We start from the raw sequence: 165,742 nt of genomic DNA on the forward strand, positions 1-165,742 counted from the left end.
ACTCACATCAATCTTGGCATTTACCGAAGTTTCTACCAAATCTTGATCATCTTCTGTAGCCAAACCGTTATTTGGCGAAGAATCCGGATCGAGTTCATCAACCGCTATTACTTCAGCTACGTTTTGGTAATTTCCGGAAGGATTAACCCTAGCAGAAATTGAAAGTGTTGCCGTTGCTCCATTCGCCAAACTTGGCACCGACCAATACTGTTCATCATAGGTTCCATCTCCAGTCGAAGACACAAATGTGTAGCCATTAGGCAGTAAATCTTCTACCAGAATATTATTTGCATCGCTTGGACCATCATTGGTTAGTGTAAGGGTAAATGTTACCGGATCGCCAACAACATGTGTTGCATTGTCTACTGTTTTGGTGAGCGATAAATCTGCTACATCTACCGGAGTAAGATTATCCTCATCATAATCGTCTTCCGTAGGTTCATCATTATCAGGTAAAGAATCAGGATCCTCATTATCCGAAGCAATAACTTGTGCTATGATTTTATAGGGGTCGGTACTTGCATCGGTCTTTACTTTGGCCAGTATGGTTACATTTTCTGATGTACCCGCAGGTAAATTATTCAAACTCCAAAGGCCATTTGCACCATCAACCAACCCGCTTGTTGCGGTGTAACCGTCAAACTCTAAACCCGATGGCAATTGTGCTTCAATCAATACATTTGTTGCATCACTCGGGCCATTATTTGTCACCTCAATGTTCAGGTTAATCAACTCACCTATAAAAGGATCTTGTTTGGCGTATGCAACATCAACCGACAGGTCGGATACAGGCGTAGGCGTTACCACCACTGTTGCCTGGTCATCTTCATTACTATCATTATTGTCGACCTCAGAATCTATATCAGGCTGGGTTAAACCAGTAAGTTCTGCCGTGTTATCATATTCACCAGTTGGCAATACCCTAGCGTAAAGCGAAAGCGTTTCACTGTCTCCGTTGTTGAGTGCACCTATAAACCAATCGCCAGTAAGGGCATTGTAAGAACCTCCCGAAGCCAATGAAGTAACCAAAGTATAGCCAGTTGGCAACAGATCGGTTACTACCAAATTAGTAGCGGTTGTTAGGTTTGTCCCACTGTTTTCAACCTTCACCTCAAAACTTATGAGCGACCCAACCCTTGGTGTTGCATTCGAAACTGTTTTGGTTATGCTTACATCAACCAAGTCTTGAGGAGTGACCGTTTTAGCGTCCATATCATCTTCACTCAATACACCATTATTCGGACTCGAATCAATATCTTTCTGATCCAAGTTGATCAGCTCAGCGGTGTTGACATAAATACCCGTTGGATTAACTAAAGCTGTAATCAGTAATACCTGCTCTTCTTCCGCAGCAAGATCACCAATTGCCCAATGCCCTGAAAGCACGTCATAAGTCCCTTTGCCCGGTACATCAGACACATAAGTAAAGCCACTGGCTAGTAGATCTTCAACCGTTACGTTAGTAGCATCACTTGGCCCATTATTCACCACAGTAACGCTGAATGTAACATTGCTACCAACAAAAGGCTGTGTTGATGTAACGTGTTTTACTACTTCAATATCCACAACATCAACTGGTACAGTAGTTACGCTGGAAATATTATTTGAAAGATCAGCATCTGTTTCGTTTATGGCTGTTACCTCTGCAGTATTCTCTCGATCTCCGGTTGGCAACACCCTTGCTTTAATCAACAGAAACTCCTGCTCATCTGCTGCAATGGCGTTATCCAGTTCCCATAACCCAGTAAACTGATTATAAGTACCTGTGCTAGAAGAATATGAAAGATAGGTGTAACCACTAGGAAGTAAGTCAGTCACTTCAATACCAGAAGCTTCACTCGGACCGAGATTATTAACCTCCACCGTAAAAGTGACTATGGTTCCTACATCTGGTGTAGGGTTGTCTACCGTTTTTTCAACGCTTAAATCTATCAAGGCTTGCGGTGTAAGTACTACACCATCTTGGTCATCTTCATCAATCACACCGTTTGCTGGTGAAGAGTCTCTATCTACCTCATTATGGAACATTACCTGCGCCAAATTGGTGTATTCGCCAGTAGCGTTTATCGAGGCCGTAATCTCTAGTGTTTTACTTTCTCCTGCACCTAAAGTACCTGCTTGCCAGCTACCAGTAGTAGGGTTATAAATTCCACCAGTATGAGACACATAAGAAAAGCCCGATAACAATACATCCCTCACAATTAAGCCGGAGGCTTCGCTTGGACCATCGTTTGCGAGCACCAATGTAAACACCACGTTTTGCCCAATAAGTGGGCTACTGTTATCCACGGTTTTAGTCAGGCTTACATCAATTAAACCGTCTTGCGTAGTACGCACTACATCTTGGTCATCTTCTTCCAGCTTATTGTTATTTGGTGTGGAATCAATGTCAAATTGATCAGCCTCAATTACTTCAGCTCCGTTGCTCAACGTACCTTCTTGCGTTACTTTTGCCTGAATATTTAATACTCGGGTTTCACCATGGTCCAGAGCGCCAATTTGCCATAGACCCGTGCTTGGGTTATAAGCACCCTCTCCATTGTCTGCCAAATACTGATAGCCCGTTGGCAAAAGATCTTTTACTACCACACCCGTGGCATTAGACGGACCATCATTGCTCACCGTAATCGTAAAGACGATATTCGATTCTAACAGCGGGGTTAGCTGATCTACTTCTTTGCTAAGCGAAAGGTCAATAAACTGTGGCGTTAGAATCAATGCACTTTCATCGTCTTCCAACTGCAAACCAGAATCGTTATTTGGTTCTGAATCAGGATCGTACTGGTCGCTAGCCGTAACCTGGGCTACATTTTTGTAACTCGTAGCCTGCCCTTGTGGTGCAACTACTTTCGCCTTGTAAGTAAGCTCAACCGTAGCACCATTTGCAATGGCCAGCCCACTCCATGCTAAAGTGTCTCCACTAGTAAACCCTCCATTTGAGGCCGAATTTGCCTGATATTCATAGCCGTTTGGCAAAACATCTTGAATGGCAACACCACTTGCATCGTTTGGCCCAGCATTGGATAAAGTGAGTTTAAAGTCCAGTACATCACCAATATTGTATGGGCCAGATTGCGCGACACTCTTTACTAAGCTTAGGTCTGCTTTTAGAGGAACTACAGAGATCGTATCCTCATCATCCTCCAATTGGAGATCGTCAAAGTTATTTGGGGTTGAATTCAGATCAGCCTGATCTGCAGCAGCCACTTGAGCAATGTTCTTGTAAAAGAGAATACCATCATCAGTTGGTGCCAAAACCTTTGCTACAAAAGAAACTGAAGCCGTTGCTCCATCAGCAATGTCTCTAAATGGCCAATTAATTCGCCTGCCCACTTGCACGCCACCATCATTAATAGTCACCACTTCATACCCCAGTGGAAGTAAGTCCTGAATAACCACGTGAGTGGCCTCGTTTGGCCCATCATTCTTCACCTTAATGGTAAAGGTTACCGCTTCATTTACATTTGGAGTGGCATTGCTCACTGTTTTTTCCAGCGAAAGATTGGCGCTTTGTGTATCGACCTGCTCAAAGTCTTCATCGTCCTCACTCTGATCTCCATCGTCATTATTTGGTGAAGAATCAGGGTCGAATTGATCGCTCGCAATTACCTCTGCTATATTGTAGTACACCAATTGTGTGGCGTCCTCTCTAATGCGTACCGAACGCACTGATGCTGTAAATGTAACGGTAGTGCTGCTACCATTCGGCACGGTTAAATTGTTCCAAAGTATGGTGCTACCATTTGAGGAACCACCATTCTGGATGGTTTCGAGTGCATAGCCCAATGGTAATACATCTCGAATAGCCACACCTGTTGCATCGTTTGGCCCATCGTTGCTAACGGTTATGCTGAATGTAACCACTTCATCTAGGTTAGGAGAAGAGTTCGAAACCGTTTTCTCTAATGAAAGGTCGGCCACTCCAATAACCGTAAGTATCATATCATCGGTACTGTTTGCACAGGCTCCTCCTCCCGATACCGTCCAGCGCAATTCATAAGTACCAATTACAGCTCCCGTTACGGCTGTTTTAGGATCATTAGCATCCACAAAGCTTAAACCTGGATCACCAGAAACAACAGACCATGTTCCGGTACCCGAAACTGGCTCAGTAGCTTCTAAGTTTATGGTTGCATTGGTTTGTGTAGTAATATCTGGTCCAGCTTCAGCCTGACTGATCACCGGATTTACTTTAACAATTACCGCATCGCTTAAGGAACAACCTGCCACTGCCGAATTACTTACCCAGTTAAACTGATAGGTACCGGCTGTCAAGTTCGTTACCTCCGTAGTTGGGTTGGTAGCATCGGTAAAGTTGGCAGTAGTTGGCCCCGATACAAATTGCCATTGGCCATTAACCACAGCATTAGCCGCCATGGTCGTGGTTATGCCTGTAGATACCGTAGGGCAAATTTCTTGATCTGGTCCAGCGTCTGGCGTATCAGGAGCCGGAGCAATGAATACTTCTTGGTCTGCAATAGAAGGTGGGCAAACATCATTACCGCTAGTTACTGTCCATCGGAAGGTATAAGTACCTGTTTGTGAAAGGCCAGTAACCGTTGTATTGTACAGGTTAGGGCTGCTAATAACCACTCCTGCCGGAATAGCTCCTCCATCAAAAGCTTCTAAAGTCCAGGTACCGATTCCCGCAGCAGGTGGCAATGCATCTAGTTGAACCTCTTCGCCTATACAGGTAGCCTTATCAGGTCCCACTTGTGCCTGCCCCGGATCGTAAACAAAAACCTTCATTACATCGGTTTTTGGTTGCGAACAGTCCAAAGCACCGGGTATAGTGAAATCAAATGTCCACTCTATTACATATGTTCCGGCTTGAAAGTTAAGTAGCTCTGCATTCGGATCATTCTCGTTGTCAAATGATGCTGTACTGCCTTCTGGCTGCTCAACAATTGTCCATGTACCTTCTACCCCGGGTTGTATAGGTGCTACACCCGCCATGTTAATGGTTAAAGCTGGGTTATCTGTACAAACAGATTGGTCAGGGCCTGCATCGGGTGTTTCGGCAATACTCGCCCCATTATTAATGGTTACTACATCGAACTGCCCCACGCAACCAAACCGCGCACTGGTAGAAAACTGAAATTGATAACTGTTGCCTGGCGTCATAACAACCGTGGCTGTATTATCACTTGTGGTTACTAAACTAGCTACCGCTGGCCCTCCTACTTGGGTCCAAGTACCCACCGCACCTTCGTTTGCCTTTAAGGTGTAATTGGTTACATCACAAAGGTTTTGGTCGTTGCCAGCACTCATAGGCGCCACCACTTGAATGGTTACATCATCAGTATCTGGCGGGCATTCCCCTACTCCTGTAGAAACCGTCCACCTAAATACATATTCACCCGAAATAAGGTTAGAGACATTTGCATTTGGATCTGAATAACTTGAGAAGTTAGGTGAATTCGGACCGCTCACAACAGACCAAGTACCAGAACCAACAGCAGGGCTTGTTGCCTGCATTGTGTAAGCTGATTGTTGGCAAAGCGCTCCACCATCTCCATCAATTCTGTTGGCACCGGCATCGGCAACGGCTGGCGACTCATAAAGTACAATGTTCACCTCATCCACTGCTTGGGTACAACTGCCATTGGACACCACCCAGTCAAATACATAATTTCCTGGTAAAACATTGCTGAATGTTGCGGTAGGGCTGGTAATATCATCAACGGTCCAACCTGCATTTCCTACTATTTGAACCCACTGCCCACTACTACCTGCCGGAAGTACGGCCGCCATGGTAAAGTTATCTGCACACACCGATTGATCAGGCCCCGCATCAGAAACCAATTGTTCTGAAATGGTGACTTCAACAGTATCAGTAGCCTCACCGCAAGACGGAAACAACACCTCCCTAGCAATCCAAGCCAACTCATAAACACCCAGCGTAGCTCCCGTCATCGTTGTTTTCGGGTCATTTACATCTGTAATGGTCAAAGTATTCGGCCCAGAAACCTGCTCCCAACGGCCAATACCCTTTGTAATTTCGTTGGCATCCATGGTGAAAGATGTAATTGCAGAACCGCCTTGAATAAGACATTGATCCTCACCGGCATCTGGTGTAGTTGGCCCTTCAGTACTATTGGTTCTTACTAAAACGGCATCTGAGCTTTCTCCACAAGCATTGGAGATTGTCCATGTAAATGTATAGTTAGTAGATGGCTGCAGTCCGCTAACTGTTGGGTTGGCGATGGCTGTATTAGAAATAGTAACACCCGTAGATGGGCTGACAGTCCAAAGTCCCGTTTCACCATCACCGGGAGTGTTTCCGTTCAACTGAAAATCTGTGCTGTAGCAAATTAACTTATCGCTACCGGCATTGGGTGTAGTCGGGTTGGCTCCAGAAACAGTCACGGTAATATCGTTCTGTTCATCTCCGCAAATAAGTTCTGTAGAAATAAGCCAACGGAACTTATACACCCCTGGCACTAAGTTAGAAACTGTGGTTTTTTGACTCGTTGGAGAAGTAATAGTTGCCGTACTTGGCCCCTCCACTTGCGACCATTGCCCGTCACCTTCTTCGGCTGCATTAGCAACCAATTCAGTACTGGTTACACTACAGTCCAGGGTTTGGTTTGTCCCCGGGTTTGAAGGTGTAGGTTGATTGGCAACAACCACTGTAGCCACATCAAAAGCAACTCCACACTCCACAACTTCGCCATTGGTTGTGGTAAATCGCTTAAACATCAATTCATACACACCCGACTCTTCAAACTCATATGTCAAGGTATTTCCACCAACAGACTTAAAGTTGGTAGTGTAAGGCCCTGAAATAATTCGCCACTCGGTTTTATTACCTCCTGTAAAAGTGAAAGGAACTTCAACTTCTAAATCGTTGCAGGTTCCTTCCAGTGCATTACCGCTGTTTACCGTGATAGAGGGTGCTTGAAGAAAATATTGAACAGTAACATCACCCGAGATGGTATTACAGCCAGTATTATCGTTAATTATACTATACCTGAACTTGTAAGTAGATGAACCATCCAAGCCCGTAACCAAAGTTGTAGGCTGATTATTTGGGTTAAAAACAACGCCTGCTGGGCCACTAACTTGTTCCCACAACACTCGCTCACCTGCATAAACAGGCGCATTTCCTTCCAGCGTAACCTGACTAACAGGCGAGCAGAAGAAATGATTGGCTACTGCTACCTCGGCATTGGTTACATTTTGAGTACCAGCCGGAACGGTTACCGTAACTTCATCAGAACCAGTAACACATGGGCCACTTACTGTCCACCTAAAAGTGTAAGTACCTTCCACCAAACCAGAAACACGAGCGCCTGGATCATTAATATTATCGAATGTTGGGTATGCGGGGCCCGAAACAAAACTCCATTCACCTTGTCCATCTCCAGCAAAAGAACCGTTTAAGTTTGTGGCGGTGGTTACGGTAAAACAGTTACTCAAAATCTGGTCGCTTCCGGCAGAAACAGGGTCCTCTGTACCGTAATTAGTAATAGAAATAACATCTTCGCTTACACAGCCATTTGCATTGGTTATTCTCCAAACCAAATTAGTTGTTCCAAAACTACCTTCAGGTAAAATCACATTAGTAGAAGGATTGCTTACATCCAAAACCGTTAGCTGGGCATCGTTGGCACCATTTTGAAAGACCCACTCGCCAGTTTCGTTAGCCCCCGGGCTATTGGCTTGAATTGAGTAAGTACCAGGGCAGCTATCGTTAAATGGCTGAACCTGTGACTCAGTGATTGGCAGCACTTCCACATTTACCGTTTGCGAAACCGTAGAACCATCTTCGCAAGTAGCAGAAAGTTTAAAAACGTAGGTTTGACCAGCCTGAACACCTAAAACACGTGTATTTAAATCGTTAGGGTTTTCAATAACTACGGATGGGCCTGATTCGAGCGCCCAAGTAGTAGCACCGGTTATCTTACCCGAAGCCCCCCCACTAAGGGTCACATCTTCATTGATACAAAAGCTTGCATCAATACCGGCATTTACTGAGCAGTTTTGAGCGTTAGTTAGAAAGGGGGCTAGCAAAAAAATGGCAATAAATACAGCGCGTACAGTATTGCCAATGCTTGCGCACCATAGTGTAGATGACAGGTCGTTGGTGGACACGTTTTAATGCTTGGTTCAACACTAAAATAGAATTTTTTAGTAAAAAAAAGGACTTTTCTAACCAAACATTTCAAACTGAATGATAAGCGGCCTTGTAGGCGTCACCAAGCAATTTCGTCACCTTGGCTTTCCGATCGACTTTGCTTCAATTCGGCCATATTCATAAACCGTTGACTTCGAATCATTTCTTCATGAGTGGGCTTCTCTACATGTCGTGAAATCTTCAATAATCGCGTGTCTTGCTTACCAAAAGGCGTGTTGTATTTGGCATCAAACACATGCGGAACCAAAATCTTTGAGATACTGTAAAGAATCCTGTCAAATTCATATTCATTGAAATAAGTCTGCAGCCTTTCGTTCACATCACCAAAAAACTCTTGCCCACTCGCCAACCTTACCCGAGACCCAGCGCGAGACTTTCCTTTAGTTTTTAAATACTTGATTTGGCTCTTTCCCTGCTTTTTTCGAACCATATAGGCAGAAAACACTTTGTGCGAAAGGCATTTTTCATTCTGAAAAACTCCTAAAGTAGCCATGCCCGTTTGAACAATAAGCATCAGGTAAGTCACCTCAGCATCCCAATTAATTTCCGCACTTTCTGATACAGTTACTGAAACAGGGAGTCGCAACTTGGCCTCTCCCTCCTCACCCTCCCATAGCAGTTCATGCTTTGCAAAATCATAGCCGGGTTGCCCAAACTTTTCGGTCAACTCGTGAGTTACCTCAATAATTTCATTTTTAGATTTAATAACTGTTTGGCTTTGCTCCTTGTCCATTGCACGAAAATAACAAGGCTTGATAGAAGTTTAGGTGGATAGAAAATTTTCTTACCACAAAACAAGAAGTACTTTTGCTAAACGTTTCACAAAGAAGTATGCCTCAAAAGAAATCCAGAAAAAAACTCATTCTTAAGTGGTTAGTAGGCCTGTGCCTTGCCGGTGTTTTAGGAATCATCAGTTTTATTCTTTCCGTTCAGTGGGGATTTTGGGAGCCCCTGCCCTCACCTCAACAATTAGCCGATATTCGCCAAAGTGAAGCCACCGAAATTTATGCCGATGGTGGCGAACTGATGGGCAAGTACTTTATTTTCGATAGGCAGCCTGTTGCTTACGAAGAACTGCCTCAGCACCTTATTAATGCGCTAATTGCTACTGAAGACGCCCGATTTTACGAGCACAATGGAGTTGACAACCGCAGTTTAATGCGTGTAGTTTTCAAGTCGATCTTAATGGGCGATGAATCTGCCGGTGGTGGTAGCACCATCTCTCAGCAGCTAATTAAGAACCTTTATCCTAGAAAAAACCATGGTGTGTTTTCTATGCCTGTTGCCAAAACACGCGAGGCCATTTTGGCCAAGCGCATGGAGGATATTTATACCAAAGAAGAAATCATTACGCTATACCTGAACACTGTACCGTTTGGTGACAATACTTTTGGTGCCGAAAGTGCTGCCGAAAAGTTCTTTTCAAAACAAGCCCATGAATTAAGCCTTGAGGAGTCGGCTGTAATTGTAGGAATGCTCAAAGCATCTAACAGTTACAACCCACGCCTTTACCCCGACAGGTCCAAAACTAGACGTAATGTGGTTTTGGCTCAAATGGAAAAGTACGGTTACTTATCGCATGAGGAAACGGACATTGCACAGGGCCGGCCGCTAAAGCTTTCATACACGCCCTTCAACCATGATACTGGCATTGCACCTTACTTCAGGTCATCGTTACAGCAAAAATTAGAAGAGTGGTTGGAAGAATACAATCAGGAAAACAACACAGAACTAGACCTTTTTACTAGCGGACTAAAAGTTGAAACCACTATTAATTTAGAAATGCAGCAAATGGCTGAAGAAGCCATGGGCGCACACATGAAAGCCCTGCAAAAAGACTTTGAGGCCAGCTATGGTGCAAGAGCACCTTGGTTGCGTTCCAATGAAATACTACAAGACGCACTAAAGAAAACACCTTATTATAAAAAGCTTCAGAAAAAGGGACTTTCCAGCGCACAGATTCAAGACTCTCTGAATACCAAGCGCCAAATGGAGCTATGGGACTGGGACGGCACCAAAGTTGTAAAGGCCAGTACAGTTGATAGTGTACAGCATTATCTCAAATTTCTCAATGCAGGTATGCTCTCAGTTGAGCCCGGGTCAGGGGCTATTCGTGCTTGGGTGGGCGGCATTAATTTCAAACACTTTCAGTATGACCATGTAATGCAAGCCAAGCGCCAAGTTGGCTCTACCTTTAAGCCAATTGTGTATGCAGCCGCTTTGGAAAATGGCGTTGGGCCTTGCGATTATTTTTCGGCTAGGCCGGTAACTTATGCCAACTATGACGACTGGACCCCGACTAACTCTGGCAATATTGATAGCGAAAAGGATTATGCTGTAAAAGCTGCCTTGGCCAATTCGATTAACACAGTAGCCGTAAAGGTTTTGGAAGAAGCCGAAATCCCAAACATCATCGATTTGGCGCACCGTATGGGTATTGAGTCCGTTATTCCACCCGTACCCTCCATTGCTTTGGGTAGTGCTGAGCTTTCGGTTGAAGAACTATCGAAGGCGTATACTGCCTTTCTGAACAATGGTCGCCCTAGTGAGCCTTATTTTATAAAGCGTATAATTGATAAAAGCGGCAAAGTACTGGCTGAGTTTGAACCTGAAAAAGCAGCCGAACCTGTGTTTTCTGAAAGCACTCGCCAACTAATGGTAGAAATGATGAAAGAGGTAGTAGAGAATGGAACAGCTACTCGATTAAGATGGAAATACGGCCTAAAGAATGATATTGCTGGAAAAACAGGCACCACGCAAAACAACAAGGATGGTTGGTTTGTGGCTTTAACACCACGTTTGGTTACCGTGTCTTGGGTTGGTTCGGACGACCACAGAATAGGCTTTAGAACCACCGCAATGGGCCAAGGTGCTAACTCTGCACTACCGATGTACGCTATTTACCAGCAAAAAATGAATCAACAGTCCGACTTGTACCGCTATACTGCTGCACGCTTTCCTCCTGCCAGCACGAGTGTACAAAACAGACTGGATTGTGATGAAGAAAAGCAGCCCGGATTTTTACAACGCATTTTTGTTAATGAAGACAAACCCCAAATCAGTAAGCTAAAACTTGATTCAGCCATACTTGCAGATTCAAAAAAGATAGAACCAGAAAAGAAAGAAGGCCTTTTCAAAAAGATTGGCAACATCTTTAAGCGAAAGAAAAAGAACAACGAATAGCTTCTACAAAGTTTGATTTACGATGCGCAACCCTAGAATTGCACATCGTAAATCATTAACTAAAACTTAGGAATCTTCTAGTACTACCTCTTCTTCAATAAAATCGAAACCTAGTGTTTCCAATTCATCTAAAATAGGGTTATACAATTCTGGTATAATCGGTACCTGCACGCCTCTAGCGCTAAGCTTTCCTGTCAACAGCAATTTGGTAGCAATACCCAACGGATAGCCAACTGTTTTGGCCATGGCCGTATCCTTCGAGTTTTCGCCATCGGCAACCATGGCCGAACGTATGCGCTTTACCTGCCCATTCTCTACATAATCGAACAAATGCCACATCACAATTTGATCTTTCTGGTCTGGGCGAATGGTCCATTTTTTCTTTAGAATATGCTCTAGAATTTGTGCTGGCGTACCTTTCAATAAGCCCACCTCCACTTCTTCAAAAAGATCTAGCCACTTAAGCTTGTGCATTACCGGGCCATCCAATTCAAGGCCTAAGTAGTGCGCCAACTTAAGCTCTACCGAATCTTGCGGGTTATAACTCAAAAAAGAATTAATAAACTGGCGGTGAGTCATTCCTTCTACACCTTCCATTTGGTACGAATCGTCCGTGGCGCCAAGCTGCACAAACACATCCCAAGCATCGCAATAGCCTGTTCTGCGTAACGTACCTCGGAAAAGCGTCTTTATTCCATGCAGATCGTACACATCCAAATATTGTAGAGAATCGCGGTTGGCATACCCCTCAAAATAGCCGTGGCCCGGAATGTGAATCATCTCCTTTCGCTTAAAAAGCTTGTGGTAAGGAATGAACTTGTAACGCCCCTCTTGAATGAATTTGACCGTGCCTTGTCCGGCCAAAACAACATTCCTTGGGTTCCAAGTAAATCCATATTGCCATGGGTTATCATCCTTCGGATCGGGAGCTAGCAGCCCTCCGGTAAACGATTCAAAAGCACGCAACTCGAGCCCCTTATCTTTTCTAATGTAGTCGATCACCTTCATGGCAGACATATGGTCAATCCCCGGATCCAGACCACATTCATTTAAAAATAAGAGTCCCTTTTCTTTGGCGGCAGCATCCATTGCGCGCATATCTGGCGAAACGTAAGATGCCGTAATCAAGTGCTTTTCTTGCTTCAAGCAAGCCTCAGCTACCTTTGGGTGAAAACTAGCCGGCAACATGGAAAGCACCACATCAGCTTCAGCCACAAGTGCCTCGCACTCCCTTTCTTCGTTTATATTGAAGGCTTTGGCTTCGGCCCGTGCCGACCCTTTGGTCTTTTCCTCGGCCAACTGAAGTGCATAATCTGCCACGGTTACGTGCCAATCGTGCTCCTCGGCATTGTCCAACAAATAAGTAATTAAAGATGAAGCCGAACGGCCGGCTCCTAAAACAAGAATTCTATTCATAGGTGAGATTTATTTGCACCGAATTAGGCAAAAATGCCACCCAAGCGCAAGTTTCCTGATCAAATGTTGCCGAAATTGAATATCTAGGTTGCTTACCAGAGCTTTTTATAGTTACCTTTTCTTGCTCACATAAATTACAAGATGAAACGCATAACAATACTGCTTGTCCTTCTAACAATCACCTCAAATGTCTTCTCACAAATTCAGAGATTCCCACCGATAGATCAAAGCTCGCAGGATCCAGAATTAGTTATGTTTATACAAAAACTAAAAACTGCTGTAAAGAATAGAGACAAAGATTACATCGAAACTATTGTTGCTTCCGAAAGCTTCATTCCTCAAGAAAGAACCACCAAGGAAGAGTTCATGAAATTCTACTTTAAAACCAGTTATAGAGCAGCAAAGTTTTGGGAAAATCTGGAGTACATTTTTACCATTGGGGGCGGAGCATTTAATCCAAAAAATCAGAATGAATATTTTCTACCTTACACTTCCGCAAACATCTATAACTCTCAAGTATTTAGTGAGGTTGGAAGTTACGTTCTTAGCTTGTCTGATTCTACACCCATTTATGCACAACCTAATGATAATTCCAGAATTGTAGCTCATTTTAACTATGAAGCCGCACCCGTCAATCACACCGAAAACAAAGTAGACGGCTGGTATGCAATAGACCTGAATTCTGGAGAATTAGGCTTCATCCAAGAAATCAAAGCATTATATACAATCAGCACGAGGTGCGGACTAATTAAAGAAAATGGCATATGGAAGCTCCAGTATGCAGATTCATTTGATTAGTATTTGGATTTAGTTTTCTCCTAAAGATTCGTAATTTCCAATCCATAGAAATTATATGAGCGAAGAGATCAGAAGCGAATCGGTTATAAAAGTGCATGCTTTCGATGCATTGGATAAAGACACACAGCAATTGGTACGCATGGCCGAAGAGGCCGCAAAAACAGCATACGCTCCTTACTCCAACTTTCTTGTTGGTGCAGCAGTAGTGCTCGACAATGGTGAGATAGTAAAAGGCCATAACCAGGAAAATGCAGCTTACCCATCAGGGCTTTGTGCCGAAAGGGTCGCGTTTTTTGCTGCGCACGCGCAATTCCCTACAGCAAAAATTCTAAAAGTAGCGCTAACGGCTAAAAAGGCTACTGCAGCATCATTCCAGTTAGCTACCCCTTGCGGCAGTTGCCGACAAGTTATGAGCGAGTTTGAAGACCATCAAAAGAACAAAATCACTTTATTTATATCTGACGGAAAGGGCAAAGTATACGAATCAGACAGTATTGAAAACCTATTGCCTTTTAAGTTCTCTGATGAGTATTTGAAGTAATGGAGCACCGAATTTCCTTTGAATTTAATGCCCGCTACGAAGTGTTAGGCGAACCTTCTGACAAAATTGAGCACCTATGGTTTGTTTGTCATGGGCATGGGCAATTGGCCAAATTCTTTATTCGAAAATTCAATCACCTTGATGACGGTAAGCACCTGATTGTGGCACCTGAAGGCCTGTTTAGATATTACCTACAAGGTTTTACTGGCAGGGTTGGCGCCACATGGATGACCAAAGAAGATCGCGTAAGCGACATAAACAATTACCTGAATTACCTTTCGGCTGTAATGGGCGCAGTAAAGCAAAAGCTTAACCCTGATGTAAAAACCACGCTGCTTGGCTTTTCGCAGGGTGCAGCCACCATTTCTCGCTTTGCCACACAAACCGATGTGGCCTTTGATCGCCTTGTGCTATGGGCGGGTATTTTCCCACCAGATTTACCACCATTAGAGAGCCATAGAAAGTTAAATGACAAAGCCTGCTTTTTGGTTTGTGGCATGCAAGACCCGTTTTTAACCCCTGAAAGAATTGCTGAACAGCGGGCTATTGCCGACACCATCAATATTCATCCGCAAGAAATTACATTTGAAGGAGAGCATGTGTTGGATGAAGCGGTGCTTACCCAAATAGACCAAACGCCCTATCGCCAAAAATAGCCGCCACGTGTAAATCGGGTTACTTTATTATCGGGCACAATCACCACGGGGCCTTCGTAAATACCTCCGTTGGCACCTAAGTCCTCTACCCTTACAGCAATGGTGTTTTTACCTTCTTTTAATACTCCGGCCGGTATTTCGTAAATCCGCAACCTCGAATAACTTTTCGACCAACCCAGGTCTCTACCGTCATTGGTTTCGCCCACTTTTATTCCATTAATGTAGATTTCATCAAAGTCATCGATATAGCCGCCAATAATGCTCATTTCGGTTAGTTTGTTACCTCTTGGTACTTCAAAAGTCCTTCTGTACCAAGCAAAATCTCTCAAATCGTTTATACCAATGGACTTCCAATTAGAAGGAACCATAATGTATTCCCAGTCCGCATCGTCATAATCTGGTTTGGCATATTCTTCCCTATCGCGAGTTCTAATTTTCCACATGCCCTCTAGCATGATTACGTCTTTCAGTTCTTCATCAATCACGTGCATACCAACATCACCACTATAAATTCCGCCTTCTCCTCCTTGGTCGAAAATGCGCACTGCAATCAGGTTTTCACCCTCATAGTCAAGCAATTCATTCGGAATTCTATAGAGTCGTTTGGCATTCCATGCAGTATAATAATCGGGCGGAAAGCCACCTGAAAAACCTATTTTTGTTCCATTGATGAACACTTCATCTACATCGTCAATATAGCCTAGGCTTAGGTAGTGCACCTTACCTTTTTCCAATTGGCTGCCCTTAAAAGTTGTTCTATACCAAGCATAGCCGTCATACCCGTGAAAGCCCTCGCGCTCCCATCTTCGAGGCACGTAGATTTCTTCCCACTCAGAGTCATCATAATTGGTGCTTGCCCATTCGCTTCGGTCACCAATAGAGAATTTCCAATATCCCCTTAAGTTGAATAACCTATCGAAATCCTGCGCCTGCGCCTGTATTGCAGTGGCCAGCATACATATGAATAAAATTGCTATGCGATTTTTCATCTTTTCAAAGTTAGGCCGGCTGCTGAGAAAGACAACCGGCCTAGTAGTTTTAGTTTATAATGAGTTTTTAACCGTTAACCTATGCTACAAACATACGGGCTATGTTAAGGCGATTTGTCATACGGCAGTAAAGAGATGTCATGAAATGTCACAACCCGTTTTGCTATGTACCTCAGCTTCACTCATTAAACCCATAACTTTCTTATATTCAATAAAAAACACTTGCATGCTCAACCGAAAAAACTTTTTAAAACGTGCTGGCCTACTTAGCGGAGCGGTCATTACTTCTCCTTTGTGGCCATTTTTCACACAACAGTCAATTGCGAATACTATAATTGATTTACATGCTCACCCTGGTTTGTTTTTCAGAAAAGACATGGACATGTACCCTGGAGACCAGGCATTGAACCAACGCCTTGCAGACATCAAAAACACTGGGGTTAAGGTGGTATTTATGAGTTTAGTTGCCGACTCGCCTTTATTGGTAAGAACACCTACTGGAATAGAAGTCAAAGGTAGTTTTGCCAAAGGAGATGGTTGGACCGAATTCCAAAAGCAATTGAAATTCTTTAACGACTTAATTATAACTCAGGGCTTTTCGGTTATAAATTCCTATAGAGCCATTGATACAACCACCACAAAAATTTTGCTCACATGTGAGGGTGGTGACTTTTTAGATGGAGACGTAAACAACATAGAAAAGGCTTACAATTCAGGTTTGCGTTCTATTCAACTCGTGCATTACGCACAAAACAATTTGGGCGACCTTCAAACCCAACCAGCTGTATACAATGGGCTTTCCAATTTTGGAAAAAGCGTAACCAAACGCATGAATGAATTAGGGATGGTGATTGATGTTGCTCATGCTTCCTTTAAAACCGTAGCCGATGTTGCCGAAATTACTACAGCCCCTATCATACTTTCGCATAGCATTTTAAAAGCTGAAGCAGACCGACCAATTGCGATTAGGGCCATTACCCCTGACCATGCAAAGCTAGTAGCACAGACCGGAGGTGTCATTGGCGCATGGCCATCAGGCTTCTCTTTTAACATAGAAGACTTTGCCAACAATACGATGAGACTGATTGACTTAGTTGGTGTTGAACATGTGGGGCTTGGTACTGACATGGACGCCAATTTTAAACCGGTGATTACCAGTTACTCAGAAATAAAAACCTGGGCAGAATTGCTTGAGTCAAAAGGACTTTCAAAAACAGAAGTAAACAAAATACTTGGTGGCAACGCCCAGCGTGTATTGAAACAGGTGCTTGACTAAGACTTAACCGATCAGCGCTAAGCCACTCATCCCAAGCAACTTCACTTCTAAACAATCATTTTTTATCTTCTAGCAAATTCAACCTTATGCGAAACGTACTCACTTTACTTTTTGCGCTCCTTTTGGTAGCGTGCCAACCGAACAATCCCAACTCACTAAAAATAGAGGGCTTAAAAGAGCCCGTAGAAATCATTCGCGATGAATGGGGGCTAAACCACATTTATGCCGAAAACCAACACGATCTGTTTTTTGCTCAAGGATATGCCGCAGCGAAAGACCGGCTCTTTCAATTTGAAATTTGGCGTAGACAAGCTACTGGTACTGTAGCTGAAATCTTGGGAGAAAGAGAGTTGAAACGCGACATAGGCACCAGATTATTCAAGTTTAGAGGCGACATGACAGAAGAAATGAACCACTATCATGATGATGGTGTGGAAATAATAACCGCCTACACGAATGGCGTGAATGCATACATCGAAGAGGCATTGAAAAACCCAGAGTCGTTACCCATTGAATTCAAAGCGCTGAATATAAAGCCTCAAAAATGGACACCAGAAGTAGTGATTTCTCGCCATCAGGGTTTACTGGGTAATATTGGGCAAGAACTAACCACCGGCCGAGCAGTTGCAGTAGTGGGTGCACAAAAGGTAAAAGAACTTTCATGGTTTCACCCTAAACAACCCAATCTGGATTTAGACGAGAGCATAACCGCTGAAATGCTCTCGAAAGACATTTTGGAGCTATACAATGCCTACCGCAAGTCTGTCCGCTTTCTTCCCGAAGATGTAATACCGGAGTACAGAAAATCTGAGGGTTTAGCGCAATTATTGAAGCAGCCAAAGGTTAAAGAAGACTCATTCGCCCTGGGCAGTAACAACTGGGTGGTTAGTGGTGCAAAAATGGCTGATGGCAACACTTACATGGCCAATGACCCTCACCGTACCATTGCAGTTCCTTCGCTTCGGTACATGGCGCATTTGGTGGCTCCTGGGTGGAATGTAATTGGCGGGGGCGAACCAGAAATACCGGGTATTTCCATCGGGCACAACGGATATGGCGCTTGGGGCTTAACGGTTTTCCGCACCGATGGTGAAGACCTTTATGTATACGACATTAACCCTGAAAACCCGAACCAATACCGTTATAACGGTGAATGGCACGATATGGAAACCATTACAGAAAGTATTCCTGTAAAAGGCCAAGAAACCCAAACCGTGACACTTCACTACACGCACCACGGCCCTGTGGCATTTATAGATGAGGCCTTAAACAAGGCTTACGCAGTCCGTTGTGCATGGCTGGAGCCAGGTGGATCACCCTATTTGGCATCTTTAAGAATGGACCAAGCCAAAACTTGGGAAGAGTTCAGAGAAGCCTGCAACTACAGCCATATTCCGGGTGAGAATATGATTTGGGCAGACAAAAAAGGAAACATTGGCTGGCAGGCAGTAGGCATTGCCCCGCTGCGAAGAAACTTTAGCGGTATGATCCCAGTTCCGGGTGATGGTCGCTACGAATGGGACGGCTACTTACCAATTGTAGAAAAACCCAACGACTTGAACCCAACTTCAGGCTTTATTGGTACGGCCAATCAAAACGTAACGCCTGCCGAATACACGAAATGGGATGCCATCGGTTTTTCGTGGTCCGACCCCTACCGTGGCGACCGTGTAAACGAAATTCTTGATACAGGCAACAGCATGACTATGGAGGATATGAAGGCCTTACAAGTTGATTATCTCTCTATACCTGCTCGTAATTTGGTTCCTCATCTTCAAAAAATTTCATTTGAAGGAAAGGCAGCAGAAGCCTTAGCCTTATTAGATGGTTGGAACTTTAAGCTAACGCCAGACTCAAAAGCAGCGGCCATTTATAATGAATGGGAAAAAGAGCTACGTTCGCTGGCAAGTGAACAAATAATCCCGAAGGAGGCCAAGCCTTATATCTCAAGTTTACAATTAAAGAAGGTGGAAGATTGGCTACTGAACCCAAATATTGAATTTGGCAATAGCGCTATGCTTAATAGAAACTCTATTATGGCATCAGCCTTTAAGTCGGCCGTGGCTAACCTTACAAAAAAGTTGGGTGAAGACATGAACAACTGGCAGTATGGTCAAGCCAATTACAAGCACATTTATATGGAACATGCTCTAAGCAGTGCAGTTGATGTAAGTACAAGTGAAATGCTCGACCTTGGACCACTACCCCGAGGTGGCAATGCTTATACACCAGGCTCAACTGGCGGCAACCTAAATCAAAGTAGTGGAGCCTCATTCCGAATGATCATAAACACCGGAGACTGGGACGCTGCCATTGGTACAAATGGCCCTGGGCAAAGCGGTAATCCGGAAAGCCCATTCTATAGCAATTTGTTCGAGCCATGGGCAAAAGACCAATACTTCCCAGTGTATTACTCCAAGTCAAAAATTGAGGAACACAAGGCTGAAAAAGTAGTCTTAGAGCCGAAGAAGTAAGGCACTACAACTGCCAACGAACCCACTTATCCTGAGGGCTCCCGATAAAATCGAGAGCCCGAATGAATCTGTTTGTTCATGGCAGCACACTTATAAAACGGATTCTGTTTTGTCTCCGCTCTGGGAAATCAGGTATTCTGGACCCACTTGACTTTTAGCTTTCAACAAAATTTGCTTGGCCGATCCCTCCGCTTCGGTCGGGATAAAAAAGAAAACGTAGCCCCCCCTTTTCACCCTGAGCACAGCCGAGTTCTAAGGACGATCGGAATAAAGAAAGTAGACGAAGCATCTCCACTCCCTTTTTACCCTGAGTGTAGCCGAAGGGTCAGCCCACCTCAATCCTTATAAAAATCTTCTCTATGAAAAGCACCCCTTGGTGGCCAGTCCATTAATTCAGCATTCAGAAATAGCCAATTTGGATTTATAGATTCGATGAGTTTTACTTTTTTAATTCTGGTCCATTTCTTCAACTGTGCCTCTCTTTCAATAGCATTTAACACATAAGGAGTCTCTTCATAGTAAAGCAGATTATAGCAATAATATTTACCAGCAAACGTCTCTGAGGTTCCTCTTTTGAGATAATGCTCAGAAATTCGCTGAATTAAATTATCAGTCCTACCCACGTAAAGCACGGTGCGATTTGGATTGGTTGTGATATAAATGTAGAAGGTCTTTTTCATGTGTGCGGTTGAACTTTAAGATAGTAAAATGCTTGGTCGATCCCTCCGCTTCGGTCGGGATAAAAAAGTAGACGAAGCATCCCCCTTTTTCACCCTGAACATAGCCGAAGGGTCTGCCCAACTTAACGATCATTGTTTACGACATTTGTAGTCAACTCATAGCAGAAACTGACCGCAGTTCCCCTCTCTCTTTTCACCCTGAATGTAGCCGAAGGGTCAGCCCTGTTGAATGGCCAATAACACAACCTTACAGCCAAGGAAGTCAAAACATCCCACATTCCTTGTACCTTTGTGCCATGCCCATAAAGTACACAAAAACAAAAAAGGTTGTGGAGCAACCGAACAACCCGCTGCATGGCGTAAAACTGGCGGATATCTTAAATGAACTGGTGGCTGATATAGGTTGGGAGCAAATGGCTGCTGAAGTGAATATTAATTGCTTTAAGAGCAATCCCACCATTAATTCCAGCCTTAAGTTTTTACGAAAAACTCCGTGGGCAAGAGCAAAAGTAGAAGCGCTTTACCTTAAAGTTTTCAATCTGTAATCATGAGAAACAAGAAAGCTAAGGTGAATGAGTGGCAACAGAAGTTTGCCAACAGCAAGCAGAAAAAAAGCACAAAGCCAAAACTGGCTGCCAAAACCAAACTACACCCACGCAACATACATAATGGCCCTTACGACCTAGATGAACTGGTAAAGGCCGTACCGGAACTGAGTGACTACTTAACCACGAATGTACGAGGTGAACAAACCGTGAAATTTGCCGAGCCACAAGCCGTTTTACTCCTAAATAAGGCACTCTTACTCACCCATTACAATCTTGATTTTTGGGACATTCCAGAAGGCTTTCTATGTCCGCCAATTCCTGGCCGTGCCGATTACATTCATTATCTGGCAGACTTGTTGGCCGGAAGTAACTTTGGCAATACGCCAAAAGCCAAGGTGCTCGATATTGGCGTTGGCGCCAACTGTGTTTACCCCATTATCGGCACTCAAACCTATGATTGGTCTTTTGTTGGTAGCGAGGTAAACCCCAAGGCCGCAGCATCTGCCAAAACCATTGTAGCGCGCAACTCAAGACTTGAGGGTAAGGTTGAAATAAAGGTACAACCCAACGCAAAAGATTTGCTCTATGGCATTATCGACCATAACACCAAGTTGGACGCGGTAATGTGCAACCCGCCATTTCACGCTTCGCGAGAAGCCGCTCAGGAAGGCACCAATCGAAAACTAACCAACCTTAATCAAAAACATACAAAAGAAGCCGTACTTAACTTCGGAGGACAATCTGACGAGCTCTGGTGCGAAGGTGGTGAACGTAGGTTCATTAGCGACCTAATTCGTGAGAGCAAGAAGTTCGCTGAAAACTGCTTTTGGTACACCACCCTAGTTTCAAAAGCCTCTAACCTAAAAGCCCTGCAAGACAATTTGGACTACAATAAAGCCGCAGAAGTAAGAACCATAGCCATGAGCCAAGGCAACAAGTCGAGCCGCATTTTAGCATGGACATTTTTAGATGCGGAACAGAAAAAGGCTTGGCAAAAGGAGCGGTGGAACACGGACAAAAAGCAATAGTATTTGCTCAAAATATTTTTGTCGACTGCGTTAAAAATCTCATGCTTTTTACATTAATTCGACCGCAATTTTAAAGCATGAAAACACTATTCACACTTGTGCTGCTTTTGGGGTTATTTCAACTCTCAATGGCGCAAACTAAACCCGAGCTCACATTCGAAAGAGGAAGAATTGAGCAAGAAGGGGTTAACCTTAGAATGAAAGAGGCCATGGCCTTAATGCAGAACTACCCTGAATCTTTGGAATACCTAAAAAAGGCGAGAACAAACAATACTTTTGCTGGTGTTTTTGGTTTTATTGGTGGCTATTTAATTGGCTATCCATTGGGCCAATCAATTGCTGGTGGAGATGCCAACTGGGGAATGGCAGGCGCTGGTGCCGCTGTTATTCTAGTGGCACTTCCTTTTCATTCTGCCTTTAAAAAGAATACCCAATTGGCCATTGAGTTATACAACCAAGCCGACTATAAAGCCTTGAACAATGATGTTCAACTGAACATTGGACTGGTAGGTAATGGTATAGGCCTTAAGGTTACTTTTTAGACCAAACGTCAGGTCAACAACAGGCACCTCAATTAACTTTTATATATCTTCATGGCTTTAAAACTCACCATGGAAAAAGAAATGAAGGTAATTGAAGGATTTGAGCACATTAAGTACAGTCACGTACACTATCCGCCAGAAGAAATGGTTTCGCGTAGCCAGCAGTATTACGACTGGATGGAAACCCGCAGATCTGTACGTGACTTTTCTGACAAACCAGTACCTAAAGAGGTTATTGAAAACATCATAAAATCGGCCTCCACCGCTCCTTCTGGTGCGCATAAGCAACCTTGGACATTCTGCGTGGTTAGCAATGCCGAGCTAAAAAAGCAAATTCGCGAAGCAGCCGAAGAGGAAGAATATGAAAGTTACACCAAGCGCATGAGCGAAACTTGGTTAGACGATCTAAAGCCTATGGCTACCAACCATCAAAAGCCATTTTTGGAAACAGCCCCCTATCTTATTATAGTTTTCAAAAGAGCATTTGAATTTGATGAAGATGGCTCAAAACACCAAAATTACTATGTAAATGAGTCTGTTGGACTAGCTTGCGGCTTTCTAATTTCGGCCATTCATGATGCTGGTTTGGTTACACTCACCCATACGCCTAGCCCAATGGGTTTTCTGCATAAAATTTTGGAACGGCCAGAGAATGAAAGACCATTCCTACTATTACCTGTTGGCTATGAGGCAGATGAAGTTTATGTTCCGAACAATAGAAGAAAATCGCTTGAAGAAGTAGCCGTGTTTTATGAGTAGACTCCTAATTGTCCTTTTGCTAATTGTTGGATTCAGTGCGCAAGCACAACGTTATCCAAAGAGAAAAATCCGTAAAGACCTACAAGAATTACCCGGTTTTGGTGAATCCTACATCGGGTTTAAACTTTACGATCCGCAAAAGGACAAAGTGATAGCTGAAAACTTGTCGGAGAAGTTTATGACACCGGCCTCCAACACCAAGCTTTTCACTTTTTACGGAAGTCAAAAATGGTTGCCAGATACGCTTCCGGCAATGGAATATGTGCAGCGAGGCGACTCCATCATCTTCTGGAGTACTGGATATCCGCTAACCCTTCATCCAGACCATCCGGATTCTTCGGTGATCAATTTCTTGAGTCAGGTTGAACCAAACAAACAACTTTACTATTGGCCTCGCCCTACTGAAGATGGCCGTTTTGGTCCGGGCTGGGGATGGGACGATTACGATGGCTACTATGGTGCCGAAAAAGCTACTTTCCCTATTTACGGCAACAGCATACAATTTATAGTCGACAGTCAGAACCGCAGCTTCAGCATGACTCCAAATCACCCAGGCTTTAAGGTGAAAGTGAGCGATGCAACCGACACGCGTGTACGAATTAGCCGAGATGAGTTTTGGAATGAGTACGAGCTTAAGTTCAAGGAAATAGGCCCGAACACCGAACAAGTAATAGATACGCTTATTCGACCTTTTCGCTATTCCGACATACTTTTCACAGAATTACTCTCGAAAGCAAGCGGAAAGAAAATCACTAAGATCACGGACTTTGCACGACCAGAGCGATTCGAAACCGTTCTAGGCGTTCAAGCTGATACACTATACAAATGGATGTTGCAACCAAGTGACAACCTATATGCAGAGCAGCTTTTAATGATGATTAGTGGAACGCAAACCGATACACTCAGTACTGAGGCAGGAATTTTCCTTGCAGAAACGCCACAAGCCTTTACAAACGTACCAATTTTCCCAAATGGACTTACTTGGCGCGATGGCAGCGGGCTTTCTCGCTACAACATGTTCAAACCGAATGAAATAGTAACCGTACTTATCGAGCTTTACAAAGGCTATGGAGAAAGCCTTTTTGAGCTTTTGCCACAAGGTGGAGTCTCTGGCACAATTAAGAGTTGGTACAAAGGTGAAAATGGCCCTTATGTTTTTGCAAAAACAGGCACACTAAGTAATAATCATACCTTAAGTGGCTTTATTAAGTGCGATAGTGGCAAAGTGCTCATTTTCACATTCATGGCCAATCATTACACCGTGCCAACCAATCAGATTAAAGAGAACTTCGCCTTTATTTTAGAGCGTATTCGTAAAGCGTATTAAAATTGAGTGGACTTATTCGATTATTCACAAAGAACTTCACCCACCCAATAAACAACTCTAAATCAATGGTTTAACATCCTTGTTGGCAATATTCCTTATAGACCAATATTTAGACTCGTGTTTGATTACCTTAGTCGACTTGTTCTCAACATCAAGCTCCAAAACAGCTTCCAAAACAGTAGACCCGGGAACTGTCATTGGCAATCCCCCCATTCTACCACCTCTCAAGCCCCATCTTCCCACAATTTCTATATGTTTTAGCTGCTGGGTCATCAGAACTTTAAAATAGAGTTTCTTTCCTTTAATGTTCTTCAAGTTCTCATTAGAGCAACGAAAAGTAGCCATCACTTCAGGATTCATATCGTATGTAGCCAAATCTGGAACCATATGAAGCCAGTTCGTAAGCGCTCCTTTCACCACAAGCGAATTCAAGTTTTTGATATGATAAGGAGCCGGACGGTTTAGGTCTTCGTACATGTTCTTCATCGTCATCAACCATGCAACAGAATTTTCTTTTGAATCCGATGCTTTAACAATTTCAAAATCGCTTACCCTCACCTTAGCTGATTCGCTAAAAGAATAACCTACTTTGAAGTCCAAACTCCCTTCCACTCCTTTCTTAGAGGCCCCTGCTTTAAAGCCAGAATCCACTTTCCAAGTTTTAGTAGAAGAGTAATCTACAGCCTTGTTATTAGTCTCTGGTACACAACCGTTTTGGTCTACGCTAAAATATGTTGGTGTATCCACGCCATTATAATTAAATGGCTTTATCATAAAAGTCACCTGATCTTGAAAATTAGAAAGTTTCGGATCCCAACCATCCGTTCCTTCATCTTCAAACGGTGGTGTAAATGAGCATTTTGAAGTAAAGGTTAAATCCAACCCCATATCTCCTTGAAGTGCATTGGCCACAATATTGGAAGATATACTAGCCATTTTACCTTCATCCCATTCAATTTCATTTGCAAAGAGTTTTGCCTCAGGGTCGAATGCATCTGATATATCCCATTTAAAAATCCCCTTTGTGGCAAAGTAAGCTGCGGTAACAGGAAGGCTCACGCCAAAAGCGGCAAGGGGAGAAACTGCCGAAAAAATTTGCTCTGCTACTTTAAGCTTATCAAGGTTTATAGGTCGCGGGCATTTTATGGCCGATTCCAATGTTTCCTCAGATCTAAATAATAATCCTTTCTCTTTCATAATTACACTGTGTTTAACTGTACAGGAATTTCATAAACTCCTCAACATCAATGAGAAATATGTGCGCAAACCGTTCAGTTTTGTGCGTAAACTGTCGTGTAGGTCTACCTAACAGCAAAACATGACCACACAGCTTTTCACAACTAACTATCTATTAACGATTTACCATTCTCATAACATCAACCTAGCTCCTAAATTTGAGCCCCTTCCCCACCACTCTTCAAAAACTGCTCACATACCAGCGCCTTCATAGCTATCTTAAGGGCTATACTGAATTATGCTTAACATGAAACTAAGAGTAACTGCATTGCTAGCCATATTGGCTATTACAACCACGCAGGCACAGCAACTCACCTCAGAGATGCTGAACGGACTAAAGCTTCGAAATATCGGCCCTGCCACAATGAGTGGCCGAATTGTAGACCTTGCCGTGGTAGAATCTGACCTTTACACCTTTTACGCTGCCACATCTACAGGTGGTGTATGGAAAACCACCAACAATGGCATCACCTTCGAACCTGTATTTGAAAAAGAAGGTACCCACTCTGTTGGCGACATTGCTGTTCACCAAGCGCAACCCAACATTGTTTGGGTAGGTACCGGTGAGCGTGCCAACCGTCAAAGCTCTTCTTGGGGCGATGGTGTTTACAAATCGCATGATGGCGGAAAAACCTGGACCAACATGGGGCTGAAAGACTCTCACCATATTGGCAGAATTGTGCTCCACCCAACCGACACTAACATAGTTTATGTAGCCGCTATGGGGCACCTATGGGGGCCAAATGAAGAGCGCGGACTGTACAAATCTACCGATGGTGGAAACACCTGGGATAGACTGATTTATGTAGACGAAGACACTGGTGTGGTAGATGTTGCGATGGATCCAGAAGATTCGAATATTCTATATGCGGCCACCTACCAGCGCAGAAGAAGACCTTACGGTTTTGATGGTGGCGGACCAGGCAGCGCCCTACACAAATCTACCGATGGGGGTAAAACTTGGAAAGAACTGACCAACGGATTACCTGAAGGAGAATATGGCCGAATAGGCATTACCATTTACCGAAAGAACCCTGATGTAGTATTCATTTCCCTAGAACAAGGCTTTCAATACAATGCATCAACTGCTTATAATGAACGTAGAGCAGGACTTTACCGCTCTAAAGACAAAGGCGAAAGCTGGGAGCACATGAGCGACTGGAACCCACGCCCTATGTACGCATCTCAACCGCTAGTTGATCCAAGCGATGAGTCGCGCGTTTACATGATGAACCAATACAGCTACTCTAGCGATAGCGGTAGAACTTTTACAGCTCCACGCCAATCACTGCACGGAGACGACAGAATTATTTGGGTAAACCCTAACGACTCTCGCCATGTAATTAAAGGTGATGACGGAGGTATTGGTATCTCTTACGACAGAGGCATTAAGTGGCTATATGTAAGCAACTTACCATTAAGCCAATATTACCGTGTTTCTGTAGACATGGCCAAGCCTTACAATGTATACGGTGGCCTGCAAGACAATGGTAGCTGGGTTGGCCCAAGTGAAACTTACAGAAGAGACGGTATTATTAATGCCGACTGGAAAAGACTTGGCGGTGGCGATGGTTTTCTTAACCTAGCCCATCACGCAAACTCTGATGTAGTATATACAGAATCTCAATACCTAGGCTTAGCCAGGTTAGATATGAATACTGGCCAGCGCCAATCGATCCGCCCAGGTGACCCACAGGGTAAAATTGGAGCAAGAAGAAACTGGGATGCCTGGGGGCCGGGAGTTCCTGAACCGGAATTAGGCAACGCAATGGCTCCGGGCAACTGGGATGGGCCGTTCTTCCTTTCTTATCACGACCCACATACTATTTATGCGGGTACCGACCAACTTTGGAAGAGTACTGACAACGGTGCTACTTGGAAATCGCTTGGTAACCTAACCACTAAAGTAAACCGTAGGGAGTTGAAAATTATGGGCAGACGTGCTGATGAGCATACGCCTTCATTGGACGATGGTATTCCTTACTACCCTACTCTAACTGCCATTGCGGAAGACAAACACAAGCCAGGCATGCTGTATGCTGGAACTGACGATGGTCTTCTGCAAGTTTCTTGGGATGATGGTCAAACATGGAATGATGTTTCGGGCCAACTAAACGGTCTACCAAAAGGAACTTGGATCAACACTTTTGAAACCTCGAGCCACACTGCGGGAACAGCCTATGTTGCGATAAACAACTACCGCAACAACGACTTCAACAACTATGTATACAAAACCAATGACTTTGGAAAAACATGGACATCGATTGAAGGCGACTTACCAGCAGACAGGGTAGCGAGAACTTTGAGAGAAGATCCTAAAAACCCTAACCTACTTTATTTAGGAACTGAATTGGGGCTGTTTATTTCTAACAACGGAGGCAAAAACTGGGTGGAGTTAAAAAGCAACATGCCTACCCTACCATTCAACGATTTAGTGATTCACCCACGAGACAACGACTTAGTACTTGGAACACACGGCCGCGGTGTTTGGATCCTAGATGAGATCAGTGCACTGCAAGAGTTGACACCAGAGGTGCTAAGCCAGCAAGCAGCCTTATTCAGCATTGGTGAAGCAGAGCAAATTAACTACACCAATGACGGTGCGCACACTGGCGACATGTACTATCGCGGTGAAAACCCTCGATATGGCGCCAAAATAGACTATTACTTAAAGTCTGAGGTTAGCAAAGAAAACATAACGTTAGAAGTTTTCGATTTGAGTGGAAAGCTCGTTCAAACCCTAAACCCAACCAATAAGGCTGGCCTACACAGGGTGCACTGGAACCTTCAGCACGAAAGCCTGAAAGCTACAAACAGCAGACCTAATAGCAATGGCCGAAGAAGGGGGTATCAAATGGGTGGGCCTGTAGTAATGCCTGGCGTTTACGTTGCTAAACTCACTGTAAATGGTCAGCAATACGAGCAGTCTTTCAAGGTTTCTGACGACCCAAGACTCAACATCGACATTGATGTACGTAGAGAATGGAATGAATCACTTTTCGAAATTACAAGCCTTTATGAGCAAGTAATTGATGAGATGAAGGCGACACAATTGGCGGGCTGGAAAGTAGATGAGTTGAAAAAGGAAGGTGTTTCGCTAGATGAGAAAACCCTTGCACCATTAGACGAGATTAACAGAAAGTATAATGAATTATTCAGCCGCACCCGATCGCTCTATTTTGAAGTGAGTAGCTACATTGGCCCATGGACCACCGATCAACATGCGCAGTTCAACTACTACACAAGCATGATTTCAAAATTGGCAGCGGAGCGCGAACAAGTAGTTAAAAACACTATTCCACGCTTAAACCGTGGGCTGAAAAAAGACCAAAAAATCACAATTGAATAATTGAGAACTATGAAAAACCACAGATCATTTTTTGCGGCACTACTCATGTGCTGCTTTCTGAGCACTGCCATTGCTCAGGAAAGAAAGTTGGAGGTAGAGTTTACCAAAACCATAGAAAAAGAAGTGACCATTAAAGGCAAAAGAGTGCCTTACAAAGCCACTATCGGAACACAACCCGTTTGGAACGAAGAAGGCAAACCAGTCGCATCGCTTTTTTATACTTTCTACCAAAGAACCGATACGAAAGACATGGACAGCAGACCACTGGTAATATCATTTAATGGTGGCCCAGGCTCTGCTTCTGTTTGGATGCACTTGGCTTATACTGGTCCTAAAATTCTAAAAATTGACGATGAAGGTTATCCAATTCAACCTTATGGCTACAAGGATAATCCACACTCAATTTTAGATGTTGCAGACATCGTATTTGTTAACCCAGTTAACACCGGTTACTCGCGCATTGTTGATCCTGAAGCAGATAGAAGACAGTTTTTTGGTGTTAACCAAGACATTCGCTACTTGGCCGAATGGATCAACACCTTTGTAACGAGAAATGACCGTTGGAATTCGCCTAAATTCTTAATTGGTGAAAGCTATGGAACTACCCGTGTTTCTGGCCTTTCTTACGAATTGCAAAACAACCATTGGATGTACCTAAACGGTGTAATCCTAGTATCGCCAACAGAGCTTGGTATTGACCGCTCTGGACCAATTGAACTGGCCAACCGACTGCCTTACTTTACTGCAGCAGCTTGGTATCACAAACAACTGCCGGCTGACTTACAAAGCAAAGACCTAGATGAGGTATTGGCCGAATCTGAAGCTTATACGCAAAACCATTTGATCCCTGCCATTGCCAAAGGCGCATGGATTACGGACAGCGAAAAGAACGATGCTATTAAGAACTTTGCCCGTTTCTCTGGGTTGGATGAAGAAGTAATCAGACAGCACAACCTTGATGTGCCTGAAAGCTTTTTCTGGAAAGATCTATTGCGCCACGAAGGCCACACAGTAGGCCGTTTGGATTCTCGTTATAAAGGCATTGACAGAATGGATGCTGGCACAAGACCTGACTTCAATTCAGAACTCACTTCTTGGTTGCATTCATTCACTCCGGCCATTAACGACTACTTTAAGAATGAGTTTGGTTACAATACAGACGTTAAATACAACATGTTTGGTCCTGTTCACCCTTGGGATAGAAGTGGCGACCGAACCGGTGAAAACCTACGCCAAGCCATGGCCATGAATCCATACCTTCACGTAATGACCCAATCGGGTTACTACGATGGTGCCACCACTTACTACAATGCTAAGTACAATATGTGGCATATGGACCCAAGTGGTAAACTGAAAGACAGAATGAGTTTTAAAGGCTACAGAAGTGGACACATGATGTACCTAAGGGCTGAAGATCTGAAGAATGCAAATGAGGACATCCGAGTGTTTATTAACAACAGTATTCCTCCTTCTGGTACACCAGCTAAGTACTAAAGGCGAGACCATAGAAATCGGATACTCAAAACTAAAAAAGGGAGCAACTGCTCCCTTTTTTAATCTCAAATGAAAACAAAAAAGCCCCTTGCGGGGCTCTTTATCTAATGTTCAACTAACCACTCCATTGCCTGATCTTTATCTACAAAGAGTTTCAAATGATGAAACCCCTCACGAAGATTAAAATTCTCCCACTGTTTGTAGACATTCACATCACCACTCAACACAATCGCGCGCCTACAAACCTTCTTCGTTCCTAGTTGAACAAGCTCTTTGGAAAGGGACTCTAACTCAACCTTATTAATCTTAACACTACTACTACGGAGATCCGAAACTATACGCTCAACACCACTATCACGTATAGCTCTGTTCACCTGCCTGAGGTATTCTCTCGCCACCACTAATGTCAAATCACCTTCAACCTTACCTGAAATGACTCCAACTTCACTTAAAACCTCAACATGAAAATCCATCCCACTTCCCAAAAGCGGGTGCAAAGGTAGTTAGAAAATTTTCTAAAACAATGCTTACCCTTTAAATATCAAGCAGTTACAAGTAATTTTGCAAACTAAAAAATGTAAGCACTTTTATTCGTTCTGCAAACGCTTATTGCATTACGATTCTGAAAATCCACAGTAAGACAAACAGAATATTATTTCGTTATCCAGATTCTTAAACGAATAAAAATTTACTAAAATTTGTTAATTGACACGGCACATCATACAACGAATACTCCCGCCCCCGTACTTTTCGATGGTCGGAATTGGAATAGCCAATAGCTCAGAATACTTACTAATTATATCTACTTGAGCTTTTGTAAGACTCAGAAAAGCAGCCTTTGACATCACTAGGATAGATTGACCATTCTTATCTTCCAACTCGAGCATGTTCCCCGCAAACTGATGCACCTGAGCTAAAGAAATATCTACAATTTCATGACCTGTTTTGGTGAGAGCACCCAGCACCTCAGATCGTTGGTCCTCAGGAATGGATTCCGAGCAAATCACCACGTAATCACTAGCAATGCACATCATTACATTGGTATGGTAAATTTCCTGCCCGTGTTCATCATAAGAATAAAATGCAATAGGCTCGAAACCAGTTATTTCACAGAGTTTTTCAAAGAGTTGTGCATCGGTTCTTGGAGAGATGCATGCATAAGCCAACTTATGCTCATAATCGAATATTATGCTTCCGGTACTTTCGAGAAACTTATCCTCAGACTCGTAATTACTTAGATCAATCACTTCATCAGCCACAAATCCCTGAGCCTGAAATTGCTCTACGACATCCAACCTTCTTTCGGACCTGCGACTGGCCGTAAGCATTGGGTACAGCACTACTTTATCGTCATGAAACGAAACCCAGTTATTTGGAAAGACAGCATTGAGTTTTTTTGGCGAATCTGTATCCTCAATCACTTCTACTTCTACGCCTTTATGGCGTAGTTTTTCAACTGCAGCATCAAATTCGCCTATGGCCAATCGCTCTATTTCATCGTACTTTTGAGCACCTTCACTCGATTGAAAAGCATTCGATTCAGCGGTCTCTGGGTCGTACCCAAAGTGCTTTGGCCGAACCATCATTATTCTTTTACTAGCCTGCCTCATTAGAGGCGAATTTGCATCTTATTTATGAGGTAGCAAAACGCTAAAGCCGAAGCCGAAGGTAAAATCCTTGGCAGCCTCAGAAAGACCAAACCCAGTCATCAAATCTATCTGCATATTGGGCTTAATAGCATAAGTTAGACCAACGTTTCCATAATGTTCATGTTCACTTTCATCTATTAATACCCCGTTAAGCTCTGCAAACGCAGATAGCTTACCCGTTTTACTTAATACTCTAGAGGCATAAGCACTGTATACCACACCTGTTTGGCTTGATTCATCATAATAATTCACCCCAAAGTTACCCCCTATGGATAGCCTTTCACTTATCAGGTGATCAACCATAAGCCTAAAGTCAACTTGCGTATTAAAGCTATCAAAATCATTAACATCAAAAAGGTTTCCACCAAACATCCCCTGAACACTCAGCTGGGTTTTCTCTTTTAATGGCACCAAATTAACTTTCGCTCCAATTAAAGTCGGAATACCTCGAATACTGGAGGTCATATTATAAGTACCATCCGGCTCAGTTATACTAAATCGATTAAGGCTTTGTGAAAGCCTAAGCTCAACAGACCTACCCAAACCGTAGCGAACAAGCGTGGTATTTAAATTATACTCACGGAACTCATAATCTGAGTCAATTTTATTCTCGGAATAAAAGTAGCCGGTTTCTATTTGAAAGCTCCCCTTAGGCAAAAGGAAGGAGGACACCGATGACTTTGGGCGATCGGTGATGAGGTTTGAAACATCCTGTGCATTAATGGCTGTAGTAAACAAACAGAGCAGAAGAGGTATTATGTACATGTTTTTCATAATACACAACTAGCATATAATCTCAATTAAATCCTATATAACACAACTTCGTTTAACATATTTTACCTTAAAAATCATTAACACAACAGTTTCGATTACTTAAGTCTGAAAAGTGAGCTTATAGCTTACCAATACCTATATCAGTTAAGAAAAGTAGAAATAGATGGTTTCATAAGAGGCCATGAGGATACGACACATTCGATAGTTTTATTCTTGTACGAAAAGAATGAGTGAAATAAAAAAGCCCAATCAATGGGCTAACAATTTTAAAGAAAACGCTCAATGCGTGCCTATTTATGCGGTATTAAAGCACTAAACCCGAAACCAAAAGTAAAGTCGTTTGCGAATTCTGAAAGGCCAAAGCCAACCATGGCATCTACCTGCATGGTAGGGTTAATGGCATAAGTAAAACCTGCGTCAATTTCGTGAGAGTCTGGTAAGAATGCATCATCCCCAAACAGACTACCGAAGAATTCTAAGTACAAACCTGCTGCATTTGAAAGTGAAGCAGCACCATATACGGAATACGCAAAACCAGTATCTTCAAACCCATTTAGTACTCTTGCGGCTACGTTTCCACCTACTGAAAAATTATCAGCAATCACTTGATCTATCATCAATCGTAAATCAGCCTGACCAAATTCACCATCTTCCATAAATAGGTCTCCACCAACCATTCCCTGAAAACTCAACTGTGTATTAGACTCACCAAGCTCTACAATGTTTGCTTTGAAACCGATGAGGGTTGGAACAACCTGAACATCGCTAGTAATACGTCCGTCCCCATAATTCACACGAACCTTATTAAGTCCTTGTGTAAGTTTTAATTCGAACTTATCGGAAACCCCATACCTCAAAGCTGTAGAATTGAGCGTAATGGCTTGAATTTTTATATTATCTGACCCCAGCAATTCCTCGTTGAATTCGGCATATAGAAAACCTGTTTCAATCTGGAAATCGCCTTTTCTTAGCAAGTAAGCCGACTCAGAAGCACTTGGTCGGTCAGTATTAATTTTTGGCCCATCTTGTGCCTTTAGCAATAAGCTGGAAAGGCACAGTGAAATGATAAATAGGTAAGTTCTTCTCATAGCAACAAACTTATATTAAATCGTCATTTATTACTAAATGAACGCAAGGATTTTTTGAGCTCGGCACGACTCATGTATGCGAACGACCGGCCTTCGACCCTCATGTCTTTATTTAAAAAAATGAGTACTGGTGGTGCAAAAACACTGTTTTTCCTCATTGCTAGCAGGTTTACAATTGGGTGGAAACGCTGCCCTTCTAACCCAGAATAGTTCAAACCATCAAACATCACAGCTTCTTTCGATTCGGCATCAAAACGTACCGCATAATAAGCCGCCAACTCCTTGACGATTTCGGGATGATTGAACGATTCTCGCTCCATCTTTTTGCAATAGGCACACCAACTCGTGTAGAATTCCACAAAAACAGGCTTTGGTTCGGCCGCCATAGCTGAATCTAGTTGTTCAAAGCTCAGCCAATTTACTTTCTGCCCTTTAAGTGAAAAGGCTACAACTGAAAACAAAGATATAAGCAGAAGCAGTCTCATTAATCTCTATTGCCAATTTTTAAGCCTACAAAGTAAGTTCGTGGTCTGCCCGGACCATAGATGTAATCAGAATCTCTCGTTGGTCCTGTCTGAAAGTCGCTTTGATAACTATTCCAAAGGTTCTGCACGCCTGCACTTGCCTCCAAGTGCAATTTGCTACCCAAATGAAAATGATGCGCCACCTTTATGGTACTATCCCAAAACCAGTCCGAATTGCGAATAACCATTTGGCCGGTGCTTTGTAAAATTTCCGGCACCTTCATTGGCCCAGTAAGCACATTGGCGAAAGAAAATTGCCAATCCTTTTCGGTACTATAACTCACATTGAAAAAACCATAATGGTTAGGCATACGCATAAACTCATCGCTCACAACTGTGCTACCCTCTGCACTACCTTCAGGTTCAAACAACACTTGTTCCTCCACATACCTTGATTGCTGTAAAGTAAAACCCGACTGATACGTCCAAGACTGGGTGGCATAATTTAGCTCTAAATTCACCCCTGTTACATATGCACCCTCACCATTACGCACCTCTTCTACCAACGAGCCATTTGGCAACTGACTGCCAGTATTAACCAACACAAAAGGGTTATTTAAACGATTATAGAAACCTTCAATCACTAAACTAATTTGATTACTAGCCTCAGTCTGCGTATAACTAAAGGAGCCCGTAAACGCATCGGAAGTTTCTTTATCTAGCCCATCGGAAATAATTACGAACAGAGGCTCGCCACCTGCCGAAGAGATGTGAAGATCTTCATTAAAGGCTTGAGGAGCCCGAAATCCACGGGCGTACCCTCCTCTAAATTGCCAATTTTGAGACAAATCATACAGCATGGTAAAACGCGGGCTTAAAACGGAAAGCTTATTTTCTATGCTTCTTGAAATATCCCCCAGCTCATAAAGACCAGAAACCTTTGATTGATCAAAACGGACACCACTTAATAGCTTTAACCTATCATTGGTTTGCCATTCCCATTGAATAAACGCCCCCAAATTTGTTACCTGTTGATCTACGATTCTATTATATCCCGGGATTCTATCATCGGTAGTATTATGCTGTAATTCTACACCCGAAATAAAAGCATGGGTACCGCCATTGGCATGGCTCCATTGCACCCCACTTACTAAAGCCTGATCAGTTGTTTCACCATAAGCATTAGCTGCCAACAAACTATCTTGAGCGGTGTAACTCCCTCCCAAACCTCCATAATAACTATCGCGATCTGTATGCTGAATAGAACCGTACAGTGAAAGCTTATCAATACCGTCATTCAAAATCTGATCTACATTCAAACCGCCCATCACAATATTATGATCTAGCTGTTCGGTGATATCAGTGTATTCAGGAGGGAGAGAAAGCAGGTTCCCTCCTCTCCTGTATTCATCAATTAAACTGGCATCTAAAGTAAGTTTGGTAGAAGGCCTTGGCTTGTAGAAAAACTTAGTGCCAACAGAGGCCGATTCGAGCTCAACCATCTCGGTAAAACCATCACCATTTGCATCGTAAGATTCGCGGTTTCTCAAGCTTGCAAAACCAGATATTCCGTAGGCTAAATCGTTGGCCACGTAGGCTCCATTTATGGTATGATTGAAGTCATTCGACTGCCCATCGATCGAGGCGTAATTTGACTTAACCTCCCAAGTATTAAGCACAGGTTCTTTAGTAATAATATTGATAGTTCCGGCTATGGCATTCGAACCGTAGAGGGCAGAGCCACCACCTTTAACAACCTCAATCCTGTCGATCATATAAACTGGAATTTGCTCCAATCCATACACACCTACAAGTGCAGAAAACACCGGCCGGCTATTCACCAATACTTGAGTATACGGACCTTCGAGACCGTTCATGCGAACTTGGGTAAATCCACAATTCTGACAATTCGTTTCCACCCTCAAACCGGGTTGAAAATTAAGCCCTTCTGCCAGATTAACTGACTGAGTTAAGTTCAATGTTTTCTGCCCGATCACATCTACTCGAACTGGTGCTTCTCTTCGGTTTTGTTCATATCGAGAAGCACTAACCACCACATCATCTAAGCCAAGTACATCGGGGATAACATGAACTTCAACTGTTGCGGTTTTGTCATTTTCGACAGTTACTTCAACCACCTCATTTTTGTACCCAACAAAGGACACCACGAGCCGAACTACTCCTACTGGAAGGTCTTCAAAAATAAACCGACCATGCTCATTGGTTACAGTAGCCCTATTGGTATTACCGACCACCACCACTGCGCTTTGCAGTGGACCTTCAAAATCTTTGACAATACCTACGATACTTCCTTGAGCAAAAGACGATAGGTAGCAAAAAACAAGACAGCTGGAAAGTAAAAGACACCTCATATTTGGCTTAAAAGTTTTTACAAACCTAAGCCATCAATAAGTTAGTTCAAATAATATTTTTAGATATTATCTATTTTAATTTTTAGATTAATCTAAATTAATTAGATTAAAAACTATCATTCAGTATTTTAACTGACATCTATTTATGTCTTTCTTTAAGTATAGACACAACATCAGAAAGAGAAAACCCTTTAGCTTCAAGCAGCATCATATAGTGAAAAAGCAAGTCTGCAGACTCGTCTAGAAAGAGTTTATCATCATTATCTTTAGCTTCAATCACCACCTCAACAGCTTCTTCTCCTACCTTTTGCGCAACCTTATTTATTCCTTTAGAAAAAAGTCGAGCTACATAAGACTCGTCAGTTGGCAACTGCCTTCTCTCCTTTATAACATCGGTAAGATAACCTAAGAATTGAAGATCGTTCTTATTCTCTTCTTGCCAACAAGTATCTGTTCCCGTGTGGCACGTTGGGCCCTCCGGATTGACTTTTACCAAGAGCGCATCTTGATCACAGTCGGGAGAAATAGACACCAACCTCAGGTAGTTTTCCGAAGTCTCACCTTTGGTCCAAAGTCGATTTTTGGAGCGGCTGAAAAAGGTCACTTTCTGCGTAGCTAAAGTCTTCTCCAATGCCTCTTCATTCATGTACCCGAGCATTAAAACCTTGCCCGTTCGCGCATCCTGAATGATAGCCGGAATTAGACCATCCTCCTTACTAAAATCCAATTCTTTTATTGATGATAATGTTCTCATATTTCTATCCTTACCGGGATGTTTTCAGTATTCAAATAATTCTTTAATGCTGGAATTGAAATTTCTCCAAAGTGAAAAATACTTGCCGCTAATGCCGCATCCGATTTGCCTTTAGTAAAGGAATCTACAAAGTGATTCATAGCCCCAGCTCCCCCTGATGCAATCACCGGAATAGACAACATCTCAGACACCTCTGCAGTCAGCGCATCGGCAAATCCCGCCTTGGTTCCATCATGGTCCATAGAGGTTAAAAGTATCTCTCCGGCACCCCTGTCCTGCACCTCTTTTGCCCATGAAATTGTGCGTAACTCGGTAGCTGTCCTACCCCCTCTCACATGCACAATATGTTCACCATTTACCAAGCGTGTATCAATCGCTACAACTACGCATTGACTTCCAAATTCCAAGGCTAATTCATTGATCAATTCGGGACGCTTTACAGCCGAAGAATTGATCGAAATCTTATCGGCTCCGGCATCCAACAAAGCCGACACATCCTCCTTAGTACTAATACCACCACCTACCGTAAATGGAATATTTATTTCAGCAGCTACACGTTTCACCAGCTCCACCAATGTCTTCCTTTTTTCTACCGTGGCAGTAATATCCAGAAAGACCAATTCATCGGCTCCCTCTCTTGCATATTGAGCAGCCAGCTCCACAGGATCACCAGCATCGCGTAGCTCCACAAAGTTTACGCCTTTTACTGTTCTGCCATCTTTAATATCTAGGCAGGGAATAATTCTTTTTGTTAACACCTTCTTTCTTTTTAATGGATGTTTTATGAATTGAATGCAGCCAACTCCTCAAGGCTAATTCGGCCTTCATAATATGCCTTACCCACAATGGTTCCATACACACCAATCTGGCTCAGCGCTTCTAAATCACTTAGTTCAGCCACTCCACCGCTCGCAATTAGTCTAAGAGCAGGAAAACGCGCTAAAATTCGCTTGTACAAGTCTATTGCCGGCCCTTGCAGCATGCCGTCCTTGCTAACATCGGTGCAAATGCAATACTGCGCGCCAGCATCAATATACTCCTCTAAAAAAGAGAACAATTCAAGCCCTGAGTCCTCTTGCCAGCCGCTGATGGCTATTTGCTCGTTAATCACATCAGCACCAAGAACAATGCGTTCGGCACCAAATTCTTTCAGCCAGCCCTTTACCAGCGGCTTGTCTTTTGCAGCAATACTACCAGCCGTAATTTGCTTTGCACCCGCTTTAAATACGGCCTCAAGCGACTCGTTCGACTTAACACCTCCACCAAAGTCGACATCCAAATTGGTTTCCGAAGTAATAGAGTCCAAAATCGACAAGTTCTGAGGCTTTTGAGCCTTTGCTCCATCCAGGTCGACTAGATGAAGATTAGTTATACCAGCTTGTTCAAACTCTTTGGCCACAGCCAACGGACTATCTGAATACTCTGTTTTCTGATTATAATCGCCTTTGGTCAGGCGAACTGCCTTTCCATCTATAATATCTATGGCGGGAATCACTTTCATGATTTAATTCTTAATTTTTAATGGTGAATGTTTAATTAGAGAGAAAGGAAGTTCTTCAAAATCTGCTCCCCAACCTTGCCACTTTTCTCTGGGTGCGCCTGCAATGCATAGAAATTATCCTTATTTAACGCAGCTGAGAAGCGATTTACATAATTCGTTTCAGCGATAGTGTACTCGCTCAATTCGGCATAGTAGCTGTGCACATAATACACATAAGGCGCTTCGTTCAGCCCATCAAACAGCGGGCTATTCATCGCCTCTAGGTTGTTCCAGCCCATTTGGGGCACCTTCAATTTTGGCTCGAACTTCTTCACATTGATATCGAAGATACCGAGACAGTCAGTATCGTTTTCCTCAGAGTGCTTACAAAGTAATTGCAAGCCCAAGCACACCCCAAAAACCGGCTGTTTGAGTGACTTTATTACCTCATCGAGCTTTCGTTCTTTTAAAAAACTCATGGCTGTGCTGGCCTCTCCCACACCAGGAAAAATCACCTTATCGGCTGCTTGAATAACTTCCTGATCGGCAGAAAGCACAGGTTCAACGCCCAGTCGGTTGAGTGCATATATCACCGACTGGGTATTACCTGCATTGTAATCTATAATGACAACATTCATATACTCGAAAACTAAAAACAAGAAAAACGGTTAAGCAACCGTTTCTCTTTCTTTCAACTTTTGTTCAATCTTTGACTTTATCTCAGGAATTGACTCATACAACTGCTCGTAAGAATCGATGATGAAGTAATTCTCTTGCATTTTGTCCTTGCGGTATGGTGTATCCAATATCTTATCTACATCGTACTCAAAGTGGTTTGGCTCGTCTGAAAGCGAGAATTTTGTCTCACCAGATGATGATAGAATGCCTGCACCGTAAATTCTCAGCCCCTCTTCTTCGCGAATAAGACCAAATTCAATAGTGAACCAGTAAATTCTTGACAGCAAGTGAATGGCCCACTCATCATCAATCCATTCTTGACCAAACTTGCTAATAGCCTGCAAAAAGTCTACAAAGGCCTGATTAGTTAGCAACGGAATATGGGCGAACACATCATGAAACATGTCTGGCTCTTCTAGGTAATCCAATTCGCTCATTTTTCGCACCCAAGTGGTAGCAGGAAACTTCTTGTTCGCCATTAGATCGAAGAATAGGGAATCTTCTACAATGCCAGGCACAGCATAAATTTCCCATCCTGTGAGCTCACGCAAAATCTTATTGGTTTCTTCAAAGTTTGGAATGGCCTCGCCAGTAAAGTCGATCTTTTCTAGGCCAGTTAAAAACTCTTTAGTGGCAGCCTTAGGCAATGCCGGAAACTGCCGATCGAAGAGAATCTTCCAGACTTGCTGGTCTTCTGCTGTGTAGTTTTCGTAGTTCTGTTTCATTATTTTATTGTTTATCGATTCCATTTTGGGCAATAAAAAAACCCGGCTCTTTCGGAACCGGGTTTGATATATAAATTTCTTTTTGTCTAATGAAATTGCATACAGCTACCGCTTCCGACCGATGGGTTGGTAATAATAGTGATAGTGATATGCATGTACTTTACTCATTGCCCCAAAGGTAAAACCACTTTTTTTAAGCGCAAGCAAAAATTTGATTTTTTCCAATTCCATCACTCTCAATCACTCAAACAGCGGTTCACCCAAAATTGCTTAATTTTAAAGCTTAGTCTCAACTAAAATATGCGACACTTACTTTTAATTGCCCTGCTTGCGGTGCTTTGTACTGCTTGCAATCAAACCATTGATATTGACCCTGAAACTGGGTTTGAAATCCATACGATTCGAGCTGGGGCGCACAACTCCATTACGCGATCGGAGCCCTTTAATGAAATAGGGATTTCCATAACCGTCAAGTTCGACAACAGCGCTAATTATGCTTTGGAAAACGAAAACGATCAGGCGGACATTAATAAACTGATTGGCTTTTCAGATTGTGCCGCACACCACCAGCGCGAAAGTGCTAGGTTTGGTTGGCGATGGTTTGAAGACGAGCTTCAAATTTTAGCCTACGTTTACCGAGATGGTGACTTTATTTTTGAAGAAATGGGAGCTATCCCATTGGACACCGAGGTTGAAATGGAAATAAGGACACTAAATGGGCAATATCTATTTTCGGGAGAAGGGCTTGATAACGTAGCCCTAGAACGTTCGGCTAGTTGCAACACGGGCGAAAACTATTGGTTATGGCCCTATTTTGGAGGAAACCAACCCGCCCCGCATGACATCACTATTCAGTTGAAACGACAACCCATACTACAGTAAAACCCGGGCCATGCAGGTCAAGCATAGCACCGGGTTTAGGTCAAATCAACAACTCAAAATTATTCATTTACTTTAGTCAAAAGCTGTGCCATTTCGGCCAACTTTATCATTTCCGCTCGATAACCAAACTCATCGGCACCTTTGGCATTTTTAGCCATCTTGATCACGTCATTGTAGTTCAATTCTGCATAGTCTGTACCGCGAAGAAGCATTCCAAAACCCGCAACAGCAGCAGACCAGCGGAAGTTCTCAGAAGTACGGTTCAAGCTCACAGACTGATTTTTGATCACCGTATCTAGGTAGATAGAAGTGTCCTCATCTGGCTTTTTATAGCGTAACTTCACCGTCATTAAATCGGAGGTATTTCCGCTCAACTTTTGCTTTGCGGTTTGCTGATATTTCAAATCATCTAAGGGAATAAAACTACTCTCCACCCCTACCGGAATCACCTCGTACAAAGCGGTTACACTATGACCAGCGCCAAGTTCGCCAGCATCCTTTTTGTCATTATTGAAATCCTCATCATTCAATTTTCTGTTTTCATAGCCAATCAACCTGTAAGCCTGCACGGTAGCCGGATTAAACTCCACTTGCAGTTTTACATCCTTGGCAATGGTAAAAAGCGTTCCTCCAAATTCATTGACCAACACTTTTTTTGCCTCTAACAAGTTGTCTATGTAAGCATGGTTGCCATTGCCTTTATCGGCCAATACCTCCATTTTAGAATCCATGTAATTACCCGTACCGAAACCCAAAACAGTTAAGAATACGCCAGACTTGCGCTTTTCCTCAATAAATTCCTCCATCGCCTTATCGCTTGAAGCACCAACATTAAAGTCGCCATCGGTAGCCAAAATGATTCGGTTATTCCCATCCTCTAAGAAGTTTCTCTGAGCAATCTTATAGGCCAATTGAATACCTGCTCCACCTGCTGTAGAACCACCTGCGCTCAACTTATCTAATGCGGCCAATATCTTATGTTTGTCCTTGCCTGAAGTAGAAGGCAAGACCTCACCGGCTGCCCCAGCATAAACCACAATTGCCACACGATCCTCTTCTCTCATTTCATCAACCAAAAGCCTCAAAGACTTCTTTAGCAAGGGCAACTTATCAGGAGAATTCATCGAACCAGAAACATCAAGTAGAAAAACCAAATTTGAAGGTGGCAAATCTCGCACTTCCATTTTCTCGCCCTGAATACCAATATGCACTAGTTGATGTTGCTCATTCCAAGGCGCTTGCGAAACCTCATGCGACACAGCAAACGGATGCTTTCCTCTTGGCCCTTCATAGTCATAATCAAAATAGTTGATCATTTCTTCGAGCTTAACAGCATCTTTTGGCGGCAAAGAACCATTATTGATGAACCTGCGCATATTGCTATAAGCCGCAGCATCTACATCAATTGAAAAAGTACTGTATGGGTTTTTCCAGGGCGATTGAAAACCGTTTTCTTCAATCTTCGCATAGCTTTCTCTATTGGTTTCTGGAATATAGTGGTCGAAATAAATCAGCGCATCATTCTCCACAAAGTCTATATCCATCTCTTCTTGAACATCCTCTACCATAATATTCATTTGGGCTATGGCTGGCGCAGACATACTTTTCCTTTCACGCCTACCAGCATAACCCGTCACAACTACTTCTCCCAAGGCCTGCACATCCGGTTTCATTTTTACATTTAACCTGTCTGTTTTCGGAAGTTTTAGCTCTTCCGTCTTATAGCCTAAGAAACTAAAGACCAATCTATCTCCTGTTTCTACCTGAATACTGTAATGGCCATTTGCATCAGTTTGTGTTCCTTTGGTGCTTCCTTTAATTAGCACTTTTACCCCTGGCAATGGCAGGCCATCATCGGCACCGATTACTTTCCCTGAAATGGTTCGGACAGATTTTTGTTCTACCGGATTATGGAATCCAACCAGAAGCGTCATCATAAGAAATATTAATTGTTTCATGGTTTATGGGTTTTAGTTTCAATCTTTAGTCCTAGGATGCAGCGGGTTTGAAGATTCCATAAACGAGGCATAAAAAATTTGAAAATAATTTGTCGAAGGGCAACACACATATTGAACAACTAACTGATTTAGAGCTAGTAAACAGCTTTAAAAAGAATCGAGAAAAATCGGTGCTTGGCGTTTTGTATAAGCGCTATATGAGTTTGGTTTATGGACTTTGCCTAAAGTATTTGAAGGATAGAGCTGCAGCACAAGACATGACAATGCAAGTGTTTGAGAAGCTGATAAATGACTTACACAAACATGATGTGGCTAACTTTAAAAGTTGGCTTTATGTAATGGCCAAGAATGAATGCCTAATGTTTTTGAGAAGTCAAAACAGACAGAAAGTGCATTCAACAGAAAATTTAAACGGTCATGTTATGGAAATTCCGGCTGCCGTGCATCATGAAGATGAAAACGCACTGGAAGCCGACCTGACCAAGCTAGAAACTTGCATTTCTCAACTGAATGATGAGCAGCAACAATGCATTAAACTCTTTTATTTAGAGAGGAAATGTTATCAGGAAGTGAGTGATCAAACAGGCTTTGCTTTGAAAAAAGTGAAGAGCTTTATTCAAAACGGACGTAGAAACTTAAAGATTTGTGTAGAAACACTGCGTGAGCAAGAACAATAACCATATTGAACAATTAACGCCTGAAATTCTCAGGCTTTACCATGCCGGCAAGCTGAATGCCGAGCAAATGCATCAGGTAGAAAAGCTAATGCTTGACGACTCGTTCTATACCGATGCATTGGACGGTTTTGATGAATTCAGCGAAGCAATGCTCGATCAAGATTTGCACGCGTTGGATAATCGCTTGGATGAAATGCTAGAAGAATCGAAGCCAGCGATTTGGCTCCATTGGCGAAAATTAGCTGCGGCCGTAATACTGATAGGCGTATGTACCAGCATATTCCTTTTAACACAAAACGAAGCCCCATTACCTACTAAAGAGCTTACAGAAAACAAAAAGACCAAGTCTGTTGATACTACCGCAGTTGAAACCAAACAACCCGCTGCCAAAATAGATACTACATTAACTGAAACAGCACCTGCTCAACTGCAGGCCTCAGAAAAAGCACCTATAGAATTGAATGAGGTTGAAGAGGAAATCAGCATTGACTTGGATATAGAAGTTTCAGAAAAAGCTTTGGCTGAGATAATCTTTGAAGAAGAAGTTGGAGATATTGTTACCTCGCAGGCGGCAGTTGAGAATGAAAGAGCAGCCTTGCAAAAAAGAAATGACAGCTTACTTCAAAGTAAAGCAGCTGGAGTAGCTTCTGCTCGACTCAACACACAGGCCGAGGCTCCTGCAGCCAGCTTCTTACCTAAAGAAAATGTCTTGGTCGGTCAAGTTATAGATGAAACAGGCTTAGCACTACCCGGAGTAACCATACTTAAAAAAGGAACAGGTCAAGGCGTTTCCAGTAACGCAAACGGTTGGTTCTATCTAAATCAGCCAGATTCTAGCGCTACTTATTTAGCACAGTTTTTAGGGTATGTAACCCAAGAGTTTGAACCAATTTACCCAGACACTATACGTATACAACTTGAACCAGATGCACAGGCACTTGGGGAAGTGGTAGTAACGGGCTTGGGCAGACAAACAGTTACCGAACCCATTAAGGCCAAAGAAGCGGAACCTGTAATTGGTTATAAGGACTTCCAGCAATACATAAAAGACAACATTCGCTATCCTGATGCAGTGAGGGCAAATAAAATAAGAGGCCGCGTGGTAGTCAGTTTTACCGTAGAATCATCAGGGATAATTGATAACCTCATTGTAGAAAAGTCGCTTGGTTATGGTTGCGATGAAGAAGCCTTGCGGCTTATCAAAGAAGGCCCTAATTGGAATGCAAAAGTGTTGAGCGGAGGTGAACCCGTTGCTTCAAAAGTTAAGGTTCGAATAAGGTTCAGGCCTTAACCAGGTAGCCAGTTTTGACACCACAACAAAAACATGTCAAATCCATCGGTGAGGACACCGATGGTGGCAGAGGCACCATAAATTTACTTAGTTTTCTTAATCCCATATTCATTAAGATAAAATTCCATAATAGGCTGGAATGGCCCATACTTATGTTGTTCTGCCGAGAAGTTATCCGCCCACGGCCCATAAGGTGTTGAAACAGGCTTCTTTTTTTTATCAGGAAAATCAACTTCTGGATTACTTTTTTGTGGTCTATCAAAACTATTGATGTAAGCTGCCACATGATAAGCCTCCTCATCCGTTAACACCTGATTATCAATATCGGCTTGCAGATACGGCATATTGGTTTTTATAAACTCTGCAGCAGTGATCACTCGGTGCATTCCCGCACCATGATTAAATGAGTTATTACCCCAAAGTGGCGGGTACAAATACATGCCATTTTCGTTTGGCCTTTGTCCTTGCCCATCCTCTCCATGACAGACTAGGCAATGCTGCGTATAAACCTCTTTGCCTCTTATCAAATCAGCTTTTTCATTAGGAATATCAACCTTTATATAGCCTTTATAGCGCTCCTCCATTTCTTCCGGAACATCTTCGCTCAGCCATTTCATATATGCCACCATGCCTTGCATTTCCAGGCTATTATGTGGCATTTTATGCCCATTCATGCTGCGCTCCATACAACCATCAATACGTTCCAAAAGCGTCCCTTCCTTATTTTCTCTTCCTCTAAACTGTGGGAAACGATTAGCTACCCCCACAAAAGAACCTGACCCAGGCTTTGTTCCGGCCTCCAAATGGCAGTTCTGACAGCTAAGCATATTGCCAGCAAAGCGCTTTTTCGCGTCTTCTGATAATGGGCCAATAATTTCGGGACTCTTGGTAATTACATCGTAGCCGTATTTGATTAGTGATGCTTTTTCTTCACCCTCCAAATCGGTGGTAATAGATTTTGGTTTCCATGGCGTGTTATCTTCCACAAAAAACTGCCAATTGTCTCCCGAGGCAATAAAAACGACACTGCCAACACTCAATAGCACGAGCACAACAGCCAAGGAAAGTAGGACTTGTATTTTGGGGATTACATTTTTCATAGCCAAATCAAAATTTAGCTAGGTCAGGCTTTAAAAACTATAAGAAACTAGAAAATCTATATGGAAAAAATCCGCCCTATTGATCAAATAACGGTAATCTTCATTAATATCTTCAGCCAAAAAACGATAAGCCATATACAACTCAGCCCCCAAACCTTTTACCCAACGCTTACTAGTGAACTTAAAGGCATTGTCTATATGAGCCGAAGATGCCGTTCTGTATTTATTCTTTTCCGCGTCTCCTGGAAAGGGAAACCAACCTCGGCTTGCAGAAGCATACCACCTAAAGCTTGCCTCATCATTCGCCCAAGTTCTTTGCCACTTTACCATAACTTCTGTAGCATCCTGTAAGCCCTCCATACGCGTTCTTCTCTGAAAAGAATAGAAAGGCTCCACTCCCCAATCACGTGGCAGCTGCAACCTACCTTGATCCGTAATTCGGGAAGCATTCAATTGAATAGAATGCACGCCAAAGTCCTTCTCCAACCTAGCCCCAAAGTATGAGGATTGGTCAGACACCACATAAGTCAACTCTTCATCATCATTTCCTCCATTATTCACCTTATGCTGTTGTAAGTACATTAGCTTTAAGCGCAAATCGCTGGCGAATGAAATGGTCGGTTCAATAATGAAATTGTTCATCACATTGTCAGTGTAGAATTCCCACAAGTCGAAAGACAAATGATCGCTGACTTCAAAATTTGCATTTAAAACTAGTTGAAAGTCCGAATCGACATTCCCCAAATAATTGCTCAAGTCACCATCAACTTCGAACCCTAAACCACCGCGGCCAATGGAGTTACCAATGTTTTCGAATCGGGCCGAGAACCTAGGAGCAATACGGGTAAGCGCATATGCTTGCAGGCTAAACTTCTTTTCAAGCGGCTTGAATTGGTAGTAGACACCTTCTGAAGCCGCTCCCGGAAATGGCCAACCTTCTGTGTTGATTAAAGGGGTGTTTACCAAAAAGCGACCTACTTTAATTTGATGCTCGTTAAAATTGAGATTAGCACTTAATATGGGTAATTCGAAGTGAGTTGAACCCTCCATCCAAACAGGAGTCCACAAGTTGGCCTCATAAATTGGCCCTGAGTTGGTTGTAGGATCTACCCTTAAAAGGCCATCTAAACCATAATTGAGTAGACCATTTACTTGTGCCGAAAAACTTAACCATGGCGTTACCCGCTGTTCCACACCAACATTGGCATAGGAAACCGTAATGTGGTAATCCGTTAACTCACCTCGGTTAAAAGTCCCCATTGTTCGGGTAGTGATTCCACCGTAAACTTTTGTGGTTTTCTCTTCATTCTGCGCTAGCAAAGCAATGTTTACCAGCATAAAAACCAATAAAAACCCTCCTTTTCTCATTATCATTTATATGTACTAATGCGGCAATTTATGTCTTACCCGACCATATACGTAGGTACCTAATAAGCCAGATGCAATGGCTATAAGCATAACAAACACACCATTACCTACCAGTATAAACATGGGGCCAGGGCAAGCGCCAGTCATTGCCCAACCAAGGCCAAATATAGTTCCTCCTAATAAATAGCGAGGTATCGAAAATTGTTTTGGAGCAATTACAATCGGGTCCCCCGACATAGCTTTCATTTTGGTTCTTTTAATGATTTGGGTGATGATTATACCTAAAATTACGGCCGAACCAATTACGCCATACATATGGAACGATTGGAATTTGAACATTTCGTAAATGCGGTACCAAGAAACAACTTCTGCTTTGGTAAGGGTGATACCGAATAGCGTACCTAAGATTAAATATTTAACTAGTTTCATTGTGTTAAAGGCTTAAAACGGATGGAAGAATAAAGTAAATCATGAGCAGTCCTCCGATAAAAAATCCGATTACCGCGATAAGCGAAGCAGGCTGCAAATCGCTTAAGCCACTAATGGCATGGCCACTGGTGCAGCCGCCAGCATAGCGTGTTCCAAAACCCACTAAAAAGCCTCCGCCAACAAACATTATTATTCCTTTTAGGCTGAAAAGGCTTTCGAAGCTAAAGAGACTCTTCGGTACAAATCCAGCCCCAGGATCAACCACACCAAGCGCAGTCAAATCCTGCACAGTAGCGTCAGAAATGGCCACACTTACCTCGCTAGGCATTAAAAATTGATGAGCAATGAATCCTCCGAGCACTGTTCCTACAACAAACACCAAATTCCAGGTTTGCTTCTTCCAGTCGAACTCAAAGAACTCGCAAGACTTACCCGCACCAAACATTGAGCAGATGTTTCTAAAGTTAGCAGAAAGCCCAAAGCTGTTGCCAAAATAAAGCAATGCGAACATTACTACGGCAATAAGCGGCCCGGCAACATACCATGGCCATGGCTGCTGAATTAATTCCAATAAGTTATTCATGATGATTTTTTATAATAGGGTTGACCGGTCGGCCAACCCTGAATTTTTGTTTAGTCTAAAGTAGATGGACACACGTAATCGGTCACTGGTATTCCTGCTTCCTTTATAGCCTTAAACCCGCCAGCAACATCTATTACTTTATTGTACCCTCTAGATTTCAATATCGATGCGAAAATCATTGAGCGATAGCCTCCAGCGCAATGAATATAGTATTCAGTACTCTTATCGATTCTCGCCATTTCGTCATTTATAAAGTCTAATGGTGTATTCTTTGCCTTCTCAATGTGTTCCGAAATGTACTCCCCTGGTTTACGCACATCGAGCACATTGGCATTTCCAGCCTCCAATTCGGTTTTAAAGGTATCAGCACTTACAGAAGTTATTGTATCTACTTCCTTACCAGCTGCTTTCCAAGCTTCAATTCCACCTTTCAAATAACCAAGCGTGTTATCATAACCCACTCTCGACAAACGGGTTACCACCTCTTCTTCACGACCTTCGTCTGCTAAAAACACAATTGGCTGTTGCAAGTCGGTGATCAAAGCACCTACCCAAGGCGCAAAACTACCCGTAATACCAATAAAGATGGAATTAGGCACAAAACCCTTTGCAAACTCTTGCTGGTTTCTCGTATCAAGCACCAAAGCTCCCTCATGGTTAGCCATAGCTTCAAAAGTCTCCACATCTAAGCCTACGTTTCCGGTTTCCAGAATTTTGTCAACGCCATCAGTTTCGGCAGACTTATTCATGGCTACATTTTGAGCAAAGTACTGTGGCGGAGGTAATAGGCCATCAGTAACCTCCTTAATAAACTCCTCACGCGTCATGTCGGCTCTCAATGCGTAATTGTTCTTCTTTTGGTTACCCAAAGTGTCGGAAGTTTCCTTACTCATGTTTTTACCACAAGCCGAACCAGCACCGTGAGCTGGATAAACAATCACTTCATCAGGCAATGTCATCACCTTATTCCTAAGGCTATCATAAAGCATTCCAGCCAAATCATCCTGTGTTATATCTCCCTTTTGCGCTAGGTCGGGTCTGCCAACATCGCCAATAAACAATGTATCACCACTGAAGATTGCATGTTCTTTTCCTGTTTCATCGATCAACAAAAAAGTTGAACTTTCCAATGTATGACCTGGTGTATGAAGCACCTTAATCTTTACATCACCCAGTTCAAAAATCTCACCGTCAGTAGCCTGGTGAATATCGAACTCGGTTTTAGCACCCGGGCCGTAAACAATGGTTGCGCCTGTTTTCCGGGCCAAATCCACGTGCCCCGAAACAAAGTCTGCATGAAAATGCGTTTCGAAAATGTACTTAATAGTAGCCTTATTTTTCTCGGCCATAGAAACATAAGGTTGCGTTTCGCGAAGTGGATCTATAATCGCCACTTCTCCCTTACTTTCAATGTAGTAAGCTCCTTGCGCTAAACAACCTGTGTAAATCTGATCTATTTTCATTTGTCTAATTTTTCAATCTTAGCATGTCTAATACAAGACAATGGTAAATTACGTTCCTTTAAGCGTATAGCACAGTAACAAAAGTTACACTAAGCATTTCGCTGCAAAGCAATGGCTTTGTTTTCCGGCTTATTCTGACCCGAAACGGCAAAGTTAACCGCATTATCAGTTGTGAGAAAGAAGAACTCCTCAGAGTTTTCGGGCACTAAATTGTTGCGATAAAACGCATCGCGTACCGGCCCAATCACTTCTGCAAACAAAACTTTAATCTGCTTCTGCTCCAAACTCTCCATTAAATCGCGCAAGCCTGCAACCGCAGTAGCATCGATATACGCCACCGAACCAGCATCAATTACCACGAATTTCAGTCCTTTTTTACTCAGCGCTTCATTTAGAATTCTATCTTTTATGGTCTGAATATTTACGAATGCGAAAGGCGCATCTACCCTAATCACGAATACTTCTTCCCACAATTCTAGGTCTTTAAAGCGCTTAACATTTCTGAATTCACCAACCCCTCGTACCCTACCTAAAATAGCCATATGCGGATTGGCTGCTTTAAACAATAGAATCAGAATGCTCAGGATAATTCCCGACACGATACCCGGCACCATGCTAAATTGAAGGGTAATTAAGAATGTAGCCAAAAGGAGGGCGAATTCAATCTTATTGGTTTTCCAGAGCGTTTTAGCATAAGCCAGATCGACCAATCCCGAAACAGCCACCATAATAATAGCCGCTAAAATGGCATGTGGTAAGTGATAAAACAACGGGGTTAAAAAGAGCAGCGTAAGCGCCACCAAAACAGCACTTATAATAGACGCTAGCGGTGTATTTGCACCTGCCTGATTATTTACTGCTGACCGAGAAAAACCTCCTGTAACCGGATAGCTCTGAAACAATGAGCCCACTATATTGGCTGCTCCCAAAGCAATTAGCTCTTGATTTGGGTTCACCTTATAATCTCTTCTTTTGGCCTCAATAGCTTTAGCCACGGAAAATGCTTCCATAAAAGCCACCACAGCAATGGTTAACGAAAGCGGTAGTAACTTTTCGATTGTTTCCATTGAAAGATCAGGCAATATCATAGCCGGTAACCCTTCGGGCACCTCGCGTACAATGCTAACACCTGTATTATGTAGACCGAAAACCAGCACCACCAAAATTCCAGCTACTACTGCCACAAGTGCACCAGGTATTTTAGGATTAACCTTTTTAATACCCTTAATCAATACAATACCGGCTACTCCCAATAATAGCGTGACAATATGAGTATCTCCTACTTTACCAAATGCATCGATAATAATGCGGTGCACCTGATTACTCTTCTCTAAATTTACACCCAGCAGATATTTCAGCTGATTCAAACCGATAATCAGTGCTGCGGCAGAGGTAAATCCGCTAATTACAGGTTTGGCCAGAAGGTTGGTAATAAAGCCCATTCGAATTGCCCCCAATAAAAACTGAGCGACCCCCATAAAAAAGGCCAGCATAATGGCATAGGTTACGTATGCTTCGCTGCCCTCGGTGGCCATAACCGACACACCTGTGGCGACCAAAAGAGAATCCATAGCCACAGGAGCCACAGAAAGCTGTCTTGAAGTGCCAAAAATGGCGTAAATTATTTGTGGAACTACAGAGGCATACAAGCCATAAACAGGTGGCAAACCAGCAATTAAGGCATAGGCCATTCCTTGCGGAATAAGCATTATTCCAACGGTTATTCCTGCGAAAACATCGCCACTTAAGTCTGCCTTTTTATAGTTAGGCAACCAACTGAGAATAGGTAAAAATTGCTTCAAGCCTTTATTTATTGTTGCGAGCTACAAATGTAAAGGCGCCCGCTGCTTTTAAAAGTAACCAAAGTTACGAAAGCAGCACCACAGCAATTTGGTAGGGAATATGGGAGAATAATAGGAAAACAAAGAACTAAATACTAACTTAATGCGTTAGTAACGCAACACAACACTATTGATTAACTCGTTTGGAAATAAAGAAACCGAGAAGATATGGGAAGGATTTAGGTCAAAAAAACTCCCAGAAAACATACAGCAAATTGCTAGAAGAAAACTGAGAATGATTAACGGTGCACAGGACATTAACGACTTGAGGGTTCCTCCTGGTAATAGGTTAGAAAAATTGAGTGGTGATTTAAAAGACTTTTATAGTATACGAATCAATGCGCAATGGAGGATCATTTTTAAATGGACTGATGCTAATGCTTATCAAGTAGAAATTATTGACTACCACTAATGGAACGGTTAGAAAACATACACCCTGGTGAAGTGCTTAAAGAAGAGTTTCTTGAGCCATTGAATATATCTGCATATAAACTATCGAAAGACACTTTTATTCCGCAGACCAGAGTTAGCGAGATATTAAAAGGAAACAGAAGAATTACAGCAGATACTGCTTTACGCCTATCAAAATACTTTAGCAATTCGGCCAAATTCTGGCTGGCACTACAAACCGACTACGACCTAGAAGAGCAACGTATAAAGAAGGAAGAAGAAATCAGTAAAATTAGACCAACTACTGCGGCTTAACTTTACCGATTTCTCAATTTGGAGACTCAATCCACCCGCAATGTTTTTACTGGGTTCGATTTTGCCACACGTATGGACTGCAGACTAACGGTTAACAATGCGATTAACCATGAGCCCACACCTACGATTATGAAAACACCTAGCCCTAACTTAATACTGAAAGCATAACTCGAAAGCCAATCACTCATAAAATAATAGGTAAGCGGTGCGGCTATGGCAAATGCAACAATGACCAAAAGCGTGAACTTTCTAGATAGAATCATTACGATTTGTTGCACCGATGCACCAAGTACTTTTCTGATCCCCATCTCTTTCAACCTCTGCCTTACTGTGAATGATGCTAGCCCGAAAAGCCCCAGCGAAGCAATAATTATTGCCAAAACCGAAAGAATACTAATCACCTTGGTAAGCTGTTGTTCCGAACGATACATTTCATCGATATGCTCATCTAAAAATTTGTATTCAAAAGGCCTTTGAGGGAATAACTCTGTCCAAACCATTTCCATTTCGGCCAGGGCTTCTTTAACGGATTCGCCTTTAATTTTTACGTTCATTTCGCTCCAACCTCCAAAATCTTGTTTGCTCATAAAAAGAGGTTCTACCTTAAGACTCAACTTATTGTAGTTGAAGTCTTTCACCACACCAACTACTTGTCCTAATGTATCGGCACCACCAAAATGAAACTTTGTACCTAGCACACTTTCATTTCCCTGCCGAATTTCCTGAGCCAGCGTTTCATTAATCACAAAGCTCAAACCTGCCTCATCTGCCGCATAGTCATCACTTAAAGCGCGACCTTCTACCATCTCCATTTTATAGAAATCGAAGAAATTATTATCTACAACAACAAAAGAACTGGATCCTTGAATCAAAGCAGTGTCAGCTCGGTACTGCATACTTGTTTGGTGCAAGTTGTTTCCAAGCCTTTGCGAGGTAGCCGTTACATTCGTAACGTTTGGAAGGTTATTAAATTCAGACGCCAGTAAATCGTACTTTTCGTTTGTATCGTCATACATCTGAATGGCAATCACGTTGTCTTTTTCAAAGCCCAAATTCAGGTTTTGCATATAATTGAGTTGGTCGGTTGCCACAACGGTTCCGATAATAATGGCTATGGCAATAGCATACTGAAAAACTACCAAAGCGTTTCTAAAGAAGGACTTACGCGAAGTAGAAACCGCACCTTTAAGCGCCAATACAGGATTAAAACCACTCATAACCAACGCAGGGTAAATCCCAGAAAGAAATCCGATAAACACAGTGGTTGCGACAATCAGCAGTAAATGTTGTGGTAAAAAGAGCAACTGCATGCTCAGTTCTCTATCAATAATTTGATTGAGCGGTTTGATTGCCAAGGCACACAACCCAAACCCAATGAGCAAGGCTATAAAAGTCAACAAAACCGACTCTACCATAAACTGACGTGTAATTTGCCCCTTAAAAGCACCTATGGACTTGCGTACCCCCACCTCTCTAGATCTAGTCGCAGCTCGAGCCGTTGAAAGGTTCATAAAGTTGATACTGGCAATAAGCAACACAAAAAACGCTAGCACTAGAAAGATATTTACAGAGCTACGCGCAAACTTGTTGTAATTATTATAATCGTGGGTAATATCCATTGACCCTAAGTGAACATCGGTAAGCGGCTGAAGAAAAAGCGTATAATACTCCAGCGTTTCCTCACCCATGTATTTCACCAAAAAATCATCGAATTTAGCCTCTAAAGCTGACGGATCTGCATTTGGCGCTAGCTGAAGATAGGTATTCAAATAGTTAGATCCCCAACCATTTTGGCGCTGTTCAGAGTCCCACATACCCGTACCTACAAGCGCATCGAATTGGAGGTGAGAGTTTTCTGGAACATCCTCAAACACCCCACTCACCTTTACTAGGTTTTCACCGCTTGTTTTCAAGGTCTTGCCAATAGGGTCTTCGCTTCCAAAAATCCTTTTGGCCAGCGTTTCGCTTATCATCACGTCAAGATTATCCTTAAAAGCATCCGCTCGGCTTCCTTCAATTAACTTAAAGTCGAACATCTGTAAGAAAGAGGTATCTACGCGTACAAGCTTATCCATGTAAACCTGTTTGTTATTGTACTCCACCAATGTTCTTCCGGCAGTCCAATAGCGCGTAAAATTCACCACCTCTGGATAATCGGCCAGAATATTTGGCCCCATAGGATACATGGAAAGCGCTACTTTCTGCTCAGAAACAGTGCCAAAACGTTGCACCTCATCTAAGCGATATATTTTGGACTTCTTCTCGTGAAAACCGTCAAAATTCAACTCATTATTGACAAACAGTAGAATGAGTAAACAGGCCGACATCCCCAATGCTAGACCAGTAATATTTATAAAGGAATAGCCTTTGTATTTGAGTAAGTTTCTAAAAGCGATTTTGAGATAGTTTTTATACATGACCAATGGGTTGTGAAATTTGAGTTTTCGTTTTAAATCAATGTTTCGTGCCGAAAGCAGCACATCTTTATAGTAATGGAGTTTGGCAGCCGTTGCACCTTTAGCTTCCGCCCTTTCCCAGAAAAGCTCCGTTAAGTCACCATCAAAATCGTCAAACAACGGTTCTGAAATGAGCAGGCGAAGCAAACGCCTAGCAAGTTTTGGAGGATGAACCTTTTTCATTCTTGGGTTGAAAGTTGAGGGATAATGTTCCAAAAGGACTGTCGCAGACTCTGCGCCTCTTTTAGCGATTTAAAGCCATAGGCAGTTACTTTAAAAAGCCGCTTGCTCTTACCACCCCTCTTGTTGGTTGCACCGCCAACCGAGGACTCTAAAAAGCCTTTTTCTTCCAACCTATAGAGTGAAGAATGCACTGCACTGATGTTCACTTTTCGTGAAGCCCTTTCTTCAATTTCGCCTTTTACAGTTACCGCATAAGCGTTGCCGTGCAATGCTGCCACAGCCAAAAGTACCAGCTCTTCAAACTCACCTAAGTGTGTCCCTTTCATATTACCCTCATATTTGTAAACAAAATATAGCGGTTTTATCATTTGGATGTTCTCTACCACTTAAAAGTTTGCTGAAAGAGCAAGATTCAACATTCATATCTGTAATCTTTTTCTCAATGTGAAAAGTCTATCGCAACGAGCACCGTTACAGCACCCCTATTACTCACTGAAAAACAAATAGTTACAAACAAACCTATTATTTGGCATCCCACTTGAATTCATTTAATCGAACTAAAACCAAATATTATGAGCGCATTATCAGATAAATTGAAAGGAAATTGGAACATTGTAAAAGGTAAGCTAAAGCAAGAATACGCTGAACTTACTGACGATGATCTTAAATTCGAGGAAGGTCAGGAAGATGAGCTTTTAGGCCAAATTCAGAAGAAAACAGGTAAGGCTAAAAGCCAGATCAAAGACTTTATCGATGCCATCTAATTTCTAAAAAAAGTAAATGAATGTGAGCTACTCCCGACCAATGCTCTGAAACAATTTTCTTAAATTTTGGATCAAAGCATTTATAATGGGAACAGCACACATTCGCCCTATCGGGGTTGAAGATGCCGCAGCACTTCAAGATCTGGGTATTCAAACTTTTAGAGAAGCCTTTGGTAGTCAAAACTCCTTTGCCGACATGGAGCATTACCTAAACGACAAATTCAGTGATGCTCAGCTAAAGTCGGAAATTGAAACCGAAGGCTCATTTTTTTACTTCTTAGAAGAAGATTCTTCTCCAATTGGTTACCTCAAACTCAACGTAGGCCCTGCACAGTCCGACAACATCCTTCCAAGTGCATTCGAGATTGAACGTATTTATTTAAAAGAGGCACATCACGGAAAAGGTTATGGGCAAGTATTAATGGACAAATCGCTAGATGAAGCCAAAAAACATGGCTGTAACACGGTTTGGCTAGGCGTTTGGGAGCACAACCTAAAAGCCATTAAATTCTACGAGAAAAATGGTTTTACGGCATTTAGTACTCATCCCTTTAAGCTTGGAGGAGATGACCAAACCGATATTCTGATGAAAAAGCCACTTTAGGCCACCCCGTGAAAGAGCTGCTAGCACAAATACGCGCATGTACAATCTGCCAAAATGAATTGCCACACGGAGTCAATCCCGTGGTAGCGGCTCACCCTGAGAGTAAAATTGCCATCATAGGCCAAGCGCCAGGTCGGCTGGTGCATGCTTCGGGCATTCCCTGGGACGATAAAAGTGGGGAGAACCTGCGCAACTGGATGGGCATTTCGGAAGCGGAGTTTTACAATACCAGCAAAGTGGCCATTCTACCCATGGGTTTTTGCTACCCAGGCACTGGTAAAAGTGGAGACCTTCCGCCTCGCCCAGAATGTGCTCCGCAATGGCACGACAAGCTATGGCAATACATGCCCAACATTCAACTCACCCTACTTATCGGCCAATACGCTCAAAAGTATTACCTCAAAAACAAATTAAAGAAGTCGCTAACAGAAAGTGTGAAATACTATAGGGAATACCTACCTGATCATTTTATGCTACCCCACCCTTCACCCAGAAACAACATTTGGCGCGCCAAAAATCGGTGGTTCGAAACCGAAGTATTGCCAGTACTTCAGGAGAAAGTTCATCAGGTTATGAATCCCTAATCATATTTTCTCCTTCTGTTTTTTTGAATAAAAGACTAAACTTACCTCATGCAAATCATCGACCTGAGCCAAGAAATACACGTTGGCATGCCCATGCACCACACACAACCACCAGTTGAAATTTCGGTGCACGCTACACACGAAGCTTGGGAAGGCATTGAAAACCCTGCAACACAGACGCCAAGCGTAAACACTTTAAAAATGAGTGAGCATACAGGCACTCATGTTGACGCGCTCTCGCATATGAGCAGGGCAAATGCCGGTCAAACCATTGACACCATGCCGCTTGAAAGCTTCTATACCAGAGGCATTTGCTTAGATCTTTCGTCTAAACAGCTTTCAGAAGAGATTACCGTGGAAGATTTGCAGGAAGCACTTGCGAAACAAGGGTTAAGTATTCATAAAGGTGATACCGTACTGTTTCACACAGACCATTACCGCAGGCATTACAAAACACCAGATTGGCCTAACAACCCCGGACTAACAGAAGCTGCAACCCGTTGGTTAGGAGAACAACAGATTGCTGCTTTTGGAGTAGAGTCCATGGCCCCAGGAATAAAAGGAAAAACTAACAAACAGGTACACAAAGTATGCGGTGAAATGGGTTTTACACACTACGAAAACCTCATAAACCTGCACCGGCTAATAGATAAAGGAGCATTTCAATTTATAGGACTCCCGCTAAAGATTAAAGGAGGAACAGGCTCTCCTGTCAGAGCCATTGCCGTTTTGGGTTAGCCAGAAACTTTACACTCAAAACCTTAACGCTCCTTCATAATCTCACTAAATAGTTCGATAGATTTCAACCTGTCCTCATGATGATACAAATGTGAGGCGATCATTAGCTCACTTACTCCTGTTTTACTCAAAAACTCTTCCGTCTTTTCCTTCACAGTGGCCTTGCTTCCTACAAAGGCATATTGCTGCATGCGCAAAAATGCCGGATCCTGAGAAATTGCCTTTAGCTCTGGTGTCATATCAATTGGCGGTTGCATATAATCGAGTTTGTTCGTCAACACTCCAAGTATCATCCTTATTTGTGTGGTAGACAAGCGCTCCGCTTCGGCATCAGTATCTGCGGCTATTATGTTCAACAAACCAATGGTATAAGGTTCACCTAAATAGTCAGAAGGCTGAAATTCATTGTAATAAATATTGAGTGCTTCAAAAAGTTGAGCCGGAGCAAAATGACTAGCAAATGCATATGGAAGCCCCATTTTCGCAGCTAAATGTGCGCTATCCGTGCTAGAACCAAGAATGTAAATAGGCACATTTACACCTTCGGCAACAGTGGCACGAACTCTCGCTCCCGCATTGTCGGCAGAAAAGTAGTGCTGGATTGCTTCAACCTCCTCAGGGAAACGATATACCGATTGCATTCTATCCGAACGAATCGCTTGCGCAGTAACCTGATCGGTTCCTGGTGCTCTTCCCAAGCCAAGGTCTATACGGTCAGGGTATAGAGATCCCAAGGTTCCGAACTGTTCCGAAACCACCAAAGGCGAATGATTCGGCAGCATTATTCCTCCTGATCCCACACGGATTTTCTCGGTACCCGCTGCAATGTGACCTATTAGAACAGCCGTAGCAGAGCTGGCTATGCTAATCATGTTATGGTGCTCGGCCAACCAAAACCTATGATAACCTAGTTCCTCGGCCTTTTGGGCTAAATCTAAGCTTCTTTTAAAGGTATCGGCAGGGTTGCTATTAGCGGCTACACTGGCCAATTCTAGTATAGAGTATGGTATATTTTTCTGTGGCATTTCTTCTTCACTTAGGCAAACCTTAATGGCTCACCATGTTCAACAATGGACTACTAACACCTTTCAAACCATTATCATTCAACCTAAAACCAAGTTTTTATTGCCCATGCACTTTTTCAATTATCTTACAAGTTCAACGCGCAAAAGACAACCGATTTTTATTATGAAAAAGCTACTCCTGGCAACGCTCCTTATGGCCACTTTTTGTTTGGCCTGTAACACAAAAAAAGAAACCCAATCTGTACAAACCTCTGGCAATCCGCTCTGGGAAGGATGGTACGCTGACCCCGAAGGCATTGTGTTTGGCGATGAATATTGGATATTCCCAACCTACAGCAATCGCTATAAAAAGCAGGTGCACTTTGATGCTTTTTCCTCTAAAGACCTGGTTACTTGGGAAAAGCACGAGCACGTACTCGACACATCTATTATTAAATGGGCACGACAGGCCATGTGGGCGCCCGCGGCCATTGAGAAAGAAGGCAAGTACTACCTTTTCTTCTCGGCAAATGATATTCAGCGCCCGGGTAGTTCACTTTACAATGCCGATGATGACATTAATCACACTGGGGGCATTGGCATTGCCGTAGCCGACAGCCCGGGTGGACCTTATAAAGACTACTTGGGCAAACCATTAATCAGTGATTTTTATAATGATGCACAACCAATAGACCAATTTGTTTTTAAAGATGTAGATGACACCTACTACATTTTCTATGGTGGTTGGAGACATTGCAATGTAGGCAAACTGAATGATGACTTTACCGGAATAGAACCTTGGAGTGAAGATGAGCTTTTTAAAGAAATAACCCCTGAAGGCTATGTAGAAGGCCCTTTTATGTTTTTGAGAAACAACAAATACTACTTAATGTGGTCAGAGGGTGGCTGGACCAACGGCAGTTACAAAGTGGCCTACGCCATGGCCGATTCTCCAACTGGACCATTCGATAGAATTGGAACAATTCTAGAATCGGACACCACCGTTGCAACTGGTGCTGGGCACAACTCAGCGCTTAATGTACCCGGCACAGACGAGTGGTATATAGTTTACCACCGAAGACCAATACCCAATGAAGACCGCGACCATCGGGTTACCTGCATAGATAAAATGGAATTCAATGCAGATGGCACCATCAAACAAATCAAAATGACCTTTGAGGGTGTAGAAGCACGACCTATTGAGTAATTAAAAACAGCAGTTAAATACTGATTATCAGTATTTTATATTTTCATGTAAAAAATTTTTAACATCAAGTTAAACTTTTCATACCTTTGGTACGTCATTTTTTACATAAGGTCAAACATTTCAAACAACCAAAACATGTCGTATCACGAAAACAGAAACCTAGTAAATATGGCAGCCGCTATTCTGGTGCCTGCTGTTTACTTCTATAGCAGACTTAACAATGTGGCGCTCTCCAGCATGGAGTCAGCCGAACTACTCAAGTTCTGGGGCAAGCAAATGATGATTTACATTTTGGTAGCCATAGGTGTAAGAATTGCCATCGAAATACTTTATGCCATTGCGTACTCTGCGATAACAAAAGAGTCGGTTCCGAAAACCGATGAGCGCGATAAAATGATAGAACTAAAGTCTAAGAATGTTAGTCAAGTCATTTTCATTTTCGGAATTATAGGTGGCATGGGAGCCCTTGCACTCGAAATGTCAGTTACCATGTTTTTTGTCTCTTTTCTGGTAGGAGGCGTATTGGCTGAGCTGGTAGAAAACACCATACAGCTGGTTTATTATAAAAGAGGATTCTGATGAAGAAAAAGTACAAAATACAAAACAACATTAGAACGCTCCGCTTTATGAACGAAGAAATGACCCAGCAACAACTTGCCGAAAAAGTGGACGTTTCGCGCCAAACCATAGTAGCCATTGAAAAAGGCAAATACTCTCCTACCCTTGAACTATCCTTCAAAATAGCTCAAGTGTTTAATGTACCCTTGCACGAGGTATTTTCTTACGAACTAATAGACACAAAACCACAGCGCTAATGCAGGCCTATATAAGACAAAAGTACGGTGGCCCCGAAGTGCTTTCACTAGGTAAATTCCACAAGCCTAGCCCAAAACCTGATCAGCTGCTGGTAAAGGTAAAAGCAGTCTCTGTCAATCCGCTCGATTGGCATGGATTACGGGGAACGCCATACCTAATCAGGTTAAGCATGGGGCTTTTCAAACCGAAAAACTCGTTTCTTGGAGCCGATGTATCTGGAATTGTGGAAGAAGTTGGCAGTGCCATTACCAACTTTAAACCGGGCGATGAGGTCTATGGAGAAATTAACGAAAGTGGCGCAGGCAGCTTTGCAGAATATGTTTGCGTAAGACAAGATTTCTGGGCAAAAAAGCCTGCCAATATTAGTCATGAAGAAGCCGCTGCAGCCCCCATTGCCGCCCTTACCGCAATACAGGGTTTGCGAGATCATGGCGGTTTAAAAGCCGGACAAAAAGTACTGATCAACGGAGCTTCTGGCGGTGTTGGCACGTATGCCGTACAAATAGCAAAAGCCATGGGGGCACATGTAACCGCGGTTTGCAGCACACATAAAGTGGATCAAGCAAACAAGCTGGGTGCCGATGAAGTTGTGGATTACACCAAGTCAGATTTGAGCACATTAAATGCAAAGTTCGACCTGATATTTGATGGTGTGGGAAATTGTGAGGCTAAAATTGCCAAAAGACTACTAAAACCAGGTGGAACATGCCTTTTGGTGGGTTGGGGTGGTTTTAAACATATGGCCAAATTTGTACTTGCCAATGTACTAGTTGGCAAAAAATGGAACCTCACCTTCTTTACTGCCAAAATGAATTTAGATGACTTAGCCTACCTTTCTGAACTGCTTAGCTCAGGAAAAATCAAGTCTATAATCGACAAACAATATGCGTTCGAACAATTACCACAAGCGGTTGCTTATCAAGAAGATGGACACGCTAGTGGCAAAGTTATAGTTACGGTTAATAAGCCCGAACATTCATCTTGAAAAATCGCTGCTTCACCGACCTAATTCACCACTTCAGTAAGTAAAATATAGAAGAGTCATACAAACCCAAGAAATTAGTACAACCAAAAACTCAGTCGCTATGAAATTACTAATCTTCAAAACCAATATCACTGACGAACTCAGGGTAAGAAGAGTCAATGCCCTGCTGGCTTACAACCCAGAAGTAATGGACTGGTCGGTAGACCTAGAAGACATCGACAAAGTGCTTCGGATAGAAGCCGAAGACCAAGTGCAAGAAGCAGAAGTTATGGAGATTGTTAACTCATGGGGCATTAAGTGCGAGGCTCTCGAGGACTAAACCCTACGCACTTAAAAACAGCTTCAAACCAAATTTAAAGACAAGGCAATAATGCTTATATTAAGACTCAACCTTATTGCTTATGTCCTTTACCAAAACGCTCTCATTTCTGATAATCCTTGGTTTATTCGGATGTCAAAAGTTCGAGAAAGAACCATCAGAATTTAAAAACAAATACAGCGACCTTGTGTCATTATTCAAGGACTGGAGAGCCTTTGAAAAACCACCACTACTGAACGGTGCGCCCGACTACACTGCTGCAACATTTAAAAAGCGCTGGCCGCAATTCAAAACACTCCAAAACGAACTATTGGCAATAGATACTACGGGCTGGAGCATTCCACAGCAGGTAGATTATCACATTGTTTGGGCCGAAATGAACGGCTTCGATTTTAACCACAAAACGTTAAAGCCATGGCAAAGAGATCCTGCCTTTTACAAAGTGTTGTGGATGAGCCGCAGTGACGTACCCGCCCACGAAGGCCCCACAAACCATGGCACTCTCGAGGTTTGGACATATGATTTTCCGTTAAATCAAACATCTAAGGCCAAACTAATCAAGGAGCTCAAGGTAATACCCGAACTAAACAAACAAGCCAAAAAGAACCTAACCGGCAATGCCAAAGACCTTTGGGTCGCTGGTATTAGAGATATAAAAACGCAAGCTGAAAACCTAAAAAGCCTAAAGTCAATCAGCGCAATTAAAGCTGATAATAACATCACACAAGCCATAAATCAAGCAATTAAATCGACTGATGACTTTGCTACTTGGCTGGAGAAGGAAGCCAAAACTAAAGATGGACCTTCCGGTATCGGCAAAGAAAACTACACTTGGTACTTACAAAATGTACACCTAGTGCCACTTACCTGGCAAGACGAAGTTATGCTCCTTAAAAGGGAACTTGCTCGCGCTTGGTCATCACTAAAGCTAGAAGAGCACGCAAACAGGAACCTGCCCGAGCTTACGGCAGCCAACTCCCCAGAAAGCTATGACGCCATGGCCAAAAGGTCTGCCAATAGCTTACTCGGTTTTTTGAAAAACCAAAACATCGTTACTGTAAAAGACTATTTCGAACCTGCACTTAACGCCCATTTAGGCGCCTATATTCCCGAAGCAAAACGAAACTTTTTTACCATTGGTGAACACTACGATGCCAGGCCGCTATACTCACACTTCTATCATTGGTTTGAACTAGCCAGGATGGACAACGAACCTCACCAAAGTGAAATCCGAAAAGGCCCGCTGCTCTACAACATTTTCGATTCGCGAAATGAGGGCACCGCCACGGCTGTGGAAGAAATGTTTATGGATGCAGGCCTGTACAAAGACGACCCTCGAGTAAGAGATATTGTATATATAATGATTGCGCAACGGGCTGCCCGCGGCCTTGGCTCACTTTATGCTCATGCCAACCAAATGACCATGGAAGAGGCAGGAGGAATTCATTCGGAGTACACGCCACGTGGCTGGATGAAGACAGAAAAAGAGCTCCTGCTCTTTGAACAGCACTTATACCTGCGTCAGCCCGGCTATGGCACCAGCTATATTACCGGTAAATACTTGCTGGAAGCCGCAATGGCCGATTACGCTCGATTAAACGAAGGTGATTTTGAGGTGAAAGAATTCTTCGACCAACTTAACGCGATTGGAAACATTCCTATGTCGCTTGGTCATTGGGAAATGACGGGCGTGAACAATCAAGTAAAGCAAATTACCAATGCCTTTGAAACTGACAAGAACCCCAATAATTATTAAATAAAACTTAGGATTAAGTAAAACAACTGGCAATTGAGAGGGTTAAATTCATAAACACTTTTTAACCTAAAGCTTTCCTGTGCCCCAAAAATCTAAACGCCTAAAGAAGATAATCCGATACACCCTAGTCGCGCTGGTAGTACTCCTCATTGCGTTCCGAGTTTACCTGCCAACCTTAGTCAAAAACTATGTAAACAAAGTATTGGCAGACATTCCTGGTTATTATGGCCAAGTAGACGATATTGATATTTCACTTTTTCGCGGTGCCTATGTAATAAAAGGCATGTATTTAAACAAGGTTGATGCAAGTTCCGAAATCCCCTTTCTGAAATTCCCGAACAGTGACATTTCAATTGAATGGAAGTCACTTTTTAAAGGTAAAATAGTGAGTGAAATCATTATGGATAGCCCCGAGATAATCTATGTTTTTGAGGACCAACAGGGCGAATCGGACAATGTACCAGAAGCAGATGATTGGACAGACGCATTAACTGACCTTGTGCCCATCGACATCAACCACTTTGAAATACACCAAGGCAAACTGGCCTTCGTACAACTTTCGGCCGACCCTAATATTGATCTTAATATTTCCCAGTTAGAGTTGACCGCAGACAATTTGCGGAACGTAAAATCGAGAGACCTGACCCTACCCTCTACCATAGTGGCATCTGGAAAATCAATCGGAAATGGAGATTTAAAGCTAGAAGGCAACATTAACCTGATAAAGGAGGTGCCAGACATGGACATAGCAGTGAGTCTTGAAAACATTGACGTAACAGCACTCAACGATGCCACTCAGCATTACGCAAGCATCGATTTTAAAGAAGGCAACTTGGGCTTCTTCAGTGAAATTGCCATTGCCGATGGTCACCTAAAAGGCTATATGAAACCACTGCTTGCCGATGCTGTGCTCATCGACAAAGAAGATGGCTTCTTAAGCGTACTTTGGGAAGGTTTTGTTGGCTTCTTCAAGTTTGTATTGAAGAATCAGAAAACCAATACAGTAGCAACCAAAATCCCTATTGAGGGAGATTTGAATGATGTGGACACAGCCGTTTGGCCCACAATTCTAAGCATATTTGAAAATGCATGGATAGAAGCTTTTAAAGGAATTGTAGATAACGATATCCAATTCAAAGATGCGATAAAGAAGGACAAAGGATGACAGTTGTAATGTGACTGTGACTTAGTTTATCTATTTTAGGTCGACTAAACAACACACAAATGCAAAAGGACTATGTTATCATAACTGGGTTGATACTTGGAAGTGCCATGATCGTGGTAATGCTTCTAGTTTACTTCAAAACACATAAATTTGCCTTTGGAGGGGCTGTATTGACAGTTTTTGGCACAATACTAATCGGGCTGTCCATTTGGGCCAATATAGAAGTCAGCATCGGTGTTGATGGTGGTTTAGAAGCCAGATTTTTACAACTAGAAGGCAGTATAGCCAGAACGGAATCGAAGGTTCAGCTAAATTCCGTAGAAAACCGACTAGTTAACATGTCATTAGCCTATGGACATCCAATCGAATTCAAAAAGTTTGACCCTGTACTCACAGACCTGCAAACCGCATTAGAAATCCCAAAACAAGATAATTCATTCGGCATTTTGTTGAATAATGAACAAAAGGACCAACACTATATGCAGGCGATAAAGTTTACTGATTCTGGCAACTATAGAATTGAATATCGTGCCGGAGCTTCAGATAAACATTACTTTTCCAATGTTAATAAAGAGCTTTTAATACAGGCATTCGAAAGTTACTTATTGGGAACAAATGCTTATTTAAATATTATAAGCTGGGAAAAGCTTGAACTATAAGACCTCTATCCTATTGCGGTGCAATTCGATTTTTTCCTCGCGTTCAAGTTTTTTGAGCAGGCGTGATACGACTACACGAGATGTATTGAGCTCTTGAGCGATTTGTTCGTGGGTTTTATTGATTACGAATGAGCCGGAACTCTGCTTTTTGTCCAACAGATATTTCATTAGCCGCTCATCCATATTCATAAAGGCGATGCTATCCACTGTGTTTAACATTTCGTCAAACCTATCGTGATAAGAATCAAAGATGAACTTTCGGAATGAACGGTATTTGGCCATCCAATTATCAATCTGAACCATTGGCACCATCCACAAAGTTGCTTCGCTTTCGGCAATCACTTTGAACTCGCTCATTTGCGTACCCAAACAGCACGAAATGGACATGGCACAGGCATCGCCACCCTCCAAATAATACAGAAAAATTTCTCGGCCTTCAGCATCCTCTCGCATTACGCGCAAAGTACCGCTAAGTACCAAAGGCATCTCCCGGGCTTGCATCCCGGGAGCTATTAAAAGTTGTTCTGTGGCTACAGTAATTTGACGACCAACCTGTTCAATTTCTTGAATCAACTGGTCTTCTAAACCCAGCTGATGGAGTACATCAGCTATTTTTTTCATGCTTGGTCTGCTGCAGCTGCTTGTTTACCAAGATTAAGAATCTCCTTATCAATGGTCCACAAACCAACACCGTCTTCACCAATTATATCGAATAATTCAACAGCTCTTCTAGCAAGGGTTTCTTCCTCACGCTGCTCTTCTACATACCAGTTCAGAAAGTTCATGGTGGTGAAATCTTTTATCTCGTAACAATGGTTCACAATCTTATTGATTGAATTTGTTACTGCGATTTCATGATCCAAAACCTCCTCAAAAACTTCTCTCAAAGAGTTGTAACGATGTTTAATATCAGTGATCTCAGGCTGAATAGCATGGCCACCAGCATCGTTTATGTAGTGAAAGAGCTTGAGCATATGCATGCGCTCTTCATCGGAATGCATGTACAAAAACTGCGCTGAGTTTTCGTAACCAGTCATTTCGCACCAAGAAGCCATTGAAAGATAAGCTGCAGATGAAAGGCCTTCCATTCTGATTTGCTCATTCAACATTTTTTCGGTTTCATCGGTGAGCGAACGCTTCGCTGTTACTTTTTGTCTTTCCATTTTATTCCAGTTTTATAAATTAAATGTACCGCTTTGCACGGCAAATTTGCTATAAGGAAGACAACTTTTAAAACAAAAGAGTGCCATCCATTTCCAATTTAAAATTGGAACAAATAAAGAGAAGCGCGGTTTACTTTTACCGATACCTCAATATTAACACTACTTAAATAAGTGGTTTGTAACCATTGTTACCAAGCTTAGTAAAGCTGGTTAAGGTTACCAGCAGCATAAAACAATTGGGCTTTGGCTTTTTCTACCAACACATACTGTTTTATCAGTTTTATCTGCGATTCTAAAAGCTTATCCTGCTGAAAATTTATCTTGAATAAATCACTCTCCCCAGTTTCGAGGTTAAAGATTTCAGCCTCTAGTAAACGTTCGTAATTGCCAACGGCAGCCCTTAGTAAGGAGAGCATCTGATTGCCATTTTCCAGCTCGAAGTAAACTCCGCGCACATCGTTCAAAATCTGCTGTTTGGTATAAGCTTGCTCAAAGTTGTTCTGCTCTACTTTAATTTTTGTTTGCTTTAGTTTTGCGCGCTCTTTTCTAAGAAAAAGAGGAAACTCCACATCCACACCAAACTTATAGTTGTTTCGAACATCAAGCGGCACAAAGTCTCCATCATAATCAATTGGTGCGTTTATTAGATTATAATTTAAATCGACTCGAGGCTTTAAATTTTCCTTGGCAAGCTTTTCACTCACCTCCAGCTGCTCACCTTTTGCACTCAGTTTGAGTAACTCTGGGTGATTTTCTGTCGCATAACTAATTAGGCTATCAAGTGACTCTTGCGGCAACTCAAAGGCCACATCGAGCACTGGCACCACATTGTCTCGCACCTCTAACGGTATTCCGTTCTCTGCCCACAAATAGTTAGCAAGCTTAAGCGAAGCCTTTCTAAAATCGATAAGCGCAGCCTGTAAATCCGTCTTTCTGTTTTGCAGGGTAATGGCCGCTTGCACAGTGTCCACCACTGCCACTTCGCCAAACTCATAGTCGAGCTTAACCCTGCGGTAAATCTCACTGGAAATATTCAAACTCTGATCTACCACTTTGTATTCAAAGTAGCCAAAGTACCAGTCCCAATAAGCTTTTAGGGCATCTAACACTACTTTGTTGATCATTTTTACTTTCTCCGCATCGTTTATTTTTACAAAAGACTCGGCTTGCCTAACAGCCGCTCGCCTATCGTCTATAAACAGCCCTCGCCCTACAGGTAGACTTAGCCCCATAGTAATTTGCCTGTAGTTTTCGCTTTCGGCAATGTAGTTCTGAGGGTTTACGTACTCCCCTTTATTTCTGTCGAAGCTAATTTTAGGATCGACCGGAAACCATAAAGGCACTTTTAAAGTGGTATTGAATAAGTCGTAATAATCGGTATCCTTATAATTTTTGGCACTCCAATTTCCAGTAAGCTTTGGATCGAAAGCCCCTCTGGCCAATTGAATTTCTTGCTGAGCAGTTTCTGGCAAAAGATTAGCTTGTTTTACCACAGGATGATTTGCCATTACTACCTGTAAGTACTCCTCCAAGGTGAACAAATTGACAGAATCCTCAGGCTCTACCAATTCATCTAGTTTCTTGATTTGAATCTCTTGCCCCAGAACACTAACAGAACATAAGCAGAGCAGAAAGAACAAGGATATGTGTTTCAGAACACTCATTTCTTAGCCTCCTTACCTTGCAATATTGGTTCTTGCGGTGCCTCATATAAGCTCGGAGGGAAACCGTTCAGCTGACGCCATATCTCGTACCAAACAGCCACGTCATCAAGCATTACCCAGCCTTTGGTACCTGACCCAATACGCAGTTGCTCTGGCCACGGCTCTTCCTCAGGGTCTGGCGTTACCAAAATTCGGAACTGGCCCGTAGGTGAATTTACACGGTCAATCACCCTTACTACACCACCAAATGTTCCTACTGAAACACTTGGCCACCCCGTAAACTGAAGTGCCGGCCAACCATCGAACTCAACACGCACTTTTCTACCTTGCTCAATTAGCGGCACATCCATAGCATTCACATACATTTCAACTGCCAAATCAGGGTTGTCTGGCATTATTTGCACCACTGGCTCATCTTCTTTAATTGTTTCGCCAACTCCCACTTGCAAGGCCTTCACTACATAGCCCGCCTGTGGGGCCGTTAGTACGTAAAAGCCACTTCTGGTTTCGTAATTAGCATACTGGTTATTCAGTTTTGCCAAACTACCTTGGGCTTCAAACACCTGTGCATCCGTATTATTCAGTTCCGACTTGGCCTTGCTTATCTTGTCTAAGTATTCCGCCTTGACCCCCGAAAGGTTTACTTGCGCATTGATTAACTCTGCTTTCGACTGAAAGAATTTGTTCTCAGCACTAATGAGCTTCATACGCGATTCGAAGAATTTCGACTCTAGCTCCTGAAACTTGGTCAACGCTATGTTTCCAGCGTCATAGCGCTTTTTATTTCGCTCGTAGATATTCTCTTGGTTGGCAAAACGTACCTTTTCAGCCTCATAGTCCACACTATCGCTGGTAAGCTTGTACTCTACCTGCTTTAACTTATTTTCGGCTTGAGTGTATTTTACCTCCAGCATACTTTCTAAAGCTTTAATCTGCTGTTTTAAGGCATTGCTTTTCTCTTGCTTGGCCGCAATACTCTGCTCCTTGGCATCAATTTGCTGTTTGGTACGCTCCAAAAGTTGAGGGTCAAAATACGCATCCTTTACCTCTGAAATGGTCAATAAAGTATCGCCCTTTTCTACGTATTGCCCTTCTGAAATATGCCATTGCTCAATTCTACCTGCAATTACCGACTCTACAACTTGCGGGCGGTGCACGGGGTTAAAAGCCGTTACTTTTCCATTTCCCCTAATATTCTGTTGCCATGGAAAGAACAATAGAATAAAGAAAATGAAGGCAATGGATAACAGCACTTTAGCCAGCACCTTACCTGCATTTGGCGTTTTGAGCGTTTTGAAGATGATACTCTTCTGCTCAATCGAATGGTTTTCGGGTTTTCCTGATATGTTCAACATAGCTTACCCTTTTAGATCTTTTAAATATCCTTGTTGAGACAGCGTATCGAAATCGCCATCTGCTTTTATCTTTCCATCTTCCATCAACACCACTCTTTTACAAGCCTCCATTACCATTGGGTCGTTAGAAACTACTATGAGCGTGCATACATTCAGGTCAGTTACCAGTTGAATTAAACGTTCCTTTTCACTCTTTTGGAAGAAACTGAAGAAGTCATTTAGAATGAGAAGCTTTGGCTTTTTCACCAAGCAGCGGGCTAGTATCAGTTTATTCACAAAAGACTGTGAGAAACCCTTCCCTCCACTTAACACATGAGTATTCATGCCATTTGGCAACATATTCACTTTGTCTTGAAGGCCAACTTGCTGAATTGCCTTAATGGCATCGCTTACCGATACCTGCGGCTTACCCACCGTTACGTTGTCCAGAATACTGCCTTCGAAAATATCTTCCTGAGAAACATTCTTGGCAATTTTATCGCGAAGATTGGTGTAATCTAAGTCCCTTAGGCTATAACCATTTATGGTTATTAGGCCTTTATAATTATGATTTAGACCTGAAAGCGTGTTCGTCAGCGTTGTCTTGCCCGCATCATTCGCGCCCGAAATACAAACGGTAGACCCGCAAGCTACGGAGAGGTTAACATCCCTTAGCGCGAAATCATTAACGCCAGGGTAAGCATAACTCATTTGCTTTACTTCAATGGCAAAGCCTCTGTCTACATCTTCCTTCCTCAAATCGATACCACCTACTTTTTCAAGTGGCAAATCGGTAACCTGACTGATCTTATCTACTGCTGTTAGCATGTCGTAGATCACATCCATATTGGCAATAATCTTCTCTACCGAGTTCAAAATAAGAATGATGATTACCTCTGACGCTACAAACTGACCAAGCGTAATTTCTCTACTTACCACCAGTGAGGTACCAATAATGAGCAACCCACCGGTAATTACCGCCTTGAATAAAACGATATATCCATATTGGGTTATCAATACCCTAAAGTGTGTTTTTCTATTTCTCAGGTAGTTATTTACGTTGTATTCCGTCTTTTTCACCGGCAGGTTGGTATTCCCAGATATTTTGAAGGAGTTAAGCACTCTGGCAATTTCTTCCAGCCAATACACTACCTTATACTTGTACTTAGATTCTTGTATGGAAGACTTAAGCCCCTTAGGACCTGTTAACCTGAAAATAAGAATTAACGTGAGCACCAGAATTAACCCAAAGAACACAAAGAATGGGTGGTAAAATGAGAGCAAAAGCAAGCCAAACAGAATTTGGATTGTACCCGACATTAGGTCGCCCAACAGTTTTGGCAGGCCTTTTTGCAGTGTCAGTACATCAAAAAAGCGGTTAACTAATTCTGGCGTGTGCAAATTGCTCAGAGACTCAACCTTCATACGAGGAATGCGATAGGTGAACTCTAAAGCAGCTTTGGTGAAGATTCTCCGCTGAATATATTCCACTAACGTAATCTGCATAATCTGCAAGCCACCGCTGGCCAAAACACCAAGCAACACCAAGCCAATAAGCAGGTAAATAGAAGAGAAAACCACCCCTCCAGAAACTAGCTCAACGGTAGCCTGAATACCCAATGGCAAGGTTAATGACACAATACCAACAAAAGCCGCATAAACCAAAACATAGAAAATATCCTTACGCTCTTCGGCCAGCACCCGCATAAGGCGTTTTACTGGCGATAAGTCTTCAGGTACTTCATCTTCATCGTGCTCCGAAACCAAGCTTTTATAGCTAAAGGCTCCGAGCAAAACCACCTCTCCGCTTTCATCTTTCAGCAACTCATTAGTCAAATCGGCTATCTCAATTGCCTCCAATTCAGACTCGTGTACCAAGTATGCCTGCAGCTTTCCTTTCTTATTCTTGTGCACAAGCACTGGCAAAAAGCCATCGGTAGTGGATTTTAAGCCAACCAACGGAATGTTCACATCGTCCATAAAAGGCACCAGTTCACCATCCTTAAGCGGCTGATCCAGCAGCACAAGCCTTACCTTATTGGCCGATTCCAGCAGATCTCTCTTAAACTCATAAGCCTCATCAATCGAATATAGCCTAGTACCAACCTGTAAGTCTTGGTACATGGCATCTTCAATTCCTTCGCCCAGCAAAAGCTTAAGCTCCTTTATTGTATTTGCTATATGTTGATTGGTCATATGTTACTTCTGAATAGCTTTTAGGATCAATTGTTTAATAAAATTGAAGTTGTAGCCATAGATGTTCTCGTTAGAAACAGAAAAATCGGTGAGTGCCGGCAAGTGTTTTGCAAAAAACACCTGCTGGTGTGCAGCCTGCAAACTTGTGCTTACAAGCGAATGTGCATATTCATAGTTGGGGTTAATTTCTAATACGATATGCGCAATTTTAGCGCAAAGCGACTTATAACCTCTAAAAAGCCCCTCGTTATTATCTAAATCCACCTGTTTGGTCAAATATGTTTTGTCCGATTCGCTGATAACAATACGCTGCAAAGCCGTCTCATCCACATCAGGGAAGAACGTATCCTGTCCCTTCTTCTCTGTTATCAAACAAAGTACTTTTGATAACTTTTCTTTCGGGTCTTCAATATTCCGGGTCTCAATATCAATGGAGTATTCCAGCCAATTCCAGTACCAAGTAATCAGATAAACCAACAATTTATGCTTGTTTTCAAAATACCTATAAATGGACGCTTCGGTTGAATCAATGGCCACTGAGAGCTTTTTAAAAGTAAAACTTTCAAGCCCAAGCTCGTCTACCATTTTAATGGAATGCTGAATAATTTTTTTACCAAGGGCTGTTTCCTGAGGGTCTCTTAAATAGAGATTATCGCTCATTTGCAGCTTTAATGCAGTTGTCATTCAAAAAAAGTTAACAATACTTCACTTTTTAATAGTATTACTATCAATAAAACTAGTATCACAACGAAGGTCATTTAGATTTGTTCGGCCTTTGCATACTTTTTTTGAAGAAATTTTAGGGCATAAAAAAAGAGTCACTCCCCAGTGACTCTTTCCGTATTTTTACAAATACCCCCAAATAACAAAAGCGGGGGACGATTGCTCGCCCCCACTCATCCTGTTGCTACCTTAATAGTAACAGGATGCCAAGGTACTGTTAAGACCATTGCTGATTTGTTAACCGAAGTTAACCTTACCAGCGCAATCTCCTTTCGGCTTCGCTCGATGAACGTGCTTCGCACTAATCCAGGAGTGAGCTTTTGCAGCCTGATAATCACAGAAGTGCTTATCAATTTCTTTGCTTTGTATCCCAACCCGAGAGCCGGTCACAAATGGCAGCTTACATCAGAGACATATGCTACCCGGTTAAAACCACATGGAAATGACACCGAACTTATACCGAGGTATCTGTTGCACTTACAAACCTTAAGCTTGTAAGTAGTAGCGATAACTCTGCTCTTTTCACTTCCGCGAGAAAGTTCTTAGAACGTCTATTGATTACTCCCTTTCAATTGAGTGATCATTGAGCTGTAATTCTGGTCCCTGATACCCGAACTACAATCCTAACCATACTTTCATATGCTTAGACACCACTACTCGTGTCGACTGTTTCAGAATGATAAATCATCCCTTTCACTACACTTTTTCGGGCTTCCCCCGAAGAGAGACTGAAGCTTTCCTTCAGATCTTTATCCCTCACTTGGTATGTCTAAGGTAGCTTTAATAATTTTACACCCAAACTTTATAACTACCTAGTTTTCAACAAGTTTCCCACTAAGGTAATCACATCGTTTTCCACAAGGTTATCCACCGAGTTATCCACAAATCAAGCTAACTAACTCGCTTTTAAGCAGAAGTAGAAAGACACCTCCATCTATTAGCAGTTTCATTTATTCACATTACAAAAGGTGGCTTGAAAAGATGGCTTACTAAAAGCTTTTCACTAAAATTGCAGCGTAAATTGAATGCATCATGAGTGAAAACGAAAAAAGGGAATCTTTGAACTTTATTGAACAAATGATTGAGGACGACTTGGCCTCTGGAAAAAACTCATTTGTCCAGACCCGTTTTCCTCCTGAACCAAACGGTTACTTGCACATTGGCCACGCCAAATCCATTGTTTTAAACTTCGGCCTAGCCGAAAAGTACAATGGCAAATGCAACCTTAGGTTTGACGACACCAACCCTGAAAAGGAAAGCACTGAGTACGTTAATGCCATTATTGAAGACATTAAATGGTTGGGTTACGACTATGGCGAAAAAGCTTTGTTTACCTCTGACTATTTTGATACGCTGTATGAATACGCTATCAAACTGATCAAAAAAGGTAAAGCCTATGTAGACCATCAGTCGGCTGAAGAAATTAGCGCAGGCAAAACCAATCCTACTATTCCAGGTATTGAGAGCCCATACAGAAACAATTCTGTAGAGCAAAACTTGGAGGAGTTTGAGAAAATGCGTGCTGGTGAATATGCCGAAGGAAGCTGCGTACTACGCGCTAAAATCGACATGACATCGCCAAACATGCACATGCGCGACCCGATCATTTACCGAATTAAAAAGGTAGCGCATCACCGCACTGGCGACAAATGGTGTATTTACCCGAACTACGATTTTGCCCATGGTCAGTCAGACTCTATTGAGAACGTGACTTACAGTTTGTGTACGTTAGAATTTCGCGACCACAAACCTCTTTACGATTGGTTGATTGATGAGCTAGAGATTTTCCCATCGAAACAAACTGAGTTTGCACGATTGAACCTTAGTTATACCATTGTGAGTAAGCGCAAGCTACTTCAACTGGTAAACGAAGGCCATGTAGCCGGCTGGGACGATCCGCGAATGCCAACTATTTCTGCCTTGAGGAGAAGAGGTTTTACGCCTGACTCTTTAAAGAAATTTGCACACAAAGTGGGTGTTGCCCGTAGAGATGGCATTACCGATGTTGCTCTTCTGGAACATAGTGTGCGCGAAGACCTGAACAAAAAAGCCAACCGTGTTTTCGGAATTCAGAATCCGCTGAAAGTGGTTATTACCAATTGGCCAGAGGATAAAGAAGAGATAATGCAGGCCGTGAACAATCCGGAAGATGAAACTGCCGGAACCCGCGACATGCCATTCACGCGCGAGCTTTACATAGAGCAAGACGACTTCTTGGAAAATCCACCTTCGCCACGCAAATGGTTCCGTTTGGGACCAGACCGTGAGGTGCGCTTAAAGTATGGCTACATTGTAAAATGCACGGGCTTTAAAAAGGCTGATGACGGCACAATTGAGGAAATCTACTGTGAATATGATCCTGATACTAAAAGTGGACAAGATACTAGCGGAAAGAAGGTAAAAGGTACGCTCGGTTGGGTCTCTGCCAAGCATGCAGTTGAAGCTGAAATCAGATTGTACGACAGGCTTTTCAAAACCGAAAACCTGAATACAATTGATGATGATTTCATCAACCACTTAAATCCTGACTCGCTTACCATTGTGCCAAATGCACTGGTCGAGCCATCACTTAAGGATGCGAAAGCGGGTGGACAATTCCAGTTTGAACGCCAGGGCTACTTTATTGTGGACAAAGAATCGACAGACGACAAATTGGTGTTTAACCGCACCGTAACGCTCCGAGATAATTGGAGTAAGAAATAAATTAGAAAAGGAGCTTCGGCTCCTTTTTTATTGCCTGACTTTCTATTCCTATATTGGCCAAAACAAGCAAACATGGGAATAGCCAGATCTTCAATCAGCCACCTTTCAAAAGACCAAATCGCACTTATTGGAATTCCGTTCGATGCGCACTCTTCTTTTTTGCAAGGACCAGCCAAGGCACCTGAACTGATTATTGAGGCTATTGAGTCTGACTCGGCTAATTACTTTACAGAATCACTAAATGACCTGAGCGAGCACCCAAGAATTGCTTGGTGTGGCAATGCTGATTTGGAAGATTACTTCTCAATTAGCCAACCGATTGAGGCGATTCTGGAAAAAGGAGCCATTCCGTTCTCCCTAGGTGGCGACCACTCCATCACCTACCCTATCCTAAAGGCCATTCACAAACATCATGGCAAAGTGAACATTCTGCATTTTGATGCGCACACCGACCTATATAATGAATTAGACAACAACAAATATTCTCACGCTTGTCCTTTTGCTCGAATTATGGAAGAAGGGTTGGCTGAAAGCCTCACGCAAGTTGGTATTCGTACACTTACACAGCACACCAAAGAGCAAGCTGATCGATTTGGCGTGAACATCATTCAAATGAAAGACTGGACACCTGAGACCAAGTTTGAAATCGAAGGGCCAGTTTATTTATCCTTCGATATTGATGTGCTTGACCCCGCTTTTGCTCCTGGCATTTCTCACCATGAGCCAGGTGGTTTTTCCACCAGAGAAATACTTGGCATCATACAACGGCTCGACCTTGACATTGTGGGACTGGATGTGGTGGAATACAACCCTGAAAGAGACATTAATGGCGTAACTGCAATGGTAGCAGCGAAAATCGTCAAGGAGTTGATCGATAGATTGCTTTAAATTAATCCTATCACTCGAAAGGCTCGTTGTACAATTTTATCGTGCTGATCCCTCCGCTACGGTCGGGATGGAAAATAAAACAATCAAAAGAAATCAGTTGGTGACAACATTAACTGAGGGCTATAAATACTTATTGGTCTGACCACTTGGAGTGGTCTGACCAATAGTTCGACTCTAGGTGCGCACAAGAAGTTGAATCTGGCTACTTTGAACCAGTGCGCCACCAATAGAACTCTTCTAACTTATCGGTATTGATAAAGTCTACACCGAGCTTTTCCATTTGCTCCCAGCTATTCTGATTATCAGGAATCGCCCAAAAGCGGAGCTTCTTGCCTTCTGCATGCGTTTGCTTAACCAATTCCTTAATTTTCTTTCGGTCTTCTTTTGAGAGTTTACCTTCTCCATTCCATTTAGAATAGGACCTAAAACTCACACTAATCACTGGCATAACATGCGTGCGATTGCCTTTCCCTAAATCATTCGGTCTACCATCTAATGCAGCCAATTCTGGGTTATTATTTACCAATCGCATGGGTCTTTGGCCTGAAATAAACAAGGTCACAGGTCCATCTTTCTCTACCCCGTCTTTACCCAATTTGGTAAAAAGGTGTGCATATTTCTTCTGTAGTTTAGTCAAAGCCATATAGGAAGCATCAGCACTATTCTTAAAATCAACCATTAGGTAAAAAGGGAGGTCACTGCCCTTATAAATACTTCCATCATTGGCTTTAACAATGCTGTCTAATGGTTGAAAATAAAGCGCTTCTAAAGTGCGTTCCTCCGTAATATCTTCAAAATCATGAGCTACAAACAGCGCTCCATTCACCTCAAAAACATCAGCTTCTATAGAGGTAAAGCCGAATGAGTGAGCATCTAAAAGTGGCCTTTCATGATCGTAATCGTTATGCGCATGCGACTTTGGCAAAGGCGTTTGTGCATGAGCCATACAACCGATGGCGAGTAAACAGAAAAAAACGGTTATGCGCTGAATATTATTCATGAGTCAGTGAAAATTTATCGATGATTCTATGTTCCGTATCTATCGCTCTAAAGTTAAGCGTATCGCCAATAACATTGATTAAGCCAAAATGATGAATACTCATTACGGTATCCATTTTGGGATATGCAGCGTTCTCAATCGGCTCCAAACCGCCACCAGCACCACCAACAACCACAAAAGCGGTTTGCTGCGCCCCATAAGTCTTAATCAATCTTTCATAATCGTGGGTATGCCCGGCTATTACCATATCAATTTTGGCTTCTTCATAAAGTGGCTCAAGTACTTCGCGTAGGGAAATCTCTCCATGATAACCAGGCCAACCTTGAGAGTAAGGCGGATGATGACTTACCAAAAACCGCCATTTGGCCGAAGTCCAAGCTTCGCTTTGAATCTGTTTCATAAACCAGCGATACTGCTCCGAATCATTCGGTAGACCAACCGGAAAAGTCTCATTTAAGTCGAGGGCTATAAACGCTAAATCACCCTCCTTCCAATCAAAATAGTTTTGTTGATTTGGCAAGCCTAGGTACTTACTGTAGTTATTCGGCCTCAAATCCTCATAGTAACCATCGTAATCGTGGTTACCGGGAACAGGATAATGGATATATCCGCCCCGATGCATAGAACGCAATAGTCGCAAGTACTCTAGCTCATCATCGCCTTGGCCAACCAAATCGCCTGCTCCAATTGAAAAGTGAGGCAAATACTGATTCGACATCCGCATAATTCTATCGAAAACTTTCCAGCCACTTTGACTATCTGCCCAAACCATAAACTGTTGATTCTCTGACCTCTCATTTTGCGGAAAAATATAGACAGGAGAAACCATTTCGTCCTGCACAATACGATAGAACTTAATTGAATCGCTTACAGCCGTAAGAAACACACCATCAGTTCCTTCTACATTTATTTCGTAAGTCAATTCGTTTGCAGAGGCACCATAAACAAGCTTAGTATTAGCATTACTACTGCTCACCCAACGTAAATACAGTTGCCCATTTACACTCTTTTGAAAAACAGGTTCTGCCAACAAAATTGGTTTAACAGTTAACTGCTTAGTAGCTGCCAGCAAATTTGCAATCGCAGGGTCATGCTTAGCCTTTTCGATAAGTCCTTTTTCATATTCGCTTAAATTCAAAAGCAAAGCTTTTTTAGAGAGTAGTCCTCGCAATAGTTTTCTTCGTTCCGAAAGGGCTGTTTTTGCTTGCCATTCTTGATCGTTTAAAGAACGAACTGCGCGCAAACCGCCTGCCATCGCATTGTTCAAAACCCTGATCGTCAAGGTGTACTTCCCATCTTTGGCCACTGTATAGTAACCGCCTACTTCGGAGGCGATTCTTTCTTCGTTCAACCAAAGTTGTGCTCCGTCATCAGCATTAACTCGAAGCACTCCCTGCTCCAGTTCTACTTCTGCTTGATACCAAATGGCATGATCTGGCAGTTGCATTCTATGCGGAAGGTTAACAAACTCAGCCCGCCTAAAACTAGGGATTGAAACATCCAGACCACCTCTTCTATCATTCAATAATACCTTCCAGCGCGTATTTATAGCAGTCCCTTCATGCCCTACCAATGGCAGTATTTCGTTAACTGCGTGGGTCACCTTTTCATCTACGGCTAATGTGAAGGGCTTCAAGTTGACATCACCGCTATTTTCCATGTTGCAGGCACTTAATAGCACGGCTAAAAACAGACAGAAAAATGGCAGGTTATATCTTTTGCAGTCCATCTTCCAAGGTGTTTAGTACAGTGTCAATCTCTTCTTGCGTAATGACCAAAGCGGGTTTGAGATTGAGAATATTCTGCTGAATTAGCTTAAAAGAGACTCCACGTTCGAAGCAAAAAGCCATTAACTGATGTGCCTCACCAATCGCTCTCTCCTTCGTTTTTCTATCCTTAATCAAGTCGACTCCCAGGTTTAGTCCAAGGCCAGTTACATTACCTATGATCTCAAATCGCCCTTGAAGAGTCTCCAGTCCCTTTTTAAAGTAATCACCCAAAGTTGCAGCTCGTTCAACCAAGCGATCTTCTTCCAAAACCTCGATCACCGATTTAGCTGCTGCCGCACAAAAAGGACTCTTCTCGTGCGTGTAATGACCAATAGATTTATGCTGAAGGGTATTCAGTTTTTCTTTACCAATAATGCCCGCATAAGGTACAATTCCACCTCCAAAGCCCTTGCCAACCACCAGAATATCTGGGGTTATAAAATGCTCCGAAGCGAACATTTTCCCAGTTCGACCAAAGGCAGTATAGATCTCATCGAAGATGAGCAGAATACCGTGTTCATCGCAGAGGCTTCTCACCTGTTCCCAATAGTACTTTGTGGGCACTGTGCTGTTGTAGAAAATTGTCTCTGTAACCAAAGCAGCAATCTCCTCTTCCGACTCAATCTTATCCTGTAATTTCTTCAGGTACATATCATCAACGAATTGCTGATCGTCACTACCCCAAGGGTTGCGAAAATAATCTGGCAGCGGCAAATGCAAAGCCCCAGGCATCATAGGACCGAGCCCTTCTTTAAAATGCGGATCTGCGCCAATTGAAACCGCTTGAAATCCGGCTCCATGAAAAGTCCCCTCGAAGGAGAGGGTTTTGTACTTACCTGTATGGTGTTTGGCCAACATCACAGCCATTTCAATGGCTTCTGATCCTCCTGGACAAAAAAGCACCCGCGAAAGATCGTCTGGAGCTAGCTCCGTTAGCTTTTCAGCCAAAGCTACACTTGGTTCGTTGGTAAATCTTCTTGGTGCGAACGAAAGACTTACATCCATTTGGTGCTTTAATGCCTCCACCACCTTAGGGTGGTTGTAACCAATGGTATGCACTCCATTCCCATGTAAATCGAGGTATTTCTTACCGCTACCATCAAAAATATAAGCTCCTTCGGCTTTGCTAATGGTATTGAAAACGGGTGTGGAAAGCGTCTGATGAAAGAACACATCGGCATCGCGCTGCAGTAACGCATCATCTACTCCTTCTCTTTCGGTCATTTGCTTTAAGGCACCTATTTGTTCTCCTTGATTTACTGCCATGGTACTTGGTTGATTAGTGAATTAGGTGATTGGTAAATTGAGTTTTTACCCCTGCCCTAAAGGGTGAATGACAACGCCTTCGTTTAGTCATCCCTTTAGGGATTGAGGGTGTTTTATGGTCATTGGTAAATTGGTCATTAGACAATAGTCATTTGCCATTGAGCGCGTTGATTACTACTAACTATTGACTGATAAAAAGACTGCTACCTGGAATTGGCTGCTTCTGGATTCCCGGGCCTTGGTAGTAAGTTCCGAGCCAGCTTCCGCCCCCTCCATTAAAGTATTCTACCTTTATTTTGTGAAAGCCTTTAGACAAGCTAAGGCTGCCCGATTTTTCTGTTATTCCGTGGTCACCATCGTTGTTTACCACTTCTTGCCCATCAATAAACAGCTTGCTGCCATCATCGCTTTTGGTAAAGAATGAGTAATAACCAGCCCTTTCGATATGGATGTAACCTTCGAAGGTAATTGCCACCTGACTCTCTCTGGTCAATGCAATTCTGTCGAGCGTAGGTTCTAGCGCAACGCCCTTGGCAACAGGCACAAAATCAGAGAAAACAGGTAGGCGTTTCATTTCGTCTACTTCGTAAACAGCGTATTTCAGACCGTGCCCCTTTTCACTTGGAATAAAGCGAAAGAAACCGCTTTCAACCTGACTCACCCGAGCACCATCTTTAAACATTGCCGCCTTCACAATAGTATATTCTGTAATTTCAAACGCTCCTTGATACTCAGCTGAACTACTTGTCGGAATGGTGCCATCCAAAGTATAGCGAACTATCCCAGTACTGTTCGGATTCTTAATCTGGAGCGAAGCAGACTCACCAACAAACAGTCCACCACCATCAGAGTACACATCTACTTTGGGTGTAATCTGCGGTTGTTGAAGCCTTTCAGAAGTAAAGTATTTTAGCGTTACATCCTCTCCTTCTATCGCCTCTAACACAGGCTTGCCAATCCATGGCTGAGGAATTTCTAAACCCAATAAATAGGCCGATGTAGCAGGTGTATCGTAAGTATTAATGGCACTTCTTAGCGCCTTTCCTTGCTTTATATTCTTACCATAAGCAATCCATGGAATCTCAATTTCTGCCAAAGACTCACCGCCATGGCCCATACCAACTCCTCCATGGTCAGATGTTACAATAATCACTGTTTCGTCACTTACATCACTACTTGCTACGGCAGTCATTATCTTACCAATTAGCTGGTCGGCTTTCTCTACCGATTCGTAATAAGCTGGTGTTCCGTGCCCTTCGCTGTGCCCTGCATGGTCAACATGATCTAAGTGGACAAATAAAAAATTTGGCTTTTCTTTGGTGAAGTATTCCACCACTCGCTCGGTGGTATTTTCTTCACCCTCGGCATGCTCTTGATGGGTTGGATTGGAATGATCGAACAAATTACCAAAACCACCCCAATCATAAATAATCGCTGTTTTTAGATCGGGTTGCTGATCTTTCGCCACTTTAAAAATAGTTGGAAAGAAAGCCGTGGTTCCCGACACTTGAGTTGGAATATTGTTCTTATCCTTTCGCCAATCATTGGAAGTTACACCATGCTGAGCTGGGCTTGCGCCCATAATTAACGATGCCCAGTTCGGACTACTTACAGTGGGCAAAACGCCTCTTGCCACCATTGAAGATGACCCCATGACCACCATTTGGTCCATATTTGGCGTTTCAGCATTGCGAATACCATCAGGGCTCATGCCATCAACCCCGATGATAATAACATGTTTGGCCAATTGCTTTTGCTCAGCACCGCAACTAAAAAGCAAGGCGGTGCCAAGCACAGCCCAAAAGTAGGCTGCGAAATTTCTTCTGAAAGTATATTTCATGTTATGAAAGTTTATCCCAAGGGCCGGTAATGGCCAGGGTATCTCCGTTTTCCTGAATATTTACAAAAAGCGTTTTCCCTGAAGGTGAGAAAGTAACACCGGCAAATTCCGACTTTGAACTTCTGTTGCAAGCAATATCATACAACTCCCCTTGCTGGTTTATTCCGCGTACGTGATTAAGCTCTCCATTGTCTTCGGTTAGCACCACATCACCCCAAGGCGCAATGCATAGGTTGTCGCACATATGCAGTATAGTTTTGTCTTCAGACTCAGCAAAAAGCTCCAGCTTATTATCTTCTGGTGAGTATTTAAACACCTGACCGAATCGTTTTGGACCACCGTTGGTGCAGGCAAAGTAAATCTCCTTATTGCCATACCACATGCCTTCGCCTCTGGCAAAGCGCGCTGCTCCTTGGTCAAAACCTCTGAACCTTAGGTCATCTTCTTCTGGGTCTACATTTTCAAGATCTATCCATTCAACATCGAATTTCTGGTTCACCTTTACTGTAATCCCTTCCCAGTTTCTAGTATCGAAGCTTGGCTGACCTTTGATGGCTAGTGCCTGAAGTTTCCCTCCAGCATGCAAATCATTCTTATCGTCAGGCACAAATCGGTAGATCAATCCGTCATGCGTATCTTCGGTTTGATATACGTAGTGCGTTTCTGGATCCACAGCCACAGCCTCGTGGTTAAAGCGCCCCATTGCTTTTATCGGCTTTGGTTCGGCCACTGCAATATCTTCTGAAGCTGGCACCTCGAAAACATAGCCGTGGTACTGCTCTACATCGCCTTCTGGCTTGGTAACATCTTCTTCGCAGGTTAGCCAGCTGCCCCACGGGGTTATGCCCCCGGCACAGTTGCGGTAAGTTCCGGCTAGACTTAGGTATTGCTTTTCAACGGTTCCAGTTGCCTCATTGTAAACCAAAGTAGTTGTTCCACCCAAACCAGGGAACTTCGCATTTCCTGCATCAAAAAGATTCTCTTTACCGAAAGATTCGAGCATTTCGTTTGCTGTACCGAAAGCACCTTCTTCCTTATTTCCTGGGCTGTTTTCGTGATTTCTAATGATAATCACACGACCATCGGCCGCCTCGAAAGTCCCCATACCATCGGCTCTTGCTGGTACTTTTAAACCATCGTCCATGCTATCGCCCCACTTAGAAATGATCTTATAAGAAAAGCCTTCTGGTAGGTCTAAATAGTTGTTTGGATCGGTAATTAATTGACTCTTAATCCCTTCTTCTGTTACCGTTTTCATGCTACATCTAGAAAGTGTAGCAAAGCCAAGGCTAACAATGGCCGATTGTTTAATGAATTTTCGTCTGCTGTTCGAGGTCATGGTCTCTGAAATTGAAAAACGTGAGAGGCTGTTTCTAAAGCTCATTCCGTCACCTTGAACTTGTTTCAAGGTCTCTTATTAAGTGAAAAGATTCTGAAGTAAATTCAGAATGACGGCACAAACACTTGAAACAGCCTCTACACTGTTACTGATAAAAACTAAACCTAATCTACTTTAAATAGATATCTATGCAGGGTTCAACACATGAACCCTTTGTTAACTTTTACTTAATGAATGCTTCGACCGGTTTTCCGGCTCCTTTGAGCGGGTAATTCAGGCCTAATAACTTTGCCACTGTAGCCGCTACCTGATTTTGGTATGCCTTTCCGCTTTTAACTTCGCCTAAGGCTGGAGTATCGGGGCCAATGGCGGCCATCCATATTTGGCCTGCTCCTTTAATATCTGTACCATGGCTTCTCCAAGTATCTTTTGGCTGCGTGCCTCGGCCATGGTCTGTAGTAATAATCAATGTGGTTTTGTCTTTGTACTGAGGAGTTGACTGAATATACTCCCAAACTTCCTTGATAAACTGATCGGTTTGTTTGGCCGATTTCAAGTAGTGATCGTACTCACCATCATGGGCAAAATCGTCAGTTTCGCCATATGATATGTATACAAGCTTAGGCGCGTGCTTCTTCACATACTCCATGGCAAAATGGTGCGTAAAAGCATCGAGTCTTACGCCTCCCCAAGGGCTGGGGATTTCGTCTTGAAGCTTATTTAAAAATGCTTCTTTGTCAGAAAGTGGTTTGTCTGTTGACTTTTCGAAGCCTGCATTCACAGGTACACCGCTTCGCTCTTCGTTAATGATGTAAGGAAAAACATCCCAAGACCCGAAAGCAGCTACTTTACCTTCAAAACCAGCCTGCTTATTCGCAAACTCAAGAATGGTTTCATTCGGATTTTGGATTTTAGCGTTTGAATTGATCCTTTCATCATCTGCCTTTCCTGTAAGAATTTCGTTGTAACCAGGGTAAGAGAACCACATGTTGTTGGTACAATCCACCGTACTACCAAGTGCTCTATTTCCTAAAAGTTGCCCTTCTTTGGCAAGTGTGTTCCAAAAGAAAGGCATTAAAGTTTCTCTTCTTTCTTTTGGGGTATCTTTCCAGAATAGGGCCTTAAGTTCTTCTGTATTACCTACATACTTTTTATCACCGATCAAACTTTCATCAGCTCCGGTGTAAAGCTCTTGCCAACGTAGGCCGTCAAAGGTAATTACGAACACATTTTCTGTTTTGTGCTGGGCACATGCGCTAAGGGTTACTGCGCAAAAAATTAGGGCTACAACGTATTTCTTCATGAGTTGAGTATTTAAAAGAGACCGTCAAAAACAGTTCTAAATCGTACCCCTGAATTCATTTCAGGGTCTGCCAAAACACGTAGAACCTCTTACAGATTCTGAAACAAGTTCAGAATGACGGTTCCGTTATTTTTGATCGGTCTCTTTTAGTTAGGGTTGATTGAATCTAAACTAATTAATTTACATCCCACCAAACTTTGGTGGTATTGTCATCAGCTCCTTGGCTTTGAACCGCTTCATCGTAATTCGCTTTATTCAAAGCCTGAACACTGCTTGGGTAGATGAACCTTACCGGAACTGCTGGTTGTACAGCACCAGGGCCAGGTAGAATTTCAGGGTAGTTTGTTCTTCTCCAGTCGAACCAAGATTCGGTACCAGTAAAGAATAATGAAATCCACTTTTGTGTACCGATTTTGCTCAACTTATCGTCTTGAGTACCCGTATAGGCCACTTCTGGCTGAGCAAAGTAAGCTGCATCAACTTCTACTGCATCCATGATTTCGGTGTAACCACCTTCAGCAAGTCTAGCATCGTAATAATCGAAAGAAGCTTGAATACCTGATGTGTAATAATCTTCGGCAGTACCAGAAGTAATGAATCCACGCTCGCGCGCCTCTGCCAAAACAAACTGCTGCTCAGAATAGCTTATGATCATAGCCTGACGCGCTGTAGGCGAAGCGTTATCGTCACAAGCAGAGCAAGAAAACATTAAACCAACTCTTGAAATGAAGTTAGAACCACCTTTGGTTGGGTCGCCACTTGGCGCATACTGAAGTGCTTCCTCATCGGCCAAACCATTTGGCACACCTTGGTAATCGTCCCAATTACCGACCATACCAGCACCAGAGTCGGTAGTTGGTTGAGCGTACACAAAGAGTCTGGTATCACCTAATGACTTCAACGTGTTTTCCATTTTCTCGCTTAAGCGATACTCATCAAAAGAACCTGAACGTGTAGTGTAAAGCGGCTGCTGGTTAGGCAAATCGGCCAAATACTGTAACGCTACGTTGTCCTCGTTTCCTTCCATAATCGGATAAGTAACAGGGTCATTCAAAATTGCCTGCATTGCACTGCTAGGATCAACTCTGTCCGACAACCTCATGTGTACTCTAAGCAACAAAGAGTTGGCAAATTTCTTCCATCTCATAATGTCGCCATCAAAAAGAATATCACCATCAATACCCGCACCACTAGGGTCTAGCAAGCTATTACCTTCGGTTAGGCTAGCGATAATTCCCTGGTAAACAGTCTGCTGATCGTCAAACTTAGGCAGGTTAGTACCTTCCTTAGCCATAGTTGCTTCAGTGTAAGGAATGTTTCCGTAGCTATCAGTAAGCACAGAGTATAACCAAGATTCGAAAACCAAAGCCACACCTTTGTAATTGTTGTTTCCTGTTTCTTCAGCAATGCGCTTAATGTTCTCCAAATCGCGCATAATGTTGTAGTACGAATTGTAAGGGTTCGATTCAGGACCCCAGTTGTATCTATCTTCGTTGGTAAACTGGATTTTTGCAGAATACTGCATTACCACGTTACCTGTACCCCATGCCTTTCCGGCATTTTCGTTAATCCCGTTTCTTAAAACAGTAGGCAAAAGCAAAGATGCCGGTACCGACTCAGGACTGTTCGGGTTCTCGTTTAATTCTTCGAATCCATCATCACACGAGGCTACTGTTACAAGTAAAGCCAATACAACGATGGTCGCTTTTATATTGAAAAGTTTCATTATTGTCTAATTAGATGAGGTTAAAATTTGATGTTCAAGTTGAAACCAATGCTTCTTGCAGAAGGATAAGCCATGTTTTCGATACCTGGCTGAAGCGTACCACCGCTCATTGCCATTACATCTGGATCGAAGTGTGGGTTTTCTGTCCACAATGCTAGGTTTCTACCTACTACTGAGAATTTAACAGATTGTAAGAAGCTGTTTTCGAACCAAGTTCTTGGGAAAGTGTAGCTCAATCTTACTTCTCTCAATTTCACATAAGAAGCATCGTATTTGGCAGCCTCTACGTTGTTACGCTCGTAGTAACGGTTGTGCCAGTTTCTAGAACTAACCTTTGTTGTGTTTGGAGAGTAAGAACCATCAGGATTCTCAACCACACCAGGAGAAACGATACCGTTTTCTTCTAGCGAAAGATCATAACCATTTTCACGTCCGTAAAGCGTTTCTTTCAACTGACCAGAAGTACTACCAATGGTTTTTGTTCTTGAAACTACAATACCTCCTTGACGGATGTCGAATAAGAAGTTCAAATCGAAGTTCTTGTAAGAGAACGAGTTCTGAATACCCATCATCCAATCTGGGTTGTAGTTACCTTGCTTTTTCAACTCTGGGTCTCTTAATGGTGTACCTTCTGCAGAGTGAATAATCTGGCCGTAGTACTCGCTATTAGGATCTTCTACTCTAGCAAAACCAACACCGTAGATGTCGCCCATTCTTTCGCCTTCTCTAGCCTGAACGTAAGCGCCATTTCTTTCTGTAAGTGTGTAAGCATCAATGTTTTCATCAAGCTCAATTACAGTAGATCTGTTTCTGGTGAAGTTCACACCAACATCCCAGCTCAAACCATTTCCTTTCTGAATAGGAGAACCCATTACCATTAGCTCCATACCGCTGTTTTTGATCTCACCGGCATTGATGATACGGCTGCTGTAACCAGTGGCAATATCCAATGTGATCGGAATAATCTGATCTCTGGTACGGTTGTCATAGTAAGTGAAATCAACTCCCAAACGACCGTCTAAGAATCTCAAATCAGCACCAATTTCGTAAGAAGAAGTTCTTTCAGGCTTCAACTCGCTATTAGCCAAAGTAGAAGATTCTGATTTTGCCTGAACACCACCCCAAGCTGTGCTTGAGCCATAAACATTACTTAAGCTGTATGGATTGGTATCGTTACCTACTTCAGCATATGCCAATCTTAGTTTGGCAAAAGAGATTGCGTTTGGCAACAAGAAGATATCGCTAAGTGCTGCACTCAAAGTAGCAGATGGATAGAAGTAGCTGTTGTTTTCAGCTGGCAATGTAGAAGACCAGTCGTTACGCCCTGTTACATCAAGGAAAATCATGTTTTTATAGGCCAACTGACCAAAACCGTAGAAAGAGTTGATCTTCTTTTCAGCATCGTACTGCTCTACCTGAAGGTTCACTGCAGAGTTAGAGAAGTTGTAGATTTCTGGAATTAACAACTGAGGAGCAACTGTTTTATTAAAGTTGTTCGTTTGTCTCATTTGGTTTCCACCCACCGACACTGTGAATCTGAAATCGTTGTTCAACGTTTTGTCGTAAGTCAAAAGGAAGTCAGAGTTTTGCTCGTAGAAGTAAAGTCTATCTTCTCTGTACATACCTTGAGGGAAACGCTGCGTACTGAAAGCTCTCTTTCTATCGCGAAGCTCGTTGTAGAAATCGATACCTGTTCTTACCATCAAGCTCAACTCATCAGTAAACTGATAAGTAGCTGAAACAGTACCGAACATTCTATCCTTGTTCTGCCCGTTTGTATTCTCATAAGTAGTGAAATACGGGTTATCGTGGTAGTTGTAGTTGTAGTTAAACTGCTGCTGACCTTCCAAACCTGGCATCCAGTAGTTTCTTAGGTTGTTGGTGTTGATCTGGCGACCGTACCAAATCCACAAATACATCAAACTTTCAGTACCGTAGCTAATTGCTGGTCTGTTACCACTTTTAGAATTCACATAGTTTACAGAAGCATTTACCGTTAGCTTTTCAGTAAGGTTAAGTCCTGTTTTTAGTGATAGTGTATTTCTCTTCAAATCTGTATTTGGCACCATTCCTTGTTGGTCAAGGTTGGTCCAAGATAAACGCACATTGCCATTGTCTCCGGCAGAAGTTAAGCTCACGTTGTTCGAGAAGGTAATACCTGTTTCGAAGAAATCGTTGATGTTATCTGGACTGGCTGTCCAAGGTGTTGGTGTAATTGTGCTACCAGCAGGCGCGTTCAAATCACCACCTCTAAAACCATCTACATTTCTTGGAGAATCGAACTGAGGAATCAACTGACCATCCATTTTAGGTCCCCAGCTTTCATCCACACCATCGGCAATACCCGAACCAGAACCATCAACAAATGTAAACTGGCCGTTGTTACCCTGACCGTAAACATCTTGCCACTCTGGCAATCTCAAAGGATTCTCGAAAGTAACGTTAGAGTTCACTGAAACGCCCAAGCCTTTCTTTCCTTTACCCGACTTAGTGGTAATTAAGATAGCACCGTTTGCTGCTCTAGATCCGTAAAGTGCTGCAGCCGCAGGCCCTTTCAATACAGAAATAGTTGCAATGTCATCAGGGTTAACCTCACCGGCAGAGTTACCATAATCAACCTCTAAGTTTCCGTTGCCAGAAGCTCCTGGGTTGCTATTACTAATAGGAATACCATCAACCACAAACAGCGGTTGGTTAGCATTTATGTTCAAAGAAGATTCTCCACGAATGATAACACGAGAAGACCCACCAACACCAGAACCAGAGCCTGTAATTTGAACACCTGCTACTTTACCGCTAAGCGAGTTCACCACGTTGGTTTCGCGTGCTTCTACAAGGTCATCGCCTTGTACCTCTTGTACCGAATAACCAAGTGCTTTAGTTTCACGCTCAACACCCAATGCAGTTACTACTACTTCTTCAAGCGAAGTAACCAGCTCTGTCATTCGTACATCAATCGTAGTTCTAGTACCTATTTGCTCCTCTAGTGTTTGATAACCCACAAAAGAGAATGTTAAAACAGTTGCATCGTCAGGCGCACTAATTGTGTACTTACCGTCAATGTCTGTAACCATACCAATGGTAGTACCCTTAACCGCAACGGTTACAAGGGGAAGTGGCTCGTTAGTAGCTGCATCATATACAGTACCCGTAATTGTTTTGTTTGCTGCCTTTGAAAGCTCGTTTGCAAGTGTGGTGTTTGCACCGAATACTCCCATAATTAGTGCTAAGGCAGTAAGCCAAATCGAAAGACGAAAAGGCCTATTCGCACATTTTTTCATAAATTAGAATGTTTGTTAAAGTTGACTTTAAGGTTGCTTTAGTAAATGTTTTTTGTTTTTGGTCTGATTTTCCGCCAAGATCACTCAGGCCATTAAAAACGATTAATCGAAGTGCCTTAGGGCACTTCTTTTTTGAGTTTTGATCTTTACATAGGCACTCTTTTTTACGGTTTTGATTGAATCTCTATAACTGTTCAAGTACATCTTCGGCCAAACCGAACGACAGTGTCATTCCGGCTCCGCCCAATCCATTTATTATCGTCACTCCTTCTTCTGGCGTTAAAACCAGTGATGTAGCTCCGTTGGTCATTTTAGGGTAAATGCCATGCCAACGCGAGGCAACCGACCAATCCTTGAAATCGGCAAATTTGGCCAAGTAGTCCAATATCATTTGGTCTATAAACTCCTGATTGAAAGGGCTTAAATCTTTTCCGTATTCATGCGAATCGCCAATGGTCAATTCACCGCTTCCGTTTTGAGAAACCATTACATTCAAGCCCCACTCTAAAGATTCCGGATGGTTTTGCTCGTAGTAGGCCTTAAGCACAGCATGCGAAGGGGTTTGTTTGAAAGCTTCGTAATGAACGAGCGTTAAACCACCACAAAGTGCTGGGCCAATCTTCCACTCGTTGGGTTGACTTACCAAGCGCATCATTTGCAGTTTGCATTTGGTAATTTCTTGCGCTTCGAACAGTGCTGGATAAAGCGTTTCGAAGTCGGCACCGCTACATACAAAAATGGCATCAGCACTTAGCTCCTCTCCTTTTGCAGTTTTTACCTTCGGGTGATTTACTTCTACCACCGTGGTATTCCAGTGAAACTTTACACCTAACTGCTCTTGCAAATAGTTAGGGATCTTAGCTATAGCCTCGCGTGGATCTACAATCAGCTCCTCATCACTCCAAAGTGCCGCTTTGAGGTCCTTCTTCACAACGGCTTCGGAAGTAACTTGTGCTGGGCTCAGTATTGAATACTGAGGGTTTTCAGCTGCAAACTCTTCAATTACAGCCAGTTCTTCTGGCAAGTAGGCCATGTGCAAACTCCCAACTTCACCATACCAAATACCGGCCTTTTCGGCTGTCTCCTTCCAGATGACTCGTGATTTCATGGCGCGCTCGTACATTTCGCCTTTTGGCTGCCCAATAGGCCACACCATACCAAAATTGCGCACAGAAGCTCCTTGTGCTTGCTCACTTCTTTCAATCACCTCCACGGCATAGCCTTTTAGCGCCAGCTTTCTTGCTGTTGCCAAGCCCACAATACCGGCTCCCACTACAATGGCTCTCTTCTTTGTCATAAACTTTAGTTCAGCACCAATTGGCCTTCAACAACCGACTGGCGATGGTATTTTCTTTTGAAATAAACTGCGGCAGAAACGGTGATGAGTAGCCCAAAAACAGAAATCACCAATAGCGAATTCTGAAAAAACCGGGTCCATGACATTTCACCAAAACCTGCCAATTCTTTATAAAAGAGGAAGCCCATGCTCCCTAAGTATCCAAAACTATCGGCCACATACATTAGAAAGCCCGCATTGCCCTTGTGCCTGAATGCCGACATAAAACGATCGAAGATCACACAGTTAAAAGGCACATAAGCCAAATACAAACCGAAGCCCACCATGACCATCCATGGTAAGGCTCCGATTTGTGACTTTGAGAACAAGTATGTAGTGATAAAAATGATTGTAAAACCAAGACCAATCAGTAAGTGATTGATCATAAATGCTTTGAGATTGTTTTTCACGAAAACCAACAGACATATAATTACCAAAACCGCAAGGGAAATAGGTACTTCGGTTTTGGTGAAAATGCCAGGTTGCTCGCCATAGCCCTGCTCTGCCCAGATGTTCGCAACAAAGTTGTCGCGCACATCTCTTAACAGCGTAAGGAATACGTATGCGATAACCAGCATAAGAATACCAGTGGCGTATTTCAGAAAGAAACTCCTTCTTTCCTCCTTACTCATTGCCTCTCGCTTATTTCTGAGTTGAATATCTTCGGCAGTGGGTTGCGGTGTTTGGTCTAGCACCCAAACACAAAGCAGCAGTGGTAACACAAACACCAAGCCTGTGAAGAATGGCATCCACCAAGCCGTAATACCAAAATCGAGCATTAAGCCAGCACCAACGGTTTTCACTAAGCCTGAAGAGAAGATGAAACTCACTCCTAGAAATGCGCCCATAAATTCAGTCGCTCTTCTACCCTCTAAATAACTAAACACTAGTCCCCAAACCATTCCTAACGGGAAGCCATTGATCAGCAGCATTACGATATTAAAAGGCCTGGGGACAAGCGGAAAGAGCAAAAGCGCTACCCAGCTAAGGCCTATCAACACAAGTATTTGTTTGGCACGCCCATGCTGACCACGTTCGGCAATAAACTTAATACCGTAAAACTTGGAGAGCGTGTAGCCAACCGTTTGTGCAAAAATGAGCCAGATTTTATAGTCGATTCCCAGCCATTCAAAACCTTCGAAAGTGGCTGCGGTAAATGGCTTGCGGAAAGCATACATGCATGAGTAGGTGCCAAAAGCAGCAAGCGCCCCTACGAGTGCTACTACTTTATGATCGGCCTGCTGTAAGTATGCTTTCAAACTCATTATCCCTGATTCAGAATTGCTTTTAACTCACTTAGCTGATCAATAGCGTGGGTTGCTCCCATCTCCATCAAATCTTGTTTGCCGTATTGTTCAGAGCTAATGCCCACTACAAATCGGCATCTGGTGTTTTTACCCTCCTCAATATCTGAGCGGGTATCTCCAACCTTCACCACTTCCTCTGGGCTATCAATCCCAAATTCAGCCATGGCCTTCTCTATCATAAATGGAGCTGGTCGCCCAGCCTCTACTTCATCAGATGTCACAGAAAAGTCTACCAAACCTTTATCTGCCCAACCCATTTTACCAATAAGGATATCGGCCGTGGTTCTGTAATACCCCGTATCGAGTACCACTTTTATATTGTTTGCCTTTAGGTATTCGAAAAGCTCACTTGCGCCTTCCATTTCCTTTAGGTTATCGCCTTTTTGGTAAGCCTGTTCCACATTCTTTTTAAATGATTCGAAAACCACCTGAACCGCATCATCATTTATCTGCGGCTCCTGCGCCTTCATTAAAAGTGCAATCCCCTCTCTCTTATTCATTCCTCCAATTCGGTCCACCACTTCATCAAGCGTGTAGTCAAAACCAAACTCCGCAAGTGCTTCTCTCACGCACATGTACACTGTCTTCTGCTCGTCTACCGTGGTACCGGCCATATCGAAGACCACCATCTTCACACTTTTTTTATCCATTCTTTACATTGATATGCGGCATGTAATCCACGCCTTTGCTTACATTTAAAAAATTCAATCTGCTACCAGCATGAAATCTGACATACTGAGCGCCATTGGCAAAAAGCTCCGAAACGTTCGTAAAGAGAAGGGCATGAACTTGGCCGAAGTGGCCAAGAAGAGTGGCATTACGCCTGGCTTGCTTTCTAAAATTGAAAACTTTAGAACCATGCCTTCTTTGCCTGTGCTCTATAAAATTTCCGAAGCGCTGGAAGAACCTCTCTCTGAAATTGTAAAACCGGTTGATGAAGAACCTGAAGCTTCTTACACCCTTATTCGCAGCGGTGAAGGCGAAAGAGAATCGCGGTACGATTCTAAAGGCCTCACCTACGAAAACCTGATGTCTAAGATTATTCAAAGCACCCCTGTAAAAGTGGTTACTGTAACGGTGCTGCCAGGCATCTTTAGAAAACCCCTGGCCAACGATTCTTACGAATTGGTTTATATGCTCGAAGGAGAAATCATATATGGCCTGCTCGATGAAAAAGTTCATCTGAAGGAAGGCGATACGCTGTATTTTAATGGACAGATTCCTCATTCTCTTAAAAACCCCGGCTCTACAAGAGCCAAACTGTTTAAAGCTTACTTTATGAACCAAGGCGATTAAGACAGCCTTTTTAAAAGTTCATATATGTAAAATTAGTAAGAGAATTTCTTGAGAAAAGTTGACGATTACTCTTTAATGAAATCGTAACTCAATTCACATACAATTAACATTTAACTAATTGATTTATTGATACTTAAAAACAAAAGAAAGGAACACTTTACAATTGAAATGTAAAGTCGTATTAAATTTTGATAACGTATTGCATTGCATATTTGTCAACTTTTAAAAGTGACAAATAGTAAAAAAGTAATTGATTCGAATGAAACTTATAGCGTAGCAAGGATCTTCACAAAGTCCTCAACCTCCTCCTCAGTATTATAGTAATGCACTGACGCCCTTACTATTGCCGTAAGTCCTCGCTCGGTCATATCAAGATATGTGTTCGGTATGCCATTCCACGAGACATTAACTCCCTTTTCGAAAAGTGCATTTTGGAGATCTTGTGCTTTCCAACCCTCTTTGGTAAAACTCACAAGCCCACCTTTTACAGAACCGATATCATGAATCAGTACACCATCAACCTTAGCCATTTGCTGGCGCAACAATGCTGACAGGTACAAAACCCGCTCCCAAATACGGTCCAGACCAATTTCGGTAGCATATTCTACCGCCAGCTTTAAACCATACTGATTAGCGCGATTGCCTTCCCAATTTTCGAATTTGCGAGCATCTTTTCTCACCTCGTAGGTACTCGGACCTGTCCAAATAGCTGAATGCAAGTCTATAGTATAGGGTTTTAAATCAGCCAATTTCTTTTCGCTTACAAACAGAAACCCCGTACCTCTAGGACCACGCATATACTTTCTTCCCGTTGCCGAAAGTGCGTGGCACTTTAACCTTTTCACATCTAACGGATATTGACCAGCAGTTTGGCAGGCATCGAGCAAATAGAACAAGCCATGCTTTTCACATATTTCACCAATTTCTTCAGCAGGCGCTATTAACCCGCTATTCGTAGGCATATGGGTAATGTTCACCAGCTTGGTTCTTGGCGTTATCATCTGCTCCAAAGCAGTCAAATCTGGATCACCGTTTTTATGATTCGGAATCACTTTGATTTTAAGGTCAGCCGGATGATTGAGATAAGCCAAATAGTTACTGGCATAGTCTGGTTGATTCGTTATTACCTCATCACCATCTTTCAAATCGAGCGCCTGAAAAACAGCATTCCAGGCTGACGTAGCATTTTCCATTATGGCTATTTCATTCGACTTGGCGTTGAGCATTTTTGCTATTGCCGGATAGACAGCGGCTAACTCATCAGCTCTTTCGGCATGAATTTCATAGCCTCCAAGCTCGGCTTCCTCTTTTAAGAAATCAATCACACCGTCTCGCACGATATTTGGAGGAAGTGAAGCACCTGCATTATTGAAGTGAATTCTGTGTTTAGTTCCGTCTGTTTCGGACTGAAATCTTTGAATTTCGTTTTGTGAAAATGCCATATAGCAAATAAGCATTTTTTCATTCCTTTTTCACATCTATATTGGAGGCAAATCGGACACCTATGAGAATTCTTACTTTAACAGCACTGCTTTTTCTATCATTTTTCACGCTTTCTGCGCAAGTAGACAAAACCGCTGTTGAAGCATTCATAACCTCCTTTGCCAAGGAGCACAACAAAACGGAAGCCGAAATCAGGGCCATACTTGATGGCGCTACATACAAGCAAGACATCATCGATAAGATTTCGAAGCCGGCAGAGGGCACCATGACCTGGGAGCGTTATCGCAAAATTTTTATGACAGACGAGCGTATTGAAGCTGGTGTAAAATTCTGGAATGAACATAAAGAAGCTCTAGAGAAAATAAGTGATGATACTGGTGTAGCTAAGGAAGTGATTATTGGAATTATTGGCGTAGAAACCTATTTCGGCAGAATAAAAGGCTCTTACAAAGTACTTGATGCCCTTTACACATTAGGGTTTGGTTACCCAAAACGTGGAAAATTCTTCCGTTCCGAATTGGAGAAATATTTGATTCTTGCCGAAACCGAAGGGTTAGATATTAATAGCGTGCAAGGTTCTTACGCAGGCGCAATGGGCTATTCGCAATTTATGCCAAGCTCCTACATTGCCTATGCTAAAAGCTACGATGAAGGCACCGCCAACCTAATTGACTCGCCAGAAGACGCCATGGCAAGCGTGGCCAACTACATTAAAGTTCACCGCTGGCAAACAGGTGCGCCAGTAACCACTAAGGCCATTTTCAAAAGAGATATAGGAAAGCTAAACAAGCAAGTTCTTCGCCCTAAGAACAGCCTTTCAGACTATACTGCAATTGATATTGTGCCTGAAGACCAAATTGAAGGCAACCCAAAAGCCACTTTGATTATTTTAGAAAGTGGTGAAGAAAAAGAGCACTGGTTTGGCTTTTACAACTTCTATGTAATTACCCGCTACAACCACAGTAAAATGTATGCTATGGCGGTTCATCAGCTTGGGCAAGCCATTAAAGCCAAGGTTGAAGCACAATAGATATCCCCGTTCGACAGCCAAAAACAAAAACCCTTTTCAGGGTAGAAAAGGGCTTTGGATAGAAAACACCTGTTAATTAAATCACCTCAAATCAAAAACTAATCAGGTTGTCTTAAATGCTTTGTTCTTTGTATTAAGTGCTCCACTTCAACCCCGCTAATCACATCTTTTCCTACAGCCTTCAGCTCATCTAGCAGCACTTCTGCAACTCTTTCATCTAACGGCATGTCTTTCCGGAAATTGTTCATGGCCGCTAAATGGTTCAACAGTTGCTTTTGACAGCAGTCCTCCACATAAAAGACCACTCCGCTTATCGTGATTTTATGCTGACCATTCATAGCTCCTAAATAAAGGGTTGGTTGGGTGAACATTTCTTTTGGTTTATAAAATCAGTACTTCTGAATTTTCATTTGGTTACCGACTTTACATTATAGATGCTCCGAAACAGGAAAATGTTGCACTGGCCTTAAAGTTTTAACAGTAGTTAGCACTAATTAACAAGACTGCACAAAACAACTTGTTAGTTCTTGCGCAAATAGACATTACCAAACTCGGTAATCACCTTAATGCTTTTGGTACCGCGAGACTGCTCTAACTCCGCGAACATTTTCTTGCCTGGCATATCGTCTCCAGAAACCTTAATTGCTGCATCCAAATTGGAGTAAATCTGACCCCAAGAGGTTGAAGTGGTTAAAGATCTCAAACTTGCCTCGTCCACTACAAGATCAACACCTCCAAACTTGGCTTCTATATGAATGTCATCTGGAGCAGACATCACTTCTACAATTCCGAACTTAGCCATCATATCCACCTTTAGGTTTTTTGGCAGTTTTACGAGCAGTTCTATTTCAACTTCGGTACCATTGTAATGTCCCTTATCCTTGCCACCAACTATAATTGTGGAGCCGTTTTTATTGAGGCGAACAACTTTATCATCGTCATCATCGCCCGACACACGAACATAATTACGGAAGCTCTTAATATCATCGAGCTTTGAAGTGATATACAATTCTCCGTTTTTCGACTTATCAGAGATTGAAAACTTATCGTCTTCTTCGCCATTGTTAATGAGTACTCTTGCGGTAATCTCAACCTCCTGCTTATCCCAGGTTTCTACTTTTACAAGCTCTGGGTATTCAAAGCTAAAGTTCACCTTGCTGATATTCTGCACAGGGTAACTTTTTACAAATTCGGTTTGAGCCTGACCTTGACTCAGCACGAAAACGGTGGCTAATAGTATAATGAGTTGTTTCATGGTTTTAAGTTTTTGAGTGATTGGATTAAGGACATTCCTGCAAAAACACTAGACATAAAAACTTGCAGGAATATTGTCCTTATTGAATAGCTGATTACTTCTTCCTTAGGTAAACATTTCCGTAAGAAGCTTTTAAGTCGAGTTTTACTCCTCCACCATTCAGCTTACCATCAATTGTTGAGTTCAGCTTTCTCATACCTTCAGAATCAGGAAACTGAATTTCCATGTCGGAATACGCCTCGCCATATGGTGTTTTGATAGTTACATCTGCCTTTGTAGCAGCGGGCATTGTTACATCTACAGCTCCGTAAACGCTTACCAGCGAAGTTGGCCCCACCTGACTTAAGCTATTAAAAACAGCCTCTAGATCTCCATAAACTGTATTTACCAAAGCAGGCCCCGTTACATCTTCCATATAGACTGGGTTAAAAGTTCCGGCAATTTCAAGTTCAGTACTTACCCCGTACACCTCTATTTTACCACCTTCATAGTTACCAGTATGTTCTATAGAAACCTTCATGCTCTTTGGTATCTTAAGCTTATACCTGCCCTCACCCCTTCTGGCAACCTGTAAAACCGTGATCTGGCTCCCGCCATTTTCCACATTCAAACCAATACCGGTATTATCCTTTCCTCTGGCACTAAGCGCTGTTAAACCCGCTGCTCTTTCAGGGTCTCCACCACTATCCGAAGTAGATATCTGAATGGAATTACCATCATAAACCTCAACGCTTACACGGTTTACTTCTTTGATCATCAATTTTGTGCCAGATGGGTTCGAAACATCAATGGTATAATCTTGCGCTTTTGCGCTAATTGCCGCTACCAAAAACAGTAGTGCTAACGATAGTTTTATGCTTAACTTTTTCATTTTCTTCTTTTAAAAATTTTTGAGTTTTTGACCTTGTATTTATAGAATTCTAAAATCGATTTTACCCTTTATTAAAGTTCTTTGAGTTTGAAAACCCCCATGAATGCTTCCCCTCTTACTTCTTTCAACACTGAGTCTCTTTCAGCCAATTGTTCGAGCGCATCTATATTGTTTTTGTTCTTCATGGCTACTAGCGCATTAATTATGGCAATTTGAACAGCCGGCTCTCGCTCTGTTTCGAGCGCATTGTTCAGTGCTGTATTTACTCCATTATGTTCAGAGAATTTAACCAAGGCCTCCACAGCCGCGGTGCGCACATGCATACTCTTATCAAACAGCATGGTTTCTATTAGCACATCTATGGTTTCGGCATCTGGGTTTTGCATTTCCATGCTATTGTTTACTGCCTGCAAACGGCCACTCGCACTGCCATTTTCTAATTGCTCAAACATTATGGATTTCATTTGTGCCAGCTCTTCGCGCATTTGCTCTACTTCGCTATCCTGTCCATACTTACCTCCAGCGTAGAAACTCACCAGAATAATAAGCACCGCAGCTGCGGCCCTTCCGACCCATGGGTTTTTATACCAAGGCTGAAACTTCACTACCTTATCCTGCTCTATCTTCGCGAAGAGCGAATCTTCATCCAGCTTAGAAGTTTCATATTTAAAAGCACCTGTTACATTAAACTGTACCTTGTAAGACTTCAAATGGTCGGGTACCGCTTCTCCTTCGAAAAAAGCATGGAGTTGCATTTCTTCCTCAAGAGAAGTTTCCCCGTTGTAGTATTTTTCCAGCAATTGCTCTATTTCAGATACTTTGCTCATAGTTCACTAATTTTAAATATGTGGCCCTTGCCGCCTTTCTCGCCCTACTCAATGCCACACGAATATTGTTTACTTCCAGCCCGGTTCGCTCCGAAATCTCTTCGTAGCTAAATCCTTCAACTTCACGTAGTAAAATCAACTTTCGCTGTTGTTCTGGTAGACGATCGAAGGCCTGCATCATTACACTTGCTCCTTGCATTTGCTCCATTTTTTCCTGAGCAGTCAACACACCAGAGTCAAGTTCCATCTCCTGTATATCGAAGCCGTGTTTATGTTTCTTCGATTTCAGTTTATCAAGACATGCATTGCGCGTCATGGTGACAGCGTACGCTTCTACGCTCGTGTAGCCTAGCAGTTGCTCGCGTTTATGCCAAAGTTTTAGCATTACATCCTGCAAAGTATCCTCAGCTTCTTCTACCGATTTTAGCATAAATAATGCTTGGCGATAAAGCCGATCCTTCAGGGGATAAACCTTTGTTTTAAACTCTTGCAACTCCATTCAATAGCGTAGACGAGAGCTGTAAAAAGTCATTACAGCAGTAGTCGATTTTTTTAGAGATTATTTTTCTTTTGACAATATTTGAATGCAAACCTCAATTTAAGTAAAAACAGAAGTGTTCTTTATACTCTCTAAAATCCTCGCATTTTTTGTTCGTCCGCTCACGTGGATCATAGCCGCACTCTTACTTTCTGTATTCTTAAAAAATCAGCAACGGAAAAAAAGATGCTTCTGGATTGGGGTCGGAATGCTCATTTTCTTTTCAAATCAATACATAAGCAATCGCATGATGCTGTGGTGGGAACCTGCACCAGTGCCATTCGAATCGCTTGAAAAACATGATGTGGCCATAGTATTCTCAGGGGTTACAAAGAGTGATAAAACACCGAATGATCGCGTATATTTTAATAACGGTGCCGACAGAATTACGCATACTTTACAACTCTACAATTCTGGCAAAGTGGACCATATTATTGTTTCTGGTGGGCTTGGCTTTCAACAAGCTAATCAGTCACCAGCTGCGGAAAGACTAAAATCTTTTTTGGTTATGACGGGTGTTCCCGACAGCGCAATCACCGTTGAACCTAATGCACTTAACACTAATGAGAATGCCGTAAAAGTAGCAGAGATTCTAAATAGAGATTTCCCTAATCAAAAGTACCTGCTAGTAACCTCTGCCTTTCATATGAAAAGGGCCGCAATGTGTTTGAAGAAACAAGGTATTGAGTTTAGTGAATTCCCAGCTGGATATTTAACAGGAGCACCCACTTTGAACTTTGACGACATTTTTATCCCAAAAGCCGAAGCCATAGAACGATGGGAATCTGTAATAAAAGAGCTTGTTGGAATGGCCACCTACAAGCTAATGGGCTACATTTAGTTCGCTACGATGGTTTTAGCATTTACAAATTCCTTAATGCCATAATGCGAAAGCTCCCGCCCAAAGCCCGATTTGCCGATTCCACCAAATGGTAACCGTGGATCAGAAGCTGTCATTCGGTTTACATAAACCGCACCCGTTACTATTTTTCGAGCAACTTCAATTCCACGAGCTTTATCTTCGGTCCATACGGAACCACCTAAGCCAAAACGTGAGTCATTTGCTACTGCAATAGCCTCCTCTTCGTTTTTCACTTTAATGACAGCAGCAACAGGACCGAACATTTCCTCATCATAAGCAGGCATCCCTTTGGTCACTTCTGTTAAGATTGTTGGTTGAAAAAAGTCCCCATCAATATCGGCCCTCGTTCCACCCAAATGCGGGGTAGCACCCTTTCGAATAGACCGTTGCACTTGATCTTCTAGCTCATCTACAAACTTAGACATGGCCATTGGCCCACACTTGGTGGTAGAAAGCATCGGATCGCCCAGCTCGTATGTTTTCATGAAAGCAGTAAAAGCTTCCAAAAATTCATCATATATCCTTTCAACTACGATAAATCGCTTGGCAGCAATACAGCTTTGGCCACAATTAATCATTCTGGACTGTGCGGCAATTCTGGCTGTTTTAGCAATATCAGCATCATCTAACACCACAAATGCATCGCTCCCACCAAGCTCCAACACAACAGGCTTAATTTGCTCACCTGCCGTTTTTGCAACCATTGATCCTGCTTTTTCGCTTCCTGTCAGGGAGACAGCTTTTACCCTATCATCTTCAAGCAGTACCTGTACCTTGTCAGCACCAATTAATAAAGTTTGAAACACGCCCTGGGGAAATCCCGCTTCCAAGAACACTTCTTCAATAGCCAAAGCACAAAGCGGCACATTAGAGGCGTGTTTTAATAAAGCCGTATTACCTGCCATTATGGATGGAGCCGCAAACCTAAAAACCTGCCATAGCGGGAAATTCCATGGCATTACAGCCAATGCAACACCCAATGGGTCGAATGACACAAACGCCTCTCCATCTTCAAATTTCAGCTTTTCGTCCGCTAAAAATTTCTCTGCATGCTCGGCATAATATTCACAAACCCAAGCACATTTTTCTACCTCAGACTCGGCCTCAGAAAAGAGTTTCCCCATTTCTAAGGTCATCAACTTTGCTAAAGCCGCTTTTTTATTCTTTAGCACTGCAGCCAGCGACATAAACAAATCTGACCTAACCTTAAAGGACTCTACCTTCCAAGTAGTAAACCTGTCATGAGCCCGTTCCACAGCTGCTTCCATAAACTGGTCGCTATGCGGCTCTAATTCCTGATTGATCTTATAGTTATAGGGGTTAATTGACTGAATTGACATATCAGTCAAATTAAGAGGTAATAGAGAGAATAAAAACTAATTAAAAGACGATTACATTAACCTCTTCCAAAATCTTGATAATGCTAGGCACTTCTCTCATTTTTAGAAAGTAGAATATATTCTTTCCTTCCCTTTTACTTCCAAGAATACCTTTCATTTTCATATTGGCCAAATGGTGAGATGTGAGCGATTGCTCTAGACCAAGATAAGCTGTAATGTCGTTCACCGACATTTTTTCATTTGCATTGAGCAAATCAATAATCGCAACGCGCATGGGATGCGCGATAGTTTTGAGAACAAAGGCGATTTTCTCAACTCTTTCGTGATCAAGTTGCTCTTCCATAATAATAGGTTGCTCAAATATATGAACATACATTCATATAACCAAAAATTAGGCTTAAATAAAATGGGGTGTCAAAACCGACACCCCATTTAAATTAACCTGAATTAGAGTACTAAAACTCTATATCTATATGCACACGTCTGTTTTTAGCTCTACCAGCCGCAGTACCATTATCAGCAATCGGATCTTCCTCACCAAAGCCCTGAGACCTGATTCTATCGGCAGCAATGCCTTTATCTTCGAGGTATTTCTCTACAGCAGCCGCACGTTTTTTGGAAAGCTCCAAGTTGAAAGCTGCAGGACCAGTATTATCGGTGTAACCACTCAACAATAGCTTATATGACGGATTATCGTTCATAATCTTCACTAGGTTATCAAGCGAAGCAAAAGATGAAGACCTCAAAACATCACTACTACTATTAAACTGAATTTCTTTAACGGCTGTGGTCAACACTTCTCTGATTTCTTCTTTCACTTCAGGACATCCTCTATTAGCCGCAATACCTGCCTCATTCGGACAAGCATCTTCAGAATCCTTAATACCATCACCGTCTGCATCAGGGCAGCCATTTAATCCACCAGCAGCATTAGGACACTCATCGTCTTGATCTCTCACACCATCACCATCACTATCGGGGCAACCGTTCAATGTACCAGCAACAGTAGGGCAAGCATCTTCAGAGTCTTGAACACCGTCACCATCTTGATCAGGGCAACCGCCAAACTGAGCCACACCTGCTACATTTGGACAAGAATCTTCCGAATCCTTGATACCATCACCATCACTATCAGGACAACCATTTAAAGTACCAGCATCGTTCGGACACTCATCATCCTTATCCAAAACACCATCGTTATCAGAATCAGGCCAAGGACACCCTTTGTTCTCAGCAGGACCAGCTTCATTCGGACAAGCATCTTCTTTATCGTAGATACCATCACCATCGCTATCCTTTTTGCGTTGTAGGGAGAAAGAAACCCCTAAAGAGTACTGCATGTAATCAGGCGCATCTTGTATGTTCTTTTTATAAGCAGCCTTAAAGGTGATACTAGCTTTTTCCGTAACCTTTACATCAAAACCCAAACCTAAAGGAAGAGACACATAAGTACCTTCTTCGAACTCTTCATAAAACCCTTGTACATTCCCATACCAGTTAACCCCTGCACCAGCAAAAATAAAGGGTGCAAAAACTGATTCCTCCTTCAGTATGTAGCCGTTTGCCAGCTTATAAACAAGTCGTAAATCAAGGTCTGTCAGGTTAGCTTCAAAGATGTCTTCATGGATTAACTTACCATAAGAAAATCCAGCCTCTAAATCGAAACTCTTTCCTAAGTATCGATCCACACCAACTCTAAAAGCAGAATTATCCAGCTCAAGGAAGTTGAAAAGCCCCTCGTAATATCTGTATTCAAACTTATTATTGGCATATTCAATATTTACCCACCACGGGTCGTCAGCCGTCTGTCCGTACGTAGACAAACCAGCGATCATTAATGCTGTAATTAAGAGTAGTTTCTTCATAGTTTTGTGTTTTGTGCAATAAATGTTTGCTTGAATTCTAAAGTAAAATAATAATTTTTTACGAATTTATTTAACTAATCAAAATATATAGAATTGAACATAGAACAGCCAAAAACACTCAAACCCTTATTACCGGAAAATACATATTAAGAACGGCCATATACATACATATGATAAAAATCGGACTCATATCAGACACACATAGCTTTTTAGACAAAAAAGTCTTAGAATATTTCGATTCATGCGATGAAATATGGCATGCTGGGGATATCGGCAACCATGAAGTACTTGATGAACTAGAGGCTTTTAAACCAACTAGAGGTGTATTCGGCAACATTGATGATAAAACAATTCAAAGCCGAACCATAGAAGACTTAGCCTTCGAAGTTGAAGGTGTAAAGGTTTTCATTACACATATTGGTGGCAAACCACCGCGCTATGCCAAGGGCATAACAACCAAGCTAAACCAACACAAACCCAACCTGTTTATTTGCGGGCATAGCCATATTCTGAGGGTAATGCCCGACAAAGAAAGAAACTTAATTTACATGAACCCGGGAGCGGCAGGGCATCACGGTTTTCACCATGTAAGAACACTTTTAAGGTTTGATATTAACAACGGAAAGATTGAAAACCTTGAAGCAATTGAATTAGGCAAACGCGGAAGGGCATAAAAAAACCCCGACAGTTGTCGGGGTTTGAAGTATATCGAGTTGGGAGGCGATTACTCTTCCTCCTTAGTTTCTTCTTTCTTAGCAACCTTTTTCTTAGGCTTCTCAGCTTTTGGCTCTTCAGTAGCTTCAGTTGTTGCTTCTACTTTTGGAGCTTCTTCTTTTTTAGCAGCAGCCTTTTTCGCTTTCTTAGGCTCTTCAGTCGTGAATGAAGCTTTCAACTCCTCAGCGTCAACATTTTTCAATACTGGCTTAGCAGTTAAAGTCTTAATTCTAGCAGTTCTTTTTGCTGATGTCTGCTTATTTCTTCTGGCTTTTCTTTTTAATCTCGTTACTCCCATTTTTCAAGGCCTTTTCTAAATGAGGGGCAAAGATAGTAGTTTGTTTAAAAAATCAGAAACGTTTAGGAAAGATATTTGAAATAATTCTTTGATTTTCCTCCCCGCTCTTTACTCCTTAGCCCTTCTATTTATTAGATTTGCCCAAAATTAAATACAATGGCTCAAAAACCTAGCTTACCAAAAGGAACTCGCGACTTCGGCCCCGCTCAAATGCTTAAGCGCGACTACATTTTAAACACCATTCGTTCGGTATTTAAAAAGTATGGTTTTATGCCATTGGAAACACCAGCTATTGAAAACCTGAGTGTTTTAACCGGTAAGTATGGAGACGAAGGAGATCAACTACTCTTTAGAATTTTAAATACAGGAGATTTCTTGAAGAAGACCTCGGCAGGCGACTACGAAGAAGGCGCAAAAGCACTATCTCCTAAAATTGCAGAAAAAGGGTTGAAATACGACCTTACTGTACCTTTTGCCAGGTACGTGGTGATGAACCGTGGCGAGATCACCTTCCCTTTTAAGCGCTATCAAATCCAACCGGTTTGGCGTGCAGATAGACCTCAAAAAGGGAGATATAGAGAATTTTACCAGTGCGATGCTGATGTAGTTGGTACCGGTTCACTGATTTGCGAAGCAGAATTAATGGCCATAGTAAATGAGGTATACACGCAACTAAACTTTAATGACTATAAAGTTTCGATAAGCAGCAGAAAGGTACTCGAAGGTTTGGCAGCTCTATGCGAAGTGAGCGACAAATTCACTGCATTTTGCGTGATTCTTGACAAGCTCGATAAAATTGGAGAGGAAAGAGTAGCCGAAGAACTAAGCACCATTGGGGTAAGCAGCCAAAACCTTGAAAAGTTAAAGGAATTGCTAAATACAACCGGTAGTAACCAAGAAAAGCTAGGCACCTTCCGCGAAGCTTTTGTGAATTCTGAAGTAGGTTTAGCAGGGCTTGATGAACTTAGCGAAACTTTCGAGCACCTTAAAGGCCTCAAAGTAACCACAGACCAAATCATATTCGACCCAACTTTAGCTAGAGGCCTATCCTACTACACAGGCATTATTTACGAGGTTAAACCAACGTCAATCAGCATGGGTACTATTACGGCTGGTGGTCGCTACGATAACCTTACCGGTGTGTTTGGCATGGAGGGTGTTTCAGGCGTGGGCATTTCCTTCGGCATCGATCGTATTTATGATAGCCTGGAAGAACTTAACCTCTTCCCTGAAACCAATAGTGATATCACCCAAATACTTATTACCAATTTTGACAAGGAATCTGAGGCACATGCACTCGGTATTTTAGCCAAACTAAGAAGCAAAAACATTAAAGCAGAGATTTTCCCAGAAGCTGCTAAACTTAAGAAGCAACTAAACTATGCCAACAATAAAGGCATAGCACATGTACTTATGGTGGGTTCCCGCGAAATTGAGTCGGGCGAATATGTATTGAAAAACATGGAAACCGGAGATCAGCAGACTGCTACTATTGACGCGTTAGCTAACCTGCTTTCATAACAAGCGCCTCAATCTATGGGGCTGATTGGTTTTATTCATAAGTTTCAACCATATATTGCGTTATAGAACAGAATAAAAACTAAATGCAAACCAGCTTTCACACAAAGATCAAAAACGCACTTGGCTTAGCTTTGGCATTGATCTCCCTGTGTATTAGCAATACGACTAACGCGCAAATCACCTCTGACAAAGGTTGGTTTGAAGTTGACTACAACGCTGGCTGCAACCCGCTTACCATTACAATTACAAATACAGGACTGAACAACAGCACACTCTTTATTGACTTTTACGGAGACCCTGACGACCCATATAGCACTGATGGTTTTAGCACCACAATTGCTCCTGGCCAATCAACCTCAAACCAATACACAACACCTGGCAAGTTTCTAATTCGGGTTGTAGACACTTCAACCCAGTCTAATGATCCAGAGGATAGAATTGATATTCTAGAGGTGGACATCATCTCACCAGCACCAATCGATTTCGAAACATATTTATGCACACAAAACAGTGTAAACGTAAAAATCACCAATGGCAACCAAGACTACGATTACTTTGAAATTGACTTTGGAGATGGAAGCCCTCCCGTTCAAACCACGGCAGGAACCTCCGTAGTATCCAGCGATTACACCTATGCAAACCAAGGCACCTACACCATTACTGTTACAGGAGGGTTTAACAATGGGAACAGTGCCAACTGTGCTACCCCCGTTACCGAAACCATTACAACTTTAGAAAGCATAGCCACTCCCCAAATTGAAAGCGTAGTGGTTACTGACGAGACATCAATTGAGGTAACCCACAGAGGACTAGACCCTAATGTTTATTATGAATTAGTTTTATTGCGAAATGTAGGCGATATAATTACTGTGAAGCTAGGCACAGGAAACTCGTCCGCATTAACAACAACCCTAGTCGACTTCCCCTTTCTAAATACCACGACTGATTTTTATGAAATTTTCTTACTTGGCGCCCCCTTCTGCTCCCCAACCTACCAAGTACAATCAAATTCAGTTCACTCAATTATATTCAATCTTGGTACTACTTCTGTAGACCAACAGTTTAATACCGAAATGGAGTGGGCGACTAGCACCCAAAACTTCTCTGGGGCCGAACTACTTTACGCAGATAATCGCGCCCTAATCCAACCACTAAACACAGCGCAAGGCACAGAAACCATATCGTTTGACGACTGCACATACCTCTCCCCCATTTACATAGAGAAAATTGAAAATGGAGCTATCTCGAGGAGCATAACCTTAACTCCTTTCGATAACCAAGTTATTACATTACCAGCACCCGTGGCGGCAACGGCCGAATACACAGGAAACGCAATCGATTTGGCTTTTCCAGCCCCTAACTTCCCTTTTACGGCAATAGAAATATTTGAAAAACAACCCGATGGAAGCTTTAACAGCATAGGAACCAGCAACACCTTAAACTTTACCGACACCGATATTAGTGGCGGCTATTCCGAAGTTTGTTACACTTACACCTACACCGATGAATGCGGCAACATTTCTACCACAAGCAGCGAAACTTGTGTAGAGCTAGAGGGCTCATTAAGAATCCCTAATGCATTTTCGCCCAATGGTGATAATCAAAACGACACATTCACTGTAGGAAATGGTATTTTCATAGACTTTCAAATGCTCATTTTCAACCGTTGGGGTGAATTAGTTTTTCAAGGTAACGACCCTACTACAGGCTGGAATGGCACCTTTAACGGCAAACCTGCACCAATTGGCGCATACGTTTACAGGATTTCTTACAATAGAGATGGTATTCCTACCACGGCTAAAGGAACTGTAACATTAATTCGATAGTTTTACGCTCTAAATGCTACGGATATGTTCGACATGATGAAAATGATGGGCAAGGTGAAGGAGATGCAAGCCAAGATGAAAGAAGCCCAGGAAAATCTAGAATACATCAAAGAAACAGGCGAGTCTGGCGCTGGCATGGTAAAAGCCACTGTAAACGGTAAAAAGCAAGTAGTATCAATCGATATTGATGAGAGTCTTTTAACTAAAGAAGACAAAGAAATGCTGCAAGACCTAACGGTAGCCGCAATTAACAACGCCATGGAAAAGGCCGATGTAAGCGCTAAAGAAGAAATTAAAAAGAGCACCGAGGGCATTATGCCAAATATTCCCGGCATGGATTTCGGCAACATGTTTTAATGAAAACACTTTCTGTAGCCCTACTTAACTACAACGGCCAGCAACACCTTGCTACTTTTTTACCCTCCGTTGTTGAGCACAGCAAACCCTACCCTGTTGTTTTAATAGACAATGGCTCGAGCGACAGCTCTGTTTCGTTTGTTAAGGAGCACTTTCCTACCGTTGAGCTTATACAGTTTACTGAAAACCATGGCTTTTGCGGTGGCTACAACAAAGCCCTACAACTTATTGAAACCGATTATGTGGTTTTGCTCAATACTGATGTAGAAGTTACGCCTAACTGGATTCCTCCTGTGTTGAATTCATTGGAATCGGATGAAAAGTTAATGGCCGCACAACCCAAAATCCTAGATTTTAAAAAGAAGACACACTTTGAGTACGCAGGGGCTTCCGGTGGCTTTATCGACAAGCTAGGCTATCCATTCTGCCGTGGCCGACTTTTTGACGAACTTGAGGAGGACACCAATCAATACGACCAACAACGAGAGGTCTTTTGGGCTTCGGGCAGTAGTTTGTTTATAAATAGAAAGCTTTATAATAAACTTGGTGGGCTGGACGAGCACTTTTTCGCCCACATGGAAGAAATAGACCTGTGTTGGCGCATTTGGAATGCCGGCTATAAGGTGTCTGTTTGTCCCCAAAGCACCGTTTATCATTTGGGAGGCGGTACACTTAACAAACAAAACCCACGAAAAACTTATCTGAATTTTCGCAATGGTTTAAGCATGCTCTTAAAGAATGAAAGCGCAACTGGTTTACTGTGGAAGCTTCCGCTGCGAATGCTATTAGATTGGATTGCAGCCATTAAGATTTCTATGGAAAGCGGCACATCACATGGCTTTGCAATTCTTAAAGCACACCTTCATTTTCTACAGAGGGCAGGTAATTATTTAAAAGGAAGAAAGGGAAAGCCAAAACACAAAAAAAGCCCACGTTTTCAAGGACTTATTATTCTTCAATATTTTATTAAAGGCAGAAAAACCTTCAAAGAACTCCCAGATAGGTTTAATTGAACCACACTGGATTTTGCCTTCTTCTTAAATGTTTCCGATAATTGATAACGAATGCCAGCCCCAGGTATATTATCACTGGAGACCCAACGGTAATAAACGATGCGTAAATAAAGAAGAGTCTTATGCTCGAGGTTGATAAATTTAGCTTTTCGCCAAGCTTAGTACAAACCCCAAACGCCTGACTTTCAAAGAATCGCTGTAGTTTCTCCATTTGACATTGTGTTTCATACGAAAATACGACTAAATTCTTATTCGTAAAATCGGATTTGAGTAAAAAATTATTAAAATTGCGTCCGTCAAAAAAGGCGCAACTAGACAAAAACAATCAAAAAACTTATGAAAACCCGAACTTTTAAACTGATTTTTCCTGTCATGATCATGGCTATCATGTCCTTGTCAGGCTGTGCATTGAGCCAGATGATCAAGGCATCCAAAGATCAGGGACTTACTGTGGAACCAAACCCATTGGAGGTACACGCTGACACTGTTTCTTTTGAAATGACTGCGAAACTTCCTACCAATCTTCTAAAACCAAAGAAAGTTTACACACTCAACACTTACTACCGTTACGGTACTCAAGAAGTTCAACTAAAGTCAATTGAGTTTAGAGCTGATGACTATACTGGAAATGAACAACCAACTGTAACCGAGTCTTTCTCTTTCCCTTACAACGATGCTATGCGTAGAGGGAACATCGAAATTCAAGGTGTTGCTTCAAACCCTAAAAACGGTGCAAACAAAACATCTGACCGTTTGGCAATTGCTGAAGGCGTAATTACTACTTCTAAACTAGTAGAGCCTTCTTACGCTGCATCTTACGCAGACCACGGTTACAACGACCAAGAAGAACTTATCCCTACTAACGTAGAATTCTTCTTCGACCAAGGAAGATCAGTATTCAAGTCTTCTGAAAAGAGCAGTGATAGAGGTGAGCGTTTCGCAGCATTCATTGCAGAGAAAAACGTTACTAGAACTGTAACTATCACTGGTACTCACTCACCAGAAGGTAAAGAAACTTTCAACTCTGAGCTTTCTCAAGAAAGAGCTGATGCTATCGAGAAGTGGTACAGAGAGCAAATGGACAAGTACGATTACCAAGGTATGGCTGACGAAATCAGATTTATTTTGAAGCCTATCGTTGAAGATTGGACTGACCTTAAAGCAATGCTTGCTAAGTACAACGGCATTTCTGCTAGCGAAAAATCTGAGTGGACTAGAATTATTAACGGTACAGGTTCATTCGAGCAAAAAGAGAAGCAACTTCAGAAGCTTAGCACTTACAAAAAAGTATTCACTGACATCTACCCTCAGTTAAGAACTGCTAAAACTGAAGTACTTACAGTTAAGGAGAAAAAATCTCCAGAAGAGATTGCTACGCTTGCTTTAGCAATTGCTAGAGGTAGCCAGCCTGCCGATGCACTTTCTGTAGAAGAGCTTGCTTACGCTGCTGCTAAAAACCCTTCTTTAGAAGAAAAGAAAATGATCTTGGAAGCTGCTGCTAAGAAAAATGACACTTGGGTAATTCATAACAACCTAGGTGCTGTACACTTAGAGCTTGCTAAGCAAACTTCAGGTAGCACGCAGAGAAACCACGTATCTACTGCTTTGAACCACTTCAACATTTCTAACCAAAAGAAAGCTAACGTTGAAGCACAAGCTAACATGGGTATGGCCCTTGCAATGCAAAACAACCTTTGGGGTGCACACGATGCACTTACTAAAGCTGCTGGCATGAACCCTGGCAACACAGTAAGACAGAACATTAACGGTACTAAAGGTTATGTTGAAATTAAAGTTGGTGACTATGCTGCTGCACTTAGCTCTTTGAACGGTGCTGGTAACACTACTGCTAACCAATTCAACAAAGGTTTAACTCAGTTATTGAGCAAAGACTTCTCTAGAGCACAGTCTACACTAGAAGGTGTAATTAGCAGCGACAGAGGTTTTGTAAAAGCACACTACGCTGCTGCTGTAGCTGCTGCTCGACAAGACAACGAGAACAAAGTAATTCAGCACCTTAAAAATGCAATCGGTGCCGATGCTTCAATGAAAGAAAAAGCTATGAACGACCTAGAATTCAGAGCTTTCACAGGCACTCAAGCCTTCATGGACTTAATGAAATAAGAAGCACTTATATAATATAAGCCCTCCCGATTTGCGAGAGGGCTTTTTTTATGCCTTTTGGTTAAAATCGTTGTTGGCATTTGACCTATGAATGTTTATTTTTACGGCCGCTAAAAACAATTCGATGAGAGAAATACAGTTCAGAGAAGCCCTAAGAGAAGCCATGTCGGAAGAGATGAGAAGAGATGAGAAAATCTTCTTGATGGGTGAAGAAGTAGCACAGTACAACGGTGCATATAAAGTAAGCCAAGGCATGTTAGATGAGTTCGGTGAAGAAAGAGTAATTGACACTCCTATTGCAGAACTTGGTTTTGCCGGTATTGGTGTTGGTGCTGCAATGAACGGCCTTCGTCCGATTATCGAATTCATGACCTTCAACTTCTCTTTGGTAGCGATTGACCAGGTGATCAACTCTGCTGCTAAAATGATGTCAATGTCTGGTGGACAGTTCCCTATTCCAATGGTATTTAGAGGTCCAACTGGTAACGCTGGTATGTTGAGCTCTCAGCACTCTCAAAACTTTGAGAACTGGTATGCGAACACTCCAGGTTTGAAAGTAGTTGTTCCTTCTAACCCATACGATGCAAAAGGACTTTTAAAGTCTTCTATTCGCGATAACGACCCTGTAATCTTTATGGAGTCTGAACTGATGTATGGGGACAAAGGCGAGGTGCCTGAAGGCGAATACTTGCTACCTATTGGCCAAGCACACATTGTAAAAGAAGGTACAGATGTAACTTTGGTTTCATTCGGTAAAATGATGAAAGTAGTAAACGAGGCTGCTGAGGAGTTGGCGAAAAACGGTGTGAGTGCCGAAGTAATCGACTTGCGTTCAGTAAGACCTTTGGACTACCCTACCATTATCGAATCGGTTAAGAAAACAAACAGACTAGTAATTGTGGAAGAGGCTTGGCCGCTTTCTTCATTAGCTACAGATATTTCATTCAACGTACAGAAAGATGCTTTCGACTACCTTGATGCGCCAATCAGAAGAGTAAACAGTTTAGACCTGCCTCTTCCTTACGCACCAACACTTATCGAAGCCATTCTACCGAATGTAAAAAGAACACTAGAAGCTGTAGATAGCGTAATGTATCGCTAGTAGCTTTTAAACCTGAGCGATTAACCATGGCTAAACTTATTCTCATTGGCGGGATTAGTCGCTCGGGTAAATCTTCACTCGCACAATACCTCGCACAACACCTACCCCACGCTACCCATATCGATCAGGACGAGTTCGTACTTCCTGTCCATCAAATCCCAAAAATCAACGATCGCACCGACTGGGAAACCCCAGAAAGTATAGATTGGCAGCAGTTGATTGCAAAGGTTAAAGAATCCCTCAATAACCATAGCTACGTTTTGCTCGAAGGCATATTTGCCTTTCAAAATGAAGCCTTGAACGATCAGGCAGACTTAAAGGTAATGCTTAAACTGCCCAAGGAAGAATTCTTAGTAAAACGTAGAAAGGAGCAGCGCTGGGGAGAAGAGCCAGAATGGTTTTTGGAGCATGTATGGAAGGCTAATTTAATCCATTGCAATCCACACCAAACCACAATTGACCTGACCTTCAATGGCATACAACCCAATGAGTTCAGCAAGATTCAAGACAAAATCGAACTACTTCCCTAGTTAAAGTTTGACTTTTAGCAAATTCGAGTTAGATTAACGAAAGAATTAGTTAAAAGTGAAGAAACTCTTAGCCCTACTTAGCCTAATAATTATTGTTCAAGCCTGTACTCCTCCAAAAAAGGAGGAAGACAAAATAGCAGCCCCAATTGTGGAAGAACCCGAGCGCCAACCGCGCATGGTGGTGCATGGTGATTTACCAGACCATCAGTTCCAGTTCTCCTCATTAAGACTAAATGAACACATCAGCAATATCGACCTAAGTGCTTTTAAGCACTATGGGGAGTTCTACACCGATGATTTTACCATTTATAGGCTCGACAGACTTGACTACTTAGCCGAATCGTACTTCATAAATGATATCAACCTTTATTTTATCGACAGCCTTTTAGTGAAGATTCAGGCATATTTAATTGAGGATAAATCGAGTGAGTTTTTGGGCCGGTATGGTAAAGCAAAGATTTTTGTAAGCAACTACCGCAACAAAAAGCTACTGGAGAACGAAGAGGTTTTGGTAACCCAAAACGGTAAAAAGCGGATTAACGAAAACTTAGATTACTACAGACTAAAATGGATTAGAGAAGACCTTGACATTGAATACTTGGTGAACAAACAAGCCGATAGCCTTAGTAATAAAGAAGCAATGCTCTTTGATGACAGTCGGCAGCAATACAAGCTCACATTCCAAACCAAAGACTTTGACCATCAAATGGCTTGGGTCAAATGGGAGTCTTACAAAGAATCTAGAGGACTAGTTGCCAAACCAGCTTCAGAATTAAGCCAAGAATAAAAAAGAAACGTCCTTCTTAACCGGATTAAGAAGGACGTTTTTTATATGCTCTCGATAATTAATCTTATCTCTTTCTACCGGTCATTCCGGCCAAGTTGGCCATTGCGCGCTTGCCTCCACCCATTTTGTTCATGGCCTTCATCATTTTACGCATATCGCTAAATTGCTTCATCAGGTTGTTTACTTGCTGAATAGAAGTACCCGAACCATCGGCAATTCGCTTTCTACGGCTACCATCAATAATTTCTGGATTAGCTCGCTCATTCAATGTCATAGAACGGATAATCGCTTCTATCGGCTTAAATGAATCATCATCGATATCAATGCCCTTCAAAGCCTTACCCATACCAGGGATCATGCCCAACAGGTCCTTAACGTTACCCATCTTCTTAATTTGCTCAAGCTGAGATAAGAAGTCATCGAAATCGAACTTGTTTTGACGGATCTTCTTGTTCAGCTTACGCGACTCCTCCTCGTCAAAGGCCTCTTGCGCCTTCTCAACAAGAGAAACCACATCACCCATACCAAGGATTCTGTTCGCCATACGATCTGGGTAAAAAACATCAATCGCTTCCATCTTCTCACCAGTAGAGATGAACTTGATTGGTTTTTCAACTACGGAACGAATAGAAAGGGCAGCACCACCTCGGGTATCACCATCGAGTTTGGTAAGTACTACACCGTCAAAATCTAATCTATCATTAAAGGTCTTGGCCGTATTCACAGCATCCTGACCAGTCATTGAATCTACTACAAAGAGGGTCTCCGAAGGCTTAACGGCATTCTTCAAAGACTCAATCTCTTGCATCATTTGCTCGTCTACCGCCAAACGACCTGCCGTATCGACAATTACAATCTTCTTACCAGTAGCCTTAGCATGCTTAAGCGCATTGTTTGCAATCTCAATTGCGTTTTTGTTTTCAGGCTCAGCGTAAACATCTACGCCAATTTGCTCACCCAAAACTTTCAACTGGTCAATCGCAGCCGGACGATAAATATCACAGGCAGTAAGCAACACCTGGCGACCTTGCGACTTGAGCATTCTTGCCAACTTACCAGAGAAGGTAGTTTTACCCGAACCCTGCAAACCGGAAATCAGAATCACTGCTGGGTCACCACCAATGTTGATATCCTTCTTCTCCCCGCCCATTAAACGGGTAAGCTCTTCGTTGGTGATTTTAACGAATAATTGACCAGGAGAAACAGAAACCAAAACGTTTCGGCCTAAAGCTTCGTCTTTGATTTTATCGGTTACATCTTTGGCTACCTTGTAGTTAACATCGGCATCCACCAAGGCTCTTCTAATTTCCTTAGCTGTAGTTGCAACGTTTATCTCAGTAATAGTACCCTGACCCTTCAGGGTCTTAAAGGCTTTATCTAACTTTCCGCTTAAACTTTCAAACATAATTGGCCTGTATATTTTGGGTTGCAAAAATAGCCATTTTTCTGTGCATTGAAAGGAAAAAACAAGTCTTCCCTTTCTTAAGACGCACCTAATATCCATATTGGCATTTGCATTCGGAAAACCAGCTTTATGAAGCCAATTCAGTTCAAAAAAGATGTTCTACCTCACTTGGTAGCCATTATTGTTTTTTTAGCCATTACTGTACTTTTCTTTCAACCAATATTTTTTGGCAACCAATCCTTAAGTCAAGGCGATATTACACAATGGAGAGCCAGTGCACAGGAACTGATTGAGTATCGCGAACAAACGGGAGAAGAAGGTTTATGGACCAACTCCATTTTTGGTGGAATGCCCGCCTACTTAATTAGCGTTAAGTGGGGAAATGAGCTGATTAAAACCACTCACGCTATTTTTGCCCTAGGCCTACCCCACCCTGTAAGAATTATTTTTGTAGCCATGCTTTCGTTTTACATTATGCTGCTTTGCTTTAAAGTGAGGCCATATGTAGCGTTAATTGGCGCTGTAGCATTCGGTTTATCCAGTTACAACATTATCGGCCTAACGGCTGGGCACAATGCACGAATATCAGCGGTTTCGTTTATGCCATTGGTTATGGGTGGTATTCACCTTTGTTTAAACCGAAATAAACTTTTGGGCTTTAGCCTAACCGCACTTGCATTGGCCATGCAGTTGCGTGTAAATCACCTTCAAATCACCTATTACCTTGCCTTTATCATTGGCATTTACCTCATCTTACAGGCCATTCATGCCTATAAAAGCAATGAGTTAAAACCCTTCGCCACCAAAGCAGCTATGCTAGCATTGGCCGGAACACTTGCGGTAGGCACCTTCTTTGGTGAGTTTTATGCCACCTACGAATATGGTAAATACTCAAACAGGGGTGCTTCTGAACTTAGCCAACAAGTAGATGACGAAATGAATGCAGATGGGCTTTCACCTACCTATGCTTTCCAATATTCTAACGGCACCTGGGATCCATTTACGCTTTTTATACCTAATGCATTGGGCGGAAACGGTCCATTCCCAGCTAACAAAGCACTCGCAGAAGCCCTCACGCGCAGTCAAGTAACAGGAGCGCAACAGCAACAGTACTTAAGGGGAATTCCTACCTATTGGGGTAAGGAATCTGCCACTACTTATTATGCCGGAGCCATTATGGTTTTCCTTTTTGTAGTGGGAATTCTTTTTGTAGAAAAGCGCTATGTAATCTGGCTAGTTGCGGTAGCTGTATTGGGCATAATGTTGAGTTATGGCAGAAATATGGCATGGTTCAATAACCTAATGTTCGATTACTTTCCGGGCTACAACAAGTTCCGATCAGTAACATTTACCATTGTAATGCCAATATTCAGTATTGCCTTGCTGGGTTCCCTTGGGTTAGAAAAACTACTTCAAACCAAACTAGACAAAGCCATTCAAAAGAAGTTTTACATTGCCCTTGGCAGTACGGCAGGTCTGGCTCTTTTACTAGCCATTGGAGCCGGAATGTTCAGCTTTAGGTCGGGCTTTGATGCTCAACTACCTGAGACGTTAATTGACGCCATTCATAGCGACAGAAAGTATATATTCAGAATGGATGCGCTTAGAGCTTTTGCCTTTATTGCTGCATTTGCTATTATGCTTTGGCTCTACCTAAATGATAAAGTTTCCAAGTTCGTTGGCTTGACTATCTTGGTGGTTATTGGCCTTGCAGATGTGCTTTTAGTTAGCAGTCGATTCATTTCTGATGCCAACTATGTCAATCAATCTCGTGCACAAAACTACGTGGCCTCGCAAGCCGATCAGTACATATTAGCCAATAAAACGGAAGGCGACCGGGTTGCGGATCTTACGCGCCAATTTTACGATGCACAATCTTCGTATTTCCACCACTTAATCAGTGGATATCATGGTGCCAGGGTAAGAAGATATCAAGAGCTAATTGACAATGCGATTTTACCAGAAGTACAAGCTGCTACTCAACAGATTCAGCAAGGACAGAGACAACTGACCGGTATTCCAATCTTGAATATGCTGAACACCAAGTTCTTCATTATCAATCCAAATTCGCCACAAGGTGCTTTAGTAAATAATGGAGCAAATGGTTCGGCTTGGTTTGTAAATGATCTAGTTTTTGTGAACGATGCCGATGGCGAATTCAACGAAACACAAAAGCTAACAGACACGAAAAACATCGCAGTTGTAAACAGTAATGAAGTACCAGAAAGCACAGCTACTAGTGCAAATGGCACCATCACTTTAACTGATTATCACCCAGGCTACTGGAAATACGAATCGAACAATTCAGAGGCAGGTTTTGCGGTATTCTCTGAAGTACACTACCCTAAAGGTTTTGAGGTAACTATTGATGGAGAACCAGCAGAAATGAAACGTGCCAACTACATTTTAAGAGCACTCGAAATTCCTGCAGGCAACCATACAATTGAGTTCAACTTTGCACCTAAGATCTACACTACGGGTACGGTGGTGATGTGGATATTTTCAATCCTTGTATTGTTGCTTTTTATTGGTAGCGTAGCAGTTAGCTTAAGAAAAAAATAAGGGTTAGTTAAAAAGTTGAGCCAAATGATCAACGATTCTTTTTGAGGCGTTGCCATCCCATAAAGGAGGCACTTCACCCTTCTTCCAGTTACCAGAAAGTATTGCGGTTAGCGATTTCTCCAATGCGACTAAATCATTGCCAATTAACTGGTTACTACCTATTTCAATGGTTTCTGGGCGTTCGGTATTTTCCCTTAAAGTTAAACAAGGCACTTTCAGATAGGTTGTTTCCTCCTGAATACCACCTGAATCGGTAACCACGGCCTTGGCATTTTTCATTAGGTACAAAAACTCCAAATAAGGCAGCGGAGACAAAAACTCAATATTGTCAAACCGCTCAATATTAGTCAGTTTAGAAGCCGTTCGCGGATGAATGGGAAAGAGCACTTTTACACCCGATGCAATCCTATCGATTGTTTCAATGAGTGTCTCAAGCTTGTGAGCATCATCCACATTAGAAGGCCTATGGAGTGTTAACAAAATATACTCGGCAGTTGCTATATCATGCTCTACCTTGGGCATTACAGCTTTATCCAAGGAATTAACCAAGCTATCGATCATGGTGTTGCCCACCATAAATATCCTGTCTGCTGTCACTCCTTCATTCAACAAGTTTGTGTCGGCCAGCGCACTGGTGGTAAAGAAGTAATCAGTTATGGAGTCAGTCAATAATCGGTTAATCTCTTCGGGCATCCGCATGTCTCTCGATCTAAGTCCTCCCTCCACATGAACCACTTTTACCCCAAGCTTTTTTGCAACAATAGCGCAGGCCATGGTCGAGTTAACATCGCCAACCACCAAAACACAGTCCGTGGATTGATTCATTAAGTGCTTTTCAAAGGCCACCATAATTTTGGCGGTTTGCTCAGCATGCGAATGAGATCCAACATTGAGGTTTACATCGGGCAATGGAATGTTCAGATCCTTAAAAAATGAGCCACTCATCTTTTCATCATAATGCTGACCTGTGTGCACCAAACAAAAATCAATTTTAGCAGCACCCTGATCATTATGGTGACTTATAGCATGAATGATTGGAGCTATTTTTACAAAGTTTGGTCTCGCGCCAGCAATGATAGTTAAATGCATAAATTGATTTTTTCGTAAAAAACGCTGACTCACACACATTATCAAAGATTGAGTTCTAAATTTGAGGTCATGAGCAAAAAAATCTGCATGCTGTTGCACGAGTTCTACCCTAATGACATTAGGGTGTCCAAAGAAACATCAGCATTAATAAAAGCAGGATTTGAAATTCACCTTATTTGCCTTGCTAGAACAGGAGAAGCCAGTCAAGAACAAATCAACGGAATTTTTGTGCATCGCTTAAGCTTTGCTCAGACATTTTTTTGGAGAGGCATATGGGACATACTACTCGTTGCTTTCAACTTTGTACAGCCCCGTTTTCTGCAGAAACTAAAAACACTTCATGAAAAGGAAAACTTTGACGCTATTCACGTTCACGATTTACCTTTAACCAAAACCGCTTTAAAGCTCAAATCTACCGACCGCTCGATTAAGGTGATAGCCGATTTTCATGAAAATTACCCAGAGGCTCTGAAAGTATGGTTTCAGTGGAAAGCCAACCCCATAATTAGGCTTAAAAACAACATCTTCTTTGACTACAACAAGTGGATGAGGTATGAAAAAAAGGTTTGCGAGCAAGTAAATCGTGTTGTTGTGGTGGTAGAAGAAATGAAAGACAGGCTGAAAGAAGTGCACGGTATCGACTCAAAAAAAGTCTGTGTGGTAACCAACTCCGAAGCCCAAGACTTTCTTAACCAAAAGCTATTTTCAGAGGTTTATGACAGGACAAACAACTTCATCCTGGCCTACACTGGAAACGTTGGCCCTCACAGGGGGGTAGATACTATCGTAGAATCTCTTCAATATTTAAAGGAATACAAGCATCTAAGGTTGGAAATCACAGGAAAGCTATCCGGTAACAGCGAACAGTCTTTGAAAAATATGGCCAAGGCACTTGGTGTTGAATCTATGATTAGATTTAACGGCTATCAACCCTTCGAAAAATTCTTTTCTTACATGAAGTTTGCCGATGTAAACCTGATTCCGCACAAACGCAATGGACATACAGATAACACCATACCGCACAAGCTTTACCAAGGAATGATGGTTGGAAAACCTGTATTAGTAAGTGATGCTCCACCATTGAAAAGGGTTGTAAATGAGTTAAATTCGGGGCTGGTTTTTGAAGCCAACAATGCCGAAGATGCAGCTCGTAAGATTGAAACTCTATTAACCAAAAAAGAGCTTTGCGCGCAGCTTGGACAAAACGGAAAAGAAAGCACAACCAACGGAAAGGCCAACTGGGAACACGATAGCCTAAATTTAACAGAACTATACTCGAACTTGCTGAATGAATAAGTCGGAAAAAATAAGATTTGAAAAGACCATTAGTTTTTTAAAAGAGACCCTTCCTGATGGAGCTAAGCTACTTGATTTAGGTACACCAAATGAAATGGGTACACACCTAAAAAACTCAGGTTACTACGTTGATAACGCTTACGGTGTTGACTTTGATGAACAACCAGAAATTATTGGCAAAGAAGGCTACGATGCAGTAACAATGTTCGAGGTATTGGAACACCTCATCAACCCAATGGGAATTCTCAAAGCTGTAGAAGCTCCTAAACTTTACGCCTCTGTGCCATTGGATCTTTGGTTTGCCAAAGCTTACCGCAACAAAAAGGATCGTTGGGATCAGCACTTTCACGAGTTTGAAGATTGGCAGTTTGATTGGTTGTTGGAAAAGTCTGGCTGGAAAGTTGACAGGGCTATTAAATGGAGTAGTCCGGTTGGTAAAATTGGAATTAGACCATTATTAAGAACAATTACACCAAGGTATTACTTGGTTGAAGCTTCAAGAGCCTAAGTTTTAACTCAACGAAGAACTTTCACCCAACCTTTAATCGGGAAGTCTAAACAATCTGATGTAATCTGATAATAATAGTTGGAAGATTCGAGACCTTCAGCCTTCCAATTATTCTGATAACTATCTTTAGAGTACAGCTTTTTACCCCATCGATTGTAAATATTTAAAGTACTACCAACAAGTCTATAATCAATTTCAAAAGTCTCATTCACCCCGTCATTATTTGGAGTAAATGTATTTGGAATAAAGTAAGTTATATCCGTTTCACTAATTACATTAATTGACTCCTCTAATACAACATTGCAATCACTTATTGCTGTTAAAGTGTATCTTCCAGGAGAGTCAATAACCAAATCCTTACCCAGGCTTCCGTTAGACCATTTATATTCCCTAAAACCATCTGAAGCCGAAACATTTATTGTCTCACCACAAGAGAGTTTAAGTTTGGAATAACTCAATTCTAGATTTGGCTCAGCAGTTTCAAAAATCTCAATTTGCTCGACAAACTCCGTCCCGCATTCATCTGTAACCACTACTTCAAAAACACCAGACTTATCTACTTCTATCGAGGAGCCTGTTTCTCCATTTGACCATTTGTAGCTCGTAAAACCAGAAGTTGCGCTTATAATCGAAACTTCTTTACAAGATATTTCAAGTTTTGTCGCAAACAACTCTAGAGTCAAATCATCCGAACGAACAATTTCAACTGTATTAGACACACGCTCTCCGCAACTAGCATAGCCAGTAACGGAGTATACTCCAGGCATGGTTGCAGAATAAACTCTTCCTAAAGTACCGTCTTGCCACTCGTAACTATCAAACCCTTCAGTGGCCTCAATAAGTATCGACTCTTTACACTTTAGATTATCACTATCCGAAACTATGCTTAAACTTGGCAGACTATTTAAAATCACATCAGTGGTGTCAGAAAATACACAGTCTTTTACATTACCCGTCACCACATATCTTCCCGAACTATTTACAACAATTGATGACGACTGGCTACCAGTGTTCCAACTATATGTATCAAAATTCCTTCCAATAGACAATTCAACCTGATCAGTACATACTTTCATGCTTTTGTAAGAACCCATTGGCGAATTATTTATCTCACCATCCTTGAACTGAAACAACGCCTCTATTTCATCCTGATTAACTAGCCTATTATATACCCTTAGATCATCAATAGCACCAAAGAACTGTTGGTTAGCAGAATAACATCCAGCCAGACAATCCTGATCATTACCCAAAACAAAGCCATTTCCCCCTACTTCAATTACACCAAGAGGCATAGCCCCCTTTATATCCAGCCTCCCATCAACGTAGATAGCTGTTTCTCCATCCGAACCTTTTCTGGTAATAACAACATGATGCCAATTACCATCATTTATGCTTTCTGACCCCTCTATCCTAATACCAGGAACATTAGGCCAGTTGTATACATTGGAGGCAATCCTACCATCTGAGAGTATGTTTATATTGAACTCATTATCTCTTAATGAATTAGCCACACTCATTACCGTAGCGAAGCCATTGGTTTCATTTTTAATCCACAAGGCTACAGAGAAATCGTTCAATGATTGAAATGCAGATTCACTAATGGTTGCCAGTTGTAAATATTCATCAAAGCCTAACGCAAATTCACAGTTATCAAATCTATCTTTCCTATAGAAAGTATCGTTCAACACCCCATGATTATTAGCCCCTGAAATATCTTCTACATTTGAGTTAAAGTTCAAACTGACAGTCATCCCACTTTTTAAATCAACAGCCTGACCGTTTAGCATTTTTGAAATGCAAATCAAAAAAATGACATAAATGCTTCTACTCATGAAAATCAATAAGATGCTTAAATATATTACCTTCGCTCACAAAGTTCGACATTGGGCATCATAATAAAACAAAGTATTCGGTCTTCTATCTTCTCCTATTTAGGAGTGGCTATAGGCTACATTAATGTACTTTGGCTCTACCCATATTTTCTATCGGCCGACCAAATTGGCTTGTTTCGCCTTATTCAAAGCAGTGCTTACCTATTGGCTACTTTTGGACAAATTGGGCTAGCCTCTAGCCTGGTGAAATTTTATCCTACGCTTAAAAAAGAAAAAGGGTTTCTCACCCTTATGCTGCTCGGTAGTACGGTTGGTTTTCTACTTATCGCTGGATTATCAATCTTATTCCAAACCCAAATAGTCAATTACTTTGCACAAGAATCATCACTATTTGTAGAATACTTTCAGCTCACCCTAATGGTCACCTTTTTCTTGGTGATTTTTCAAGTACTGGAAGCTTATTGCCGCAGCCTCCTGAGCATAACTCTACCAACCTTTTTGCGCGACATCGGTATTCGCATACTCACCATGCTGTTCGTGCTCCTGTATGCTTTCGATTTACTGACTTTTGAACAGCTTACTTGGAGCTTTATACTTGTTTATGGGCTTGTTACCCTAGCGCTTTTAGCAAGACTAGTCATAAAAAAAGAAGCTCAGCTTTCCTTTCAATTCGGTTTTCTGAACTCCCCTCTTGCTAAGCAAATTTTAAACTTTGGCCTATATGCCTTATTGGGTGCTGGTGGCACACAAATCATACTGCAGATTGATAGTATAATGGTGAGTGGGGAGCTGGGGCTTGAGGCAACCGGTATTTACACAATCGCTTTCTTCATAGGCACTGTTATAGAAATGCCAAAACGGGCCATCTCTCAACTGAGTTTGAGCCTGATGTCGCAGTCCTTTAAAAAGAACGACATGGAGGCGGTTGAGAAACTTTACCGTCAAACATCCATCAATCAGCTGATTATTGGCGCACTACTGCTGCTCGGCATTTGGGCAAACCTTGAAAACATCTACCATTTTGTACCGAACGGAGAGGTTTACAAAAACGGGTTTTACGTAGTACTATTTATTGGGCTTGGTAAACTTTCGGATATGATCTTTGGCGCCAATGGCGAGATCATTGTAATGTCGAAGTATTTCAGGTTCAATGTACTGGCCGTAACCCTATTAGCTTTGGCCACAATTGGCTTGAACTCCCTTCTCATTCCAACCATGGGAATCCAAGGTGCAGCATTGGCTTCTTTATTGGCCATGTTAGGCTTCAATCTCACCAAGTACTTTTTTGTATGGATAAAGTTTGGCTTGCAACCATTTGACTTTGCTACGCTAAAAGCCATTGCCATTATTGCAGCGACCTACTTTTTAAACGAAACTATCCCCCTTATTGGGGCACCACTAGTAGATCTATTGGTTCGATCCACAATTATTGCTACGGTCTTCTTGGCGCTCATAATCAGCTTCAAAGTATCTGAAGAGATCAATGGCCTGTTTAAAAAAGGACTGGAATTCTTGAAGCTGAGAAGGTAAGTTCTAATGAGCCTTTAAAATCTCAACAAGTGATTTGGTTAACTGTCTTCTACTGAACTTTTCGACACCCTTAAACTGCCAGCGAGAAGTTTCACTTTTCCAGTTTTTGTATTCGTAAAGTACAAATGATTTAATGGCAGCCTTATCTTGGTAAGCCAGCATTTTGCCAGCGGAAGTTTCATCCAGAATTTCAGCCACATCACTATCGGTTGCACCTAAAGCCAGCACCGGCCGCTTTGCCGCCAAGTACTCGAAAAGCTTACCCGGCAATTGTGAATGTGCCTCTTGCGTATCTGTTTGAAGCAAGAGCAACAAACTTGCTGCAGCGTAAACCTGATGCACTTCTTTATGCGGAATAGAATCCTTTAGCTTTACAATTTTCTTAAGGCTTGGGTATTGCTCAAGCGTCTGTAAAACAGTCGGACTCAGAATACCTGTAAGCTGCAGTTCAACATCATCGCTTAGTTCATCTGCGACTAGCAGCTCCTCCAACGATTCAAAGAGGTTAACCGGGTTGCGCTTTTCATTTACCATGCCCACATGTGCCAAAGTAAACTTATCCGGTTTTTCCGCCTTTAGCGTTGAAACATCCTCCTCATCATAACCATTAGTAATGGCATAAACCCTTCTAGCACCTAGCCGCTTAAAATCCTCAGCAGCCGTTTTACCGGTTGCTAGTACTGCATCGGCAACTTTTAATACCTGCTGTTCCAGTTTTTGGTGTTTCTTCCACCTAAAGGGCATAATATTAAACTGGCGCATAATATCCCACTCTGTCCACGGATCTCTAAAATCGGCCAACCAAGTCAGGCTCGGCTGCTTCATTTTAAGCTTCATTCCAATTAGGTGAACACTATGCGGTGGGCCAGTAGTAATGATCTTTTTTATGCCATTTGATTCAATTATACCAGCCAAATAATCAACCGATGGCTTTACCCAAAACACACGTGGATCAGGCACAAATAAGTTTCCTCTCAACCAAATAGACACTCTCTTTACTAAACTCTTCTTCCCTTCTTCTAATATTTGGCCTTGTTTAACTTCCTTGGTTCCCGTGAGCTTTTTAAAGAGTTGATATGGCTCCCATATCGGAAATTTCAGCACATCTACTTTGGGCGAAACATCCTTCAATAAGCTTTCATCCACTAAATCGAAACTGGGGTTTTCAGGGGTAAATACGATAGGGTCGTAACCGAACTCAGGGAGGTACTTGGTGAACTTTAGCCAACGCTGTACGCCAGCCCCTCCACTAGGCGGCCAGTAGTAAGTTACAACAAGCACTTTTTCTCCTTCTGTCATGCTAAGTTTGCGCAAGGTGTTTGGCTATTTGCAAAAAAGGTTAAAAAAATTTTAATTCGATGACTTTTAAGGTCAAACTCAAATTTTAAAACTCATGGGATTCATTCCAATTTTCGTTGCACTGCTTGGGCTAATCATTATTTACAGCATTTACACCTACAATTTAATTAAGCCAAGGAAAGCCAGACTCACGCAAGTAATCGATCAAATGGCCGCCAATGCCACGCAGCGCAAGCAAGCAATTCTTGCTTACGATGCACAAAACGAAAACGCTAGCTTAGCAGATGCCGCTGCACAATTAAAAAGAACTTCTACCGATAGGTTTCAGAGCTATAAAAAAGAAGAGGAACTTATTGACGTAATTAACCAAGGCTTAACAGGCTTAACCGATGAAAGCTTAAAAGCTGACTTACAGAAAGCCAACAGCACACAAGAGCAGTTAATGAAGCAGCTTAAAAACTACGCTGGCGATTACAACAGAATGATTGGCAAGGCACCTGCCAGTGCGGTAGCTTCAGTTTTTGGTTTTAAGCAGTTCTAGCTCTTCCGAAATTAAAGCCTTTATTTCCGCTACTTGGTTTGGGCTAAACCAATGCACAGATTCATTTCGCCTAAACCAGGTAAGCTGACGCTTAGCATAACGCCTTGAGTTACGTTTGAGCAAACGAACGGCTTCTTCCTTGTCGTATTCACCATCTAAGTAGCCAAAAATCTCTTTGTACCCAACGGTTTGTAACGCATTTAAGGAACGATACTGATACAATCTTTCTGCTTCTTCAAAAAGGCCAGCTGCAATCATTAAGTCCATACGCATATCTATGCGTTCGTAGAGCTTCTCTCTGTCCATTTCCAAGCCAATGCGCAGCACCTCGAACGGCCGATCTGCAGCTTGTTGTCTCCTGAAAGAAGAAAATGGCTCACCAGTGCTTTCAATTACCTCAAGTGCTCTAATTAACCTTTGCGGATTCTGAACATCGACCTGTACATAGTAAGTTGGGTCTCTTTCCTTTAATAAACTTTGAAGGTGAGCAATGCCTTTAGCCGCATAAGTCTCGTTCAATTTTTCGCGTATGGCTGGATCGATCTCAGGGAATTTATCGAGCCCGTTACATACGGCATCTACAAATAAGCCAGAACCACCCGCCATAAAAACAACCTCATGCTTTTGAAAAAGCTCATCGAGCAATGAAATGGCATCCTTTTCAAATTGCCCCACCGAATATTCTTGCGTAACCGAAAGTGTATTAATAAAGTGGTGAGGTGCCAGACTCAGTTCTTCAGCGCTCGGCTTAGCTGTACCTAGCTCCATTTCGCGGTAAAACTGGCGCGAATCGGCCGAAATAATTTCGGAGTCAAAAGCATTTGCTAAATCAATTGTAACCGCTGTTTTGCCTACTGCCGTAGGACCAACCACTGAAACCAAGAGCTTTTTCTTTCTCATTGCCCCAAAACTAAAGTAAAAATATTATTATTGAATAAGACCAACCATTGCCGGCATTGAAGAAGAGAGTTCTAATTGTGGATGATAATGCGGTAAATCGCAAATATTTAAAAACCGTTCTGAAAGACTACGACCTTACCGAGGCCGAAAATGGTATTGAAGCTTTAGAGCAATTTAATACTACCGCAGCCGACCTGATACTTATGGACATTCAGATGCCAGTGATGGACGGCATGGAGTGCATGAAGGTGCTAAGAGATAAAAATGTATCAATTCCCATTTTGGCAATCACTGCCTTTTCAGGAAATGAAGATCGAGACAAATTTATAAATGAAGGTTTTAGCGATTTTTTGGCAAAACCACTTCCCCCCAACACTATAAGAACAGTTGTAGGTAATTGGCTCAGCCCCGACAAGCAAACATTACAAGTTTATACAAACAAAAAACCCGATTACAGCGAGTTTGACCTAGATATTATTGAAGATTTAAAAAAATATTTAACCGAAAACGAGTACAAAAAACTAGTAGTAGATTTTATAGATGAGACTAAAATATTCTTAAATAATATTGATTTACTCACAAATAAAGATGACTTCTCATCAATAATCCGTATTTTACATACTATTAAGGGAAATGCAGCTTCGTTAGGATTCTACCGTTTATCCAAGCTATCTGCCGTTCTTGAAGCGAAATTAAAAAATGAGCAATTTCAAAATTTTTCGGATAACTTCGAGGCTTTTAAAAGTAATGCGTACGCTTCATTCGAAGCATTCAAGACTCAACTAAACAGAAACGATGACTAACGATAGCTATAAGAAAGTACTTGTTGCGGAAGACAGCTCGGTTATTCAAAATCTTTTAAAGAAGATTTTACTTTTTGAAAACTGCAAGATTACTTCTGCCAAAGACGGGCAAAAAGTGCTTGATATCTTTGAAAAAGAGGACTTCGACTTAATTATCATGGATATTAATCTACCGCATGTAGATGGACTAGAAGCCACACGAATTATTCGCGCTAGCAACTCAAAAAATGCTAACATTCCAATTATTGGCATTTCTGGCAATGCTAAGAACTTGCCCGAAAGTGATTTTATAGATGCCGGAATGAACGATTACATGCAAAAACCACTTAACTACGATAAGCTAATAGAGCTGGTAAAAAAATACACTAACTAGGCCTATGACTATACGTTATACAAAGCAGTTTCTTGGCAAACTTGAAGATATTTTTGCAGAGTCTGACTATGTATTACGCTACGAAAAAGGAAACTTCAAATCGGGCTATTGTCTGCTTAACGACACCAAAATAGCCATCGTTAATAAATACTACACTACCGAGGGAAAAATCAGTTGTTTGATTGATATTCTTAAATCCATAGAGCTTGATAAAAGCAAACTGACTGAGAAAAACGCTAAACTTTTAGTAGAATTGTCGCAAACATCGCTCGAGCTTTGATTGTAACAATTTTAGGATCCGGAACCTCTCAAGGTGTACCAGTAATAGGCTGTAATTGTGCAGTTTGTAAATCATTAGACTTTAGGGATAAAAGGCTACGTGCTAGCATTCATATTGCAATAGACAACCGTAGCTTTATAATAGATTCCGGCCCCGACTTCAGACAACAAGTGCTTAGAGAAGGTATTTCAAGTCTTGATGCGCTGCTTTTCACCCACGAGCACAAAGACCATACAGCTGGAATGGATGACATTCGGTCTTTTAACTTTCTACAAGAGAGAGACATGCCTGTTTATGCTAGAAAACAGGTACTGGATCAACTGAAGCAAGAATATGCGTACGTTTTTGCGGCATCTAAATACCCGGGGGTGCCTCGTGTGGAAGTTCATGAAATTAAGAATGAAGACTTCATAGTCGAGGGAATAAAAGTCACCCCCATTGAAGTACTTCACTATAAGCTGCCAGTTTTTGGCTACCGCATTGGAGACTTCGCCTACATTACCGACATGAAGTCCATTAGCGATGAGGAATTTGAAAAGCTGAATGGAGTAAAAGCGCTTGTAGTAAATGCCCTGCAACAAACACCTCATATTAGCCATCTCACGCTTGAAGAAGCCATAGACTTTGCTCAGAAAGTAGGAGCCGAGCAAACCTACCTTACACACTTAAGCCATAAAATGGGCAAGCAGCGTGATGTCGAGAAAATGCTACCAGAAAACATTGCCATAGCTTTTGATGGACTTAAAATAGCGCTCTAATGCTATTCAATTACTACACACTAAAAAGGTTAACAGCGCAGTTAGCCCCTAAACTTGAAGGTGCTAGATGGATAGAAAGCTTTACCCAAAGCAAAAACGAACTAATAATTGCACTCAAATTATCAAACGGTCAACCCTTCTACATACGTTGCACACTGTTGCCTGAGCTATCCACCCTCTCCTTTCCCAAGGAATTTCATAAAAGCAGAAAAAACACAGCTGAGCTTTTTACCTCACTAAGGGAGCAATCAGTCACTGGTCTTGAGCAATTCTTAAATGAGCGCGCATTTGCCCTGCACTTTAGCAACGGTCACACCTTGCTTTTTAAACTACATGGCAACCGCGGAAATATCGTTCTGTTTAAAGACCAACAAGTACACGAGCTATTTAGAAATAAACTGGCCAAAGATTATGAATTGGAGCTAGCAACTTTAGACCGTGAGATAGATCAGTCAAAGGAAGCTTTTCTTAGTTCTGAGCAGCTCAGTCAAGTATTTCCAACTTTCGGAAAGGAAGTCACCGCGTACTTAAATGAGCATAATTTTCATGAAATAGATAAAAGCGCACAATGGCAACTAATTAAAAATACACTAAGCAAGTTGGAACAAGATGACTTCTTACTCCTAAAGAAAGAAGGTAAATTCATCTTCAGTCTGCTTCCGTTAAAAGGCTTTGAGCTTGAAGTACTCGGCTCCTCGCCTATTGATGCGCTCAACACATACTTCAGGTACTTCACAAGGCACTACTACCTACAGCATGAAAAGGCAGAAGCGCAAAAACTAATAAAAGCTGAGATTAAAAAGGGAGAGAACTATTGTAAAAAGACCTCGCAAAAGCTTGAACAACTAAAAACAGGTACTGCTCCGAACCAACTTGCTGACATTATCATGGCCAACATGCATGCCATACCAACAGGAAGCACTAGCACAACACTATTCAACTTCTACAACAACAAGCAAGTGACCATTCCCTTAAAAAAGGATTTGAGCCCACAAAAGAATGCAGAGCGTTACTATCGCAAAGCGAAAAACCGAAAAATAGAATTAGAGACACTAGAAAAGAACCTTGCCGAAAAGGAAGAAAAGTTACTCAAACTGTACGAACAGGCTGAAACCGTAGCTCAAACAGATGACCTTAGGGCACTTAGAAAGTTAATAAAGAACGAAGCGGTAATACCTGACAAAGAGGAAATAAAACCCTATAAAGCTTTCGAAGTTGACGGCTTTAAAGTTTGGGTTGGTAAAAACGCCAAATCGAATGACCAACTCACGCTAAAGCTTTCTTATAAAGAAGACGTTTGGTTGCACGCCAAAGACTGCCCTGGGTCACACGTACTTATTAAGCACCAAGCCGGCAAAAGCATTGCCAAGCACACGCTCGAAAGAGTGGCCGAAATAGCAGCGTACTATTCAAAAAGAAAAACCGACAGTTTAGTGCCGGTTATATATACAAGTGCAAAATTTGTTCGCAAAAGAAAAGGCAGCCCAGCAGGACAAGTTGTTGTCGACAAAGAAAACGTACTACTGGTGGTGCCTAAAGGGCCGAATTAATCGGCCACGTTTAGCTTCATTGTATTGGTTCTACCCATTTCTTTCAATGGCATACTAGCTGTAGTGATAAATACATCACCAGCTTCAATGTAACCATGCTTCTTCAAAATCTCTTCTTGGTCTTTAAAAGTAGCATCTGTAGACTCCCTTTTATCGAAGAAGAAACCTCTAACTCCCCACACCAAACTAAGCTTAGTAAGCATTTGCTCATTTGGAGTAAAAATAAAGATACCCGCGTGAGGTCTGTGAGAAGAAAGCTTGAAAGCCGTATAACCAGATACTGTATTACCAATTACCGCCTTACCATTCACTTGGCTACTCAACTTACAAGCAGCTAACATCACATTATCGTTCAAGTAGGTATCGCTGCCCTCGTGAGGCATATGAAATTTATCATAAATATTCGCAGAACCTTCAACTGCAGCAATGGTTTTAGCCATGCTCAGTACAGCCTCAATTGGGTAGCTTCCTGCTGCCGTTTCAGCACTAAGCATCATTGCATCAGCACCATCCAATACAGCATTGGCAACGTCATTAGTTTCAGCTCTTGTAGGACGAGGATTCTTGATCATGCTCTCCATCATTTGGGTAGCAATAATCACAGGCTTGGCAGCCTTGTTACACTTGTCCACCATCATTTTCTGAGCCATAGGAACTTCTTCCATCACAATCTCAACACCAAGGTCTCCACGTGCTACCATTAGCGCATCAGACGCAGCAATAATATCATCGATATTCTGAAGTGCCTCAGGCTTTTCAATCTTGGCAACTACGCGGATATCCTTACCAGCATCGGCAATTCTTTTCTTAATATCTAAAATATCCTGTCCAGTTCTTACAAAAGACAACGCCACCCAGTCAACATCCTGAGAGATACCAAAGGTTAAATCCTCTTTGTCTTTTTCGGTTAAAGCTGGTGCCGAAACCTTAGTAAATGGTAGGTTAATACCCTTACGAGATTTAAGTATACCACCATACTTAACCTCACACACCACATCGGTACCCTTAATCTCTTTAACAAATAGCTCAAGGTTTCCATCGTCAATCAATACGGTGTCGCCAACATTAACATCGTCTGCAAACTGCTGGTACGATGTACTCACTCGCTCAGAGGTTCCCTCGCACTGTTCTGTGCTTATAATTAGGTCTTGTCCTTCTACTATTTCAACGCCATTATCCTTTACCGTTTCAACACGGATTTTTGGCCCTTGCAAGTCTTGCAAAATAGCCACGTGGCTACCCAGTTCTTTGTTTACTTCTCTAATTCTTTGAATTACGCCCTGGTGAGTAGCGTGATCTCCATGAGAAAAATTTAGACGGAAAACGTTTACACCCGCTTTCACAAGTTCGGTTAAAACCTCTTTGGACTGGCTAGCAGGCCCAACAGTTGCGACAATTTTCGCGTGATTTCGGTTCTTAAAGTGAGTCATGTTAGAATATTAGGTTGTCTCTGGATTTTAGCGAATCCAAATCTACTTTCATTGCAAATTGCACGAAAGGTATTTCTTTGATTTTGTTTAGGAAAACGTTCTCATCGAAAGTACTGGATTCGTTTTCCAAAAGTAAAAAATAGTCAAAATTCTTGAGTTCGGGCAATAGGTAGGCATTGAACAGTTCAGTCCCCTCTTCGGCCCTATTCTTTAATAGTTTAAAAGTACGGTATTCTGTTTTATGCTCGTAGTTAACAATGGCCAGTTTTTTATTAGCGGCAAACTCCAACACTATGTTTTCTTGCTTGGCGAGAGAAAAGTCTAACTTTTCATTTAAAAACCATGCTAAGCGGTAAGGTTTAAGGTTTACAGTTAAGGCTATTAAAGTAAAGTTGAAATCGTATGTTATCTGTAGCTTGTTCTTTCCCATTTTTCCTCCAAAAAACACTCAAAATGGCCACTCTGAGGTGCAGGACAAGATTAAAAAATATGTTTGACATTATTGTTAAATTGCATTTCTTTGCAGCGAGTTTTAACTAAAATTTATCCAAAATGTCAGAAATTGCATCAAAAGTTAAGAGTATCATCATCGACAAGTTAGGTGTTGAAGATTCTGAAGTTACTCCTGAAGCTAGCTTTACGAACGATCTAGGAGCTGATTCTCTTGACACTGTTGAGTTGATCATGGAATTCGAGAAGGAATTCAATATCTCTATTCCAGACGACCAAGCAGAGAACATTGCAACTGTTGGCGATGCCATCTCATACCTAGAAGCAAACGTACAACAATAATTACCACCTTACGACTCGTATATGCAATTAAAAAGAGTTGTAGTAACAGGCCTTGGCGCACTTACACCTTTAGGAAACAATCTTGAGACCTACTGGTCCAACTTGTTGAAGGGTGTAAGTGGTGCTGGACCAATCACAAGGTTCGATCCCGAAAAATTCAAGACCAAGTTTGCATGCGAAGTAAAGGATTACGATCCATTAAACTACTTCGACAGAAAAGAGGTGCGCAAAATGGATCTCTTTACGCAGTATGCAATGATTTCGTCTGAAGAAGCGATTAAGGACTCTGGTTTAGACCTAGAGAAACTTAACCGCGAGAAAGCAGGTGTAATTTGGGGGTCTGGAATTGGGGGCCTTAGAACTTTCCAGGAAGAAGTTTCTTCATTCTCACAGGGTGACGGAACTCCTCGCTTCAACCCTTTCTTTATACCAAAAATGATCGCGGACATTTCTGCTGGAATGATCTCGATCAAATACGGTTTTCACGGACCAAATTTCGTAACTGTTTCAGCTTGTGCTTCGGCAACCAACGCCATGATTGACGCCATGACCTATATTAAATTAGGCAAGGCGAATGTTATGATCACTGGTGGTTCTGAGGCTTCTGTAGTTGAGGCAGGAATGGGAGGTTTTAACGCAATGAAAGCACTTTCTGAGCGTAACGATTCTCCTGAAACGGCTTCAAGACCTTTTGATAAAGATCGCGATGGTTTTGTGTTGGGTGAAGGTTCTGGAGCGTTGATACTTGAAGAATATGAACATGCGAAAGCCCGTGGCGCCAAAATCTACGCTGAAGTAGTTGGCGGTGGAATGTCGGCCGATGCGCATCATATAACTGCACCACACCCAGAAGGGCTTGGCGCACATAACGTAATGGTGAACGCGCTGGAAGATGCGCAAATGAAGCCAGAAGAAATAGACTATATCAACGTACACGGTACTTCAACACCTTTGGGTGATGTAAGTGAGGTGATTGCGATTGAAAGAGTCTTCGGAGAACACGCATACAATTTGAACATCAGTTCCACTAAATCAATGACTGGCCACCTGCTGGGTGCTGCCGGAGCCATTGAGGCAATTGCCAGTGTAATGGCCATTAAGGAACAGGTGGTACCCCCTACCATTAACCACTTTACAGACGATGAGCGTTTCGACCCTCGTTTGAACTTTACGTTCAACAAGGCTCAGAAAAGAGAAGTAAACGCTGCATTGAGTAATACTTTTGGTTTTGGTGGACACAATACTTCAGTTGTTTTCCGTAAAATCGATTAATAGTGCGGTTGTTCTTTAGCCGTATCAGGTCAATATTTACGACTTATTCTAAAGAAGATAAAAGGCTTATTGCTTCCATTAAAATGATGGTGGGCAGTAAGCCTTTAAACTTACGCCCCTACCGCGTTGCCGTGCAGCACACGTCGGTGGCTAAATCGGTAAAAAAGGGTTTTAAAGAGTCGAATGAAAGGCTTGAATACTTGGGCGATGCTGTTCTGGGAATGGTAGTTGCCGAATATCTCTTCAAAAAATATCCATTTAAAGACGAAGGCTTTCTTACCGAAGTAAGGTCAAGAATTGTAAGCCGAGATTCTTTAAACCGAGTAGCACGTGCCATTGGTATTCCGGACATTGTAAAATTCGATAGAAGGCGGAAAACGCCAAACTCGCACAAATCGCTCTATGGCAACACGCTCGAAGCAATGGTGGGCGCTATATTGATAGACCGCGGTTATAACTTTGCCCGTAAGTTTGTACTCAAAAAGTTGTTGGTACCTCACTATGATATAGACGAGATTCTGGCTACCACAAAAAACTACAAGAGTAAACTAATTGAGTGGACTCAAAAGCACGCAAAAACGCCTAAATTCGAGCACTTGCAAACCATAGACAAGGGGCACTTTAAGGAATTCATTATGCAGGTGACTGTAGATGAAGAACCAATTGCCAAAGGTCATGGTTTAAGCAAAAAGAAGGCTGAACAAGACGCAGCTCGCGAAGCCTGTATTAAGCTTGAAATTGAATAATGCGCAGCTATAGAATTGCCGGAGCTACTGTTAACCAAACTCCATTAGACTGGTCGAATAATATTGCACACCTTAAGCAAGTAATTAAACTTGCCAAAGAGGCCAAGGTGGAAATCCTTTGCCTGCCAGAATTGGCCATAACTGCCTACGGTTGCGAAGACCTATTTTTAAGCGAATGGCTACCCGAAAAGGCCAAGTCGTTTCTACCAGCACTTATTGCCGAAACTGAAGGCATTCTTACCACACTCAATCTACCTATTCGGCATGAAGGAAAGCTGTATAACTGCTCAGTAGTAGTTCAAAACAAGGCAATATTGGGCGTTTATGCCAAGCAATACATGGCGTTAGATGGCGTGCATTATGAGCCACGTTGGTTCAACCCATGGCCAGTTGGTGTGGTAAAAGAAATTGAACTCTTTGGAGAAAGTTACCCGATTGGCGACATCACATTCGATATTGAGGACTGGAAGCTGGGCTTTGAGATTTGTGAAGATGCCTGGCGCGGAAAAGATAGGCCTGCCTGTAGACTCTTTGAAAAAGGCGTAAACCTTATTCTTAATCCGAGCGCCAGCCATTTTGCAATGGGTAAAACTTGGGATAGACATGATCTAATCAGTAATTCTTCAGCATTTTTTGAATGTACCTACGTTTACGCCAACCTGTTGGGTAATGAAGCCGGTAGAATGATCTATGATGGCGAGATCATGATTGCGCAACATGGTAAAATGCACTTACGTAGTGAACTACTCTCTTTTGAAGATGTACATGTAGATTGGGTTGACATTGCACCAGACCAAAGTATTGCACCTAGCCCAGAGAAAGTAGCTCCAGTCATTCCGAAGGAAGAGGAATTCCCTCAAGCAGCAGCGCTAGCGCTTTACGATTACCTAAGAAAAAGCCGAAGCAATGGCTATACTTTGAGCCTTAGCGGAGGTGCAGACTCAGCTACCTGCGCTGTAATGGTAGCCGAAATGGTAAGAAGGGGCGTTTCGGAAATTGGCAAAACAGCATTTCTGTCTAAAATAAATCGCGCTGATTGGGAAGGTTTGACCGAGAAGGAAATTGTAGGCAAACTATTCAATACGGCCTATCAAGGCACGGTTAACTCATCGGACACCACTCTGAATGCTGCGAAAACATTGGCAGAGTCAATTGGTGCCAAGTTTTACAACTGGACGATTGATGATTCGGTGAAAGCATACACAGACACAATTGAAGACGTTTTGGAACGCAAGCTTACTTGGGAGCAAGACGATTTAGCCCTACAAAACATTCAAGCGAGAGCACGCAGCCCAATCATTTGGATGCTAACCAATATTACAAACACATTGCTCCTGACTACTTCTAACCGCAGCGAGGGAGATGTTGGTTATGCCACAATGGACGGTGACACCAGCGGTAGCTTGGCTCCTATTTCGAGTGTAGATAAGCATTACATTCGTCAATGGCTGCATTATGCGGAAAAAGAACTCGGCTATAGCGGCTTAGCGCCTATCAATGTGCTGCCTCCAACTGCTGAATTACGTCCTTCAGACCAAAAACAAACTGATGAGGATGACTTGATGCCTTATCATATAATGGTGGAGATAGAAAGACTCGCCATTAAAGACCACCGTTCTCCAAAGGAAGTGTTCGAACTACTTGTAAAAGAAGATTTGGAGCCTGCCGACCTACTGAAAACGCATATTATTAAGTTCTACAAACTGTGGAGCCGTAACCAGTGGAAAAGAGAGCGCCTAGCCCCGGCATTTCATTTAGATGAGTTTAATGTAGACCCAAGAACCTGGTGTCGCTTCCCTATTCTCTCAGCTGGCTTTATCGAAGAACTTCAAGAGCTTTAGACTTGCTACACTCAATTTTCACTAGTACTAGTGATTGACACTCACTAGTACTAGTGTTATTTTTGAACTTTTAATTAAACTAAGTCTAAATAAAGATTCGATTTAATATCTTTCCATCACTAAGTCATGAAATCAAAAACTAGCTGGAAAAAAGTTCGAAAGGTATTTAATGACATCCACTTATGGATGGGCATTGCCGCAGGTTTAATCTTATTTGTAGTTTGTCTTACAGGTACTATTTACACCTTTCGCACCGAGATTGAGGAATTTATTGAAAGAGATAAATTCTTTGTAGAAATACCTGAAAACGGTAAAAAATTAAGTTCTGATGAAGTACTGGAAATCGCTCAGGCTGAATTTCCTGGACAAAACATTTCATCGCTATCTGTCCCTGCAAATGCTAAGCGTCCTTATACCGTTAGCATTAGAAAAGAAGGCGAGAGAAGAGGAACCAACTATTTAATCAACCCTTATACTGGTGACGTTTTAGGAGACACTTCTACCTCTAGCTCAGAGTTTTTCATGGTTATGTTTAGGCTACACCGATGGCTAATGCTCGACACCAGCATTGGTAGACCTATAGTTGGTTGGGCCACTATCATATTTGTTCTGCTTACCATTACTGGAATGGTTATATGGTTCCCGCAAAAGGTAAAGGCATGGAGAAACGGCCTTAAAATTAAGTGGAGTGCCAATTGGAAACGTATTAATCACGACCTGCACAACGCGCTAGGTTTCTACTCTTGCATCTTCTTATTAGTGATGGGCCTAACCGGATTGCAATGGTCTTTCGACTGGTACCGTACCGGCCTTTACAATGTATTGGGCGTTGATCGTTCAAGAAGAGCTCCGCAAGAAGAGCAAAAACCTGAAGTATCGTACGAAGGTCAGCAAGCACTAAGTCTAGACGCAACACTGGCTAAAGCTACTGAGGTATTGGATTATGACGGAAACTACCGCATCACCATACCAGCAGCAGATGCATCGTCTATTGCTATTAACAAGGCTAAAGTAGGCTTCTTCGCCCCTTCTGGCACAGATAATATTACGATTAACCGCTATACTGGTGCTGTTGAAGAAAAGGCCATTTTCTCAGAAAAGCCTTTCAATGAAAGAGTAGGCAGTTCCATCAAGGCCCTACACATGGGCTATGTATTCGGTACTTTCTCTAAAATCTTATATTTTATTACCTGCTTAATTGCAACGAGCTTACCAGTTACAGGCACCATAATTTGGGTGAACAAACTGAAGAAAAAAGCAGCACGCAAAAAAGGTAAACTAAAGGGACGCTACGTGGAGCAGCCTTCTGCGTTAAAGACCGCATAAAAATTTTCAATCTAACGTAATGTTAAAGCAGCTCAAGTGTTCTTGGCTGCTTTTTCTTTTTATTGGCCTTGGACGAAATAAAAACAAGCGCTTAATTGATGTTTATGAAAGCACTGCTTTGCCATGAATTCGGAAGTACACAAAACCTTTTAATAGGAGAAATAGAGAAGCCCCTACCCAAGCCCAATCAGATGCTGATAAAAGTTAAGGCATGTGGTATCAACTTTCCTGATGCTCTCATTATTCAGAATAAATACCAGTTTAAACCCGAACTCCCTTTTGCTCCTGGGGGAGAAATTTCAGGTACTGTGGAAGTAGTAGGTTCAGAAGTTACACATGTAAAAGTAGGCGATCAGGTGTTTGCTCAAATTGGCTGGGGCGGTCTAGCAGAATACGCCTTGGCCGACAGCCATAAATGCTACAGAATTTCCAAATCGGTTGATCCTGTTACAGCTGCCACCACCATGTACACCAGCGCCACCGCATACTATGCACTGAACCAGCGCGGACAGTTAAAACCGGGTGAGACTTTGTTGGTGTTAGGTGCAGCAGGCGGTATAGGCTCTGCTGCCATACAACTCGGCAAGCTTATGGGCGCAAACGTAATTGCCGCTGCAAGCACTGACGAAAAGCTTGCACAAAGCAAGGCAAACGGAGCTGACGAAACGATTAATTACACCACGGAAGACTTAAAAGAAAGATGCAAAGCCCTGACCAACGGGAAAGGGGTTGATGTAATATTGGACCCCGTTGGCGACAAATATGCAGAACCATCCGTACGTGCCCTAGCTTGGGGCGGCAGGTATTTAGTTGTTGGTTTCACTGGTGGAGCCCCTTCCAAAATCCCTATGAATCTACCATTGCTCAAAGGCGCCTCAATTGTTGGCGTTTTTTGGAGTGCTTTTGCTCAAAAGCAGCCAACCGAAAACGCTCAAAACTTTGCGCAGCTTATCAAATGGGTTGAAAATGGGCAGTTAAAACAACCCATTCATAAAAGCTACACCTTAGCGCAAGGCAAACAAGCCATACAAGACCTGGTAGAAAGAAAGGTGATCGGTAAAAATGTGGTTTTGATTGATTAAACCGATATCAGCAACTCTTTATCGCTATGCCAAACCAAGGCCGCTGCACCCAAAATTGAGGCAGAAGCACCCTCTAACTCAGATGCCAAAAGCTGCACTTTTTGATTAAATACTGGGTGCACATTTCGCTCCATATGCTCTTTGGTCGGCTCAAAAATAAACATACCAGCTTGTGACAAGCCACCCAATAAAAATATGGCCTCTGGGTTTGTGTGATGAATCGTTTCGGCCAATTTACTCCCCAAGATCTGGCCTGTGTAACGAAAAGCCTCAAGTGCCACCACATCCCCTGCCTTGGCACTCTCTGTAATCATATGGGTAGAAAGATTATCGAAACTAATGGTTCTCAATTCACTATCATCAAAATGATCAGCTAGGAGCTTAAAGATGGTACGTTTTATTCCTGTAGCAGAAACATAGGTCTCCAAACAGCCCCTTCTTCCGCAGCGGCAGTAGCGGCCATTCTCATGTTCGAATGTAACGTGCCCCAGTTCGCCTGCGAATCCATCATGCCCCTCCACCAACTTTCCGTTGGAAAAAATAGCACTGCCAAGCCCAGTACCCAAGGTCACCATCACAAAGTCTTTCATGTCTTTGGCACCGCCAAAAATCAGCTCACCAATAGCTGCGGCATTCGCATCGTTTGTTAAGGTAACATCTACGCCCATGCAGGCTTTCATTTCGCTCACAAGTGGCAATACACCCTTCCAAGGTAGGTTAGATGCATGCTCGATAGTGCCGCGTTGTCTTACCCCATGTGGTGCTCCAATACCCACACCAATCACCTCCATGTACTGATTACCAGTCTCCAGTTCGTTCTGAATGTTCCTGGTCAGCACTTTTACATAGGTCTCAAAGTCGCCAAATTTCGCAGTTGAAAGTCGGCCCTGAAAGTGAATTTGCCCGAACTCATCTACTGCACCATATTTGGTGGAAGTACCTCCAATATCTATTCCTATGGCTACTTTTCGTTTCATGCTTTTGTGATTTTAAGTTTTTTCCAAACCTTGAGTAAGGCGTATGTGCTTATTCCTGCCAAAAGGAATAATAGTATTGCTGCGGTGGTTCGGCCATATAGCAAACTACCCAAGCCAAACAGCGCTGCGTAAACACCTACACAGCCTATAACCATTGCCAAAATCTCATTAGCTAAATTCTCTTTGGAGTTACTGGCGTCAATCCTCACTCCTTTTGCCTCTTCTTGCTTAATGAAAGTCTTCCAACCAATGGAAGCAGGCTTGATCTTCTCGTAGAAATTCTTGAGTACCTTACTATCAGTTGGTCGGGTTAAAAAAGTAACCAATAACCATACGGCTGTGGTTACCGCCACGCTTAGCACCAGCCTGTAAGCATCTTCAATAGGTTCGAAACCCAACCTAGCATGTAGCACTTCAAAATAAATGGCTACCAAAAGCGAAATCACCATTCCGGCTATCTCGGTAAAAGCATTGATTCGCCACCAGAACCAGCGCAGAATAAAAATCAATCCGGTACCAGCACCAATTGAAAGCAAAATATTAAAGGCTTGCACCGCACTATCAAGGAACAAAGCCAAGCAAGCTGAAAGCAGCATTAGTACAACAGTACTCACTCGCCCAACCATTACCTGCTCCTTTTCGCTAGCCTCTGGCTTTACAAATCGCTTGTAAAAGTCGTTCACTATATAACTTGAACCCCAGTTGAGGTGCGTTGAAAGTGTTGACATAAAGGCGGCAATCAAAGAGGCAATTACTATACCCAATAAGCCGGTCGGCAAATATCTAAGCATGGCTGGATAGGCCATATCATCATTCACCAATTTCGGATCCACATGAGGGAATGCCTGCTTTATACTTTCCAAATCAGGAAAAACAAGGATAGAAGCCAGTGCAATTAAAATCCATGGCCAAGGCCTCAAAGCGTAGTGTGCCACATTAAATAGTAAGGTTGCTCCCAACGCATTCTTTTCGTCTTTAGCAGAAAGCATACGCTGTGCAATGTAGCCTCCACCTCCCGGTTCAGAACCAGGATACCAAACACTCCACCACTGAACCGCAATCGGTATAATGAACACCATAATGAGCGCTTCAGTATTGGTGAAGTCTGGTAAAAAATCGAGCTTTGGTACTATAGCCTCGTTGGTCACAAGGCTTGAAAGCCCTCCAACCTCCGGCAAATTCACAATAACAGAACACGCCCAAACCGACCCCACCATGGCAATAAAAAACTGGAAGAAATCGGTGATAAGCACACCTTTTAGCCCTCCTAAAGAGCTATAAATAACAGTCACAATAGATGCCGCCAAAAGTGTTTCTATGGCGGTAAGGCCTAGTAAAACAGAACCTAGTTTGATCGCGGCCAACGATACTGTAGCCATGATCATTACGTTGAAAAACACCCCTAAGTAAATCGCCCTAAAACCTCTTAAAAAAGCCGCAGCTTTTCCGCTATATCGTAGTTCATAAAACTCCAAGTCGGTCATTACCTCGGATCTTCTCCAAAGGCGTGAGTAAACAAAAACCGTGAGCATACCGGTAAGCAAAAACACCCACCAGCCCCAGTTACCCGAAACACCGTCTTTACGGACAATATCGGTAACAAGGTTTGGGGTATCTGCCGAAAAAGTGGTGGCTACCATGGAAACTCCAAGTAGCCACCAGGGCATATTTCTTCCTGAAAGAAAGAAATCGGCTGAGCTAGCCCCTGCCTTCTTGGCGATTATAACGCCAATCAGCAGAGACACCACAAAAAATAAAACGATTACTGCCCAATCAATTACTGCTAACTCCATGGACTATTAATTATTTACGGTCAATCTATCGACCAATTTTTCAATATCTTCCACTGGTCTCAGTTCGGTTCTACCAACTTGTTCACCAGCCATTTCAAGTGTATTCTTGGCACTTTCTAGCCACTTTGCTGTAGGCTGAGTACCCGATTTGTAATAAGCAATTGCCTCATGCGCTACCGCAGCGGCTTTGTTCAGCTTAACCGATAGCTCGTAAGCGGGCTGCGCCAAAGGTGCTCCTTTAACAATCTCTGCCAACGCAGCATGATTGCTCGCCCAAAGTTCTAGTGACGTCTCTAAGCTTGCCAAAGCATCTTCCGACCGGTTTTGCATGAATTGTTCCATGGCAAAACGGAAAGTCGTTGAACTTTCAGCATCCGCAATACAAGCATCTGCCCAAAGGGTAAATGGACTATGCGACTTATACATGGTACCACCTGGGTTTCTGGTATAGCCCTGCAGTGGACCTGTTAAATCACTAATTATCTTAAGCGCCTCTGAGTCTTGACCGTTAGCCAGTTTTCTCAAAATCATGTTTCGGCTGGTAATGTGCTGCAAACCGAGCTCTTCCAATTGAAGGCTAATGATTTCTAGCCTTCTGTATAAATCCTTTAAATCGCCAACTGATTGTGGCGACCATAAACGCTCTGCAATTGCCGCAGTACGTGGCCAAACACGGCTATCTACCGTAGTAGGCACCACCAATTCGGCCCACATAGTTGCCTCACCACCCAATATATTGGCGGCTTGTTCATCTGTTAATTTGTGGTCTGCAGGCAGTGGATCCACATAGTAATGATCCTCCACAGAATGCATTAAATCGATGTAATAACCATTTGAAAGGAAGGTTTGATAGCCTTGCTCTGCTGAGCTAAGCAAGGCTTCAATACCCCTCCATGATTGTATGACGGCAGTTTTGGGTAATCCTTCTTGTAAGATTTCATCCCAGCCTACCATTTTCTTGTTTAGCGCTGTGAGCGTTTTCAGCAAGCGCTTATTAAAGTGATTCTGTAACTCGTGATTATCCTTGTAACCATGTTTTTCTTTGAAGGCCTGAATCTCAGGGTTCGCGTCCCAATCTTTACCTTCGTTCTCATCTCCACCAATATGAAAGTACTCATCAGGAAAAATGGCAGCCATTTCGGTGAATACAGCCTCTAAAACTTCATATACCTTTTCATTAGTAGGGTCTAAAGTAGGATCGAAAATGCCAGCATTTCTTTCCATACTGTAGCTTTCAACACCTGGTCGGCTACCCAGTTCAGGCATGGCCGTTAACCATGAGGTAGCATGCCCAGGCACATCGAATTCAGGCACAACCCTAATCCCTCTATCTGCTGCGTAAGACACAATGGTCTTTAGCTCCTCTTGGGTGAAATACTGACCATCAGAGCCCTTTTGATACAACTGTGGATATGACTTTACTTCTACTCTAAAACCCTGATCATCGGTTAGGTGCAAGTGAAGCACATTCATTTTTACCGCTGCCAGGCCATCGATATTTCTTTTTATCACCTCAATTGGCTGGAAATGACGGGAAACGTCCATCATAAGTCCACGCCAAGGAAAGCGTGGCTCATCAGTTACCTTTCCGGCAGCGATTACAGGGGTAGCACCATCAAAAGCCAATAGTTGCAACACGGTCTCGAGGCCATGCATGGCTCCGAGCTCCGTAGTTGCATGGAGGAATATACGGTCTCTTTTTACTTCTAATTCGTAGCTTTCATCTTCTCCTACAACCAGTTCACCAGGTCTTTCGACTTCAATTACAAAATTGCCATTTGCACCATTGTTCTGTTCGGTTACATAACCTGATTTCAGGAAGACACCAGTTCTTCCGCTCAATCTTCTCAAGAACCTAGTGCTTGCTCCATAGAGCCTTTCGTTAGGATCGCCCTGAATGGAAATTTTGAAATCCTCATTCACTTCGAAAAGCCCCTCTGCAACGCTAACTTGCTGAGGAACAGGAATAACATCCTGGTATTTCTCAGATTGAAAGCCTTTCAAAAGGAAACAGTTCACCAGTAGAAGTAGCGTAAGGGCTACCTTAATATCGCGTTTCAATATGGTCATAGATGAATTTTAAAAGTGGAAGCGCTTGAAAGCCTCCATTGCTTCGTATTCTGCTAATCCAAGCTCGTTGTATTTAATAGCCGTTGCCTTGTTGCGGTCTTCGGCTCTTTCCCAGAACTCTCTGCTATCGTTCCCCTGGAACATCACTCCGTCTTTCTGCGACTGATGTCTAAAGATGGCTTCGCGTTTTCTCAACACCTCGTCTGGGCTAAGTGGAACGGCCATTTCAATTTCGTCAATTGGATACTCGTGCCATGCACCACGGTATAACCACAGCCAGCTATCTTTTACCGACTCCTTACCTTTTAAGCCTTGAAGCGCTTTCAATATGGCATCGAAGCAAACTTTATGAGTGCCATGTGGATCTGCCAAATCGCCTGCGGCATAAATCTGGTGCGGTTTAATTTCTTCAATTAAGTCCTGAATGATTTTCACATCCTTTTTACCCAGCGGAGATTTTTCGACTGTTCCGGTTTCATAAAAAGGCATATCCAAGTAGTGCACTTTTTCTTCAGGTAAGCCGTATGAACGGCATGCGCTCATTGCCTCACCCCTTCTGATCAAACCTTTTAAAGTTCTAATTTCTTCCGGTACTACCTTAAAATTGCGCTTGCCCTTAAGCAGTTTTATTGCCTTATCGAACAAAGCCGTATCTGCATCTTTACCACCAGACTGCGTGAGCGCCTTGGCAAACTCAGCATACATTAAAGCCTCATGATCGCTCACGGCAATATTGCCAGAGGTTTGATAAGCCACATGCACATCGTGCCCTTGCTGAATTAACCTGAGGAAAGTCCCTCCCATTGAGATCACATCATCATCAGGGTGTGGGCTAAATAGTAGTACGCGTTTTTTAGCTGGCTCAGCTCTTTCAGGTCTTTGAGAATCATCTGCTTTTGGCTTACCGCCTGGCCAACCGGTAATGGTGTGTTGAAAATGGTTGAACATGCTGATGTTAACATCGTAGGCCGATTTTGCCACCAATAAATCAGACATGTTGTGATCGTTATAGTCACGATCGGTAAGTTTTAGAATTGGCTTTTGAAGTTTTTGACTCAGCCAAACCACCGCTTTTCGAGCCATTTCATCTGTCCAAACAGTATCGCCAACCAACCACGGTGTTTTGTATCGCGTAAGGTCAGCAGCAGCAAGGTCGTCCATTACAAAAGTAACGTCCTCATGCAGTTGGAGGAATGTTGCAGGAATATCTGTTGACATTTCTCCCTCTACCGTTTTGAAAACAATTTCGGCTTTTTTCAAACCCCACGCCATAATCACAATGCGCTTGGCTTTTAAAATAGTGCCAACCCCCATGGTAATTGCCTTCTTTGGCACTTCGTCAAACTGGTCGAAAGCGAAGGCATTATCTTGCCTTGTAAGGTAATCTAGAGTTATTAACCTTGTGGTAGAAGACTCTTTAGAACCTGGTTCGTTAAAACCGATATGCCCCGTTCTACCAATCCCCAACAACTGAAAGTCTAATCCACCAAAAGATTCAATTCGCTCTTCGTAGTAAGCACAGTAGTTGCTGATTTTATCGTATGGTATTGTTCCATCAGGAATGTTAATATTCTCTGGGAGAATGTCTACATGATCGAACAAATGATGATGCATAAAGTACACATAGCTTTGCACATCTTCTTTGCCTAAACCGTAGTATTCATCTAGGTTAAAGCTGATGACATTTTTAAAGGAAAGCCCTTCTTCTTTGTGAAGTCTCACCAATTCTTGATACACCTTAATTGGTGATGAACCAGTAGCCAATCCTAGCACGCAGTGCTCATTTCGGTTGGTTTTGTAACGAATAAGTGAGGCAATTTCTTTGGCCACTGCAACTGCAGCCTCGGCCGATTCTCCAAACACATCGGTGTGGATGTTTTCGAATTTAGTTTCTTCAAGAGCCGACCATTGTTTCCTGGTCAACCTTTGTGATTTTTCACTTTTAGTAGTCATCAAGGCAATCATTTGTGAAATGTCTAAGTTACTGCTTTAACTGATGATAAAGTTATAGTAGCGAGTTACGCTTTGGAAAAAATTTAGCTTAAACGCAGGCTTTATCGGCTAAGTGCAGAAAGCTTAAAAAACTGCGTTTAAGCTTTAAAAAAGCGCTGATCTTATATGATTCAGCGCCTTTTTTTGAACTAAGTAATATTAGTCTTTAGCCCACCAAAGTTTGGTGTCCATTGCATCAGGTCCTTGTCGGCCAATTGCCTCATCAAGGTTAGTTCCATTTGTACTTCTGGCACTATTACCATATCTCATTCTAGTTGGGTATGCACCATTAATTTCACCCATGCTAAAGATATCAGTATCAGATACTCCGCCAGCCAATGCAGCTGGGTAACCAGACTTACGCACGATTGACCAGCCTTCGAAACCATTGGTGTAGTTAGCAATCCATCTTTGCGTATTGATCATTTCGAGCATTTCATCGGTAGAACCTGAAAGTGTACCCATTGGCGAGTTAGCCAAATAGTCGGCAATTTCTCCGCTTCCTACCCCCCAACGCTCCATTGAGCTGTTAATACCCGCTTGATACATTGCATTAGCATCTTCACTACTTACACCTTTTACAGCAGCAGTTGCACGCAAAAAGTAAGCATCTGCAGAAGTTAAAATGATTTCGGGAGTAATTGGACCACCATTTTTAGGGTTAACGATCTCATCAGCAGGAGTTGAGAACATTTCCCAAGCCGCATAATCTTGTGCGATTCCGTTCAATCTTGTAGGCTGACCTACATAGTACTGATCTGCAGCAAAAGAGATAGTTACTTCATCAGCAGTTTCACTGGTGTTGTAAACTACACCTGCATCGTCAAGTGTTTCCTTCATTAAGTCAAAGGCCTTAATCTCATCTGCATTTACTGGCTTTCTCAAAGTCATTGAACCACCTTGAGCAGGTTTAGCAAACACAGAAAGTCTTGGGTCATTGTTATCTCTAAGCTCGTTAATAAGCACTTCGCCCATATGCCACTTAGAACCAAGGCCACCGAAGTTGTGCCAAACATCGCCATAACTAGCACTGGTCCACTGAGATATTACTTCATCTTTGATCAAAAGAGCGTCTTCTCCAGTAGTTTCCATCAGTTCACCCGCTAAAGCCTCATTAATTGCAGTTTCAGCAAAATTTGCTGCAGGAGCACCTAATGCTCTAATACCAATTTTAAGCTTTAAAGTATTGGCCAACTTCTTCCATTTCTGAAGGTCGCCATCAAAAATCAGGTCATTCTCGGCCATGTCTTGAACACCTGCACCTGTTGACGTTTCGCTGCCAATAGTAGCAATCGCTTCATCAAGCTCGGCCAATACTCCCTGATAGATTTCCATCTGAGTATCGAACTTAGGTGTTAAAATATCTGGATCTCCAGCCTCAGAATAAGGAAGTTCTCCAAACACATCGGTGAATTTAGTGAAGTATAATCCCTTTAAGATTTTACCCACTGCATTCATTCGCTCATTTTCGAATTCACCACCAACTGCAGTTATCTCCAAGAAGTTATCTAGGCCACCAAGGTATCCGTCTAACCAATCGTACGTAGCATCGGTATAACCACCATTGTAGGTATAACCTAAGCCATCGTTCCACCAGCTGCCGCTAAACCCAAATGTAAAGTAACCGGCAAATCTATCACCGTGAATTAAAGGCCCTCTCCAATACGGAAATCGATCCGGACCATATAGCACAAACTGAACGTTTGTTAAGAAGTACTTCGCACTGGCTTCGTCTGTAGTAATGGCGCCAGGTTGCTTGTTAATTTCATCGAAGTCTGAGGTACAGGCTACTGCACCAATCAACAAAAAGACTAACAATGATTTATATATATTTTTCATAACGCTTCTTTTCAAAAATTAGAAACTCAAGTTTATGTCGAAACCAAGACTTCTTGTAGAAGGCAGGTTATAGTAAAGTACACCTTGCGCGAAAGAAGTCGTACTGTAGCTAGACTCTGGGTCGAAGTTTTCGATCTCCTTTTTAAAGAAGAACAGGTTTCTACCCACAAGGCTTATAGATGCTCGGTTTAAGAAGGTATTCTCAAGCAATCCGCCAGGAACTCTATAAGTAAGTGCAGCTTCTCTCAAACGAATATTCGTTTGATCGTACAAGTAATTCTCTGCTATTCCACCAAGTGCTCCGAAATACTCCTGAGAAGTAATAGTCTCTGTATTCTGAGTCCATACTGGATTTTCTGGCGTACCAGTATTGGTAACGGCATCTAACACCACACCACCATCTCTGTACTGAAGTGATCTGCTAGAAACACCAGAACCGTCTAAGCCTGCATCAGCACCAGAGTAAATCTCTCCACCAATTCTGGCATCGATCAATAATCTAAGGCTGAAGTTTTTGTAGCTGAAAGAGTTAGTTAAACCACCTACCCAATCAGGCTGATAGTTACCCAACAAGGTTCTATCTGAGGTTGCTGTAGGAATACCTTCAGAGTTAACAATCAACTGTCCGGCATCGTTTTTAGCCCAAGTAGTTCCATAGATATCACCGTAACCACCACCTTTGGTAGCTTGTACACTTACAGTACCACCGTTTGTGCTGGTGAACTGGAAGCTTTCCAAATCTTCGATAAACTCTACCAAGCTATTCTTATTGTGAGCTATGTTGAATGACACATCCCAAGAGAAATTCGCTCTTTGAATTGGAATACCACCCACTAGGAATTCAAAACCTTTGTTATTGATTTCGCCTACGTTTGTGTTATAGAAAGAATAACCTGTAGATGCCGCCACTGGCACACCCCAAATCAAATCTTTTGAAGTAATGTCATAGTAAGTTAGGTCACCGTAAAGTCTGCTTTCAAGCATTTGCCACTCTAAACCAAGCTCGAAAGTTCCAACTTGCTCTGGCTTTAGGTCTTCATCGTAACGCGTGGTTGGTCTAGAAAGCGTAGTTCTACCCAAGTATCCGTTTTGATTCAAAACAAAGGTATTATCTAACTGGAATGGATCCGTATCATTACCCACTTTAGCCCAACTGGCACGTGCTTTCAACAAGTTCACAAAAGAGTTATCTAGCTCAAATACTTCGTTTAAAAGCACTGATAAACTAGCTGATGGGTAGAAGAATGAACGATTAGCCTCTGGCAATGTAGAAGACCAGTCGTTTCTACCAGTAATATCAAGGAAAACTATGTCTTGATAAGACAGCTGCGCTGATGCGTATAGCGAGCTCACTTCTTTTCTTCTTTCGAAAGAGTAATCAGGAATTAAAACTGTAGCACTGGCTACTGTTGCTTGTGTTGGAATTTTAAACCCTTCACCATAAATAGACATGCTCTCTGCTTTAGAAACCCTGTGGTTACCACCAAAGTTTGCAGAGAAACCAAAGTCGCCAGAAGATTTCTTAGTATAAGTAAAAAGGAAGTCGCTGTTTACCTCGCTTGCCTTATTGTTTGAGTAGTTGAATCTACCTGAACCATAGAACCAGTGTCCGTATTGATTTACAGACTCAATTTTTTGGCCAGTAAAGTCACCACCTACTCTAGCAAATACAGAAAGTTCTTCCGTAAGTTGGTAGTCCAACTTAACAAACCCGATCAAACGCTCTCTAACATCATTATTGATGTCATTGTAAAGCACCCAATAAGGGTTAGAAGCGCCACTGTTATAAGTTCTTACACTCAAGTCATCGTTTTGGTAGTCTCTCAAATCTCCCAATGCGATGTTTCTAGGAATTGCATACAAATTGGCAACAACACCCTCAGTACCCAATGAGGCACGGTTAGTACCTTCTGTTACCGAATAACTCACCTTAGAATCTAGCGAGAATTTATCCGTAAGTCTAGTGAATGCTCTTAGGTTGAAGTTGTTCTTTTTAATACCTGAATTAGGTAGAATAGACTTAGAATCGGTGTTAGTGTAAGAGAATCTGGCACTTGCCTTTTCGTTTCCACCATCAATTGCTATGGTATTAACGAAAGATGATCCTGTTCTGAAGAAGTTCTCGATATTCCCTGTTTGTGGAGAATAAGGTCTGTTTTCGCCTGTATAATAAGGCTGAGAAGACCCATCTAATGCGCCACCCCAAGATGCCCCGGTAGTAAGTAGAGGGTTACCATTGGTACCTTGACCATACTGATTCTGGAATTCAGGAAGCAACATTGGTGTTTGCGACAAGTAGTTACTAGTTACAGACACTCCAAGGCCGCGGTTTTGTGTACCTTTTTTAGTTGTAATAAGAATAACCCCGTTACTAGCACGCGAACCATAAAGTGCACCAGCATTTGGTCCTTTAAGCACAGAAATTGACTCAATATCATCAGGGTTAATATCAGAGATACCGTTACCATAATCATTTCTTGAGAATTCACTGGCCACATCTGAATTAGATGAACCAAAGCTTGAATCGTTCATTGGCACACCATCAATTACATATAATGGTTGGTTGTTACCCGTTAGTGAGTTATTACCACGAATAATTACCCTTGTACTACTACCAGGACCGAAAGTACCAGGCGAAACAACAACACCAGCTACCTTACCAGCCAAAGAGTTGATTGGGTTTTGTGCTTTAATCTGAGATACCTCTTCACCGCCTACTGCAGTCATAGAGTATCCTAGTGCTTTCTTTTCTCTTTCAACACCAAAGGCAGTTACCACCACATCTTCCAAGGCAGTAGATTCTGGCACCAACACTACGTTAATAGTAGTTTGATTACCAACAACCACCTCTTTTGCGGTATAACCTATAAAAGAGAAAACCAATGTAGCCCCCTCAGAGGTTACAATTTCATAATTACCGTCAGCATCACTAACAGTACCTTGAGAAGTCGTGCCTTTAACACGAACGTTTACGCTGGGTATCCCCAGGCCGTCATCGCTTCCGGTAACCTTACCGGATACAGTTACCTGCTGCGCGTATGCTCCTACCCCACTAAAGAGAAGTAGCAATACCGCCAGGCTCTTAAAAAGTAAATTTTTCTTCATTGACATTGCTTTAAGTTTATGTCCGTTTCATAGCGTGTAATCCTTCAATATTTAGGGAATATTAACAAATGATGAAATATATTAGCTGAATGGAATTATTTCGTATAAGTTTGAATCCACAGAATTGACAAACGTTTTCCAGACATCAAAACTTTACTTTTAGCGAGATAAAACATCCATTGAGCGAATTTTATAGTGGGGTTTAAAATAGGTTGATTTATTAGAAGAGCACTAAGCAGCTACCAACCTTGAACAGAAGCCCTCATGTCGCACCAGTGGAGCTATACCCTATGAGCTCAGCATTATCTAAGCGATATTCTTATACCAATTACCCAGCACTCTATCATGTGCTTTTTTGGCTTTGCTATTTTCTTATCAATACACTCAGGTGGGGGCATTACTTTGATGATTACGTCTACTCGCTCGAATCGAACCTGGTAGAATTCCCACTCCACATTGCATTGGTGTACTTTACACTGTACTATCTAATGCCTAAATTTCTACCTAAGAAAACAGGCTACTTTATTAGCTTACTATTTATAGCCACCCTGGTAATCACTTTTATAAGAATCGTACTTACTTATGAATTGGTAACCACCGAGGTTTTTAAAGAATCGGGACGAGACGAAGAGCTTTTTGGGTTTAACTACATAGCTGCTGCATTTTTTGGCGAGATCTATGTATTAGGAATTGCAGCGGCTATTAAAATTACTATAGATTGGGTGAAGTTTAAAAACAAGGCCTCAGCACTTCAGAAATCACAGCTAGAAACCGAACTAGCTTATTTGAAGTCACAAATACAGCCACACTTCTTTTTCAATACCCTAAACAATCTTTACTCCTTAACACTCGACAAGTCGGACCGAGCTCCAGAAACCGTAATAAAGCTTTCTGAATTAATGAGCTACGTGATATACGACAGTGCAAAATCGATGGTACCGTTAGAGGATGAAGTAAGCCATATTCAGAACTATATAGACTTAGAGCGGCTCAGGTTTGGCAGCCGACTGGACCTAAACTTTAGCTTGCAAGGCAACATTTCGAACATTGAAGTTCCCCCGCTGTTGTTTATTCCTTTTATTGAAAATGCCTTTAAACACGGTACCTCAACCCGAAAAAAACACATACCGATAAGTATCTCTTTTAGCATAAAAATGAATGAACTCCTTTTTATTTGCGAGAACGAGATATCGGGGGAAGAGCAAGTGCATGAAAAGCTGATCCGGAAAACTGATTACGGAATTGGCTTGAAAAATACCGAAAGAAGACTGAACTTAAGATACGAGAACGACTACTACCTAAAAGTAACCGATGACGAGGGGGTTTATAAAGTAGTGCTCAAACTGCCTATAAAATGAAGTACAAAGTGTTGATTGTGGATGATGAGCCATTGGCCATCAATGTGATAAAGCGGTACTTGGAGAGCTTTCCGGATTTTGAGCTGGCCGCCACAGCACAAAATGCCGTTGATGCTTTCTCAATCATTTCCAAAGAACATATTGATGTGCTCTTTTTAGACATCAACATGCCGACCATGAGCGGGCTGGATTTAATTAGAAACCTAAAAAACCCACCCCTAGTAGTTATAACCACCGCATTTAGAGAGTACGCTGTTGAAAGCTTCGATCTTGAAGCGACCGACTACCTGGTAAAACCTATCTCTATTGAGCGTTTTATGAATTCCATTGCCCGAATTGAAAAACGACTTTCTCAAGGTGGCGCTACTGCTCCGGCTACCGCCAACAATAGTCAGCAATCGCAGGAGAAAGACCATGTATTCCTAAAAATTGACAAACGCATGGTAAAGGTTCGTTTCGATGACATTATCTACATCGAAAGCCTGAAGGACTATGTTTGTGTAAAAACGCGAACGGAAAAACTGATCAACCACAACAACCTTGTGAGCATTGCGGAACACCTTCCCCCCGACCAATTTGTGCGTATTCACAGGTCGTTTATCATTAACCTGCATAAGGTTAGGGCTATAGAAGGTAACTGTGTAGAAATTGACGGCAAACTCTTACCTATTGGCAGAAACTACCAGAAACCAGTAAAAAAGCTGATTCTGAACGAAGAGGATTAATCCTAAAAACTCAACGAATACTTAGATAGGAAACGCGTAAATCAATTCTCGCAAAAAATTCCTTCAGGAAAGTAGAGCTTTTTGTGTGTCATTTTCATTACACCTTTCCCCACCAATTCGTGGGTCGAAAAGAGGTTTTCATTGCCTTCTTCTTTGTCTGAAGCGTAAATAACTACTTGACCTCGGTTTTCTGTAAAATTCAACACACCCAAAACATTCACACCCTTCTCCTTGTACTTCACATTATCAATTAGCGTTTGTGTAAAGCGATTCGTTTTGGCGGCCGGAGCTCCATCATGATCAAAATCAGTTTCGTAGCGCACAAAGTGGTAAGTAGTCATGGCTATATCCGCCTCATTTTTGTGCCATAAGGTACAGATTTTACCATCCTGCATATCGAAGGGGTAAACCTCTAACTTAAAGCGACCAGCGGCAATGGCCGGATCAGAATCGAGCACCACCTGAGTTTCCTCCAAATTAGTGTCGAAAATAAATATTCCTCCACCAGTATAGTAAGGTCCTGCGGCAATCATCTTCTGCTCTTTAACCAAACGGTTTATGTTCGCAATATGCCCAGCCTGTAAACTATCTACCTGATTCTTTGGCAGCTCAGCCCTATCCGGATCGGTGTTGAGAAAAACGAAAGTGTAGCGGCCTCTTTCAGTTTGAGCGGAAAGCGATACAGATACAAAAAGCAGAATAAGGAATACCGTTCTTTTCATAGCAAGCATAAAAACGAAAGATAGGAAAATTAGATTTTAAGATGGACACTGTCAGACACTGTAAAATCACACCTACTATTACCCTTGCATTACCTCCCACAAATTCCATAACCAAAATTTAAAATAAACTCATGGCAGTTGGAGCGATGCCATTTATTTTTGTCGAAATTCAATGCTATGAAAAAGTACCCAACTCTATTTGTACTATGCGCTTGCGCACTTTTATTATCAGCTTCTCCTGTGTTTTTCTGGGGACAAATTGGCCATAGAACCATTGGTCATATTGCTGATCAAATGTTAACCAAGAAAGCGCAAAAGCAAGTAAAAAGAGTTTTGGGCACCGAAACCCTTGCAGAAGTAAGCACATGGATGGACGAGATTCGCTCTGACCGTGCCTATGACTACGCCAACACTTGGCATTACTGCACTATTCCCGATGGCATGACTTACGAAGAAGCGCCAGAACAAGAAGGTGGCGATGTAATCAAAGCCATTGAAACCATTATTGCAGAGCTAAAACAAGGCGGACTTTCTGCCGAAGAAGAAGCAACTAAACTGAAATTCTTGGTGCACATGGTAGGCGATATTCACCAACCACTACATGTTGGAAATGGTGAAGACCGTGGTGGAAATGATGTAAAAGTAGAGTGGTTTGGCAGCAGTACAAATCTACATAGTGTTTGGGACAGCAGAATGATCGATGGCAAACAGTTTAGCTATACCGAGTTTGCGGATTGGGTAAACCATCCAACCAAAGCGCAAGTTGCAGAATGGCAGTCTGCTACAGTTCGCGAATGGGCTTATGAATCTATGAGCTATCGCGATCAGGTTTACGCTATTCCAGAGAATGGCCGCATTAGCTACCGCTATTCTTACGACAACTTCGATCTGGTAAAACAGCGTGTTTTACAAGCTGGCGTTCGTTTGGCAGGCATTATTAACGAAATTTACGGATAGGAAGAGGAAAGTCAGGAGCTAGAAACTGAAATTAAAAGGCGAGGAACAAAACAATTAACCCCATCTTGTTTTTCGCCTTTTCAAAAAGCTGCGTTACCTTCAGCTCAATATTTATGAAAGGCTTCACCAATTTCATCCAGTCTCTCTATCTGTCTGCCCTTCCGTTCATTGGCTTAAATATTATCGGGATTGTTCTACTCAACGACCTTAAAGGGTACTTGGGTGTAACCATTTGCTTGGGAATTTTCATTGCAAGCCTTTTATTCAGTAGGTTTATCTACAGAACTGTGCGTAAGCGAGGTGGAATTCAGTTTATGGCTTCCATCCAAGCAACTCCCGATCTCGACAATCATTTAGCAGCCACGGAAAGCAGATTAAATAAGAAGCGTAAACCTGCAGAACTGGCAACTCTAATCAACAATAAAGAACAACTATTTAAAGGTGGCTCTATCAGTATTTTTGGCGACAACTACGGCCGTCACGGAGATTTTCTTCACAGATTTGAGAGGGCTGAATTTACAAAAGAAAAGGGGCTGCTTACCTTTTATTTAGATACTGGACAAGTAATAAAAATATTCGAGCCTAAACAGATTATAGACGCAACAACTTACTTGAAAGTGGGTAAAGCAAAAGCCATTCGATTTGAACTATCGAATGACGAAGACCCGATCTTTTTGGAATACACTTATAGCCGTGGTAAAATCAGTTATCAAAGCAACAATAGCGCTATTGAAGCTCAAATTGACGTTTCACTTTCCGCCCTGGCATTAGAGATTAGTTAGTTATCCTCTAAATACTTCTGAGGCAACGGAAATTCAGCATTTTCACCCATCCAGAACACACTTACTATATACCATCTGTCTCCCCCGTTGAGTAACTGAATGCTATTAATTCCTCGAGCAAAGGGCTCTTTATCATCAGCTTTTCTGCGCGACTCGTAAGTGCTAAAGGCATGCATAATGGTACCGTATTGCTCGGCCCTTCTAGCAATTTCAATCTCGAAAAAGCCATTCTTTTCCAAACTCGCTCCTGCCTGGTCAATGTATTCCTGCACTGTCCAATCCCTATATCCCACCTCACCAGTTTGTGGATTTTTAAAAGAAGGCATCAACCTGCCTTCAGCAATAAAAAGGCTTTTCATTCTATCCCAATCTCGCTGCTCTCCTGCCGGCCCTGAGATCACATCATACAAAGCAGCCAATATTGCATCAGGAGACGACACATCTTTAGGATCAGCTTCTTGTGCTCTAAGTTGAAAAGAGAAAGTACTGATAATTGCGAGAAGGAATAACTTTTTCATACCAACAATATAGGGAATATTGGTATTGCCTAGCGAGTAAGAAGTACTGTGATTTCTTGCTTAAGTACTCATCAATTGCACCAAGCTTAGACTTAATACTCAGCCCTTCCTTTTAAACCCATGGAAAATCTGACCAAAGAAAGTCTTGGGAAATTTCTTCACCCCTGGAAAGCCGAGTTTTATAGATTTACCTGAATGTGGAATATAGGCCGTTCCAAACAGATAGTCCCAAATACTGAGCGTAAGTCCAAAGTTAACCCCATACTTTCTGCCCTCAGGCAAATCGTGCGCATGGTGCCACATGTGCATGTTCGGATTGTTCAACAAGTACTTTAAAGGCCCGAGCTTTACTTTAATATTGGCGTGGTTCCAGTGACCAATAGCCAAGGTAAACATGTGCACAAAAAAGAAGTCATCAATACCAAAACCGATCATGGCAAGTGGAATATATTCCATGGTTCGATAAACCACCGTTTCCATCCAGTGATACCGCAAATGAGCGGCAAACCCCATTTGTTCCACTGAATGATGCACCTTGTGGTACTCCCACAATCGTGGAGAATAATGCAATAGTCGGTGCGTCCACCACTGAATAAAGTCGCGCACTATAAAGAGTGTAAAAAGTTGCAAAAACACAGGCCAACTACCAATTTCAATCGCTACCACATTAGTTAAGCCGAACCAACCCAGAAATTGATTAAAGGCATTCACCACAACTTCCGACATAGCATTGAAAATGATCAACGAAAACAGAAAGAAGTTAAAGAACATATAAAAAGCATCCAGCCAGAAGTCTTTCCTAAACTTAGGCTGATCTTTTCGCCACGGTCTTAACCATTCCCAAGCAAAAAAGAACAGAGAAACTAAAATAAGCGCCCAAAAGTAGTTCTGCCACCATGGTTTGTAATCATACTGAAAAGTGATCTCTTGCCACAAATAGCGCGCATAACCCGAATAGGCTTCTTTAATTATGTCCCAATATTCCTCCACAAAAAGCAGTTTTGCACTTACCATTAAAACAACCAAAGCCCCACTTCATAAATATCGATTGGTCAAACCATATCTTTCAGCGTGCTTCGATACTTAAATCTAATTCGAACTAAATATGCTTACAAATTACAAGTCTAAGGTATTTGTTTTTGCGTTGGCGATGACATTTATCGGAATTCTTCCTTTTGAAGCGGATGCTCAAAGAAGAAACCGAAACAAGGACAAAGAAGAAGCACCCACAGAAAAACCGGCTGAGAAGCCAAAAAAGAGTGCATACGAATCTAAAACTGATGGATTAACGGCCGATGAAGGCTTATTCAAGGTTTATCAGGACGATAAAAAGGTTATGCTGGAAATCCCTAAAAGTGAACTAGGGAAAGACATGCTTTGGATTACGCGCTTGGTTGCTACACCAGAAAACCTAAGCCCTTACTTAGGCTCTGGCTGGAAAATGAACGAACAAGTTGTTCGTTGGGAAGAGGTTAAAGGGAAAATTTTACTCAAAAAGATCTCTTATAACAATACTGCCGATAGCACCGATGCCATTTACACATCTGTAATTAACAATAACTTCGCTCCTATAATCGGCTCATTTGAAATTGAGGCACAGCCGGATGATTCGAGTGCGTTCCTAATTGATGCCACAAAATACTTTGAGCAAGATATACAAGCCATTAGTGCATTAGCATCGCGCACCAGAAGCCAGTTTCAGGTACGCAGACTTGCTAGTGATAAGAGCTATATTGAATCGGTTAAGAGTTTCCCTATTAACCTTGAGGTGCGCCAAGTAATGACCTACGAAGCAAATCGTCCGCCTTCAAACAGTTCAACAGGACTGATTTCCATGAAGGTGAGTCAATCGCTGATTAAGCTTCCGGAAGAACCGATGATGCCGCGCTTAGCCGATGACCGTGTAGGTTGGTTCACTAATCGTACCATCAACTATAGCTCTAACGAACTAAAAGGTGACCAAGTAACCTATTTGAGCAGATGGAGACTAGAGCCAAAAGACCCGGCTGCTTATGCCCGTGGTGAATTGGTTGAGCCTGTAAAACCAATCGTTTATTACTTGGATCCTGCCACGCCAGAAAAATTCAGAAAGTGGTTCAAACTAGGAATTGAAGATTGGCAAGTAGCTTTTGAAGCTGCTGGTTTCAAAAATGCAATTATCGCGAAGGATCCTCCAAGTAAAGAAGAAGATCCTGACTGGAGCCCTGAGGATGCACGCTACTCAACAGTGCGCTATATCGCTAGTATGACACGTAATGCCGTTGGTCCAAGCACAGCAGACCCAAGAACTGGCGAAATCATTGAATCGGACATTATTTGGTTCCACAATCACTTACGTTCTTACCGCAACTGGTACATGATACAGACAGGTGCAGCCAACCCGAAAGCACGAACACTGCAAACACCAGAAGACGAAATTGGTGAAATGATGCGTGCCGTTATTGCACACGAAATCGGTCATGCCCTTGGCTTACCACACAACATGAAAGCCAGCTCGGCCTACCCAGTAGAATCTTTGAGAGACCCTGAGTTTGCAGAAGAGTTCGGTGTGGCCCCAACTATTATGGACTATGCACGACTGAACTACATTGCCCAGCCAGAAGATGGTGTGAAGCGTTTTATTAGAAAAATTGGCCCATACGACAAGTATTCCATCAATTGGGGGTATCGTGTTATCCCTGGTGCCTATACACCAGAAGCCGAAAAGAGCACTTTAGACAAATGGATTTTGGAAAAAGCCAATGACCGAGTATATCGCTTTGGCGGTAGCGATGGCACCAACCCCGAATCACAAAGAGAAGACCTAGGCGACAACTCTGTTTTGGCTAGTACCTATGGTATGAAAAACCTGATGAAAGTTGTACCTAACCTTTTGGAGTGGACAGCTACGGACGGAGAGAACTTTGATGACACCCAAGAAATTTATGGTGAGATCATTGGGCAGTGGAGAAGGTTTACCGGCCACGTTACTACCGTAATTGGTGGTATTACCGAAGACCTTAAGTCAACAGATCAAACTGGAGAGGTATATAATGTGGTGCCAGAAGCACAGCAAAAAGCGGCCATGGATTGGTTGCAAACCTATGCTTTCAGCACTCCTGAATGGTTATTAGACGAAGAACTACTGAGAAAAATGGAAGGCTATGGCGCGGTAAACCGCATTCGTAGCACACAGGTTTCATTCCTTAATAGCCTTTTAGATGCCAGCAGAGCCCAACGACTAATTGAAGCGGAAGCTTTTAAAGGAAGAAATACATATACGATATATCAACTTTTTGGCGATGCAAGAAAAGGTCTATTCGCTGAACTAAACTCAGGTGAAGCCATTGATACTTACCGTAGAAACTTACAAAGAGCCTTTGTAGAGCGCTTAGAACATCTAATGACAAATGAGTCGAGTGGATGGGAAGCCAGAACGGTAAATATCGAGCAATCAGATATTCGTCCTGTAGTTAGGGCAGAACTAACAACATTGCTAAGCAGCATAAAAACCAACAAGACAAAACTAAGCGACAGAGCCAGTTCGGTTCACCTAGAGGACCTTATAGTACGTATTGAAAGTATTTTAGATCCTAAATAAAAAAAGCGAAGGAGACCTTATTAAGGTCTCCTTCTTCAAACAAAAACAATATTACTGCACTTAAATAGATTGCATTCAAAATGAACGCAACTAAAAGTCACACTACAGATAACCATGGGTTATCATATACATTAGAACCCTTACAGCTTTCCATTAAGCCAAAAACCTTATTCTGAAGTTTCCTGCTCATCCAAAAGACGTTAGCCCCTTGAAGCCTAACGACTTTGTAACTTCTTTTCTCCTTGTTTCTTCTAGAATAGCTAAGCGGGTGAATCAATTCAATTTTTAGTATGCGATGGAATGGAGACACATAATAAACCTGGTAATCGTGAATAACATTTACAGGAAACTCAAAGCTTGACACATACATGCCAAAAGAAAGCAACTTCAAAAGAGGTGTTGCCTCCCATTTTAAAATATCACCATCAAACTTGATGCGATAAAAGAAACCCTTGTACTTAATAATCCCTTGTTTATTTGAAGACACTCTTCCCATTTTATTCCTTTTCAAAGAACACTTAACAACAACTTTAATGGGTTCAGGGATTTCCTTTTTTCGCATAGGACGAGTCTTAGATACTGTAACTCGATATGCTATGTAAGATTAATTTAAATGAATGCTTGTCGAGTAAATTAAAGAGGAGTCACCCGTATGGAAACCCCTCTTCTGTACCAACTCCACTGTGTCAGAAAACACTAGTGAAAAATAAAAAGACCCTCTCGGATCTTCCCTCAACCAAAGCATACAGTGTTAGCTGTATGTAATATCTCTGCTGATCCCAACCCTCTTAAATTGCATGTGTTTAAAAAAGAATTAGTTTAACTAATTCATTGGTCTTAGTCTTATGATATAAATTTAAACAACGTTTTTTTATGTTTCACAAGCTTTATACAGGTGTAGACATGTAATGGATAAGTGTTGAGAAAAAGTAAATAACCGTTTATTTCACACTGCTCTGCGACACTTCATAGTAATCATTCCGAGACTAAAAAATAGAAACCCTCCGTATGAGGGTTTCTGTTTAAAGTTCGATTTTAACTCAATTCTATAGCCATAAAAGGCGTGTATAAAACTGATTCACCTAAACACTATCGAACTATTTCTGTCACCTAAACAAAAATCTCTTTGAAAATGGTGTGGAACTAACGCTAACTCAATTAATGAACTACCACACGTTTAAATATTCTTTTACTTCCATTGTTCCAGCTTACCGCAACTATATAAAGCCCTTGACTAAAGCCGTTAGTTGGAACCACAACGTTTTTATTATCACCTTCATTAAATTCAAAAGTTGATTTATAGACGCTAGTTGAGTTTACACCGAACACCTCAAGTTCAGCCCTACCCTCAATTCTGGAACCATTAAATTCTAGTAATAAATCTTGCCCGCTATGCACTGGATTAGGATAAACGACAACATTAAACAGCCCCTCACCTTTTATGTTAATGGTTCGGACAGGGGAGTACTCATAGGCACCATTGATATCAACCTGCTTTAACCTGTAATAAGCTTTTCCAGCTGGAGGCTGCAAATCGAAGTATTGATATTCTACTAGTTCTGTACTATTAACAGCTCCTGTTTTGAATCCAATTTCCGAAAAGCCATATCCATTGGTACTTCTTTCTATTACAAAATGACTGTTATTAACCTCAGAAGCTGTTGTCCAGTACAATTCAACTGCCCCATCTTCTGTTTGCCTTACCTCAAAGTCGACTAAAGTGATTGGTAAGGCTTCTTCTTCCGAACTCGCCAACGTAAAGTAGGCGCCATCAGGAATGTTCGCGCTAAATTTCACAATACCGTCAGACGCTACTATATATGATTGCGTTACGACTGTAGCTCCGGCTCTAAAATCCCCATCAGCATCTAACAGCAATACAATTTGGCTTTCATCATTAGTACCTACCCCTGTTGGCCCTGGCAGGCTCGTAACATCGAACTCTAAAGTTACTGTACCAATATCTCCTGTTTTAGTAGCTCTCCACTCTCTATTAAGCCTACTATTTACTTGCAATGGATCAAACTCCTTAATATGCCTATCTCCAAAAGGCTCGTTATCATGCCCCCACAGCATATAAGACTTATCGGAGCTAAATGTACTGGTGTTATCAGCATTGCTAGATTCCAGCCCGTCAGTATTTGCATCTAAACCAATTGATAATATAGCATCGGCATTGACTGATTTTGACTGCTTTTGGTTTAGTGAAATGGCATCATCCCTACCAATTCCTGCGACATTGTAATGATGGGCTGCATATTCGGAAGCATCCCAAACGACTGTACCGTCATGGTCAACATAATCACCGTATTCCCCTCCATCAGAGTTATCCTTTGTAATTCCCCATTTCACCGCCAAGTATGACTCAAACCTACTCAGTTGACTAGGGGTGAGCGGATTACAAAACCCTATAATCTCGGCTATTTTACCTTGAAAAAACCTACCATCATTGGAGGTAAGCGCAGCGCTTTTGGACTGCCTGCCAATAGTAAATGGCCCAGCACCAGAAGTATGAACAGGGTTCTCTCCAATTTCCGCAGCACTCAATGTCGACAGCGAATTGGACAAACTTGATTCTGGAGTACCCGAAGCATTATAAGTTATGGTTTGTAAACCTCCATACTCTACAAACATACGTGTAAGGGTAACTTGATTACTTCTACCATGAGCTGTATTAACATACGCACCTCCATGAGCAGTAGGCGTGTAAGATCTCGAATTTGAAGAACTATATGTAAAACCATACCCAGCACCAGTAATCACTCCGAAATCGTAAATAAATTGAGCATCTTTAGTTGCCGCAGTAACATCTGGCATAACAACTGTAAGCCATGTCATACCGGATCTTTCAGCAAAAATATAATCGCCTCCAAAATCCAGTCCGTCATTCACTCCATCAAACTCAACCACGGAATTATAATTGATATAATCTGAGCCGTTATTTCTAAAAGTGGGAGAAGCAAGGTTTACGTCAGTAGCATCATTGGTTCTCCAAGCGGTTTGGTCTTGCCATGTATTTACCGCCTGACCATCTGTGGCTGCACTGGCTCCATTTAAGGTTCCAGCATCTGCTTTTAACCATAGAAATTGGCAATCACATAGTTGCAACTCATCATTTAGCGCGTATTCATCATAGGTAAGTGTGTAGTTTATATTACCGGTTGTACCATCTTCTACAGCATCATTTAAACCATTGTCATTAACATCTGGAGTAGCCGGATATTGAAAGTCCGTACTTAAGTCTTCGGTAGATCCTCCCTCATAAGCATCGGAACAACCATCGCCATCACTATCTAAGTCTAATAGATTAAATGCGCCATCCCCATCGGTATCCACAGTCATTGGAGAAACGGTCACATTGCCCGAAGTCAGCGTTTCATCAACTCCTATATACCCACCTGCTATTGGTGAGCCAGAAGTTCCAAAATCGAATTGAACCAGCACATTACCAAAGGCATCAGTTACCGTCATTTGTGTCATGCTGACATCCGCACCAGACACTTGCACACTATAGCTATCTGAAATAGAGGGCACATGAGTAATCGCTTTAAACTCGTTGACACCTGTATGAAAACTCTTGGCAGTACCATCAACTGTTACAACACCAGTTCTACCACCAATAGCATCACCAAATGTTGTTGAAATCTCAATACCAATTTCACAATCAAAGTCTAAGTTAAAGGCATAGTTATCTCCAAAAACAAAGTCTCTATTTTGATCATTATTCGCTGCCCCTCGGTCTCTACTACCATCCAGCGTTCCAGAAAAACTATAAGTCAATATACAATCGGAGCCTTCATCCGTATCTAGAACACCATCATTATCATCATCTAAGTCTATTCCATTAAACACTGAGTCTCCATCATAATCCTCACAGGCCTTTAAAGCTGCATAGAGCGCAAAATTTCCATAAGTGCTAGTGTAATTAATCTGATCGCTGTTTCCGTTTTCCACATTATCGTTCAGACCATTACCATTTGCATCTGGGGTAGCGGCAAACTGATAATCTGTAGACAAATCTGTGGTAGCTCCAGCCTCATAAGCATCGGAACATCCATCTCCATCACTATCTAAATCTAAGTGGTTTGGCGTACCATCACCATCTTTATCACAATCGGAAAAGAATACGATATCATATATACCAAAGCCTGGCCTCGACCCATTAATATCACCTCCTGGAGCTATTCCAAAATCAATTTCGACCCGATCTATCGCTTGGGTGAAGTACACCCCAACAGTACCATTGCCAGAAGAAGCCCCTGTGGTTGGAGCTTCAATCAACCCGTTGATTACATTTCCAGAGATTATTTGGTACCCAGAATTACCAATTAAGGCCGGAGCTACCTCAACCCCATTTAAATATCCTCTAATGGTATATTGTTCTTCGTAAACTTTGTTAGTAGCTGTATTTCCATCTATATCAAAAAGTTTGAAGGACACATTATCCAATCCAATGCCCGAAACTCCCATATCAATCGCTGTGGTAATTATATTCGAGGTGCCAAGCGTATTAATATCTGCAGCAATTACTAATTGATCATCAATACTGTCAAAACCACCTTGATAGTTGGGGCCAGACAATGGCAAATCGTAAGGTGCTGGCGGAGCTCCTAGCATTGCTCCTGAAAGATCGGTAATGGTGAAGTCGAAAGTATTTCCTAATACTGTATATGTATTAGACATTGCTCCCGGAGCCCAAGCATTTTCAGACCAATCGAGCACAGTTGAGGAGTCGTAACACTCCGCATTATCGGGCGTTCCATCATTGTCATCATCAATGTCATAGATATCTGCAACTGAATCTCCATCCGTATCCACACACAATTTAAAGTCATCGTTTAGCGCGTAAGCAGCATAAGTACTTGTATGTGCATAAACAACATTACCACTAGTACCGTCCTCAACATCATCATTAAGTCCATTTCCATTTACATCAGGCGTTGCAGCAAACTGATAATCTGTAGTAGTATCAGTAGCGACACCTGCCTCAAAGGCATCCGAACAGCCATCATCATCGCTATCTAAATCAAGGTGGTTAGGCGTTCCATCGCCATCGGTGTCCACTCCACTACATTGTTCAATTACAGTGGAACGCACCCAAACCCTATGTATAGTATGATTGGAGGAGCCATTGTTGTAATCATCAACCTCCCACCTATTCATAGCTCTGACCCCCCAATGGTAATTGCCGGCAGTATAAAAAGGGAAACTGGTTAGCGCAAAATCTCCTTCATTCACAAAAAAGTTCGTTGCCCCAACAGGTAAATTTGCGGTATGCCCAGTCAACAGCGTATTTGACGAATTTATTCCAGAAAAACTTCCCGTACCCGTTTTCAAATAACTGGTACCCAAAGGTGTTTTAAAGTGAATTTTTCTTGAATGGGCGTTAATTTCCCCATAAAACCTTACTTCAAAATCACCACTAAACTGGTTTAAGGCTGCATTTCCGGCATGTCCCCATTTATCGGAATTTGCAGATTCATCTATTCCTAATGCAGATGTACTAGTTACGGGAAAATCGTTCCCAACCCCAAGTACTGTTAGCGCAGGATTTGTCCCCCCTTGGTGTACATACTGCGCCACGAGCACCCAGCCGCCACCTTCACTAGCATCAACATCGGCTTGAAACACGCCACTCCCCAAATCAAAGTAATATCGTCCGCTATAAGGAACTGACCTAGCCTGACTCAAACTTGTAAAAGGCATTTCGGCCGT

Annotated in this window: 138 protein-coding genes (1 of these 138 cut by a window edge); 65 read left to right on the forward strand and 73 right to left on the reverse strand. The window is 42.3% G+C overall.

Annotated features, from left to right (window positions below; translation table 11 throughout):
* Together BMW98_RS16390 and BMW98_RS16395 are read right to left on the reverse strand one after the other, a co-directional pair.
* Positions 1-8,097, reverse strand: partial view of a PKD domain-containing protein gene (locus BMW98_RS16390; RefSeq protein WP_090259903.1) — the start only. 9,489 nt of this gene lie to the left of the window's left edge; 8,097 of the gene's 17,586 nt are visible here — the first part of the coding sequence; the start codon lies at positions 8,095-8,097; its stop codon lies off the left edge, out of view.
* Between the two features lie 101 nt (positions 8,098-8,198).
* A complete protein-coding gene (locus BMW98_RS16395; RefSeq protein ID WP_090259905.1) occupies positions 8,199-8,873 on the reverse strand; it encodes a hypothetical protein in 675 nt (224 codons plus the stop codon).
* 98 nt (positions 8,874-8,971) lie between these two features.
* Here BMW98_RS16395 and BMW98_RS16400 point away from each other — a divergent pair, with 98 nt between their 5' ends.
* The gene (locus tag BMW98_RS16400) at positions 8,972-11,323 is read left to right on the forward strand and encodes a penicillin-binding protein 1A (protein ID WP_090259907.1); all 2,352 of its coding nucleotides are present in this window, start codon (positions 8,972-8,974) and stop codon (positions 11,321-11,323) included.
* Positions 11,324-11,389: 66 nt separating this feature from the next.
* Here BMW98_RS16400 and BMW98_RS16405 read toward each other — a convergent pair whose 3' ends face one another.
* A complete protein-coding gene (locus BMW98_RS16405) occupies positions 11,390-12,739 on the reverse strand; it encodes a saccharopine dehydrogenase family protein (RefSeq protein WP_090259908.1) in 1,350 nt (449 codons plus the stop codon).
* A 141-nt stretch (positions 12,740-12,880) separates the two neighbouring features.
* Between BMW98_RS16405 and BMW98_RS16410 the strand changes: the two genes are divergently transcribed.
* From BMW98_RS16410 to BMW98_RS16420, 3 genes are read left to right on the forward strand one after another with little or no spacing between them, the layout of a single operon-like run.
* Positions 12,881-13,537 carry a hypothetical protein gene (locus BMW98_RS16410; RefSeq protein WP_139177630.1) on the forward strand — a complete coding sequence of 219 codons (657 nt, stop codon included), beginning with the start codon at positions 12,881-12,883 and terminating at the stop codon, positions 13,535-13,537.
* A 55-nt stretch (positions 13,538-13,592) separates the two neighbouring features.
* Positions 13,593-14,078 (forward strand): cytidine deaminase, encoded by a 486-nt coding sequence (gene cdd, locus BMW98_RS16415; protein WP_090259912.1) that lies wholly within the window; start codon positions 13,593-13,595, stop codon positions 14,076-14,078.
* Complete coding sequence (locus BMW98_RS16420) at positions 14,078-14,734, forward strand: alpha/beta hydrolase (protein WP_090259913.1); 657 nt, start codon at positions 14,078-14,080, stop codon at positions 14,732-14,734. The genes cdd and BMW98_RS16420 overlap by 1 nt, the downstream gene beginning before the upstream one ends.
* Here the strand turns inward: BMW98_RS16420 and BMW98_RS16425 are convergent.
* Positions 14,719-15,723 carry a beta galactosidase jelly roll domain-containing protein gene (locus tag BMW98_RS16425; protein ID WP_090259915.1) on the reverse strand — a complete coding sequence of 335 codons (1,005 nt, stop codon included), beginning with the start codon at positions 15,721-15,723 and terminating at the stop codon, positions 14,719-14,721. The genes BMW98_RS16420 and BMW98_RS16425 overlap by 16 nt on opposite strands.
* A 226-nt stretch (positions 15,724-15,949) precedes the next feature.
* Between BMW98_RS16425 and BMW98_RS16430 the strand changes: the two genes are divergently transcribed.
* Together BMW98_RS16430 and BMW98_RS16435 are read left to right on the forward strand one after the other, a co-directional pair.
* A complete protein-coding gene (locus BMW98_RS16430; protein ID WP_162844595.1) occupies positions 15,950-16,999 on the forward strand; it encodes a dipeptidase in 1,050 nt (349 codons plus the stop codon).
* Between the two features lie 86 nt (positions 17,000-17,085).
* The gene (locus BMW98_RS16435; protein ID WP_090259918.1) at positions 17,086-19,473 is read left to right on the forward strand and encodes a penicillin acylase family protein; all 2,388 of its coding nucleotides are present in this window, start codon (positions 17,086-17,088) and stop codon (positions 19,471-19,473) included.
* A gap of 335 nt (positions 19,474-19,808) precedes the next feature.
* Here the strand turns inward: BMW98_RS16435 and BMW98_RS16440 are convergent, their stop codons facing one another.
* A complete protein-coding gene (locus BMW98_RS16440; RefSeq protein ID WP_090259919.1) occupies positions 19,809-20,153 on the reverse strand; it encodes a GIY-YIG nuclease family protein in 345 nt (114 codons plus the stop codon).
* A gap of 296 nt (positions 20,154-20,449) precedes the next feature.
* Here BMW98_RS16440 and BMW98_RS16445 point away from each other — a divergent pair, with 296 nt between their 5' ends.
* The 5 genes from BMW98_RS16445 to BMW98_RS16465 all read left to right on the forward strand — a co-directional run bounded on the left by BMW98_RS16445 (position 20,450) and on the right by BMW98_RS16465 (position 24,357).
* A complete protein-coding gene (locus tag BMW98_RS16445) occupies positions 20,450-20,698 on the forward strand; it encodes a VF530 family protein (RefSeq protein ID WP_090259921.1) in 249 nt (82 codons plus the stop codon).
* A 2-nt stretch (positions 20,699-20,700) separates the two neighbouring features.
* Complete coding sequence (rlmF, locus tag BMW98_RS16450; RefSeq protein WP_090259923.1) at positions 20,701-21,729, forward strand: 23S rRNA (adenine(1618)-N(6))-methyltransferase RlmF; 1,029 nt, start codon at positions 20,701-20,703, stop codon at positions 21,727-21,729.
* 77 nt (positions 21,730-21,806) lie between these two features.
* Positions 21,807-22,271, forward strand: coding sequence for a hypothetical protein (locus tag BMW98_RS16455; RefSeq protein ID WP_090259927.1), 465 nt, complete (start codon positions 21,807-21,809; stop codon positions 22,269-22,271).
* Positions 22,272-22,322: 51 nt separating this feature from the next.
* A complete protein-coding gene (locus BMW98_RS16460) occupies positions 22,323-23,030 on the forward strand; it encodes a nitroreductase family protein (protein WP_245733626.1) in 708 nt (235 codons plus the stop codon).
* Positions 23,023-24,357: a D-alanyl-D-alanine carboxypeptidase gene (locus BMW98_RS16465; RefSeq protein WP_090259929.1), complete on the forward strand. Its 1,335-nt coding sequence runs from the start codon at positions 23,023-23,025 to the stop codon at positions 24,355-24,357. The genes BMW98_RS16460 and BMW98_RS16465 overlap by 8 nt, the downstream gene beginning before the upstream one ends.
* A 57-nt stretch (positions 24,358-24,414) precedes the next feature.
* Here BMW98_RS16465 and BMW98_RS16470 read toward each other — a convergent pair whose 3' ends face one another.
* Positions 24,415-25,554 carry a hypothetical protein gene (locus BMW98_RS16470; protein WP_090259931.1) on the reverse strand — a complete coding sequence of 380 codons (1,140 nt, stop codon included), beginning with the start codon at positions 25,552-25,554 and terminating at the stop codon, positions 24,415-24,417.
* A gap of 286 nt (positions 25,555-25,840) precedes the next feature.
* Here BMW98_RS16470 and BMW98_RS16475 point away from each other — a divergent pair, with 286 nt between their 5' ends.
* Both BMW98_RS16475 and BMW98_RS16480 read left to right on the forward strand, forming a co-directional pair.
* A complete protein-coding gene (locus tag BMW98_RS16475) occupies positions 25,841-28,942 on the forward strand; it encodes a WD40/YVTN/BNR-like repeat-containing protein (protein WP_162844596.1) in 3,102 nt (1,033 codons plus the stop codon).
* A 9-nt stretch (positions 28,943-28,951) separates the two neighbouring features.
* Entirely contained in the window at positions 28,952-30,436 is a 1,485-nt protein-coding gene (locus BMW98_RS16480; protein WP_090259935.1) for a S10 family peptidase, read from the forward strand.
* A 104-nt stretch (positions 30,437-30,540) separates the two neighbouring features.
* Here the strand turns inward: BMW98_RS16480 and BMW98_RS16485 are convergent, their stop codons facing one another.
* From BMW98_RS16485 to BMW98_RS16535, 11 genes are all read right to left on the reverse strand, one after another.
* Positions 30,541-30,933, reverse strand: coding sequence for a hypothetical protein (locus BMW98_RS16485; protein ID WP_170836527.1), 393 nt, complete (start codon positions 30,931-30,933; stop codon positions 30,541-30,543).
* Positions 30,934-31,137: 204 nt separating this feature from the next.
* Positions 31,138-32,046: a citrulline utilization hydrolase CtlX gene (gene ctlX / locus BMW98_RS16490; protein ID WP_090259939.1), complete on the reverse strand. Its 909-nt coding sequence runs from the start codon at positions 32,044-32,046 to the stop codon at positions 31,138-31,140.
* Between the two features lie 18 nt (positions 32,047-32,064).
* A complete protein-coding gene (locus BMW98_RS16495; RefSeq protein WP_162844597.1) occupies positions 32,065-32,850 on the reverse strand; it encodes a transporter in 786 nt (261 codons plus the stop codon).
* 299 nt (positions 32,851-33,149) lie between these two features.
* Positions 33,150-33,947, reverse strand: coding sequence for a transporter (locus BMW98_RS16500; RefSeq protein WP_090259942.1), 798 nt, complete (start codon positions 33,945-33,947; stop codon positions 33,150-33,152).
* 23 nt (positions 33,948-33,970) lie between these two features.
* Complete coding sequence (locus BMW98_RS16505) at positions 33,971-34,432, reverse strand: thioredoxin family protein (RefSeq protein WP_090259944.1); 462 nt, start codon at positions 34,430-34,432, stop codon at positions 33,971-33,973.
* Complete coding sequence (locus tag BMW98_RS16510; RefSeq protein WP_090259945.1) at positions 34,432-36,783, reverse strand: TonB-dependent receptor; 2,352 nt, start codon at positions 36,781-36,783, stop codon at positions 34,432-34,434. Before BMW98_RS16510 ends, BMW98_RS16505 begins: the two co-directional genes overlap by 1 nt.
* A gap of 139 nt (positions 36,784-36,922) precedes the next feature.
* Positions 36,923-37,537 (reverse strand): bifunctional phosphoribosyl-AMP cyclohydrolase/phosphoribosyl-ATP diphosphatase HisIE, encoded by a 615-nt coding sequence (hisIE, locus tag BMW98_RS16515; RefSeq protein WP_090259947.1) that lies wholly within the window; start codon positions 37,535-37,537, stop codon positions 36,923-36,925.
* Positions 37,534-38,295: an imidazole glycerol phosphate synthase subunit HisF gene (gene hisF / locus BMW98_RS16520; RefSeq protein ID WP_090259949.1), complete on the reverse strand. Its 762-nt coding sequence runs from the start codon at positions 38,293-38,295 to the stop codon at positions 37,534-37,536. The genes hisIE and hisF overlap by 4 nt, the downstream gene beginning before the upstream one ends.
* A 23-nt stretch (positions 38,296-38,318) precedes the next feature.
* Positions 38,319-39,038, reverse strand: a complete 720-nt coding sequence (gene hisA, locus BMW98_RS16525) for a 1-(5-phosphoribosyl)-5-[(5-phosphoribosylamino)methylideneamino]imidazole-4-carboxamide isomerase (protein WP_090259953.1) — start codon at positions 39,036-39,038, stop codon at positions 38,319-38,321.
* Positions 39,039-39,073: 35 nt separating this feature from the next.
* Positions 39,074-39,655 (reverse strand): imidazole glycerol phosphate synthase subunit HisH, encoded by a 582-nt coding sequence (gene hisH / locus BMW98_RS16530; RefSeq protein WP_090259955.1) that lies wholly within the window; start codon positions 39,653-39,655, stop codon positions 39,074-39,076.
* Between the two features lie 30 nt (positions 39,656-39,685).
* Positions 39,686-40,444 (reverse strand): phenylalanine 4-monooxygenase, encoded by a 759-nt coding sequence (locus BMW98_RS16535; RefSeq protein ID WP_262501609.1) that lies wholly within the window; start codon positions 40,442-40,444, stop codon positions 39,686-39,688.
* Positions 40,445-40,720: 276 nt separating this feature from the next.
* Here BMW98_RS16535 and BMW98_RS16540 point away from each other — a divergent pair, with 276 nt between their 5' ends.
* Positions 40,721-41,302: a hypothetical protein gene (locus BMW98_RS16540; RefSeq protein ID WP_090259957.1), complete on the forward strand. Its 582-nt coding sequence runs from the start codon at positions 40,721-40,723 to the stop codon at positions 41,300-41,302.
* Between the two features lie 59 nt (positions 41,303-41,361).
* On the opposite strand, the gene BMW98_RS16545 is transcribed toward BMW98_RS16540, so the two are convergent.
* Complete coding sequence (locus tag BMW98_RS16545; protein ID WP_090259959.1) at positions 41,362-43,260, reverse strand: vWA domain-containing protein; 1,899 nt, start codon at positions 43,258-43,260, stop codon at positions 41,362-41,364.
* Between the two features lie 89 nt (positions 43,261-43,349).
* Between BMW98_RS16545 and BMW98_RS16550 the strand changes: the two genes are divergently transcribed.
* Together BMW98_RS16550 and BMW98_RS16555 are read left to right on the forward strand one after the other, a co-directional pair.
* On the forward strand, positions 43,350-43,937 hold the full coding sequence (locus tag BMW98_RS16550) for an RNA polymerase sigma factor (RefSeq protein WP_245733628.1): 588 nt from the start codon (positions 43,350-43,352) through the stop codon (positions 43,935-43,937).
* Entirely contained in the window at positions 43,921-45,228 is a 1,308-nt protein-coding gene (locus tag BMW98_RS16555) for an energy transducer TonB (RefSeq protein ID WP_090259961.1), read from the forward strand. The genes BMW98_RS16550 and BMW98_RS16555 overlap by 17 nt, the downstream gene beginning before the upstream one ends.
* Positions 45,229-45,311: 83 nt before the next feature.
* Here BMW98_RS16555 and BMW98_RS16560 read toward each other — a convergent pair whose 3' ends face one another.
* From BMW98_RS16560 to BMW98_RS16585, 6 genes are all read right to left on the reverse strand, one after another.
* Positions 45,312-46,328 carry a c-type cytochrome gene (locus tag BMW98_RS16560; protein ID WP_090259963.1) on the reverse strand — a complete coding sequence of 339 codons (1,017 nt, stop codon included), beginning with the start codon at positions 46,326-46,328 and terminating at the stop codon, positions 45,312-45,314.
* A gap of 30 nt (positions 46,329-46,358) precedes the next feature.
* Positions 46,359-47,696, reverse strand: a complete 1,338-nt coding sequence (locus tag BMW98_RS16565; RefSeq protein WP_090259965.1) for a hypothetical protein — start codon at positions 47,694-47,696, stop codon at positions 46,359-46,361.
* A 15-nt stretch (positions 47,697-47,711) separates the two neighbouring features.
* Positions 47,712-48,125 carry a DUF6691 family protein gene (locus BMW98_RS16570; protein ID WP_090259967.1) on the reverse strand — a complete coding sequence of 138 codons (414 nt, stop codon included), beginning with the start codon at positions 48,123-48,125 and terminating at the stop codon, positions 47,712-47,714.
* A 4-nt stretch (positions 48,126-48,129) separates the two neighbouring features.
* Positions 48,130-48,708 carry a YeeE/YedE family protein gene (locus tag BMW98_RS16575; protein ID WP_090259969.1) on the reverse strand — a complete coding sequence of 193 codons (579 nt, stop codon included), beginning with the start codon at positions 48,706-48,708 and terminating at the stop codon, positions 48,130-48,132.
* 50 nt (positions 48,709-48,758) lie between these two features.
* A complete protein-coding gene (locus tag BMW98_RS16580; protein WP_090259971.1) occupies positions 48,759-50,171 on the reverse strand; it encodes an MBL fold metallo-hydrolase in 1,413 nt (470 codons plus the stop codon).
* An 89-nt stretch (positions 50,172-50,260) separates the two neighbouring features.
* A complete protein-coding gene (locus BMW98_RS16585; protein WP_090259973.1) occupies positions 50,261-51,973 on the reverse strand; it encodes a SulP family inorganic anion transporter in 1,713 nt (570 codons plus the stop codon).
* 169 nt (positions 51,974-52,142) lie between these two features.
* Here BMW98_RS16585 and BMW98_RS16590 point away from each other — a divergent pair, with 169 nt between their 5' ends.
* The gene (locus BMW98_RS16590; protein WP_090259975.1) at positions 52,143-52,424 is read left to right on the forward strand and encodes a type II toxin-antitoxin system RelE/ParE family toxin; all 282 of its coding nucleotides are present in this window, start codon (positions 52,143-52,145) and stop codon (positions 52,422-52,424) included.
* Complete coding sequence (locus tag BMW98_RS16595; protein ID WP_090259977.1) at positions 52,424-52,717, forward strand: HigA family addiction module antitoxin; 294 nt, start codon at positions 52,424-52,426, stop codon at positions 52,715-52,717. Before BMW98_RS16590 ends, BMW98_RS16595 begins: the two co-directional genes overlap by 1 nt.
* A 26-nt stretch (positions 52,718-52,743) precedes the next feature.
* Here BMW98_RS16595 and BMW98_RS16600 read toward each other — a convergent pair whose 3' ends face one another.
* On the reverse strand, positions 52,744-55,356 hold the full coding sequence (locus BMW98_RS16600) for an ABC transporter permease (RefSeq protein ID WP_090259979.1): 2,613 nt from the start codon (positions 55,354-55,356) through the stop codon (positions 52,744-52,746).
* Positions 55,353-55,682, reverse strand: a complete 330-nt coding sequence (locus BMW98_RS16605; RefSeq protein WP_090260175.1) for a PadR family transcriptional regulator — start codon at positions 55,680-55,682, stop codon at positions 55,353-55,355. The genes BMW98_RS16600 and BMW98_RS16605 overlap by 4 nt, the downstream gene beginning before the upstream one ends.
* A gap of 246 nt (positions 55,683-55,928) precedes the next feature.
* Between BMW98_RS16605 and BMW98_RS16610 the strand changes: the two genes are divergently transcribed.
* The 4 genes from BMW98_RS16610 (at position 55,929) to BMW98_RS16625 (ending at position 58,046) form a co-directional block, all read left to right on the forward strand.
* The gene (locus tag BMW98_RS16610) at positions 55,929-56,120 is read left to right on the forward strand and encodes a CsbD family protein (RefSeq protein ID WP_090259980.1); all 192 of its coding nucleotides are present in this window, start codon (positions 55,929-55,931) and stop codon (positions 56,118-56,120) included.
* Between the two features lie 85 nt (positions 56,121-56,205).
* Positions 56,206-56,724 carry a GNAT family N-acetyltransferase gene (locus BMW98_RS16615; RefSeq protein ID WP_090259982.1) on the forward strand — a complete coding sequence of 173 codons (519 nt, stop codon included), beginning with the start codon at positions 56,206-56,208 and terminating at the stop codon, positions 56,722-56,724.
* 8 nt (positions 56,725-56,732) lie between these two features.
* Positions 56,733-57,308: a uracil-DNA glycosylase family protein gene (locus BMW98_RS16620; RefSeq protein WP_090259984.1), complete on the forward strand. Its 576-nt coding sequence runs from the start codon at positions 56,733-56,735 to the stop codon at positions 57,306-57,308.
* Positions 57,309-57,356: 48 nt separating this feature from the next.
* The gene (locus BMW98_RS16625; protein ID WP_090259986.1) at positions 57,357-58,046 is read left to right on the forward strand and encodes a cyclase family protein; all 690 of its coding nucleotides are present in this window, start codon (positions 57,357-57,359) and stop codon (positions 58,044-58,046) included.
* 23 nt (positions 58,047-58,069) lie between these two features.
* On the opposite strand, the gene BMW98_RS16630 is transcribed toward BMW98_RS16625, so the two are convergent.
* A complete protein-coding gene (locus tag BMW98_RS16630; protein WP_090259988.1) occupies positions 58,070-59,071 on the reverse strand; it encodes an LLM class flavin-dependent oxidoreductase in 1,002 nt (333 codons plus the stop codon).
* A 163-nt stretch (positions 59,072-59,234) separates the two neighbouring features.
* Here BMW98_RS16630 and BMW98_RS16635 point away from each other — a divergent pair, with 163 nt between their 5' ends.
* The 8 genes from BMW98_RS16635 to BMW98_RS16670 all read left to right on the forward strand — a co-directional run bounded on the left by BMW98_RS16635 (position 59,235) and on the right by BMW98_RS16670 (position 65,957).
* The gene (locus tag BMW98_RS16635) at positions 59,235-60,257 is read left to right on the forward strand and encodes a glycoside hydrolase family 43 protein (RefSeq protein ID WP_090260177.1); all 1,023 of its coding nucleotides are present in this window, start codon (positions 59,235-59,237) and stop codon (positions 60,255-60,257) included.
* Positions 60,258-60,392: 135 nt separating this feature from the next.
* Positions 60,393-60,836: a hypothetical protein gene (locus BMW98_RS16640; protein ID WP_090259990.1), complete on the forward strand. Its 444-nt coding sequence runs from the start codon at positions 60,393-60,395 to the stop codon at positions 60,834-60,836.
* Positions 60,836-61,072 carry a helix-turn-helix transcriptional regulator gene (locus BMW98_RS16645; protein WP_090259992.1) on the forward strand — a complete coding sequence of 79 codons (237 nt, stop codon included), beginning with the start codon at positions 60,836-60,838 and terminating at the stop codon, positions 61,070-61,072. The genes BMW98_RS16640 and BMW98_RS16645 overlap by 1 nt, the downstream gene beginning before the upstream one ends.
* Positions 61,072-62,058: an NAD(P)-dependent alcohol dehydrogenase gene (locus tag BMW98_RS16650; protein WP_090259994.1), complete on the forward strand. Its 987-nt coding sequence runs from the start codon at positions 61,072-61,074 to the stop codon at positions 62,056-62,058. Before BMW98_RS16645 ends, BMW98_RS16650 begins: the two co-directional genes overlap by 1 nt.
* Positions 62,059-62,158: 100 nt before the next feature.
* Positions 62,159-62,377, forward strand: a complete 219-nt coding sequence (locus tag BMW98_RS16655) for a hypothetical protein (protein ID WP_090259997.1) — start codon at positions 62,159-62,161, stop codon at positions 62,375-62,377.
* Between the two features lie 82 nt (positions 62,378-62,459).
* The gene (locus BMW98_RS16660) at positions 62,460-64,133 is read left to right on the forward strand and encodes a hypothetical protein (RefSeq protein WP_090259999.1); all 1,674 of its coding nucleotides are present in this window, start codon (positions 62,460-62,462) and stop codon (positions 64,131-64,133) included.
* Positions 64,134-64,212: 79 nt separating this feature from the next.
* Positions 64,213-65,298 (forward strand): DUF748 domain-containing protein, encoded by a 1,086-nt coding sequence (locus BMW98_RS16665; RefSeq protein WP_090260001.1) that lies wholly within the window; start codon positions 64,213-64,215, stop codon positions 65,296-65,298.
* A gap of 59 nt (positions 65,299-65,357) precedes the next feature.
* On the forward strand, positions 65,358-65,957 hold the full coding sequence (locus BMW98_RS16670; RefSeq protein ID WP_090260003.1) for a PLP-dependent aminotransferase family protein: 600 nt from the start codon (positions 65,358-65,360) through the stop codon (positions 65,955-65,957).
* Here the strand turns inward: BMW98_RS16670 and BMW98_RS16675 are convergent.
* From BMW98_RS16675 to BMW98_RS16700, 6 genes are all read right to left on the reverse strand, one after another.
* Positions 65,952-66,578 carry a Crp/Fnr family transcriptional regulator gene (locus BMW98_RS16675; protein WP_090260005.1) on the reverse strand — a complete coding sequence of 209 codons (627 nt, stop codon included), beginning with the start codon at positions 66,576-66,578 and terminating at the stop codon, positions 65,952-65,954. The two genes, BMW98_RS16670 and BMW98_RS16675, sit on opposite strands and share 6 nt — an antisense overlap.
* Positions 66,575-67,120: a ferritin gene (locus tag BMW98_RS16680; protein WP_090260007.1), complete on the reverse strand. Its 546-nt coding sequence runs from the start codon at positions 67,118-67,120 to the stop codon at positions 66,575-66,577. The genes BMW98_RS16675 and BMW98_RS16680 overlap by 4 nt, the downstream gene beginning before the upstream one ends.
* Before the next feature lie 197 nt (positions 67,121-67,317).
* Positions 67,318-68,784, reverse strand: a complete 1,467-nt coding sequence (locus BMW98_RS16685) for a TolC family protein (protein ID WP_090260009.1) — start codon at positions 68,782-68,784, stop codon at positions 67,318-67,320.
* The gene (locus BMW98_RS16690; protein ID WP_090260011.1) at positions 68,781-70,139 is read right to left on the reverse strand and encodes an HlyD family secretion protein; all 1,359 of its coding nucleotides are present in this window, start codon (positions 70,137-70,139) and stop codon (positions 68,781-68,783) included. The genes BMW98_RS16685 and BMW98_RS16690 overlap by 4 nt, the downstream gene beginning before the upstream one ends.
* Before the next feature lie 3 nt (positions 70,140-70,142).
* Positions 70,143-72,314: a peptidase domain-containing ABC transporter gene (locus BMW98_RS16695; protein ID WP_090260013.1), complete on the reverse strand. Its 2,172-nt coding sequence runs from the start codon at positions 72,312-72,314 to the stop codon at positions 70,143-70,145.
* A gap of 3 nt (positions 72,315-72,317) precedes the next feature.
* Positions 72,318-72,998, reverse strand: a complete 681-nt coding sequence (locus tag BMW98_RS16700; protein ID WP_090260015.1) for a TetR/AcrR family transcriptional regulator — start codon at positions 72,996-72,998, stop codon at positions 72,318-72,320.
* A gap of 1,071 nt (positions 72,999-74,069) precedes the next feature.
* Here BMW98_RS16700 and BMW98_RS16705 point away from each other — a divergent pair.
* Both BMW98_RS16705 and speB read left to right on the forward strand, forming a co-directional pair.
* A complete protein-coding gene (locus tag BMW98_RS16705; protein ID WP_090260017.1) occupies positions 74,070-75,740 on the forward strand; it encodes a glutamine--tRNA ligase/YqeY domain fusion protein in 1,671 nt (556 codons plus the stop codon).
* A gap of 72 nt (positions 75,741-75,812) precedes the next feature.
* Positions 75,813-76,628 carry an agmatinase gene (gene speB / locus BMW98_RS16710; RefSeq protein WP_090260019.1) on the forward strand — a complete coding sequence of 272 codons (816 nt, stop codon included), beginning with the start codon at positions 75,813-75,815 and terminating at the stop codon, positions 76,626-76,628.
* A gap of 202 nt (positions 76,629-76,830) precedes the next feature.
* Here the strand turns inward: speB and BMW98_RS16715 are convergent, their stop codons facing one another.
* The 11 genes from BMW98_RS16715 to BMW98_RS16765 all read right to left on the reverse strand — a co-directional run bounded on the left by BMW98_RS16715 (position 76,831) and on the right by BMW98_RS16765 (position 93,445).
* On the reverse strand, positions 76,831-77,628 hold the full coding sequence (locus BMW98_RS16715; protein ID WP_090260021.1) for a phosphatidylinositol-specific phospholipase C/glycerophosphodiester phosphodiesterase family protein: 798 nt from the start codon (positions 77,626-77,628) through the stop codon (positions 76,831-76,833).
* Complete coding sequence (locus tag BMW98_RS16720; RefSeq protein WP_090260023.1) at positions 77,621-79,357, reverse strand: metallophosphoesterase family protein; 1,737 nt, start codon at positions 79,355-79,357, stop codon at positions 77,621-77,623. Before BMW98_RS16720 ends, BMW98_RS16715 begins: the two co-directional genes overlap by 8 nt.
* Complete coding sequence (gene pbfA / locus BMW98_RS16725; RefSeq protein ID WP_090260025.1) at positions 79,338-80,663, reverse strand: (R)-1-hydroxy-2-aminoethylphosphonate ammonia-lyase; 1,326 nt, start codon at positions 80,661-80,663, stop codon at positions 79,338-79,340. Before pbfA ends, BMW98_RS16720 begins: the two co-directional genes overlap by 20 nt.
* A 181-nt stretch (positions 80,664-80,844) precedes the next feature.
* Entirely contained in the window at positions 80,845-82,503 is a 1,659-nt protein-coding gene (locus BMW98_RS16730) for an alkaline phosphatase family protein (RefSeq protein WP_090260027.1), read from the reverse strand.
* A gap of 1 nt (position 82,504) precedes the next feature.
* Positions 82,505-83,911, reverse strand: a complete 1,407-nt coding sequence (locus BMW98_RS16735) for an alkaline phosphatase PhoX (RefSeq protein ID WP_245733630.1) — start codon at positions 83,909-83,911, stop codon at positions 82,505-82,507.
* 154 nt (positions 83,912-84,065) lie between these two features.
* The gene (locus tag BMW98_RS16740; protein WP_090260029.1) at positions 84,066-85,145 is read right to left on the reverse strand and encodes a sulfatase-like hydrolase/transferase; all 1,080 of its coding nucleotides are present in this window, start codon (positions 85,143-85,145) and stop codon (positions 84,066-84,068) included.
* A gap of 175 nt (positions 85,146-85,320) precedes the next feature.
* A complete protein-coding gene (locus tag BMW98_RS16745) occupies positions 85,321-86,871 on the reverse strand; it encodes a SusD/RagB family nutrient-binding outer membrane lipoprotein (protein ID WP_090260031.1) in 1,551 nt (516 codons plus the stop codon).
* Between the two features lie 20 nt (positions 86,872-86,891).
* Positions 86,892-90,152, reverse strand: a complete 3,261-nt coding sequence (locus BMW98_RS16750) for a SusC/RagA family TonB-linked outer membrane protein (protein WP_245733631.1) — start codon at positions 90,150-90,152, stop codon at positions 86,892-86,894.
* Positions 90,153-90,336: 184 nt separating this feature from the next.
* On the reverse strand, positions 90,337-91,449 hold the full coding sequence (locus tag BMW98_RS16755) for a TIGR03364 family FAD-dependent oxidoreductase (RefSeq protein ID WP_090260035.1): 1,113 nt from the start codon (positions 91,447-91,449) through the stop codon (positions 90,337-90,339).
* Between the two features lie 5 nt (positions 91,450-91,454).
* Positions 91,455-92,753: a DUF5690 family protein gene (locus tag BMW98_RS16760; protein WP_090260037.1), complete on the reverse strand. Its 1,299-nt coding sequence runs from the start codon at positions 92,751-92,753 to the stop codon at positions 91,455-91,457.
* Positions 92,753-93,445, reverse strand: a complete 693-nt coding sequence (locus BMW98_RS16765; protein ID WP_090260039.1) for an HAD-IA family hydrolase — start codon at positions 93,443-93,445, stop codon at positions 92,753-92,755. The genes BMW98_RS16760 and BMW98_RS16765 overlap by 1 nt, the downstream gene beginning before the upstream one ends.
* A gap of 70 nt (positions 93,446-93,515) precedes the next feature.
* Between BMW98_RS16765 and BMW98_RS16770 the strand changes: the two genes are divergently transcribed.
* Positions 93,516-94,091 carry a helix-turn-helix domain-containing protein gene (locus tag BMW98_RS16770; RefSeq protein WP_090260041.1) on the forward strand — a complete coding sequence of 192 codons (576 nt, stop codon included), beginning with the start codon at positions 93,516-93,518 and terminating at the stop codon, positions 94,089-94,091.
* Positions 94,092-94,357: 266 nt separating this feature from the next.
* Here the strand turns inward: BMW98_RS16770 and BMW98_RS16775 are convergent, their stop codons facing one another.
* Positions 94,358-95,533 (reverse strand): aminotransferase class V-fold PLP-dependent enzyme, encoded by a 1,176-nt coding sequence (locus BMW98_RS16775; RefSeq protein WP_090260181.1) that lies wholly within the window; start codon positions 95,531-95,533, stop codon positions 94,358-94,360.
* A 62-nt stretch (positions 95,534-95,595) separates the two neighbouring features.
* Here BMW98_RS16775 and mltB point away from each other — a divergent pair, with 62 nt between their 5' ends.
* On the forward strand, positions 95,596-96,564 hold the full coding sequence (gene mltB / locus BMW98_RS16780) for a lytic murein transglycosylase B (RefSeq protein ID WP_090260043.1): 969 nt from the start codon (positions 95,596-95,598) through the stop codon (positions 96,562-96,564).
* Positions 96,565-96,662: 98 nt separating this feature from the next.
* Here the strand turns inward: mltB and BMW98_RS16785 are convergent, their stop codons facing one another.
* The 5 genes from BMW98_RS16785 to BMW98_RS16805 form a co-directional block, all read right to left on the reverse strand.
* Complete coding sequence (locus BMW98_RS16785; protein WP_090260045.1) at positions 96,663-96,935, reverse strand: hypothetical protein; 273 nt, start codon at positions 96,933-96,935, stop codon at positions 96,663-96,665.
* 149 nt (positions 96,936-97,084) lie between these two features.
* Positions 97,085-97,819, reverse strand: coding sequence for a hypothetical protein (locus BMW98_RS16790; protein WP_090260047.1), 735 nt, complete (start codon positions 97,817-97,819; stop codon positions 97,085-97,087).
* Positions 97,820-97,913: 94 nt separating this feature from the next.
* The gene (locus tag BMW98_RS16795) at positions 97,914-98,690 is read right to left on the reverse strand and encodes a DUF4097 family beta strand repeat-containing protein (RefSeq protein WP_090260049.1); all 777 of its coding nucleotides are present in this window, start codon (positions 98,688-98,690) and stop codon (positions 97,914-97,916) included.
* Positions 98,691-98,761: 71 nt separating this feature from the next.
* Positions 98,762-99,517 (reverse strand): HEAT repeat domain-containing protein, encoded by a 756-nt coding sequence (locus tag BMW98_RS16800; RefSeq protein WP_090260050.1) that lies wholly within the window; start codon positions 99,515-99,517, stop codon positions 98,762-98,764.
* Entirely contained in the window at positions 99,501-100,016 is a 516-nt protein-coding gene (locus BMW98_RS16805) for an RNA polymerase sigma factor (RefSeq protein WP_090260052.1), read from the reverse strand. Before BMW98_RS16805 ends, BMW98_RS16800 begins: the two co-directional genes overlap by 17 nt.
* Positions 100,017-100,302: 286 nt before the next feature.
* Between BMW98_RS16805 and BMW98_RS16810 the strand changes: the two genes are divergently transcribed.
* Positions 100,303-100,896: a YdcF family protein gene (locus tag BMW98_RS16810; protein ID WP_162844599.1), complete on the forward strand. Its 594-nt coding sequence runs from the start codon at positions 100,303-100,305 to the stop codon at positions 100,894-100,896.
* On the opposite strand, the gene BMW98_RS16815 is transcribed toward BMW98_RS16810, so the two are convergent.
* The 3 genes from BMW98_RS16815 to BMW98_RS16825 all read right to left on the reverse strand — a co-directional run bounded on the left by BMW98_RS16815 (position 100,893) and on the right by BMW98_RS16825 (position 104,122).
* On the reverse strand, positions 100,893-102,257 hold the full coding sequence (locus tag BMW98_RS16815) for an NAD-dependent succinate-semialdehyde dehydrogenase (RefSeq protein WP_090260056.1): 1,365 nt from the start codon (positions 102,255-102,257) through the stop codon (positions 100,893-100,895). The genes BMW98_RS16810 and BMW98_RS16815 overlap by 4 nt on opposite strands.
* Before the next feature lie 40 nt (positions 102,258-102,297).
* Entirely contained in the window at positions 102,298-102,600 is a 303-nt protein-coding gene (locus BMW98_RS16820) for an ArsR/SmtB family transcription factor (protein ID WP_090260183.1), read from the reverse strand.
* Positions 102,601-102,712: 112 nt separating this feature from the next.
* Positions 102,713-104,122 carry an OmpA family protein gene (locus BMW98_RS16825; protein WP_090260058.1) on the reverse strand — a complete coding sequence of 470 codons (1,410 nt, stop codon included), beginning with the start codon at positions 104,120-104,122 and terminating at the stop codon, positions 102,713-102,715.
* Between the two features lie 170 nt (positions 104,123-104,292).
* Here BMW98_RS16825 and BMW98_RS16830 point away from each other — a divergent pair, with 170 nt between their 5' ends.
* On the forward strand, positions 104,293-104,796 hold the full coding sequence (locus BMW98_RS16830) for a metallophosphoesterase family protein (RefSeq protein ID WP_162844600.1): 504 nt from the start codon (positions 104,293-104,295) through the stop codon (positions 104,794-104,796).
* Between the two features lie 50 nt (positions 104,797-104,846).
* Here the strand turns inward: BMW98_RS16830 and BMW98_RS16835 are convergent, their stop codons facing one another.
* Positions 104,847-105,134 carry a hypothetical protein gene (locus tag BMW98_RS16835; RefSeq protein ID WP_090260060.1) on the reverse strand — a complete coding sequence of 96 codons (288 nt, stop codon included), beginning with the start codon at positions 105,132-105,134 and terminating at the stop codon, positions 104,847-104,849.
* A 156-nt stretch (positions 105,135-105,290) separates the two neighbouring features.
* On the opposite strand from BMW98_RS16835, the gene hisS reads away from it, so the two are divergent.
* The 4 genes from hisS to BMW98_RS16855 all read left to right on the forward strand — a co-directional run bounded on the left by hisS (position 105,291) and on the right by BMW98_RS16855 (position 109,851).
* On the forward strand, positions 105,291-106,655 hold the full coding sequence (hisS, locus tag BMW98_RS16840; RefSeq protein ID WP_090260062.1) for a histidine--tRNA ligase: 1,365 nt from the start codon (positions 105,291-105,293) through the stop codon (positions 106,653-106,655).
* 83 nt (positions 106,656-106,738) lie between these two features.
* A complete protein-coding gene (locus BMW98_RS16845; protein ID WP_090260064.1) occupies positions 106,739-108,481 on the forward strand; it encodes a T9SS type B sorting domain-containing protein in 1,743 nt (580 codons plus the stop codon).
* Positions 108,482-108,505: 24 nt separating this feature from the next.
* The gene (locus tag BMW98_RS16850) at positions 108,506-108,838 is read left to right on the forward strand and encodes a YbaB/EbfC family nucleoid-associated protein (RefSeq protein WP_090260066.1); all 333 of its coding nucleotides are present in this window, start codon (positions 108,506-108,508) and stop codon (positions 108,836-108,838) included.
* Positions 108,838-109,851 (forward strand): glycosyltransferase family 2 protein, encoded by a 1,014-nt coding sequence (locus BMW98_RS16855; protein WP_090260068.1) that lies wholly within the window; start codon positions 108,838-108,840, stop codon positions 109,849-109,851. Before BMW98_RS16850 ends, BMW98_RS16855 begins: the two co-directional genes overlap by 1 nt.
* On the opposite strand, the gene BMW98_RS20610 is transcribed toward BMW98_RS16855, so the two are convergent.
* The gene (locus tag BMW98_RS20610) at positions 109,844-110,062 is read right to left on the reverse strand and encodes a PspC domain-containing protein (protein WP_090260070.1); all 219 of its coding nucleotides are present in this window, start codon (positions 110,060-110,062) and stop codon (positions 109,844-109,846) included. The genes BMW98_RS16855 and BMW98_RS20610 overlap by 8 nt on opposite strands.
* A 125-nt stretch (positions 110,063-110,187) precedes the next feature.
* Between BMW98_RS20610 and BMW98_RS16865 the strand changes: the two genes are divergently transcribed.
* The 4 genes from BMW98_RS16865 (at position 110,188) to BMW98_RS16880 (ending at position 114,394) form a co-directional block, all read left to right on the forward strand.
* Positions 110,188-111,975: a TPR end-of-group domain-containing protein gene (locus tag BMW98_RS16865; RefSeq protein ID WP_090260072.1), complete on the forward strand. Its 1,788-nt coding sequence runs from the start codon at positions 110,188-110,190 to the stop codon at positions 111,973-111,975.
* A 124-nt stretch (positions 111,976-112,099) separates the two neighbouring features.
* Positions 112,100-113,077 carry a pyruvate dehydrogenase complex E1 component subunit beta gene (locus BMW98_RS16870; RefSeq protein WP_090260187.1) on the forward strand — a complete coding sequence of 326 codons (978 nt, stop codon included), beginning with the start codon at positions 112,100-112,102 and terminating at the stop codon, positions 113,075-113,077.
* Between the two features lie 26 nt (positions 113,078-113,103).
* Complete coding sequence (locus tag BMW98_RS16875) at positions 113,104-113,607, forward strand: AAA family ATPase (protein ID WP_090260074.1); 504 nt, start codon at positions 113,104-113,106, stop codon at positions 113,605-113,607.
* Between the two features lie 55 nt (positions 113,608-113,662).
* The gene (locus tag BMW98_RS16880; protein ID WP_090260076.1) at positions 113,663-114,394 is read left to right on the forward strand and encodes a hypothetical protein; all 732 of its coding nucleotides are present in this window, start codon (positions 113,663-113,665) and stop codon (positions 114,392-114,394) included.
* Between the two features lie 64 nt (positions 114,395-114,458).
* Here the strand turns inward: BMW98_RS16880 and ffh are convergent, their stop codons facing one another.
* Complete coding sequence (gene ffh, locus BMW98_RS16885; RefSeq protein ID WP_090260078.1) at positions 114,459-115,799, reverse strand: signal recognition particle protein; 1,341 nt, start codon at positions 115,797-115,799, stop codon at positions 114,459-114,461.
* Positions 115,800-115,928: 129 nt separating this feature from the next.
* Between ffh and BMW98_RS16890 the strand changes: the two genes are divergently transcribed.
* Positions 115,929-118,361: a YfhO family protein gene (locus tag BMW98_RS16890; RefSeq protein ID WP_090260080.1), complete on the forward strand. Its 2,433-nt coding sequence runs from the start codon at positions 115,929-115,931 to the stop codon at positions 118,359-118,361.
* Between the two features lie 3 nt (positions 118,362-118,364).
* Here BMW98_RS16890 and wecB read toward each other — a convergent pair whose 3' ends face one another.
* Positions 118,365-119,450, reverse strand: a complete 1,086-nt coding sequence (gene wecB, locus BMW98_RS16895; RefSeq protein ID WP_090260082.1) for a non-hydrolyzing UDP-N-acetylglucosamine 2-epimerase — start codon at positions 119,448-119,450, stop codon at positions 118,365-118,367.
* Between the two features lie 69 nt (positions 119,451-119,519).
* On the opposite strand from wecB, the gene BMW98_RS16900 reads away from it, so the two are divergent.
* Complete coding sequence (locus BMW98_RS16900; protein WP_090260084.1) at positions 119,520-120,746, forward strand: glycosyltransferase family 4 protein; 1,227 nt, start codon at positions 119,520-119,522, stop codon at positions 120,744-120,746.
* Positions 120,739-121,254: a methyltransferase domain-containing protein gene (locus BMW98_RS16905; protein WP_090260086.1), complete on the forward strand. Its 516-nt coding sequence runs from the start codon at positions 120,739-120,741 to the stop codon at positions 121,252-121,254. Before BMW98_RS16900 ends, BMW98_RS16905 begins: the two co-directional genes overlap by 8 nt.
* Positions 121,255-121,262: 8 nt before the next feature.
* Here the strand turns inward: BMW98_RS16905 and BMW98_RS16910 are convergent, their stop codons facing one another.
* The gene (locus BMW98_RS16910) at positions 121,263-123,086 is read right to left on the reverse strand and encodes a LamG-like jellyroll fold domain-containing protein (protein ID WP_090260088.1); all 1,824 of its coding nucleotides are present in this window, start codon (positions 123,084-123,086) and stop codon (positions 121,263-121,265) included.
* A gap of 51 nt (positions 123,087-123,137) precedes the next feature.
* Between BMW98_RS16910 and BMW98_RS16915 the strand changes: the two genes are divergently transcribed.
* Entirely contained in the window at positions 123,138-124,616 is a 1,479-nt protein-coding gene (locus BMW98_RS16915) for a lipopolysaccharide biosynthesis protein (protein WP_139177632.1), read from the forward strand.
* A gap of 3 nt (positions 124,617-124,619) precedes the next feature.
* On the opposite strand, the gene BMW98_RS16920 is transcribed toward BMW98_RS16915, so the two are convergent.
* The gene (locus tag BMW98_RS16920; protein ID WP_090260091.1) at positions 124,620-125,915 is read right to left on the reverse strand and encodes a glycosyltransferase family protein; all 1,296 of its coding nucleotides are present in this window, start codon (positions 125,913-125,915) and stop codon (positions 124,620-124,622) included.
* 94 nt (positions 125,916-126,009) lie between these two features.
* Here BMW98_RS16920 and BMW98_RS16925 point away from each other — a divergent pair, with 94 nt between their 5' ends.
* Entirely contained in the window at positions 126,010-126,456 is a 447-nt protein-coding gene (locus BMW98_RS16925; RefSeq protein WP_090260093.1) for a hypothetical protein, read from the forward strand.
* Here BMW98_RS16925 and miaA read toward each other — a convergent pair.
* A complete protein-coding gene (miaA, locus tag BMW98_RS16930) occupies positions 126,430-127,356 on the reverse strand; it encodes a tRNA (adenosine(37)-N6)-dimethylallyltransferase MiaA (protein WP_090260095.1) in 927 nt (308 codons plus the stop codon). The two genes, BMW98_RS16925 and miaA, sit on opposite strands and share 27 nt — an antisense overlap.
* A gap of 56 nt (positions 127,357-127,412) precedes the next feature.
* On the opposite strand from miaA, the gene BMW98_RS16935 reads away from it, so the two are divergent.
* Genes BMW98_RS16935 through BMW98_RS16955 form a run of 5 tightly spaced genes read left to right on the forward strand, consistent with a single transcriptional unit; the run spans position 127,413 to position 131,120 of the window.
* The gene (locus tag BMW98_RS16935) at positions 127,413-128,159 is read left to right on the forward strand and encodes a response regulator (protein WP_162844602.1); all 747 of its coding nucleotides are present in this window, start codon (positions 127,413-127,415) and stop codon (positions 128,157-128,159) included.
* Positions 128,152-128,532: a response regulator gene (locus BMW98_RS16940; RefSeq protein ID WP_090260099.1), complete on the forward strand. Its 381-nt coding sequence runs from the start codon at positions 128,152-128,154 to the stop codon at positions 128,530-128,532. Before BMW98_RS16935 ends, BMW98_RS16940 begins: the two co-directional genes overlap by 8 nt.
* 4 nt (positions 128,533-128,536) lie before the next feature.
* Complete coding sequence (locus tag BMW98_RS16945; protein WP_090260101.1) at positions 128,537-128,812, forward strand: hypothetical protein; 276 nt, start codon at positions 128,537-128,539, stop codon at positions 128,810-128,812.
* On the forward strand, positions 128,809-129,570 hold the full coding sequence (locus BMW98_RS16950; protein ID WP_090260103.1) for an MBL fold metallo-hydrolase: 762 nt from the start codon (positions 128,809-128,811) through the stop codon (positions 129,568-129,570). The genes BMW98_RS16945 and BMW98_RS16950 overlap by 4 nt, the downstream gene beginning before the upstream one ends.
* A complete protein-coding gene (locus BMW98_RS16955; protein WP_090260104.1) occupies positions 129,570-131,120 on the forward strand; it encodes an NFACT RNA binding domain-containing protein in 1,551 nt (516 codons plus the stop codon). Before BMW98_RS16950 ends, BMW98_RS16955 begins: the two co-directional genes overlap by 1 nt.
* Here the strand turns inward: BMW98_RS16955 and pyk are convergent.
* Positions 131,117-132,550, reverse strand: a complete 1,434-nt coding sequence (gene pyk / locus BMW98_RS16960) for a pyruvate kinase (RefSeq protein WP_090260106.1) — start codon at positions 132,548-132,550, stop codon at positions 131,117-131,119. The two genes, BMW98_RS16955 and pyk, sit on opposite strands and share 4 nt — an antisense overlap.
* 1 nt (position 132,551) lies before the next feature.
* The gene (locus tag BMW98_RS16965; protein ID WP_090260108.1) at positions 132,552-132,980 is read right to left on the reverse strand and encodes an IPExxxVDY family protein; all 429 of its coding nucleotides are present in this window, start codon (positions 132,978-132,980) and stop codon (positions 132,552-132,554) included.
* Positions 132,981-133,102: 122 nt separating this feature from the next.
* On the opposite strand from BMW98_RS16965, the gene BMW98_RS16970 reads away from it, so the two are divergent.
* The 6 genes from BMW98_RS16970 (at position 133,103) to BMW98_RS16995 (ending at position 139,609) form a co-directional block, all read left to right on the forward strand.
* The gene (locus BMW98_RS16970) at positions 133,103-133,342 is read left to right on the forward strand and encodes an acyl carrier protein (protein ID WP_090260110.1); all 240 of its coding nucleotides are present in this window, start codon (positions 133,103-133,105) and stop codon (positions 133,340-133,342) included.
* Positions 133,343-133,363: 21 nt separating this feature from the next.
* Positions 133,364-134,614: a beta-ketoacyl-ACP synthase II gene (fabF, locus tag BMW98_RS16975; protein WP_090260112.1), complete on the forward strand. Its 1,251-nt coding sequence runs from the start codon at positions 133,364-133,366 to the stop codon at positions 134,612-134,614.
* Positions 134,615-134,616: 2 nt separating this feature from the next.
* Positions 134,617-135,360 (forward strand): ribonuclease III, encoded by a 744-nt coding sequence (gene rnc, locus BMW98_RS16980; RefSeq protein ID WP_252936301.1) that lies wholly within the window; start codon positions 134,617-134,619, stop codon positions 135,358-135,360.
* Positions 135,360-137,201, forward strand: coding sequence for an NAD(+) synthase (nadE, locus tag BMW98_RS16985; RefSeq protein ID WP_090260114.1), 1,842 nt, complete (start codon positions 135,360-135,362; stop codon positions 137,199-137,201). The genes rnc and nadE overlap by 1 nt, the downstream gene beginning before the upstream one ends.
* Positions 137,202-137,327: 126 nt before the next feature.
* Positions 137,328-138,527 (forward strand): PepSY-associated TM helix domain-containing protein, encoded by a 1,200-nt coding sequence (locus BMW98_RS16990; protein WP_090260116.1) that lies wholly within the window; start codon positions 137,328-137,330, stop codon positions 138,525-138,527.
* Between the two features lie 104 nt (positions 138,528-138,631).
* Complete coding sequence (locus tag BMW98_RS16995) at positions 138,632-139,609, forward strand: NADPH:quinone oxidoreductase family protein (RefSeq protein ID WP_090260191.1); 978 nt, start codon at positions 138,632-138,634, stop codon at positions 139,607-139,609.
* Here BMW98_RS16995 and BMW98_RS17000 read toward each other — a convergent pair.
* From BMW98_RS17000 to BMW98_RS17025, 6 genes are all read right to left on the reverse strand, one after another.
* Entirely contained in the window at positions 139,606-140,586 is a 981-nt protein-coding gene (locus BMW98_RS17000) for an ROK family protein (RefSeq protein ID WP_090260118.1), read from the reverse strand. The genes BMW98_RS16995 and BMW98_RS17000 overlap by 4 nt on opposite strands.
* The gene (locus BMW98_RS17005; protein ID WP_090260120.1) at positions 140,583-142,379 is read right to left on the reverse strand and encodes a sodium:solute symporter family protein; all 1,797 of its coding nucleotides are present in this window, start codon (positions 142,377-142,379) and stop codon (positions 140,583-140,585) included. Before BMW98_RS17005 ends, BMW98_RS17000 begins: the two co-directional genes overlap by 4 nt.
* 6 nt (positions 142,380-142,385) lie before the next feature.
* Positions 142,386-144,449, reverse strand: a complete 2,064-nt coding sequence (locus tag BMW98_RS17010; protein ID WP_090260122.1) for a beta-N-acetylhexosaminidase — start codon at positions 144,447-144,449, stop codon at positions 142,386-142,388.
* A gap of 9 nt (positions 144,450-144,458) precedes the next feature.
* Positions 144,459-146,402: a glucosamine-6-phosphate deaminase gene (gene nagB / locus BMW98_RS17015; protein WP_090260193.1), complete on the reverse strand. Its 1,944-nt coding sequence runs from the start codon at positions 146,400-146,402 to the stop codon at positions 144,459-144,461.
* A gap of 198 nt (positions 146,403-146,600) precedes the next feature.
* Entirely contained in the window at positions 146,601-148,280 is a 1,680-nt protein-coding gene (locus tag BMW98_RS17020; RefSeq protein ID WP_090260124.1) for a SusD/RagB family nutrient-binding outer membrane lipoprotein, read from the reverse strand.
* Positions 148,281-148,298: 18 nt separating this feature from the next.
* A complete protein-coding gene (locus BMW98_RS17025) occupies positions 148,299-151,385 on the reverse strand; it encodes a SusC/RagA family TonB-linked outer membrane protein (RefSeq protein WP_090260126.1) in 3,087 nt (1,028 codons plus the stop codon).
* Between the two features lie 290 nt (positions 151,386-151,675).
* Between BMW98_RS17025 and BMW98_RS17030 the strand changes: the two genes are divergently transcribed.
* Positions 151,676-152,743, forward strand: a complete 1,068-nt coding sequence (locus BMW98_RS17030; RefSeq protein WP_139177634.1) for a sensor histidine kinase — start codon at positions 151,676-151,678, stop codon at positions 152,741-152,743.
* Positions 152,740-153,468, forward strand: a complete 729-nt coding sequence (locus BMW98_RS17035) for a LytR/AlgR family response regulator transcription factor (protein WP_090260130.1) — start codon at positions 152,740-152,742, stop codon at positions 153,466-153,468. The genes BMW98_RS17030 and BMW98_RS17035 overlap by 4 nt, the downstream gene beginning before the upstream one ends.
* 41 nt (positions 153,469-153,509) lie before the next feature.
* On the opposite strand, the gene BMW98_RS17040 is transcribed toward BMW98_RS17035, so the two are convergent.
* Positions 153,510-154,190, reverse strand: a complete 681-nt coding sequence (locus BMW98_RS17040) for a YciI family protein (RefSeq protein WP_139177636.1) — start codon at positions 154,188-154,190, stop codon at positions 153,510-153,512.
* 177 nt (positions 154,191-154,367) lie between these two features.
* Between BMW98_RS17040 and BMW98_RS17045 the strand changes: the two genes are divergently transcribed.
* Together BMW98_RS17045 and BMW98_RS17050 are read left to right on the forward strand one after the other, a co-directional pair.
* Positions 154,368-155,147 carry a S1/P1 nuclease gene (locus tag BMW98_RS17045; protein ID WP_090260134.1) on the forward strand — a complete coding sequence of 260 codons (780 nt, stop codon included), beginning with the start codon at positions 154,368-154,370 and terminating at the stop codon, positions 155,145-155,147.
* A 113-nt stretch (positions 155,148-155,260) separates the two neighbouring features.
* Positions 155,261-155,929 carry a hypothetical protein gene (locus BMW98_RS17050; protein ID WP_090260136.1) on the forward strand — a complete coding sequence of 223 codons (669 nt, stop codon included), beginning with the start codon at positions 155,261-155,263 and terminating at the stop codon, positions 155,927-155,929.
* Here the strand turns inward: BMW98_RS17050 and BMW98_RS17055 are convergent.
* Together BMW98_RS17055 and BMW98_RS17060 are read right to left on the reverse strand one after the other, a co-directional pair.
* Entirely contained in the window at positions 155,926-156,447 is a 522-nt protein-coding gene (locus tag BMW98_RS17055) for a hypothetical protein (protein ID WP_090260138.1), read from the reverse strand. The two genes, BMW98_RS17050 and BMW98_RS17055, sit on opposite strands and share 4 nt — an antisense overlap.
* A 99-nt stretch (positions 156,448-156,546) precedes the next feature.
* Positions 156,547-157,437: a sterol desaturase family protein gene (locus tag BMW98_RS17060; protein WP_245733634.1), complete on the reverse strand. Its 891-nt coding sequence runs from the start codon at positions 157,435-157,437 to the stop codon at positions 156,547-156,549.
* A gap of 115 nt (positions 157,438-157,552) precedes the next feature.
* Here BMW98_RS17060 and BMW98_RS17065 point away from each other — a divergent pair, with 115 nt between their 5' ends.
* Positions 157,553-160,027 carry a zinc-dependent metalloprotease gene (locus BMW98_RS17065; RefSeq protein ID WP_090260142.1) on the forward strand — a complete coding sequence of 825 codons (2,475 nt, stop codon included), beginning with the start codon at positions 157,553-157,555 and terminating at the stop codon, positions 160,025-160,027.
* A 97-nt stretch (positions 160,028-160,124) separates the two neighbouring features.
* On the opposite strand, the gene BMW98_RS17070 is transcribed toward BMW98_RS17065, so the two are convergent.
* Both BMW98_RS17070 and BMW98_RS20515 read right to left on the reverse strand, forming a co-directional pair.
* Positions 160,125-160,514 (reverse strand): hypothetical protein, encoded by a 390-nt coding sequence (locus tag BMW98_RS17070; RefSeq protein ID WP_147407709.1) that lies wholly within the window; start codon positions 160,512-160,514, stop codon positions 160,125-160,127.
* Between the two features lie 671 nt (positions 160,515-161,185).
* Positions 161,186-165,718, reverse strand: a complete 4,533-nt coding sequence (locus tag BMW98_RS20515; protein ID WP_222843673.1) for a DUF8202 domain-containing protein — start codon at positions 165,716-165,718, stop codon at positions 161,186-161,188.
* Positions 165,719-165,742 lie beyond the last annotated feature (24 nt).

The organism is Roseivirga pacifica, assembly GCF_900111145.1.
Taxonomy (GTDB): Bacteria; Bacteroidota; Bacteroidia; order Cytophagales; family Cyclobacteriaceae; genus Roseivirga; species Roseivirga pacifica.

What these genes read in the sequence shown, in the direction of transcription:
- BMW98_RS16395 (WP_090259905.1), bottom strand. Translation starts at nt 8,873, where the DNA reads ATGGACAAGGAGCAAAGCCAAACAGTTATTAAATCTAAAAATGAAATT.
- BMW98_RS16400 (WP_090259907.1), top strand. Translation starts at nt 8,972, where the DNA reads ATGCCTCAAAAGAAATCCAGAAAAAAACTCATTCTTAAGTGGTTAGTA.
- BMW98_RS16405 (WP_090259908.1), bottom strand. Translation starts at nt 12,739, where the DNA reads ATGAATAGAATTCTTGTTTTAGGAGCCGGCCGTTCGGCTTCATCTTTA.
- BMW98_RS16410 (WP_139177630.1), top strand. Translation starts at nt 12,881, where the DNA reads ATGAAACGCATAACAATACTGCTTGTCCTTCTAACAATCACCTCAAAT.
- cdd (WP_090259912.1), top strand. Translation starts at nt 13,593, where the DNA reads ATGAGCGAAGAGATCAGAAGCGAATCGGTTATAAAAGTGCATGCTTTC.
- BMW98_RS16420 (WP_090259913.1), top strand. Translation starts at nt 14,078, where the DNA reads ATGGAGCACCGAATTTCCTTTGAATTTAATGCCCGCTACGAAGTGTTA.
- BMW98_RS16425 (WP_090259915.1), bottom strand. Translation starts at nt 15,723, where the DNA reads ATGAAAAATCGCATAGCAATTTTATTCATATGTATGCTGGCCACTGCA.
- BMW98_RS16430 (WP_162844595.1), top strand. Translation starts at nt 15,950, where the DNA reads ATGCTCAACCGAAAAAACTTTTTAAAACGTGCTGGCCTACTTAGCGGA.
- BMW98_RS16435 (WP_090259918.1), top strand. Translation starts at nt 17,086, where the DNA reads ATGCGAAACGTACTCACTTTACTTTTTGCGCTCCTTTTGGTAGCGTGC.
- BMW98_RS16440 (WP_090259919.1), bottom strand. Translation starts at nt 20,153, where the DNA reads ATGAAAAAGACCTTCTACATTTATATCACAACCAATCCAAATCGCACC.
- BMW98_RS16445 (WP_090259921.1), top strand. Translation starts at nt 20,450, where the DNA reads ATGCCCATAAAGTACACAAAAACAAAAAAGGTTGTGGAGCAACCGAAC.
- rlmF (WP_090259923.1), top strand. Translation starts at nt 20,701, where the DNA reads ATGAGAAACAAGAAAGCTAAGGTGAATGAGTGGCAACAGAAGTTTGCC.
- BMW98_RS16455 (WP_090259927.1), top strand. Translation starts at nt 21,807, where the DNA reads ATGAAAACACTATTCACACTTGTGCTGCTTTTGGGGTTATTTCAACTC.
- BMW98_RS16460 (WP_245733626.1), top strand. Translation starts at nt 22,323, where the DNA reads ATGGCTTTAAAACTCACCATGGAAAAAGAAATGAAGGTAATTGAAGGA.
- BMW98_RS16465 (WP_090259929.1), top strand. Translation starts at nt 23,023, where the DNA reads ATGAGTAGACTCCTAATTGTCCTTTTGCTAATTGTTGGATTCAGTGCG.
- BMW98_RS16470 (WP_090259931.1), bottom strand. Translation starts at nt 25,554, where the DNA reads ATGAAAGAGAAAGGATTATTATTTAGATCTGAGGAAACATTGGAATCG.
- BMW98_RS16475 (WP_162844596.1), top strand. Translation starts at nt 25,841, where the DNA reads ATGAAACTAAGAGTAACTGCATTGCTAGCCATATTGGCTATTACAACC.
- BMW98_RS16480 (WP_090259935.1), top strand. Translation starts at nt 28,952, where the DNA reads ATGAAAAACCACAGATCATTTTTTGCGGCACTACTCATGTGCTGCTTT.
- ctlX (WP_090259939.1), bottom strand. Translation starts at nt 32,046, where the DNA reads ATGAGGCAGGCTAGTAAAAGAATAATGATGGTTCGGCCAAAGCACTTT.
- BMW98_RS16495 (WP_162844597.1), bottom strand. Translation starts at nt 32,850, where the DNA reads ATGTACATAATACCTCTTCTGCTCTGTTTGTTTACTACAGCCATTAAT.
- BMW98_RS16500 (WP_090259942.1), bottom strand. Translation starts at nt 33,947, where the DNA reads ATGAGAAGAACTTACCTATTTATCATTTCACTGTGCCTTTCCAGCTTA.
- BMW98_RS16505 (WP_090259944.1), bottom strand. Translation starts at nt 34,432, where the DNA reads ATGAGACTGCTTCTGCTTATATCTTTGTTTTCAGTTGTAGCCTTTTCA.
- BMW98_RS16510 (WP_090259945.1), bottom strand. Translation starts at nt 36,783, where the DNA reads ATGAGGTGTCTTTTACTTTCCAGCTGTCTTGTTTTTTGCTACCTATCG.
- hisIE (WP_090259947.1), bottom strand. Translation starts at nt 37,537, where the DNA reads ATGAGAACATTATCATCAATAAAAGAATTGGATTTTAGTAAGGAGGAT.
- hisA (WP_090259953.1), bottom strand. Translation starts at nt 39,038, where the DNA reads ATGAAAGTGATTCCCGCCATAGATATTATAGATGGAAAGGCAGTTCGC.
- hisH (WP_090259955.1), bottom strand. Translation starts at nt 39,655, where the DNA reads ATGAATGTTGTCATTATAGATTACAATGCAGGTAATACCCAGTCGGTG.
- BMW98_RS16535 (WP_262501609.1), bottom strand. Translation starts at nt 40,444, where the DNA reads ATGGAATCGATAAACAATAAAATAATGAAACAGAACTACGAAAACTAC.
- BMW98_RS16540 (WP_090259957.1), top strand. Translation starts at nt 40,721, where the DNA reads ATGCGACACTTACTTTTAATTGCCCTGCTTGCGGTGCTTTGTACTGCT.
- BMW98_RS16545 (WP_090259959.1), bottom strand. Translation starts at nt 43,260, where the DNA reads ATGAAACAATTAATATTTCTTATGATGACGCTTCTGGTTGGATTCCAT.
- BMW98_RS16560 (WP_090259963.1), bottom strand. Translation starts at nt 46,328, where the DNA reads ATGAAAAATGTAATCCCCAAAATACAAGTCCTACTTTCCTTGGCTGTT.
- BMW98_RS16565 (WP_090259965.1), bottom strand. Translation starts at nt 47,696, where the DNA reads ATGAGAAAAGGAGGGTTTTTATTGGTTTTTATGCTGGTAAACATTGCT.
- BMW98_RS16570 (WP_090259967.1), bottom strand. Translation starts at nt 48,125, where the DNA reads ATGAAACTAGTTAAATATTTAATCTTAGGTACGCTATTCGGTATCACC.
- BMW98_RS16575 (WP_090259969.1), bottom strand. Translation starts at nt 48,708, where the DNA reads ATGAATAACTTATTGGAATTAATTCAGCAGCCATGGCCATGGTATGTT.
- BMW98_RS16580 (WP_090259971.1), bottom strand. Translation starts at nt 50,171, where the DNA reads ATGAAAATAGATCAGATTTACACAGGTTGTTTAGCGCAAGGAGCTTAC.
- BMW98_RS16595 (WP_090259977.1), top strand. Translation starts at nt 52,424, where the DNA reads ATGGAACGGTTAGAAAACATACACCCTGGTGAAGTGCTTAAAGAAGAG.
- BMW98_RS16600 (WP_090259979.1), bottom strand. Translation starts at nt 55,356, where the DNA reads ATGAAAAAGGTTCATCCTCCAAAACTTGCTAGGCGTTTGCTTCGCCTG.
- BMW98_RS16605 (WP_090260175.1), bottom strand. Translation starts at nt 55,682, where the DNA reads ATGAAAGGGACACACTTAGGTGAGTTTGAAGAGCTGGTACTTTTGGCT.
- BMW98_RS16610 (WP_090259980.1), top strand. Translation starts at nt 55,929, where the DNA reads ATGAGCGCATTATCAGATAAATTGAAAGGAAATTGGAACATTGTAAAA.
- BMW98_RS16615 (WP_090259982.1), top strand. Translation starts at nt 56,206, where the DNA reads ATGGGAACAGCACACATTCGCCCTATCGGGGTTGAAGATGCCGCAGCA.
- BMW98_RS16625 (WP_090259986.1), top strand. Translation starts at nt 57,357, where the DNA reads ATGCAAATCATCGACCTGAGCCAAGAAATACACGTTGGCATGCCCATG.
- BMW98_RS16630 (WP_090259988.1), bottom strand. Translation starts at nt 59,071, where the DNA reads ATGCCACAGAAAAATATACCATACTCTATACTAGAATTGGCCAGTGTA.
- BMW98_RS16635 (WP_090260177.1), top strand. Translation starts at nt 59,235, where the DNA reads ATGAAAAAGCTACTCCTGGCAACGCTCCTTATGGCCACTTTTTGTTTG.
- BMW98_RS16640 (WP_090259990.1), top strand. Translation starts at nt 60,393, where the DNA reads ATGTCGTATCACGAAAACAGAAACCTAGTAAATATGGCAGCCGCTATT.
- BMW98_RS16645 (WP_090259992.1), top strand. Translation starts at nt 60,836, where the DNA reads ATGAAGAAAAAGTACAAAATACAAAACAACATTAGAACGCTCCGCTTT.
- BMW98_RS16650 (WP_090259994.1), top strand. Translation starts at nt 61,072, where the DNA reads ATGCAGGCCTATATAAGACAAAAGTACGGTGGCCCCGAAGTGCTTTCA.
- BMW98_RS16655 (WP_090259997.1), top strand. Translation starts at nt 62,159, where the DNA reads ATGAAATTACTAATCTTCAAAACCAATATCACTGACGAACTCAGGGTA.
- BMW98_RS16660 (WP_090259999.1), top strand. Translation starts at nt 62,460, where the DNA reads ATGTCCTTTACCAAAACGCTCTCATTTCTGATAATCCTTGGTTTATTC.
- BMW98_RS16670 (WP_090260003.1), top strand. Translation starts at nt 65,358, where the DNA reads ATGCAAAAGGACTATGTTATCATAACTGGGTTGATACTTGGAAGTGCC.
- BMW98_RS16675 (WP_090260005.1), bottom strand. Translation starts at nt 66,578, where the DNA reads ATGAAAAAAATAGCTGATGTACTCCATCAGCTGGGTTTAGAAGACCAG.
- BMW98_RS16680 (WP_090260007.1), bottom strand. Translation starts at nt 67,120, where the DNA reads ATGGAAAGACAAAAAGTAACAGCGAAGCGTTCGCTCACCGATGAAACC.
- BMW98_RS16685 (WP_090260009.1), bottom strand. Translation starts at nt 68,784, where the DNA reads ATGAGTGTTCTGAAACACATATCCTTGTTCTTTCTGCTCTGCTTATGT.
- BMW98_RS16690 (WP_090260011.1), bottom strand. Translation starts at nt 70,139, where the DNA reads ATGTTGAACATATCAGGAAAACCCGAAAACCATTCGATTGAGCAGAAG.
- BMW98_RS16695 (WP_090260013.1), bottom strand. Translation starts at nt 72,314, where the DNA reads ATGACCAATCAACATATAGCAAATACAATAAAGGAGCTTAAGCTTTTG.
- BMW98_RS16700 (WP_090260015.1), bottom strand. Translation starts at nt 72,998, where the DNA reads ATGACAACTGCATTAAAGCTGCAAATGAGCGATAATCTCTATTTAAGA.
- BMW98_RS16705 (WP_090260017.1), top strand. Translation starts at nt 74,070, where the DNA reads ATGAGTGAAAACGAAAAAAGGGAATCTTTGAACTTTATTGAACAAATG.
- speB (WP_090260019.1), top strand. Translation starts at nt 75,813, where the DNA reads ATGGGAATAGCCAGATCTTCAATCAGCCACCTTTCAAAAGACCAAATC.
- BMW98_RS16715 (WP_090260021.1), bottom strand. Translation starts at nt 77,628, where the DNA reads ATGAATAATATTCAGCGCATAACCGTTTTTTTCTGTTTACTCGCCATC.
- BMW98_RS16720 (WP_090260023.1), bottom strand. Translation starts at nt 79,357, where the DNA reads ATGGACTGCAAAAGATATAACCTGCCATTTTTCTGTCTGTTTTTAGCC.
- pbfA (WP_090260025.1), bottom strand. Translation starts at nt 80,663, where the DNA reads ATGGCAGTAAATCAAGGAGAACAAATAGGTGCCTTAAAGCAAATGACC.
- BMW98_RS16730 (WP_090260027.1), bottom strand. Translation starts at nt 82,503, where the DNA reads ATGAAATATACTTTCAGAAGAAATTTCGCAGCCTACTTTTGGGCTGTG.
- BMW98_RS16740 (WP_090260029.1), bottom strand. Translation starts at nt 85,145, where the DNA reads ATGAAGAAATACGTTGTAGCCCTAATTTTTTGCGCAGTAACCCTTAGC.
- BMW98_RS16745 (WP_090260031.1), bottom strand. Translation starts at nt 86,871, where the DNA reads ATGAAACTTTTCAATATAAAAGCGACCATCGTTGTATTGGCTTTACTT.
- BMW98_RS16750 (WP_245733631.1), bottom strand. Translation starts at nt 90,152, where the DNA reads ATGAAAAAATGTGCGAATAGGCCTTTTCGTCTTTCGATTTGGCTTACT.
- BMW98_RS16755 (WP_090260035.1), bottom strand. Translation starts at nt 91,449, where the DNA reads ATGACAAAGAAGAGAGCCATTGTAGTGGGAGCCGGTATTGTGGGCTTG.
- BMW98_RS16760 (WP_090260037.1), bottom strand. Translation starts at nt 92,753, where the DNA reads ATGAGTTTGAAAGCATACTTACAGCAGGCCGATCATAAAGTAGTAGCA.
- BMW98_RS16765 (WP_090260039.1), bottom strand. Translation starts at nt 93,445, where the DNA reads ATGGATAAAAAAAGTGTGAAGATGGTGGTCTTCGATATGGCCGGTACC.
- BMW98_RS16770 (WP_090260041.1), top strand. Translation starts at nt 93,516, where the DNA reads ATGAAATCTGACATACTGAGCGCCATTGGCAAAAAGCTCCGAAACGTT.
- BMW98_RS16775 (WP_090260181.1), bottom strand. Translation starts at nt 95,533, where the DNA reads ATGGCATTTTCACAAAACGAAATTCAAAGATTTCAGTCCGAAACAGAC.
- mltB (WP_090260043.1), top strand. Translation starts at nt 95,596, where the DNA reads ATGAGAATTCTTACTTTAACAGCACTGCTTTTTCTATCATTTTTCACG.
- BMW98_RS16785 (WP_090260045.1), bottom strand. Translation starts at nt 96,935, where the DNA reads ATGTTCACCCAACCAACCCTTTATTTAGGAGCTATGAATGGTCAGCAT.
- BMW98_RS16790 (WP_090260047.1), bottom strand. Translation starts at nt 97,819, where the DNA reads ATGAAACAACTCATTATACTATTAGCCACCGTTTTCGTGCTGAGTCAA.
- BMW98_RS16795 (WP_090260049.1), bottom strand. Translation starts at nt 98,690, where the DNA reads ATGAAAAAGTTAAGCATAAAACTATCGTTAGCACTACTGTTTTTGGTA.
- BMW98_RS16800 (WP_090260050.1), bottom strand. Translation starts at nt 99,517, where the DNA reads ATGAGCAAAGTATCTGAAATAGAGCAATTGCTGGAAAAATACTACAAC.
- BMW98_RS16805 (WP_090260052.1), bottom strand. Translation starts at nt 100,016, where the DNA reads ATGGAGTTGCAAGAGTTTAAAACAAAGGTTTATCCCCTGAAGGATCGG.
- BMW98_RS16810 (WP_162844599.1), top strand. Translation starts at nt 100,303, where the DNA reads ATGATGCTGTGGTGGGAACCTGCACCAGTGCCATTCGAATCGCTTGAA.
- BMW98_RS16815 (WP_090260056.1), bottom strand. Translation starts at nt 102,257, where the DNA reads ATGTCAATTCAGTCAATTAACCCCTATAACTATAAGATCAATCAGGAA.
- BMW98_RS16820 (WP_090260183.1), bottom strand. Translation starts at nt 102,600, where the DNA reads ATGGAAGAGCAACTTGATCACGAAAGAGTTGAGAAAATCGCCTTTGTT.
- BMW98_RS16825 (WP_090260058.1), bottom strand. Translation starts at nt 104,122, where the DNA reads ATGAAGAAACTACTCTTAATTACAGCATTAATGATCGCTGGTTTGTCT.
- BMW98_RS16830 (WP_162844600.1), top strand. Translation starts at nt 104,293, where the DNA reads ATGATAAAAATCGGACTCATATCAGACACACATAGCTTTTTAGACAAA.
- BMW98_RS16835 (WP_090260060.1), bottom strand. Translation starts at nt 105,134, where the DNA reads ATGGGAGTAACGAGATTAAAAAGAAAAGCCAGAAGAAATAAGCAGACA.
- hisS (WP_090260062.1), top strand. Translation starts at nt 105,291, where the DNA reads ATGGCTCAAAAACCTAGCTTACCAAAAGGAACTCGCGACTTCGGCCCC.
- BMW98_RS16845 (WP_090260064.1), top strand. Translation starts at nt 106,739, where the DNA reads ATGCAAACCAGCTTTCACACAAAGATCAAAAACGCACTTGGCTTAGCT.
- BMW98_RS16850 (WP_090260066.1), top strand. Translation starts at nt 108,506, where the DNA reads ATGTTCGACATGATGAAAATGATGGGCAAGGTGAAGGAGATGCAAGCC.
- BMW98_RS16855 (WP_090260068.1), top strand. Translation starts at nt 108,838, where the DNA reads ATGAAAACACTTTCTGTAGCCCTACTTAACTACAACGGCCAGCAACAC.
- BMW98_RS20610 (WP_090260070.1), bottom strand. Translation starts at nt 110,062, where the DNA reads ATGGAGAAACTACAGCGATTCTTTGAAAGTCAGGCGTTTGGGGTTTGT.
- BMW98_RS16865 (WP_090260072.1), top strand. Translation starts at nt 110,188, where the DNA reads ATGAAAACCCGAACTTTTAAACTGATTTTTCCTGTCATGATCATGGCT.
- BMW98_RS16870 (WP_090260187.1), top strand. Translation starts at nt 112,100, where the DNA reads ATGAGAGAAATACAGTTCAGAGAAGCCCTAAGAGAAGCCATGTCGGAA.
- BMW98_RS16875 (WP_090260074.1), top strand. Translation starts at nt 113,104, where the DNA reads ATGGCTAAACTTATTCTCATTGGCGGGATTAGTCGCTCGGGTAAATCT.
- ffh (WP_090260078.1), bottom strand. Translation starts at nt 115,799, where the DNA reads ATGTTTGAAAGTTTAAGCGGAAAGTTAGATAAAGCCTTTAAGACCCTG.
- BMW98_RS16890 (WP_090260080.1), top strand. Translation starts at nt 115,929, where the DNA reads ATGAAGCCAATTCAGTTCAAAAAAGATGTTCTACCTCACTTGGTAGCC.
- wecB (WP_090260082.1), bottom strand. Translation starts at nt 119,450, where the DNA reads ATGCATTTAACTATCATTGCTGGCGCGAGACCAAACTTTGTAAAAATA.
- BMW98_RS16900 (WP_090260084.1), top strand. Translation starts at nt 119,520, where the DNA reads ATGAGCAAAAAAATCTGCATGCTGTTGCACGAGTTCTACCCTAATGAC.
- BMW98_RS16905 (WP_090260086.1), top strand. Translation starts at nt 120,739, where the DNA reads ATGAATAAGTCGGAAAAAATAAGATTTGAAAAGACCATTAGTTTTTTA.
- BMW98_RS16910 (WP_090260088.1), bottom strand. Translation starts at nt 123,086, where the DNA reads ATGAGTAGAAGCATTTATGTCATTTTTTTGATTTGCATTTCAAAAATG.
- BMW98_RS16920 (WP_090260091.1), bottom strand. Translation starts at nt 125,915, where the DNA reads ATGACAGAAGGAGAAAAAGTGCTTGTTGTAACTTACTACTGGCCGCCT.
- BMW98_RS16925 (WP_090260093.1), top strand. Translation starts at nt 126,010, where the DNA reads ATGGGATTCATTCCAATTTTCGTTGCACTGCTTGGGCTAATCATTATT.
- miaA (WP_090260095.1), bottom strand. Translation starts at nt 127,356, where the DNA reads ATGAGAAAGAAAAAGCTCTTGGTTTCAGTGGTTGGTCCTACGGCAGTA.
- BMW98_RS16940 (WP_090260099.1), top strand. Translation starts at nt 128,152, where the DNA reads ATGACTAACGATAGCTATAAGAAAGTACTTGTTGCGGAAGACAGCTCG.
- BMW98_RS16945 (WP_090260101.1), top strand. Translation starts at nt 128,537, where the DNA reads ATGACTATACGTTATACAAAGCAGTTTCTTGGCAAACTTGAAGATATT.
- BMW98_RS16955 (WP_090260104.1), top strand. Translation starts at nt 129,570, where the DNA reads ATGCTATTCAATTACTACACACTAAAAAGGTTAACAGCGCAGTTAGCC.
- pyk (WP_090260106.1), bottom strand. Translation starts at nt 132,550, where the DNA reads ATGACTCACTTTAAGAACCGAAATCACGCGAAAATTGTCGCAACTGTT.
- BMW98_RS16965 (WP_090260108.1), bottom strand. Translation starts at nt 132,980, where the DNA reads ATGGGAAAGAACAAGCTACAGATAACATACGATTTCAACTTTACTTTA.
- BMW98_RS16970 (WP_090260110.1), top strand. Translation starts at nt 133,103, where the DNA reads ATGTCAGAAATTGCATCAAAAGTTAAGAGTATCATCATCGACAAGTTA.
- fabF (WP_090260112.1), top strand. Translation starts at nt 133,364, where the DNA reads ATGCAATTAAAAAGAGTTGTAGTAACAGGCCTTGGCGCACTTACACCT.
- nadE (WP_090260114.1), top strand. Translation starts at nt 135,360, where the DNA reads ATGCGCAGCTATAGAATTGCCGGAGCTACTGTTAACCAAACTCCATTA.
- BMW98_RS16990 (WP_090260116.1), top strand. Translation starts at nt 137,328, where the DNA reads ATGAAATCAAAAACTAGCTGGAAAAAAGTTCGAAAGGTATTTAATGAC.
- BMW98_RS16995 (WP_090260191.1), top strand. Translation starts at nt 138,632, where the DNA reads ATGAAAGCACTGCTTTGCCATGAATTCGGAAGTACACAAAACCTTTTA.
- BMW98_RS17000 (WP_090260118.1), bottom strand. Translation starts at nt 140,586, where the DNA reads ATGAAACGAAAAGTAGCCATAGGAATAGATATTGGAGGTACTTCCACC.
- BMW98_RS17005 (WP_090260120.1), bottom strand. Translation starts at nt 142,379, where the DNA reads ATGGAGTTAGCAGTAATTGATTGGGCAGTAATCGTTTTATTTTTTGTG.
- BMW98_RS17010 (WP_090260122.1), bottom strand. Translation starts at nt 144,449, where the DNA reads ATGACCATATTGAAACGCGATATTAAGGTAGCCCTTACGCTACTTCTA.
- nagB (WP_090260193.1), bottom strand. Translation starts at nt 146,402, where the DNA reads ATGACTACTAAAAGTGAAAAATCACAAAGGTTGACCAGGAAACAATGG.
- BMW98_RS17020 (WP_090260124.1), bottom strand. Translation starts at nt 148,280, where the DNA reads ATGAAAAATATATATAAATCATTGTTAGTCTTTTTGTTGATTGGTGCA.
- BMW98_RS17025 (WP_090260126.1), bottom strand. Translation starts at nt 151,385, where the DNA reads ATGAAGAAAAATTTACTTTTTAAGAGCCTGGCGGTATTGCTACTTCTC.
- BMW98_RS17030 (WP_139177634.1), top strand. Translation starts at nt 151,676, where the DNA reads ATGAGCTCAGCATTATCTAAGCGATATTCTTATACCAATTACCCAGCA.
- BMW98_RS17035 (WP_090260130.1), top strand. Translation starts at nt 152,740, where the DNA reads ATGAAGTACAAAGTGTTGATTGTGGATGATGAGCCATTGGCCATCAAT.
- BMW98_RS17040 (WP_139177636.1), bottom strand. Translation starts at nt 154,190, where the DNA reads ATGAAAAGAACGGTATTCCTTATTCTGCTTTTTGTATCTGTATCGCTT.
- BMW98_RS17045 (WP_090260134.1), top strand. Translation starts at nt 154,368, where the DNA reads ATGAAAAAGTACCCAACTCTATTTGTACTATGCGCTTGCGCACTTTTA.
- BMW98_RS17050 (WP_090260136.1), top strand. Translation starts at nt 155,261, where the DNA reads ATGAAAGGCTTCACCAATTTCATCCAGTCTCTCTATCTGTCTGCCCTT.
- BMW98_RS17055 (WP_090260138.1), bottom strand. Translation starts at nt 156,447, where the DNA reads ATGAAAAAGTTATTCCTTCTCGCAATTATCAGTACTTTCTCTTTTCAA.
- BMW98_RS17065 (WP_090260142.1), top strand. Translation starts at nt 157,553, where the DNA reads ATGCTTACAAATTACAAGTCTAAGGTATTTGTTTTTGCGTTGGCGATG.